Below are 230,686 nucleotides of genomic sequence, written 5' to 3'. Positions count from 1 at the left end.
TCAGGTATGACCTGCAACAATTGTAAAGCTTCTGTTGAAGAATCGCTCTCAAACTTAGAACAAGTGAAAGAAGTTTCGGTTAATCTCAAAGCAAAAACAGCCACAATTAAAATGACATCACATGTCGAGGTGAAAACCCTTCAGGATGCACTTTCCGATAAATTTAAAATTTCAGAACAAGAAGAGACCAATGTTTTTAATTCAGATACAAATGAATCTGACGTAGAAAAAAAGAGTGAGTTAAAACAACTTTTTCCACTATTTCTAATCTTTGGTTATCTAATTATAGCTTCAATTTTATTAAACTATAAACCTTGGGATGTTTCGGGTTTTATGCTAGATTTTATGGGTTTATTTTACATTGTCTTTAGTTTTTTCAAACTATTAGATTTAAAAGGTTTTCCTGAAAGTTTTAGAATGTACGATCCGCTTGCTAAAGTGTTACCAATTTACGGTTGGGTTTATCCTTTTATTGAATTGACCTTAGGCTTAATGTTCTTAATGCGATTTCAAATTGATATAGCTCTTATAGTTACACTTATTGTATTAGGTATAACAACGGTAGGTGTAACTAAAGCATTGTTTAGTAAAACTACGATTCAATGCGCTTGTTTGGGAACGGCCCTAAAATTACCAATGACGAAAGCCACATTCATTGAAAATTCCGTAATGATTATAATGGCAATATTAATGTTATCTAATACCCTAGCATCATGAGAAAATTTCTATTTTTAATAATATTTTGTCCGGTGTACCTATTCTCACAAGACGAATTAAAGGGGGTGATTTTAGAAGCAAGTAGTTCTAAAGAAATGCCTTTACCTGGTGCAAATGTGTATTGGTTAGATTCTTCTGTTGGAGCTATTACTGGCGATGATGGTTCATTTTCATTACCCTATAAATTCTCTTATAGCCAATTAGTGATTAGTTACGTTGGTTTTAAAACCGATACCTTAACAGTCACTGAAAATCGACCGATAAAGCATGTACTACAAGCTAGTGATGAATTAGACGCCGTAGAAATAAAATCTCGAAAACAAGCCACACGAAAATCGTATTTAGAAGCTACGAATACGTTTACGGTAACTAGCGACGAATTGTTAAAAGCCGCCTGCTGCAATTTGGCTGAGAGTTTTGAAACTAACCCTTCTATCGATGTTAATTTTGCTGATGCGGTTACCGGAACTCGGCAAATTAAAATGTTGGGTTTAACCTCTCCTTATATTCTTATTGCTACTGAAAATATACCGGCTATTAGAGGAGCGTCTCAAGCTTATGGATTAAGTTTTATTCCTGGTACGTGGGTAGAAAGTATTCAGATAACAAAAGGAACTGGAAGCGTAGTCAACGGCTTTGAAAGTATAGCAGGCCAGATCAATGCAGAATTGGTAAAGCCAACTACCGACGATAAATTATTTGTAAATCTTTATGGCGCATCAAGCGAACGTCTAGAATTGAACACACATTTTAACACAAAAATTTCAGAGAAATGGAGTACTGGTTTGTATTTGCACGGTAATACGCATCAACAAGAACACGATGTTAATGACGATGGGTTTTTAGATATGCCATTATACAATCAGATAAATGTGATGAATCGCTGGCAATATATCAATCAAGAAAAGGGAGTGGTGAGTTTTTTAAATTTAAGATATTTAAATGACGAAAAACAAGCAGGACAAGTGAATTTTGATCCAAATAATTTCGATCCAAGGAATCCTGGATTATTAAGTGAAGTTGATGCATGGGGAAGTGAAATCAACACAGAACGGTTTGATGTTACTACAAAATTTGGGTATGTAAATCCTGAGATTCCTTATCAAAGTTTAGGTTTTCAAACCGCTTTTAGTTATCATAAACAAGAATCGTATTTTGGTTTAAATATTTACGATATTAAACATAATAGTTTTTATTCTAACTTGGTTTATAATACTATTATTTCGGATTCGCGCCATAAAGTAAAAACAGGGTTGAGTTTTACATACGACCATTATGACGAATTGGTAAATACAAACACTTTTGAGCGCACTGAAAACTCAGTAGGTGGATTTTTTGAATATGCTTACGATAATCTTGATAAATTAACTATGACGGCAGGTGTCCGAGTAGATCAACATAATAGATTAGGTTTTTTCGTTACACCACGTTTTCATTTAAGATATACACCATGGGGAAAATCGGCTTTTAGAGCGTCTATAGGTAGAGGAAAACGTAGTGCTAATATTTTTGCGGAAAATCAGAATATGTTTTCTAGTTCTAGACAAATAAATATTTTGAATTCTACTGGAAAAATTTATGGATTGGATCCAGAAATAGCTTGGAATTATGGTATTAGTTATTTGCAAGGGTTTAATCTGTTTAATCGAAAAGCAGATGTAACGTTTGATTTTTATAGAACAGATTTTCAGAATCAAGTGGTTGTTGATTGGGAAAATCCTTTCGAAGTTAATTTTTATAATTTGGAGGGTGACAGTTATGCCAATAGTTTTCAATTTGAATTTAATTACAATGTGTTTGAACATTTTGATTTACGAATGGCTTATAAATATTATGATATCAAAACGGATTATAAGTCAGGTTCTTTAGAAAAACCTTTGGTGCCAAAACATCGTTTATTTGCAAATTCTTCTTATGAGACCCATCAAAAAGACAACGGCGCGCATTGGAAATTTGATGCGACATATAATTGGTTAAGTGCACAACGTTTTCCAAATACAGATTTAAGTGCACCACAATTTCAATTAGATAAATATTCGCCAACAGTAGGCACCTTAAATCTTCAAGTTACCAAAGTGTTTTCTCCGAAATTTGAAGTATATTTAGGGGGTGAGAATGTAACCAATGTAAGACAAGACGATCCTCTTGTGAGTGCAGATAATCCATTTGGTTCAAATTTTGATAGTAATTTTGTATATGGCCCAATTTTTGGAAGTATGTATTATGCAGGCTTACGATTTAGAATTAAATAACAAACATTTTATTTAAGTTGTACGTTACAATTCAATTATAGAAATTAAACATAAAATAAACTTTAACATGAAAAAAATAATCTTAATATTTACTTTGTTTATAACCACCCTAACATTTGCTCAAAACAAAAATGCAAAAGCTTCCATGGAAGTTGATGGTGTTTGTGGTATGTGTAAAGAACGCATAGAAAAAGCTGCGATTAGAACCAAGGGTGTAAAATCTGCGGTTTGGAATGTTGATACGCACGAGTTGAAATTAATTTTCGACGAACGTAAAACAGATTTAGAGAAAATATCTAAAAAAATAGCGTCGGTAGGTCATGATACTAAAGAAATAAAAGCAACTGAGGAGCAATACAATTCAGTGCATCCTTGCTGTAAATACAGAGATGAGGTAGTTAAAAAAAATCATGAAAATAATAATGATAATTAACTGAAAACTGAGTTGCATATTTACCAACTCATCTTTCATATATTAGATTTATTTCTATTTGTGTTGTACAGCTATAATAGATACTAATTGTGGGGGTGAGGAAGTTAAAAGAGCGTTTAAATCGGCCAAAAAAAATGCCAAAAAAATGAACTTTAAGGCCTCTTTTATAATGAAGTAATCTGTGATTAACTTTGTTCAGCATAGACCTTTTAATTAGAAAAACAAGCGTTAAAAAAAAACCACCTCATATAGAGGTGGTTTTTATATTTTATAGCATTTTTTTTAAAATGTACCGACTAAGCCTATAGTACCTAAACCCGCACTAAAACGCCAACTTATTGTATTTGGTTTTGAATACTCGTAATAATTATTTTTATTCATAAAATTATCTATACTGTCTACCACTACAATACTTAGCGCCATACTTAAGCCCACATCACTTAACCAATGCGCATTTGCCCATAACCTTGAAATAGGTGCAATAGAACCTACGGTGTAGATACCTGCTTTAACCCATAAGCTGTCAAATTGTTTTGCAATTGCATGCGCCATTGAAAACGATAAAATACTATGCCCAGATGGAAAAGAATGAAACCCTGGTTTACTGCTAAATGGTTCAAAATCGTCTCTATCTCCAGTATCTGGTCTGGCACGACCAACTACGGTTTTAGAAATTGACTGAAAAATTCCAGTGGTGGTTGCCGAAGAAATAATTAAAATTCCGGTACGGCGAACTTTTTCATTATCAGTAAGTAAACCAAAGCCATATACACCAGCAGAAACCATAAAGAAATTTTGTGGACTTCCAAAATACCAACCAAAATCCTTTATAATATCAGGTGCGTCTTTTCCTTGCTTAACAAAGTAATTTTGAGCTTCCCTATCGCTTAGGTATAAAAGTCCTGTGCCGGCAATAATTCCACCTGCGGTTAAAAAGTTATCACGTTTCCAATGAATAGGTCTAGCGAGAGAATAACCTACACTTTTTAAACCAACTTTTGCGTCGTATTTTAAATTTTTCCAAATTTTACTAGTTTTATTAGTGGTAGTGTCTACCTGCGAAAACAGTGAAATTGAAATTAAAGAGATTAAAATAAATGTAAACGTTTGTTTCATTATCTATAATACGTTTTATGCTAATAAAATGTGAATTATAAAGCCTTTGATTTTTAAATCAAAGGCTTTATGCATGATTACTGATTTGTTAATCAGTATTTTGTATGTCACTAATATAATGTGTGCTTACATCATACCTGGCATTCCGCCTCCACCCATTGGTGGCATAGCAGGTGCATCTTCTTTAATATCTACTAAAGCACATTCCGTAGTTAAGATCATACCCGCGACAGAAGCAGCATTTTCTAATGCGATACGTGTCACTTTTTTAGGATCAATGATACCAGCTTTAAGCATATCTACGTAAGTTTCAGTTTTGGCATCGTAACCAAAGTCTTTCTTACCTTCTAAAACTTTATTAATAACTACAGAACCTTCGCCACCGGCATTCTCAACGATGGTACGCAAAGGTGCTTCAATTGCTTTATTTACAATTTGTACACCAGTTGTTTCGTCTAAATTGTCGGTTGTAATTTTCTCTAATGTTTTCTTAGCTCTCACAAAAGCAACGCCTCCACCGGCAACTATACCTTCTTCCACTGCAGCACGTGTAGCATGCAACGCATCATCCACACGGTCTTTCTTTTCTTTCATTTCAACTTCAGAAGCGGCACCAACATAAAGGACTGCAACACCTCCAGCTAATTTTGCTAAACGCTCTTGAAGCTTTTCTTTATCGTAATCAGAAGTTGTTGTTTCTATCTGAGCTTTAATTTGGTTCACTCTAGCCTTAATATCAGCTGCTTTACCTTCACCATTAACAATTGTTGTATTGTCTTTGTCAATAGTTACCGTTTCAGCAGTACCTAACATTGATAAGTCTGCATTTTCTAAAGAGAAACCTCTTTCTTCAGAAATAACAACACCACCTGTAAGGATAGCGATATCTTCTAACATTGCTTTACGTCTGTCTCCAAAACCTGGTGCTTTTACAGCTGCGATTTTAAGACCTCCACGTAATTTATTTACAACTAATGTTGCTAAAGCTTGTCCTTCAACATCTTCTGCGATGATTAATAACGGACGACCAGATTGAGCAACAGGTTCTAATATTGGCAGAATTTCCTGTAAATTAGAAATTTTCTTATCAAATAAAAGAATGTATGGATTTTCTAAGTCAGCAATCATTTTGTCAGAATCGGTAACGAAGTATGGCGATAAATAACCTCTGTCAAATTGCATACCTTCAACCACGTCAACATAAGTTTCCATGCCTTTGGCTTCTTCAACAGTAATCACTCCTTCTTTACCAACTTTTCCGAATGCCTTAGCGATTAAATCACCAATAGTATCATCATTGTTAGCGGAAATTGCAGCAACTTGCTTAATCTTATCAGAATCGCTTCCTACTTTTTTAGATTGCTTATCTAAATCTTTTACAATGGCCTCAACAGCTTTGTCAATACCACGTTTTAAATCCATTGGGTTTGCACCGGCAGCAACGTTTTTAAGCCCTTCTTTTACTATAGCTTGTGCTAAAACAGTTGCGGTAGTTGTTCCATCACCAGCTAAATCGTTAGTTTTAGAAGCCACTTCTTTTACCATTTGCGCTCCCATGTTTTCAAGCTCATTTTCAAGCTCAATTTCTTTTGCTACAGAAACTCCATCTTTAGTGACCTGAGGTGCACCAAATGATTTTCCTATAATTACATTACGACCTTTTGGGCCTAACGTTACTTTTACTGCATTTGCTAAAGCATCGACACCACGTTTAAGTCCGTCGCGTGCTTCTATATCGAATTTTATATCTTTTGCCATCGTTAAAATTTTAATTTTAGCGTTTCCGCGTAAGCGGAAAACTGTTTTTGTTTAATTTGAAATAAAGTTTTAATTAATAAGATTCCTGTTTTTACAGAAATAGAATTATATAATCGCTAAGATGTCACTCTCGCGCATCATTAAATAATCCTTACCTTCTAATTTTAATTCTGTTCCGCCATACTTACCGTACAGTACAGTATCACCAACTTTAACAGTAATAGGTTCGTCTTTTGTTCCTTTGCCTGTGGCAACAACAGTACCTTTTTGAGGTTTTTCCTTTGCATTATCTGGAATAATAATTCCTGAAGCGGTTTTCGTTTCAGCTTCTGTTGGTTCTACAAGAACACGGTCTGCTAATGGTTTAATGTTTAAGCCCATTTGTTATATGTTTTTAGTTGTTTAAATTAATAAATTACGCTTTAGCGTATTTCGAAAATTATGCCAAGACGCAAAGTCTGACAAAGTTTCAGATGCTATTATAAATTTTAGTGGTTTGCGATATTTTTAACAAAAAAAGCCAGCTTTAAAAGCTGGCTCTATATTATTAGGATAATAACGTATTGTTATTCTCCTGAAGTATCTTCTGTACTTGTAGGTTGGTCAGTTGCCGGTGCTGGTGCAACTGGCATTTCTGTAGCGTCATCAGCATCATAAGCTTTAGATTCTGTATTTCCACCTGAGCTAATAGTTAAATTTGACGCTAAGATTAACACAATTAATCCTATAGCTAAAAACCATGTACTCTTATCTAAAAAGTCTCCAGTTTTCTTTACACCACCCATTTGCTGTGTGCCACCACCACCAAAAGATGATGATAAACCTCCTCCTTTAGGATTTTGTACCATTATTACTACGACAAGTAAGAAAGCTACGATTACGATTAGTACTAAAAATATTGAAAATGCACTCATTTTATATTGTATTATTATCTTTTAATTCTTTTACCAATTTTATTTGGTGTGCAAAGAAACTACTTTTTTCTGGATATTTCAAACTTAAAATTTTGTAAGATTGAATTGCTTTGTCGTAATTTTTTTGTTCTAAATAAATTCGCGCCAAAGTTTCTGTCATTAAACTATCTGAAATGGCTTCATCGTTATTGACTAGTTTAGGTTTTGGTGCATTACTAGAAACGGGTTTAATCTTTGGGTTATTGTTAATAAATTTATCAATAATAGCTAATTTATTTTGAAGAGGAATAGCGGTTTCATCCTCCTGAGCTTGTTTTTCTATTAGAGTTTCACTTGCTCTCGACGTCTGCGAATCGGGTTCTTTTTTAATGTCATTACGGACAATAGGTTTAAAACTTGTAATCTTTAGCCATTCTGTAAATGAATGATTTTCAGTTTTATCAAACTCTAAAGGCTTACCAATATTAAGTTGTTTTTCAGCCGTTATATTTTTAACGTCAACGGATAAAATAGAGTCTTCAATTCTTGATTCTCGGATTTCGAGTGTGGGTTTTGGCAAAGGTTTTACCTCAAATAAACCAGGGTCTAAAACACCTTCTGTTGCTTTAATTTGTTCTTTTAATGCATCATCTATAGTCACACTTTTATTAACCGAAATATCATCGACTTCATTAACTACAATAGATTTTATATGTTCTATATTCTGTTTAATTTGATCTGAGATTTTATTCTGATTAAAAGAGTTAGATGTAATATAATCGAACAACACACTGCGGTCCGCCGTATGGGCAGCCGTGACTTTTAAGGCATTATTATATTTGTAACTTTCTATTTGTTTTAAGCCTTTTAGATATAATGCTCGTAAAGGTTGAAAGTAAGGAAAATCTTTAATTGCCGACGACAGCATCTCGGTTTGAGAAGCTGTAACGGCTTCGGGGTGTTCTAGTAAATATGTGAGTTCTCTAAGCTGCATAAATTTTACCAATCTGCTAATGTTGCGTTTAAGATGTCTTGTGTGAGACGTTCTAAAATTTCATCAAAAGCAATATCTTTTATGCTCCCATTAAGTTGGGCGTTGGCAGGATAATCGGAAAAAAATGAAAAACGTTGTTCCATATCTTTTTCTGGATCCTTAGTATTAATATAGCGGACATTAACACTTATAGTTAGCCTGTTTTGTGCTGCTTTTATTTCGGCAGTTGCTGTCATTGGTGAAATACGGTATTCTACAATTTCACCTTCGTATATAACTTCTCCTCCGGTGGTGACTAACTGTGCACTCGTTTGGTTAACGATTCGATCTTGCAGGGCATTGGTAAATAAACGGTCTAAGCCAGGTTCTACTAAATCAGCATTGTTCTGAAAAAAGTTAACCTGAAATGTTTCTGGTGTCTCAGTAATTCCGGTAAAAGAGTAATTGACTTTGCAACCGAAACTAAACACGCAAATAAAGGCGACTAAAATGTATTTTAAATTTTTCAATTAATAAAAGTTTGATTTTTTCATGGTTATGAAAGCATAAATATAACCGTTATAATGTTTATTATTAATTCTTCAGTCATTTGTCTAATGGCTTCAGTACTATTTCTTATAAACGAATTTCTTATCGTGAATATTTTTATAGCTGTCAAATAGTCTATTTATAACTAAATATTTTTTAAAATTTCAATTTTCTTATTATTGAAACTCTAATCTTATTTTATAGATCGAATTGCTTAATTTTTCTATATAGCGTACGTTCACTAATCCCTAATTCCGCAGCAGCCAATTTACGTTTTCCACTATGGCGCTCTAACGATTTTTTAATTAGCTCTAACTCTTTATCATGTAAAGAAAGGGTTTCCTCTTCTTCAATTTCTTCAGCAAAATGATATTTGTCTTCTAAATCTGAAATTGACTGTTCACTAGTTTCTGATTGTTGCGGTATGGATAGTACTTCTAAGTCTTCTACAGCAGCTTCAAATTCTTCATCTTTATCATCCCCACCGTAGATTTTTTGAATTAAATTTTCGTTGTCTTTTTGTACATCAGAAGTATTACCGGTTTCCATAAGTTTCATAGTGAGTTTTTTAAGATCATTGAGATCACTCTTCATATCGAATAAAACCTTATATAATATTTCGCGTTCGCTACTAAAATCACCTTCAGACTTCGAATTATTAACCACGGCCGGTAAGTTATTGCCAATATTTGGTAAGTAATTTTGAAGTGTCTCTGGATTAATGGTTCTGTTTTGCTCTAAAACAGATATTTGTTCTGCTACATTTCGTAGTTGACGAATATTACCATTCCAACGAAATTTTAACAATAAATGAATCGCATCATCCGATAATTTAACGGTTGGCATCTTATATTTTAATGCGAAATCGCTAGCAAATTTTCTAAATAACAAATGAATATCTTCTTTACGCTCTCTAAGTGGAGGTAAATTAATTTCAATAGTACTTAATCTGTAATATAAGTCTTCTCTAAATTTTTCTTTCTTAATGGCGTCAAACATATTGACGTTTGTCGCTGCTACAATTCTAACATCGGTTTTTTGAACCTTACTCGAGCCGACTTTTATAAATTCGCCATTCTCTAGAACACGTAGTAAACGTACTTGAGTGGTTAATGGTAATTCTCCAACTTCATCTAAAAAAATAGTGCCCCCATCGGCGACTTCAAAGTAACCAGAACGAGTGGCAGTGGCGCCCGTAAATGCTCCTTTCTCGTGTCCGAATAATTCGCTATCTATAGTACCTTCCGGAATAGCTCCACAATTTACAGCAATATATTTACCGTGTTTTCTGTGTGATAATTGGTGTATTATTTTTGGAATACTCTCTTTACCAACACCGCTTTCTCCAGTAACTAGAACTGAAATGTCTGTAGGAGCAACTTGTATCGCTTTTTCAATAGAGCGATTAAGTTTTGGATCGTTTCCTATAATGCCAAAACGTTGTTTTATGGCTTGTATTGATTCCATAGTAACTTCCTGCAAAGGCAGGCATTTCTTTTTAAGTTAATATCTTAATTATTATTTAGAATAGTCAACAGCTTTTCCTATAAGCGTTGCGCTTGTGCAATCTGTAATGTGAACATTAACAAGATCACCAATTTTATAATCTTCTTTTGGAAAAACGGCAACGGTATTATCTGAGGTTCTACCAGACCATTGTTCATCCGATTTTTTAGAAGCTTTTTCAATCAGAACTTCAACAGTTTTATTGAGATGTTGACGTGTGTTAATCGCACTATATTTTCGTTCTAGTGCTATAATTTCACTTAGACGTCGTTTTTTTGTTGCTTCTGGGACATCATCTTCCATCTTACGACCTGCTAACGTGCCAGGGCGTTCAGAATAAGTAAACATATAACCAAAGTTATATTTTACATATTCCATTAAACTTAACGTGTCTTGATGGTCTTCTTCTGTTTCTGTTGGGAAACCAGCAATTAAATCTACACTGATTGAACACTCTGGAATGATACGCTTAATATTATCGATAAGTTCAAAGTACTCTTCACGTGTGTGTAAACGGTTCATTTCTTTAAGGATACGATCACTTCCGCTTTGAACAGGTAGATGAATATGTTTGCAAATATTATCGTATTTCGCCATAGTTTCAATAACATCCATAGTAAAATCTTGTGGATTAGAAGTTGAAAATCGAATTCGCATTTTTGGCTGTGCTTTGGCACAAAGTTCTAAAAGATTGGCGAAATTTACTGCAGTCGCTTTTTGTAAATCTGATGCATTATTGAAATCTTTCTTTAAGCCTCCTCCATACCATAAATAACTATCGACGTTTTGGCCTAACAGTGTAATTTCCTTAAATCCTTTAGACCATAAATCGTTAACTTCTTCAATAATACTTTGTGGATCTCTACTACGTTCTCGTCCTCTGGTAAAAGGAACAACGCAAAATGTACACATATTATCACATCCGCGAGTAATAGAAACGAAAGCGGTAATTCCATTGCTATTAAGCCGTACAGGCGAAATATCTCCATAAGTTTCCTCCTTAGAAAGAATGACATTTATGGCGTCTCTGCCTTCGTCCACTTCAGCGAGAAGATTAGGTAAATCTTTATAAGCATCTGGACCTACTACTAAATCTACTATTTTCTCTTCTTCTAAAAATTTGGTTTTTAAACGTTCTGCCATACAACCTAATACACCAACCTTCATTTTAGGATTGGTACGTTTTACGGCATTGTATTGTTGCAAGCGTTTTCTAACCGTTTGCTCTGCCTTGTCTCTAATAGAGCAGGTGTTAACTAGTACAAGATCGGCTTCTTCTAGAGTCTGTGTGGTGTTAAAACCTTGTTCTGATAAGATGGAAGCTACAATTTCGCTATCGCTAAAATTCATGGCGCAGCCATAACTCTCAATAAATAATTTACGTTGGTTGCCTTCTTTTTGGTCCAAAACCAAAGTATCTCCTTGTTTGTTTTCGTCTATTGTTTTTTCCATACCATTTTCCGTAGAAACGGAAATTTCATAAATTTAAAGAAAGATTATTATTCTATAATAATTTGTAATTTTCAATAAGAATGCAAAGATACTATAATTTTAGAGATTGTGACAAAGTGGCAGTTATAATTTCGTTAAGGTTTTTGTTTGAATATCTCTAAAAAATAGATTTCTTTTGAAGAATTAACTAAACCATTTAAGAAATGACTGCTACTACTATTAAAAACAAAATTGAACATGCAAAAACTTTAGACTTTGGTAACTTATTTAATAATTCTATAGAATTATTCAAGAACGTTTGGGTTCAAGGTTTAGTAACTTTATTACTGAATATGGTTATGGCAATACCAGTTGTAATGATTGTATATGTACCTGTTATTCTATTTGGTTTAGCAGATATTTATAATAATACCAATACTTATGATCCGTACCAAGCTTCCACATCATCCAGCCTTAGCGGTATAATGATCATCGTTATGGCGTTGGTCTATATCTTTCTTATTATAACTATGAGTACTATCGGGCTCGGTTTAAAGGCTGCATTTTACCGAATTTGTAAACTTAAAGATTTAGAGCAATTAGGTAGAGAAGATTATTTTTATTTTTTCAAAAAGCCGTATTTGCGTAAAACGGTAAAGTTAGGCTGCGCTTTTTCAGCTATTGCAATTATAGCTACGATGTTATGTTTTATTCCTATTATATATGCCATCGTACCTTTGTCGTTTATTGTTATAATTTATGCTTTTAACCCAGATTTATCGATTTCAGAAATTATTAAATTGTCTTTTGATCTTGGAAATAAAAAATGGCTGCTTTCATTCGGTCTCATGTTTGTAACGGGATTCTTGGCTATGATAGTAGGGGTTCTAATGTGTGGTTTTGGTGTGTATGTTACAAGTTCATTTAGCTATTTACCTGCTTATTTTATTTATAAAGAGGTAGTCGGTTTTGAAGAAGAAAACGAACAAATGAAACGTATTGAGAATTTATCTATATAGTTACGCAACCCTTTATTCGATTTTGCATCTATTATATAAACACGCAATCCTATGAAAATCAGACAAATTTTAATGGTTTTATTATTTTGTTCCTTATTATTGGATACACAATGTAATGAAGATGATGGTGCAATATTAAGCTGTGATTTAGGGGTTGTTGTTGATAGTGAGGCTTATATTATGACTGAGACTAATAATTATACTGTAGGAAATATGTTTTTTAATCGCGATTGTTTGTTTGTAGAAGTAACTGCTAGTGGTTGTCGTAGCGATTCTTGGCAATTGACTTTAATTGATTCGGGTAATATTGCTGAGTCATTGCCAAATCAACGGTATTTAAAATTAGCACTTACAAATAATGAAACTTGTTCAGCGGTCTTTACCACAGAGGAATCTTTTAATCTAGCAGCACTGAGAATTAATGGAGTTAATGAAATAGTATTGAATATCGAAGGATTTCCAGAGCAACTTTTATATACATATTAATTTCTATTTCTAATATTTTATAAGCATTAGAAGCCTTGCAGTTAGCAAGGCTTTTTTGTGGTATAGTTTGAATAAAACACGATAAAAGCCATCGTATTTACGTCCAAATTAGGTTTGTATCTTAATTTTCATATACATTTGTAAACGCAAAAAATTAAGAATGTCGAAGAATCTAGTTATTGTTGAGTCACCTGCAAAGGCTAAAACCATTGAGAAATTTTTAGGAAAAGATTATAAAGTGGAGTCCAGTTTTGGGCACATTGCTGATCTGCCTTCTAAAGAATTAGGAGTAGATGTAGAAGGGGATTTTATGCCCAAGTATCAAGTCTCTAAAGACAAGAAAGATGTAGTTAAAAAATTAAAAGACTTAGCAAAGAAAGCAGATATCGTTTGGTTAGCAAGTGATGAGGATCGAGAAGGGGAAGCGATTGCTTGGCATTTAGCTGAGACTTTAAAATTAGATAAGGATAAAACAAAACGTATTGTATTTCATGAGATTACAAAATCTGCAATTAATAAAGCGATTGATAATCCAAGGAATATTGATTATAACTTAGTAGACGCTCAACAAGCCAGGCGTGTTTTAGATCGAATTGTAGGCTACGAACTTTCACCAGTTTTATGGCGAAAAGTTAAAGGAGGGCTTTCGGCTGGTCGAGTACAATCGGTTTCGGTACGTTTAATTGTAGAGCGTGAACGCGATGTTCAAGCTTTTGAAGCTTCGGCTTCTTATAGAATTGATGCAGAATTCACCAATGAAAACGGAAATACATTTAAAGCTAAATTGCCTAAGAATTTTGATTCTGAAAAGGAAGCCTTACAGTTTTTAAATAATAATATTGGAGCCTCATACGAAGTTGCAGATTTACAAAAGAAACCCGCTAAAAAGTCACCAGCCGCGCCGTTTACCACTTCAACACTTCAACAAGAAGCATCGCGAAAATTAGGGTTTTCAGTTAGTAGAACCATGACTAATGCTCAGCGTCTCTATGAAGCTGGTCTTATTACGTATATGAGAACAGATAGTGTTAATTTATCTGACGATGCTAAAAAAGGTGCCGAAAATGAAATTATATCAGCTTATGGTTCTAAATTTAGTAATCCTAGGAATTATAAAGGTAAAACTAAGGGAGCACAAGAAGCACACGAAGCTATAAGGCCAACAGATTTTTCCAATCATACGGTTAACGCAGAACGCGATCAAGCAAGATTATACGATTTAATTTGGAAGCGTGCTATAGCGTCACAAATGAGTGATGCTAAATTAGAGCGCACCAATTTAAAAATTCAAATTAATGCCAAGAATACCCTAAAGGAACAATTTTCAGCCAATGGTGAGATCATCACTTTTGAAGGTTTTCTTAAAGTCTATTTAGAAGGTACTGATGATGAAGATGCAGAACAAGAAGGTATATTGCCAGATTTAAAAGTGGGGGAAATCCTTCAGAATAAATATATTACAGCTACAGAAAGATTTACACGTCCGCCTGCAAGATTTACGGAAGCTTCTTTAGTGAAGCAATTAGAGGAATTAGGTATTGGTAGACCGTCAACTTACGCGCCGACAATTTCAACTATTCAGAATAGAAATTATGTTGAAAAAGGAACGCACGAAGGTGATGAAAGAAAATATAAGCAACTGGTTTTTGAAAACCAAAAGATAAAAGATAATACACTTTCCGAACAAACTGGCTCTAATAAAGGAAAATTAGTCCCTACAGATATAGGAATGATTGTGACGGATTTTTTAGTCAATCATTTTGAAAGTATTTTGGATTATAATTTTACGGCCAAAGTAGAGGATAAGTTTGATGATATCGCTGAAGGGAAAGAAGATTGGCGAGAAATGATGAAAGATTTCTATAAAGGTTTTCATCCACAAGTTGAAGATGTGCAAGAAAATGCAGAACGCGAATCTGGAGAACGTATTTTGGGAACAGATCCAAAAACAGGACGTCAGGTTAGTGTGCGTTTAGGTAAATTTGGACCAATGGTTCAACTTGGTATTCAGGATGAAGAAGAAAAACCAAAGTTTGCTAGTTTGTCTCCAGATCAGCAATTAAATTCCATTACTTATGATGAGGCCATGGATTTATTTAAACTACCAAAGGCACTTGGGCATTATAAAGAAGAGGAAGTTGAGGTAAACAACGGACGTTTTGGTCCGTATGTAAGATTTGGTAAAAAGTTTGTGTCTCTCCCTAAAGGAGTCGATCCATTAAGTGTTGATATGGATGAGGCCATGATTTATATTAAGGAGAAAGAATTGGCAGACGCTCCTATATATATGTATAAGGATTTAGAAGTGACTAAAGGCAAAGGACGTTTTGGGCCATTTATTAAATGGAACAATATGTTTATTAATGTTAATAAAAAATATGATTGGGATAATCTTTCTGAAGAAGACATTGTAACTTTAATAGAAGAAAAGATACAGAAGGAAATTGATAAGGTAATCCATAATTGGGAAGATGAAGGAGTGCGTGTAGAAAAGGCAAGATGGGGAAGACACAATATTATAAAAGGTAAACAAAAGGTTGAATTGGCTAAAACAGTTGATGTTAGTAAAATGACCTTAGAGAAAGCACAAGCGCTGCTCGAAAAAAATGCGCCTAAAAAGAAGACTAGAAAGAAGACTGCTAAAAAGAAAACGACGACTAAAAAGAAAACTACCACCAAAAAAAAATAATTACATATGAATTTTAATTTTCTCACGCCTGTATCAGATGCAGTCTTAGCTCATAACGAACTAATTGCGCAACAAGCGCTAGGGAAAAAAATTAAAATCCATTCGCGTCAACATGGAATTCCTGATCTCGAAAATGTGCAAATGGCCATTATTGGAGTTCAGGAAAAAAGAAATGATGTCAATTATATCGGTTCAAAAGTTAATTTTGATACCATCCGTAAAACACTATATACCTTATTTCCTGGTAATTGGCATACAACGTTAGCAGATCTTGGTGATATTGAAAAAGGTGAAACTGTTGAAGACACTTATTTTGCAATTAGAACAGCTATTACCGTTTTAGTTGAAAAAAAAATCATTCCAATTATAATAGGCGGTAGTCAAGATTTGACTTACGCTAATTATCGAGCCTATGATTCGTTGATGCCAATGGTCAATGTGGTAAACGTTGATACTAATTTCGATTTAGGTGATGCCAATCTTCCTATAAGAAACAATAGTTATGTAGGAAAAGTAATTGTTGAAGAGCCTTATAATTTATTCAATTACACCACCATTGGGTACCAAACCTATTTTAACTCTCAAGAAGAAATTGATCTACTAGAAAAATTGTACTTTGAAGCCTATCGTCTGGGTGAGATCTCTGGCGATATAAATAAAGTAGAACCATTAATGCGCGATGCCCATATTGTTTCGGTCGATTTAAAATCAGTCAGAGCGGCTGAGGTAAGTGATAACCAAAAGTACTCGCCAAATGGTTTTTCAGGAAAAGAGATTTGTGCAATAAGTAGATATGCAGGTATAAGTAATAAAGTGTCTTCTTTTGGCATTTATGAATACAGCGCATCAAAAAATGATAGTACAACTTCGATGCTTGTAGCTCAAATGATATGGTACTTTGTAGAAGGGGTAAATTGTCGTGTAAAGGATGATGATTTTAATAATGAAGATCAGTACCAAAAGTACAATGTGTTGGTTGACGATGATGAGTTGATTTTTTTCAAAAGCTTAAAGACGGGACGATGGTGGATTGAAATTCCTTTTTTACCAAATGTTAATAATAAATTAAAAAAGCATACGTTATTACCATGCATGCATTCAGATTATGTACGTGCTACTCAAGGAGAAATACCTGAACGTTGGTATAAAGCCTACAGGAAGAATAGCTTTTAAAAAGTGCACTTAATCGAATTTTAACATTTGTTTTATCGACGAAATGCTTATTTTGAGGGTAAAGTGCAAAAAAAAGATAAAAAAAGTTGTTTATTCGAAAATATATAAATATGTTTACGTCCTCAAAATTAATAAGGACTAATTTAACCTAGAGTTACTATGAATATTAAGAAGTTTATTTTGTTAACCGCAGTACTAGTTATGGTAGCCAGTTGTAATTCTGGAGATCGTGGACAATTAGTAGGTGTTAAGGGTAAGAAATGGCATCCAGAAAAACCCTATGGGATGACGTTAGTGCCTGGTGGAGCTTTCATTATGGGTAAATCCGATGATGATTTAGCTGGTGTTCAAGATGCGCCTACAAAAACCGCAACAGTTCGTGCTTTTTATATGGACGAAACAGAAATTACCAATAGTGAGTATCGTCAATTTGTAGAATGGGTGAGAGATTCCACATTAAGGTTGAAGTTAGCTGAAATGGCTGATTTAGAAGGTAAAACGGCAGGAAGTGGTGATATTGGTGAATTTGCTTATGTAGATTCAGATCCAAATAATCTTAATGCTTACGAAAGTTATATGGTTAATACTTACGGTAATCAACAGCGTAAAATTAATCGTGATGTCGATTTATATTTTGATACAGACGATTATCCTGATGAATTATATGCTGAGGTTATGGATGGCATGTATTTGCCTTTAGAGGAATCATACAATGGTCAACGTACTTGGGATGTAAAACAATTTAAATTTCAATATTCTTATATGGATATTGCTAAAGCGGCAAAAAACAGAGGTTTAAAACGTTCTGAGGTTATTGTACAGCAAGAGGTTGAAGTTTACCCAGATACCACTGCTTGGATTAGAGATTTTGCTTATTCTTACAATGAGCCAATGCATAACGATTACTTTTGGCATGATGCGTACGGAGCATATCCTGTAGTAGGTGTTTCTTGGAAGCAAGCGCAGGCTTTCTGCCAATGGAGAACACTTTATCATAATGCAGATAGAAAGAAAAGAGGAGTTCATGCAATAAACTCATACAGATTACCATCTGAAGCAGAATGGGAGTATGCAGCTCGTGGTGGTTTGCAAGGAGCATCATATCCTTGGGGAGGTCCTTATACCAAAAATGATAGAGGTTGTTTTATGGCTAACTTTAAACCTTTAAGAGGTGATTATGCTGCAGATCAAGCATTGTATACAGTAGAAGCGGATGCTTACGATCCTAATGATTTCAACTTATATAATATGGCAGGTAACGTTTCAGAATGGGTAAACGGTTCTTATGATCCTGCATCTTACGAGTATTCGTCAACGATAAATCCAAATGTTAATGATCCAAATAATTCACGAAAAGTGGTAAGAGGTGGTTCATGGAAAGATGTTGCTTATTTCTTGCAGGTAAGTTCTAGAGATTACGAATATGCAGATTCTGCAAGAAGCTATATTGGTTTTAGAACAGTTCAGGATTATATGGGAACTGAAGTCACTAAAAACGCAGCTACAAACTAAAATTTAAACTTAACTTAATCTAAATACTAATCCAAAATGAGTAAAATTTAACCAACGCTCATTTGAAAATCAAAAAATTAAAATCATGGCACAAAAGAAATTATCATCAATGAATATGGTCTATGGACTAGGAGCTGCAATTGTAATTATTGGAGCATTATTCAAAATTCAACATTGGCCGTATGGATCCCTTATTCTTACCATAGGTATGATTGTTGAAGCTATTGTATTTACCATATCTGCTTTTGAAAAACAAGGTGACGACCTAGATTGGTCTTTAGTATATCCAGAATTAGCTGGTGGTCAAACTTTAGGAAAAAAGAAAGCTGTTGAAGCACCTAAAGATGCAGAAGGTTTATTATCTAAAAAATTAGACAATTTATTAAAAGAGGCTAAAATTGATGGTGCGCTTATGGCAAGTTTAGGTGATAGCATTAAAAACTTTGAAGGTGCAGCAAAAGGAATTTCTCCTACAGTAGATAGCATGCAAGCTCAAAAGAAATACAGTGAAGAAATGACTTTAGCAGCAGCACAGATGGAATCTTTAAATAGTCTTTATAAAGTACAAATGGATAGTGCAAATCGTCAAGCAGCTATTAATGAGGAAGCTGTTGAAAACGCTACTAAATTAAAAGAACAAATGCAATCCTTGGCATCTAACTTATCATCATTAAATGGTGTATATGGTGGTATGTTATCTGCAATGAACAAAAACTAATTGGTTTTTTAAATCAAATTTTTTAACAATTAAAAACTAATTAGAAATGGCAGGAGGAAAACAGTCCGCAAGGCAAAAAATGATTAATCTAATGTACTTGGTATTTATTGCCATGATCGCAATGACCATGTCAAAAGAAGTATTATCTGCATTTGGATTAATGAACACGAAATTTGCTAGCGCAAACGAATTAGCTACATCTTCAAACACTGGTATTCTAAGACAATTAGAATCGCAAGCTGAAGAAAAGCCTGAGGATTTTGCAGCAGCAAATCAAAAAGCGAAACAAATAAGCCTCATTTCAGATGAATTTTACAAATTTCTAGGAACCGTTAAGGAGCGAGATATTGTAAAAAATGGTGGCTATGAAAGAGAAGATAACGGTGAGTTGCCATATGAAGAAATGGACAAAGGTGATAAGCTTGATGAACTATGGTTTACTGGCGACCGTTATACCAAAAGAGGTGACGAAATAGTCGCAGCTATTGAGAAATACAAAAAAGATATTAAAGCTGTACTTCCTAATGAAGGCAAGTGGCAACCAGTAATTGCAAATATTGAAAAGCGTTTTTCATTAGATCCTGTTGTGGATGGTGAAGGTGCTAAGAAAAAATGGTTAGATTATCATTTCCAAGGTTTTCCAGCTATTGCATCTTACACTAAGTTAACAGCGATGCAAAATGACGTAAAAGCTACAGAAACTAACATTTATAATGGTTTTCTAGGAAATCTTGTTAGTGATGCTACATCATTAAAAAATTATCAAGCCATCGTATTAGCTGATAAATCTGCGTTTTTTGCGGGTGAAAAATTTCAAGGTCGTGTAGTTTTAGGTAAATACGCAAATGTAACCCCTACAAAATTAACCGTTCAAGGACAGGAAATTGATTTGGCAAATGCTATTGATTCTACAGGTGCTGCACGTTTAGATTTTACTGTAGGTAATGTTGGTGAACAAAATATTGAAGGTAAATTTACATTTTTAGAAGATGGTAAACCTTTAGATATTCCAATTATAGGGAATTATGTAGTGGTGCCGAGACCAAATTCTGCGACTATTTCTGCAGATAAGATGAATGTTGTTTATCGAGGTGTTGCCAATCCTATGACTATATCTTTTGCAGGTGTACCTGATAATAAAGTATCTGCAAGCGGTTCAGGTTTATCTAAAGCTTCAGGAACTGGCAAGTATGTAATGAATCCTGGTACAGGTAGAGAAGTTACAATTAACGTATCTGCTACCCTGGACGATGGTTCAAGAGCAAGCGATCAACAAACGTTTAGAATTAAAGATATACCAAAACCAACGGGAACGATTTCTGGTAAAGATGGTATTGCAAAATTACCTAAGCGTAATTTAGAAATTGGTACAGTAGGTGCAAAACTTGACGATTTTGTATTTGATTTACCGATAAATGTAACATCATTTAAAATCAAAGTGCCTGGTCAGCCAACCGTTGCTGTTGCTGGTACAAAGATGAACAGTCAAGCTAAATCTGCAATAGGTAGAGCACGTAAAGGTGATGTCGTTACAATTTTCGATATCAATGCTAAGATACAAGGCAATGCTAAATATCAATTGAAAGGAGTTTCACCTGTAGCTGTCGAGGTTACAAACTAAATGATAATCAACATTATCTTTAAGCGAAAGTCCCAAATTATAATAAACGATAAGATGAATTTAAAAAGCTTTTTATGTATAGGAATAGGAGTTTTAGCAGCGAACACTATGTTTGCGCAAGCTAATATCCTAAATGCGAAAATACCAGAGGAAATTGGTATGAAAACTGAAGCACAGTTACTTCTAGATAACGATAAGCCGCTAGAATACGGTTATGTTGGTGATAGAGATATCTTATTTTCTAAAATGACTTGGGAAAAGATTGTCTTAGATGAGCGTGCAAATTTTCCTTTATATTTTCCTATTGAAAGTACTTTAGGGGACGATAGAAAGTCGTTGTATATGACGCTAATGCAAAATATCAATGATGGTATTATTCCAAAAGTTTACGCAGATTCCTATTTTACGGAAGAACGTACTATGGAAGATTTGGCACCTTCTTTGAGAAAAGAAGAGATCACTGATCAAGGAATTGATTGGATGAACGCCGAAGGTGTATCTGATACGTCTTTAGTGCCTGAAGAATATGTAATCCGCAGAGAAATAGGACCTGCTGATATCAATTCTTACTTAATAAAAGGACTTTGGTATTTCGATAAACGTCAAGGAGAATTAAAATATCGTATTTTAGGTATTGCACCAGCAGCGCCAGATGTTAACTTTATTGATTCTGATGATGAAGCTAATAAGGAACCAATTGGTTTATTTTGGGTGTTCTTTCCAGAAATAAGAGATATTTTGCACGAGGCTAAAGCTTTTAATAATAAGAATAGTGCTATTCCATTATCTTTTGATCATCTATTAAATAGCAGACGATTTAGCGGAACCATCTACAAAGAAGAAAATGTTTATGGTGATAGAGAAGTCAAAGAATATGTTGCTGAAAATGCATTAATGCAACTTTTAGAATCAGAACGTATTAAAGACAAGATTAGAAATTTTGAACAAGATATGTGGAGTTACTAGTTAGCCAAACATAAAATATTATGGACGCTCATTTTTTAAATGAGCGTTTTTTTTGTTCGTATTTTATATAATAAGAAATGGATTAGTGTTAAACTTCACTCATTTAGGAGGCTTTAATTTGTAAATATTCTAATTAAAATAATCCATTTCTTTGTGTAACTTTTTACATTTGCCACCATGAAAGATGTGGATTATTTAATTGTAGGTTGTGGTTTAGCTAGTATAGCGTTTTGTGAAGAATTGCGTGCACATAACAAAACGTTTGTAGTGTTTGATAATAATTCTCAGAAGTCTTCTATTGTGGCTGCTGGACTTTATAATCCTGTAATTTTAAAACGTTTTTCTGAAGTTTGGAAAGCCAAAGAACAACTAGCTTTGGCATTGCCTGTTTATAGAGCGTTAGAAAAAGAATTACAAATTAAAGTTGATTATAAACTCAGAATCCTAAGGCGCTTTACATCAATTCAAGAACAAAATAAATGGTTTACAGCATCAGACAAACCCAGTCTTGAAAAGTTTTTATCCACCAAATTAGTAAAGAATACTAGTGCAGTTATCGACGCTCCTTTTGGTTTTGGTGAGGTTTTGCATGCTGGTCGTATCGACACTGAAACCCTTATTACTTATTATAGAAATTTTTTAAAGCAAAACGGTTATTTTGAGGAAATCACATTTCGCCATAGCCAAATTGAGTTTGTTGCAGATGGTATTCAGTATCAAAATATAAGAACTAAACATGTTGTTTTTGCCGAAGGTTTTGGTGTAAAACAAAATCCATACTTTAAAGATATGCCTTTAACTGGTTCTAAAGGAGAAATACTAACCATTGAAGCACCAGATTTGAACATTGATTATGCCATAAAATCTTCTGTATTCATTATACCACTCGGTGATGATTTATATAACGTAGGTGCAACTTACGACAACGTAGACAAAACCAACGCAACTACAGAAAAAGCGAAAGAAGAGCTACTGTCAAAGGTTAATACCGTATTAAAATGTAAATATGAGGTTGTTAATCAAGTCGCGGGAATTAGACCGACAGTAAAAGATAGAAGACCTTTGGTTGGACAACACGCTAAACATAAAAATCTTTATGTGCTTAACGGACTAGGAACTAGGGGCGTTATGATTGCTCCCTATGTAGCAAGAGAGTTGTTTCAATTTGTCGAAAACAGTAAGTCACTAGATACAGAAATAGATATCAAAAGATTTAATTAGTTCTACATTCTACACTTTTGAGACTTGATGTGCCACTTCCTTATCATAACCCATAAATAAATTGATCCAAATGTTACGAGAAAGTCTCATGATTATAGGAAAAAAGGCGACTAAAGTTCCAGTAATTGCGGCAAAAGCAATAGTTAATGACGATTCTAAAATAACGTAGCTAATAATAAAAGCTGCAATAGCAAAAGCAATGCCAACACCATAGCTTATGTACATTGAGCCGTAAAAGAAAGAAGGTTCTATTTGATATTTTGTTTTACAATGTGAGCAATGATCTTGCATTTTTATCACTTCAGATATCACATAAGGGTTTTTGTTAACGTACATGGATTCTTGATGGCATTTTGGGCATGCTCCAAATAAGATACTATAAAGTTTCATTCCTTTTCTAATCATAACTAAAACCTTTATTTTTGCATTTTTAAAAAATAAACTAGATCAATACAAAGATAAAATATAAAACATCCTGTGTTGTAACAATTGTAAGTTTATAACAATTGTAATATTCAAAAAAGTTATGCTAAATATCCATAATCTATCTATATCATTTCAAGGTGAATATCTCTTTGAGGAAATTACTTTTAAGTTGGGCCTTGGCGATCGAATAGGTTTAATAGGTAAAAATGGAGCGGGCAAATCTACTATGCTTCGTATTTTATCGAAAGAACAGGAAGCCGATTCTGGCCAAATTGCAGCAGACAAAGATTTAAAAATTGGATTTTTAAAACAAGATATCGACTTCGATTTCGGAAAAACAGTTTTGGAGGAATCTTACGAAGCTTTTAAAGAAATAAAAACATGCGAAGCTAGATTAGAACATATTAATACGCAACTGGCCGAGCGGACTGATTACGAAAGTGAATCTTATAATCAACTAATGATTGATTTGAATGATATTCAACATCAGTATGAAATTTTAGGCGGTTATAATTATCAAGGTGAAACTGAAAAGATTCTCCAAGGTTTGGGTTTTGAACGCGAAGATTTTAATAAGTTAACAGATACGTTTTCGGGTGGTTGGCGAATGCGAATTGAACTGGCAAAATTGTTACTTCAAAATAACGATTTATTATTGTTAGATGAACCTACTAACCATTTAGATATAGAGTCTATTATTTGGTTAGAAAATTTTTTGAAAGGTTATAGCGGTGCCGTTGTCATCGTTTCTCACGATAAGATGTTCTTAGACAATGTTACTAATCGAACTATTGAGATTTCATTAGGAAGAATCTACGATTATAATAAGCCTTATACAAAATTTTTAGCGTTGCGTAAGGAAATGAAGGTGCAACAATTGGCAGCTCAAAAAAATCAAGAGAAAAAAATTGAGCAAACCGAAAAACTCATCGAGAAATTCAGGGCTAAAGCTTCAAAAGCTACTATGGCGCAGTCGCTGATTAAAAAATTAGATAAGATTGATAGAATTGAAGTCGATGAAGATGATAATAGTGTGATGTCACTTAATTTTCCTGTATCAATTACTCCAGGTAAAATAGTGGTTGAAGTTGATAATGTTTCTAAAAGTTATGGAGATCTGCAAGTATTGGATAAGGTGAATTTAACCATTCCGAGAGATATTAAAACCGCTTTTGTTGGACAGAATGGTCAGGGAAAATCAACTTTAGCAAAAATTATTGTTGGCGAGATAAAGCATCAGGGCAATTTAAACTTAGGGCACAATGTACAGATTGGTTATTTTGCCCAAAATCAAGCGGAGTATTTAGATGGTAACAAAACCGTTTTAGATACTATGATAGATGCGGCTAATGAAACTAATAGAAGTAAAGTTCGAGATATTTTAGGTTCTTTCTTGTTTAGAGGTGAAGAAGCCGAAAAATATGTTAGAGTACTTTCTGGTGGTGAACGAAACCGTTTAGCATTGGCAAAATTATTATTGCAGCCTTTGAATGTTTTAATAATGGATGAGCCTACCAATCACTTAGATATTAAATCCAAAAATGTTTTAAAAGAAGCTTTAAAAAATTTCGAAGGAACTTTAATATTGGTGTCTCACGATAGAGATTTTCTTCAAGGCTTAACAGATACAGTTTACGAGTTTAAAGATCAAACCATAAAAGAATATTTAGGCGATATAGATTTTTACTTAGAACAAAGAAATCTTGAAAACTTAAGGGAGGCTGAAAAGCGAACTGTTGTAATAGAAAGTCCTAAGGACAGTAATAAACAAAGTTATGAAGATCAAAAAAAGCTAAAATCCCTAAATAATAAGTTGAGTAACGTTGAGTCAAAAATCAACGAACTAGAAAAGGATATTAAAGCGGATGATGTTAAACTAGCCACGGATTACGACAAAACGGCATCAGATCCTAAGTTTTTTGATCGGTACCAAACTAAGAAAAAATCTTTGAGTAAATTGATGGAAGATTGGGAGTCAATTCAGTTTCAGCTCGATGAAATATCGTAAGTAGCTCAGCCTTTTAAGTTTTTTTTAAGGACTTGTATTCGGCAAATGAATATTTTTGCAAATTATGGACTCAATTATTTGACTGTAGAAGTTGAGAGTACAAACTAACCATTAAAAACTAATCCATGAGAAAGGCGCTTTTATCTGTAATTGGTGTTCTAATTATTTTGGCAGCTTGTGTTGGTGCTTATTTTTTAATTGAAAGCAACACCAAAGTAAAACCAAAAGTAGCCAAAGTTGTTAAAACTGTTTTTGTAGATACAGTGAAAAACGCCACGGTCCCGATTACAATTCCTGCAAATGGAAATCTTATTGCCAAAAATAGATTAGAACTTTATTCTGAGGTTCAAGGTGTCTTTGAAAGTAGTACTAACGATTTTAAAGCTGGTCAACCTTATAAAAAAGGACAATTACTTATACGTATAAACGCTAATGAATATTATGCCTCAGTGCAAGCCGCAAAAAGCGATTTATATAACCTCATTACCTCTCTAATGCCTGATCTACGGTTAGATTATCCAGAGGCCTTTCCGATTTGGAATACGTATCTCCAAAATTTTGATATGAATAAGGATATGGCTGCCTTACCTGATTCTACGGATGAAAAAGTTAATTATTTTATCACAGGTAGAGGTGTGCAATCCGCATTTTATAACGTTAAAAATCTTGAGCAACGTTTATCTAAATATAGAATCTATGCACCTTATAACGGTATTTTAACAGAAAGTTTAGTCAATAAAGGAACTTTAGTGAGACCAGGTCAAAAGCTTGGAGAATTTATAGATACTTCAGTTTATGAATTAGAATTAGCTATCAGTAGCAATTTTAGTGATTTATTACAAATAGGCGAAAAGGTTGAGTTAAATACCTTAAATAAGCAAACAAGTTTTACCGGTGTAGTGTCTAGAGTTAATGGGCGTATTGATCAGGCTACTCAAACAGTAACTGTTTTTGTTCAGGTTAAAGGAGATAATTTGAAGGAAGGAATGTTTCTAGAAGCGCAATTAGATGCCAAGGAAGTTTCAGATGCCATAAAAATTTCAAGGAAGCTTTTGGTCGATCAATCAGAAATTTTTGTAATCAAGGATAGCATTTTAGATATTATTCAAGTGGAACCCGTGTATTTTTCGCCTAAAGATGTTATTGTAAAAGGCGTACCAGATGATACTGTTATTCTCGCAAAATCTATACCCGGTGCTTATGCAGGTATGTTGGTAAAAGTGAATGAAGAATCGTTAGAAAATTCTCAAGAACAGCAAACCGCACAATAATATGAGAAAGATCATCGCTTATTTTATTAAATATGATGTTGCAGTAAACGTCATTATTATAGCGTTTCTGATTTTTGGTGTTTTGGGTATGTTTCGCTTACAGTCTTCATTTTTTCCATTACAGGAATCTGAAATTATATCCATTAATGTTACTTATCCAGGGGCTGCTCCACAAGAAATTGAAGAAGGTGTGGTGCTGAAGATTGAAGATAATCTCAAAGGATTAATTGGAGTTGAGCGTGTTACATCAACATCGCGTGAAAACGGTGGAAGTATTACAATTGAAATAGAAAGCGACGAGGATATTAATGATATGCTCGCAGAAGTAAAAAACGCTGTAGATCGTGTGCCGAATTTTCCAACAGGTATGGAACCATTGGTAGTGGCTAAACAAGAACGTATTAGACAAACTATTGATTTTTCTATAAGTGGAGACAACATTGAACTTGTTGCCTTAAAACAAATAGGAAGACAGGTAGAAAATGATCTTCGTGCCATGGATGGTATTTCGCAAATTGGTATTTCGGGTTATCCAGAAGAAGAGATTGAGATTGCGGTTAGGGAAAATGATCTTTTAGCCTATGGACTCACTTTTGCTGAAGTGGCTAGTTCAGTCTCTCAGTCTAATATTCTTACAACTGGTGGAAATATAAAAACAGATGCTGAAGACTACCTTATTAGAGCCAATAATCGATCTTATTACGGAGACGAATTAAATATTCTACCTGTTAGAGCTCGAGATGATGGAACAATTGTGCGATTGCAAGATGTTACAACCGTAAGAGACCGTTTTTCCGAAACTCCAAATGCATCTTATTTTAATGGTAACGTTGCCGTTAATGTTGAAATTACAAACACTAATAGTGAAGATCTTATTTCAACCGCAGATAAAGTCAATGCATATATTGAAGAGTTTAACCAAAAATATACTGGGATTAAGATTAATGTGGTGAGTGACTCATCCATTAGATTAAACCAAAGAACACAATTACTTGTAGAGAATGGAGCTGTAGGAATCATTTTAGTATTACTGTTCTTATCCATATTTTTAAATACTAGAATGGCATTTTGGGTGGCTTTTGGATTGCCAATTTCATTCTTAGGCATGTTTGTGTTTGCGGCTCAGTTTAATGTCACCATTAATGTGTTATCTCTTTTTGGAATGATAATCGTTATCGGCATTTTAGTAGATGATGGTATTGTTATTGCTGAAAATATTTATCAGCATTACGAGGAAGGAAAACCTAGAGTTCAGGCGGCGATTGATGGTACAATGGAAGTATTACCCGCCATCATTTCGGCCATTACCACGACAGTTTTAGCGTTTTCAACGTTTTTGTTTTTAGAAGGGAGGATTGGCGATTTCTTTAGTGAGGTATCCGTTATTGTCATACTCGTGCTTTTAGTTTCTTTAATTGAAGCATTAATTATTTTGCCGGCCCACATTGCGCATTCCAAAGCTTTGGTGAAGATGACAGAAGCGGAAAAGAAGAAGAAAAAAGGTTTGGCAAAAGCATTTTTAAAACTTCGACGAGTTAATGAGTATGGTGATCGTTTTATGGTGTATTGCCGCGATAAGATCTATAGTCCTGCATTGAGGTTTGCGCTCAATCAACGGTTTATCACGTTTGCTATTCTTTTGGCCTTAATGATTTTAACAATTGGAGCGAACCAAGGTGGAATTATTAAAACATCTTTCTTTCCGAGTATAGCAAGTGATAGGGTAAGTATTGATTTGTTAATGCCAGAAGGCACTAATCCTAAAATTACAGATTCAATTATTTCATTAGTCGAAGAGGCAGCATGGCGGGTAAATACCGATTTTTCAGAAAATCAATCTGGTAATAAAGAAATTGTCGAAAATATTACAAAACGTGTCGGTCCAGGAAATAATAAAGCGAGTATAAATGTAAATCTATTACCAGGTGAAGAACGCGATTTTGGTTCTCCAGAAATTACAAATGCCATTAGAGAAGAGGTAGGGGAAGTCTATGGTGTAGAGCGATTAACCTTTGGGTCTGGTGGTAATTTTGGAGGTTCGCCAGTTTCAATTTCGCTATTAGGAAATAATACAGAAGAGCTAAAGCGTGCTAAAAGAGAACTAAGACAAAGGTTACAAGAAAATTCGTTGTTAGCTGATATTACAGATACCGATCCAGAAGGTATTAAAGAAATTAATATAGAATTAAATGAAACGGCTTACGCCCTCGGATTAAATCTTAGAGAGGTAATGAGTCAAGTAAGAGCAGGATTTTTTGGTTTACAAGCGCAACGTTTTCAAAGAGGGCAAGATGAAATTAGAGTTTGGGTAAGGTATGAGAGATCGGATAGAACCTCTATAAATGATTTAGACGACATGCGTATTGTATCTCCTTTAGGTCAACGTGTACCTTTTGGTGAGATTGCAACTTATACTATTGCAAGAGGCGATGAAAGTATCAGCCATTTAAATGGGCAACGTGAGATTCAAGTCAATGCCGATTTAAAGGACCCCAACGGAAGTGCTGCTGAAATCCTGTTAGATATTCAGAATAATGTAATGCCCGAAATACTGTCGAAATATCCAACAGTAGGTGTATCTTACGAAGGCCAAAACCGCGAAGCCGGTAAACTTGCCCGCTCAGCTGAGACCACAGTACCAATCGTTATATTTCTAATTTATGTCGTTATCGCCTTTACATTTCGAAGTTACAGCCAGCCATTTCTATTGATACTAATGATTCCATTCAGTTTTATAGCGGTAGCTTGGGGGCATTGGATCCACGATTTTCCTGTGAATATCCTATCAGCTTTAGGAATTATTGCACTCATCGGGATTATGGTAAATGACGGTCTTGTACTTATTGGTAAGTTCAATTCATTTTTAAAATCTGGAATGAAGTTCGATGATGCACTGTATGAAGCAGGCAGAACACGATTCAGAGCTATATTTTTAACCTCATTAACCACTATTGCTGGTATAGCACCGTTATTGCTAGAAAAAAGCAGACAAGCGCAATTTTTAAAACCTATGGCCATTTCAATTGCATACGGTATCGGAATTGCGACTATTCTAACTTTAATTATATTACCATTGTTGCTCTCTGCCACCAATAGTTTTAAAACAAATAAAAAGTGGTTAATCTCAGGAAATAAAATTTCAAAAGAAGAAGTAGAACGTGCTATTATTGAAAAAAAGATAGAAGATGACCATTAAAATCTATTTTACATTTAGTTTTGTTTTCTTAGCAGTCATTGTATCTGCCCAAAACGTGCTGACTAAAGATGAAGCCGTTAAACTTGCCTTGGAACATAATTACGGGATAAAAATTGCAACCAACACTGTTGAAGTTGCAGATAATAATCAAGGTATACTGAACTCTGGTTATTTACCATCTCTAACAGGAAATGCGAGTGCGACAATCGATGTTCAGAATTCAGAAGGTGAGTTGGCGAATGGAGAAACAAGAATTGCAGATGGTGCGGAAACACGTCGATACGATACTTCCATAAATTTAAATTACACGTTGTTCGATGGTTTAGGCCGCTTGTATAACTATAGGCGTTTAAAAGAACAGTACCTATTGTCCGAACTTCAGGCTCGAGAAACGATCGAAAGTACTATGGTGCAACTGTTTTCAATTTATTATGCGATTGCTCAGCTCTCTGAAAATACTGATGTATTAGAAGAAACACTTACAATTTCTAAGGACCGCTTAAGACGCGCGGGTTATCAATTTGATTATGGACAAAATACTAAGTTAGATGTATTAAATGCCGAGGTGGATATTAATAATGATAGCATTAGTGTTATAAATATTAAACAACAATTAAAAAATACCAAGCGGGATTTAAATGTTATTTTAGGCAATAAACGATCTGAGGAATTTCAAGTTGAAACTGAACTAAATTTTTTACTTCAACTTGATAAAACCATACTTTTAGAAAAGATGAAGTTAAATAACGTGTCGTTATTGCAAGCTGAAAGCAATATAAACATAAGCCAATTTGATATTAAAACCAATAAGGCCCAATTTTTACCAACCGTTGGTTTAATTGGATCTTACGGCTGGAATGAATCTACTAATAATAGTCCATTAGCATTCACCTTACAAAATACCAATTCGGGCGTTTCCGCAGGTTTAAATTTAACTTGGAATTTATTCGATGGTGGAAGCACATTAACACGTGTGAAGAATGCCGAAATATTTCTCGAAAATCAAAAACTACAAAAAGAACAAATACTTAATGATATTGAGCGAAATTTTAATAACGCTTGGGATGATTATCAGAATAAATTGTTGATTTTTCAAGTGCAGGAAAATAACATTGTAACAGCTCAGAACAATTTTGATCGTACAAATGAGAAATTTAAATTAGGGCAAGTTACTTCGATTGAATTTCGCCAAGCTCAACTTAATTTATTAAATGCTGAATTAAACCGTAACCAAGCAAAATACGATGCGAAATTAGCTGAAATAACGGTGCTTCAACTGAGTGGAGAATTATTAAATGTAGAATTATAAAATTTATTGTTAATGGACGAATATTTCTTTCAATGTCCGTACTGCTGGGAACAAATCTCTATGTTGGTAGATACTTCTCAAAAGCAACAGAACTACATTGAGGATTGCGAAATTTGCTGTAATCCTATTCAAGTCACCATTGCTATAAATGATCAAGAAATCGTTAATTTTCAAGCTGAAAATATAGAGCAATAAAAGTTTTATGAGCCTGACATACAGTTTTTTATGAAAGACCAGTATGCAGTTCGTCGAAAAAAGTTGCATTTTATAGTCTTATCTTTTATATTCGTGCAGTTATTGTGTCCCTCCACAAAAATCTACGATATCATGAAGACACTAAAAATAACATTACTATTCTGTCTACTTTCTGTTTTTTCTTTTGCTCAAGTTTCTGAAGACCAAAAGGCAGCACTTTTAGATATTTATAAGGCTACAAATGGGGATTCTTGGAATAAGACTTGGGACTTAAACCAGCCAACGTCGCAATGGTATGGAGTTACGTTAGCCGGTGAAAATGTAGTTGCCATAAATTTAGGTTTTAATGGCTTAAAAGGCAGTCTTCCGGAATCGATTTCCAAATTAACACATTTAAAAGTTCTTAATTTATCGTTCAATAAATTAGAAGGTGAACTTCCAAGTTCTTTAATGAACTTGTCTCAATTAGAAACTTTAAAATTGTTTTCTAATAGTTTTAGTGGGGCAATTCCTAATAATATTGGAAATCTGACGAATTTAAAATCATTAGAATTATTCAATAATGATTTTTTTGGTGAGATTCCTGCATCAATCGGTCAATTATCTAACTTAGAAAATTTAATTCTAAGTAGTAATCAGTTGATGGGTAGATTACCCTCTAGTTTATCAAATCTGCAATCATTAAAAGTATTAAGTGTATTCGACAATAATTTGTTGGGGACCATTCCAAATTCAATAGGTGAATTATCACAATTAGAAGAATTAATATTATCTAATAACGCGTTTTACGGTAATTTGCCAGATGGGTTAGCTGAATTAAAGAGTTTAAAAACATTATTATTGGGCAATAACCAGTTTAAAGGAAATTATGCCGAACTAAAGCAAAAGCTTCCAAATATTGTCGATTTTGATTTAGATCACGCAAATTTAGAAGGAGCATTAGCTACCTTAGATGCTGAGGATGACGACAATGATGATTAAATTATTTTATATTCACATTTTTATTTAGATTAAGAATAGCGTTCAATTTATTTTGTGCGTTATTTTTTTTAAATATTCTTTGTGGTTTAATAAAAAGTATTATCTTTGCAGTCCTAAAATGATTGAGTCGGCATTATGAACCGGAAGTTAAGAGCTAAGAAAGTCATTTTAAGTTTATATCGCGGGATAGAGCAGTAGGTAGCTCGTCGGGCTCATAACCCGAAGGTCACTGGTTCGAGTCCAGTTCCCGCTACTAAGTAAGAGTAATCAGAAATGGTTACTCTTTTTTTATATAAAATTTTTAAGTGTTTGTCTAAAAATATAAATCACGAACAAATAGGTTCAGCTGTATTAGGAAACCTTAATATTTTAGCTTTCACACACTGCATTTTAATAGCAAACCCACAATTATAGCGTATATAAATTAATTAATTATGTTATATTTTTGTTGCGTTTGTACAAATTAATAATTGTCCTTCGTGATTTAAAACGTTATACATATTTTTAAATATGAGTACCACAGAAGCCGCATTAAAAGAACGTATTAAAGAGCTCACATGCCTTTACGAAGTGTCCTCAATCATTGCAAATGCCAATGAATCTTTGCTAGAAGATACTTTGCAGGCCATTGGTTATAGTGCTAAAAAAGGATTTCAGTTTCCCGAATATACCGACATTACGATTATAACTGAATTTCATAAGGTAGCGACGAAAAAAGAACATCTCGAGAAATTGCAGATTAATGCGCCAATTCATGTTTTTAATGCAAAAAAAGGACAGTTGTTTGCATTTCTATGCGCTTCCAAATTTACCGAGAAAGATTTTCTGCCAGAAGAACAACAGTTGCTTAACAGTATTGCTCAAAAAATAGGTAACTTATTAGAGCGCATAGAAATTCAAAATAACGAGACTTCCTTAAAACGCCAAATGGAACGTGCAGACCGACTAGGTATTTTAGGGGAAATTACGGCGGGAATTGCGCATGAGCTTAATACACCTTTGGCTAATATTTTAGGATTTGCCGAACTATTGAAGGACGATTTAAAAGCTAGTGATGCCGCATCTCAAGATGTTGATAAGATTATTAAAAACGCCATTTTTTCTCGTGAAGTGGTAAAGAAACTTATGTTTTTTGCCTGCGAAATGCCACAAAAAATGAAACGTATTAATCTGGTGCCAATTATTAAAAATGCTATTCATCTATTGGAGGCGAGTTTTAAAAAAGAAAAGGTAAAATGTGTCGTTGAAATGGATGAGGATCATATGTGGCTTAGAGCAGATCCTATACAATTAACGCAGATTATTTTTAATCTATTAATGAATTCCATTTATTTTTCTCCTAAAAATGGTTTAGTAACTGTTAAGGCTTCGCAATCAAATGAAGAGATTATCATTAAAATTATCGACCAAGGTACCGGGTTTACAAAGGAAGCTTTAGATAAAGTGTTTCAACCGTTTTTTACAACTAAACCAACGGGCGATGGTTCAGGATTAGGTTTAAGTGTGGTGCATGGGATTGTAGCTTCGCATAAAGGAAAAATTACAGCGGCAAATAATACATCACAAGGTGCTATTTTTACTGTAACTTTGCCTAAAGTTTAAATCTGAACCAATGCATTTACGTAAAGAGAATATATTAATTGTTGATGACGATGTAAACATACTCGAACTTTTACAACGTCATTTACAGTCTTGGAATTACCATGTATTCAAGGCTGTTTCAGTTAAGGAAGCGGTTACTATTTTAAGTGATTCAAAAATTCATTTATTAATCACAGATTTAAAAATGCCGGAAATTGATGGATTTGAACTTATAAAATTTGTATCTGAGCATTATCCTAAATTACCTAAATTGGTGGTTACTGGTTACCCGTCTGTACAGGATTCGCTTACAATTATAAAATCTGGTGCCGTAGACTATTTAACCAAGCCTTTCACAAAAGAGGAATTAAACTTAGCCATAAAAAAATCTATAATACCATTTGAAGATAATACAATAGTTCATAAAAAACATCTCGATGGAAAAAATGAAACCTACGGCGATATTATTGGTAATTCGGTAAAAATAAACGAGGTTATACAAGTTATAGAGCGTGTAAAAAATAATAAAGCGACCATCTTTATAAAGGGTGAAAGCGGAACAGGGAAAGAATTAGTAGCGAGAGCGATTCATTATCAAGGTAAATTTTCTAGAGCACCATTTATCGCGGTTAATTGTGGTGCAATTCCCGAAAATTTATTGGAATCAGAATTATTTGGTTATACGAAAGGAGCATTTACAGGAGCAGAGCAATCGAGGGATGGTTTTTTTCAAGCAGCCGATGGTGGTACCATTTTTTTAGATGAAATTGGTGATGCATCACTTGCAGTACAATCCAGATTATTACGAGTACTTCAAGAAAAAGAAGTGGTAAAGGTTGGGGCACAAAAAGCAGTAAAAATAGACGTTAGAATTATCGCTGCGACAAATAGTAATTTGCGCACTATGATTGCAAAGCAAACCTTTAGAGAAGATTTGTATTACCGTCTAACTGTAGTGGAGATTAACGTTGCTCCTTTGCGTGAACGGAAAGAAGATATCACGCTTTTGGTTGATAAGTTTCTGGTTAAATACGGTTTAGAATATAAAGACCGATATCTGAAAATCACACCGGAAGCCTTAACGATTTTAGAGCGATATGATTGGCCTGGAAACATAAGAGAGTTGGAAAATATTATTCAACGCGCAGTTATCATGAGTGATAAAATGGTAGATATTGAGCATTTGCCCGAACACTTAAAATATAATTTAAAAATGTCTTCAACGGTGTTACAGCCCTTAAAAGAAATTGAAAAACAATATATAAAAAAAGTATTACGTTCCACTGATAATAACAAAACCAAAGCTGCCGAAATTTTAGGTATTGATCGTAAAACCATACGACAAAAACTTTCGGAATAATCATATTTCAAATGAGTAAAAACTACCCAATCGGGTAATTTTGTACCGCTTCTTTTTGTTTTTGTATTTTATTGAGATTCTTCAACCTCTTTATTTATAGGGAGTTTCTAACTTAAGAGATGATGTTTTACAGACTTGGCACAGCCATTGCTAAAAGGTACATTAACATTAATACTTCTTAAGATGAATCACTTAAATATTTGCCCAAGTTGTGTGCATCGTAATGATTGTGTATTAACAGCACAGAAAGACAAGGTATGGTCCTGTAGTGAGTATGATGCATTGACACCTGAAGCAATAAATTTGGCAAAAGTACCACAATCAAAACGTGTACTAGAATTAGTATAACTATTTAATATAAACATTTATGATTTTTAAAGCACTATTATCGGCATTTAGATCTCAATATCTAATTGAGAAAAAGGTAAAGGTAAGATCGGCTAGAGATAAGTATATTTTTGATAGATATCAAGAAAGATCGATCTCTAATCGCTATTTTAAATAATTAAAAACTAAAAAATTACAATTAAATTTAAAAATAAGTCGGTAATGCTAATTGGACATATGATACAAAGTAAACCCATATAATTTCATAGACGTATAACCACTGAATATTATTATTAATTAAATTATTATAAAACATTTTTATTAATGACGACATTAACAGCAGATTTAAAGAAAAACAATAAAAAAGTACCGGTAAGAGGTATGATGGATAATGTTATGGAGCAGTTTAATAGTGCTTCAGACTATATTGGATTACATCCTAATATTAGAAAAATTTTAAGCATTACCAACAATGAGATAATTGTAAATTTTCCAGTAAAAATGGATAATGGTGAAGTAGAGATTTTTCAAGGTTATCGCGTACAGCACAATAACGCTTTAGGACCTTACAAAGGAGGATTGCGCTACCATCCAACTGTCGATATTGATGCAGCTCGAGCTTTAGCAATGTGGATGACTTGGAAAACATCATTAGCAGGTTTACCTTATGGTGGTGGAAAAGGCGGTATTAAGATAGATCCATCAAAATACTCACAAGCAGAATTAGAGCGTATAACTAGACGTTTTACATTTGCTTTAGCAGATAATATTGGTCCAGAGCACGATATACCTGCACCAGATGTAAATACAAATAGTCAGACAATGGCTTGGATTGCAGATACATATATGAGTACGCGTCCACCAGCTGAACGTACTGCAAATCAACACGTGGTTACAGGAAAACCAGATGGTAGTGGCGGACTTGAAGGTCGTGATAGAGCCACAGGATACGGCGTCTATTTATCAATTAAGTTTTGGGCTGAAAAAAACAATGAGCCATTAGTAGGTAAAAAGTTTATCGTTCAAGGCTTTGGTAACGTTGGTTATTGGGCTGCGCATTTCTTAGAGAAAGACGGTGCTCAACTTGTTGCTGTACAAGATGCTTATGGTAGTATTGAAAACCAAAAAGGAATTAATGTTGAAGATCTCTTTAATTATATAAAGGTTAATGAGGGAAGCATCGTGGATTTTCCAAATGCTAAAACGATAGACAAGGATAAATTTTTTGCGCTAAACTGTGATATCTGCATACCTGCAGCGTTAGGCAATCAGATAACAAAGCAGAATGCTCCTAAAATTAAAGCCACGTTAATCGCAGAAGGTGCTAATGGACCTACAAATGTAGAGGGAGAGAAAATCTTGATAGATAGAGGTATTACTGTGATACCAGATATTTTATGCAACTCAGGTGGTGTTGTTGGTAGTTATTTTGAATGGTTACAAAATCGTAATGGTGAAATCTGGCAGCTTGAAGATGTTATGGCAAAACTAGATAAAAAGATGAAAGAATCTTTTAATAAAGTGTTCGATTATGCTAAAAATGAAGGCATAGATATGCGTACCGCAGCATTTTGTATTGCCATTCAACGCATTGAAAAAGCTTACATACAAAGAGGGATTTTTCCTTAATTATTTAAAACATTCAAGGACATGAAATACGGAAGTTTAATATTAGAAAAAAAAGAATATGTGTATTTAAAACGCATACTTAATATCTCGGGTTATGCAGAAGATCATGAAACCCAAAGATGTTTAATGGCCTTGTCAGAAGAGCTAAAATCGGCTCATATTGTCGATGAAGAAGATATACCAGACGATGTTATAAGATTTAACAGTAATGTTACATTGGTATTAGAAAGTGGTATAGAAAAACAATTGAGAGTTGTTGCTCCTATGTACAAAGATTTAAAACAAAATAAAATATCTATTCTTACTCCTATGGGATCTGCATTGATAGGTTATTCAACAAACGATGAGATATTTTGGGATTTTCCATCAGGAAAACAACAACTAAAAATTGTAAACGTCGTTCAAGAAAAATCTATGGATAAAATAGATGTGTTAATTTAAAATTATAAGAAATGGAAAATTTAAATACTAATATATATGATCATGATACAAATGTGGATATGACCCATAAAATCAATACCATGGAATTGGATAATTGGATTAACCATTTAAAGTACATAAAAAAAGAATTGGTAAATCTTATGAATATCTGTGCCGATGGTTTAAATGAAACCTTAGAGGATGATGGTAAAGCAGGAAGTTTTCAAAAAAAGAAGGAGGAAAATGATACGCTTTTAGAAGCACTTATTAAATATTCTAATTCGAGAACTAATATATTAGAATGTGAAGATACCCAATGTGATATGGCTTATATAACAGAACACGAAAGCTATCGAAGAAGTTATTTATACCATTTAGATAAATACCGAAGACTTAAAGACGAATTTTTTAATAAGGTTCAAAAGAAGTGTTTACCTCTAAGGTCAAATTAATTTTATTAAAAACTTGAATATAGTTTCTGCACACACCATAGAAACTCAGCGAAGATTATTCATAGAGAAGGATATAAGAGAAGTACGTACTTGGATAGATAATCTAGAATATTATAATACTGAGCTAGAAGATTTTAAAATTGTTGAAAAACAACTTATTAGAAATTCTACAATAGCCACAAATATTCTAATGATCCGAAGAAAGAATATTTTAAATATGGCTGCTTTATGTAAATATGAGCAAGCTTTAAAAGTTGAATATGAATACGGAAAAGTTGATTATAATGCCAATAGAGCGAAGGTGCATGAAACAAAACGTGCGAATTATTTAAAATTTTTAGAAGAATATATTTTACTGAATAAACAATTTTTTAATTCCCTTAAAAACCTTCAGCGAAAATTTTGAATCCCCTAATTTAAACTGAAGTATCTTAGAAACACAACACTGGTAATTGCTTCCTCACTAACTGATAATTGATAGTGTTTGTGTTTATAGCCGTGAGAACGTTGGTTCTCACGGCTATATCTAGGAGATGACGAAAATATACAAATGTATGTAACGCTTTAATTTCATAATTCGATATTAAATAAATCAAATAGAGCTTTCACTAAAATTAATGATGTTTTAATTTTAAATTGATGTCTTAATATTATAAATCAATGTGGTAAAACCTATATCATTTATTGAAATTCTAAATTTTGAATATCGATAATGCCCCATCCATTTATTCTAATAAATACCCATAGTTGACTATTTTTTATTTCAATATGAGAAACGGTTAAGTTATCTAAAGATCCAATAAGTGATATTCCTTCTTTAAGTTCGAGATTGGAAGCAAGTTTGGTGTTAATTAAATTCAAGTTTTCTTTCACAATTGGTTTTAGGTCAAAAGATAATTTTTCGATGATTTTCTGATAAATAAATGTGTTTAATATAGATTTCAACATCTGATCAGTAATCCAGCTTTTACCCTTACTATCCATCTTATAACTCTCAATGAATAGTTTTTGATTATCTACATCAAACGTTAATTCCATTAAAATACTTATAAGAAGTTCTCGCTCTCGAAAAAGAAATGTAAGTGTTTGCAATTTTACTGTAATTGCTATATTGTAAATATCATGCGTACTTTGGGATATTTTAATATCGAGAATTTTCGCATACTTAATTTCTTTTCCCTTGGGGTCTTCTTTACTGATGATTTCGCCAACAAATTTCTTGGCTAGGAAATTTTCAATAGCGTCAAAACTTATTTTTACAGGAATTGTCATTAAGATTTCTTCATCAATTGACATGTCATTTGTATCCATTTTTTTAGACTTATATTGTTAGTGTTTTAAGAGCGTATTTGGTCCATAATCCACGCTGTATGTGTCGCAGTCTCTCCGGTAGAAGGATGTGTAATGCCTTTTGTTAAATATTCGCTCATACTTTGAACATGATATAACTGAATATTTTCTGGGTTTTCAATTTTCATACTTACCGAATCATTATGATGTTCTAAAATAATTGGCTGATCATCAAATACCGAAAATTTAATCTTTCCTTGGCTCCCATAAATTTGTACATGATCTTCTCGTTTTTCAGTGCCAAAATTCCAACTACCAGAACCTGTAATTCCTGTGGTATGAAGCCAATTTCCAGTTACGGCGTCCATGGATGAATAGAGGCCTTGTTGATTTACGGCAATCCCATTCGCTTTTGCAAAATCCCCTAAAAGATAGGCGAATAAATCTAATCCATGCGATGCTAAATCATCAAAATAACCGCCAGGTGCAATATTAATGTCTGTACGCCAATTATAAGATTGAGATAAATCGATATCGTTGGCTGGTTTGCTGAAGTGCCAACTAAGATGCCTTATCCGTCCTATTTGGTTATCATTAAGCCATGATTTAATTTTTACAAATCTTGGTAACGATCGTCGGTAATAGGCAACAAATAACGGCAGTTTGTTTTGTTTAAAAACGTAAGTTATGTTTAGACAAGATTGATAGGATGGAGCCATAGGTTTTTCTATGCAACAAATTTTTCCAGCTTTGGCAACTTTAAGTGCATAATATTCGTGAGAATCTGGCGGTGTGGCTATATAAACCGCATCGATATCAATAGCATTAATAAGATCGTCTGCCTTGGCATAGACTTTAGGGATGTGATGTCTTTTTGCAAAATCTTTCGCCTTATCGAAGTCTCTTCGCATTACGGCAATTAAATTAAACCCTTTGGTTTGTTGATATGCCGGACCGCTCTTTTGCTCAGCAACCGTACCACAACCTATTATGCCCCAGTTATATATTTTCCTTATTAATATCAAGCGTTGTGTTGTATTTAAATTAAAAAGTTCCTAAAATCTTTATCGGTATGATTGATAATCTCCTAATGATATTATAGTCCTCAATATTCAAATATATTATATTTAGGTAGGTAATTTTAGATCAGAGTCGATTAAATTCATTTGGTGAAATTTCAGTTATATTATTGAATTTCAGTTAATAAGACTGAATGCTAATTGATAGCATTAATAATTATTCTTTTTGAATTAATCATAAGGTACCAAAACTCATAACTTTGAATTGAGTGGATTATAGAGTAATAAATCGTTACTTTAAGATCTGCTTTAAAACTAATGTTTAATCAATAAATTTAAAATTATGAAAATTAAAAATTCAATAATAACAATGGTATTGACCTTTGTAACCGTATTTGCATTTGCGCAAAATAAAGATGATATGCGAATTATGAAAGATGCCGAAAAGGCAATGTCGACCTTAAAAGCCTCAGATAAAGGATTAGAAGATTTCTTTAGCAATTCATCAGGTTATGTAGTCTTCCCGAATGTCGGAGAAGGAGCATTAATCGTGGGTGCCGCTTCAGGTAATGGTGTGGTTTATGAAAATGGATCTGCTATAGGAATGGCTAGTATGAAAAAATTGGATATAGGTGCGCAAGCAGGTGGAGAAGCTTATATGCAAGTTATTTTCTTTGAAACTGAAGAAACTTTGAACGAGTTTAAAGAAGAAAATTTTGAGTTTTCTGCAGAAGCAAAAGCTGTAATTGTAGATAAAGGAGCAAGTAAAAATGCCAATTATAATGATGGTGTTATACTTTTTGCTAAATCGAAAGGTGGAGCAATGGCCGATGTTTCTATTGGAGGACAAAAATATAGCTATTCAGAATTTTAAGAGAATCCTTAATATTTAAAAATAAGAAAGTCGATTAGAACAATCGGCTTTTTTTTATTGTTAAAGAATGTGTTTTGCTAAATTCAATTTTTCCATTTGGTTTGATTTATATCATTTTTTAATATTAAATTTGATATTATTAAGTAATCACCTCCAAACCATATAAGTAGAATTAAATGAAATTATTTTTGAAATTCGATTTCACTAAAATTAGTAATGTTGTTCTTCAAGAAAAGTTGAATGCTCATAATTTGAAATACCAACAATCTGCATTTGGAGAAATTGAACTTTTGGAGAAAGTTTCTGCCCAACAATTAGAGGCATTTAATGATAGTATTAAGAATTATGGTATTTATATCATTGAAGATGCGAAAAACATAATTGTTCAAAAAATAAAAGATGCCATTATGGAAATGGTATTTAGTGAACAGAATCAAATTTCCGTAAAAACTTCTGTGTTTTTATCCGAAAAACTTAATCAGAGTTATAGTTATCTCTCAAATTTATTTTCCGAAGTTACGTTTACCTCTATAGAAAATTACGTCATTTTACAGAAAATAGAATATACCAAGACTTTACTAATAAAAGACGAATTGTCCTTAACTGAAATTGCATACAAACTCAATTATTCTAGTGTTGCACATTTAAGTAAACAATTCAAAAACACAACAGGTATAACGCCATCAGCGTTTCAGCGTATTATTTTAAAACGAAAAGAAATTAGAACAGACCAATAAAAATACCTTTAAAAAATTATGAATAAAGAATACATCAATATAGCCTTAGCGGATGATGACGAGGACGATATATTATTCTTTACTGAAGCTTTTGAAGAACTTAGAATTAAAAATAAAGTTTCTACTTTTAAAGACGGTATTGAGTTAATGATTTATCTAGAGAAATTGGAAGGAGAACTTCCTGATTTATTATTTTTAGATTTAAACATGCCTAAAAAATCAGGAATGGAGTGCTTGGAGGAAATTAAGGCAAACCGTAAATTTAAGGATTTAATTATAGCTATATATTCCACATCTTCATCTGAGGAAGATGTAGAAAATACGTTTGTGTTAGGCGCTAATATCTATATTAAAAAACCTAATAATTTTGAGAAACTTAAAAAAGTATTATCTGAAGTGGTCACAACAAATTGGCAATATCACACCAACAGTTTAAATAAAGAAAACTTCTTGTTACGATTATAAATTATGTCTCTAACACCCAGCAAACTTTTAAAAATTATATTTGGTATAGGTCTGTTTGTGATTCTATGTATAGGCGGATTTACGTATAGACATCTTAATTCGCTTTCGAAAACCAATGAAGTTATTAAAGAGACGTACACATTACGAAGTGAATTAGATAATATTATCTCCAATTTAAAAGATGCAGAAGTTGGTCATAGAGGGTTTTTACTTACACACGATTCTTTATTTCTAAAACCATATCAAGAAAGCAAACAGAAAATAGAGAATAACTTAGCTAGATTAGACACCTTAATTTTAGCTAATCAAAGTCAACAACTTAATTTAGATCAATTAGAAATCGATATTTCTAAACGATTTGTAATATTTAATAAATCGTTGGACATCGCTGATGATAAAATTATTTTAAGTGAAGACATATTGTTGCTATTGCACGAGGGCAAAATTAAAATGGACCGTATCCGAGAGGATATTGCAAAAATGCTAGATTATGAAAATAAATTATTATTAGAAAGTCAAGAAAAAAATGAACAAGCTATTGGTGTCACACCGTTATTTCTTTATGGTATTTTAATTTTAACCTTAATATTATTATTAATGGCCTACGCCAAAATTAATGATGACTTAAAAATATTAAAAGACAATAACGAAGATTTACAGGTATTTAAGAAATTAACGGAGCAGGCAGAAATTATAAATAATAGTGCCACATGGATATGGGATATTGTCAATAATAAATTTGAGTTTTCAGATAATTTATATCGATTAGTAGGCGAAGAACCTCAAAGTTTTGAACCAACATTAGAAAACTTTTTTAGTTATGTACACGAAGATGATCGTGAAGGCTTTGGGCAACAAGTTAATTTAATGATTAAAAAAGAAGATCTTCCGTTTGCTACCTATAGGGCTGTACATAAGGATGGCACCGTAAGGAGTTTAAGAGCTTACGGAAAACTAATGGATACAACCATTGGAGAAAAATTTTTATTAGGGGTTACTACAGATATTTCCGATGATGTAAAAAACTTTGAAACCATTGAAGAACGGAATTTAGAATTGGTGCGGAATAATAAGGAATTGTCAGATTTCAACTATGTCGCTAGTCACGATTTGCAAGAACCACTACGTAAAATCCAAACCTTCATCTCACGACTAGAAACCAAAGAGAGTGAAAACCTTACCGAAAAAGGAAAATTCTATATTGAAAAAATAAAATCTTCTTCAGCAAGAATGCGAATGCTCATAGAAGATTTATTACAATATTCACGTACATCAAATTCCGATAGTGAGTTTAAGAAAACAAATATGAATATGTTACTGGAGGATGCCAAGCAAGAACTTTCCGATAGCATTGAAGAAAAGAATGCCGAAATTATTAGCGATAGCTTACCAACTATGGAAGTTGTTTCCTTTCAGATTCAGCAATTGTTTATTAACCTTATAAGTAATTCATTAAAATATTCGAGATCGGGTATTGCTCCTAAAATTGAAATAACACATCAAGAAGTCTTATCTAAGAATGTAAAAGTTTTGGAAAAGTCCTTATTCAAATACCATCATAAATTCACGTTCAGTGACAATGGAATTGGATTTGAACAGGCTTATGGAGAAACAATTTTTGAGCTATTTAACAGATTACATGGTAAAACTGAATATTCTGGAACGGGAATCGGTTTAGCTATTTGCAAAAAAATAGTGGAAAACCACCATGGAGTTATTTTAGCAGAGGGGAAACCGAATCTGGGTGCTTCCTTTATCATTTTCTTTCCGTTTTTAAAATAGCAATATCCAAAAAATCTTGTAATAGTATAACAGATTATGCAAATTGTATAATGATTACAAAATACTAATGTTGAATTTTGTGTGTATATGCTATTATTACTTAACCACCAACTTCATACCAAGACCATCACTTTTCTTCCATGCAGATTATCAGTTTTTTTTCTAAGCGAAAGTTTTAAAATTTAATTATTAAAATGAAAACTTTTCTCTACATATTCTTGGTTTTACTCATTATTCTATGGGCTCTTGGTTATTTTGTTTTTCTCATTAGTTCAGTCATCCACTTATTACTACTAGTTGTAATTGCAGTTATCATTGTGATAAACTGGAAAAAATAAAGCGTTACCTAATATATTTTACTTCATAATTTTTGCTGTTAAAATGTTAACAGTGAGTGGTGTACGTAATGCGTATCAAATTCCTAATAATTTTTCATTAAGTTTTGTTTAACATTAAATTGAAATGATATAACATAATCGAAAAATTGTATAACAGAAAAATTAAGCTTGTGTTGTTACTTTGTATAAAGAAAATCTAACATAAAACATTTTGTTTATGAACCTATCTTCACAATACATACAGAAACAGTTTGCCAAGGTTGGAAGAATATTTCCAAAACCAATTTTAAAAGCAACTTCTAATTACGAGGTTAAGTTGAAGAGTAAACTATAGATTATATAATTAATCATTTACATCAACTTACCAAATTGTCTAACCAAAAAATCGTTACATATGAAAACCATAGAAATTAAAGCAAATAATCTTCAAAGCATGTTCCACAATTTAAGAAATATAATTGGTGGTACGTTTACAACTCAACTTAATGAGGGAGAATTACAAATAGATAATGAAATTGGAAAAGGTTTCATTAGGGGTATCGAATTGGAAAGAGATACCACTTTTGTAGAATTTGATATTAAATTTAAAGATAACGTAAAATTTATCTTGGAAAGCCCTAAACGATCGGTTGTTAACTTTTTGTATTGTGCAGAAGGTAAGCTGTCGCACTCATTTAATAATAATACAGGTAAAACAACTAGCATAGGCACTTTTCAAACGGGAATTTCTACCAATATTGTAACTACCGAGAATCATATCTATTTTGAGAAGGATGTTTATGTAAACGCTTCTATAGTTACTGTAAACACGTCTACATCAACTTTAGAGGAACATCATATTAATAAAATGGTTTCTGAAATTTTTATTGAAAACAATGAAACTGACTATTGCTATACCGGATCTTATAATTTGAAAATTGCAGATAGCATAAACCAATTAAAAGCTATTAAACAAAAAGGAGTCGTAAGAACTCTTCTTATACAAGGATTGGTAAATGTTATACTTGCCATGGAAATTGAACAGCATTCTATGGATCTTGAAAGTTCTCAGAATCCAACAGGTTCATTAACTACTTACGAATTGAAACAGGTAAAGGAATTATCGGATTATATCAACAATTTCCCTGAAACGAATTTAAGTGTTATGGAACTTGCTGCAAAAATTTCAATTAGTCCGGCAAAGGTGCAAGTTGGTTTTAAGCTAATGCATGGTAAAACACTGAATACTTATATTAGATACGTAAGAATTAAAAAATCAGAAGAGCTTATTAAAAATACTGATTTAAACATTTCAGAGATTGTATATTCATTAGGTTTTTCAAGCAGAAGTTATTTTTCTAAAATCTTTAAAGATCAATACAACTGCTCACCAATAGAATATAAACAGAACATTAAGTTTGCGGCAACCGCATAAATTTAAAATGAGATTGACTATAGAGGTTAAATTAAGAGGAATTGTCAATTAGTCTGAAGTAACATTGTGCTCTTTTTAAGAGCACAATAGTTACAGTGACTGTAAATAAGTAATCTCATCATCTGTTATTTCTGATTGATACGAGTTCAAATTTATTCGTTCAACATTTCAAAAGTTTACATTAAGTTAGCTGTAACAGCATACTATATAGAGAAAGAGTTTCAAAACATATCAAAATATGTTTCGAAGCTCTTTTTCATTTTAATTTCTATCAATACTAATGTGAAATTTATATTTTTGATTTATGAATGATAATTTACAAAATGAATTCTTCGGTATTGGTATTCAAAATGGTAAAACCCCTGAAAACTTAGGAGTACTTTGGCGTTCTGCTCAAAATTTAGGAGCTAGTTTTATATTTACTATTGGTAATCGTTATGCTAAACAAGCTTGTGATACGCACAATGCGGTAAAATCAATGCCCTATTTTCATTATAAAACGTTTGACGATTTCTTTGAAAACTTACCCAAAGGAGCGCGTTTGGTTGGTGTAGAATTATCAGATAAAGCGGTCGCTTTAGAAACCTTTAATCACCCAAGACGTTGTGTCTATTTACTCGGAGCTGAAGATCATGGTTTATCTAATCAAGCCATAGATAAAAGTCATTTTTTAGTCAAATTTCAATCGCAATTAAGCCTCAACGTTTCGGTTGCTGGCAGTATTGTAATGTATGATCGTGGTATTGATAAACCCCGAGTTTAGTATTTAAATTTATTTTCATTTCAAATTAAGCATAAAAAAACCTTGAATATTTAATTCAAGGATAGTACCTAAATGTTTCCGGTTTTAATTTTGAATCTGTTACACCATATAACAAAATTAGATTCTTGTCTGTAAAAGCAAAGCGGTGTATTATCTTTTCAAAGTTTTATCCATTCATGGAAATCAAAAACTCTTCATTATTTTTAGTCTGTTTAAAGCGGTCATTTATAAATTCCATAGCTTCTACAGGGTTCATGTCAGCTAAATACTTACGCATAACCCACATTCTCTGAATCGTGGTATCATCTAACAATATATCATCGCGTCTAGTGCTCGATGATGTTAAATCAATAGCAGGGAAAATTCTACGGTTAGAAATCTTACGATCTAATTGAAGTTCCATGTTACCTGTACCTTTAAATTCTTCAAAAATTACTTCATCCATTTTAGAACCTGTTTCCGTTAATGCTGTAGCAATAATAGTTAAAGAACCGCCATTTTCAATATTACGAGCAGCACCAAAGAAACGTTTTGGTTTATGTAGTGCATTAGCGTCAACACCACCAGAAAGAATTTTTCCAGATGCCGGTTGCACCGTATTATAAGCTCTTGCTAAACGTGTAATAGAATCGAGTAAAATAACCACATCATGTCCACATTCTACCAACCGTTTCGCTTTTTCTAAAACGATATTAGCGATTCTTACGTGTTCATGCGCTTCTTTATCAAAGGTTGAAGCAATAACTTCACCACGCACATTACGTTGCATATCTGTGACTTCTTCAGGTCGCTCATCGATTAATAAAATCATTTGATAAACCTCAGGATGATTAGCTGCTATAGCATTAGCGACATCCTTTAAAAGCATTGTTTTACCTGTTTTAGGTTGCGATACAATCATACCACGTTGTCCTTTTCCAATTGGAGAGAACAAATCCATAATTCGTGTGGAAATAGTAGATTGCTTTTCTGCAATATTGAATTTTTCTTGTGGAAATAATGGAGTTAGGTGCTCAAAAGCTACGCGATCTCTTACCACATTTGGGTTTTGTCCATTAATTTTACTCACTTTAATTAAAGGGAAATATTTTTCTCCTTCTTTCGGTGGTCTTACATGGCCAAGAACTGTATCTCCTGTCTTTAATCCAAACAATCTAATTTGCGATTGAGAGACATAAATATCATCTGGAGAAGATAGATAATTATAATCTGAAGACCGTAAGAATCCATAACCGTCTTGCATTATATCTAAGACACCTTCACTTTCAATAATTGCATCGAACTCATAGTCTGGCTCACGATAGCGATTTCTGCTATCTTTATTACCATTATTTTTCTGGTTATTCTTGTTGCGATTGTTGTTATCCTTAGAGCGATTCTGTCTATTATCGTTAGTACGCTTTTTATCATCTTTTTTGTCATTAGATTTAGTAGTATCCTGACTTTTTTTATGATGCGTCTTCTCTTTGCTAGAACTATCGTTGCTCGGTTTGTTAGTTCGTGATTTTTGTTCCTTAGGTTTTGAATCTTCTTTTTTCTCTTCAGAAAATTCAATGGCTTTTTGATCCTTATCAGATTCAGATTGTGGTTTTTTCTGTACCCTAATGCGTTTTTGAGCCGGTTTTTTAGGTGTTGTTGGTTCCGGTGTTTTCTCGGTTTCCACTTTAGTCTTTACGTCGTCTGGATTGGCTGCTTGGTAATCGAGGATCTTATAAACCAAGTCTAATTTTTTTTGTGTACGGTATTTAGGTACATTTAGTTGTTTTGCTATCTCCTGCAATTCAGGAAGTTTTTTAGCTTTTAACTGAGAAATTTCAAACATTCTGTATGTTGTATATGTATTATAGTTTTGATATAATTAATTCAATGTTTTCTAAATGAAAAAAAAAGAAAAAAAGTGAGATTAATATGGAAGATTAGAAGGATGCAACTCAGTGGGTTACTTCTTTCTATTGCAATAATACGATTTTATTTTAAAACAATTTACATCTTTTTTAAAAATAAACCGCTAATTTTGCAGAACTTTTTTAGTAATAGCTATGATTCAACGCATTCAAACCCTTTATTTATTTTTAGCTGCTGTTATTTCGGCAGGCTTAATATTTGTGTTTTATTTGTGGACCAATAATGAAGGAGTAAAAATATATGCCATAAATGATTATTTATATTTAGGCTTGTTTTTAGGCTCAGCTTTGTTATCTTTGATTTCAATATTTAGATATAAAGACAGGAAATCTCAATTTGTTTTGGGACGACTTAATATAATATTAAACTTTATTTTACTAGGAATTTTTGTTTATCAATCTCTAAATTTATCTGGAGAAATTAACGTTTCTGAGAAAGGTATTGGGATTCTTCTTCCTATTTTTTCTATTGTGTGTTTAGTCTTGGCTAACAAGGCTATAAAAAAGGATGAAGATCTTGTAAAATCTGTAGATCGATTACGATAAAACTAGAATCTTAATTAGTGTGAAAAACCCAAACGCTGCCGTTTGGGTTTTTTTATTGAAATTCAATAACCTCCAAATCCTCAATTTTTTTACCATCGATTTTAAATCGTAACATGGTTCTAACTTTATGGAATCCATGTTTACCAACCGCTCCAGGATTCATATGTAGTAAATTTAGCTTTTTATCTGGCATTACTTTTAATATATGCGAATGACCAGTAATAAATAGGTCAGGAGGATTTGATTGCAATTCGTCTCTTACAAGATTATTATATTTTGGAGGATAACCTCCAATGTGAGTAATCCAAACATCAACGTTTTCACATACAAAACGATTGTGTAGTGGAAATTCGGTTCGTGCTTTAGCGTCATCAATATTTCCATAAACTGCTCGCAACGGTTTTAGTTTTTTTATGCTATCCGTAACATTTAAGCTTCCGATATCACCAGCATGCCAAACTTCGTCTGCTTGTTTTACATATTTTAAAATAGCGTCATCTATGTGGCTATGCGTATCCGATAAGAGCAGTATTTTTTTCAAGAGAATATTTAATTTCGTAAAAACGTTTCAAATAATAATGACCAGTGCTTATTCAATTCTAAATATTACGTTAACGAGATTCTCGCGTTCGCAGGAATAGAGTAACTTTGCACTTTAACAAAAGTAAGATTTCTATTGCGATTTTTTATCGAACTTTCATATAATGGTAAAGCATATCATGGCTGGCAGAACCAACCTAATGCTATTTCTGTACAAGAAGTGTTAGAAAAAGCACTTTCTACCATATTGAGAACCAATATTTCAATTATGGGTGCAGGCAGAACCGATACGGGAGTTCATGCTTCTCAAATGTTTGCTCACTTTGATTTTGAAGGTGATTTTAAAAATTTAGATTTGGTCTATAGGCTCAATTCTATTTTACCTAAAGATATAGCTGTAACATCTGTTTTTGAAGTGAAACCCGAGATTCACGCGAGATTTTATGCTACTAGCAGAACATATCACTATAAAATTACGACATCAAAAAATGTATTTGATTATGACTTTGCTTATCAGGTACAAATGCCTTTAGATATTGAAGCGATGAATAAGGCATGTGAAATTTTATTTCAGTATAAAGATTTTCAATGCTTTTCCAAGTCGAATACAGATGTAAAAACGTATAATTGTGAGATAATGGAAGCCAATTGGCTACAGCAAGGCGACGAATTATTATTTACGATTAAAGCAGATCGTTTTTTAAGAAATATGGTAAGAGCCATTGTCGGTACTATGGTTAACATTGGTTTGGGGAAATTAAAACCAGAAGATTTGCATTATATTATAACCTCCAAAAATAGGGGTAAAGCCGGATTTTCAGTTCCTGCGCATGGCTTATATTTAGTGGGAATTAATTATCCTGATACTATTAAACAGTAATTTTTCACGAGTAATTGCATGTGAAATCGTTTCCTGTATTTTGGAAATGATACTTAAAAGAAACACCGTGCGTATAGCATGGTACAATATGAAAGAAAAAAGCAAAAAAATATTTGATACATCATTGTTTACGCGATTATTACAGTACATAAAACCTTACCGTACCGTATTTGTGATTTCGTTATTTTGTGTTGTAGGATTGGCATTATTTGGCGCCTTTAGACCTTATGTTTTAAGAGAGGTCATAGATGTTAAAATCGCAAATAAAGAATACAATGGTTTTGTAATTTATATGCTAATTATGTTAGCGTTGTTGGTTTTAGAAGTAGTGTCGCAATTACTATTTATCTACTACGCAAGCTGGTTAGGGCAGTCAGTAGTAAAAGATATCCGGGTAAAGTTATTTAAGCATATGCTTAAATTTAAAATGACGTATTTCGATAAATCGTCCGTAGGTGTTCTAATTACTAGAGCTGTAACTGATATGGAACGTATTGCCGATATTTTTGGTGAGGGACTTTTTATGATTTTTAGCGACGTTTTAAAAATGGTGGTGGTTGCTGGTTTTATGTCAATGATAAATTTAAAATTAAGTCTTATTGTATTCGTGACTATGCCAATTGTATTGTTCGCTACTAAGATTTTTCAGAAGTACATGAAAATAGCGTTCGAAGATGTGAGGACAGAAGTTTCAAACTTAAATTCTTTTGTTCAAGAACGGGTTACAGGAATGAAAATTCTTCAATTATTTACAAGAGAAGATACAGAGTATAAAAACTTTAAACAAATTAATGAAAGACATAAAAAAGGCTGGTTAAAAACAGTTTGGTACAATTCTATCTTCTTTCCTATAGCAGAATTTTTAGCCTCGTTAACTATGGCAATGGTCATCTTAGTAGGCGGATTTGATGCAATTTCAGATAAGGCGGGCACCACTCTTGGGGAATTAATAGCTTTTACCATGTTTATTCCTATGTTGTTTAGACCGCTTAATCAAATTGCGAACAAATTTAACACGCTACAAATGGGAATGGTCGCTGCAGACCGTGTATTTAAAGTATTAGATACTACTTCAAATATTGATGATTCTGGTACTATTGAAGCCAAACAATTTAATGGTAATATATCTTTTGAAGACGTAAGGTTCTCTTATGTAAATGATGAAGAAGTTTTAAAAGGTATTTCATTACAGGTTGAGGCTGGTGAAACAGTAGCCATTGTAGGAGCAACTGGAGCCGGCAAATCTACAATTATCAATTTATTAAACCGTTTTTATGATATTAATTCGGGAACTATAAAAATTGACGATATAGATATAAAATCCATGACATTGAATTCGCTTCGAAGTCATATTGCCATTGTATTGCAAGATGTATTTTTGTTTGCAGATACAATTTTAAATAATATTACACTAAATAAAGATGATATTACGGAAGACGATGTTATAAATGCCGCGAAAGCTATTGGAATCCATGATTTTATCGTGAGTCTTCCAAATGGATATCATTATAATGTAAAAGAACGTGGTGTAATGTTGTCTTCTGGTCAGCGACAGTTAATTTCATTTTTAAGAGCTTATGTTACTAATCCTAGTATATTAATATTAGATGAAGCGACGTCTTCGGTAGATTCGTATTCAGAACAATTAATACAAGATGCAACAGATAAAATTACCAAAGGCAGAACGTCTATTGTAATAGCACACCGATTAGCAACGATACAACAAGCCGATAAAATTATTGTAATGGATGCAGGTGAAATTGTTGAAATAGGAACGCATAAATCACTTCTCGAAAAAGAAATGGGCTACTACAAAAACCTTTATGAAGTTCAATTTATGAAAGAGGAAGTAGTTTAATTTATTTATTTATTTAAAGCGCCAAATAATTTAAAGTAAAGGACACTATGCCTTAATGTGATTTTAAAAATGTATTTAAGAAGGTAGAATAAATAGATAACTTTACTTACTGTAATTGCAACCGAGGCCATAAAATAATAAACCTTTATAAAAAGTAGACTGCTAAAGACTACAGTTAAAATGATAATTTGAACATCGTAATAACGAATTATCACTAAATATCTTGTAAAGTTAAACTGTGTTTTGTCTATATAATACGCTAGTTAGGTGGCAAGAGAAGGACCACTAACTATGTAAATAATAGTTTCATATTTATTAAAACCAACAAAGTCCGTTGTATTCACAGCATTGTCTGAATACTTGAAATACTCCCTAAATGAATTTTCTATAGCGAGTAAATCGGTGTTGATAGTATCCTAAAATAAGGTTGACATTATATGAACTTGAGGAAATGGCAGAACTATAGCGCATCAGTTAACTTTTTTCGTGTAAGATTAATGTAGTCAATAATTACCGCATTGTGTTGTTAAAATAAGGTGTTAAAGAGAGGTGAAAATTTATTTTCAATGAAAATAAACGGCTCATTCACTTGTTGGGTCAATAGTCTTTTTATTTAATGATTCTGAATATTATTTGCGCTACAATCACTATAAACTTTTTGTGAGTCTCTAAATGAATTATTACAGTTTGTACAGGTTACTAACCTAGATCTTCTTTAATTTTTTGAACAAGTTCAGCCGTGTCATTAAACATTTCGAAATCACCATTTTTTATGTATGAAATCTGTCCGGTTTCTTCACTCACGCAAAGTGCCAAAGCATCTGTTTTTTCGGTAATTCCAATAGCAGCTCGGTGTCGTAACCCAAAACGTTCTGGAATATTTTTTTCATTATTTACAGGAAGAATAACACGAGTTGCTTTTACAATATTGTTATCAATAATAGCTGCGCCATCATGTAGTGGACTATTTTTAAAAAAGATACTTTCAATTATTGGTTGAGACACTAATATATTCATTTCGTCCCCCGTGTTGGTTAAAAAATCCAAGTTATTATTGCGTTCAAGGACAATTAGTGCTCCGGTATTAGAAGACGCCATTTTGTTGCAGGCATTGATAATTGCATCTACATCTGTAGAGGTTTGGTCGTCATTTTTAAGAAATTTAAAATTTTTAAATAAATTACGCTTTCCGCCTATATTGGTAGACCCTACCATTAGCAAAAATTTTCTAATTTCAGGTTGAAAGACTACGATTAATGCAATAATTCCAACCTTCATAAAACCATCGAAAATGCTGTAAAGCATTTGCATATCGAGGTAATCCGTAAGTCGCCAAGCAAAATATATTATAAGAATACCAATAAAAATGTTGATTGCTACGGTTCCTTTAACAAGTTTGTAGATATAATAGAGTAGAATAGCCACGAGAAAGACATCCACAAAATCGATAAATCTAAAATCCCAAAGTTGTAAGTTTTCCAAAAAGTAGGTGTTTTTGCTAATTTAATAATTAATGTTAAGTAGTGGAGAAAAAGATTGTCAATAATTGCAATCTTTCGGATTCTCAAAACCTGACTGATCTACAATTTAGTAAATAAACTCGTTGTTTTCTATTTTGAACTGTTCTGATTTAAGTTTTATTAATTCAGATTTTATGGAAATATAATCCTGAAAGCTGATGTTTTTATTAAAATTCAAGATTATAGGTGTGATCATGCTATTACCTGTCTGAAAAATATTTTGAAGATCTACAATCAATTCTATACTATTGGTTGTTTTGCTTTGTGGATTGTCACTCGAATCAGTAAATAGTTTAATTTCGTTCAGACTATTAACTTCTATTATTATCGCTTTTTGCAACTTTATAGATGATGACTTCTTATCAAAATTGCTGGACGATTCATGAATATAACTCACGTCTGTAAACTCCAAAAATCCTAAATTTTCAATTTTAGTATCATTACAAGTAAAATAATTTTTGGCATCTTCATTTTTGTGCAATTCTGAATTCCGCTTTTTTTCTTGCATTAATATTATTTTCGGAATCGCTTGGCGTAAGGTTAAACGTTTATCTACATTAACCAACCAATTGGTGGTAATTATTAAGTTCTTTCGGTTTAATAATGTGGAATCGGGTTGGGTTTCATCATAAAATATATATGCCGGTGACATGTCTAAAACTTCTGTGACTTCGGCGTTCTCAATTTCAGGCAATAATAATGTTCGTTCGTTGTTGCAACTATAGCAACAAATAATTAGTAGTAAAAGTGTAATACGCATTGTTTAATTTAATTTCAATTGATTAAAAAGAGTTACACACTCCATAGCTTCTTTTACATCGTGTACCCGTAAAATTTTCGCACCCTTTTGCAAAGCCACCATATGCAGTGCGGTAGTGCCGTTGAGTGCGTTTTCTGGAGTTAAGTTCAGCGTTTTGTAGATCATAGATTTTCGTGAAACACCGGCTAAAATTACTTTATCAGTCATCTGGAGTAACTCTAATTGATGCAACAATTCAAAGTTTTGCATTCTAGTTTTTGAAAATCCGAAACCTGGATCTATAATAATATCATTGATTTTTGCCTGATGTGCAGCCACAATTCGTTCACCGAAATAAGAGATAACTTCTTTAGTTATATCCTCATATTGCGTTTGCTGTTGCATGGTTTTAGGATTACCCTTCATATGCATCATAATGTAGGGAACTCCTAATTTTCCAACAGTAGATAACATGTTTTTGTCTAATTTTCCAGCCGAAATATCATTAATAAGGGCTGCGCCAGCTTCAATACTTTGTTGAGCGACATTGCTTCTAAAGGTGTCAATAGAAATTAAAGTTTCAGGAAAATCTTTCAAAATTAATTCCACAACAGGAATAACTCGTTTTAGTTCTTCGGCCTCCATAACATCATCAGCATTGGGTCGTGAGCTATAGCCGCCAATGTCTATAAAGGTAGCACCACTTTTTAGCATGGTTTCTACCTGTTTCAACATGTCAAGTTTATTAGAATATACACCGCCATCAAAAAATGAATCTGGAGTTACATTCAAAATACCCATTACTTTTGGTGTGGCTAAATCAATTAAATTTCCTTTGCAATTTATTTTCATATTTAAACTAAAATTGGTGTTAAGAAAACTTTAAACCCCAAACTTTGAACATCTAATTTATTTATGCGAAATTTACGGAAATTTATGCGATAATCGAGATTTACACATTTCTAGTCGTACGCTTTTCTATTTATTTTAAGACTTATATATTTATGCAATCCCTTACAGGAAGCTAAATTTTAACCAATGCAAGATACTTCAAAACAATACGATGCCATTATAGCGAAATGTAGAGCGCTGTTTGTCAATAAAATGAGTGATTACGGGAGTGCTTGGCGCATTTTGAGATTACCTTCATTAACCGATCAGATTTTTATAAAAGCGCAACGCATTAGAGGCTTGCAACAAAATGAAGTAAGAAAAGTAGATGAAGGTGAAGCAAGTGAGTTTATCGGCATTATTAATTATTGTCTAATGGCCTTGGTGCAGTTAGAAAAAGGTGTCGTTGAGCAACCAGATTTAAACACACAAGAAGCGGCTGAATTGTATGACGAAAAAATAGCGGTGACTAAACAGTTAATGTTAGACAAAAATCACGATTATGGTGAAGCATGGCGCGATATGAGAGTGAGTTCGTTAACCGATTTAATTTTACAGAAATTATTACGAGTAAAACAAATAGAAGATAATGCCGGAAAAACGCTCGTAAGCGAAGGAATTAACGCCAATTATCAGGATATGATTAACTATGCGGTATTTGCTTTGATTCATTTAAACGAATCGAATTAATGCTTGTATATATTGGTTTCTGAACGCAACTAAACGAATATTATTATAGACAAAATACAAATTATATAAAGTTCCTGTTCAGTTAACTTATAAAGTAAACGAATAGTGAGAATCCCAAAGAAAGCATGAAATACATTGTACAAATAAGCAGAATATTAACTGGTGTTTTATTTATCATATCAGGATTTATAAAACTAAATGACCCTCTTGGGTTTTCTTATAAATTACAAGAATACTTTGGTTCAGATGTTTTAAATATTGAATTTTTAATTCCTTATGCCTTAGGGATTTCGGTAATTGTAGTAGTATTTGAAGTCGTTTTAGGAGTGTTTCTCTTAATTGGTTACAAGCCTAAATTTACAGTTTGGAGTTTACTACTAATGATTGTTTTCTTTACGTTTTTAACGTTTTATTCAGCCTACTTTGATAAAGTTAAAGATTGTGGTTGTTTTGGTGATGCACTAAAATTAACACCTTGGGAGAGTTTTACAAAAGATATTATATTATTAGTGCTTATTTTAATATTATTCTTAGGGGTAAAACACATTAAGCCAATTTTTACAAAATTACCTACAACGGTTATAGCATTGTTAACGTTTATAGCGTCACTTTGGTTTGGATACCACGTGCTAATGCATCTACCTGCAATTGATTTTAGAGCTTATGCCATTGGCAAAAATTTACAGAATCAAATGACTACGCCAGAAGGTGCACCTAAAGCTGTCTCGGAATATACATGGACGTTTAAAATTAATGGTGAAGAACAAGAATTTGTCACTAACGGTAGTTATCCGCAAGTAGAGGGTGAATACGTTGGAGTAGAAACTGAGGTTGTTGATGAGGGTTATATTCCACCAATTCAAGATTTTACAATTGAATCTGATGATGAAGATTTAACCGATTATTTCTTAGAAAAAGATAACTTGGTGATAATTACTATGTATGCTATTTCTAAAGGAGAAGTAGAAGGGATAGCGAAGTTAAAGTCATTTTCGGAAAAGGCACTCAAAAAAGGTTACACGGTTATCGGTTTAACCTCTTCTGGATCTGCTGATAAAGCATGGATAAAAGCAGAATATAATCTTAATTTTGATTTTTATCTTTGCGATGAAAAAGTAGTTAAGACTATAGTGCGGGCTAATCCTGGAGTAATCATATTAAACAAAGGTACCGTTATTGATAAGGCACATTGGAATGATATAGAGGATGTTGATCTTTAGATAACAATAACGTTTACGGTTTAGTAATTTTTAAGTAAAAATTTACTTTTTAATAATTAACGCCTTTATTGTCTAAACGGCAAATAAGGTGATAAACGAACTAAAAATTAGAGCCCTAAAAGTTTAATATTTAGTTGGTGTAATATGTAATTTTAAAATAAAAATCTTTTTGATAGGATACCTTCTAAATAAAATTGGTTATGCGTTCATCACCTTAATTGGTGTCATTACTGTAATTTTCTTTTTATTTACCATTTTACCAGGCGATCCTGCAAAAATGATGTTAGGTCAAAATCAGTCTGAAGAACAAGTTCTAGCCGTAAAACAAAAATATGGTTTCGATAAACCAATTAGGACGCAGTTTTTATATTACCTAAATGATTTATCACCGGTGTCATTTCATTCAAATCATACAACAGATTACACCTTCTTAAGCCCAAATAAATATACAGCAACAGAATTATTTACTTTAGGCCAAACTACTACGGTTATTAAATTCCCTTATTTACGCGAGTCTTTTACAAAACAAGGTAAGAAAGTAACCGAAGTAATTTTAGAAACCATTCCAAATACATTTGTTTTAGCTGTTTCCGCAATTATTATTGCAATATCTCTAGGTATCATTTTTGGTATCATTTCGGCACTATATAAAGATACTTGGGTCGATAAAACCATTCAGGTTTTAAGTACGTTTGGCATGAGCGTACCTTCATTTTTTAGTGCTATATTATTTGCATGGTTATTCGGTTTTGTGTTGTACAAATACACCAATTTAGAAATGACAGGCAGTTTATACGAACTAGATGACTTTGGTGATAAAATGACTATAGAGTGGAAAAATTTAATACTACCAGCCATTGTTTTAGGGATTCGTCCATTAGCCGTGGTCATTCAACTGATGCGAAATTCATTGTTAGAAGTAATGAATCAAGACTATATAAGAACCGCTAGAGCAAAAGGCTTAACTGAATTTCAAGTTATAAAAAATCACGCCGTTAAAAATGCCTTAAATCCTGTTGTTACGGCTATATCTGGTTGGTTTGCATCCATGCTGGCAGGGGCAGTGTTTGTGGAATATATTTTTGGTTGGAATGGATTAGGCAAGGAAATCGTTAATGCGCTAAACACCTTAGATCTACCCGTTATAATGGGGGCAGTATTAGTTATTGCTATTGTTTTTATAACTATTAATATTTTTGTCGATATTATTTACGCTTGGTTAGATCCAAGAGTTAAATTATCTTGATTTCTTACGCAAGCAGCAGTCGCTTTAAAGAATAAGCAGTAATTAAATATTGAATTCTCATTAATGTAATTGCTTCCAAGTTATATCATTATTTAGGAATTTCTAATAACCTTCTGTTAATTGAATGATTGCAATCGGCTGTCTTTCTTCATAATTGTATTATTTTTGTGATAGAATTATCCGTACAATTTAAGGGTTACATTTATCATAGCCCAAAATCTTTAGGATTAAAAATAAAATGAAGTTTAACTTAATAAGACACCTACTTTTGTGGGCCATATTATGAGAAAAAAGATAGTTGCAGGAAACTGGAAAATGAATAATGATTTAGCGCAAACCGAAGCGTTAATTACAGCGTTAAGAAACGAAGCAAAAACGTCAGATGCTGAGGTTATGATAGCACCAACATTCACCAATCTTTGGAGAGCATTTCAGACATTAAAAAATACTGATATTGAAGTTGTAGCGCAGAATATGCATTTTGCCGAAAATGGGGCATACACAGGGGAAATTAGTGCGGCAATGTTAACGAGTATTGGTATTACGACGGTTATTCTTGGTCATAGCGAACGTCGAGCTTATTTCAACGAGACAGATGACTCATTAGCCAAAAAAGTGGATGCAGCTTTAAACAATGATATCCGGATTATTTTCTGTTTCGGGGAAGAACTGAACGACAGAAAATCTGGAAATGAAGAATCAGTTGTAGAAAATCAAATTAAAAATGCATTATTTCATTTAGATGCTGAGGCTTTTAAAAACATCGTTTTAGCTTACGAGCCTGTTTGGGCTATTGGAACAGGCGAAACGGCAAGTCCGGAACAAGCACAAGATATGCATGCTTTTATTAGAAAAACTTTAGCTGATAAGTACGGGAATAATATTGCAGACTCAGTTTCTATCCTATATGGTGGCAGTGTAAAACCGGCCAATGCTAAAGAAATATTTTCTAAACCAGATGTAGATGGTGGTCTTATAGGTGGAGCTGCTCTAAAAGCAGACGATTTTTTTGCTATAGTAAATGCATTTTAAACCTTAAATTATTTGGGCGTTACTTTTTGAAATCTTGTCAGGTTTTTATAGCCTAACAAGATCTCAAAAAGTCGCATCATCCACTATATCTTTTTATTTGGTGACTTTCACTAAGTTCAACCCCCAAATAAAGAGGATGCCGTTTCTACTGCTAACGCATGCTATCAGAATTAAGTCATTTGCATTGAAGTGGGTAAAGCTTTAATCGAGAATCATAAACTTTATATTAATAAATTATAATGTCCAATCCCATATACTTAGGTTACAATTTTATAATAAGTCCATTACAACCAGCAACCGAAATCTTAATTGCAGAACTTGGATATGCGGGTTTCGAAAGTTTTGTAGAAACAGAAGAGGGCGTAACGGCATATATTCAAAAAGAAGAATGGAGCGAGAATATCTTAGATGATATCTATATTTTAAATTCAGATGAATTTACCATTACGTACGATTTCAAAGAAATAGAGCAAACCAATTGGAATATCGAGTGGGAGAAAAATTTCAATCCTATTATTGTTGACGATTTAGTTTCAGTGCGTGCTCCATTTCATGAAAAGCCAAATACAAAATATGATTTAGTCATAGAACCAAAAATGAGCTTCGGTACCGGACATCACGAAACCACTCACATGATGATTCAACATATATTAAAAAATGATTTTAATGGTAAATCTATTTTAGATATGGGATGTGGTACAGGAGTATTAGCAATTTTAACAGAGAAGGTAGGTGCTACAAAAATCGATGCTATAGATATTGATAATTGGTGTTATCTCAACAGTTTAGAAAATGTCGATCGAAATAATTGTGAGAATATATCGGTTTATGAAGGAGATGTGACATTGTTAGAAGGTAAAAAATATGATAGTATTATTGCCAACATTAACAGAAACATACTATTAGCCGATATCGCAAGTTATGCGAAATGTTTAAATGAAAATGGGGAGCTGTTTTTAAGCGGTTTTTATGAAGAAGACATTCCAATTATTGAAAAGGAATGTCATAAACAGATGTTAAAATTGGCGGAAACTATACAAAAAGGACGTTGGGTTTCGTTAAAATTTATAAATTAGTATAGTTTAATAGGAAATTAACTGTCTTACTGAGCGCTGTTTTTTAGTGCTTATTATTAGACTATCTCAAACCCGTTAAAGCAAGATGAGCATAAAAGAAAAACAATCTGTAGAACTTCTATTAAAGGAAGAGACCGTAAAAGAAAACGAAATAGTATTATTCAACGACGAGGTCAATACGTTTGATCATGTTATTAATACGCTTATTTACGCTTGCGACCACATGCCAGAACAAGCTGAGCAGTGTGCATTGTTAGTACATTACAAAGGTAAATGTACTGTGAAAACGGGATCTTACGACGATTTAGAGCCAAGATGCTCTAAACTTTTACAAGCAGGATTGAGTGCAGAAATAGTGTAGCTTAAAAAATAATGCTTTCTTATTATATAGCCCTGTCTAGATTTAATACTAGACAGGGCTATATATTTACAATGTTGTCGGACAAACAAAATCAGTTGTTGGCAAATCAGTTTTTTTAATTGCCCCAAATCCACCTGCAATATCCACTAAATTGTTAAACCCTCTAGCCTTTAAAATTGAAGCTGCAATAACGGAACGATAACCACCAGCACAGTGTACATAGTACGTTTTATTTTTATCAACTTCATTCATCTTCTCATTAATAAAATCTAATGATAAGTGCTGAGCCTCTTCTAAATGCATCGATTGGTATTCCCCGTCTTTACGTACATCTAAAATATTGAGTGATTGTTTTTTAGCTTTATCTGCAAATTCTTCTGCGGAAATAGAGGCCAAGGCTTCAATGTCTTTGCCTGCATTTCTCCAAGCGTCTATGCCGCCCTCGAGATACCCTAGAGTATTATCGTAACCTACACGAGATAATCTTGTAATTGCTTCTTCCGATTTACCTTCAGGAACTACTAGAATTAAAGGTTGATTTATATCCGTAATTAACGCACCAACCCATGGGGCAAATCCACCATTTAAGCCTATAAAGATCGAATTAGGTATATGTCCTTTTATAAAATCTGCTTGTGGTCTTACGTCTAAGACTAAAGCAGACTCATGGTTTGCCATAGCTTCAAATTCTTCTGGCTTAAGAGCTACATTTCCAGTTTGTAAGACGTTATCAAAATTATTATAACCCATTTTATTCAACATAGCATTTTTTGCAAAGTATTGCGGTGGTGGTGCAATACCATCTAATACTTCTTTTACAAAATCGGCTTTGGTCATATTTTGTCGTAAAGCGTAATTTGTTTTTTTCTGCTCGCCCAAAATACCGACGGTTTCCTTACTTAAATTCTTACCGCAGGCAGAACCAGCTCCATGAGCAGGATAAACAATAACATCATCAGCCAAAGGCATAATTTTATGTCGCAATGAATCATATAACATCTCAGCTAAATCTTCTTTTGTAAGATCTGATTTTATAGCTAAATCTGGGCGTCCAACGTCACCTAGGAATAACGTATCCCCAGAGAAAATAGCGTGATCTTTTCCGTTTTCATCAATTAATAAATAGGTTACGGATTCTAAAGTGTGACCCGGGGTGTGTAATACTTTAATGGTTACTTTACCCAGTTTTAATACTTCTCCATCTTTTGCAGAATGCATGTCGTAATCCGTGGTGGCCCCTGGGCCAAAAACAATAGTAGCACCAGTTTCGTTAGCTAAGTCCACATGTCCAGAAACAAAATCAGCATGAAAATGGGTTTCCAAAATATATTCAATGTTCGCATTGTTAGCTTTTGCTTTGTCTATATATTGTTGAACTTCCCTTAACGGATCAATTATAGCAACTTCCCCATCAGATTCAATATAGTATGCACCTTGTGCTAAACAGCCTGTATATAATTGTTCTATTTTCATAAGTTTTTATTTAGTGTACTGCAAAGTTAATAAACTTGAAATTTTTGAAGTGTTACATTGGTCACAAAGTGTCATCTTTGTTAAAACTAATTTTCTTCTCTTAAGAATTATTAAAATAGCTCTCTGTATACAATGTAGATGGCCATAATAATTGTAAAATAACCGAACCCTTTTTTTAGTTTTTTGCCACTTATAAATTTTGAAAAATAGCTACCTATAAAGATTCCTATGATAGAAATAAATGTGAAAGTTAAAAGAAACGGCCAGTTAATATCTATATTAGATAAATCACCCAGAAATCCGAATAGTGAGTTCACGGCAATTACAAAAAGTGAAGTGCCTACAGCCTTTTTCATTGGTAGTTTGCCTATAAGAACCAAAGTAGGAATAATTAAAAATCCACCACCAGCACCGACAATACCAGAAAAAACGCCAATAACGGTAGCTTGTACTGCAATTATTGGATAATTGTAGAATAAATTTTGTTTTTCGGTAGTCATTATGTTTTTTCGGCCTCTAATCATAGAATAACTGGCGAGTAACATGACCACCGAAAAAAATATCATAATGAAAATATCATTCGTAACAGTAAAACTATTAAGGGTAAAAACCACATCGGGAATGATAGGAACAAAATACCGTCGGGTTAAATAGACCACTATAAAAGCCGGAATGGCAAAGACGATCGCCGTTTTTAAGTCTACTAAACCTTTCTTATAATTTTGAAAGGCACCAAAAACAGAAGTGGTACCCACAACAAACAAAGAATAGGCAGTGGCGACGAGTGGGTTCAAGCCAATGAGATATACCATAATCGGAACGGTTAAAATAGATCCGCCTCCACCAATTAAACCGAGCACCAGTCCCACAACTAAGGCTCCAAGATATCCTAATAGTTCAATAAATGCCATTTATAGATATTATTTGTAGGTTGGTGTAAAGTTAACCGAACGCCATAATACAGTAGTAAAACTAGCAATAAGCACCGAAAGTGATACAACACTAGTTGAAATAGATCTGAGCTCAGAATTAATTATTAAAATTATCCAACCTAATAGGTATATTGTATTTCGCACAGTATAAGATGTCAAAACCTTTACATTTATTGGTGTTTTTAAAAATATAAGGTCTTCGGTAATTGGTTTTCTGTATTTAGAAATCATGCATCAAAAATAACATTTTAAAAATTTGAAATAAATAGTTTGGTGGTCTTTTAATAAAAGTATTATATTTGCACCCACTTAAAAAGGCCTCGTGGCGCAACTGAATAGCGCACTTGATTACGGCTCAAGAGGTTACAGGTTTGAATCCTGTCGAGGTCACTAAACGGGAATTTTCAATATTATTTTGAAAGTTCCCGTTTTTATTTTCTCCTAACTTATCTGATAAACAGGCGATTTGAGCAAAAATAGAGTTCACTCTAAAAGTTTGAACTCTCTTGTTTTTGAAGTCATACCCTAAACCGTCTGGAAAGACCATATATTGAAGTTTTCTTTTTACTTCAATATCTCCTGAACTCCATAATAGCGGTAGATTGAGTGCATACTTCAATGCAATATTTATCGACTTCTTAAGGTTTGAACTATCGAAGCTATGTTTTGATAAATTTTTCTTTTTTTGATTAACTTCTGCTACCAACTTAGTTCTGAATCTATCATATTGAGACTTATTTATTTCTTCAAAAACATAACGTTCTTCTAAACGATCTAACTTCATTTCAATAGCGACTATACCACTTGATAGTTCTTTGGTCTCTTTAATGGCTTCTTCATTCATACTTACAAAAGTGTCGTAAACCATTTCCTTTAATGGTGCTACAAACTTCTTATCCTTTAGCTTGTAGGTCTCTAAAAGCTCTAAAAACTCTTGATGTAGTTTCTTAGCACTTCTATTCTCCTTACTTCCCTTACGACGATTCTTATAATAGTAGAGCCCTTTTTTCTTTACGATAAACCCTGTGTAAGGAGTTCCACAAGTTGTGGACTTCAGGAAAGTTTTTAGAGGCAGGTTTTCATCATCTACGCAGTATTTTCTGGTCTCAGTTCCTGTATTCAATAGGTTATGAATTTTAAGAAATAACTCTTTAGTAATCATAGGCTGATGATTGCCTTCAATAACTTCTCCTGGTATGAGGCTATTAACTATAAGTCCACAATAGAATGGATTTCTAAATAAAACGCTCAATCTCTTATCATTTATTTTAAGCCCTTTCTCCTGTAATTTATTTGCGATTTCAACGTGAGACATATTGCTGTTTGCTTTCCACAAGAAAGCCTGCTTCAATAGCCTTCCTTCTTTAGTAATAACAAATTTGGGAGTTTTTCCTTTTCCTGGATTGGCATTTGTGTAGCCAAACGGATATGCGCCTGTCCAATGTCCTTTGCGAAGTTTCTCTTGCATTCCAGACACAGATTTATCTCTTCTCAATTCATTATCAAACTGAGAAAACATATAATAAAGATTTTGTTGGAATGATCCTGCACTTGTAGAAGTATCGACCTCTTGGGTAGCTGATATTGTGACAATACCTTGTCTTTTTAACTGATCACTTATGTAAGCACCATTTGCTCCAGTTCTTGAAAATCTATCGTAAGAATAGACAATGATATAGCCTACGTTACTTCTTCGCTTTACATAATTAAGCATCTTTTGAAATTCCTTACGCTCATCACTTTTAGCTGACTCATAGGTTCCTCCGAAATATTCACTTACCTCAAGTCCTTTTTTATTTGCAAGCTCCTTACAGTACTTTAATTGAGTTTCTAAACTGGCGTTGTTCTCTGCTTGTTCTTTGGTAGATACTCTTGTGTACACATTCCATCAAATAGAGAACGCTTTCAGATAAAACTGACCATTAGGGCATTGATGCCTTTTGAGTTGGGAATTCGTGTGTATGATCCTGAGCATCCTAACAGTTATTACTTTAGGAGAAAAGCCGCTTTCGCGAAAGCGAACTCAAAACGAGAATTTGTGATCGCACTGCCAGTCTCTCCAGAAGTACTGGAAATGGAAGTCTTTGATAAAAACCACGCAGATGACGATGCATTTGAGATCGTCAATGTGAAAATTGAAAAGATGCCAGCACTGGCTGTCTGGGCAACTGACGACCAACATCGCTTTTTAGAATTTGCGATTCAGTTTGCGCAAAAAGCAGGTTACGTACCTCCTGGTTTTTATGAAAGTAAAGACAACGAATTTCTATTTCAATATTTAGATAAAATAACAGATCCTTTTGGCGCAGAGCTTATCACACCAGCGAGAACACATCGCAAAATGCCGAGAGTTCAAATCTCACAACGTTTGTTTAAATCGTACACCATTCCTATTCGTGTGGCGATTTTAGCGCACGAAGGCTGTCATTGGTTCTTAAATACACGCAGTCAAACTACCGCAGATTTATGCGGAATGAAACAATACCTCGATTATGGTTTCCCAACCATTGAAGCGGTGTATGCAGTAACAAAAGTGTTTGGGAAAAATCCAGAAATTGTTGGTGCATCTCAAATTGAGCGTACCAAAGATGTTATCAATTTTATAGAAAATTACAGAGCCAATGAGTATTAGAGCACCATATACTTGGTTAGACAAGCAAGCAAGTTTAAAACGTTTTTATGCGCAGCTTCAGAAAGATAATGAGGTTATTCAAGTAACGGTTACCAATCATACTAGGGATATTAGAGAAGTGTGCCTTTGGGGAGCACAATCTGATAAGGAAATTACGGCTGATAAGAGTTTTAAAAATACCTTTGATAAAACACTCGAGACTGAACAAAATCCTATTGATGTTATTTTTAATGAAGCTAGTGATAAATACTGCATTATCAATGAAGGTGCTGATGCGATGACCGTACTAACAGCGGAAGGAGTTATCGATAATGTAATTGATTTAAATACGAATTCTAATGTGGATATTAAAGGTCCTATAAAAATAGCTTATAACTCAAATCCTTCTCATCCAAATTATGGAGATATCGCAATTGCTTGTAGACGAGCTGACCAAATATTGATTCTAGATCATTCAGGTCAAGTGAAAGAAATAGTCAATACTGGCGTAGAACCGGTTGATGTGATTTTCAATACCTATAACAATCGCTTTTATGTAGCTAATTCTAAATCAACGTATCTAACAATGATTGATCAAAGTTATCAATCGTATCAATTAGATGGTTTTGCAATTCCACTAAATTTAGGTTTTAACAATTCTAATGGAGATGTTTTAGTAAATGATTTCGGCTTAAAGGAGATTCATTTGATAAGTGAATCTGGAGAATTAAAAAATAAAATAAACGGTATTGAAACCGAGCGTTTATCTATTGATTTTGATATGGATAATAATTCCTTCTATGCCGCAAGTTTCACAAGCGATGAAATCTATGTCATTAATGCCAACTCTCTGGATATCGATTTTAAATATCTTGGAATTTCTAAACCTAGTCAACTGATATTTGAGAGTGACAGTAAACTTATAAGAGTTTTAAGTCAATCTGATTCAACTTTGAAAACCCTTAGTTTAAATTTTACCATAATTGGTAGCGAAGAAATTGTTGACTTTGACAACTTCAGTTTTGATGGACCTTCAATAATCTATTTAAGCTCCGCTAAAAGTCAAATTCAAATCAAAGGAACTTTTCAAAGTCCTACCGTTACGGTAAACGAGGAATATTATGAAGATCGTCAAGATTTTCAATACAATCCTGCAATGGTTCGCCACGTAAAGTTAGTTGCTTCTGGAGAAGACCGCATCAATGCACTTCAGATTATAGAGAAATCCGTCACTGGTACTGAATTCTGTAAAACCATCTCTTTAAGCAATAGCCAGAGTCCGCAAAACTTTGCTAACGTGTCAGAAGTATTTGACTTTGATGGCAACTTAATAGATGGACACGTGACCTGGTGTTTTAAGATCAATCCTCTGCAGCAAGTGACTTTTCTAATTTATTACAATCAAATCGAGATGTATAATCTACTTCCCGAAAAATCAAGAATATCTACTGGTGTCCAAATGAGTAAAGGCATTCCAGTATCGTGGCTCGATAACCCTAAAGACGAGCCACCTAATGAGCCAACTTATTAATATAGCCTTAAGCCAATACGGTGTAACCGAAATTGTGGGCAAAGAGCACAATCCTATTGTTCTCAACTACTTCAAAGAAATAGGACACACTTGGGTCACAACCGATGAAACCGCTTGGTGCTCTGCCTTTATAAATTGGGTAGCGCTCAAGGCGAAAGTAGAACGAAGTAATAAACTAACCGCTCGTTCTTGGTTGCAAGTTGGTGCGGAAATCAACCAACCACAACTTAATGATGTGGTCATCTTCTGGCGTCATAAGAAATCGAGTTGGAAAGGTCACCTAGGTCTTTTTATTAGCTATTCCGAAGACAAAAAACACATCTATGTCTTGGGTGGCAATCAGAATAATCAAGTCAACATCAAGAAATATCCTGTCTATCGCTTATTGGGCTTTAGACGCTTATCAGCTATAAACTCTTAAATCACGAAAGATGCAAAAAGTAGATTATCTCATCATACAAAGTACAGACACCAGCGAAGCGAAAGACTTTGGCAAGGAAATCATTATCAATCAGCACACGCTACCAAAAGATAAAGGCGGTTTTGGATGGAATCGTCCAGGCATTGATTATCTCGTGCTTCAAGATGGTGTGTTACAAACCATCATTAGCGAAGACAGCCCAACAACTACAGATTTATGGGGCATCTCTCACGGACAAAACGGTATCACGGGAATTGCCAAACACATTGCTTACGTAGGTGGCAGAACACTCAAGGAAGCTTGGGACAAAGACACGCGTACCGATGAACAAAAACAGTCACTCGAAGCGATTGTAAAGTTCTATATACTGCGCTTTCCAGACATCATTATCGCAGGTTTTAAAGAGATTCCTGCCAAAGCAGATGAAGATAGCCCAGGATTTGAAGTAGCAGAATGGCTCAGAGAATTAGACATTCCCGAGCATAATATTTACAAGAGAAAGTAAATGAAAACGATTTTGACATTAGGCGTTGGTTTTTGGTTGGGCAGACAGCTGTATATCAATTATGATAAGCGTACCGCTTTAAGAAAAGAAGCGCAACTCAAAGCTCGCCTTCAGCAATTTTTAGAAAAGAACGATTTCAGTAAAACCGATAGCAAAAAACACAGTAATACCATTTTCAGGAGTAATTAATGGCGATACAAGTAAACATAGATAACCGCATTTTTTTAGTTCCAGAAGCAGACGACCCGTGTGACTTCTGGACAAGCTATTTCGCCAAACTAAAAAGCGAATTAGGTCAAGAAAATGCAAAAATGATATGGCTCATTACTTGGAAATCTAATGGTGCAGTAACCTGCACTACGAGTCCCAACTTCAACAAATGGCTCCATCAAAACAACCTTGATGTTTCCAATATGGCAACCAGAACCATTGCCGATTTATCTGAAATCGGTGGTAATATTTTTGGCTTGGGGAAAAGTTTGACAAAGGTATTATCGATTGGTGTTCCTGTGATACTTGCGGTTGTGTTAGTTGGAGTTATCGTACTTCTTAAAAATTCAGCAAAGAATGCAGATGTATCAGATTTAGCAATGCTCACACCTGCAGGTCGTGGCTTAAAACTGTTGGGCAAATGAGTATGACGTATAAAATTATAGGCGCCAGTGTGGGAACACTATTTATAGGAACCACGTTTTTCTCAATGAGAAAGCGCAGTCGTGACTTACGTACCAGCAAATTACTGACTGCTATTCAAGCACAAATTCAACCAATTTCAAGCGGACTGACCTCGCAAAACGCTTTTGATATTCATTTTTTGAATAAGGTGTTACAGACCGTAAATCGCGAAGTTTTGGTGCTAAAAACAAGTACGGCTTCTCGCTATGCAGACCAGATTCACAAAGCTTGGGGAAGCTGGTATCAAGGTGGCGATGATGAAGAACAAGTCTACGGAGTGTTCCGAAAGATGAAGGATAAAGTTCAGGTCTCTCAAGTGGCAAAAGCCTACCAAGAAACCTATTCTAAAAACCTTATTGATACGCTCAAAGACCGCTTTGACAAGGAAGAAATAACCATAGTGCTCAACATTGTGAAGGCGCTACCTAATTACAGAACAGCTTAATATGGAAATCTCAAAAACAGGATGGTGGATGATAGGTGGCGCAGGACTTGGCGTTATCGGGATAGCTGTTTTTGTTACGCTTTCGCGAAAGCGTACAAAGCAACAAGCACTGCAATCCACAACAACCGCATCTATTGGAACTGGTGTGCAAGTCACTACTGGAAATGTAGGAACTACCAAACAAGAACCGAACTGGAACAGTCCATTTGATATGAACTACCTCACAGATGTCCAGAAATGGGTAGCGCCCAAAAGCATTCAAGTACTGGATGATGCTTCGGCTAAGAAACTGGCTAAAATCATTAAGGATGCGAAAGGCACTTTTAATGACGATGAAGAGGCTATCAAAGATGTTTTCGGTAAAAAGTTGCGTGATAAAACGCAAATCGCCAGTCTTTCTAAAGCCTATTATCAGCTCTATAAAAAAGATATGTGGCAACACTTGAATAGCTTTTTAAGCCAAAGCGAAATGAAAGAATACGTTTCAAATTATGTGCAACGCCTTCCTAATTATCAATCATAAATCGAACCAATGAAACAGAAATCAACAACAACGAATCCATCATTTATGGCTAAAAACAAAGACCTTTTAGTGGTAGGTGGTGTTATCGTGGTACTCGCTGGAGCGGCTACAGCGTATTATTATATGACCAAGAAAAAGGAGAAAAAAGAAGCTGAATTAGCAACTGCTTCTTCATCAGGAATTACAACAGTTCCAAGTAGTTCATCAAGCTACCAAACGCCTCCTTTTATTCCGAGTTCCTCAACATCATCGAGTTCTGGAACTAAACCAATTATTACCAAAACAGGATATCCTATTAAATATGGAAGCCGTCATCCTGACGTGAAAATATTGCAACGCTATCTTAAAATCTATAAAGAAGATTTAGGTAAGACAGGACCAAAACGTGATGGTGTAGATGGGCAATTTGGTCCTAAAACTTCAAGAGCGGCACAAAAGCGATTAAAGAAAACAGTATTCACTCAAGCCGACATCGCAGGAATGCGAAAAGCGCTGTCAAGTCTCGGGAAATAATGAGCGAACAAACAATGCAAAAAGGATTGCTTATCGCTGGTGGGCTTTTGGGATTAGGATTGTTGGGTTACGTCCTCTTTAGAGATAAAGAAGAAACGGTTGAGGGTGCCGAATTTACAATCGTCGAGGAATCTCAACCTGTAAAAGTTGAGAAACCTATTCCGCAGAAAAAAGAAGTTTCTGTGGTTGAAATGAAGCCTGTAGTTCCTTTAGAAAAAGAAAAGAAAGCAATCTCAATCAAGCCCGAAGTACTGCCAGAACCCAATGATGATTTCCCATTAAAATTAGGAAGCAAAGGAGAACGTGTTCATCAATTACGAGTCTATCTCTTAAAAAATCACGGTGCTGCAAAAGGCTTAATCACAGATGAATTTGATGCTATTACTGAAGAACGTGTTTTGAGGTTCTATAAAGTAAAAGAGGTTTCAGAACAGCTGTTTAACGAACGCAATATGGGCAACATAAAAAAGCAACAAAAAGATGGCGGAAAAGCGAAGCATTAAAGAGTTAATAGATGGTCTGGTAGATAAAGATGGCATCAAGACGGAAGTTACAGTAACACTGACCAATCAAACATTAACCAAGATTGTTCTCGCTTTGTTGGCTTCGGGAGCAACTATAGTTGTAGTGGCTCATTTGACTAAGAATCTATTTCCAAATCATCAAATAGCTGCGTTGCAAGCAGATATTAAAAGCATAAAAGAAACCCTAAAAACACAATTCAAATGATAGAAATTTTATCACACATCTCCAATTATTTAAACAGCCTGGATTGGGCTTACATTTTCACATTCATCGTCATTGCCTATGGTCTCAACCATTACCGCTCGACCAACTTCTTCTATGAAGTTTTTAAGCTTAAAATAGCAACACGCTATCGTGTTCTTATCATTGGCATTATTTACGGAGTCGCTTTGTATTTCATAAGAGGTTATCAGATTAAAATGATTGAATGTTTGTTGCAATCGTTTGCTTTTGCGCTGGTGTTTCACAAACTATTATTGGAGAAATTTTTAAACAAACTATTTCAAACCAAACCAAAGGAGTAATGAAGTTTTGGAAACCTTTTTTATTAGTGCTTTGGATTGCAGGAATTATTGTCTTGCTCATCTTTTACATCATTCCGCAAGAGGAAGCTTTGAACAATGAAACCATTCAAAAACTTGAAAAAGAAAACGAACTGCTTACGGTTAAAAACGTAAGCCTTGATGAAGAAATAAAAAAGCTTAAAAAGCAAACTGATAGCTTAACTGGTAAGATAGTTTTAAGCCATAAAACGATTCAAAATTTACAAAATGCATTGGATGAAAAAATTAATACTATTGATAGGATGTCTGCTCTGGACTTGTATGAGTATTTCTCAGGATTTACAGCCGATAGTACAAGACTTAAACAATAAGAAATACTTCTGTTTTGACTTATCCCAATCTAAGTATTTGGCAAAGCGATTAGAGTTCAGTCTTTATCAAGATAGTATTATTGATACGCTACAACTACGCAACTATAGATGGCAGTATTTAACTCAAAAAAAGGATACCATCATTTTTAAGCTTGAGCAAAAGGTTGAAAACCTTGTAATTATTAAGGACAATGATGCATCACATATTCAAGAACTGAACTTGACTATAAAAAAACAAAACAAGCAAATAAAAAGAGGTAAGCTGGAGCGCTGGTTTTTTGGCGGTGGCTTACTCATACTAACTGGAATAATAATAGCAAAATAGCGCTTTTACGACCTGTGCTGAGCGGTGTCGAAGTAAATCGTAAAATAAAAAATGGATTTAATTAAAATACTTGCAATTGTACTGGGCGCTACTGGGTTCTGGAAACTCATTGAGATGCTATTGCAATATGGGATGCAAAAGCGTCTTAAAAGTGCTGAAATACGCAATCTCAATGTTCAGGCAAATAGTCTTGTGGTAGAAAACTATAAGCTATGGTCTGAGAATATGGAAAAGCGGTTGAAACAACTGGAAAGCAAGAATACATTGATGAATAAAACGATTACCAAGCAAAGAGATCGAATAACAGATCTTGAAAGATACATTGAGCAATTAGAGGCCGAAATTCAATTATATAACAAACAGAAAAACAATGAACGTGGATAAAGGAAACAACACCTTGAACTATATTTTTGGGGCGTTTATACTGCTAAGCGCTGTAAAAATAAGTTCGGATTTATTCTTGAGATACAAGAAAAGTAAAGAAACAGCAAAAGGTTGTGGCTGTGGTAAAAAGTAACAATCAACATATCTATGTTGGATTAGGCACCTTGTCAATTTTGATGATAGGTGCTTTTGTTATTTACAGAAAATCAAAAACGAAGTTGGTTAAAAATCGAGTGGTGCAAATCCATCAACGACCGATCGATTTATCGGTTTTTGATAGTCCAGATCTTCCTGGCTCTGGTAATTGTATGGATAGGCAACTAATCTTTATGCTTCAGCAACTGGAAGCTAGAACAGGATATCCCATTTTTGAATGGATCAACTCTGGAGCTCGTAGCCCATCACACAACAAGAAAGTAGGCGGTGTTTCCAGTTCGTCTCATAAAATACCAACTTGTAAAGCTGTAGATATCAAAGCTCAATCTACGTTTATCCGCAATCACTTAGTCTCTGTAGCTCGTGATGTCGGTTTTAAGCGCATTGGAGTAGGTAGAACCTTTGTCCATCTTGATACTGATGATATGAAGTCGCAGTATGTTGCTTGGGGCTATCCAAGTGGGACGCCTGCGGAGGTTAATCCTTTTGTTTAGGTTTTAAATTAATTACTTTACTTTGTCTTAAAAAAGTATTGTGACAAGAATTAAGACAAAGGAAATTGAGCAACTACAGATTGAACGCTTTATATCAAACGTGAAGCACGGTATCATATTTCAGACATTAGAAGCGTCTGAAACACCAGATTTTACTGCGGAGACAACTGATAAAATCATATCTATAGAACATACGAGATTCATTAACAATCAAAGTAAAATGATTGAAGTCTACCGGCAAAGTATTATCGATGCAGCACGACTTAAATTTGAGGATAAGTACGATGTGGATTTGCAATGTATGTTCAGGTACTCTGATGCCGTGATGGACAAGCGACATTTTAAAAACCATTATATTGACTTGTTTTTCAATCTTGTAGAAACTATTTATTTAGCAAATAAGGGAAGAGATTTTAGAGTTTGTACTAAACATTGCAAGTTGGAAAATGAATTTGTAGATAGTATCAATGTGAGCTCAGATACTACTTGGAGTAACTGGCAATCTGTAGGTGCATATCTGGTAAAGCCAATAGATTACAAAGATGTACAACGTGTAATAAATCAAAAAGCCAGTCTAATTACCCAATACCCAAATAATATTGATGAAAAATGGCTTGTTATTATTGCTGGCTTAGGACATCGATCATCAGGATACAGATTCGATTTACTCGATAAGTCATCAATTGATAAAAACGGTTTTGATCGTATTTATTTTTTTGATGATAGATCTGAAGATACTATTGAGATTGTTTAATTGGAATTAAAGACTAATGATACCATTTCTTTCAGATTATTATCCTCTTCGGTAATCCACTGGTTATTTTCTATTAATTTCTTTAAAATAGTTTTGTGCTTTGTATCTAAGTCTTTTATGTCAAGATTAGAATAATTTTCAGGATTATCCATATCTGCCCATAAGCTTTTATGTTCAGACTTTACGATGCTTTTTGGACTTGCGGTTGGATATAACAACTTAATATTAGGGATAATTTTTTTTATCATATTAAAAATGAGTAAGCCATCATAATCCCAGTCTGCGGAGTAATAAATTGGTAAACCTCTGTTATCTGTGAATTTTAATTTATCAATATTTTTACCGCCAGCATACCATAATTCATACCCATATTTTTGTGGTAATGATGGCCTTTTTAAAAAGTCTAAATTTTCACAAAGTATTATTAGATTAGCTTTTTCGCATAGTAGCTTGTACATATACTGCTGATCTTTATCATCTGCAAGTTCTTCAATTTGAAGTATTTGTTTTATAGCATCTATGAGCGATTTCTTTCCGAGCAAATACTTTTCATTTTTAAAAAACATAGAAGATACATTTCGTACGGTTTCTTCATTCTTTTTTATTTGATCACGGATAGGGATAAGCTGACCATTATCCATACGTCTCTTCATATCAATAAGCTTAATGATATCTGATTCCTCAAATCTTGTTTGGGGTTTTAGAAGTTCATTAGTCTCTAAGAAATTTAAATAGTGTTTATATTTTTCCAAATGATCCTTCTCATACATTTCAAAAAAATCTTCGTCATCAGAGTAATAGCACCTGTAACCTTCCTTGATTTCCTTAGTTTCCTCCAATAGATGTTGGAAAAAGGAATCTTTTATCAAGGTCTCTTTTATTTTTGTTTGCCTTGTTTGATATAATTCATTCAAGGATTTTAATGCTATCCAATTCATTAGGAATTAACTGTTTCTATATAGTCTATAAGATCTTTTCTGTTCTCGTTTGTTTTAAAGTAACTGCTAGGCGGTGAATGATTAATATTAGAATCCTCATATCCCTCAATCAAATGATGTAAGTACCACCCTTCATTTTCACTTGAGCCATATGGCTCTGGTGTCATCGTGAGCATCTGGTAGCCAAATTCTTTTGCAATATTAGGGAATGTATTAAAGTTGCCCTTGTCCATATTTGACACTTCTTCAAGAATCAAAAACTTAACACCTTTATTATCATCTTTTTGCACAATTGAAAGTCGACCAATACCTAATAATACCAGCGCCGTATAACTTTGTCCAGTACTTCCAGTTTGATCAATGCCATCTTTATCTAATAATCTGGTGCTTAAATCGAAATAAGTCTTAGGGTCTAATAAGTCTGAAAATTTTATTTTCTCTCGATGAGATGTAGCTTCCGCGAAAATATTTTCTACAAAACTCTCTACAGATCCCGAGAACTGTAATTCTCCTTCAGAATAAGCTGCTTGGGTTGATGATTGCAAATTTTTCATCCAATCTATTTTAAACGTTTCGTTAGGGATAAAATCAATTTTAAAATGATATTTGTCACTTATCAGTCGCTCATCAAAAAAGTCATTCAAGTCTTCTACTGTTTTCTCGAAGTCTTTATATTTTATTTTGGTCATCTTAAAAATACGAAGCATTGCTTGTATGATGGCTTCCATCACTTTAGTTCTATTGCTATTTGCTTTTTTTAATGCTGGGCCAAGATTTTCAGTGTATTTAATTTTAGGACCTAATAGAATTAGCTCCAAGACATTGAATGAATAATTTTTATCATTCATTTGATTTTTTACTTCTAAATCATCTTTAGTGGTATCGAACTGCGATGACGCTTTTCCATAAGCAGTAATATAGCTATCTCTTTGGTCGTTATAATCCTCAAGTAAATTATTTAAATTGAAATCTGTAAGATTTTTAGGCTTCAGTTCTTCTATATTCAGTTCACTAAACTGCTTTTTGAAAGAATCAAGAGAATTTTCAAATTTTACTTTAGTCTCTTTACTATCTTTTTTTAAGGATGATAGAAGTTTTCCTAAAGTTTCTAAATTTTCCTCCTTTTGTTTTATTGTCCCTTTAGATGTCTTATGCTTTGATTCTAGCCTTTGATAATCTGAATATTTACTTGATACTTGTTTAGAAAAGGAAGATAATTGAACATCAATATCTTCATCTGTAATTAGAATCGGTATTTGTAATCTTAGATTTTCTAGCACATTAAATGAGGCAGTGAGACTATCCTTATCTTTTGTGATTTTTGAAGCAAGTTTTTTTGATATACTCATCCCTTCTTTCGAGGATTCATAAAGAGAAAAATCTTTCAAATCTTTATTAATATTCTTTAAAGCCTCAATCAAAGATGAATCATAGGAATCTCCCTGCTCAAATTTCTGAATCTCTATAAGTTCGGCTTGAATCGATGCAATTTCATTATTTAATGCTATCTGTTTTTTAGCTTTAGCATCCTTCATTTCAGAAGTGTCTGCAAAAATTTGATTTTCTTCAGAGTAAGGGACAAAAGTCTGTAGTTTGCCGACCTTAAACCAGTAACCAGAATTGACTTTATCTTCTCTAATATTTGCTTCTTCTATCAGAGTGATGTCAGTTGTAAATTGCGAGTCCCTTATTGGGTTATCAGGTTCTTTCCAAGACACTTTTTTAAGTAATCCAAATAGAACGGTTTCTTGTGCTTTCGTCAAATTATTCCCTTCTTTTACGATTTGAGCTATTAATGAACCTTCATCACCAGCATCTAAAATTCGATGTAGTGTTTGCAATTCATCCAAGCTCTTATTCTTTTCGGACTTATAGAGGTCTATTTTTTCAATTTGTGATTGAGTTTTACTTCTTAAATTTTCTATACTTTCATATTTATCTATTACGCCGTTTAAATTTTCGATTTTTTCAATAATTAAGTCGTTACCATAGTTATCGATATTTATGTCATAAATATTGGAATGATCAATAGTAGGCAGCTCTATTTTTTGAAGCGCGTCAAGGTTTTTTAATTGTTGCGATCTTTCTTTTAAAACATCCTTATACTCATTGAAAGGTTTAAGGGCTTTGGAAAAGGATTGATGTTCTTCTTCCATTGATTTCATTTCTTTTTTTACTTCTGGAAGTGCCTTTTTGAGTATATCGATTTTATTTGTTTCGTCCTTGATCTTTTTTTCTGTTGAATCATATTCAGAAGCAACTTTTTCATAGCTCTCATAGTTCAAATGATACGTTGCAGTGAGATAATTTATCTGCGCCGTATCTTTTAGTAGCTGTAGCTCTTTTAGGTTGCCCAATACTTTTTGTTTGAGCTCAATCGTTTTTATATCTTCATCAAGCTCATTGTACTCATCTATAAGTTTTTCTAGTTTCTCTTTGTTCGACTTGTATTTGGACTGTAGTGTTTCAAGGCTATTTTCAAATAAGAAATCTTTTAAGATTTTATCGCTTTCGGTATCTAATGAATTAGCTTTTGAAAAGGATTGTATCACTTTCGCGAAAGCGTCAAGGTTTTCATTGATGGCAAGATTAATAGGAATTAATTCATTTTTATATAAAAACTCATAGTAATCTTTTTTATCATCTAAGTCTGTAAAGGATTTTAAGTAGCCCTTTTTATTATTTCTTAAGTGTTTTGCAAGCTGCTGTATAGGTAGGAAATGACCATCTTTCAAAAAATCTTTGCTATAAGCTAGCTGATCAGCATTTAGAGAAAGTGCTTCGAGTTCTTTTTTATCATTTTCATTGTATGCCTGATTGAGAATCCAAAAGGATTTTAATGGCCTACTGCGCTTATTACCAATATTGGTTCCTATAGTTATAAACTCTCCTTCCTTAAATTCTATGTGGATAAATACATAGGCATCGTCAGTTTTGTAAGGTAAAGTGTGTATGTGCCTGTCTTTATTTTTGAAACTTTCTGTTCCAAAATTTATTTTGCTCTTTTGACCTATAAAAATGAGTTGAAATAAATCTGCGATTAATGATTTACCGATACCATTGTTTCCGGTAAAATCCGTTCTTACACGATGTAGTAAATAGTCCTGATTGTAATGCTGTCTAACTCCGACTGTGGATAAGGAAAAAATTCTTGGATATTCTATCATTGGATCTGACTAAGGTATTTCTCACTGAATTGAGTGAAGTTTGTAATTTCATCTTCATATAGTTTTTGGAATCTGATTATGGGCTCTCTCAATTCAAAATGAATTTCTTCACCATCTTCAATGCCTAAGTTAGTAATCCAACCTAACTTATTAAAGTCCCTTAAAACACTCTTAAACGGCTTAATCACTTTAATAGACCAGTCTCCCTCAGTATAATCATCTTGCACTTTATTGAAGAAAAGTTTTTTGTACAAAATGTTATTGTCACTTTCTTTAATCTCCTTTTTTATATCAACGAAACGTACTTCTTTTTTATTTTCAAAATATTTCTCGTAATACATATTGAGTAAAATAATGCCTACTAATGTTTGTTTTGGAGTTAATTTTTTGTGGCGAGAAGTATGAGAAAGTGCTCCTTTGGAATCTTCCGGATAGTCAACATAATAGTATTTAGAATTCTCTCTGGTTTCTATTATCAGCTCAAGACCATAGAGTTTTTCATAATAGAATGATAACTCGTTATAATAATCTTTAAGTAATTTATATAGATAGAAACGGTCTTTCTGTATGTGTCTTCCAGAGAGTAATTCTATGTTTAAGTCTGCAAAGTGCTCTTGTACATCAGAATTTTCTAAAAAAGTAAAATTGTGTTTTATCTTTTTATTATTTTCATCTTCCATAATGCTATATTTTCTGATTTTGAGGACTCTGGTAATTCTCTATCAATTTCAATTTTGTACTCATTATCTTGCCTCGCAAATGCTATAAGTTCAAATCCCACCTTAAGTGCAATAAGGGAGTCTTTCTCTTTTGCAGCGATATCATAAAAATGTTTACTAAAATCGATTTCTTCATTCTGAAGCAAACGCTCTTTAAAATGACTAATCCATTTTGCAGTATTTTCTTGTCTAGTTAATTCTTCATTAAGTTTAAGCATCTGCGAGTTCAGATGTTTCTGATTGATCTGAGGCTTAATCACATAGCTCTTTTGGATTCCAAATTCTTCGTAATATTCAAGCCCAATGTGTTTAAAACGCTCAGCTACCATAGACTTGATGGGGAATATCACAGGTAGTTTGACACCTTCTTTTTTTGAAAAGCTTGCTTGTTCCAATGTGAATTTTAAAAATCGCTTTAAATTTACTCTAATTACAGATTTGTTTTTAAAGTTATCTTGAACAGTAATTAGCTGCGTACTTGCATATGCAGACCTATCTAAAAGCTGACCTAATTTATATTCTACTTCGACAAAAAATTCATCTACCTTCTTTTTTATCGATACAGACGTATTATAGTCTTCCTTAAAAACTTTATGCGTTTCGCGTTGTTCGTTCGTTTTAAAATCAGGTAGGCTATTTTTCCTCTCAAGAAAATAAGTGACTACTTTTTCTATTTCCTCGTCTAGCCTATTACTTATGAGCAACGTGTCTTTTATTTCATCACTTTTAGCTGTGATTTTTTCAAATAAAACTGAAACATTTTCAGCTGTTTCAAGCGCTGAGTCCTCATCTTGGTTAATATATGCATTAAGCTCTTCGATAGCTCTGTTTACATAGTCTTTAAGTGATTCTAAATGGTCAAGGATTACGGTGCCACTGTTTCCTTCAAAATTAAATTCGTACCACCTATTAAAATCATCTATAGTAATAATTTCAATAGCTTCGAAATCTGCAAGCTTTTTGAATGTATCACGTAAGGGGAATTTAGCATAAGGACTATAAAGCCTGTTATCTATGAGTTTTATAAACTTTTGCGCAAAATCAGTCAATGCGTATTTAAAACGTTCCTCTCTGGGATGTTCTAAATAGTATTTTAGTAAACCATTTACAATTGCATCCGTATGAGGTGTAGCCTTTAAGTCCAACTCAGATGCTTCTTTTATACATCTCTCTATTTCTTTATAACTAAAATGTTTATCGATTTGCTTTTCAATAACTTTTTTGTGTAAAAGATAAATCGTTATGCCCTCAACTTTTTTAGGTATTAAGCTGGAGTATGATGAGTGTATGTCTGTTAAATCGAAATCTATAATTGGTTAATTTTAATGATTTTAAGCTTACTAAGTTAAAAGAAATTCATTATGATAGGCGTCTGACTAAGCATAAAAATTAAGATTATTATAGTATTCCTTGTTATCTTATGACATTAAGATTTGCAATCCATTATGTTACACGCAGTAAAAGAAATTGAACAATTATTTGAACAAGCTATTGAAACCAGTGAGTTCGATGTCGTACTCACGCTTATAAACTATAAGGGTATAAGTTCACAAAACCTTAATTCCAATTTACTAGAATTTTTTGATGCTATCCCTTTTTATACGAAGTTATACAGAGAACTAGAAGGCAAGGAAAAAGCGAGAATGGGTTTGCAGCTATATTCAACATTTTTTGAAAACAGTGATTTCTATAATATGATAGGTAGCCTTTGTCGTATCACGCTTGGGTATAAAGGATCTTCTTATCTTTTTTGGAAAACTCGTAAATACGAAAGACTATTAGGTATAGGGGAAAAGCAAGATTTCTTAATGGAATTGTTTGCAGATACCGAGAAGCAAAGTTTAATTAACTTTTACGAGACTGTTCATTTTAAGGAAATCAGAAATTCATTTTTTCATTCAGCTTATTCTATAGAAGAGAATGAATACGTTATGCACGATACAGAACCTATGTTAGTAGATGGGATGAATAAAATGTCTTTTGATATTCCATCATTCTTTTATCCCAAAGTAGAAGCAGTAATACTATTATTTGATGCTTTTAAAAAGTGCTATTGGGATTTGTGGAATGGGTATAATGAAGACAAGATTGTAGACGCTTATTTCCCTAACCCATGTAAGGCAACAATTATTGGTTTAGATGAAGGACTCAAGGGATTTAGAATAAAAGATTCTGTAAGCCTTTATGGTAAACTTCACGACTCTGGTATTTGGTATGATGAAGAATACAAATTCTGGTCAGGACGTAATATCCAAATGAATATGGCTCGTATCGAGGAAATAGAAATAGACGACCAGCTAAAACGTTATGAAAGCAAAGAGAACATTGTAAAAAACGATAAGGACTTCTTTAACCTTGTAGATATGATAAGAGAGAAACAAGATCCTAAAACTTTGCGTCGAGCAACAATTTTACTTCTTAAATAGGGTGATTTTAAAAAGGATCAAATGGAAGCCGAAGAAAATCCATACAAGAAGAAGAGCTTTCCTAATATAATATTACCCTATTATAGATTGGCTATGGAAATAGGAGGTCAATTTTTTAAAGATATTGATAAATTCAACAAAACCATCAAGTCTTTAGAAACCGATAGTTAAGGTAGTTTACACTGGTGCTTAAATTTATTAATGATGATTAGGGTTATATCCTGATTTAAAAAGTTCGAACTCTGTCCCATTTTTATTTACTCTTAAGTTATATGAAATTGAGTTGATTGCGCTAAAATTTAACTATTACTCAACCTCAACCAATATTTTGAATAGTATGGATAATTAAATTCCAACGATCTATAATAGTTTTTCCTTTTTTAAAGTTTCTTTAAGTATTTTATGTTTTTCCCAAAATTGCACTTCTATTTTCTCAATAGTTTCGTCGTATCTTGGATGATTCTGCAACTGGTTCAATAGAGGGTCTTCCTTCATAAATAAAAGCACCCAATATTGGAAACCATCTTGTGAACTAAATTTATCGTAGGCTTCTATAGCTTTATCTGGTATATTTTCATAAAGATACAGCATAGCTAAACTTGCCTCTCTGTAAATTGACTCATCTTCTTCCAAATAATCTTTATATTTCTGAATATATTTTTCTGCTTTATTAGGAAGACCCAATTTTTTATAGGTGTAGGCTATTTTTATGTTCTCTGCTGGATACAAGTCAATTTTATCAGTAGTAAGTATACTAATATATTTCTCGTAATAAACCAATGATTTTTCGTAATCTTCCTGAAAATAATATGTTTTGGCTAATTCTTGAGTGATATCAGCGCGAGTAGTATCTTTACGCCACTCTATGAGCATTTTTTTTCTTAAGGATTCTAAATCTTTATTATTCGCATAATCTATAAAATTTTTTAAGTAGGTACTATATTGATTTTTAGGATTATACTTCAGAGATTCTTCAATGTATTTTGAAGCCTCTTTAGCAAACCCATTTTGGACTAATGCATTACTCAGGTTTAGATAGATAAAACTTTTAGATACACTATCGTTAGCTTCAATATTTAATTTAATTCCTTTTAATGCATAAGTGAGATACTTTTTTGTATCTGGAACAACTCTAGCATAGATATCAGATAAAATTAGCACTACAGAAGAAGCATTTGGATTATAATCTAGTGCTTTTTCCAAGTAAGGTATCGCTAACCTAAATTCGTTTGCGTTTATATAATACAGCGCTTTTGCAATCAAAGATAATTCTGAAGTTGAATCATATAACAAGGAATTGTCTGCGTATTCATTTAATTTGTCTAAATATTTCTTTTCAATTTTATTTACATCTAAATAATAGTAGCAAATTGCAACCTGAGCATAAGCGAGTGCAAATTTCGAGTCGTTTTCTATCGCTTTTTCAAATGAACTTATGGCGGCTTGCAAACCCTCCTCTGTCTTTGTTTGTAGGGCTTCAAGTCCTTTTAAATAATAGTCATATGCTAATACGTTTTCTGTTGGTTTTTTATCTATTTGTTTTAGTTCTGCTGGTGTTACAGTTACTTCGATGGCTTCTGCAATTTTTTTTGCAACTTCGTTTTGTATGGAAAAAATGTCTGCCGTTTTATGGTTGTACTGTTCTGCCCATATCGGAGTATCCATTGAAGCATCAATCAATTGAATATTCAATAAAACTTGATCACCAGCACGTTGCCCACTTCCTTCAATCAAGTAATTGACATTAAGTTCCTGTGCTATTTCTAAGATGGTCTTATCTGTATCTCTATATTTTTCTACAGAGGTTCTGCTTATAACTCGAATATCTTCTATTTTTTGTAGATTATTTAATGTCGACTCCATAAGTCCATTAACAAAATACAGGTTATCAGAATCGCTACTCATATTCTTAAACGGCAATACTGCAATAGATTTCTTAGAGTTAGCATTCTCTTCATCACCGTTCGATACTTCTTTTTTTGGATAAAACGAGAATGCTGCTATCACTAAAACCAAGAAAATTCCAAATAGTATTTGAATTCGGTACTGTTGGAAAAACCCTTTTTCAGCAACTTTAATAGTGTCTTTGTTTTGGTTATCTTCTTCTACCTTTACTCCATCTTGTTCAAATTCTATTTGCTCATCTATTTTTTTTCGGGCTTCGCCTGGCGAATACCCATAATAGTCCTTAAAACATTTAGTGAAATAGGAATTATTACTAAAGCCCACCTGATAAGAAATTTCAGAAATAGTAAGTTCCGTTTCTTCTAAAAGTGTCATCCCTTTTTGGAGTCTGACTTCACGAATAAATTGACTAGCACTACCTTGTGTTTGCTTCTTAATTTTCCGCAACAAATTTGATCTACTCATATTCATGAGTTCAGCCAATTCTGAAACCCCAAATTGCTCATTAGAGATATTCTCTAAAATAAGAGCCTCAGCCTGTTCTATAAATTTTCCTTGATATGAGATTTTAGACATGTTGTTTTATACTAGTACAAATTTAGAAATTTATATTGAACCATTCTATGGTTTTAAGTTTGAAATTCTTTAGCAAAAAAACAGTTGCTTGCGTCATAATTTATACTTCTGCGTCATAATTTTCTACCTCTCATCAAACTTTATACATTAGGCTTCATACACATTATCAGTTGATTAGGGTGGTTTCGCATCTTTGTAGGAACAAAAATCAAGTTATAAATCGTTACAATTTAAAATTATGAAAACACTTACGATTAATTCAATAAAAACGACCATTCAGATGTTATTCTTAACGCTTTTATTAACAAGTTCATGTGCGCAATCTGACAAAAAATCAAACTCAGATAATATTGCTAAAACTACAAAAATTGCAACCAAACCAAGTATAGATATTCACGGAGCTGTACTCACTGGAAACTTAGATGCAGTTAAGCAGCATATTGAAGCTGGGACGGACATTAATCAAAAAGAGGCTATGTCTGGTTCTACACCATTAATGACCGCAGCCACTTTTAATAAACCAGAAATTGCAAAAGTATTGATCAACGCCAAGGCAGATTTGTCTATTGAAAATAATGATGGTGGCACAGCTTTACATACAGCAGCATTCTTTGGACGTATTGAAATTGTACAATTACTTATTGATGCAAAAGCAGATAAATCAGCTCGCAATAATTATGGAGCTACAGCAAGAGAAACTGTAATGGCAGATTTTGCTCAAATGAAACCTATCTATGAAATGCTAATTCAACAATTAAAACCAATGGGGTTTGAATTAGATCTTAATGAATTACAAAAAGCACGTCCTGTTGTAGCAATGATGCTTCAATAAACATACAATACGATGACCACAGAAAGAAGATACGATATTGATTGGTTAAGAGTAATTGCTATAGGCTTATTATTGATTTACCACATAGCTATTATTTTTCAACCTTGGGCCATGTTTATAGGTTTTATAAGAAGCGAAGACGCTTTGGTAGGACTTTGGGAACCTATGACGATGCTCAATGTTTGGAGAATACCTTTGCTATTTTTTGTATCTGGAATGGGTTTATATTTCGCAATGAAAAAAAGAAATTGGAAGCAATTGTTTATAGAGCGAGGTAAACGAATTCTATTGCCCTTTGTGTTTGGAATTTTGGTAATCACTCCATTACACTTTTTAGTTTTTCAGAACTACTATAATATGCCACTGAGCTATTTTCCACATATGGGACACCTATGGTTTTTAGGAAATATTGTGGTCTATGTGATTGTGTTGTTACCTCTTTTTTTCTATCTGAAGAAAAACGAAAATGGAAAATTTGGAATGACCATTTCAAAAGTCATGACCTATGCTTTAGGACCGTTATCTATATCAGCATTTTTTATGTTAGAAATTGGTGTTGTTCAACCACAGTTATTTGAACTGTACGCTGAAACATGGCATGGATTCTTTATGGGTTTTCTTGCGTTCTTTTTTGGTTTTCTTTTCGTATACAGTGGTAGCGCATTCTGGCAAACCGTTTCTAAATGGAAATGGTTATATATAGTCATAGCGTCTGTCTTATTTGCTATTCGTTTCACTAGATTTGAGTCTATATCAAATATGTATATCACCAGCATAGAATCAAATTCTTGGATATTGGGTTTATTTGGAATAGGATATAGTTACTTTAATAAACCAAGTGCCTTACTAAGCTATTTGAGTGCAGCTGTTTATCCAGTTTATATTATTCACATGTTTGTCTTATATGCAGGTGCATTACTCATTCTGCCATTAGATCTTCATCCTATGCTAGAGTTTGTAGGAATTACCCTATTTACGTTTATAGTCTGTTTTCTCATTTATGAATTCATCTTAAAAAGAATTACAATCTTGAGACCTTTATTTGGTTTGAAATGGAAATTTAAAAGCGTCGTACAGAAAGAATTAAAAAGGATTTAGAATCTAACTCAAACTTATCTTTTCACTTAATAATAGTTATCAGTACATCAAAACAATAAAATATAATTCATCAATCAATCATCAATCAAAAAACGAACAATTATGAAATTTTCTAACGTACAATTAGATTTATTTACGCTCATGTACTTTTCCTTTTGAGATAGAGACATAAGCTTTACATTGTGTTATCATTATTTTAAAAGTCTTATTATGAGTTATTTAAAAATAGTATTTCAATTAATAAAAAGCCTATATCCAGTGCTAATCTTATTGCTAATATCTTGTAAGGAAAACTCCGTTTCATTAGCAGATCAACCAACCCTTGCAGATTATTACGAGAATTTTTTGATGCCAAACGTTAAATTTAGGGAAATGGGCACTTCTTCAGACACTTATGGAAAAGACATTTATTTTGAAAACATGGTTTTAACGAGAATGACAACGATCGCACAAAATCGTGAGGCTTATGGTAATGCCATTGAATCATTAAAGAAGCTAAAAGACACATATGCTGAATTACGAAATACAAATGAATAATTCAGAAAAAAATCGTGAGGCTTATGGTAATGCCATTGAATCATTAAAGAAGCTAAAAGACACATATGCTGAATTACGAAATACAAATGAATAATTCAGAAAAAAATCGTGAGGCTTATGGTAATGCCATTGAATCATTAAAGAAGCTAAAAGACACATATGCTGAATTACGAAATACAAATGAATAATTCAGAAAAAAATCGTGAGGCTTATGGTAATGCCATTGAATCATTAAAGAAGCTAAAAGACACATATGCTGAATTACGAAATACAAATGAATAATTCAGAAAAATTTGATATCGAGTGGTAAACATCAATTTAAAAAATCAAAAAACAAACAATTATGAAATTAATTAAAAGTAAAAAAAGGAATTAGACTTGCAATTGGCATAGTTTCAGGAGTATTATTAGGCGTATTAACCTCAAACATAGCTTTGTGGCTTCCCATTGGAATTACCATTGGCGCAGCGTTAGAATACTCAAAAAAAAAATTAATGTATTAACTAAGAATACGAAATAAATCATCAATCAAAAACAAACAATTATGAAATCTATTAAAAAACAAATCTTATCAAGAATGGCTTGTGTAGCCTTTACATTATTATCAAGTATAACCTATGCACAAAACACAAATTCAGAAACAACAACACAAAGGGATGGTTTCATCTTCGAATTCGTAGTAGGTGGTGGCATTATCAGCATAGAAGATAGTGCAGGTATTCAAACCTTTGACAAGGCTCAAGGAACCTTTGTTTTTCCAGATCTAAAGTTTGGCTATATGTTAAACGAAAGACTTGCTATTACTGCCTCTTTACCAGGAAACATCTACGAATTTCAGGACAATGACAGAAATTTTGGAGCATTTATCCCATCTGTACAGTATTGGGTAAAAGATCGTTGGTGGATTCATGGTGGAATTGGATTAGCCATAGACTCACCTGCACTATATGATATTAAAGACAATGTAAATGACGATTGGAATTTTGGTGCCGCTGTTATGGCAAGCACAGGTTATGAGATTTACAAAAAGAAAAATTTTGCGCTCAATATTCAGTCTAAATTGGTGCTTGGTAGTGTGTCTTTAGATGGAGGTGCGGATAGAGATGCCGTAATCTTTAATGTAGGATTAGGGTTCAGCTGGTTATAATGTTGAATTTGACTTAAACACGAATAGAAAACTAATTTTTAATTGAAACATTATGAAACGTACAATAATAATATTAGCGCTAATTATCTTTTCCACGACGATTGGTGTTGCTCAAACAACAAGTGTAGAAAAATCAACATTCGGATTACAAACTGGAGTTTTAGGAATCTGGGCATATAATGAAGCAAAACTATCAAATACTATAGCACTGAGAATTGAACTTGGTTTTGATTTTGGTATTTGGGAATCTACGTTTTACGATGATTATGATTCTCCATTTTTGCTAACACCTGTAATAGTTATGGAGCCAAGATTCTATTACAATCTCAAAAAACGCTCAGAGAACTCAAAACTAATTGAAGGAAATAGTGGCAATTTTATTGCTTTAAAAATGGGTTATCATCCAGAATTGGCGCTGTTCAATACTGACGATGCTCCTGTGGTGAGTGATTTTTCTATCATACCTACTTGGGGAATTAGAAGAAATTTAGGCAAACACTTTAATTATGAAGCAGGTCTTGGTGCCGGATTTAGCTACACATTTGCTAAACGTGCTGGTTATTTAAAGAACAAAAGTGAACTGGAATTAAATATGCACTTGCGAATAGGGTATAGGTTTTAGCAAAAACAATTATGAAAGCAATAAAATGTCTAAAATATGGCGATGTAGATAATCTGGTGCTAGGTAATGTTGAAAAACCAACACCTAAAGCTAATGAAGTACTTATAAAGATACGTGCTACTTCAGTTACCACAAGCGATGTTCTTATTCGGAGATTAAATGAACCTTTGATCTCTAGATTTATACTTCAACTCATATTTGGTTTTGGTCGTCCAAGGAATCCTGTGTTGGGAATGGTATCAGCTGGAATTATTGAGGCTAAAGGCAAGGAGGTGACAATGTTTGAAAATGGTGATGAGGTTTTTGCCTATGGTTCTATCTCGCCTACTAAACGTCGTTTTGGTTCTTACGCAGAATATATTTGTTTACCAGAAGTTTGGAATCTAGCCCTAAAACCTATAGATCTTAGTTTTGAGGAAGCTGCAGCAATCCCTTATGGTGGCTTACTTGCTTCTCACTTATTAAAAAAGACGAGCATAAACAAAGGCGACAATGTTTTAATTTATGGAGCGTCAGGAAGTATAGGTACAATGGCGATACAATTGGCGAAGTATATGGGTGCTCATGTTACAAGTGTATGCAGTAGTCGAAATTTTGAATTAGTAACCTCTTTAGGAAGTGATAAGGTGATTGACTACACAATAGAAAATGCTGAAAAACAATTAGAAACATATAAATATGTGATTGATGCTGTAGGCAATTCGAAATCATCGAAACTAAAAGAAATGAGCAAAAAAGCGTTGACTTTGAATGGCAAATATATATCCATTGATCATGGGACTCCATTAACTCCAAAAGAAGCTTTTTTGAATTTAAAAAGGTTAGCCGAACAAGAGAAACTTAGACCTGTTATTGATAGAGTATATTCTTTAGAAGAAATGGCCGAAGCTCACAAATATGTGGAGATGGGTCATAAAAGAGGAAATGTGGTAATCACTATTTAGTTGGACTATAGATAATCTCAATCCATAAATCATTAATAAAAAAACGAACAGCACATGTTTTTTAAATCACAAGAAGGTAAATCAAAAATTTTAAGTCTTTACAATCAAAAGTTGAATGAGCTGAATATTGAATATTCAGAAAAATTGATACAGAACCAATTTGGGGCTACTAATGTTATAATTACTGGGGACACTAAAAACCCTCCATTAGTGCTGATTCACGGCACAGGTGGTTGTGCACCACAAATTTTAGATTCGTTTCCAAATCTAAGCTCTAAATATTGTGTTTATGCAGTTGATGTCTTAGCCCAACCCACCAAAAGTGCTGAGAATCGATTAGATATGAAATCTTTGGATTATGGCAAATGGTTGGTTGAAGTCATTCAGAAGTTAGACCTTACGGCAGTAACATTGGTTGGGTTTTCATTTGGTGGATTTATTTCTTTAAAGACTTTAGAATTTGATGAAACCCTTATAAAAAAGGCGTACCTCATTGCGCCAGTTTACATCGTAAACGGTAACCCTTTTACAGGATTGTTTAAAATGTTTATGCCCTTAAAGAAATTCACAAAAACGAATAAAAGTAAGTATCTCAAAAAAGTCATGAATGTCCTCTTTAGTGAAGCCGATGATTTTGCTTTTCAATTCATGGGGACTACGTTTCAAAATTGCAACATGGATTTTTCGCCGTTGCCGGTTATTTCAAAAAATTCAGCAAAAGAAATTAATACACCAATTACCATTTTCGCTTCAGAAAAGGATATCCTGTTTCCAGGCAAAAAAATGGTAAAACGCGCCGAAAGAGTTTTTCCGACACTAAGCGAAACAGTATTACTGGAAGGTTCAAAACATGTCCCGAATGCTAAGAATTTTAAAAAAATAGAAGATTTAATTATTGATAAAAACTAACATTGAAATGACACAAGAATTTAAATTTTCAAATTTTCCCAAATCCAATATAATTTCAATAAATGGAATTGAGTTAGAAGTATTTGAAGCAGGTAAAGAAAATATGGGTAATCCAATTGTACTTTGTCATGGCTTTCCCGAACATGCTTTCTCTTGGCGCTATCAAATACCAGCGCTTGTTCAAGCTGGTTATCATGTCATTGTTCCAAATCAAAGAGGATATGGTAATTCATCGCGCCCTAAAGAAGTAACGGCATATGATATAATCCATTTAACAGGTGATTTAGTAGCTTTACTTGATTATTACAACTACAGAGATGCTGTTTTTGTGGGACATGATTGGGGTGCAAATGTAGTCTGGAACTTGGCACTATTACATCCAGATCGTGCCAATAAAATTATAAATCTTGCCTTGCCTTACCAAGAACGAGGTGAAAAACCATGGATTCAATTCATGGAAGAGCTTTTTGGTGAAGAGTTCTATTTTGTTCACTTCAATAAAAAACCCGGAGTGGCAGATGCTGTGTTAGATAACCATGCAGAAAACTTTCTTCATAATTTATTTCGTAAAAATGTACCTCTAGCGCCACCAGAATCAGGAATGTTAATGATGAATCTTGCCAAAGCTGAAAAACCACTTGGTGAGCCTATTTTGAACGACGATGATTTGTCTGTATTTGTGACGGCCTTTAAAAATTCTGGATTTAATGGCGCTATTAATTGGTATAGAAATCTAGACCGAAACTGGCACTTAATAGCAGATATAGACCCAATCATCAAACAGCCTACACTTATGATCTATGGTAATCTAGATATGATTCCAAAATTTGAAAGGCTCCAGGATTTTGTTCCTGATTTGGATATGATTTGTTTGGATTGTGGTCATCATATTCAACAAGAATTACCACAAGAAACTAATCAATCAATTTTAAAATGGTTGACAAAATTTAATGGTTCACAAAGAATTGAAAACAAGAATGGTAATTTATAGAGAGTAGGATGAATTGAAATAAGCAATTTTGAAGGTCTCGCTTTCGCGAAAGCGGAAACTATAATAGGTATGAGTTACTTAAGAAACAGCTTAGAAAACACAGGATTTTAATTCCGAGTTTATAAAGTGTTAGATTTGCTAACTTTAAGTAGAGAGCTGTAGATCTCTGGGCATCAATAAATTAAATATAAAATTAATTAAAATAATAAAATGAAAAAACGATTAAAAATAGTATTAACAATAGGGCTACTTATTGTCTTTCAAGAAATATCGGCACAATCAAAGTTGATTCAATCGAGTGAATTTGAAACTGAAATTATTGATACCGTATATTCAGAGACATTGAAAGAATATCGAGAGTTTTGGGTTAAACTCCCTGAGAATTATAACCCAAATAGTAGTGTAAAATATCCTGTTGTTTATTTGTTAGATGGATTTTCTTTGAAAGAAAATTTAGAAGCAGTTTATGACAATTATTGGGGACATTATTTGCCTCATATGATTCTAATTGGAGTTTCTAACAAAACTGACAGGATACGGGACTTAACTACTTCACAGATTAAAATGAGACGTGGGCAGGCAATGGATAAAGAAACTGGCGGTGCTGAAAACTTTACCCAATTTATTGGAAGAGAATTAATCCCATACATTGACAATAAATATCCCTCTTCGCCTTACCGTACCTTAATTGGCCATTCATATGCAGGACTGTTTACGATACATATGCTGGTTAATCATAAACATCTCTTTCAAAACTATATAGCCATAGATCCAAGTTTGGATTGGGACGACCAAAAATTATTGAAGGAGGCAAAAGAAAAGCTGAGTTCAGAAAGTTATAATGGCAAATCTCTTTATGTGTCTTTAGCAGCAGAACAGCTACACATGTGGGATGAAGAAATAACCATGGAGAATATTATGGACGACACTTCAGAATTCACTTTGTTTGCACGTTCAATCATTGACTTTTCAACTTTTGCGACCTCTCAAAAACAGAGTGGATTAAATTTCTCATGGAAGGTGTACAATGAAGATTTACATGGTACTGTTCCGCTCCCAACGATGAGAGATGGATTGATTTTTCTTTTTAAATGGTACCAGTTTCAATCTCCACAAAAATATAATAATCCTGAAACAAAAGTAGAAGAATTGGTTAAGCTATTGGAAAAACAAGAAGAAATCTATTCAACTCATTTCGGTTATCCCTTCCCTCCAATGATTGAGGAAATGTTTAGTGGCTATGGCTATATGAATTTACAAATGGGGCAACCTGAAAAGGCTTTTATATTTTTCAAATCGAATATTGATTATTATCCCAACAGCGCAAGTGCCTATAATTCAATGGCAGACTATTATGAAGCTCAAAATGATATTACTAATGCACTAAGGTTTGTGCAAAAAGCTGCTGAATTAAGTAATGACGAATACTATAAAAACAGAATTCAAGAACTAAAAAACAAATAACAAAGGCTAATATTTTGTTTAACCCGCATTATGCATTAGAACTTTGTGATGAGAATCAAAAACACAATAAATCAGGATGTTAGATTTGAAAAGCATAGCACCGCTATGGTTAGAGAAGACAACGAAACGAAGTGGCTGATTTGCAGTGTTTTTGGTTCGTAATAGATTTTCTAATTCATAATGCGGGTTTAAGTAATGCCAAAGTAGAAGTCTTATAGGAAACTACCAAGCAATCTGCCACTACTCCTACAATTTATCGTTAGCACTTATTTGAGAAAAAAATGAAACCATTAATAAAATTCATAGAAAAGAATATTTCAGGCAAAAAGGTTTTAGGACTTTTTATCTTGACCAATCTTGTTTACACCTTTATGCTGACTGTTACAATTCCCAAAACAATGAAATTCTCTAACGGAATGAAATTGTTGGATATGATGCCAACGGGATATGATTTGAATTATGTCAATGAATTATTCACTTCGCTTGGAGAAAATGGACGTTTGACGTATCTAACCAATCAAATACCTGTTGATATGATTTACCCACTGCTATTTGGACTTTCTTACTGTCTGCTAATGGGTTATTTCTTGAAAAAATTGAACAAATTAAATTCCCCATATAGTTATCTCTGCATAATACCAATAATTGCCGGAATTACAGATTATTTGGAAAATATCGGGATTATCACAATGCTAAAAATCTATCCCGAATTGAAAGAATCTGCAGTGTATACAACCAATATATTTTCAGTTATAAAAAGCATTTCAACAAGTATAGTTTTTATTGCATTCATAGTAATCTTAATAACACTTGGAATTAAAGTATTAAACAGAAAAAAAAGTGCTAACACCGTATAAAATTAATTGCTTGTATTAGCCAATTTACGAAAGTCCTCGCTGACTTTCTATCTGTGATTTATTTGTTAAATCAGGTGCTTAAACACGCAACTGACCTTATACAAAACCCTTACCAAACATATAAAACAAACTATGAAAAATTTGACATTTGTAATTTTATATATTCTTCTTTCAGGAGTACAAACCACATTTGGACAAAATGAAACAGATATTATAGTAGGAAGTAAGTTCGTTATTAAATCTAATATTTTAGATGAAGAAAGAACCTGTTTAATAAGTCTTCCTGATTCATACAATAATTCATCTGAAGTTGATAAAAAATATCCAGTTATCATATTATTGGATGGATATACTCATTTTAAAACAGCATCTGGAATAGTACATTTTATGAGTTCTAATAGGAATCGAAACAATTTAATGCCTGAAAGTATTATTATAGCCATAGAGAATGTTGACCGAGAACGAGATTTTACAGTTACAAAAATTAAGACCAAACGACCGAATAATATGGGAGGTGGAAGGAATTTTTTGAATTTCATTGAGAAAGAACTAATACCTTATATTGATAAAAAGTATAAGACAGAAGCGTTTAGAACTCTTGTTGGGCACTCTTTAGGAGGACTACTTACACTAAATTCCTATATGGATGAAAATAGCGTATTCAATGCTTACATTTCTATAGACCCAAGTATATGGTGGAATGAGGAGATGATGAAAAACAAAGTTGATTCTATTTCCTCAATATCATTAGATAAAAAACTTTATATCGCTACTGCCAATCAAGGAGAGGCTAATTACGAAAGGAATAAACAAAGACACGACTCTCTCTATACTTTAATAACAAAGAAATCGGATAAACCTCTAAATATCGAAATAGAATATTTTGAAAAAGAAAACCATCGCTCTGTACCATTAGTAGCTTTATACGAAGGGTTAAAATATATTAATCAAGAGGAATGATTTCGAAGCTGGTAATATCAACAAATACGTTTGGTAACACCGTATATAATTTATTGCTGGCTTTTTGCCTACTTGCGAAAGTCTTTGCGGACTTTCTTGGTCGGTAATTAGTTGCTTAAAACACGCAACAAACCATATACAAACACGTTGTGTGCCATTAGGGCAAAACTGTAACAATTAATCTTTTACAGAGTCCGAATTAGTATAAAATAATAAAAATAAATAATCTATGATTGCAAATACAGAACAGAAAAATTTAATTAAGACCGCTAGAATAACTGGCTTATGGTATTTAATGATGGCTATTACAGGAATTCTAGGGTTTATGGTCTTTCATTCTCAAATATTTGTGTCTGGTAATCCTGAACAAACGCTAACAAATTTAGTAGAATTAGAATCTACAGCAAGAATTAGGTTGCTATTAGAATTTGGTATAGTAATTTCTCAGGCTCTTACCGCAGTTTGGTTCTTCAAATTATTTAAAGATAATTATGAATGGGAAGCTTGGACTCTAGGTATATGGGGAATGGTAAATGCTTTAGCCATTATGATAAGTGCAATTTCAATCGCCTCAGCAATAGGTATTGCAAATTCAGAAATAAGTGCTATGGAAGACAAAGTTTTACTAATTCAGGTTTTTCAAAATATTATTTCGAATGCTTGGGGTATTGGTGGCCTATTTTTCGGGTTATGGCTATTTCCAATGGGATACATAGTTATCAAATCTAAAAGGTTGCCTGTTTGGTTAGGAAGAATAATTATTTTAGGTGGTATAGGCTATCTAATTTCTACAGTTATACACTACGCAGGAATTGATTTTAGCTTCAATAGATTTCTAACTCTACCTGCAACCATTGGAGAATTTTGGATGATAGGTTATTTACTAATTTTTGGCATAAGACCTAGCTATAAGTAATTGCTTTGCTCTCCTACTTCTGAAAATCCTCACGAATTTTTAGTTTGGTTTATACTTGCAACGTTAAGTGATTATTCACGAAACTACTCATAGCCGAAATCGTTGTGGGTAATGAGAAAAATTGAACTTTCTTGAATAAAAGTAAACAAAAAATGATTAATAAAAGTTTTGAAAAAGCAAAAGAGCGAAGCAAATTATTAGAAAATGATTTGTATAAGAATCCTCAAAAGTACCGCGTATTAACGGGAGATAGACCTACAGGTAATTTGCATCTTGGACACTATTTTGGCTCAATTATAAACCGATTAAAATTACAAAGCTTAGGAATTGAGACTTATATTTTAATTGCTGATTATCAAGTGTTGACAGATAGAAATGTTTTTAATGAAATTTCAAAATTCACCTATGAACTAACTTTGGACTATTTAGCCTGTGGATTAGACCCTGAAAATTATAAAACTCATATTTTTCCACATAGTCATATTCCTGAATTAAATCAACTAACTATTCCATTTCTGACATTAGTTTCCAGTTCAGAATTAAACAAAAATCCAACTGTTAAAGAAGAAATTACTGCTTCAGGACTGAGAAATATTAATGCAGGAATGTATATCTATCCAGTTCATCAAGCTGCTGACATTTTGTTTTGTAAAAGTAATGTGGTTCCTGTTGGAAAAGACCAATTACCTCATATAGAATTAACTCGGAAAATTGCAAAGCGCTTTAATACCAAATTCAATAAAAATATTTTTACAGAACCAGTTGCACTTTTTACTGATACCCCTACTATTCTTGGGTTAGACGGTATTCAAAAAATGAGCAAAAGTCGCAACAATTCAATTATGATAAAGTCAACAGCTGACGAAACAGCAAAACTAATAAAATCTGCCAAAACTGATTCAAGTCGTTACATATCTTACGACCCCGAAAACAGACCAGAGGTTTCCAACTTACTTAAGTTAGCTTCCTTATGTTCAGATAAAAGTCCATCCGATATTGCTCATAAAATTGGCGACCAAGGATCAGGAAAACTTAAACAGCTAACAGAAGAAGCCATAAACACATATTTTGAGCCTATTAGAAAAAAAAGAATAGAGCTTGAAAAAAATAAAGATTATGTCAGGGATATTTTGCTTAAAGGTATAAGTAAGGCGAGAGAAACAGCGATTGAAACGCTGAGCGAAGTCACTGAAGCAATGAATATGAAAATATAATGGCACCATAAAAAAAAACTACTCATCATGATAAAATCTATAGAAAATAAAAAACAAACCTGGATAACAATATTCTTATTTCTGGGTCTTGTATTTGCTCTTACTTCACCATTCCATTATGCAATAGTTAATTTATATCCATCACGAATATATGTTGGCGCTATCATGTGGTGTCCTGCAATAGCTGCATTTATTACCTTAAAAATAAGAGGTCGTAAGATTTCATCTCTAAATTGGAATTGGGGAAATTGGAAATATATACGAATGTCGTACGTTATCCCAGCCTTATATGGTATAATCACTTATGTGCTTATTTGGATTTTCGGTTTTGGAAATTTAGCCAATAGCGAAGACATTACAGAATGGGGAAAAGAACTTGGCTTATTTGGCATAGGCACTTTAAGCCCAACATCAATAACTATCATAGCTATAATGTTGTTAGCAACTATAGAGGTTATTAGAGCCTCTGCAACAACATTAGGGGAAGAAATTGGATGGCGAGGATTTTTCATCTATGAATTAAGAAAGGTTCTTTCATATACTGGTGTATCAATTTTTAGTGGATTGATTTGGTCTTTTTGGCATTGGCCATTGCTTGTTTACTATAGTAACAATGTCCTATTAGAATTTACAACGTTCACTGTCGTAATTGTTTCTATGTCACTTATTATGACGTATTACACGTTTAAATCTAAAAGCCTATGGCCAGCTGTAATATTTCACGCAGTAAGCAATGTATATATTCAAAAAATATTACCTGAATTAACCATTAAAAATGAAGGAACGGAACATTGGCTTGGCGAAAACGGAATTATGTTTGCAATTGTGACTTGTGTTTTTGGAATTTACTTTTGGAGAAAAGCAATTAAAGAAAAATTATAAATAAAAATACAGTGAGAAATACCGTGTATAATTGCTTGCCAGTTCGCTGCGCTCGTTTCATTGCTAGTTCTAGCCTACTTACGAAAGTCCTCGCTGACTTTCTATCTGCGATTTATTTGTTAAATCAGTTGCTTAAATACATAACGAATCATACACAATCACATTAAAGCCAATATAGACCAACATATGAAAACAAAAATCACAATCTTACTATCAGCACTAATTCTGATTTTGTCATGCCAACCATCAATCGAAGACACTGTTGATTTAAATGTTCAAAATTGGATTCATGGTTCTGAAAACTGTGAAGATAATATTGACCCACCAATTCAGGTCGTTAAGTATAATAGCAATACTTATATTTTACGCCAAAACAAGTGTACAAATTACGAAGCACCTTTTATGTTTCTGTTTTTTGGTGAAAACAAAGCGCTATTAATGGATACTGGAGCTACTCAAGAAGATGATATTTTTCCGATTTATGAAACTGTAAATAGAATTGTTAACGACTGGTCTAAAAAGAATGGAGTGGTCAAATTAATTGTTGCGCATACTCATAAGCATGGAGACCACTTTGCAGGCGATGGACAATTCAAAGGAAAACCGAACACTTCTGTAATAGACCTTGAGGTTAAAGATGTACAAGATTTTTTTAAGATTTCAAACTGGCCCGAAGAAATTGTAGATTATGATTTAGGAAATCGTATGATGAAAATAATACCAATTCCTGGACACCAAGCTTCTTCAATTGCGGTTTATGATACTTCGACTAAAATTCTCTTGACTGGAGACACCTTTTATCCTGGTAGACTATACATAAATGATTGGATTGCTTTTAAAATGAGTATTGAAAGACTTGTAAAATTCACCGACATTAATGAGGTTTCAACCATACTTGGAAATCACATTGAAATGACTCAAACAGCTGGTGTTGATTACCCCATGGGAACTATCTACCAGCCTAAAGAACACCAACTTCCGTTAAGTGTATTCACATTAAAAGAACTTTCAAGTGCTCTAACAAAATTAGGAGATACGCCGACAAAACAAATTCATGATAGCTTTATAATATATCCAGTTAATTAAAAATACTGACACTAACAAAGACGTATACAGCTCACAACTAATTAGATAAATGATATGGAACCACAAAAGAAATACTTTAATATTAAAATACTTGTAGAAATAGCAATTGTATTCCTAACTATATTGAGCATAAAACACCTTGCGGATTATTTCGACGTAATTGGTGCTGGCTCAATAGCAATTTGGTGTGGTATTATAGTTAGTACGATTTTCATGAAACAAAAAAAAATAAACTGGAAAGAGCTTGGGCCTAAGATTCCAAAAGGCACAAAAAATTGGATGATTAATATATTGATAGCACTTGGCACTGTAATACTAGTTTTTTCAATTATGGGACTAATTGTAAAACCAATATTGGAAAGCTTTGGTCTAACGAACCCAGCAGGTGTAGCTGATAGATTTGCCTTTTTTATGGGAAAACCTCTTGTTTTTATAGGTTACCTAATTACAGTTGTTTGGTTTGGTGCAGCCTTAGGTGAAGAATTGTTATTTCGCGGATATTTACTAAATAGATTGGTTGATTGTACTGGAAATAATACATTGGGAATAATTATAGCATTAATTATACATGCTGTAATATTTGGAATGTTACACATTTACCAAGGATTAGCAGGTGTTATTGCCACTGGTTGTATTGCCCTTATATTTGGTTCAGTCTATTTTATAATTAAGCGAAAACTTTTTCCTATAATAATTGCACATGGAATTATTAACTCCTTCAGCCTTATTGGATTATACCTAAATAATGGCGTTGTAAGTTAGAGATAAAGAATTGAATAAAACTTAAGCCAACAAAGATGGATATAAAAAAGAGGAATCCTCTACTGAGACTATCATGAAGAAAGACAATCTTTAAGTCATGAATTCTCTTGTCTTCAATCTGTAAATTTTCTTTTTAGTAATTTATCCAAGCCTCATATATTCCATAGCCTAAATTCTTAAAATTAATAACAAACGCTTATCTCTTCTTATTCGCGCTCATGTATTTCTTTTTTCTATTTTTAAAGAAAATACGTTGCTTTGCTGTTCATATGAGTTTAAGTTATACCAATAAAATATCAAAAACCCGTTTATATTGGCTTTGCCAATTGATGGGCTGGTGCTTGGTGTCAACTTATTGGGCATACACCGTATATACCAGAGATAATTATGGAATTTTTTATACATTTTTAAATTATGTTTTGGATGTGGCAATTGGAATATTCTTAACACATATGTATAGAATGTATGCTTTAAAAGCTAACTGGAGTCAGTTGCCAATTAAAAAGTTACTTATTCGTGTTATTCCAAGTATACTTTTATTAGCGCTTCTATATGTATTAATAAACAACTTAAAATGGTATGCGTATTGGACTTTTATTGCAGGCGAGGATAAAAATTTCTTTGAAGCCATCATGTACTGGGATCCAATTTTACTTACAGGACTGCGACTAATGTCTATTTGGATATTGGCGTATCACTTATATCATTACTATCAAAAAGAAGTGGTTACGGCAAGAGAGAATGCTCAACTTTCCTTAATCGCAAAACAAGCCCAGTTAGATAATTTATCAGCGCAATTGAATCCACATTTCTTATTCAACTCATTAAATTCTATTAAATCATTAGTCATCGAAAACCCAAACGTTGCAAGAAGAGCTATTGATTTATTATCAGATTTGCTGAGGTCATCCTTATATGAAAAAGACAAAGATTTAACACCTATTAAAAATGAATTGGCTTTAGTTTATGATTACATTGAATTAGAAAAGCTGCGTTTTGAGGAACGACTTCAACTAAAAACCAGTATTGAAGAAGGCGTTATTAATTATAAGATTCCTGCGTTAAGTATTCAGTTATTGATAGAAAATGCCATTAAACATGGCATTGATTTAATAGTTGATGGTGGTATTATTTACTTAAAAATTAAAAAGAAGGATAGCCATATTCATATTACAGTTGAGAATCCTGGAATAATTAATCAAAATAAAAGTGTTGGATTAGGTCTCGAAAATTTAAAAAAACGCTTAGAAATTCAATATAAAGGTAAGGCTGTTTTTAGTTTAACAGAGAATGAAAATAACCATGTCTGCGCAGAACTAATAATTCCAATGCATATAAACGATGAAAAGATATAAAACCATAATCATTGATGATGAACGTTTAGCGAGAGAAGAAGTAAAACGTGCACTAGAAAAACATAAAGAGTTTGAAATTATAGCTGAAGCTAGTCATGTAGATGAAGCCATAACTTTAATTGAAGACTTACAACCAGACCTATTGTTTTTAGATATTCATATGCCTGGGAAATCTGGGTTTGATTTATTGGAAGAACTAACCAATGTGCCTGACGTCGTTTTTACAACGGCCTATGATCAATATGCTGTAAAAGCGTTTGAGATGAATGCTTTAGATTATTTGGTAAAGCCTTTAAGAGATGAACGTTTTTCTAAAACTATTGAAAAGGTAAAGGAAGAATTGTCTAATAGGGTAAAATTAGAGCCTACCACCTTACCGATGCATCAAAAGATATTTATAAAAGATGGTGAAAAATGTCATTTTATTCCTCTCACAGATATTTATTTTATTGAATCTTTAGAAAATTATGCACGTCTCTATTTTGGTTCGGATAAAGCAATGATAAAGCGTTCTTTAAATTTATTAGCAGAAAAATTAGACCCTAAAGTCTTTTTCCGTGTGAATCGAAGCCAAATGATTAACATACATTACATCAAAGAGATTCACCCCTACTTCAATAATAAATTACAAATTATGTTAACGACTGGGAAAAAAGTAGAAGTGTCTAGCAGGCAGTCCGTTAAGTTTAAAAACTGGAATAGTTTATAAAGAGAAAATCGCTAAATTTTCTAACGTTCATTGACTTTTTATTACGCTCATGTACTTTTCCTTTTTTGATAGAAACAGACTTCTTTACTTTGTACTATAATTAATTTAAAAGCCATATTATGAAGTATTTAAAAGTAGTATTTAATATAGAAAGAATCGTATATCTAGTGCTAATTTCAGTGTTGATATCTTGTAATGAAAACACTGTTTCAGTAGCAGAACAACCTATCCTATCCGATTATACAGTTGGAGAAAAATGGACTTGGAAATATAAAGGCGTAACCACTGAAGGCGAAGTACGTTCAGAAGGGGAAGACACAAGAGAAATAGTTAATATGAATGGCGGTTTAGGTATGGTGATTGAAAAAGATACGATTCCAGTTTCGGACATTGTAAAGCCAGAAGAAAGCGAAACACCAAGATACAAATGGCCTTTAGAGGTTGGTAAAACGTGGCGATATGAAAAAAATTGGACAAGTCAAGATGGTACCACAGGAACACAAAGTCAAGATGCAAAAGTATTATCCTACAAAGAAGAAACGGTAGACGCTGGTACCTTTATGGCGTACACCATAGAATACAAGGGAACGGTTTCTAATTCTAGAGGATACAACGCACAAACAGATGAAGTTTGGTTGTATGCACCAGAACTAAAAAACTTTATTAAAATGACGCAAACTCAAGACGGCTTTTTATACAATGAAGAGTTAATCAAATATGTATACCCAAATAAGAAATAGTTCTGTTTGCTATCAATTTTCAAACGTAAAACAATGAAAAAATTAGTCCTGATATTATTTTTAATCTCAATTAGCGTTACTTCTTTTGCACAAGAATTGCCATTTAAAAAGGTGAAACTATCAGATTCAGTAGCGCTTGAAAACCAAATGCAGCAATTAGCAATACAATGTGACATTCAAAGTCTATCAGCAATAGACCAGTTTAAGTTCCAGTTAATAAGAGGTGAATATAAAGACGCCTTAACTTCAATAAAAAAAAGAATAGCAGAAACACCAAGAGATCAAAGTCAGTATTTAGATGTCTACAAGTATTATGTAGAGGCAAAGCTTTCTACGAACTTTAAAGATGCGTTTAAAAACTCTTACAGCAAATACATAAAGAATTCTGATGACATACAAGTTATTAACTTAGATAAGGCTCTGATAGTTAGAGATCCTACAGATTATTATGTGAGTAAATTTAATAATACGTATACTAGTATTAAATCAGAAAAAATAACACAGGCAACAGCTACGGATTTAGTAAAAAAATATTTTTTAAGCACTGTATTTTCATCAACTAGAGTTATTTATTTTGATGAAATTAAACAAGATCATAAACGCAGATATGTCATAAATGATAGTATCGTCATTCCTATGAAAGATGGTGCCGAAGTTTCAATGGTAGTAGTTAAACGCAAGGGAAATTCAACAGCTAAAAAATCTGCCATACTAGTGTCTTCTATTTACGCAGGCACCAATGAGGCCTCTGCCATGTTATCAGCTTCCAAAGGCTATATTGGCGTGATTGCCAATACAAGAGGAAAAAGATTGAGTCATAGCGACATAAAACCACTTGAATATGAACATACTGATGTGTATGAAGTCATTGATTGGATTAGTAAACAAGCTTGGTCTAATCAAAAAGTAGCCATGTTTGGAGGTAGTTACAATGGTTTTACACAATGGGCTTCTATGAAACACAATGTGCATCCTGCATTAAAAACCATTGTACCCATGGTTGCTATTGCACCAGGAATTGACTACCCCATGGAAAATAATGTCCTACACAATTATTCGTATTCCTGGAATTTTTATGTCACCAATAACAAGTTTTTAGATTTTGAAGCTTCAAATAATTTTAATCGTTGGAATAACTTAAAAAACACCTGGTACAAAACAGGCATTGCGTTTAACAAGTTAGATAGTTTAGATGGACAGACAAATACATTATGGAACACCTATATGCAACATCCTAGTTATGATGATTTCTGGAAAAAAATGATTCCATACAAGCAAGAATTTGCAAAAATTGACATTCCGATTTTAACCATAACAGGGTATTATGATGACTCACAAGGAGGAGCCATGTATTATTTCAATGAGCATTATAAATACGCAAAAAATCCGAATCATTATTTGTTAGTTGGGCCTTATGACCATTGGACTGCACAAACGAAACCCGAAGAAAGTCTAAGAAATTACAAATTAGACAAAGCTGCTTTAATACATATTGAAGAAGATCTAATTTATCAATGGTTTGATTATATTTTAAACGGAAAAGCAAAACCGAGTATTTTAAAAGATAAAGTCAACTTCCAAGTCATGGGTACGAATACCTGGATGCACAAACCAAGTTTAAGCGCCATGACCAATGATACTTTAACATTTCATTTAAGTGCTGATAAAACCAACGATTTTTATGCCTTAAAATCAAAAGCAAATAATTTAGAGATTCAAATGTCTGTTGATTTTAAGGATCGAAAGAGTATGACTAACACAGAGTATTATCCTTGGCCTTTGGAACGTGACCAAATCAATTTAAAAGATGGTTTAATTTTTAATTCTGAAGCGCTAAAGGAAGATGTAATTATAAATGGCTCTTTTTTAGGGAATCTTGAATTTTCAATAAATAAAAAAGATGTTGATTATTCTGTAATCGTATATGAATTGACTCCAGAAGGGAACTATTTTCATTTAAGCTATTATATTGGTAGAGCGAGCTATGCTAAAGATAGAGAACAAAGAAATTTATTGATACCGAATCAAAAGACGAAAGTGTCTTTCGACAATTCGAAACTAATCAGTAAAAAATTAGAAAAAGGGAGTCGCATTGTAGTGGTGGTTAATGTCAATAAAAACAATAATGCTCAAATTAATTATGGTACTGGAAAGGATGTTAATAAAGAAAGTATTAAAGATGCTGAAATTCCATTAGAGATAATTTTTACAGGAAACAGCAGTATTTCTTTGCCAATTTGGAACTGATTTCAATAACTGTTAGAATCTCATCTCTTAAGTAAAATAAAGTTTAAATGTGCCTTTATTTAAAGGAATAAGCGCAGATGTCATAAAGATGTCATAAGCTTGGCGCAAGTGCCAGTAAGGTTTGTATTTAATTTTGTCCCATGAACATTAAATACAAATCAATGAATAATTTTTTTACAACACTCACTTTTCTTTTCATTACATATTTTAGCGTTAGTCAGAGCTATGAATCAAAAATAGATTCCATAGTTGCTATAAGTTACAATCAAAACGAGCCTGGTATTTCAATTCTGGTAGCAAAAGAAGGAGCATCTATTTATAGTAAATCTTTTGGAAAAGCTAATTTAGAATTAAATATACCTTTACAAAAGAGTAGTGTATTTCAGATTGGTTCAATTACAAAACAATTTACCGCAGTTTCAATTTTAATGCTAGCAGAGCAAGGCAAACTGAATATTGAGGATAATATTGGAAAATACATTCCTGAATATGTCGAGATTGGAAAAGATATTACCATTCACAATCTATTGAATCATACTTCGGGAATAAAAAACAGAACACCTGTTGGTGACAAGGGTTTTATTTCTAAAACTAATATGTCACCTACAGAACTTATTGCATATTTTAAAGATGAACCTTTGGAGTTTAAACCAGGAGAGCGTTTTAAATACAGCAATGCCGGCTATATTATACTAGGGCGAATTATTGAAATCGTTTCTGGACAACCTTACAGTGATTTTATAGAACAACATATTTTTGATAAAATAGGAATGAAGAATTCATCCTGTGGAGATACGAAACAAGGTATTCCAAACCCTACTAAGGGTTATATCATTGAACAAAATGATTTTGTAAAATCAGATGATATCAATTTGTCTTTAGCATATTCCGCGGGAGCTATTTTATCTACCACAGAGGATCTTTTAAAATGGCAAAATGCATTACTTTCAAACACACTTTTAAAAGCTTCTAGTATAAAACAAGCTATGACACCAACCTCATTAAACAGTGGGAAAAGAGTACCTTATGGATATGGTTTTCGATTTTCGAAATTGGGGAATTCTCCTGTAATTGCCCACACAGGAAGTACGAAGGGGTTTACCAGTATTGCGCTGTTTTTACCTAAAGAGAAACTGTATATAACTGCATTAACCAACTGTAATTGTAAGAATGTAAATAACGTGGCGAAACAAGTTGCTGAATTATTTGTAAGTATACCAGATGATAAAATAACAGAGGCTAAGCATAATCAACCTGAGAGAAAATCAATTAATGTACCTTCTGAAATATTAAGTGACTATACAGGTACTTACGAGGTTAAACCAAATGTAAACCTTACTATAGGATTGGATAACACAAATCAATTATACTTATTAGCTCCAGGTCAAACTAAAAAGGTTGAATTATTTGCTGAAACTCAAAATCATTTTTTTGTAAAAATTGTAGATGCAGAAATCACGTTTAATAAAAATGAAGCGAATAATGTTATTAGCTTAACGATGAATCAATCTGGTCGTAAAATTATCGCAAAAAAGAATTAGGATGAAAAACAAGGAAAAAACATCTTTACAGCAAGCCATTTATTATGCTAAAGCACCCATCATAATTGCATTAATTTTAACTCCAGTTAGATATGGTTTAGAATTATTGGGATTGCCTGAAAATGCTATTTTTATTATCGGGCTACTTTGGCTTACCTTAGGGATTGCTATATATCTAGGTATTAAATTAGGTAATCAAAAACAAGCTTACAAGATTCTTTTATTAAGCTTACTTATTTACTCACCTATTTCAAGGATTCCAGTTGCTATACTTTGGTGGGTAGATACAAAATGGGAAATTGGCACTCATTATGGATTATATTATGATAATTTTGGGCAAGCGCTATTAAATCATGTGATTTATGGGTCGTTAGTTCAATTGGTTCCTGGATTTTTATTAGGAATAGTAACCATAACAATAATGAGGTACAGAAAAACTTTAACTAAAAACAAACCTTTAGAAAATGGATAATAACTATTTAGCTTTAAGAGTAAAAGAATTGAGAAACCAGAAAGGGATGTCACAAGAATTTCTAGCAGAAGAATCTGGTTTAAGTTTACGAACTATTCAACGCATCGAAAAAGGGGAATCAAACCCTACAGGTGAGTCATTGAAGCGATTAGCCAATGCCTTAAATGTAAGTCCAGATGAGTTGATAGATTGGTCCGTAAAAGAAGATAAAAAGTATTTAACGTATCTCAATCTCTCTGCACTGTTATTTCTGGTCTTTCCATTGCTAGGGGTTTTAATTCCATTTATACTTTGGACATCAAAAAAAGGTAAGATAAAAAATAGTAATAAGTTGGGTAAAGATTTAATCAATTTCGAAATCACGTGGACCATTCTGTTATTTTTTATCCCAATAGTATTGTTCACCATATCAAAAATTGGACTCACAGACCAAATAACGTTAAGTACATTTTTTATGGTTATTGGCTTTTTGTATGTCGCCAATTTAATTTTAATATTGATCAACACACTGAGAATAAACAATGAAAAAGAGGTGATATATAGTCCTCGATTTAAGTTTTTAAAATAAAAGGCAATGAATATCATCGTTAACAGCCATATAGTATCAACTCAAAAAATATAAAACTATGAAATACAAATGTCCGAAGTGTGATAATACCACTTATGAAATTGGAGAAATGAAAGCCACAGGTGGTACGTTGTCGAAAATATTTGTTACCAAACATATAAAGCAAACTATGAGAACTTTTACATTTGTGATTTTATGTATTCTTCTTTTTGGAGCACAAACGACGTTCGGACAGAATAAAACGGATATTATAATTGGAAGTCAGTTCATTATTAAATCTAGTATTTTAAATGAAGAAAGAACTTGTTTAATAAGTATTCCTGATTCATATAATGATTCAACTGAAGTGGCGAAAAAATATCCAATTATCATATTATTGGATGGATATACTCATTTTAAAACAGCATCTGGAATAGTACATTTTATGAGTTCCAATAGAAACCGAAACAATTTAATGCCAGAAAGTATTATTATAGCCATAAAAAATGTTGACCGTGAACGAGATTTTACCGTTACAAAAATTAAGACATTAAATTAATTACTTCCATGCCATTTTGCCCAATCTTGCAGGTTTCCAAATAAAACGTTTTTTCCATTAGAGCCGTTGGTAAGGATAATAATACCTGATTTTGATTCAAAATCGAGCATAAAACCAGATTGCCATCCTTCATTAGAACCACCATGACCAGATAATGTAAAATCCCCAAAACGATTCATAATCATATAACCCATTCCGTAATTCCCTTTGGATAGTTCGGTAGGTTTTATCAAAAGAGCAATGCTTTCTTCTGACAAAACAGGATTTTTTGAAAATGATGCTTTTGCAAAAAGAATAAGATCATCTATTGTTGTATGCAAACCTGCTGCTGCTTGCGCATTAAAAAGGCGTAATGGGATTTCATTTCCTTCTTCATCATAGGCCTTTGCAGAATTTTTTAAAACCTTTTTACTAATATTAAAACTTGTTTGTTTCATTTTTAAAGGCTTAAAAATATGTTCTTTCATGTAATCCGCAAAAGATTTCCCACTAACGTCTTCAATAACTAATTGCAATATAGAATAACCACCACCTGAATATTTCCATTTGCTTTCTGGTTCCATAACGAGTTCTACTTTCTCATCTAGATTAGTAGTTCCGGATAACGATGCATCAATTGAAGTTAATTCATCTTTAGTTTCATAACCGTTGTAACCATGAACAGACAAACCTGCAGTATGTTGCAATAGATTCCTGATAGTTACTTTATCTGAATCAAATTCACTAGATGGTAATTTCCAATTCAAAAGATATTTTGAAGCTGGAGCATCTAAATTAAGTTTTTGGTCTTCTACCAATTTCATAATTCCCCAAGCTGTAAACATTTTTGATATAGAACCAATATTAAAGCCTGTTTTACTATTTACAATCTCGTTTTCTGATACATCAGAAAACCCATATTCTTTTTTAATAATAACGTCGCCATTTTTAATAATAGCCAATGCCAATCCAGGTACTTTATTGTCTTGCAATGCCTTTGGTGTAGTTTCATTTAAAGTTTTTAATAGTTCTTTCTCAGAACTCGTTTGAGCATTTACAAATAAGGTTGATAATGCGATTGTAATAATTGTAATTAAAGTTTTCATATGTATTTAGTTTTAAATTCGATGTAAACCTAGAGCTGAATATTCGTTAATTAGAACTATTTTGATGAAGCTAGCGTATCAAATGGTAATCAACTCATTATGATATTTAAAGTACCTTTATCATTAAATTTGATACGTTTACAATATGAAAAGAGACGTTCATAAAATAAAAGCTGTAACCTTGAATATGCAATATAGATTTGTGTCAAAATCATAAATAAATTAAAATCATGACACATAAAAAACTTTATAAAGCAGCAGCAGTTCTATCTGTAATCATTATTATTTTGATGCTAATCTTAAGAAACGCTCAAAGCGAAATATTCGCAGTGCTTTCAAGTTCATTGGGTTTAGTAGTCTTTTACACCCTTTTGAATTATCTCTTTCAAACTGAAAAAATAAAATTTGGGACTTCTAACCTTCGATTAAAATATCTCTTTTTAGGAATAAGTATTCCGCTTTTAATATTTGCTATTGATGCTACTACAGATTTAGATGGAGGCTTTCTAAAGAATAGCGTAAGAATTCTTTTAGCAATTGCAGTTGCTTATTTAATTTTCTATTGGACCTACGAATACCGAAAAAGTATTCAAAAACTTAAAAAGGATAAATTAGAAGCCGAATTGATGCTATTAAAAAATCAAATAAATCCTCATTTTTTCTTTAACACACTTAACAATTTGTATGCCTTAATAAAAAAGGATGCTGATGCAGCTCAAGACTATGTCCTAAAATTATCAGATTTAATGCGATTCACTATTTACGATAGCGGAAAGGAAAACGTGCAGTTAAAAGATGAAATAGATTATTTAATAAATTTTATTGATTTACAAACTGCCAGATACCATAAAGACATTGATGTGAATTTTGAAAAATCAATTAAAAATCCAGAAACAAAAGTGGCACCTTTGTTATTCATTATCTTGCTAGAAAATGCTTTTAAACATGGCATTGAAAAAGCAACAGATAATGCATTTGTTCATTTACAACTTATTGAAGATGAAAATAAAATAAGTTTCACAGTTAAAAACAATTATGATGCTGAAGAATCATCAGAAGACAAAGGTATTGGGCTCAAAAATTTAAAAGATCGCTTAAATTTATTATATCCAAACACACATCAATTGTATAATAAAATTGAAGAAAACACCTATTCAACAACATTAGATATATATAAGAAATGATAAAATATATAATTGTAGACGACGAAACTGCCTCTCATGATAATATTAAAGATTATGCGAGTAATTTGTCTTATCTATCATTCCAAAAAAGTTGTTATAATGCTTTTGAAGCCCTAGACTATTTAAATAAGCATTCTATTGATCTTATTTTTTTAGATATAAATATGCCAAAGCTTTCTGGTTTAGAGTTTTTAAAAACACTTTCTAATCCGCCAAAAATTATCATTACTACAGCCTACAAGGAATTTGCCTTAGAAGGTTATGAATTGAATATTGACGATTATTTATTAAAACCATTTAATTTCAGTCGTTTTGTAAAATCTGTTAGTAAAGTTTCCGATGCATTATCAATTAAAGCCAGCCCAATACAAAATACGGAAACCATAGAAGACACTAAGATTTTTATAAAGGAAGATAAAAAATACTACCAGATAAAGTTAAAGAACATTCTGTTTTTAGAAGCCTATGGAAACTATGTAAAGATTAATATGGTTGATAAAGTGATTGTTTCTCATCAAACGCTAACATCCTTTACACATAATTTACCAGAGACACAATTTATAAGGATTCACAAATCTTTTATTATCTCAATAGATAAAATAGAATTAATTGAAGGTAATAGAATACATCTAAGGAATCACAAAATTCCAATAGGAAAAATGTATAAGCTTAATGTAAATCGATTAATAAAATAAAATCAATTTTGACATTAACCTGTAATAATTCCTAATTTAAGCCACCAACCAATAAAACAACACTATTGAGTAGCGATTTTTACAACACATCCATTTTACCATTCGCAGGAATAATTATCAAATTATGTCGAGCTTACACCAGTTCACAACAAGATTTTGAAGACTATTACCAAGAAGTGTGTTTACAAATCTGGAGGAGTAAGGACAATTTTCGCGAAGAATCGCAATGGAGCACTTGGGTGTATCGCATTTCATTAAACGTCTGTTTAACCTTACTTAAGAAAAAGAAAAACAATGTTCAGCATTTTGTGTCTGATTCTATAACTGCTGAAGAAACCGAAAACAACTACGCGTTTTCAGACGAATCTCTAAATTTATTATATGATGCCATAAGAAAACTATCGGAAATAGATAGAGCCGTTATCATGCTTTATTTGGAAGAAAAATCGCAAAAGGAAATTGCTGAAATTATAGGAACGAACCCAAATAATATTGGTGTACGTGTTAAAAGAATTAAAACTAGATTAAAAAAATTATTAGATGGAAAAATCAATTGAAAACATTTGGAAAGAAGGTTTTCTCAAGAGCGACGCACTAGTAGTCCCAAAAATAAACAATCTTTACAACCAAAAATCAATTCATATCATTGATAAATTTAAAAGAATGTTTAAAATAAATTTGATTGCCATTGTGGCATTCTCGTTTGCTTTTTTAGTCGTCTCTTTCATTATAGGAATTCCCATAACAGGTATCATATTTTTTGTTACTCTTTCAGTTCTTGTTGTTATTAATAAGAGGTTATTAAACGATTTAGAGAAAATCGATATAGGTATTAGCAGTTATCAATACTTAAAAGCATTTAACCAATGGATAAACAAACAGGTATCTATCAACAAGAGATTTTCAAGGTTTTTGTATCCAATTATATTCATGTCATTGGTTTTAGGCTTTTGGTTTAAAGATGCCGAAGGCATGCCTTTAGGTGAAAGACTTGTAAATGAAATACTTGTTGGTTTTCCAGATACCTATTTAATATTTGGAATCCCACTCATCGGAATTGTTATCGTGGCAGTCATCTTGGTTTTGCTATTCCTTGTTGGAGGTCGAATTTATAAATGGGATTTAAACATCGTTTATGGAAGACTATTCAAAAAACTAGAAGAATTGATGACAGATATAGAAAGTTTAAGAAGCTAAACACCTGAATATAAGGTGTTTTAGTGTGATTTTTTAAAATAAATAAATTTTTGGTGTAATATTTTTTGGTTTGGGCCACTAACCAAGAAAACAGTAAAAATTATGACACTATTAAATGCAATTAACTTTTTTGAAAGTTTAAAAACTGAATCCTCTAAAAAATCTGAAATTAAGATTTATACTCAATTTATTGAGATTCTTAAAAAATTAGAAAATAGAGCATTTACCGCTAATGAAATTCATTCTATAGAAATGGAACTGGATAGCTTAAAACTAAACTCAAATCCAGACAATAGAAAAAAATTCTTTAAAAACGCACTGAGTAAATTTGAGACCTATTTAAAGGACACCTTTTCCTTGACTTCTCAAGGATACTATACAAACCTGAGTGTAACTTTAGGAATGTTATTCGGAGTTATAGCTGGAATTCTAATAGGTGAGCGTTTTGAAAGGTCTTTAGGGATTTCCGTTGGCATTTGTATGGGACTATTTATTGGCGCATTAATAGGTCGCCGTAAGGATGCTCAAGCTAAAGAAGCTGGAAACGTGCTCTAAAGTAAATCTAACTAAATCTCTCTTCAAATAGCTTCGATTACTAAATTAGTAATACTATTTTTTAATACCACAAGGCTAACGAAAATTTGGCCTAGACATCACCAATCAAAATTTAACGAACATGAAAACATTAACAATTATCATACTTTTAAATTTACTCGCCATTACTAGTGCACGTTCTCAAGATATTTCAGGACATTGGAACGGAACAACCAAAAGAGGCGATAAAGAAATCACTTTTGTTTTTAATATAAAACAAGAAAACGCTACGTATTCAACTACTATGGATGTTCCAACGTTTAGAATTGCTGGCATCAAACCATCAGCTACAACTTTTACAAATGGAAAGCTAATTATTGATGGCTCTAATGTTGGAATGAACTATACAGGAGTTTTTAATACTGAAGCACAACAATTTGAAGGTATTTACAAGGAAGGTGGCATAGAAATGGTCCTAAACTTAAAAAAAGGAACTATAAAAATAGAGGATTCGAAACGGCCGCAGGAACCTGTAAAACCCTACCCTTATTATGAAGAAGAAGTCATTTTTAAAAATAATGAAGCCAACATAACATTAGCAGGTACTTTAACCTTACCCAATAAAAACGGAAAATTTCCAGTAGTAATTTTAATTAGCGGAAGTGGTCCACAAGACAGAGATGAAAGTTTTATGGGACACAAACCTTTTTTAGTATTATCAGATTATTTAACAAGACAAGGCATTGGCGTATTGCGTTTTGATGATCGTGGAGTTGGAGAATCTACAGGAAATTTTGGTAAAGCAACCACAGAAGATTTTTCCAAAGACGTTTTGAGTGCCATCGCATACTTAAAAACTAGAAACGATGTAGATATTAAAAATATAGGTTTGATTGGTCATAGTGAAGGTGGTATTATCGCACCTCTAGCGGCTAACAACTCTAAAGATGTCGCTTTTATGGTGTTATTAGCTTCTACCGGAATTTCGGGAACAGAACTATCTGTAATGCAATCTAAAACATTGAGAGAATTTCCTGTTAAAGATGAGGTGGCTTATGAAAAAAACACAAGAAAAGCGATTGCAATTGTAATCTCTAATAAGAGTAAAACAGAAATTAAAATCGAATTGACAACTCATTATAATGAGTTTTTAAGACCCATTTTAACATCATTAAACGTACCAGAAAAGAATATCAATGCATTTATAGAAAACCAACTTAAAACAAGTTTACAACCTTGGTCACGCTATTTTTTACAATACAATCCTGCTGATGAAATTGAAAAATTACAAATTCCAGTGTTGTCATTAAATGGCAGTAAAGACACGCAAGTAAATGCAAAAATTAATCAAGAAGCTATAAGACAAGCACTAATCAAAGGCCAGAATAAAAATTATAAAATAGTGGAATTAGAAAACTTAAACCACTTCTTTCAGGAGTGTGAAACTGGAAAGATGGATGAATATAGAAAAATAGAACAAACATTTTCCCCAACAGCATTGAACGAAATAAAAAAATGGGTAATAGAACATCTGAAATAAGATATAAAATACTTGTAGTAACCTCTTGAGTAATTCATTGCTAGTACTCACCTACTCATGAAAATCCTTACGAATTTTCAGACTAGATTATATATTGACATGGCAATAGCAATTACCTCAATAATTGATTAATGTTTGTTTTATATAGCTTGCCAATAGGTACAACATGATCGCCCATATAAATTCTATTTCCTTCTACTCTAAAGATGTGCTTTTTTGCAACCGCAAATGATTTATGAACTTGTATGAAATCATTATCAGAAAGCAGTTCTATGGTATCCGATATTTTTTCTCGAATGCTGATAGTACTAGTACTCGTAACAACTTTGGTATAATTGCCTGAGGCTTCAATAAATAGAATATCATCTACATCTACCTGAATATGACTATTATTCTGTTTTAAAAAAATATGTTGTCCTTCAGGTTTTATAGTCTCTTTACTTTCTTTTCTTATTGTACTGGTATCAGAAGAGGTCACTTTATTAATAGCACTCAAAAAGCGTTCAAAACTAAACGGTTTTAACAAGTAATCAACAACGTTTAATTCGTAGCCTTCAATCGCAAATTCACTATACGCAGTGGTTACAATAACTTTTGGTGGAGATGATAAGGTTTTTAAAAATTGAAATCCTTTTAATTTAGGCATATTCAAATCTAAAAAAATGAGATCTATATCATGTTTGCTTAAGTAGTCAATAGCTTCTATAGCATCATAACAATCTGCTTTGAATTCTAAATTTGGTAGCATATCACAATAGCCTTTTATAATATCGTGTGCAATATGTTCGTCGTCTATAATGATATATGTAATCATAAGCCCTTAATATTCAATGTAGCGTTATAGATGGTATCTGTTTTGGAAATTGTTAAGGTATGCTTTTTTGGATATACCAATTCTAATCGTCGTTTTAGGTTTTTTAATCCAATTCCTGTTTCAGGGTTATCTTGTGTTTCATCAAAATTGTTTTCTATTTCAAAGGTCAATTCACTATTATGCGCTGTTAATGTGATATGAACATAAGCATTTTCTCTTAAATTTTCCACACCATGCTTAAAGGCATTTTCTAAAAGAATAATGAAAAGAAGTGGCATAATCTCATAATTAGTGTCGTTTGTTTCAATATTGAATTGTATATCAATCGCTTTATGATAACGCATTTTATGAAGTTCAATATAATTCTCGAGATAAGCTATTTCTTCAGACAGTAAAACCCTGTCTTTTTCGCCATCATAAATACTATAGCGCATCATATCAGAAAGTTTTAGAATGAGCTCTTGAGCTTTCTTAGAATCCTTATCCACTAATCCATAAAGGTTATTAAGCATATTAAAAAAGAAATGTGGATTCACTTGACTCTTTAAATGCATTAATTCTGTTTTTACTTTTTCATTCTTCAATCTTATTAGTGATTTGATTTGTTTAAATAGCCAATGTGCAATGGTAATAAACACAAGGATAAAGTACAATGCAATAAATTCTACAAACCCTTCTAGTTTTCCAAAAGTGTCATTAAAAATGACGATGGCTAAGCCTATAATAACCAGCGCTATTTTATATAACCGCTTGATAGTTTTCCTTTTTCTTTCTGGTATTTTAAAATTCATAATTCAATATTAATTAAATAAAACACCTCAGACAAATAAGTTGACAAACAGTATCTCATCAGTGACAAACAATCCTAAATGTGTTTTGAGGTGTCTTTATACCTTAAAAAAATGTGTTTGTCACTAATGCATGTGTTTGTGTCACTAACACTTTTTAAAGGCTAAAAACGCTTATATGTTTGTCTCAATCAATCAAAAAATGAACAGTATGGAACTCAGAATTGACAATCTATCAAAAACGTATTCAAACGGGATTAAAGCTTTACAAAACATTTCACTTGATATACCAAAAGGGATGTTTGGTCTATTAGGCCCAAATGGTGCAGGCAAGTCTACGTTAATGCGAACTATTGCAACACTGCAAGAAGCCGATTCTGGTTCCATTGTTCTTGGAGACATCGATGTCTTACAACAAAAAAATGAATTGCGACAGGTATTAGGGTATTTGCCGCAACAATTTGGCTTGTATCCAAAAATATCGGCAGAAGTATTACTCAATCATTTCGCAGTGCTTAAAGGCATCACCAATAAAAACGAACGTAAAGAATTAGTGAAAGCACTTTTGTATAAAACCAATTTATATGACGTGCGACAACAAAATCTGAAAGGGTTTTCTGGTGGGATGAAGCAACGATTTGGCATTGCACAAGCCTTACTTAACAATCCGAAGTTACTTATTGTAGATGAACCAACAGCAGGATTGGATCCTGTAGAACGCAATCGCTTTTACAATGTTTTAAGCGAGCTCGGAGAACATACTGTGGTTATTTTATCTACGCATATTGTTGACGATGTCAAAGAACTCTGCACAAATATGGCCATTATTAATCAAGGTCAAGTATGCTTAAAAGGGCAGCCGTTGCAGATACTAGAAGGCCTAAAAGATAAAGTCTATAAAAAAACAATCGAGAAATCAGAATTGAACCTATATAAAGAAAATTATCAGGTCATCAGTGAACGATTATTTCTTGGTAAACCAACCATTCATATAATAAGCGAGATCAATCCTGGAGATGGATTTACAGCCATTAATGCAGAATTAGAAGATGTGTATTTCTCAGAAATTTTCAATAGAACTAAAACTAAATCTATTTAATTATGTGGTATGAAATTTTTAAGTTCGAAATTCAATATCGAATTAAACGACCAGACACTTATGTATTCTTTTTATTTATATTTCTGTTTTCAATTGTTGGTGTAGATTTTATTTTTCAAGGTACTGAATTAGGTCTAATGAAAAGAAATTCACCCGTAGTCATAGCGAAAACAATGGGAGCTATAACCGGATTCTTTATGATTTTAGCCTCAATGATTATGGGCGTTTCTGTGTTGCGAGATTTTGAGTATGAGATAGAATCATTACTATTTTCTACACCAATCAAAAAAAGAGATTATTTAATTGGTCGGTTTTTAGGCGCATTTACTGTTTTGCTGTTTGTATTTACAGGAATTATTTTGGGTATGATGTTGGGTGAATTTATGCCCTGGAATAGTCCAGATGATCAATTGGCTTTTAATGCATTTGTTTATATGAAGACCTTTCTAATGGTAACGCTACCAACGTTGTTTTTTGGTGCATCATTGTTTTTTGTAACTGGAGCTTTAACTAGAAATTTAGTAGTTGTATACACTCAGGGTGTTATTTTGTTTGTGGTGTTTTTGTTAACCAAAGCAATTACTAATGATTTCTGGCAAGCTATTTTTGATCCATTTTCATTAACAACAACAACCTATATTACAAAAACTTGGTCGGTCTTAGAAAAGAGCACTCAAGAACTTCCATTTATTAGTGCCTTGTTATACAACAAATTATTTTGGGTTTTATTAGGTGTTATCGCATTAATCTATGGATATAAAAAATTCAATTTCAATCTGGTTAAAGAAAAGAAATCAAAACGAAAGCAAGTTCAAAAGCTGGTAGATAAAAGTACTAATTTAGTTGGTGATGTGATGATTCCTAAAGCTAAAAAACAATATGGTTTACAATCTAAATGGACACAATTAAAAGAGTTTTCGTGGTTTTATTTTATAAGTATTTTTAAACAACCATCATTTTGGGGAATAGTTATTTGCGGAATGATTATCATCTTAATCAATTCTGTAAATCTTGGAACGGTATATGGAGTTGATAGTTATCCTGCAACCTATTTTATAGTTGAGGAACTTCAGGAAACCTCTTATTTTTTCTTTATCATCATCCTTGTTTTTTATTCAGGAGAATTGGTGTGGAAAGAAAGAGGTGCGAAGTTGAATTTAATTTATGATGCTACATCCATGTCAAGTTTTGTAAGGTTAGCTGGAAAGTTTATTGGATTAAACATAATTTATGTCGTATTAATACTTGCTTTAATAAGTTCAGGGATATTATTCCAAACGCTAAGTGGCTATTATAACTATGAATTGCAAGTGTATTTTAATGGATTCTTTTTAGAAATTCTACCCCTATTATCCATTTTTACTTGCTTAGCGTTTTTCATACAATCTTTAGTGAATAATAAGTTTGTAGGTATCATTTTGGTGATTGTATTTAGTATTGTCAATGTAGCTATTGCCGTGTTGGGGTTTGATCATGATTTACACTTTTTTGGAGGAAGTTCCTTAGGTGCTTATTCAGAGATGAATGGTTATGGGCATTTTTTACAACCCTATTTACTCATTAAATTGTATTGGTTTCTTTTCGGAATCCTTTTATTAATCATAGGATCTTTAGTCGCTGTTAGAGGAAATGAAACCAATTTAATAAAACGAACAAGAATTGCTAAGTATAAGTTCAGCAAGCCACTCATAAAGTTTACTGACATCATTCTTTTTGCTTTTATAATTATTGGAGGGTTTATATTTTACAATACGAATATTTTAAATGAATATTGGAGCAATTCTGAAGCTACTGAATTTAGAGTAGCGTATGAAAAAGAATTGAAACAATTTGAATATATAACGCAACCAAAAATAGTAGACTTAAACTTACAATTAGAGCTATATCCTTCTAAACGAGACTACACAGTAGAAGGGTATTATATGTTAAAAAACACATCAATTGAAAACATAAAATCCATCCATATTCAAAAACTTCTCGAAGAAAATGTTACGATAGACAGTATCGCTTTCGAAGGTGGTTTTACGACGAATCATCAATATAAAAAGTTTGATTATTCAATTTTTAACCTGAAGAAAGCTTTACAACCTGGTGATTCTGTAAAAATGTATTTTAAGCAAAGTTTTACAACCAAAGGCTTTGAGCAAGGTCGTTCTAATACCAATATAGTTTACAATGGTACATTTTTCAACAATGAACAGTTTCCAACCTTGGGTTACAATAAAAAATATGAACTTCAAGATGAAGATGAACGACGAGATCATAACTTATCAAGGAGATCTAAAAAAGCTAAAATAGATGACCCTAAAGAATTAGTCAATGCAAGATCTGGTGGTGATTCTGATGGTATTAATTTTGAAATGATTATTGGTACATCCAAAGATCAAACGGCTTTGGTTCCTGGAGATTTATTGCAGGAATGGACAGAAAATAATCGTAATTATTTTCACTATAAAACAAATACCCCTATTATTAATTTTTACGCAATAGTTTCTGCTGACTATGAAATTAAAAAAGACAAATGGATGACAAGCAATAAGGGGATTACTGAGCCTGTCGACCTTGAAATTTATTTTCAAAAAGGACATGAATATAACATCGATAGAATGATGAAGTCTATGAAAGCTTCATTAGATTATTGTAGTAACAACTTCAGTCCTTATCAATACCAGCAACTACGTATTATGGAGTTTCCACGTTATGCAACATTTGCACAATCGTTTCCTGGAACTATTCCATTTTCAGAATCTATTGGATTTGTGTTAGATATAGATGACGAAAAAGATGTTGATATGGCTTTTTATGTGACTGCGCATGAAGTAGCTCACCAATGGTTTGGTATGCAAGTGGAAGCTGCAAATGTACAAGGACAATTGATGGTCTTAGAAACCTTATCTCAATATGCAGCATTGATGGTTTTAAAGCAACATTATTCCGAAGAAAAAGTGCAACAGTTTTTAGCGCTTCAAATGGATAAATATAAAGAAGGAATACAACAAGAAAGTAAAAAAGAACCATCTCTTACTCTCGTAGAAAATCAAGATTATGTCTATTACGCAAAAGGAGCAATCAATATGTACGAATTTCAAAAAGCAATTGGCGAAGAGAATGTGAATTTAGCATTAAAATATTTTCTTGAAGATTGGAATACAAAAAACGGCAAACTAAAAATGCAGACTGATAGATATGCGACAACTCAAGACTTACTAGAGTATTTCAGAGCAGTTACACCAAGCAATCTCCAGCATATCATCGAGGAGCTTTTTGAATCTGTGGGTGTATTAAAAAATCACTAAGGTTAAATAAATCAACTTCTCATAAAAGCATAAAACCTGTGCTTATTGTGGCAAACCATTAAAAATCTTACGTTAGCTAAGAAGATGATCAAACAAGCGGAACACATTTATAATAAAGAAAGAACATATCTAAGCTTAAAATAAAACGAACCACCATATGTTTAGATCAATAAGGAGAGGTATGCTACCATTTTCACAAAAGAATAAAGAAAATCTGCAATTTTTGACCTTCTAAAAATCGAGAAATTAACGCTAAAAAGGTTAACTTACTTGCGTATAATAAAGACATTAACAATTCATAAAACTTGAAAAGCATTTATGTCAATTTATGATAAAAACAAGTCTAGATTCTTTCAAAGAATAGTCGATATTGGCGCTGAGTACAATTTTTCTATAACTGAACTCAGATATTTACGTGTTACGAATATTGCATCTCTTTTAGGTGTAGTTTATAATGTAACTTGGATGCTAATTGCATTATTCTTGACAGACGCATTAATAATTTACGGAAGTAATACTTTTTTGGGATTAATGTTTCTAATGGCGTTAATTTTCAATTGGAAAGGGTTACGAGTCCTGGCTTCCGTTTGGCTTATTCTAGCATCTTATATGTCTGTTCTCTTATTTCTTTACTTGCTAGGGTTTTCCTCAGGAGTTGGAGTTGTTTGTTTCCTAATTATTATTCTGCCATATATGACTTTTCCTCGTAAGGCTAGGAATATAGCCCATGTCTTTAGTATTCTAGCTTGCCTAACGTTGATTGCTACAGTAATATTTCAATCAAATATAAAATCCCATTTTGGAGGATTAGATCCCTATATATCACAAATAGTTAATATCAGTATTACTGCATTGATTTGCTTCATACTAATAGCAAGTATGTCTATTTTAATAGATCAATCTGAGGAATCTTTAATGGTTGAACAGAAAAAATCAGATGATCTTCTGCACAATATATTACCCGCAAACATAATAAGAGACTTAAAAGAAAGCGGTAAAACAATTCCAAAAAGACACAAAAATATTACTGTCCTGTTTACTGATTTTGAAGGATTTACAAATCTTGTGGCGTCCATGTCAGCAATCACTTTAGTCAATGAACTCAATGATATTTTTGGTCGATTCGATGAAATTATGGAAGAAACGAAAGTAGAAAAAATTGAAACGATTGGTGATGCGTATATGGCAGCGTGTGGCCTTGAAAAAGAAACGATAAATCATGCTACTAACTGCATCAAAGCCGCACAAAAGATGCTATCCTATCTTGAGGAGAGAAATCAAAGCCATGTCATAAAATGGAGAATGAGGGTTGGTATACATTCTGGATCTGTAGTAGCAGGGGTTGTGGGCAAGAAGAAGTTCGCATACGACCTTTTTGGAGACACGATAAATACCGCCAGCAGGATGGAATCTGCAGGTGAAGTAGGTAAAATCAATATATCTTCATCCACCTATAAACTGATTAAAAATGAATTTTCGTGTATTTCTCGTGGAAAGATCCATGCAAAGGGAAAAGGGAAATTGGACATGTACTTTCTGAATCAAACTTAAAACGCATAAAATTAATCAAGAAAACAAATAGTATTTTTATGTTGCATATAATAGGATCATATTTCCAAACATAAACTTTGAAACCCTGAACTTTTCTGAACTGTGTTACGAATAATACTTCCTAAAAATGAGCAATAATTATAACTTTACTATCTATGCTTAATTCTAAAAAACGAAATAAAAAAATTATAATCAGGATAGCCTTGTTCACAGGTACTGCAATTTCCTTGTGGTTTGTGCCTTGGATTTTAGTGAAAGCTTGGATATTACCATTGCCAGATACTGTTCAAGAACAAGTTGACCAAGCAATAAGTCACGGTTTGGATGGTATGATTGTTTATGTAGATGAGGCAGGGAAACAACCAGAATTTTATACAGGTGGTTGGCACAATCGAGAACATAAAATACCTGCTAAACCCAATGCACTATTTAAAATAGCTAGTATTAGCAAGTTATATGTAGCGGTTTCCATTTCTAAGTTGGTTAATGATAACAGATTGTCACTAGATAAAACCCTTGCTGATTATTTCCCTGAATTGCTAGGTAGGATTGAAAATGCAGATAGAATAACTCTAAAAATGATGGTACAACATCGAAGCGGGATTCCAAATTTTACAGACAGTGGAGGTTACTGGGAAAACCCACCTGATAGTGCTGAGGAATCGTTAGCATTAGTATTGGATACACCCGCGCTGTTTGAACCAGGAGAAGACTATAGCTATTCAAATACAAATTATTTACTCCTTGGTTTACTTATTGACAATACGGTGGGGTATAATCATCATCAATATATCAAAGAGCAAATTTTAGTACCACTCGAACTGAATAATACATTCTTCTCGTTAAGCGAGGTAGATATAGAGGATGTGATGAGTGGTTACTACGTTGGCTATGAACCTGATTTAAAAGAGAAAGAATTCGGTATGCTGGCTACTGCGGAAGATGTTGGTATATTTTTGAGAGCATTAAACGATGGTTCTATATTCAAAGAACGAGAACGGAAAATCTATTCTGAAATTTATGAATATGAACATTCTGGATGGGTTCCAGGATATCAGAGCTTTACAGAATATCATAACAATATAGACACTGTAGTAATTCTTTTTAATAATACAACTGATGAGGATTTATTACTGTGGAATTTGTCAGAAATAATGATAAATAGAGTGGTTAGAATTGTTGAGGAAAATAGAGCAAAATAATACAGGCTTTAACGAATATCAATTTATAACGAGAACCACTTTATCCCTTGAGCATTATCAATTTCAACAACCATATATTTGATTTTTTTAGAAATTACTGTACGACAATGTGATTACAAAAATAAAATCAAAATTAACAATTCTAATAAACTCTTGGGTTCGAAGTAATAAGGGTGAGTTTTGATTTATATTGATTTTGAGATAATTAAGTCGATATCTTCCTTCAAAAAGTTTGAACTCTGTCCCTTCGAGGTCACCAGTAAAACCAGTACTTTCAATCATTTTTGAATTTACTGGTTTTTTTATTTCAAAAATATTCACGCACATTTACCCTCAGTTCCCGATTTAGCATTGTCATAACTGCTAACAGTGCACTAGTCACTTTTTTTACTTAATTAAAGTTTTCAATCGCCTAAATAAACTCCCTCTTTAAATTTTAAAATATAAAAATGCCTTAGGTAAAGTCAAGCAAAAAATTCCCTTGTAATAAGTAAGCATTTTGGATGAATTAAGAAACCAACGAAACTTGTTATAATAGTAATAATAATTTAACGCTATGCTCAAATACGTTAAATTTTTATCTTTTCTGATGGTTGTAGTTGTTCTTTATTATAACCATTTTAATTTTTAATTAGATAAAATCTTTATAATGAAAGAAGACGTTATTTCTAAGAAAAATGCGATAAAACTTCAGAATAATGGAAGGTTTGTCGCTTAAAATTGTAAGCTTTAGAACCATTTTGATGATTTTTAGATGTCTATCTCAATGATATAAGTGTTTGTTAAAGCTTATATCCATTGAGGTTAATAGAATTATCTCAATTTTAATCGGTACTTAATCCGCAATTAATCTACAACTTAAGTTCATCGAATTATATTTACGTCGTTGCAAAGCGATATTTTCTGTTTGTTTGGGCTAGTTAGTTTGAATTAAAGTATAAGTTTTTAAAAAATATTGAAGATTTAACTTTTCCTTTTGAATTTAGAATTTATTTGCAATAACGTAATAACCAACTAATATTAATTTAACTTTATGAAGAACAAATTAAACAACTCGTTTAGAGTTTTTACTTACAAAGGTGCGCTAGGTAAAGCTAGAGTGTTAAGTAAGTTTATGTTGCTCTTGTTGCTAATGGCGTCTACCATTGGTTACTCACAAACAGATAAAAATATTGTAACTGGTGTCATTTCTTTAGCTGATGGTACTCCTCTGCCTGGAGGTAATGTTCTTATAAAAGGGACAACCGCTGGTGCGAGTGCTGATTTTGACGGTATCTATAACATTGTGGTTGCTAATGGTCAAACACTTGTGTTTTCTTATGTTGGTATGAGAACTAAAGAAGTAGTCTACACTGGTCAAGAAACAATTAATGTTACTTTACAAGAGAATCCGGATGAGTTAGATGAAGTAACGGTTGTGGCTTTCGGTAAGCAGAAAAAAGCTAGTGTTATTGGTTCTGTATCTACCATTAATCCGTCAGAATTAAAAATAGCCAGTAGTAATTTAACAACAGCATTAGCAGGTCGATTATCTGGTGTAGTTGCTTATCAACGTAGTGGTGAGCCAGGTCGTGACAACGCAGAATTTTTTATTAGAGGTGTAACGACTTTTGGTTATAAAAAATCGCCTTTAATTTTAATCGATAATATAGAATTAACAACTACAGATTTAGCGCGTCTTCAACCCGATGATATAGCAAGTTTCTCTATTATGAAGGATGCAACAGCTACAGCATTATACGGGGCAAGAGGGGCGAACGGAGTCATTCTGGTAACTACAAAGGAAGGAAGAGAAGGAAAAGCTAAGTTGAATATAAGATATGAAACTTCATTGTCAATGCCAACGAGATCTTTAGATATTGCTGATCCTATCACCTACATGAAATTGCATAATGAAGCCGTTTCTACCAGAGACCCATTGGGTAATCGAATTTATTCATTAGAAAAAATTAGAATTACTCAAGAGGCAAATCGTAATCAAAATGTCTATCCTGCAGTTAATTGGTTAGATGAAATGTTTGACGAAAACACAATTAATGATCGATTGAACTTGAATTTAAGTGGTGGTGGTAAAGTCGCACGCTATTATTTAGCTGGTACAATAAACTCTGATAATGGAATATTAAAAGTAGATAAACGAAATGATTTTAACAATAACATTAAATTTAAGCGAATTTCTTTAAGGTCTAACGTAAATATCGACGTTACAAATACCACTGAAGTATCTGTTAGATTTAATGGAAATTTTGATGATTATAACGGTCCAATAGACAGCGGTGAAAATTTGTATAGAAAAGCTTTACAAACCAATCCAGTTTTATACCCTAAATATTTTGCACCAGACCTTGCTTATGCCAATACGGAGCACATCCTTTTTGGAAATTCAGGAAGAAATGGAGAATATTTAAATGGTTATGCAGATATGGTTAAAGGTTATAAAGATGAAAGTAGAAGTTCACTGTTGGCTACTATTCAAATTGAGCAAGATTTAGGTTTTGTAACTGAAGGTCTCGATTTGCGAGTACTTGGAAATACTACAAGAAAATCTTTCTTTAATATAAATAGATTTTATAATCCATATTACTATTCTATAGGGAGCTATGATGCTGGTATTAATCAATACACTTTATCCGAGTTAAATCCAGAAGGTGGAACCGAGTTTTTAAATTATAATGAAGGTGATAAAACGATAACGACATCGTTTTACGGTGAAGGAGCAATTACGTACAACAGAACTTTCAATGAGCAGCACGCCGTAGGTGGTTTATTGGTAGGTATAATGAGAGAAGAAAAATTTGCAAATGCTGGCACCTTACAAAAATCCTTACCATATCGCAACATCGGTCTTTCAGGTCGATTTACTTATGCGTATGATAATCGGTTTTTCACGGAGTTTAATTTCGGTTATAATGGGTCTGAGCGTTTTGCAAAGAATGAACGTTTTGGTTTCTTCCCTTCTGCAGGTGCCGGATGGATGGTATCTAATGAAAAATTCTGGAAATCTCTCGAAGATAAAATATCCAAGTTAAAATTAAAAGCAACCTATGGTATAGTGGGTAATGATGCCATTGGTAGTGACGCTGATCGTTTTTTCTATATTTCTGAGGTAAATACAAATAGTGGAAGTGTGTCTTTCGGTGAAAATTATAACAATACCATTGCAGGTATAGGTATCAATCGTTACCCAAATGATCAAATTACTTGGGAAGTAGCAAAAGTTACTAATATAGGGTTAGAAGTAGGTCTTTTTAATAAAGTTGATATACAAGCCGATTTCTTTTGGCAAAACAGATCTAACATATTAATGGATCGTTCGCAAGTTCCGACTTCATTAGGGCTTCAAGCTCCATTAAGAGCAAATGTCGGTGAGGCTTCCTCTAGCGGGTTTGAGGTAGCGGTAGATTATAACGATAGCTTTAGTAACGGAATTTGGGTTTCGGCAAGAGCAAACTTTACTTATGCAACAAATAAATTTGACGTTTTTGAAGAATTAGATTACGACAGTGCTGGGTTGCCATGGAAATCTAGGGTAGGTAATAATCTCGATCAACCATATGGATTAATAGCAGAAAGACTTTTTGTCGATGATGCTGATATTGCAAATTCGCCTCTACAAACCTTTGGAGATTATCTTCCAGGAGATATAAAATATAAGGATATCAATAATGACGGTGTAATTGACACTAATGATGAAGTGGCAATTGGGCATCCAACTACACCAGAAATTATTTATGGATTTGGAGTGTCATCAGGGTATAAAGGTTTCGATTTTTCTTTCTTTTTTCAAGGATCAGCACGATCATCATTTTTTATTGATGCTTATAAAACAGCACCTTTTATAGATATAAATGATTCAGACAATCAAGATGGTGATTGGAACAATAGAATTGGTAATAATGCTTTATTGCAAGTTTGGGCAGATGATCATTGGTCTGAAGATAATAGAGATTTATACGCACAATGGCCAAGATTGTCAGATCAAGTTGTAGATAATAATAACAGACGTAGTACTTGGTTTTTAAAAAATGGAGCGTTCTTAAGATTAAAGTCGGTGGAATTGGGCTATACTTTGAATCAGAACGATTTATTTAAAAAAGCAAGTATAAATAGTATGAGGGTTTATTTAAGTGGCACTAATCTTCTAACCTTTAGTTCTTTTAAATTATGGGACATTGAAATGGGTGGAAATGGTTTAGGATATCCAATTCAAAAAGTGTTTAATTTAGGTGCAAATATTAATTTCTAAAAAAAGAAAAATGAGAAAATATATCGCAGTTGTATTAATAATTATAATGTCAAGTTGTAGCGACTATTTAGAGGTTGTTCCAGATAATTTGGCGACTATAGAAATTGTTTTTAATAATAGAGCTACTGCAGAACAGTTTTTAGCAACATGTTACAGTTATGTGCCGCATCATGCAAATATTGAACAGAATTTTGCAATGCTGGCAGGTGATGAGGTATGGTATTATACTGAAAATGACTTTTATGTTACTAATGAAACAAGTTTTCGCTTGGCCAAAGGGTTGCAAAACTCTACAAATCCTTACCTAAATTATTGGGGAGGAGGCAGAGGTGCTAACAATATGTTCGTTGCTATTAGAGATTGTAACATTTTTCTAGAAAACTTAACAGATATACCTGGATTGACTACAATTGAAAAAAACCGATGGATTGCCGAAGTTAAAACTTTAAAAGCTTTTTATCATTTTTGGTTATTACGTATGTATGGTCCAATACCCATTACAGATGTAAATGTGCCTGTTGATGCTAGTGCGGGAGAAACACAAGTAAGAAGAGATTCCGTAGATGATGTCGTAAATTATATTGTAGGTTTATTGGATGAGGTTATAGAGAGCGATAACTTATTTCAGAATATAACATCAATTAATACCGATTATGGTCGTTTAACGTTACCTGCAGCTAAAGCAATTAAAGCAAAAACACTAATGTTGTCGGCTAGTCCACTGTTTAATGGTAATACCGATTTTGCTAGTTTTATTGATGAAGATGGAACACCGTTCGTTAACCAATCTTATGATGCAAATAAATGGGTGGCTGCAAGAGATGCTTGTCTCGATGCTATTTTAACGGCCGAATCTTCAGGTCATGGCCTTTATGAATTTACTGACTTATTACCAATTGGTCAGCTTAGTGAAGAAGTACGTGAAGAATTAACGCAACGTGCAACTATTACGGACCGTTTCAATCGTGAACAAATTTGGGGAGTTGATAGAAACTGGACAGGAGATTTACAAGCTTGGTGTCAACCACGTTGGACAAGTGATCATTCAGAACTATATGGTTTTACTAAAAAATCTCATGCTCCAACTCTAAATATGGTCGAAGATTATTATACGGTTAATGGAGTCCCTATTGATGAGGATACAAGCTGGGACTATGGTCAGCGTTATGATGTGGTTTCAGTAACTGATGATATGGCTGAAGATCATAAGTATTATATACAAAACGATGCAGAAACAGCCAAATTGCATACTTATAGAGAACCTCGTTTTTATGCCTCAGTTGGGTTTGATGGTGGAAAGTGGTTTTCCTTAGAAACTGACGATATCGAAAATATCCCTGCGCTAAATGCAAAGGCAGGTGAACGTTCTGGTAAAGTTGGTGCTGAAATCTATTCAATAACAGGTTACTTTACTAAAAAGTTAATAAATTATGAGAATATTATTGTCGATGGCAATGTGGCTGTAGAGGGCTATACATTTCCAATTATAAGATTGAGTGATTTATATCTTATGCATGCAGAAGCTGCTAATGAGGTTAATGGGTCACCTAATGCAGAGGTTTACGAATACATTCAGAAAGTAAGGCGTAAAGCAGGTTTAGATGTTGGTTCAGATTTAGTAACAACATGGGCAACCTATTCTAATAATCCAGGCAAGCCTACCACTCAGGAAGGAATGAGAGATATTATCAGACAAGAAAGACGTATAGAGTTATCCTTTGAAGGTCAAAGATATTGGGATCTTAGAAGAATGAAAATGGCAGGTGAGTATTTTAATAAACCAATTAGAGGTTGGAATATTAATGGGGCGGACACTGATGCATTTTATCAGGTAAAAAATATTTATTTCAGAGATTTCCTGACTAAGGATTATTTATGGCCTATCAGTCAAGATGAAATCCTTAGAAACCCTAATTTAATTCAGAGTCCAGGTTGGTAATAGTTAGTAAAAAATAAAAATTATAGATATGAAAAAGTATATTAATCTTACAGTATTTATTGCAGTATTAACATTAATTATTTATGGCTGTCAAGCCGAAGATTCTCACGGGCCCTATGGCTCGGATGGAGATGCACCAGGTGTGGTAACTGTAGATAATGTTGTCAATAGACCAGGTGGTGCTGTTATTTATTACACTCCACCTGCAGACGTGGACTTATTGTATGTTAAAGCAAGTTTTAACGATGATAGAGGTAGGTCTAGAGAAGTGAGAGTGTCTCAAGTAATAGATTCGTTGGTTATTGAAGGTTTCGGTCAAGTTGGGGAATACAATGTTACACTTAATGCTGTTGATCGTGGTGAAAATTTTTCTGCACCAACAAATGTCGAAATCTCACCTCTAACTCCACCGGTACAACTTATTTTTCCAACTTTAGTGGGTGAAGTAGCTTATGGTGGAATCAATATAGCTTTCGAAAATCCTTTAGAAGCTGAGGTATCCATTAATATTGAAGTTTTTGATGAAACACAAGGTGAATTTGTATATCGAGAATCTTTCTTTACTAGTCAAGCGGATGGGGATTATACTTTTAGAGGGTACCCAGCTGTACTTACTGAATTCGCGGTATATATTGAAGACCGTTGGGAAAATGTCTCTGAAAAAGTATATTTTGAAGTAACACCTATTCCAGATGAATATTTAGAAAAAACCTTATTCTCAATATTTACACTACAAGGCGATAAAGATTTTAACCATGATAATGATGTTTTTGGCGAAACGCAAATGTGGGACAATGTATCTAATAGCCAATGGAATGGTGGACACACCAACGGTACAACACCACTTCCTCATTATTTAACGATAGATTTAGGTGTTAATGTAAAACTTAGTCGTTTCAAATTATTTCAACGTACAGGAGAAGAAATATATAAACATGGTAACCCTAAGATTTTCAATGTTTATGGAGTTACGGATGTTAATGACCTTCCACCTTATAATTCCGCAAGCCCTAATGAAGGTTGGACATTGTTAAAACAGTGCGAATCATTTAAACCTTCAGGATTGCCAGTTGGTCAAGTTACAGCTGAAGATAGAGAGTTTCAAAGTAAAGGTGAAGATTTTGAATTTGATGTAGATAATTTAGTTGAAGTTAGATATATCCGTTTCGAAATTCTTGAAAATTGGGGTAACATAGACAATACGGTAATTGGAGAGCTGTCTTTTTGGGGCGAAATCGCAGAATAACTAATAAATAGATCAAACATTATGAATATAAGATTTTTAAAATTATATGTGATGGCTTTAATGGCAGGCTTTGCTATGATATGTTGTGACGATATGGATTCTATTCACGAAGAATATCTCAATGGAGAACAAGTGTATGCTGGTAAATTAGATTCACTTGAAACCAGCAGTGGGTTTAACCGAGTTAAAATTCTTGGACTTACGCAATACTTGGGGAATTCTCGTGAAGCTACAGTAACTTGGGAAGATGAATCACAAGTATTCACAATTGATGAGAATGCAGGTGAAGAGTTTGAAATCATCATTGAAAATTTAGCTGAAAAGAATTATGAGTTTGAGCTTTATACAACGGACAATAATAACAATCAATCCGTACTGCAAACCGTAACAGGTAGAGCTTATGGTGATGTCTTCATTGACGCACAATCCGCAAGAAGGATTGTAGATTTTAGAATGACGGCAGTTGGAGATTCTATTATTTGGGCCAATAAAGCAGAATCTGAATACGTGATTTCTACACTAGTTCGTTATGAAACTAATGATGATACGATGACGGAAGCTGTTGTAGATCCAGAGAGTTCTGCAACTTTAATTGAAAATTGGAAACCTGAAGGTAATATTGAAATTATTTCTACAATCATTTCTGGTGATAATGGTTTTGATACAGTAGATTTAAACGTAGTTCAAGATCAGTTGCCAATACCTTTACCAACGTCCGGATTGAATAAAGATTGGACGCTTGCCGCTACAATTAGTGTTAGTAATGAAAACGGAGGAGGTTCAGAGGCTTCTGAAGGTTCATTAAAAGTCATTGATGGAGATTTAAATACTAAATACTTGTATGATTATTCTACAGATTCTTGGATGCAACAAGAACTTCTTAGCGAAGGGGTTGTGAATTTCTATACCTTAACGTCTGGAAATGATGCTCCTGGTAGAGATCCAAAGAATTGGACATTAGCTGGGTCTAATGATCAAGTAACTTGGTCCACTTTAGATACCAGAACAAATGAGTCCTTTTCTGGTAGAAATGAAACTAAAGAATATATTTTCGATTCTACAACGCCATATAAATATTATCGTATGTCTATAACCGCAAACAATGGCGAAGGACTATTCCAATTAAGTGAATGGAGATTATATGAAAGAGATGTTCCACAGATTGATTTTACAGAATATTTATTAACAGCACTAACGGTCAACATTGAAAATAATGATGGTTCTGGTGGAGCTGAAGGTTCATTAAAAGTCGTTGATGGCGATACCAACACTAAGTTCTTAATTTTTAATTACACTACAGATTTTTGGATACAACAAGAATTTTTTAATGCAGCAATTTCAAATCGATATACCTTAACGTCAGGAAATGATGCAGCAGGTAGAGATCCTAAAAACTGGACATTATCAGGTTCAAATGACGGAACAACTTGGACAGATCTAGATACCAGAACAGATGAGACCTTCGCTGAAAGAAACGAAACCAAAGAATACACTTTTAATTCTACAACACCATATAAATATTATCGCATATCTATTACAGCAAACAATGGGGACGGACTCTTTCAACTAAGTGAGTGGAGAATGCTGAGTATAGAATAATTCATGTATTAAAATTTTAATAATCAGTGCAATTTTCTTTAAAAAATTGCACTGATATAAGCTAAACTGTTAGGTTTAATAAACCTTTCGGGTGCTATAAAACTGTTCAAAAACAAGTATTTAAACATTTATATTTTTATGAGATCGTTAAATTTATGCACTGTCATTACCGTACTATTTTTTAGTTGCGCAACTATAAAAGCGCAACAATATGCGCAGCTCGTTGATACAGAAATTGGCTCTCAAGGCAGTGGTTTGGGCTGTGGTTATAATTACATTGGCGCTTCTTATCCGTTTGGGATGGTTCAGTTTACACCCAGTTTTTTTTCACCGCAAAAAGGTTTTGTTATAAATCAATTGAGTGGAGCAGGCTGCCCTCATATGGGAAATGTACCCGTATTGCCATTAAACGGAACCATAGAGAAATCTCCAGATAATATGGAAGGTTTTAAACCTTATAAAACTATTAATGAGGCGCATGCAGGTTTTTTATCCGTTACTATGGAAGATAAAACTGAAGCAGCACTAACTGTAAATGCACGTTCAGGTATAGCGAAATTTAAATTTAACGATGATAATGACCAAGGTTCTGTAATTATCGGATCTGGTATCAGCTCTACGTTCACAGAAAATGCCATGATTAAAATTACATCTAACAAAACCTGTGAAGGGTTTGCAGATGGAGGGGAATTTTGTGGAACTAAAACACCTTATAGAATCTATTTTGCGATTGAGTTCGATAGAGAGGCTAAAACAAAAGGCACGTGGATTGGCAATGCACTTTTAAAAGAATCGTTGCACGGCTATGGTAAAAATTCCGGAGCTTTTTTCACGTTCAATACAAAGGATAATTCGGAAGTGAACTATAGAATTGCAATTTCTTTTGTATCGGTTAAAAATGCTAAGGAAAATTTAAAAGCCAGTAAGCTTGAAGGTGGGTTTGAAACCTATAAAAACAATGCAGAAAATGTTTGGAATGAAAACTTGTCTAAAATAGCTATTGAAACACCTAATAGAGATCGGTCCGTTCAGTTTTATACGCACTTATATCACGCTTTAATTCATCCAAATATTGTTAGCGATGTTAATGGTGAATATATGGGAGCTGATTTTCAGGTTTATAAAACTAAGGGCGCAGCGCAATATAGCTCATTCAGTGTTTGGGATACCTACAGAACGCAAGCCCAATTATTGGCCATGTTATATCCTAAAGAAAGTAGTGATATGATGCAATCGTTGGTCGATTTTGCCGATCAAAGTGGAGGTTACGGTCGTTGGATTTTAGCGAATATCGAAACTGGGATTATGCAAGGGGATCCAACGGCAATACTTATTGCTAATTCTTATGCTTTTGGCGCCACTGACTTTAATTTAGAAGATGCTTATAAACACATGAAACGTGGAGCAACTATTCCTTTATTACGTTCGCAAAACCAAGAAATTAGACCACATTTAACGGAATACATAAGAGATGGGCACACTTTTGCATCCATGATGTTAGAATATACATCTGCTGATTTTGCCATTGGGCAGTTTGCGTTGCAAGCACTAGACAATAAAGCGGATGCCGACTTTTTTATAGAGCGATCTCAGTACTGGAAGAATATTTATAATCCAAAAAATAACTGGTTAAATTCTAGATATCCTAATGGAAAATGGAAGGATATTGAACACGATTGGCGTGAAGCAACTTATAAAAACTATTTCTGGATGGTGCCCTATAATTTAAAAGGACTGATTGATACTATTGGTGGAAATGAAGTTGCTGAAGATCGTTTAGATATTTTGTTTAAAAGACTAGATGCATCTTATGACGAGGATTGGTTTGCGGCAGGTAATGAACCTGATTTCCAAGTGCCATGGATTTATAATTGGACAGATGAACCTTATAAAACTTCAGAAGTAATCCACCGAATTTTTGATGAGATGTACACGAGTAAACCAACAGGTTTGCCAGGTAATGATGATTTAGGTACCATGGGAGCTTGGTATGTCTATGCTTCAATGGGCTTATATCCAATGATTCCTGGTGTAGCAGGATTCTCTATAAACGCTCCTCAATTTGAAAAAATAACATTAAGTCTTCCAGATGGGAAATTTACAATTACTGGAGGATCAACAAACCAGCATTATATTCAATCTTTAAAATTTAACGGCAAAAAACAAAAAACACCTTGGTTAGACTGGAAAGATATTAAAAGTGGTGGCGAATTAGATTTCAAAACCGCTAAAAAGCCGAATAAAAATTGGGCAAAAAACACAATTTCACCTAGCTATAATTAATAAAATAAACCTTGACTATGAACACAATGCTTTTCAAAAAATGCACATTTTTATTACTAATTGCAATTAGTACACTTGCCTCATGTCAGAGTGCGAAAAATAACAAAACAAATAAGAAGAAAAATACCGACAAAAACTTAACACAATATGTAGATCCATTTATAGGTTCTGGCGGTCATGGGCATGTTTTTGTAGGTGCAAATGTACCTTTCGGAGGTGTTCAAGTTGGTCCAAGTAACTTTTATAAAGGTTGGGATTGGTCGTCTTCTTATCATCATACAGATAGTATAATTAAAGGATTTACTCACTTAAATTTAAGTGGAACAGGAATGACCGATTTATCAGATTTTATAGTTATGCCATCGATTGGAAAACGTAAAATTTGGGCGGGAAACCAAGATCATCCTAATGATGCCTTTGCATCTTTGTATTCGAAAGATACTGAAGTGGCAAAACCAGGTTATTACTCAGTGGTCTTAGACGATTACAATATTAAAGCAGAATTGACTGCTACTGAACGTGTAGGAATGCACAGATATACATTTCCGGAATCAAAGCAAGCTAGAGTTATTATAGATTTAACAGAAGGAAATTCCGATATCACAGTAGATACATATATCAAACAAATTAATGAAACCACTTTTGAAGGGTATCGTTTTTCAAAAGGTTGGGCTGCGGATCAAAGAGAATATTTCACTTTAGTATTATCTAAACCCGCAACAAATGTTGTGCTTTATGATAGAAATGATAGAGTAAAAGGAACTGAAAAGCAAGGCAAATACATGAAAGGCTTCTTTGAATTTGAAACCACCGAAAACGAAATCATTTATGTGAAACTAGGAGTGTCTCCTGTAAGTTCTGAAAACGCTTTGGAAAACATTGAAGCTGAAATACCACATTGGGATTTTGATAAAATAGCGGAACAAGCCGATAAGAAATGGAATAAAGAGCTCGAAAAGATTACGATTGAAACACCAGATTTAAGCAAGAAGAAAATATTCTATACAGCGATGTATCATACGATGATTGCACCGAATCTCTTTAGCGATGTTAACGGGCAATATAGAGGTACTGATAAAAAGGTGTACGATGATCCTGGTTTTACAAACTACACCTTGTTTTCACTTTGGGATACGTATAGGGCAGCTCATCCATTATATACCATTACGCAACCTGAGCGTATGAGTGATATAGTTAATTCAATGTTGGCGATTTTTGAGCAACAAGGAAAGCTTCCGGTTTGGCATTTACGTGGTAATGAAACCAATACTATGCCTGGTTATTCTGCAATTCCTGTGGTGGTTGATGCTTGCTTAAAAGGATTTGAAGGCATCGATTGCGAGCGCGTTTATAATGCTATTAAAGTTTCTGCAACAGGTGATTTTGAGCCTGGTGTTAAGGATTTAATGAAGTATGGATATATTCCTGCAGACCATGGGCCAGAATCTGTAGCAAGCGCTATGGAATATGCCATTGCAGATTGGGCAATTTCTAAATTAGCAGAAAAATTAGGCAAAACCGAAGATGCAGCATACTTCGCAGAACGCGCTAAAGGATACAAGGCTTATTTTGATGAAGAAACCCGTTTTATGCGAGGAAAACTTGCCGATGGTTCTTGGAGAACACCTTTCGATCCGGTTTCTGCTCAACATAGAGTCAATGATTACTGTGAAGGAAATGCGTGGCAATACCTTTGGTTGGTACCTCAAGATCCAGAAGGTTTAATAGAATTATTAGGAGGAGATAAGCCATATATTGAAAAATTAGACGAATTATTTAGCATGTCTTCAGAACAAGAAGAAGGTGCTTCAATTGATATTACAGGTTTAATAGGGCAATATGCTCATGGAAACGAACCAAGTCATCACACCACTTACATGTATGCTTATGCAGGAGCACAATATAAAATTGCAGACAATGTAGATTATATCTTAACTGAATTATATACCGACCAACCAGACGGACTAAGTGGAAATGAAGATTGTGGTCAGATGTCTGCTTGGTATGTGCTTTCATCTATGGGATTCTATTCCGTAAATCCTGCCAATGGCATGTACGTTTTTGGAAGGCCTTTATTTGATAAAGCAACAATAAAATTAGAAGGAAACAAAGTGTTTACTGTGAAAACCGAAAATAATAGTAAAGAGAATATCTATATCCAGTCGGTGACTTTAAACGGTAAAAACCATACAAAAGCATTTATTACGCATAAGGAAATTATGAAAGGTGGTACTTTAAAGTTCGTTATGGGAAATAAACCCAACAAGGAATTTGGTGAAAAAGATGAAGATCGTCCGAAATCTAAATTATATTAATGAATCATTGAAAACTAAAATTTATGAGAATAGATAACATATTTTTTCTGCTATTTGTGGCAATAACCATAAGCGTTCAAAGTCAGAATCAAGAAAATACAGACGTCTCTTATGTAGATTATGTCAACCCATTAGTTGGTAGCGATTCTTCATTTGAACTTTCAAATGGAAATACTTATCCAGCAATTGCAACACCTTGGGGAATGAATTTCTGGACACCTCAAACTGGCAAAATGGGAAATGGTTGGGGCTACACTTACGATGCTCATAAAATTAGAGGTTTCAAACAAACGCATCAACCGAGTCCTTGGATAAACGATTATGCAGCATTTTCATTATTTCCAGAAACTGGAGACTTAAAAATTAATGAAGATGAACGTGCCTCATGGTTTTCGCATAAAGCTGAAATAAGCCAACCACATTATTATAAAGTTTATTTAGCAGATTACGATGTAACTACAGAAATTACACCAACTGAACGTGGTGCACAATTTCAATTTACATTTCCAGAATCTGATAATTCACACATTTTAGTGGATGGTTTTTTTATGGGTTCAATGGTTAAAGTGATTCCTGAAGAACGAAAAATTATAGGTTACTGTCGTAATAATACAGGTGGTGTGCCAACTAATTTTCATAACTATTTTGTCATTCATTTTGATAAGGATTTTGAAACCGTTCAAACTTGGAAATCAGAAGAAAACAGTAAAGTTGAAAATAGTCATTTAAACAAAAAATTAGAAGCTGAAGGCTATCATGTTGGTGCGGCCATTTCATTTAAAACCAAAGATGGAGAAATAGTTAATGCGAAAGTAGCGTCTTCATTTATAAGTTTAGAACAAGCCGAATTAAATTTAAGTCGTGAAATAGGAAACGATACTTTTAATGAAACAAAGGCTAAAGCTGAAGCCACTTGGAATGCAGAATTAGGTAGAATTGAAGTTGAAGGCGGTACGCTTGAAGAAAACAGAACATTTTACACAGCATTATACCGGGTGCTTTTATTTCCTAGGAAATTTTACGAGCTAGATGCCAATAACGACATTGTGCACTACAGTCCATATAACGGACAGGTATTGCCTGGTTATATGTTTACGGACAATGGGTTTTGGGATACGTTTAGAGCTGTATTTCCATTTTTTACCATTATGTATCCTGAATATTTAAGCGAGGTAATGCAAGGTTTGGTAAATACCTATAACGAAAGTGGTTGGTTGCCAGAATGGGCAAGTCCAGGACATCGCGATTGTATGATTGGTTCTAATTCTGCCATAAATATCGCCGATGCTTATTTAAGAGGCATTAGAGGCTATGATATTGAAACTTTGTATGAAGCCATTGTAAAAAATAGTAATCATAAAGGACCTGTAAGTTCTGTAGGTCGTTTTGGAGCTGAACATTATAATGAATTAGGCTATATTCCTTATGACGTTGGAGTAAACGAAAATGCAGCACGTACATTAGAATATGCGTTTGCAGATTGGAGTGTGTCTCAATTAGGAGAAGCATTAAACAAACCACAATCGGAAATTGATTTGTACAAGAAGCGCAGTTTAAACTACAAGAATATGTTCGATCCTGAAATTGGATTTATGCGTGGAAAAAATGAAGATGGTACTTGGGCAAAAACATTTACACCAGATAAATGGGGAGATGCCTTTACAGAAGGTTCTTCTTGGCACTGGACTTGGTGTGTATTCCACGATCCAATTGGTTTAGCGAATTCTTTTGGAGGCATAGATAAAATGCGTAATCGATTAGATGAAGTCTTTACAGCGGCACCAACATTCAACGATTCCTATTATGGGCAACAAATACACGAAATAACGGAAATGTTAGTTGGGGATATGGGGCAGTATGCACATGGGAATCAGCCTATTCAGCATGCTATTTATTTGTATAATTGGTTAGGTGAACCGTGGAAAGCTCAAGAACACGCCCGAAACATTATGAATAAATTATATTCATCGGCACCAGATGGTTTATGCGGTGATGAAGATAACGGACAGACCTCTGCTTGGTACGTGTTTTCTGCTATGGGCTTTTATCCGGTGACGCCAGGAACAGGAGAGTATGCGTTAGGAAGTCCAGTCTTTAAGAAAATAAAAATGCATCTTCAAAATGGAAAAACCGTGGAAATAGACGCTTCCAATAATTCAAAAGACAATATTTATATCAATGGTATATCTAAGGATGGTAAAAAATATTCTAAAAGTTATATCACTTATGAGGATTTAATGAATGGTTCTAACTTTTCATTTGAAATGAAAGACCAACCTAATAAGAAATTGAATACATCAAAGTCTTCTAGACCTTACTCTATGAGTTCAGAAAATAAATAGAATCTTAAACCTAAATCATGAATAACGACATTCCTGAAGTAACTGAGAAGACACCAGTAGTTTCAAAACAAGTATTAATTCCATTTATATTAGTTACATCACTTTTTGCCTTGTGGGGCTTTGCTAATGCGGTAACCGACCCAATGGTCAACGCTTTTAAAAAAGTTTTAGAGTTGTCAAATACTCAAGCATCTTGGGTACAAATGGCATTTTATGGGGGGTATTTTTGCATGGCATTACCAGCTGCTATATTAATGCGTAAATATTCATATAAAGTTGGTGTTCTTATTGGTTTAGCGTTATATGCAGGAGGCGCTTTATTATTTTATCCAGCAGCTATAACTGAGAAATTTTGGTTCTTTTGTTTGGGACTTTACATTTTAACGTTTGGATTGGCGTTTCTAGAAACAGCAGCAAACCCATATATTTTAGCAATGGGAGCTAAAAAAACAGCGACCCAACGTTTAAATTTAGCACAATCTGTAAATCCTGTAGGTTTAATTGCAGGCCTGTTAATTGCAAAATATTTTGTGTATGATAAACTGCAATCGGACGATATTACGGATTTCAGCGCGTTAGATGAAGCTAAAAGAACATTGATTAGAGTATCAGATTTAGCGGTAATCCGAGATCCTTACGTGATTTTAGGTTTGGTAATTCTAGCCGTTTTTATTTTGTTCTTAGTTATAAAAATGCCACAATCCAAAGCAGAAGGTAGTATGCCAAGTCTTGGCAAAACCTTTAGTGAATTAGGAAAGAATAAAAAATATGTTTTAGGTGTCGTTTCGCAAATATTATATGTCGGTGCGCAAATCATGACATGGACGTATATTTACCAATATGCAGAAGCGATTGATTTAGCCAATGTAGATGTGGTTGGATATGAAAAAGTAGATGTTTTCTTTTATCAATTAATAGCCTTTATTTTATTTACCGTAGGTCGTATTATAGGCACGGCGATGTTACGTTTTTTAAGTTCGGGTAAATTATTGATGTATTTTGCTTTATTGGCTGCAGCCTGTGTTGTTGGAACCATGTTTATTCAAGGTATGGCAGGTCTGTATTGTTTAGTTGGTATCTCTTTTTGTATGTCTTTAATGTTTCCTACGATTTATGGCATTGCTCTAAACGATTTAACCGAAGAACAATCAAAAGTGGGTTCTGCAGGTTTAGTTATGGCTATTGTTGGTGGTGCATTATTGCCAATGTTACAAGGTGTAATTATTGATGCTGGTGGTAATGGTGTTGCGGATACTACAATAATGGGAGTTTCTGAGGTTAATTTTTCTTTCATTCTGCCACTCTGTTGCTTTATTTTAATAGCGATGTATGGACGATTAGCATTCAAAAAATTTAACGTATAATTTCATTATTTGAATTTTTAAAAATTATGTTCAAAATTTCATTTTTAAGTTTTATTGTTATATTTTCTTTTATGCTTAATAGTCATGCGCAACAACAACCGTTACAGCTCAATGCTTTGTTTTCAGATCATATGGTGTTGCAACAAAATGACGATGTCGCATTCTGGGGAACTTACATTCCTAATGAAAAAGTAACCGTTATAGGAAGTTGGGGAGAACAAGCTGATACCAAAACCGATGGCAATGGTAATTGGAAACTTAATTTAAAAACACCAAAAGCAGGAGGTCCATTTACGGTAACTATTTCTTCAAATACGACTAAAACGCTATTAAAAGATATAATGATTGGTGAAGTTTGGTTGGCATCTGGGCAATCCAACATGGAAATGCCACTTAAAGGTTGGCCACCAAATGATGCTATAAATAATTCTGAAGAAGAAATTCTTAAAGCTAATCATCCAAATATCAGAATGTTTACAGTTCAGAGAAACATGAGTATGGAACCTTTGAACGATATTCGAGGAAACTGGCAAACAGCAATTCCTAATAACGCTAAAGACTTTAGTGCTACGGCTTACTTTTTTGCGAAACGCTTATATGAAGAATTAAATGTACCTATTGGGATTATTCATTCCAGTTGGGGCGGAACTCCAGCTGAGGCTTGGACCAGCAAACCAAAATTAAAAACGTTAGGAGATTTTGATGCTGCTTTAGAGCAGGTTGATATTCAAAATCATCAGAAAACGATTGATAAGTGGTTTTCTAAATGGGATACAACAACCAAGCCAAATTCTAATGAAGATTGGAAATCTTTAAATTTTAAAGATTTAAAAGCGGCTGAAAAAGATTATAACGATTCTAATTGGTCTTATAAAATGCTGCCAGGCCGTTTCGATGACTTAAAGGAAGGTGAGATTGATGGTGCGATTTGGTTTCGTAAAAGTGTTTTTATCGATGATATAAGTTCCGATTATACACTAGAGCTTGGTGCCATTGATGATATGGATGCCACGTATATCAACGGACATTATGTAGGTGGATTTATGGGGCACGGACATTCTGGAACGAAGCGAAAATTTACAGTTCCGAAATCTATTTTAGTAAACGGAAAAAACACTATTGCGATACGAGCGATTGATGCTGGTGGTCCAGGGTCATTTTCTGGTGATATGATATTAAAAAACAAAAAAGGAAACCAAATCACTCTAAACGGCAATTGGAAATATAGACTTGTTGCAGAAATTCATAACAACCATTTTTATGTTTATGATTTGGAATCTACAGATTTTGCAGAACGCGCAACAATAACAAAAATGCATCCTAAAATACCAAGTGTATTGTATAATGCCATGATTCATCCGTTACAACCTTTTACTATAAAAGGTGCTATTTGGTATCAAGGCGAAGAAAATGTAGGTAGGGCAGAACAATACAAGCATTTGTTTCCTGCGATGATTGAAGATTGGCGTACTGAATGGAATTCCGATTTTCCATTTTATTTTACACAACTCGCTCCATATCAATACCATTCCAATAAAGACGTCAGGCTCGATAAATCCCAAAAATTGAGAGATGCGCAACGTCTCACTTTAAAAACCAGAAATACAGGAATGGCAGTGACATTAGATATTGGTAATTATAATAATATTCATCCATCCAACAAACAAGACGTCGGTTTCCGATTGGCAGGTTTGGCTTTGGATAATAATTACGGGAAGAATATTGTGTCCTCTGGACCATTGTATAAAAGTGTGAAAATTTCCGAAGATAAACTGATTATTGATTTTGATTTTAAAGGCAGTGGACTAAAGGCGAAAGGCAATTTGTACGGTTTTGAAATTGCGGGTGCAGATAAAAAATTTGTTATGGCTGAAGCCGAAATAGTAAATAATAAAATAGTTGTTAAAGCTCAAGGCGTTAACAACCCAATGTATGTGCGTTATGCTTGGAGAGATAAAGCAGTCCCAACACTTTTTAATATTGAAGGCTTACCTGCATCGTCGTTTACAACTCTTAATTAATATAATACCTTGATGAAGAAGAAGTATTTATTTATTCTATTAATTTTATTTTCTATTGTTTCAGTCGGATTTACTTATAATCACTATAAGCAAAACCACGCATTGTTGAAAGTGGAATCTAATGAGGGGATAGAAGACATAAATGTGAAAAACCGTAATAAAGCAGTGTTAGTAAAAACACTATTGCATAATAATTGGTTAAGTGTTCCTGAAATTTATAGAAGTTCTTATAAATCATTACGACACATTTTAATTTCTAAAATTGCGGACCGTACTAAAATTTCAGAAAATGAACTTATAAAAGTATCTGATGAAGAATTGTCTTCAACGGCTTTAGCTTACCGATTTATATTAGAATCTGACTTAAGAACACGTCAAGAGATCCAATTATTTTTACATACCGATTTAAAACAAACGGTTGTAACATTAAATGCTGAAAAAACTGATTATTCACTTTCAACATTAAAAAGTTTTTCAACTTATAAAAATTTGCAATTGGCTAACCAATGGTGGCTGCCTAAAAAAAATATGGCGTTAATTTCTAAAATGAATTCTGTTGATACTGACAACGGGTACTTTCAAGTTAAAGATGATCTTAGGCGTACTACAGAAGTTCTTAGAATTGTAAAAGCAGACGAAGCCGATTATAAATATCTAGGTGTATATCATAGCATGGTTTCTAAAAATCATTTTATGCTATACTTAGCAGGAAGTAATGATTTAAAGTCGTGGACACGAATTACAAATCTTGGAAACAGATCGCATCAGGGTGATATAAAAAAATGGGGAAATGGATACTTATTAGTTAATGAGGAAGATAAAGAAGAGGGTTCAAATAATATACAGGTTCGATTTTATGAATCTTATCAAAAATTAATTTTAAACCAGTCTGAAAAAGATATTTCATTAAGCAAATCATTTTCTCGTTTTGCTGAGGGCACACCTGATATTAGAGAAATAATAGGAGGAACTCCAGAAGAATCACATTTACTCATAGGGTTTCATTATTATAACAAAGGCGATGTAGATTATCAGGCAATAGGCATTTTAAAAGATTTTAAAGATTGGAAAGCCTGGAAAGATGAACTCACAAACAAAAATATTATTGCTATGGGTTTTAAAGGTAATATTGGTGGGCGTTATAGTTTTAATAATTTAGGACAATCATTTCTTTTACAAGAAGCACAGATAAAAAAGAACGATTTTAGTACTTGGAAACTTTTAATTGGTGATGGCGCTTTTTACACAGAGTTAGATTTAAAGACTCCTAATAAATCAACCTCTTTTGCAAATCCGAGTATAACCTCAATTGAAGATGGTAAATTAGTAATCTCAACATTTTTACCGTCTGAAGGTAATAGTCATCGTGAAAACGGACAGTTGATTTACACCGTCAACCCATAAATTGAAAAAGACTAAAAGGGAATTGCGATGAGTTAATTACTACCTAAGACTGTCAATTCCAGATCTCTTAGAAGTTTAAAATGCTATCCGTTTCATGCCGTGAATTTTCATAGTTACTTACTAAAGACCATTAAAGATACAACGGGTTATAACGTAGAAATATATTGAGTATTCAAGCAATTACAATAGCGTATTTAGATTATAAATGTTTTGGTATTTTTTTTAAAACCTCATTAAACGTATGCGGAAAATCATCACCAATTAACTTTTTGTATCTATAGTTAAAATTATTAAAGTGTTTTTTAGCTTTCTCTATCATGCCCATCTTATTATACGCATGCATTCTATAATAGAATGCCATTTCACTAATAGAATCAATATTGTATAGTATATCAGTTAAACCAATTACAGAAGTATAGTTTTTTTCCTTATAAAAGCGTTTCAGTTGGTTAGGAATTATTTCTAATATTTCATATTCGAAATTTTCTTTTATTTTATCAAAACATTCATCATTAATAGCTTTTAAAAATTTTCCTGATCGTGCTAATTTTACAAATTTGGTAAGAGAATTAGTGTCTAGAGAGTCCTGTTTTACAAGGTTCAGTTGTGTGTTGAAATCAAAATAATCACAGTGAAAAGCATCTCCAAACTCCATATAAAAGTGGCCATAAGAGTATATAACTTCAATATCACTTAATTCTCTCAGAATATTTCGTAATTGATTGAGAGTAACGTTTTTTAAATTTTTTGCTTTTTGTGGAGTACTATCTGGCCAAAGCGTGGTATGCAATTTTTCAGAAGTGACTCCTGTCTGCTCGTCTTTTTTACTATTAAAAAATAGATATAAAAAGAGCTGTCTTATTTTTGGACTAAACATATAAGATATGTCTTTCCCGTTTTTGTCAAAGACTGTAAAATCACCAAATACAGATACAAAATTTGGTGTTTTTGTCGGGGTTTTATCCGCTACACTAAAATTCTCAATAATTTTTACTTGGTCTGAAATGATTTCTTTCTGTTTCTTCTTTCTTTTTAAAAAGTAAATAGCAATTAATAAAATAGGAATACAAATAAGTAAAATAATAATTACTAAATTTTTACTAGTGCTTTTTTTATTTTCTGCTTTATAAATAACTGCTTTTGAAACAGGTGGTGCATTTATAGAATAAATATTGACTTTGTTGGATCCGTCGAGTTCAAATTCTTGAGCAACGCAAAACAGTTCTTCAGTTTGTTTGTTATAATATAAATTAGCATTTGTTCTAATGCGCTCTGAGACCATAGGAATAGAGTCCCCCAATATTTGGTAGTCGCCATTTTTTATATCGTATTTATATAATTGAAGATGCGTTGCTGCAATATATTCAGGATAAGATAGCGTATAAAATGCTGTAGAATCTGTGGTTAAAACCATGTTACGACTCGAAACCATATTGGTGTCTTCTCGTTTAACATCCCAAAGCTTTTTAATGGTTTTTGTTTCAAGATTGACCTTGTAACAATCGTAATAATAAGTTTTTCCAATACTCGGATCTCCGGTTTTATTACCCATGCCACCGAATAATAAAATTTCAGTGTCTTTAATTTTTGTGGACCCAGAAAAATATCTCGGACTAATAGTATCGCCTTTAAAACGTTGTAAATTCCATTTATTGGTAGTTAAATTAAATGTATTGAAATTGTTAGTTAATTTTTGATTTCCAAAACCACCAAAAATAATTAACTCATCTTCACTCTTATTAAAAATGGCATTATGATGATGCCGTTGTGTAGGTAATTGCTCTGTACTATTTACTCGCCAGACCAAACTATCCAAATCGATATGAGCAACTGTAGCTCCGTTGTCAGCTACATCATTGACCTCATAAACATATAGTTTGTTGGCATCACAATCTAGAATACTTGTGCCTAAACGCATTGGTACAGGCAACTTGTTTTTCAGTAATTTTTTAATGGTGTCTTCTTTTCTAAAATCATAAACCGTGAGTGCATCATCTTTTAGAAAAACAAATTTTTGATTCTTTTCATCGTAAGTCACAGAAATCACTTTTTTTGATGTAAAAGAATATCTATGCTTCCAGTAATATGAGTTGCTTATCAGCCAATTAGCGTGTAATATTTTGCCATAACGTTTGCCATTCTCATCAAAAACTTCTTCACCGCTGCTCTCATTAAAATTGAACACATAATTTTCACCGCCATTTTCAATGTGTAAATTTTTTATACTCATTGAAGGTACTTCAATTACATTTTGATGTTTACCAAAATAGATTTCTGGTACAATACTGTTTTGAAACACACACTCTTCATACAGGTAACTTTTATTGTTGACTATAAGTTCGATGTTGTTTTCATTAGAATTAAAATGAATAGTAATATCGATCCAGCGTTTCGATCCTAAACGTTCGGCTTCAATCGGAATTGTAAAAATATTCTTTACAGCATCTAAATTAAATTTTATCTGTCCAGAATTGGGTGAAGTATTAATATAAGATATTGAATAAGAATTTTCACTTTCTTTATTTTTAATAGAAGAAATGTAACCAAAACTTAACGGATCGTTTATAGATAAACTAAATTTAAAACTAAACGCTCCTGTAAACTTTGGTTGGTTGTATTCAAATACATTATAAGAGGTTCTATTAGAAATTAAATTATCATTAGAATTAAATTCTATGCCTTGAGCGATTAATAAGGATGGAAATAAAACAGATGTAATGAGTAATATTCTAAATAGAATTTTGCACATTGAAAAATATTATTAGGGGTTTTTTTTTAAGAGTGAACGAAGTTAATTAAATATTATTTAACATAATAAAATATTTAGTCTCATAATTATTAATTATTGATTTTTTGTCAATTTTTTAAAAAAGGACAACGAAAATACCTTTAAATATTATGGATTTGACAAATGTTTTTCAAGCAAAAGACGCTATCTTTAAACAGAAAAGTAGTTATTATTTCTAAATTGTAACGAACGAATTTCCAACTAAATTTACCCAAACTAATGACCACTCGCTTAAGTCAAAATTTCCTCACAAATACTCTTAAATTTATATTATCGATAGGAGTATTTTTATTATTTATTTCAAATTCTGAAGCACAAAATTCAAATCGAAACGAACAAAACTTACAAGTTAAAATAGATAGCATTCTGTCACTTTTAACTTTAGAAGAAAAAGTAGCGATGTGCCATGCACAATCGAAATTTAGCTCGCCAGGAGTTCCTCGACTTGGCATTCCTGAATTATGGATGTCCGATGGTCCTCACGGTATTAGAGCAGAAATGAATTGGGATAATTGAGATTATGCCAATTGGACAAATGATTACATTACCGCCTTTCCGGCCTTAACGTGTTTAGCGGCTACTTTTAATCCAGAGTTATCCAAAGCTTATGGAGTTTGTTTAGGTGAAGAGGCACGTTATAGAAAAAAAGATGTGTTATTAGGCCCTGGGGTCAATATATACAGAACACCATTGAATGGTCGAAATTTTGAATATATGGGAGAGGATCCGTTTTTGGCCTCAACGCTAGTGGTGCCATATATACACGGCATTCAGAACAATGGTGTTGCGGCTTGTGTTAAGCATTATGCGCTTAATAATCAAGAACATTGGCGAGGTCATATTAATGTTGAAGTCAGTGACCGAGCATTGCACGAAATTTATTTGCCAGCCTTTAAAGCAGCTGTGCAAGAAGGAAAGGCGTGGTCTATAATGGGAGCTTATAATAAATTTAGAGGTGAGCATTGTTGCCACAACGATATTTTACTTAATGATATTTTGAAAAATAGATGGAACTTTGATGGAGTAGTAATTTCAGATTGGGGAGGTACTCACGATGTTACAGAAGCGATTTATAATGGATTAGACATTGAAATGGGCACCCCTTCACATGATAATCTACCAAAACGTTTAGCCTACAATAATAATTTTTTGGCCAAACCCTTTTTAGATAAAATAGTTAATGGTGAAGTAGACGAAAGTATTTTAAATGATAAAGTGAGGAGAATATTGCGATTAATGTATAGAACTTCGTTAGATAAAAATCGTCCGTTTGGCAGTATTAACAATCAGGCACATTTAGATACCGCATACAATGTGGCTACAGAAGGTATAGTGTTGCTGCAAAATAACAACGATTTTTTACCAATTGATGTTTCAACTAAAATGACAATTGCAGTAATCGGTGAAAACGCTACAAAATCGATGACCATTGGAGGAGGTTCTTCAGAATTAAAAGTAGCAAACGAAATATCACCACTCGAAGGTTTGCAAAAACAATATGCAAATGCTGAAATTATGCATTCTGCAGGATATACTTCAGATGATAATGATAAAAGAAATAGCGAATTGAAGATAGAAGCATTATCAATAGCAGAAAAAGCAGATGTTGTATTATTTTTTGGAGGTCTTAACAAAAATCACTCTCAAGATAGTGAGGGTGCAGATAGACAACATTATAATCTTCCTTATAACCAAGACGAATTAATTGAAGCAATTGCCAAGATTAATAAAAATATAGCCGTTGTTTTAATTAGTGGAAATGCCGTTAGTATGCCGTGGCAGTCTAAGGTAAAATCCATTGTGCAAGGATGGTATTTGGGTAGTGAAGCAGGGCATGCTTTGGCTTCTGTTCTAAGTGGGGAGGTTAACCCTTCAGGAAAATTGCCATTTTCGTTTCCAAAGAAATTGTCTGATAATGCTGCTCATTTTTATGGTGAATTGTCTTATCCTGGTAATGGAGAAACTCAATACTATAAAGAAGATATTTTAGTGGGTTACCGTTGGCACGATACTAAAAATATAGATCCTCTTTTTGCATTTGGTCATGGTTTATCATATACAACATTTAAGCAATACGACATAAAAACAGATAAGAAATCGTATCAAGTTGGAGATACTATCAACGTGAGTTCAACGTTAAAAAACATTGGAAATTCTGAGGGTGCAGAAGTGGTACAAGTTTATGTCGGTAAGGTAAATTCTAAAATAAATAGAGCTGTAAAAGAATTAAAAGGATTCAAAAAAGTAAACCTTATACCTGGTGAAACTAAAAAAATAGACCTAAAACTCGATGTTGATAATCTCGCCTTCTACGATGAATCTATTTCAGATTGGAAGATCGAAAAAGGCGATTATATCATTTATGTAGGAAATGCTTCTGATGCTATTGCAAAAGAAATTAAAATAACAATTCAATAAGGCTATTGTTTTATAACCTTATAACTATTAGTTTTATTCGTTAACATGTCTGTCATTCTCACGATATAAATGCCATTAGGCAGACTAGACATGTTTATTGTTTTAGACGGTGTTGTGATTACAGGTCGTCCAAGAAAATCAATTATAGTTGTTGTTAAATTGTTCTCATATTTAATATTCAATTCTGAGGTTACCGGATTTGGAAATACTGAAATTGTCATATTTTCAATGACCGGATTAACTCCTAGTGTTATTTCTGAAGCAGAAGCGGTAACAGATTTTAGTTGAATAGGGCTCTCGAAAGTATGAGTGATTTGGTTGTTGTCTGTATCTTCATCTTCGTAACTATTCCAAATATCTGAATCATTTTTAATTTGTAAAACTGCGTTCTCGTGTGTTATATTTCCTAAATCAACATCGTCATAATAATAAATAATTTCACCTGTAAAATCGTTTACAGCTGAGTTAAAATTAAAAACTCTTGCCATACTCTCATTAGGTGCGGAACCTAGAGCATCCAAAGACCTCGTTAACATATTATCTGCAACCAATGTGTAATCTACATTAGGTTTTAACTTTAATCCTTTTAAGTTTAACGAGCCATTGGCTTTGATAGTAATTTGACCACCATTTTCTAATTGAAGTACGTTGGGGTTGGTATTATCGCTCCCATAGCCAGGTGAGTTGCCATTGTCATTATTACCACCACTTTCAATATTTAATGCGTTTAATATCCCAACCACATCCATTGTGTTGCCAAGATCATAAAAATCAACAGCAATGAAATTAGGAAATTTATTTTTTTCGTCTTGGCATTGCATGACATGATTTATAAAAAATGGATTTGAATTAGCCATTTGAGCTTCAGTTGTATTTGCCGTACCTGTACCTGAAGTAACAAAATGATTAAAAACGAATAATCCATTTAAAGGATTCCCTCGGTTGTAATCACAATTTACTGTTCCATAATTAATTTCTACCGCATAATCCCAAATATGATGGTACCAATCTTGCCCTACACCAGCATTATTTACTTCATTAAAAATCACTAAACGCTTATCGGTATCTATCATGGTTTGTAATGATGGCCAAGTCGTAAGCCTGTTTTGAGTATGGAGATAATCCATTAAACCAGCCTGTGTAAAATCTGTTTCAATAGCATTAGCGCTTACAGCAGGGTCATTCTGGAAAATTATGGTAACAATTTCATTCGGATTATTATCTAAGAAATTTTTTATGGCCTCTAAAGAAGTCGATAAAGGTTCTGATCCTAAGAAAGGAAAACCATGATAGGTAACGGTAGTACCTCCGTTATCATAAACATCAATCATCAAACCGCGAACGCCATCGTTGAGTTGAGTCGCAATATTATTGTTTTGATTAGGTAGAATAAAGCCGTCTTGTCCAGAATTAAATGAATTATGCGTGGTCAAATAAGCCACTTCATTATATCTTTTATTACAGCTATATACAGAACCGTTACACTGACTGTATACACTGAAACTAAAAAATATCTGTAAGATAAAACCAATTAAAAAAGTGGTCTTTATATTATGATTATTAAGACTCATTTTTTACTTTTTAATGACTTTATAACTGTTTTGCTTATTAGTGGTAGTTTCTGTTGTTTGGAGAACATAAACACCTGTAGGCATGGTGCTCATGTCTATCGTTTTAGATTCTGTCTCTAATAATAATCTTCCAGAAAAATCAAACATTTTTGTTTTTAAATCACCATTATAGTCTAGATTTATAATAGATTTTACAGGATTAGGATATATATTAATATTCATTTCTTCTGTTAAAGTATCAACGCTCAACGTCGTTGCTGACGCCGATGCTGTAACCGATTTAAGTTGTATAGGATTGCTAAATGTATAAGTTACCTTATTGTTATTACTGTCTTCATCCGTATAAGACGACCATGTGTCAGTATCGTCTTTTATTTGTAAAACGGCGTCTTCATGTGTAATGTTTCCTAAATCAACATCATCGTAATAGTATCTAATTGTACCTGTAAAACCTGAAGTCGCTGAGGCAAAATTAAAAACTCTTGCCATGCTTTCATTTGGTGCTGTGCCTATCGCCGTTAAAGATCTGGTAGCGATATTATTGTTGTCTAATGTGAAATCTACGCTTGGGGTTAATCTTAAACCTTTCAAATTTAAGGAAGCATTGGCTTTTACAAATATTTGTCCACCATTTTCGAGTTGGAGAATTTTAGGATTGGTATTATCACTTCCGTTTCCCGAAGGGTTGCCTCCATCTGGTGGGTTTCCATTGTCAGATAAATCCTCAATAGGAAAAAAACTAAAATTAACTAATTCTAATTCATTAGTATTTGTAATGTTAAACGTACTTCCCGAATTTTTACCTATAAATGAAATTGTAGAAGATCTTCCATAGCCAGGATAGGTAGAAAGTGTAAAAATAATTTTATTACCAGAAACTTGAGCGGCTGTTATCGTCGCAGAACCAACATTTCTCAAAGTATAATCTTGTTGAATTCTATTAAGTAAGGTAACATTATCTGTAGTGTTTAATTGCAACGGCATATCAGTTTCAATTTCCAATGAAGTTGGACTCATAAGTTTTGCTGAAATAACCATTGGTGCATCTATATTTGATGGGAAACTTTCTCCATAAATATCACGTTTAACTAGAGGATAAATTCTGTTGGCAAATTTTTCATATCCGTTGATGTATGGATAATGACAATTATCATTATGTAAAGTCATGCCCGTAGTTGGCATAATAGAAATAGTGGCATCATTTAACGCTAAAAGACGTTGTGCTTCTTTAATTTTTAAACGTCCTCCGGATGTTGTACCACAATCGCAATCTCTTGTTTGAAACATGTAGAAATGCTCTATATTCGGATAGTCGTTTAGCCAGTCAGCTTTAAGATCATTAAAAAGGTTAACATAACTTTGAGTGGCTAAACCCGTTCCAAAGGAATTTGCTTCACCTTGCGACCATAATATAGCACGTACATTGTTTTTTAATCCTGTTTTGTTCAAACGGTAGTACATTCTACCATAGTTTGAAGCTGTTGAAGTTGAATAATCATTAGGTGCTTGAAAAAATTCAATAGGTTGTCCACCATGAGCACCATTAAAAATAGCAATTGGAATTTGTAAATCGTCCATAAGCATACGAGCTAATTTTAAGCCCCATTGGCCAGCATTACCATCTATATCCTTATGTCTGTCGCCTTCTGCATAAAACCAATTATCATTATTTTGCAAATTACCTCCATTTTCCGTTCCACTAGCATAAACTCTTAGAAAGGGACTTTGGTTGGCATTGGCACTTCCATTTCTTGAATTTGCTTCAGCATTAGATTGTCCTTGTACAATAAATACGTCTCCGGCAACAACTTCAGAGGCTTGCCTAATTGGTGTTGGGTTTCCGGCTGTTATTCCGTTTATGGTTATCGTATAATTTGCTAACTCAGAAGCAATAGTGGCATCAATATTAAAAGCAGCTGTGTTCCCGCTGTAATTAAGGGGCTCAGTCACTGAACTATAAGCAACATTATTTCGTAAAATAACCACTTGAATAGCATCATAATTAATACCAGAACTATTAACATTTCCTGCAACGGTAACCGTTCCTAAGTTTGTTGTAAGATCTCTAGCAACCAATTGTTTATTAATGGGTACCGTATTAAACGTGACTTGTCCAAAAGAAAATAGACATAGATTAAGTAGTAAAATGGACAGTAAGTGTTTCATCATTTTTAATTTCTTTAAGGACAATTCTTATTAGGGTAGTTGTTTTATTTAAATAAAAAACCCCACCAAAAAAAGGAGGCAGGGTTAATTTCGCTATTATCAATTTAGGGAAGATTAATTTCTTCTAATCATTTGCTTTAATTCTTCAATTTCTGCTTGTTGCTCTTTAATAGCATTGATAAGTACAGGAATTAAACCTTGGTAGTTTACAGAAAGTGTACCTTCTGCGTTATTAGCTTCTTTTACTAATTGAGGAAAAACGGCTTGAACATCTTGTGCTAATAAACCAATTTTTTGCTCAGTAGTGTTCTTTTTCATTACATAACTCTTACCGTCAATTTGTAATAATTTTGCAACAGTACTACCTAAAGACATGATATTAGATTTTAAGCGCATATCTGAATTTACAGTGACATCACCAGCAAAAACTGCAGAACCGTCAGTGTTAACAACAAATGCATCAGACTGATTGTCTCCATCTGAACCGTTTCCAATTACAAAAGCAGCATCTGTAGTAGCATTGAATGTACCAAAAGCAACTCCGCCTGATGCACTAGCCGTTGTACCATTACCCATAGCAAAAGAATGATCTCCTGAAGCCGTTGTAGCATGACCCATTACAGCAGAACCATTACCGGTAGCTTTTGTTCTCCAGCCAAATGCAACTTGACCAGCATTACCACCATCAAGTCCAAAAGGACCAACTCCTTCTAAACTACCAGCATGCGCTAATATACCAACAGCGATAGATCCGCCACCGACAGCTCTAGTTCTTTCTCCTGCAGTAAAAGAACCCCAGCCTAAAGCACCATATCCAGCACTAACCATTCTTGCTCCGCCACCGCGACCACCTACAGAGGCTAAGCTTCCATCCGCATCCGAGAAAGTTAAATCAATAGAGCGATCACCAATATTGTTAAAATACGAATTTGAGTTACCATTACCACTCCTAGAGCCTTCATAGGTATGTGATTTATAAATTTTAGAACCAGCTGGTTGTTGATAATTAGGACTGTTAACATCTTGATCTATCACATATCTTATAACACCTTCATCAAACTCATTTTGAGCATCTGTAGTGTTAGAAAAAGTAAAGGCAAATGCCGCGGTTAATAATAAAGTAAATTTTCTCATTGTTTAATTATTTTAAAATTATTAGTATTGGTTTTGTTTGTATTGGTTATTTGTAAAATGTAAAGACCTTTAGCGAAAGAAGAAAAATCAATAGTCTTTTGATTTGTCTTTAGCACTTGTTGACCTAATTGATTTGTAATAGTCACTTCTACAGCATTTTTATGTTCAATGTTAATCTCATTGACAACCGGATTAGGATACACCTTAAATAATTCAGTATCTGAAATCGACTCTACCGTTAGCGTTGCAGAGGCGGAAGATGCCGTTACCTGCGAAAAGTTTATAGCATTATCAATAACACTGGTTATCATATTGTCTGTCCCATCAGTGTCTGGGTAATTGGTCCAAGAGCCATCTTGGTTTAACTCCAACACCGCATCATCGTCAGCGATACCATTTTCGTCAGCATCATCGTAGTTAAAAACTATTGATCCTTGAAAATTAGTTACAGGATTCGTAAAGGAATATACACGATCCATACTTTCATTCGATCCAACTACTATAGCAGTAGCGGATTTGGTAAGTGTGTTTTCGGTAAGTTCATAACTACTAGAAGGAGTTATTGTTAAACCGTCCACATTTAAGCTTGCTGTTCCGTTAACTTGAATTTTAGCTCCAGAGGATATTGTAACCTCTTGAGCAGATATTAAAGAGAGCGAAACTAAACTTAAGGAAATAAGAAAAAATGTTTTTTTCATAAGCCACGAGTTTTAGTTGATTAATATGGATTGAAAGTACGCTGACACGATTAATATTTTAATTAATTGGCAATTAAGTCACGATTAATTTTTATAATAATTAATTAACTTGGTGAATTGTTTAGCTATTTAGTGTGGCTAATTATAATAGTGAAACAGGGCTTGAAACCGGTTTTGATATGCAAGTAATTATCCGTTTTTACTACGGTTGTCCTCGTTTTCATTTAAAATCAATAAAGGTGTAAACGTAATTAAATAACTGCAGTTAATGTTCTTATTATATTATATAGAACCGAGTTTAATCTTTTTATTGAGAAGGTTTCTAAATCATAAATTATTAAATTTAAAAAACGAAAAATGTAATATTTGTTTATTAATATTTAAGAATGAGAAACAACTATTATCATTTTTTTAAGAAGTTAAATCAACATTTACGTAAATTTATGAAGCACTTTTTTAGCATTACCGTTGTACTAATTTTTAATATAATTATCACCAATGCTCAAACGATAAATAAAAAAGCGAACTATCTTAATACCTCCTTGGATTTTGAAACACGGTCCTTAGATTTGGTGCAACAAATGACTTTGGAAGAAAAAATTGCGCAGCTCGGAAATAACGCTCCAGCAATTCCACGATTGGGTATTTTACCTTACAATTGGTGGAATGAAAGTTTGCACGGAGTGGCTAGGGCAGGGGTCGCTACTGTTTTCCCACAAGCTATAGGTATGGCCGCATCATTCGATTTAGATATGATGAAACAAGTAGCGGATATTATTAGTGATGAAGCACGTGCAAAACATCATGAAGCTTTACGGAATAAAGACTACGGCATGTATAAAGGTTTAACGTTCTGGTCTCCAAATATTAATATTTTTAGAGATCCTCGTTGGGGACGAGGTCATGAAACTTATGGTGAAGATCCTTACCTTACAGGGCAAATGGGAATGCAATTTGTTAAAGGGTTGCAAGGTGATGATCCTAAGTATTTAAAATTAGTGGCTACTGCTAAGCATTTTGCGGTTCATAGCGGTCCTGAAGCCGATAGACATTCATTTAATGTCGTGCCAAATACAAGAGACTTGTGGGAAACTTATTTGCCAGCATTCAAAGATTTAGTTGTCGATGCAAAAGCCTATTCAGTTATGGGAGCCTATAATCGTGTAGATGGTGAATCCGCTAGTGCTAGTTGGCTGTTGTTGGAAGACATACTTAGAAATAAATGGAAATTTGAAGGCTACGTGGTTTCGGATTGCGGAGCAATTAACGATATTCATGCTAACCACAAAATTGTTAGTACTGCGGAAGAATCTGCTGCTTTAGGCGTTAGAAAAGGTTGCGATCTTAATTGTGGAAGTGTTTATCAAGAGTCTCTAAAAAATGCGGTTGAGTTAGGTTTAATTGATGAGGAAGAAATTAATCGTTCTATTTATCGCTTAATATTGGCTAGAATGAAGCTTGGAATGTTCGATCCACCCGAAAATGTATCGTATGCCCAAATTCCTTATCATTTAAATGATAGTGAAACGCATGATATTATGGCCTTAAAAATGGCTCAGAAATCTATGACACTTTTAAAAAACGACGGCATTCTACCATTAAATAAAAAGAAAATTAAACATATTGCTGTTGTTGGACCGAACGCAGATAATATTGAAGTTTTACGTGCTAACTATTATGGAGAAGCATCTCATCCTGTAACGGTGATTGAGGGGCTTAAAAGTAAATTAGGCAACAAAGCAAATGTAACTTATGCACAAGGGGTACCATTGGTAAGGCAAGATAGTAATAATCAAAATTTAGAATTGTCACCATCAACATTGAGCGATGTTAAAAATGCTGATGTCGCTATTTTTGTCGGCGGATTAGATGCTACATGGGAAGGTGAAGAAATGCAGGGGCGAACTAATATAGATGGTTTTTACAGTGGTGATCGTACTAAAATAGAGCTGCCCAAAATTCAACAGGAGGCCCTAAAAGCTATGATAGCAACGGGAACTCCTGTCGTCTTTGTTTTAATGGCAGGAAGTTCTGTAGCTTTAGAAGGCTTAGATAAAGAATTAAAGGCTGTTTTAATGGGATGGTATCCTGGGCAAAGAGGAGGCGATGCCATTGCTGATGTGCTTTTTGGTGATTACAATCCGGCAGGACGTCTGCCTGTTACTTTCTACTCATCTACCACAGAGTTGCCCGATTTTAAGGATTATAATATGCGAGCGGGCAAAGGTTTTACATATCGATATTACCAAGGTAAAGCCCTCTATCCATTTGGTCATGGATTAAGTTATACTAATTTTGAATATTCAAATTTAAAAATTGATAAGCCTAATTTAGGAATGGATGATGAATTAACCGTGTCGGTTAATGTTAAAAATACAGGTAAAATGGATGGTGACGAAGTTGTTCAATTATATATCAAAGACTTAAAATCAGATTTATGGATGCCAATTAAAAAACTCCGTAAATTTGAACGAATTTCACTAAATAAGAAAACGGAAAAAACGGTGGTATTTAAATTAAATGTCGAAAAGGATTTGCGCTATTATGATGCCACGCAACGTAAATATAAGGTTGAACCCGGGAAATTTGAAATCCAAATTGGTACATCTAGTGCAGATATTAGAGTAAGAACCGTTGTAGAAGTGAAATAAATAAGAAAAACATAAATTATAATATATGGAATTATATCCTTTAAAATTCGAACCAGTTTATAGCTATAGGTTATGGGGTGGCAATAAATTAAAAACGGTACTTGGAAAACAGTACGATAAAGAAAGTATAGGGGAATCTTGGGAAATATCTGACATAGAAGATAATGAAACTCATGTTAGTAAAGGTGATCTAAAAGGTAAAACACTAAAGGAACTAATACGTCAGTTTAAAGGTGATTTCCTCGGTAATAGTGTTTATGAAAATTTTGGGAATGATTTTCCGCTGTTAATAAAATTTATAGACGCTAAGACGCCACTTTCTATTCAGGTACATCCAAGTAATGAATTAGCAAAAGAGCGTCATAATTCATTTGGAAAAAATGAAATGTGGTACATAATGCAAGCTGAGGAAGATGCGGAGTTAATTGTTGGGTTTAACCAGCAAGTAGAAAAAGAAAATTATGTTGCGCATCTCAATAATTCAACTTTGCCAGAAATATTAAATATTGAAAAGGTAAAAAAAGGAGATACCTTTTATATTCCTACAGGGAGAGTCCATGCTATTGGAGCAGGGGTGTTGTTAGCGGAGATTCAGCAAACTTCAAATGTAACATATCGTATTTATGATTATGATAGAGTGGATAGTAAAACTGGAGAAAAAAGAGAACTACACACGGAATTAGCACTTGATGCCATTGATTATAATTATCACGAAAATTATGAAACAGAATATACTACAAAAGTAAACGCCTCAAACACTTTAGTACATTCTCCATATTTTAAAACAAATATTTTAAATGTATCAGGCTCTGTAACTAAGGATTATTCAGATTTAGATTCGTTTGTCATTTACATGTGCGTGGATGGACATGTAGAAATTGAATGGGAAAACAAGTCCTTTCCACTTCAAAAAGGTGAAACCATATTATTTCCAGCGGTGATCAATAACTTGAAATTGGACGCTGAAGATGCAAATATTTTGGAAGTTTATTTATAATAACACATGCGTTATAAACTGAAATAGAAGACTTCTTTAAAAATCGCTCTCTGTTTAAGTTTAAATGAGCAAGTCTACATTTTTGCGTTCTAGAATTCAAAAAAAAAGGTTTCAAGAAATTGAAGCCTTTTTTATTGATTATAAAGTTGCTTTCCGCTATTAATATGGGGCACCTAATAATCGTAATATTACATAAGTTAATATTGTTATCAGCTTTACGTGCATCTAGTACAACTGTTTAATAACAAATTAAATGTTCATTTTAAAGGCGATATTTTATAAGAGACAGCGTGTCATAAAAAAGCAAACCATTTTCGCTTAAACCATTAACGATAAAAATATAATCGTTTGAAAAGTCATTTTTAGAAATATTAAAGTAGTATTCACCTTTTTTGTCAGTGCTAATTGCAGGTATCCAATCTATTTCTGTAAGTTGAAAACTTGCTTTATTAGTTATAGTACTAGGGGTTCTAAAATAATCGATTGCTTTATCAAACCCGGTTGAAACAATTAATTCGGTATATTTTTCTGTGTTTTCACTTTCGTATTTATGATTACCGTCTTTGAGATAAACCCTAACAGTACCACCAGATCCAGATGAACTACCTCCACCTGATTTATTGATCAATATTTCATCGACATATCTCATAGGGTAGGTTTTTAGTATATGAACGTCTGTACCTGCTTCCGTAAGCAAATCGTCTATATAAATTTCAGGAGGGTAAGTGTAATCAGGATTGATAGCTGTGGTAGAAAAGCCAAAGGTAACAGGTCCTCTTCCAAATGAAAAATAAGACGATGCCACAATATAACCTTTATTACTAAAATAGTTGAAGAGCGTTGCATCTCCTAAGGTCATATCTTCGCTGACTTTAGTGCCTTTGTAAAAATTTGCACCTCTAATCATATTATGTTTTTCAGCGAGATTTTCAGGCGGTTGATATGTGGGTGCGTCTTTACTCCCTTTTATAAGGACTTCATCAAGTTCAATATTATTTTTGAAATTAGATATAATACGGGCATCTACAATATCAGATGACTTGTTTGTATATGTATCAGGCAAAAGATATTTGTGATTTTTTTTAGTTTTAAGAGATTCTTTTAAGCTAATCTTTTCTGGTTTCTCTAATCGATCATTGTTGTGTATTAGTGAAAATTTTATTTTTGAATTCTTATAAATTAGTATGTTCTTAAAAGAGAATGTATCCTTAGCGATATTGCTTTTCGATAACATTCTATTATTATCAGATAGAATTCCTAAATCGAACCTTTTATTACTTTTAACTGAGCCATTTATGGTAAAGCCTGATTGAAATTTAAATTTTTCTTTGGGACTTATTTTTTTTATTTTTTCATCTAGAGAATATTTTAACCATCCTTGATTAAGCAGTAAAACATCTAAATCATTTCTGTAATTTGAGTTTTGTTTTTTAAGATAAAAACTCGGATCTTCAATAGGTCCCTTTAAGTATGGGGTCAGTAAAAATGCACTCTTAATATTTTGATAATTGGTAAATATTTTTGAGTTTTTAGGTAAAATTGAAACACTTAAATTCGCTGGTGTTGGTAAGTTTTCGGAATAGGTGGTCTGTATTTTAACGGAGATTGAATCTTGTGTCTCTTGCGTTTTTTCTAATAAAACAGAAGTGGCTTGATCGGGTTTGAAAATAAAAAATTTTCTTTCGGCAATTGGGTCATTGTTTTTAAATAATGTAGCAATGTTCACCCCATGAAGCAGTTTTGTTTTTTTGATATAGAATTCCTGCACCGTCTTTTGATTTAATGAGACAGCAAAAGCTTCACAGATATAATTGTTTCGATAAAATAACAGATTTAAATCGTCTTCGGTTAACGTAGGGATTGTTTTTTTATTGGTCGTAATGGTAACCTTCAATAAGTCATCATCTAAACTATTTACATTAAAAATGATTCCTTTAGAGTTTGCTTTTGGTATATCCTTTTTTCTAGTGGTGCTATTAATATTTAGAATTACCGAGTAGGTTTCATTTTCAGAATAATTGAATTCAACTTTGCTCATACCGAATCTATTTCCTGTAAAATTTTGCACCTCCAAACCTTTTGAATCTATGATTACTCCACTAAAAGCTTTTCCCTTACCGTTAATTAATGCTTTTATTCCAATAGTATTTTTAGCGTCTTCCAATAAATAACCACTTTCAGGAAATATTTGAATATCATAGCTATCTTCAGAAGGCCTAATTGTGGGCAACTTAGAATCTAAGTTTATAATTTCAATTTCCTGTAAGTAACAATTTTCGGTTCCGAAATTATTCATATAATTGGTAAAACCTTGGATGTAGTATTTACCACTTTCAAAATTTTTATCAATTAAAAAATCTCCAAAACCAATACCTTTTTCAGTTAAAAATACTTTGCTTTTTAAAACGTTGCCTTCTTGATTAAGTAAATTTACATTAAAATTAGTGGTATAATTAGACGGGAAATTATTATGATCTTTACCAACAAAAAATGTAAACCAAATAGACTGGTTAACGAAATATGTTGTTTTATTTAAATGCATATAGGCCTTTTCTCTGTATAAAGCGTCCTCTTGTATAGGTGTAACTACGGCATCTATAAAGTTTTGTTGAGCATAGATATCTTGAGTGAAAATTAACAGGAGAATTATATAGACTGTACTATTTTTCATTTTTTACAGTTTTTAGTAAGTTGTAATTATCAATATTTAATTTAGATTTGATACTGCTGTTCCATCCAATTAAATTTTGATAATCATTTCCTAAATTGGTGTCGTTATTTAGTCTTTTTATAGCTTTTTCTGCTTCTTTATATTGTTTTTCACAAAGGTTCTTTACATCGTCGTAACTGGTTTGACTTGTAATTTTATTTGTAATTTCTTGCTTATAATATTCATAAATATCAAACATTATATTTATATAAACGAGCTTGTTTTTGGTCCTGTTATTATTGTATAACGAAGACTTTCTGTCAAAAACGGTTGTAATTATAAATTCATTTTCATTATTTTTATTTTTAAATGCATCCAAAACATAAGAGAATTTCAGCAATGTTTTTTTTGATTTAGGAGCATCATGAGCGGTCACCTTAGTGACGTTAAGAGTACCTCTCGAAAGTACTTCGTTTTGACGACTTTTACCATATTCATTACCTTCTATTTGATTAATGTCTGCCCAAGAAAGTCGCTCATCTTGTTTCCATTCTATTATGGAAGGATTAATAAGTTTAATATAATTTTTTGGAATCTTATTATCGTAATTAATTAGATATCCATGATTTTTGAAATATTCAATAGACTTTTTTTCTTTTTCAGTTTTAGGAAATGGATTATTGAGTTCCCAAAATTGATTAGTGGACTGTAAAGCGATGAAAGTATCGTAATCATTATTAAAATTGATTTTTTCCGTAAAATAAGGTGCTGTAAATTTCGAGCCATAATCATAAAAATAGAGTAAACCATTCGATGTTATCAAACTCGTGTTGTAATTTTTGTGGTATTCAATTTTAAATTCAAATTCAAAATGTTGAATTTTATTCAAATCTATAGGGTTAAAGAGGATATTTAAATTAATGTTTTTAAATTCAATTTTTTGATTTTCGACTATAGACGAGAGTTTGCTAATTTCAGGATTACTACTAGTTAATTCAATTTTCTTTATAACTAGTCTACTTTTGTTAAATAAAATGGTGCCAGAAAATAAGTGATCATCTGTTTTTTTTGGTTTAAATGAGACTAATAAATCGCCTTCATCACAATAATTGCACATCTCTGATTTTAGATTGTAATTTCTTCTAATCGACGAGAACGACATATTGCCCGGATAATTCGGCAACATTTGTCTGCTTTTATTAAATAATTTGAAATCTTTTAAAATATCGGTGTTATTTAAACTGTAAAAAGAAAACTGTTTATTTTGACCAAATCGACCACTTTTTACAAGCAGTTCTGTAACTCCGTCCGATAGGTTCAGTTTACTATTGTAAAATGCTGCCACATGTTCTAACGGCCCGTTTTCATATGAAGAAATTAATGAATAGTAGGATTTGCTTTCTAAAATATTGTCATTTGATCTGTATTTTTTTATAACCTGAGAAAGTATATTAAAAAGGTAATCTTTATCGATTTTTGATGTAATTGTGACTTCGGTCAGTTCATAAGGTTTAGGTGATAAGAAAATGTTTTTGTTACCTTTTAAATATGAATAAGAGAAAGATTTAGTGTTATAGCCAATGTAACTGATTTCAATAGAGTCGATTGGAGTCTTTTCCTTAATCTCAAAAGTACCATCGCTATTTGTAATTGCGTATTTTTTGGAAGGAAATAATAAAATCGTAGCATATGGTAATGGGGTATTTGTAGATTCATCAAATAATACGCTTTTAATGTTTTCTTGTGAAAATCCAAAAAGAGAGAAGAAAAAGATGGCACACAGAAGGAGACTTTTCATAAAGAAAATTAAGTTTTATAATAATATTCACTAAAATAACTGTTTTTCAATTGATACACTTTTCTGATTGCTGTTATTAAAAACATCATTTATTCTATAATACTTGAGAGACTTACATAGTTTAATGGGTCTGAGCTTTTTAAAATATTGGTTTTATATTAATTGTATAATGATAAATAAAAAAAACCATACAAATTTTAAAATTTGCATGGTTTCATTAATAACGTTATTTAATGGTATTTCATTGAATTTTATTCATCCAATAACAAATTTAATGTCACTGTAATATTATCGCGTGTAGCTTTACTAAACGGACAAACTTCATGTGCTTTTTCAACTAAATCTTCACCAGTTTTTAAATCTACTCCAGGAATATAGCAATCTAATGTAGCTTCTAAAAAATAACCATCATCATCCTTACAAAATCCTATTACAGCAGTTACAGTTAATGCTTCGTTGTCTATATCAATCCCTTCGTTTTTAGCAACGGATTGTATTGATCCTCCAAAACATGCGGCATAAGCAGCACCAAATAGTTGTTCAGGATTGGTGCCATTTCCACCTTCGCCTCCCATTGATTTTGGTACGGATAGATTATGATCTAAAGGACCATCCTCCGATTTTATGTGACCTGCTCTTCCTCCGTTAGCTATTGTAGTTGCTTCATATAATGTTTTCATTGTCTTTTGGTTTTGGTGTTAATGAACTAAATATACTACCATACCATATTTTAATGAAATCTACGGTCTTAAAATTCTCATAAATTTGAAATCCTTTATGACCTATTAAATTAATTTTTTGAAATTATATTAATAAAAATTATAGTCACTTAAAACTCGCGTGTTTGAAAAACGTGTAATTGCCTTGTTAATCATTATTATCTTTTTTTCGCTCAGCACGTCGTTCTTCACGTCGCTTTTTTCGTAATTCTTTCTTTTCTTCTGCAGTAAGATCATTGTTCTCTTCGCTATCTTTAAAGGCATCTTTATATTCTATGCTTTCGTCTGTTTCGCCTCTAAAGGCTTTGATCCATCCGTTTTTGAAAATACCACCTACTGTAGGCCATATTCCAGCTTCAAGATTATTAAGGTCACCTTCGATCGGTACTTCTGTAGCAATTGTGTTTGTACTTTTGTTTTTTAATATGAATTTAAAGAAACTAGTAAAACCTTCCCATAAAGTTTCTAAAAAACCATCTTCTTTGCCAATCATGGTGGTCTTAGTTAGTAGCGGTTTTATGTATCCTTTCATATAACCATCTGCTATAGCTATTTCGCTAAATACTTCAAATGTGCCTGTTTCAAAATCTAATCCAGCATAATAGCTTGTAAGATCGTTAAGCGCTGTGGCTTCTGCTTTTTCTAATGAAAATGAGATATCCATATCAGGAATTTCTTTGAAAAGGTTCATACTACCATCTAGTTTTACATTTCCATTGCCGAAAGACACCGCAGTAGCTGTAATCGGTGATGGTAAAATGCGTTCTTTTTCAATAACGTTGCGTAAGTTATTTGCGGTTAGATAGAGTTGGTTAAATTGTAAATCTATATTTGGTTCTGCCGCTAAACCAACCATAGCGATTTTGCCATTAACAACTTCAAAATGGTTAATTTCTAATGGAACAAGCTCATCTAAAGCTTGTGTCCAATCTTCTACGTCAGCGTCACCTTCCGTAGGTGTGGTTTGTTGATCTTCTATAACATAGATAATTTCAGGAGTAGTCATTACAATCTCTGCCACAACAGCACCATTAAAAAGTGCGTTCCATTCTACCGAAATATCTGTTTTAGGAAAATTTAAAAATGGTACCTGTGTTTCTGCATCTACCTTATTTAAATACAAACCATTTATAATATAAGCTCCTCTATAGAGCGATATATCAATATCTTCTACTTGCCCATAAAAGCCTGGAATGTCTGCCAAAACTTCATTAATGTAATCTTTTGCCCAATACGGTAGATATATTCTACCGGCAATTAGTAATAGTAAAAGAGCTAGTGGAATTATAACTCGCTTTCTTTTATAAAATGGTTGTTTTTTCTGTTTTGACATTGTACATGTATTAAGAGATACGTAATTAGAAATTAGACTGTATAAATAAAGTTATAAATTTAAAATTTAAACCAATCATCATCTCTAAGTACAGCTAAATCTGTGAAATAAAAAAAATGATCCTGAGAGAATTTTTAACGCTTATTTTTAAACTACAAGAGCTTTATACAAAAGGATTTTAATTTCTTTTAGCAAAGGGGTCTATAGAAATTCCCACTTGAAAGTAGCCCGTTGCGTTCTGATTATTTTTATAAATAAAATCTTGTGTCGGTTCTCCCTTTTCGGTTAAACGGTTACTGATAAAATTTTGAAGCCCCCCTTGTAATGTGGTTATTAAATAATCATTTAAGCGGTGTTCGTAAATAATTCCAGATTTTATTTCTAATTGACTGTATTCAAAAACTTCCGCAAAATCAGGGTTATCTACGTTGACATAAAATCCGGTGCTGCCAAAACTACTTCCTATTGAAAAACGGCCGTTGTCTCCAACAAAGCGTCTTAATAATAAACGCTGAGGCAGAATAAAATCTAATTCCCATTTTGAATTTTTAAACCTATGGCTGTAAGAAAATGTTGGAAAAAATGGAATTTGTGAGGTTGGGTCAACAAAAACAATACCACCTAAAGTCATAGTGGTGCGCTCAGTTCGCTTCATAATAAAGGATAAGCCAATTAAACCTTTAATGCGTTCAAACCCATTATCATTTCCATCTACAATTAAAGATGCATTATAGATTACAGGCTTTTTAAAAAGGGTAGAGAAGTAGGTAGAACTCAATGCGGTTGAAAAATTATGGAAATTTACGATACCATTTTGTTCAAAGACGGTCACATCGGTAGTTTCAATATTATCGAATTTAAATTCTGAAAATTGATAATTAATCGAACCCGTTAAACCCCACTTTCTGGTTTTATATATCGGTATGTTGGCAGAGGCATTAAAATTGCGCTGCGATTTTATGTCTCCTTCTTGAAATGTTTCATCAAAAAATTCGGAATCAAAATTTCGTGATAAACTTTGATCATATTCAAAATTTAAAATTCTTGTTCTGGGAAATTTTTCTTTAATTCCCATTATAGATTTTTGTTTTAAAGAATCTGATTTATCTTGAGCACTGGCAACGGAAGAGAAGCCTATAATAACTATTAAAATTAGCGTTTTAATCATGTTTTAGTATGTTGTTATTTAATGTTTGGGTATTAGGAATGTGATACTTGTTGCTTTAATTCATTTAATTGGTTTTCTTTAAAAACCATTGTTCTATGTGGAAATGGTATAGAAACACCTTCTTTGTCAAAGCGTTTTTTAACGCTTTCGTATAAGTCGCATTTCATGGCAAAGGCATCAGCAAAGTTACTCGCCCAAGCCCAAGCTCGTAATGTTACAGCAGAATCATCTAGCGCAATAACCCGGATAATTACTTTCTTTACGTTGTTATATTTATCTAATTCACTTCTATTATCTATTAGGTTTGGATGGTTTTCACATTCTTCTCGCAAAATGTGTTTGGCTTTGTCAATATCGCTATCATACGAAATTCCTATTTCAATCCATTGGCAGCACATGCGTTCACCTAAATCATAATTAATTAATTTTTCTTTGTTGATGACTGAATTCGGAATTACAATCATTTTGTTCTCGTAGTTTCTAATAATGGTGTGGCGTAATGTAATATCTGTAACGGTTCCTACCATTGTGCTATCTAACTTAATAATGTCTCCGATCTTGAAAGGCTTAAATGTAATTATGAATATGCCACCAACAAGATTAGAGAGTGCTTCCTGTGAAGCTACACCTGCAATTACAGCAACAACTCCTGCTCCACCTAACGCTGTGGCGGCAAAACTTCGCATAGACTCAAAAGCAATTAAAATTAATAAACCACCAATAAAATAAACCGCAAAAATGGCGATGTACCTTATAAATTTTAAACTTGTGGTGTCTTCATTGTCACTAATTTTTTTATTAATACTTCGCTTAAACCAAGTCTGCACAATCGAAGCCGTGACTAAGGTTAAAACAGCAACTATGCCTAAATACAGTACTAATAAAAAGTTGTTTGAGGCCACTTTGTATTGTGCCTTATCGATAAAAATAAAAGCTAAGGCCATGATGCCTAAAACAATCCAGAGGGCATTAAGAATTTTTTGGGTTAAATGTATGGTTGTTGGTTCTTCGCTAGGAAATTTTCGTCGATACCGCTTTTCTAAAAATTGGTGAAGCTTTTTTGTTATTAGGCGTAATATTAAAACAACACCAATAACAATTAAAGCGTAGACTATAGCTTGTTTGTGCGTATTGAAAAATTCAGTCATATATTAAATTATTGGATGGTAGTGAGGTGTAATGTTAATGTAATTATGGCCGCGATAAGCCATCGAGTTAGTGTTAGCATTTCTTTGAATTATAATTTGGTTTTATGGTTCAGAATTAAAAGAACTAATGCGATTAAAAAAATAGAATTATCGGTTTTTCCAATTTTCTATAAGTTGTTTACTCTCTTTTTGGTAATATTCTATAAATTGGATTAAATCCTTTAATTGTTCATTAAATTCTTTTGTATCGGTGGTACGATTATCTAGAATTTCTTTAATTACATCATTGTAAGCGGTTAGCCCTTCAATACTTTCAGATAATGTATTTTTCCATTGTCCAAGTCTCGTGTGAAAATAGCGTTTACGGTCACCAAGTTTTGTTTTGTAACCAATGCGTTTTAACATGAGTAAATTATTAATGGCATTGCTCGTGGCGCTTTTGCTTAATAATAAAGCCTCTCGAATATCATCGAATGAAAGTTCTGTATTATCAGCAACGGTGAGTAGTGCGTCCACCCGAGATGATGCCGGCGAGAGACCCATACTCTCTTGGATGACTCCCAAGCTCTCAATTAGTTCTTTTTGCTTATCAGTTAATTTGTTATCCATATCTTGGACAAATATAAAGTTTTTTTAGTTCTAATGTAAAAGAACTAAAAATTTTAATGCGTTATGCCTTATTATTATAGGAATAATAAGTTTATAATAAAAGGAATACTTTTATAAAACAATAGTAATCACTTAAGGTATTTATTACAATACATTCTTGGTAACATAAGCCCGCCACCCGATTATAGCAAGTTGTAACTTAGAAGCTTTACTAAGATCTAATTGTTTTTTAGTGTAAGAAGGTAAGACAGCTTTATTGATTTTGGCTAAAGCTTTGAATAATAATTTCTTCATTTTCGTTGTGAATAGGTGTTATACCTAAAGTCGCTTAGCGACAAAAATAGTAAAACTTATTCTAGAACTAAGCTCTACATTTTTTTTTGATTGGTGATTTTGATTGATTGTTTAGTCTATTTTAATTAAATAGTAGCTAAAATTATTTCAATAATCAGTTTTGCAATAGTCATCATAATTTTTTGGTTTTAGAGGTTAATATTTGCGTTAGTTATCTAACTGAGTTTTCAATATATAGGCTTAACATCTTATATTCCAAATGTTTTTGTAAATATTCACCAATTTGCATTCTAATTTATAAGTTAAATTACGATTGTAATTATAAAAATATTATTAAAGTCTACAATAAAGTTATAAATTATAATATAAATTATCCGTTTGTATTGTGATTTCAAATAATTATAGGGCATTTCTAAGGACGTTTATAAATTCGTAGGGCGATTTCATCCTTAAAGCAGCTGAAATTTCGAAAATCATCATTGTAAGAAAATTTTATGCGGACCATTAAAATGGTTTTAGTAATGGGCTGATGTGTATTTAATTTTTACTTAACTCACGAATTTAATTTTAAACCTATATTTGTCTGAAAAATAAGAAATGAAAAAAATTACTTTTATATTTTGTTTGTTAATTTCTGGCTTCAGTTGGTCTCAGGTTTTAATAATTAATGAATTAGATGCCGACACTCCAAGTACAGATACCGAAGAATTTATTGAGTTAAAATCACAATCACCTAACTTTGCAACCGATGGATTTATATTGGTGTTTTTTAACGGCTCTAGCAGCGGAGGAGACAAAAGTTATTTTGTCTATGATTTAAATGGTCTTGTTACTGATATTAACGGTTTATTGGTAATTGGGAGTACTAACGTCAGCCCTTTTCCTCAAGCATTAATACCTGAAAGTGTAATGCAAAATGGAGCAGATGCTGTCGGTATTTATCAAGCATCAGTAGAAGATTTTCCTGAAGAAACCATTGCCACACAAAACAATCTTATCGATGCTTTGGTTTATGGAACAAACGACAGCACAGATACAGGTTTATTGGCGTTGCTAGGACAATCCATTCAATATAATGATAATGGTACGAACGCAAATCCAAAATCTATTCAACGCTTTGTTAATGAATTTAATGTTGCCACTTATTCGGCTGAGACCCCAACACCGAGACGCGAAAATGATGGTTCGGGTATTGCTATAAATCCCATTTCTATTTCTGTTGATCAAATAGAGTACGGTGAAGACGTCGTTTTTGAAATAAATTTTACATCAGAAACTACTTTGACTTCAGATTTAAACTTCAATATAAGCTTAAATAATTTTGGTTTTAATAGTTCAGATTTTATAGGCAATACTAATTTAACAATTCTTGCAGGTGAAAATTCAACCAATACGACGATTACGTTAATAGACGATTCGTTTGATGAAGGCGATGAAGTGGCAAAAATTCAATTTTTAGATTTAATAGAACCTATTGTTGCTTCAAACAATTATCTTGAAATAAGAATAGTAGATAACGATTTTACCGTTGCACCTTTTGGAACTCCACTCGATCCAACATACGGAATTGTGCCAAGTACAAAACCTAGTGGTTATTATAATGATACAGATGGTTTAGCCGGCGTAGCATTAAGACAGGCCTTACAAAATATAATTGCAGACCCGGAGACGGTGCGGGCGCATACTTACGCCGATGTTATTGCTATTTTAAATGAAGCAGATCAAAATCCTAAAAACAGTAATGAAGTTTGGTTAGTATATTCTGAAAAAGGACGGCCTAAACTCGATATTCAAACGAGTTCTTATAATAATGGTAAATGGAATCGCGAACATACATTTCCGAGGTCGAGAGGCGGATTTGATGATATTGAAGCCGATGAAATTGCGGATGGGATCGATGTGTATTGGCAATCAAAAGCAGATTCTCTTCGTCATGGAAATTCAGATGCACATGCTCTGAGAGCAGCGGATGCCTCGGAGAATAGTTCACGTAACAATAAGCATTATGGCGAATACAATGGCCCTTCGGAAACTTTAGGTAGTTTCAAGGGGGATGTTGCTCGTAGTGTGTTATATATGGCCATTAGATATAATGGATTAGAAGTGGTTGATGGCTATCCGAATATTACTGGTCAACTAGGTGATTTGGCAACTCTTTTGGATTGGCACAGAAATGATCCTCCAGATGATTTTGAGATGAATAGAAATAACATAATCTATAACTGGCAAAAAAACAGAAACCCATTTATAGATCAACCACTTATGGTAGAATATATTTGGGGTAATAATGTTGGAGATACTTGGTTGCAAACACTTAATATTGCTGATAATCAAACGCCGGTAGTATCGGTCTATCCAAACCCTACTGCAGGACGAGTTTTTGTTTCAAAATTAAATACTAGTGTTGATGTCGATCTCTATTCTGTAGATGGTAAGCTATTAAAACGATTTATTAATGTTGACGATTATATTGATTTAAATGTAGCATCAGGGTTGTACCTGTTGAAATTAAAAATTGATAATCAAACTTCAATTCAAAAAATTATTGTGGATTAATAGATCAAGAGGAAATTATAAAAAAAGTCAAACTGAATAATTTCAATTTGACTTTTTTTTTGCACGACGTTTATTGTGTTTTAGTTTTAAATTTATGGAGCAACATCTTTTAGTTGGTCTTAAAATGAAATATTATCTTCGCGTATTAAATTAAAAAAAAATAAATTAATAGGGCATGAGTGTATTTCTAGTTATAGCTGGTTTAGCATTGTTAGTTGTTGGTGGTGATTTTTTGGTAAGAGCGTCAGTGGGGCTTTCGTTTAAATTAAAAATTTCAAAATTAGTTATCGGTATGACGGTCGTATCGTTTGCCACATCGGCACCAGAGCTATTAGTTAGTTTACAGGCTGCGTTAGATGGGGTGTCGGATATTTCTTTGGGCAATGTAATCGGTTCTAATATTGCCAATTTAGGATTGGTGTTAGGAATTACTGCTATTATATCTCCGCTCGCAGTAGATAGAGAGTTTTATAAATTGAATTGGCCTATGATGATGCTGTTGTCGTTTGTATTATATTATTTTTTGAAAAATGATTTAATACTTTCGGCAGCAGAGGGAGCGATTATGTTGGTGGCTTTAGTCGTGTTTCTTATTATTTTAATTAGAAGTTCTCGGAAATCAACTAAGGCAAGCATTGATACGGTAGATGATACTTTGGCGCAAGTATCTAACTTTAAGATTATAGCTTGGTTGCTAATAGGGTCTGCTGGATTATATTTTGGTTCAGATTGGTTGGTGGAAGGTGCCAAACAGTTAGCGTTACAGGTCGGTATTAGTGATTATGCAATATCAGTAACGGTAATAGCTATAGGTACAAGTGTGCCTGAGTTAGCAGCTTCGGTCATTGCAGCATTAAAAAAGGAGAAAGCCATTTCATTAGGTAATCTTATAGGTTCTAATATATTCAATATTGCTTCAGTTTTGGGTGTAACCGCTATGATAAAACCTATTGTTGTGAATCCTGAGACTCCAGAAATATTATCTACTAATATTTGGTGGATGATTGCATTTGCAGCCATCTTAATTCCGTTGATAATGATCCCAAAACGTTTCGAAATTGGGAGATTAAAAGGGATGTTCCTATTTGGAGCTTATATGGTATTTATCTATTTAACCCTGAAGTAAAATATATTGAGGCGTAACATTTATATATTCTGATAATTTATTAGCTATTGCAGTGTAATTAAATTAAGGTATAAAAAAGCTTGCAGAATTCAATCTGCAAGCTTTTTTAAATTATTAGAATAAATGCAATTTAAGAAATATCAGCACCTTTTACCGTCTTAATAATTCGACCTGCAATTTTGTATGGATCAGCATTAGAAGCTGGTCTTCGGTCTTCTAGCCAGCCTTTCCAACCTTTTTCTACGGTGATAATAGGAATACGGATAGAAGCTCCTCTATCGGAAACACCATAACTAAAATCGTTAATAGACGCTGTTTCATGATCACCCGTTAAACGTTGGTCATTAAACTCACCATAAACTGCAATATGTTCCTTAACGACTGGGCGGAAAGCTTCACATATTTTTTCGTATGTTTCTTTGCTGCCACAGGTTCTTAAGGTTTCGTTAGAGAAATTCGCATGCATACCAGAACCGTTCCAGTCCATGTCTTTTCCTAAAGGCTTCGGGTGGTATTCTATATAATAGCCATATTTTTCTGTTAAACGATCTAATAAATATCGGGCAATCCAAATTTCATCACCAGCTTTTTTAGCGCCTTTTGCGAACAATTGAAATTCCCATTGTCCGGAAGCGACCTCTTGGTTGATTCCTTCAAAGTTTAAACCGGCATCGATGCATAAATCAGCATGTTCTTCCACTAAACCTCTACCATGTGTGTTTTTGCCGCCTACAGAACAGTAGTACATACCTTGGGGTGCAGGATAGCCTCCAATTGGGAAACCTAACGGTAGTTCCGTCTTTTTATCCATTATAAAATATTCTTGCTCAAAACCAAACCAAAAATCATTATCATTATCATCGATTGTAGCTCTACCATTGGAGATGTGAGGTGTGCCATCAGCATTTAAAACTTCTGTCATTACCAAATAACCATTTATTCGGTCTGGATCTGGATAAATGGCTACAGGTTTTAATAAACAATCAGAAGAACCTCCTGAAGCTTGTCTGGTAGATGATCCATCAAAAGACCACATGCCTAATTCTTCAATTGTACCGTTAAAGTTTTCATGCTCTTCTACTTTGGTTTTGCTTCTCAAATTTTGAGTGGGATAGTACCCATCTAACCAAATATATTCTAGTTTAATTTTTGCCATAATGAAATTGTGTTGTTTTCTTATCGGTACAAATATTGGTATTTTTTTTCTTCGGTCAAAAAAATCAGGGCACATTAGGTAAAATATGTAAAATTATTATTAATAACCCTATTTTAAGAAGGGTGGTGTGGTATATTTTAAAGATTTTGTATTTTTGCTTAAAAATATTATCAATATGTCAACACTTAGATTTCATGCAGTAAAGGCTTCATTAAAAAGAAGACCTAAAAAAATTAAAGAAGAAAAACGACGTTCTGAAGTATTTGGACAAAATGTTTTTAATGAAACCGCAATGCGCCAATATTTAACAAAGACGGCGTTGACGGGCATTTTAGAAGCTGTTCAAAAAGGTACTAAAATAAATCGTCTCATAGCCGACCATATCTCAACAGGAATGAAGGAATGGGCAATCTCTAAAGGTGCAACGCATTATACACATTGGTTTCAGCCGCTAACTGGTGCCACTGCAGAAAAGCACGATGCTTTTTTTGAAACCATAGGTGATGGTCTTGCTATCGAAAAATTTGGAGGTGATCAATTAGTGCAGCAAGAGCCAGATGCTTCTAGTTTTCCAAACGGTGGTATTAGAAATACATTTGAAGCGCGTGGTTATACGGCATGGGATCCTACATCTCCAGCTTTTATATATGGTACAACATTGTGTATCCCTACGGTTTTTGTATCTTATACAGGTGAAGCCTTAGATAATAAAACTCCGCTTTTACGTGCGCTTCAGGTTGTGGATAGTGCTGCTGTGGCGGTATGCAAATACTTTGATAAAAATGTAAAAAAGGTAAATGCATCTTTGGGTTGGGAACAAGAATATTTTTTAATCGATAATGATTTAGCAGCGTCTCGTCCAGATATCGTTTTAACAGGAAGAACATTATTGGGGCACTCTCCAGCTAAAGGTCAGCAGCTCGATGATCATTACTTTGGTACCATACCTAATAGAGCAATGGCATATATGCGCGATTTAGAAAACGAATGCATGTTGTTGGGCATTCCTGTAAAAACTCGACATAATGAAGTGGCTCCTAATCAATTTGAACTAGCTCCTATCTATGAGGAAGCAAATTTGGCTGTAGATCACAACTCATTATTAATGGATATTATGCAAAAAATAGCAAAGCGCCATAACTTTACTGTGATGATGCACGAAAAGCCTTTTGCTGGTGTTAATGGGTCTGGCAAGCATAATAATTGGAGTCTAAGCACTAATACTGGGGTTAATTTGTTATCGCCAGGAACTACACCTATGAGTAATCTTCAATTTTTAACATTCTTTATTAACACTATTAAGGCTGTTCAAATTCACGAAGAATTATTAAGAGCAGCTATTGCTTCCGCCAGTAATGATCATCGATTAGGTGCAAATGAAGCACCACCAGCCATTATTTCGGTATTTATTGGGCAACAATTAACAAAAGTTCTAAACGAACTGGAGACGGTTACCAAAGGGAAATTATCACCCAAAGAAAAAACAGATTTAAAACTAAATGTAGTTGGTAAGATTCCTGAAGTGATTTTAGATAATACCGACAGAAACCGTACCTCTCCTTTCGCTTTTACGGGTAATAAATTTGAATTTAGAGCTGTGGGCTCAACTGCGAATTGTGCTAATCCTATGACGGTTTTAAATACTATTGTGGCGAACCAATTAATAGAGTTTAAAAAAGAAGTGGATGCGCTGATTGATGAAAAAGCAATGAAAAAGGATGATGCTATATTTAATGTCCTAAGAGAGTATATAAAAACATCTAAAGCGATTTTGTTTGAAGGTAATGGTTATAGTGATGAATGGGAAAAGGAGGCTAAAAAACGTGGTTTAAGCAATAATAAAACAACACCAGAAGCACTTAAGATTAAAATCGCCCCATCTTCAATTGAACTTTTTGATAAGCTAGGGGTAATGAATAAAGTAGAGTCTGAAGCCAGGTATGAAATTGAAATGGAAGAATATATCCTCCATATTCAAATTGAAAGTCGGGTGTTAGGTGATATTGCGCGCAACCATGTTGTGCCAACTGCGGTAAGATATCAAAATATATTAATCGAGAATGTAACAGGGCTCAAATCTATATTTGGTGATAAATTTAAAGATTTAGCTAAAGAACAATTGTCGCTAATAGAGCAAATATCGCAACATATAGAAGCTATTAATTCATTGGTTACTAAAATGACTGACGTTCGTAAAACTTTAAATAAGAAAACCGAAATAGAAGTTAAAGCAACTGGTTATTGTAATAAAGTAAAACCACTATTTGAAGACATTAGGTATCATTGTGATAAACTTGAGCTAATGATCGATGATGAGCTTTGGCCATTAACTAAGTATAGAGAGCTTTTATTTACTAAATAAGCATATTAACAGTCATTTACAACTTTTTAATTCGTGATATTTACTTAGTTTATACGTGATTATACGTATACGAGGAAGGTCGTAAAGTTTAAATTGTGTTGTTTGTCGATAACATCAAACTAGTTGTCGAAAACACAGTGGGTTCGTGCCAAATAATTGGGAATAGCCTCTTCTACAATACGTTTGTTTCGTATATTTGTAGGGCTATTAATCAATATTTGTAAAAATGAAAAAGTTACTACTTAGTGTGGCTATACTTGTCGGAGCGACCCTTGTTCTTTCACAAGACAAATCGGAAGATTTGAATAATGTAACGAAGGATAAAGTTGTAAATGTACAGGCTAAGCTACAAGCAGAATCTTAAAAGTTAAGGTTGTTATTTAAGGTATTTATTTACCATTAATATAGAGGATATAATCGAGTTTTCGATTATATCCTTTTTTGCTTTTTTAAACTTAACGTCACCAGATAGGAGCTAAATCATTTCAAAATTTTTATATTGCCAAATCTTCCCCTAAATTCTATACTTAAACCCTAATTAATCGTTTATGATTTCTAACTGTCTTGCCAAAATATTTTTTATCTCTTTTGCTATTCTAAGTTTTAATAGTGTATGGTCTCAACAATCAGATATAAAATCTCAAGAGTCCATTCGAAATAAATACACTTTTTTTGAACATAGAGGAACTCATGCTATAGATGCCGCAGTTGGATCTGCCAAAGTTGATGGTGATTATTCAGAATCTGAGTTCGATTTGTACTTTAGGGTTGGTTATAAATATCATCTTACAAGCCATTTAAATGTGAATATATCTTATAATAAATATAATGTGGTCGTTAAAGATGTTTTTAATGAAGGTTATATGTCTTTCGATTTAAATTTAGAATTCTTGTTGAGCCCTTATTCAAAATTCACTCCATATTTATACATCGGCGGTGGTTATAATGCTGCAAATTATTTTGAAAATACAGCGACCAAAGCACAAGGGGGATTAGGTTTCGAATATATCATAACGGATGGTGTAGGCGTAAAACTCTTTAGTGAGTATAATTTAATGTTTACAGATGAACTAGATGGAAACATTGCGGAAGATGGAGATGATACGTTAATTAGAGTGGGTTTAGGTCTCAATTTTTATTTTGGAGGCAATAAGAAAAAAGAAGCATTACGTAGAAAAATGAAAACAGTAATTAATTCTAATCTAATCGTTCCTTATAATTAAACGCAATTCTTACTTTTGCAGTACCAATTCTAATACAATTGTTCCATGAGTAATTCGGTAAGTAAAAGATATGCACAAAGAGGTGTTTCTGCCTCTAAAGAAGACGTTCATAATGCCATTAAGAATATAGATAAAGGTTTATTTCCAAAGGCATTCTGCAAAATAGTACCCGATTACTTAACTAATGACGAAGCGTATTGTTTAATAATGCATGCGGATGGAGCCGGTACCAAATCGTCATTGGCTTATATGTATTGGAAAGAAACGGGAGATATATCGGTCTGGAAAGGTATAGCGCAAGATGCGTTAATAATGAATATAGACGATTTAATTTGTGTTGGTGCGACCGATAATATTATGTTGTCTTCAACAATTGGAAGAAATAAAAATTTGATTTCAGGTGAAGTGATCTCCGCAATAATTAACGGGACAGAGACTTTAATTGAAGATTTAAAATCCTTTGGTGTCACTATTCATTCTACAGGTGGGGAAACTGCGGACGTTGGTGATTTGGTGAGAACCATTATCGTAGACTCTACCGTAACGGCTCGTATCAAAAGAAGCGACGTTATCGATAATGCTAATATAAAAGCTGATGATGTTATTGTTGGATTGGCATCCTTTGGGCAAGCTACTTATGAAACTGAATACAATGGTGGCATGGGAAGTAATGGTTTAACATCGGCTCGGCACGATGTGTTTTCTAAATACTTAGGTGAAAAATATCCGGAAAGTTTTGATGCAGCGGTACCAGAAGAATTAGTGTATTCTGGCCAGACTAAACTTACAGATTCAGTGGAAGATGCTCCTCTAGATGCTGGTAAATTGGTGTTGTCCCCAACACGAACCTACGCTCCCATAATAAAAGCAATATTAAACACCTATACAAGCGAAGAAATTCACGGTATGGTGCACTGCAGTGGAGGTGCACAAACCAAAATTCTGCACTTTATAGACCAACTTCATATTGTAAAAGATAATATGTTTGCTGTTCCACCGTTATTTAAACTGATTCAGGAACAGTCTAAAACCGATTGGAAAGAAATGTACCAAGTATTTAACTGTGGGCATCGTATGGAGTTATACGTAAAACCAGATGTTGCCAATGCTATTATTGAGATATCTAAATCTTTTAATGTAGATGCTAAGATTATCGGTAGAGTAGAGGCGGCAAATCAGAAAAAGTTAAGTATTATAAGTGAATACGGTACGTTTACCTATTAAGATGTTAGTAACATGAGAAATTATTCGTGGTTTATTTTTGGTGTAGTTATTTTATGTTCAACGGTAGTATCGGCACAGCCAGATTCGTTGTACTTTTTAAAGAAAAAGGAAGTGCCTATAGAATTGGGATGGCGAACAAAAAAAGAAGTGGGTCTAACCCTTAATCAAGTTTCTTTTACAAACTGGAGTGCAGGTGGAACGAATTCAATTACAGGTATTATAACGGGAGCAGCTTCTGCTAAGTATAAAAAAGAAAAATGGTTTTGGAATTCAAATTTCAATGTGCGTTATGGCTTAAATAAGCAAGCCGAAAAGGACGTAAGAAAAACGGATGATGTTATTGAAGTGTTGTCAAATATTGGATTAGAAAAGAATTCAAAAAGTAATTGGTTTTATTCCTCAAGATTTAGTTTAAACACACAATTATCCAATGGATACAATTATCCTAACAGAGACGACGCTATTTCCAAATTCTTTGCCCCAGGATACATGTTTTTTGGTCTAGGTATGGAATATGGAAGACATATTGAACGGCTTTCTTTTTATGGGTCTCCATTTACTTTAAAAACGACATTTGTTTTAGACGATGACTTGGCAAACAGAGGAGCGTTTGGTGTCGATCCTGCCATCTATGATATGGAAGGGAATATTCTTAAAGATGGAAAGAAGGTACGCCAAGAATTGGGGATATTATTAACCAATCAATATCAAGAAGAAGTGTTTGAGAACATGAAAATTACAAGTCTCTTGCGATTATATACCGATTACGTTAATAGTTTTGGAAATATTGATATTGAATGGGAACTAAATCTAGACATGAAAGTCAATAGATATGTTAAAGCCACATTAGGTTCGCATCTTAGGTACGATGATGATATTAAAGTCGAAGTTGAAACAAACGAAACTACTAACGAAGAGATTGTTATTGTCGGAGCAAAATTACAATGGAAGCAAATTTTAGGGGTTGGAGTTGTTGTAGATTTAGATAACATTATAAAATCAAATGGGTCCTCTTAAGCGTTATTTTTTTTAGAAATTTAAGCTTAAATTATTTTTACCAACCGCAGACTACAACATTAAAGACTCCCTGCGCTCAAATACTTATAATCCTCAAGTTCAGTTAGCTTATTGATTTTTTTGGTAGTGCCATTTTTCAGTAAGTAAATCACGTCAGAAGATGCGATGATATGCTGATACCTATGGTCAGAAATAATTATGGCTTTCTCTTTTTTTTCCGCAGCGATAAATTGCTTAATTTTTTCAATATGTATTGGTGCTAAGTGTGAAAATGGCTCGTCTAAAAACACAATGTCACTTTTGGTTTTTAGAACAATATAGGTTTCTATAAGGCGTCTTTCTCCACCAGAAAGTGTCTCGAACTTGGAATGTTCATATTTTTTAAATTCTTCAAAACGTTCCACAAAAACAATCCAATCTAAGTCGTATAATTTAAAAATAAAGGACAATTTGAATCCATCTGGTATAAAATTATACTGAGGTAAATATTTAGCGATTCCTGTAGAATATAAAGGTTTTAAAAGCGGTTGGTTATCTATGCGAGCCAACTTATATTTAGGCGTCAAATTTCCAAATGCAACATTGAGTAAACTACTTTTTCCACAGCCATTTCTACCCAAAATTTGCTGTCACTTTTCCTGTTTCAGCTTTTAAATAAATACCGTTTAAAATGCGTTTGTTCTTAAAGTATAGTTCTAGATTATCTAATTCGAATATCAATTTTGGTGACTTTTTAGTTGCGCTTTTTTATATTTTACTATTCTTCGAGAGATCAAGTAAATTCTCTAAAAACACTCAAATAAACAAGCGTTAAAAAACAATCTATAATAAACATTATGAAAAACAGCTTAAACGGCGAAATACCTATATTCTTATAAAACGTTAACTTACGTTTATTTGGTGTTTCACTTATATAATACCATACAAAAATTAAAAGAAATAATTTGGTCGCGATAGCTGGTGCAACGTGAGCATTAAAAAATGCAACAACAGCGGTCACCAGAAACGACCAAACCACAAATGGTTTATAAAAAGCGAGTATAGCTAGGAAACGATACATAGTTATAGGATAACGTTATTGCGGAGGATTTATTCTTATAATAAATATTGAATGCCTAAAAAAATTAATGAGATTGAATTAGAAAAAAAATTGCTTCGCCTATAGTAGCAAGAGCCTAGACAGAACTATTGAATTTTATAAGGTTAAATAAAAGTATAAATTGAAATAAAGGTAATTTATAATTGAATCTAAGTTTTATATTCTAACAGCGAAGCGGTCTAATATCTTAAAAATACCGTATTTTTGAAATCCAATTTTTGAAGAACATGTTAGAGAAAATTCAGATTATAAAACAACGATTCGATGAGGTTAACGACCTTATCATTCAACCCGATATTATATCCGATCAGCAGCGCTATACTAAGCTGATGAAAGAATACAAAGACCTTAAACTCATTGTAGATATAGGTGAAATATATAAAGAAGCCTTAGATAATATTTCTGAAGCTGAAGAAATCATAGCAGATGGTTCTGATGACGAAATGGTAGATATGGCTAAAATGCAACTCGAAGAGGCCAAGGAAACTATAGATAAGCTCGAAGAAGAAATTCGCTTTATGTTAATTCCAAAAGACCCTGACGATGCTAAAAATGTTGTTGTTGAGGTTCGTGCAGGTACAGGTGGCGACGAAGCTAGTATTTTTGCTGGAGATTTATACCGCATGTATTCTAAATATTGTAGCGATAAAGGTTGGCGTGTCGATGTGGTGAGTCAGAGTGATGGAACTTCTGGTGGTTTTAAAGAAATTATCTTTGAAGTTTCTGGGGAAGATGTTTACGGCACTTTAAAGTTTGAAGCTGGTGTACACCGTGTGCAACGCGTGCCACAAACCGAAACTCAAGGTCGTGTGCATACCAGCGCAGCAACGGTTATGGTATTACCAGAAGCGGAAGAGTTTGATTACGAATTAGACATGACCGAAGTTCGGATAGAGCGTACAACGTCAACGGGACCAGGAGGTCAATCGGTTAATACAACCTATTCGGCTATTAAGTTACATCATGAGCCAACAGGAATGATTGTGAGTTGCCAAGATCAAAAATCATCACATAAGAACTTAGAAAAAGCCTTAAAGGTTTTACGTTCACGTTTATACGATTTGGAATTAGCTAAACAACAAGCTGCGGATTCTGAAAAACGTAAAAGTATGGTGAGCTCTGGTGATAGAAGTGCCAAAATTAGAACCTACAATTATCCACAAGGTCGAGTAACCGATCATAGAATTGGCTTAACGCTATACGATTTATCGAATATTATAAATGGGGATATTCAAAAAATTATTGATGAATTAATGTTGGCTGAGAATACGGAGTTGTTGAAGGCTAATGATGATGTAATCTAAATTTCTATTTAAACAGAAATCTCGTGAGTTTTTAAAACACTTTTACGTTAATCTAAGAATACTGATAAGACGAGTTATTTAAAGTATAATAAAATTCATTTTAGCAGTTTGAGATAGATATGAGGTTCGTTATAGTATTATATTCATTGCTCTTTTCTGTTTCTTGAAAAGCTGGAAGTTTACATGTAAGTAAAAGAGATATCTAGGAATAATTTAAAAAAAATGACCACAAAGCAACTTATAGACCAAATACGCAAAAAGCAATCCTTTCTATGCATCGGTTTAGATGTTGATATAAATAAGATCCCAAAACATTTGCTAGAAGAAGACGATCCCATCTTCGCTTTTAATAAAGCCATAATAGATGCCACACATCACTTATGCGTGGCATATAAACCCAACACTGCCTTTTATGAAGCTTACGGCATTAAAGGTTGGCAAGCCTTAGAAAAAACAATCAATTACCTTAACGAAAACCATCCTGAAATATACACTATTGCAGACGCTAAACGTGGCGATATCGGCAACACAAGTTCCATGTATGCCAAAGCTTTTTTTGAGGATTTAGGTTTTGATAGTGTTACTGTAGCACCATATATGGGAAAAGATTCTGTGGAACCTTTTTTAGCTTTTCAAGATAAGCACACCATTCTATTAGCTTTAACATCCAATCAGGGGGCATTCGATTTTCAAACATTAAGCGTTAATGGACAAGAATTATATAAGGAAGTGCTCTCGATTTCAAAATCATGGAAAAATTCAGAAAACTTAATGTACGTAGTTGGTGCCACCAAAGCCGAATTTTTGGCAGATATCAGAAAAATTATTCCAAATAGCTTTTTGTTGGTACCTGGTGTTGGCGCACAAGGAGGAAATCTACAAGACGTTTGTAAGTATGGTATGAACGATTCGGTTGGTTTATTAATTAATTCATCTCGAGGAATTATTTACGCTTCGCAAAATTTAGATTTTGCAGAAGCTGCGGCTAAAAAAGCTGAGGACTTACAATCGCAAATGGCTGTAATATTGAGTCAATAATTGCAGCTTCAGCCACAGTTCAAAGAATAGTTTTATATAACAGAAAACTTGAATATGACAAAGGGACTGAAACTAAAAAAATGAAAGATCAATTACAAAGAGAATTTCATCTAAAAAACACACCAAAACGAATCGTCTCGTTAGTTCCTTCTCAAACGGAACTATTAGTAGATTTGGGTTTAGAGCATTCCATTGTTGGAGTGACTAAATTTTGTGTGCATCCTAAGCACCTAAGATTATCTAAAAAAGTGGTTGGGGGAACAAAACAAATCAATCTTCAAAAAATAAAAGATTTAAAACCCGATATTATTCTTTGTAACAAAGAAGAAAATACAAAGGAAATGATTGAAGAACTTGAAGCTATGGCTCCAATTCATGTTTCTGATATCTATAACTTGGGTGATTGCTACGAGTTAATTGAGATGTACGGAGAAATCTTTCAGGTTGAAAGGGAAGCTTCAGAATTAATTTCAAATATTCAAAAAGAGCGTGAGACATTTCAGCTTCAAATTAAAGCTACCGAGAAACAAAGAGTAGCCTATTTTATTTGGAAAAATCCTTGGATGGTAGCAGCATCAGACAATTTTATTGATGCTATGATAACTGAAGCAGGATTTTTAAATGCATTCAAAGATAAAAAGCGCTATCCTGAAATTGAGTTAGAGGATGTAAATTTGAAAGAAGCGGATTATATTTTTCTATCTAGTGAACCCTTTCCATTTAGACAGGAGCATGTTTTAGAATTTCAATTAAAATTTCCGGAAAAGGTGATTAAAATTGTAGATGGTGAATTGTTCTCTTGGTATGGCAGTCGCTTGCTTAAATCGTTTAATTACTTTAAAAACCTTCAAAAATAGGAGCAAAAAAGTCGATACCTAACTAAAATATCGACTTTAAACTAACTAACGTTTTTGCAATCTAACTAATTCAATCTGTTGCACTACAAAGGTGCTGATATTCTTTAGTTTATATGTTATGTTAATATTAGGATATAATTAAGTGTAGTTTAAAATCTGTCTTAAATATTGATACATAAAGCTCAGGTATTTACTTCAAACATAGTTTTAAGATTTACAAATTTTTGATAACGCAACATTGTATTGTATGCGAATCACAGCCACCTACGTAAGCCATAGCAAAAACTTGTATAAAATGTTATTAAAGATGCGATTAATTAGTCTGTAAGTTAGAACTCCGTTCTATAAATTCAATTTTATTGAGTTTATTTAAGATTTTTGTGGCTTTAAACTCTGAAAAATCACTTAAGGCATGATCTGTTTGTCTTAAATTATAGGCCTCTTCAATAAGTTGCTTATACTTATTATTTAGTTTTTTCTTTTTGTTCAGAAGTCGATTTAAATTAGCCACAACGAAAACATATATTAGTTATGCGTTGAAAGTTAGTGATTTATATTATAAAAGAATATTAAAGTTTTAAAAAATATTTCGACAATATTAATCTTGCAAAGCAAATACCTTTCTTAATAAATCGGTCCCACGAGAAGAAACTTTAGTTCTAATTTCCTTCTCTTCAACAGCTATCATGGTGTAAACACCTTTTAGTGCTTCTCCAGTGACATAATCCGTTAAATCCGGATTAACATTGTTGGTGAAAGGTAAATTATTGTACTTAGTAATTAGGTTAGACCAAATTTGATCGGCTCCAACTTTACTGATTGAGTTATCAATTACTGGTTTAAATTTATTATACAGCTCGGTTTGTGTTCTAGAATTTAGATATGTTGTTGCAGCATCATCTTCACCTAAAAGTATATTTTTTGCGTCGGTAAAAGTAATGCCCTTTACTGCATTTACAAATATGGGTGTTGCTTCAGATACCGCGTCTTCAGCCGCTCTGTTCAATACTTTTAAACCTTCATCTGCTAAACTACCTAATCCTATTTTGCGTAAAGCTTCATCTACTTTTTGTAATTCACTTGGTAATGCTATTCTAACCAATTCGTTTTTAAAAAAACCATCTTCTTGGGTCAGTTTAGTTACCTGTTTATCAATACCAAAATCCAAAGCTTGTCTTAAGCCAGCTGCAATATCAGTATTACTCAATACGCCACCCGATTGTGGTAATTGGTTAACAACATCTTGTAATTCTGCACAAGCGGTTAAATTGAAAATAACGAGTATAGCAAAGATTTTTTTAATCATAATATCGATTTTTATAGACAAAGATATATTTTTATATATTGATATGCGGTTTTATGTCAATAGAGATTTACGAAAAGATAATAGTTTTATTATTAAAAACCATCACTTTTCTAGTCGCATGTAGTTTAATAGCATTAGATAGCACAATTTTTTCTAAATCACGACCTTTAGCAATTAAATCTTCTATGGAATGTGTATGTGAAACATGCGAAACATCTTGCTCAATTATTGGTCCTGCATCTAATTCTTCGGTAATATAATGACTTGTAGCTCCAATAATTTTCACACCACGTTTATAAGCCGAATGATAGGGCTTTGCACCGATGAATGCTGGTAAAAAGGAATGGTGAATATTAATAATTTTATTTGCGTATTCATTGATTAACGTACTAGATATAATTTGCATGTAACGCGCTAAAACTATAAAGTCAATATGATGCTTTTTAAGCAATTTTAATTGGCTTTGTGCAGCTTCTTCTTTTGTGGTCTTGGTAATAGGAACATGATAAAACGGAATATTGAAACTATCCGCAATTGGTTTTAAATCGAGGTGATTACTGAGTATAAAAGGAATTTCTAGAAACAATTCACCCGAGTTATAACGACCTAAAATATCGTATAAGCAATGGTCGTATTTAGAAACAAATAAGGCCATTTTAGGCTTCCTTTCAGCCGAATATATGCGCCATTTCAGCTTAAATACTTCCGCTAATTTATTTTGAAATGCGTATTTGAAATTTTCAATAAAAAAGGTATTGGAAATAAACTCACATTCCAATCGCATAAAAAATATATTTTGTTCTCTATCTACATGCTGATCAATATAAACGATATTCCCGTCGTTAGAAGCAATGAAATTGGTAACCGAAGCAATAATATTTGGCTGATCGTCACAATGTATAAGTAAAGTGATTTTATGCATAAATGTCATCTTGAATGAATAGTTAAAAGTAATTAAAATTGTAAGCCATTTGTGCTTTCTTTAAGATTTAGATATTTACCGATTATTGCTTTAATTTTTTGAATTATCCGTAAATTTGCCATTCAAATTAGCAAGATTTTTACGAATGGAACAAGCCACACCATATAAGCCAAAACATAAAGTACGTATAGTAACCGCCGCATCTCTTTTTGATGGGCACGATGCTGCCATTAATATTATGCGCCGCATTATTCAATCTACAGGAGTGGAAGTGATTCATTTAGGTCACGACAGAAGTGTAGAAGAGGTTGTAAATACAGCCATCCAAGAAGATGCCAATGCCATAGCTCTGACTTCTTATCAAGGAGGTCATAACGAGTATTTTAAATACATGTATGATTTGCTTAAAGAAAAAGGGGCGGAACATATTAAAATCTTCGGTGGAGGAGGAGGAGTTATTCTTCCTGAAGAAATCAAAGAATTAATGGATTATGGAATTACCAGAATTTATTCTCCAGACGATGGAAGAGCTCTAGGGTTACAAGGCATGATTAATGATTTGGTGCAACAATCAGATTTTGCAATTGGCGATAAGTTGAATGGCGAAGGTAAAGTACTTCACGAAAAAAATCCTAAAGCCATTGCAAGGGTGATTTCATCTGCCGAAAATTTTCCTGATGTAGCAAAAGAAACTTTAGAAGCTATTCATACTAAAAACAAAAATTCTAATACACCAGTTCTCGGAATTACAGGAACCGGTGGAGCAGGAAAATCGTCGTTAGTAGATGAGTTGGTGCGACGATTTTTAATCGATTTTCCGGAGAAAACCGTCGGTTTAGTATCTGTAGATCCATCTAAACGAAAAACGGGTGGAGCACTTCTTGGTGATAGAATTCGTATGAACGCCATCAATTCACCAAGAGTTTATATGCGAAGTTTGGCAACGCGTCAATCTAATCTAGCATTGTCTAAGTATGTTAATGAAGCTGTTGAGGTATTAAAAGCAGCCGAATATGATTTAATTATTCTTGAAACTTCAGGAATCGGTCAATCAGATACCGAAATTATAGAACATTCTGATGTCTCGCTTTATGTAATGACACCAGAATTTGGAGCAGCGACACAGCTCGAAAAAATAGATATGCTCGATTTTGCCGATTTGGTGGCAATCAACAAATTTGATAAACGGGGATCTTTAGACGCACTTCGCGATGTGAAAAAACAATACATGCGTAACAATAATCTTTGGGATATTCCACAAGATGAGTTGCCAGTTTACGGCACTATTGCTTCGCAATTCAATGATCCAGGAATGAATACGCTGTATAAAGCCATTATGGATAAATTGGTTGAAAAAGCAGATTCAGATTTAAAATCTACTTTCGAAATTTCAAAGGAAATGAGCGAGAAGATTTTTGTCATTCCACCGAGTAGAACCCGTTATTTATCTGAAATCGCAGAGAATAATAGAGCTTATGATAAAACCGCCGATGAACAAGTTGAAGTGGCTCAAAAATTATATGGAATTTATAAGACCATTTGTTCTGTCGGTAATGTTACCATGAAAACCGTCGAAAGATCTTTTATTGGAAAGTTAGGTTTAAATGAAGAAGAAATTTTAGCCCAAGTGGAGGATGAAAACTCAAAAGCATTTTTAGGACTTTTAATTAAAGAATTCGACCGTATAAAATTAAATTTAGACCCATATAATTGGGAAATTATAACAGGTTGGGACGATAAGGTAAATCGTTATAAAGATCCCATCTATTCCTTTAAAGTTAGAGATAAAGAAATTAAAATTGAAACCCATACGGAATCGCTTTCTCATACGCAGATTCCAAAGGTTGCATTACCAAAATACCAAGCTTGGGGAGACATTTTAAGATGGTGTTTGCAAGAAAATGTACCTGGTGAATTTCCATATACAGCCGGACTTTATCCATTTAAAAGAACTGGAGAAGACCCTGCTAGAATGTTTGCAGGCGAAGGTGGACCCGAGCGTACCAACCGACGTTTTCACTATGTTAGTGCAGGCTTACCAGCAAAACGGCTGTCAACCGCTTTTGATAGTGTAACGCTTTACGGAAACGATCCAGATTTGCGTCCAGATATCTATGGTAAAATAGGAAATGCAGGTGTTTCAATCTGTTGTTTAGATGATGCTAAAAAGTTATATTCAGGATTCGATTTAGCCAATGTAATGACCTCTGTGAGTATGACGATAAATGGGCCAGCACCAATGTTGTTAGGCTTTTTTATGAATGCAGCTATTGATCAACAATGCGAAATTTACATTAAAGAAAATGACTTAGAAAAAGAAGTCGAAAAGAAAATTGAAGCGATTTACAAAGGGAAAACACGTCCAACATATAATGGAGATTTACCTGAAGGTAACAATGGTTTAGGGTTAATGCTTTTAGGAGTAACTGGAGATAAAGTTTTGCCTTCGGATGTTTATGCCGAAATTAAAAAGAACACAATTGCTCAAGTGAGAGGAACGGTTCAAGCGGATATTTTAAAAGAAGATCAAGCACAAAACACCTGTATTTTTTCTACGGAATTCGCTTTGCGTTTAATGGGTGATGTTCAAGAATATTTCATCGAAAATAATGTTCGGAACTTCTATTCGGTTTCAATTTCAGGTTATCATATTGCTGAAGCTGGCGCTAATCCAATTACGCAATTAGCGTTGACTTTATCCAATGGATTCACTTATGTAGAATACTACCTGTCACGTGGCATGGATATCAATAAATTTGGTCCAAATTTATCCTTCTTCTTTTCCAACGGAATTGATCCAGAATATGCAGTAATTGGTCGTGTGGCACGTAAGATTTGGTCAAAAGCCTTGAAACAAAAATATGGTGCTAATCCAAGAGCTCAAATGTTGAAATATCATATTCAAACATCAGGACGTAGCTTGCATGCTCAAGAGATTGATTTTAATGATATCCGTACGACGCTTCAAGCGCTATATGCAATTTACGATAATTGTAATTCTCTACACACAAATGCGTATGATGAAGCAATAACGACCCCAACGGAAGAATCGGTTAGAAGAGCTATGGCGATTCAATTAATTATTAATAAAGAATTAGGATTGGCTAAAAATGAAAACCCAATCCAAGGTTCATTTATCATTGAAGAGTTAACTGATTTAGTAGAAGAAGCTGTGTTATTAGAGTTTGATCGCATCACGGAAAGAGGTGGTGTGCTTGGTGCTATGGAAACGATGTACCAACGTAGTAAAATACAAGAAGAAAGCTTGTATTACGAAACGCTTAAGCATAATGGTGATTTTCCGATTATTGGTGTTAATACTTTTTTGAGTAGTAAAGGGTCGCCAACGGTTCAACCAGCAGAGGTCATTAGAGCTACTGAGACTGAGAAACAATTTCAGATTAAGACATTAGAGCATCTGCACGAAGCACATAATTCAGACGAATTATTAAAGGATTTACAAAGTAAGGCCATAAATAATGAGAATATTTTTGAAGCCTTGATGGAGGTTTGTAAAATATGTTCGTTAGGGCAAATTACATCTGCCTTATTTGAAGTAGGTGGGCAATATCGCCGAAACATGTAAGCAGAGAACCAGTTTTGGCTTTTTGTGAAAAAGAGTTTGAATAGCTTATGTTGAGCGAAGGTGAAGTGTTTAGGTCTAATTCAATGAAAAAATGTGAAGTCTTTGCGTAGGTCAAATTGAAGAATCTTTAAAATAATATATTAAAAGCGTTTTGTTTTCAAAACGCTTTTTTTACTTTCAATAAAAAAGTATGTCAATACATCACACCTTTAAAGCTAAAGTCAGTTGGAGCCTTGGCGCTGAAGACAGTACATGTAACCCAAGAACTTTTAGTAGAAATCATAAAGTTACCATAGTCAATAAAGTGGTTGATATACCGATGTCGGCAGCAAAGACCTTTAGAGGAGATGACACTTTATATAATCCTGAAGATTTATTACTATCAGCATTAGCCTCTTGTCACATGATGTCTTATTTATATGTGTGTTCTCAGCATAATATTGAAGTACTGAGCTACAGTGATTATGCTGAAGGCGATTTAGAAGTGTTAGCATCGGGTAGGGGAAGTTTTCAATTTGTGAGATTACGACCCGTGGTTACCATTAAAGATGCGACCCAAAAGGACTTAGCTTTAAGTCTTCACGATAAGGCCAACGCGCTATGTTTTATCGCTAATTCTTGTAATTTTCCAATTTCTCATGAAGCAAATATTAAGGTAGGATAGTTCGATTTAAAAATAAATCACATTTTTTTGCATCTTTTTTGAAATGTTCTCGTCTATTATATGAACCTTAAAAATTAGATATTATGAAAAATATAGAATGTAATTGCACCTGTGAAGGTTGCTCAAAAGGAAATTGTAATAATTGTACTTGCATAAACTGTACATGCGCTAATTGCAATTGTTAAAAAAGTGTTAGTTCGGATATCATAATTGGTATCCGAACTGATTTTGATTAAATTTAAGCTATGACCACAAAAGAGGTTTGGAAATTTTATGCAGAAGATATAAGACGCTTTATTTTAAGTAAAGCGAAAGACCCTGTGATTACGGAAGATATTTTGCAGGAAACTTTTATAAAAGTGCATACTAAATTACACACATTAAAAGATAAAGACAAATTGAAACCGTGGTTGTTCTCTGTGGCGCGGTATACGCTTTTAGATTATTTTAAAATTAATAAACAAGAATTTGTTGTTGAAGATCTAGAAGTGGAATCAGAACCCGAACCAAACTTGCACTCCGAACAAGATTGTCTAAGAGGCATCATAAAAAGCTTACCTAAAAAGTACAGAGACCCATTGTTTTTGTCTGATATTAAAGGCATGAAACACCAAGATGTGGCCAATCAACTACAGCTATCCTTACCAACCGTAAAGTCGCAAATTCAGCGTGCTAGGAAAAAAATTGCCCAAGGGTTTATGGATTGTTGTGGTTTTAAAATGAATGATGAAGGACATTTAGTGGGCGAAATTCAAGACAAAGCAGACTGTAAAGTGTGTCATTAATAGTATCTTTGATTCATACTAACTGAGACATTAATTCAGTTATGTTTTTAATAATTCACATGTCTTTCAAAAAATTACATCCTTTACTAAAAGAATCCCTAGAAAATGCGGGATTTGACAATTCAAATGCATTTCAGAAAAAGGTGCTACCCATTCTAAAAGGTGGGGCAGATGCTTATGTCATCGCACCAAAAGGAAGCGGAAAAACCACCGCATTAATTATTGCAGTTATTCATAAATTAAAAGCTCAGGCTTTTGAAGATTCTCCGAGAGCGATTGTAATTGTTAATGACAAACAAGATGCTTTAAATTTAAAAGCAGAATTTGACAGGTTTACAGCTACAACAGATTTAAGAGTTTATGCGCTCTACGACGAATATGATATCGATAAACAAAAAGAGGAGGTCTATTACGGACAAGATATAATTATAGCGACTTCTGCGCGTTTAAGTAAGCTCTATTTTTTGAATGGTATTCATTTAGGTGAAATTCAACTATTTGCTATTGAAGATGCAAATTATTTAGGGCGTAATAATGCTTATAATCATATTTTGCGATTATCTGAAAGTCTTAGTAAATGTCAGTTTGTGATTGTTGCAGATGCTCTAAATTCAAAAATACAGAACTATCAAAATGCTTTTATGAGTAATGCTCAACTAATTAAACAGAAATGAAAATTTACAACGTCATCATCCAATGGTGCTTTAATTTTCTAAACTTTTTAAGCTCACCACGAAGAATCGGTAAATAATCTCTCCCATTACTATTCGATTTTTCGAGTCGTTTACAGTTACGGTATAATCGCGCTGTTAAACGATCCAAACTTTCGAGGTGCTTGCTCTTTTTATCTGAGCAACTTTCACTTTGAGCGCTAATGATTTGCGGGGCAAGATTGGAGGACTGTTGAATAATATCACCTGTGAAATAAATGTCATTGTCTTCAGTGCCATCTGCATTCAAATAGGATAAATCCTGATTTAGATAGGTAGAAATACTTCGCGAAAGCACAATAATATCCATAGCCTTTTGATACACAGGCAAATCAGATAAATGGGACGGTAGATTGTAATTCATCATTTTAATAGCAATTGATACGAATTTAAGGACTAAAACTTAATTTATTCTTTAGTTATTAAAGCATTTTTGTATATTTGCTTTAATAATTATGTTATTATCACTTATTTTCTTTAAATGAATATCGATAATTTAAATTGGAAGATTTTAAAATGTCTTCAACAAAACGCACGTATGTCTAGTGCCGCCATTGGGAGGCAAATAGGTATAACGTCTCCTGCGGTTTCCGAACGTATAAAAAAGATGGAAGATGCCGAAATTATTCAGGGCTACACAACATTTGTTTCTCCCTTTGAAGCTGGTTATCAACTAAAAGCTCTAATTACTTTAAGAGCATTTATGGGTATGCTAAAACCATTTTTAGAAAAAGTAAAAACTTATGATGAAGTAGTAAATTGCTATCGAATTACAGGTAATGAAAATATCGTGATGGAAGTGGTTTTAAAGAATCAAAAACACCTTGAATCTTTTATCGACCAATTAATTAGTTATGGAGAAACCAAAACTCAAATTGTGCTCTCTCACGTCGTAAAGCATAGTGAAATCAAACCTTTAAAATAAGTGGTTTTACTAATTTTATAGAATGGTGCTGTGTATATTAAATTAAAACAATTGTGTCTTGTAATTAATTCTGATTCTGTTCAATATGATGGGCAATTAATTTAGCATGTATTCTAGAATTTTCTATAAACCATTTATGGGTTTCCATTCCACCGCAAATCACACCGGCCAAATAAAGTCCATCTACATTAGACTCCATCGTTTTGGGATTGTATTCAGGTATATGTTTATTGTCTTCGGAAAATTGTAAACCCGCATTAGCTAAAAATTTAAAATTCGGTCTATAACCTGTTAAGGCCACCACGTAATCATTGGGTAAAGTTTTTTCACCACTAGGAGTATTAATGATGATTTCTGTCGCTGTTATTTTCATAATTTCAGAATTGAAATAAGCGTTTATACTACCTTCTTCAATGCGATTCAAAATATCGGGTTTTACCCAATATTTAACACGATCACCAATTGCATCACCTCTCACAATCATGGTCACCTTACCTCCTTTTCTATAAATTTCTAAGGCGGCATCTACCGATGAATTACTCGCTCCAACTACCGCTATATTTTGTAACGTAAAGGGATGCGCTTCTTTATAATAATGAAACACTTTCGGTAATGCTTCTCCTGGAACATTGAGCAGGTTTGGAATGTCATAAAAACCAGTTGCTATAATCACTTTCTTGGCTATATAATTTGCCGTATTCGAAATGACTTTAAAGTGATGATTTGTTTTGTTAATGGACTGCACCTCTTCATAAAGATTAATATTGAGTTTATTGGAGGTCGTTACTCTTCGGTAATATTCTAAAGCCTCACTGCGTGTTGGTTTGGGGTTGTTACTGATAAAAGGAATTTCATTAATTTCCAGTTTTTCTGACGTCGAAAAAAAAGTCATGTTCAATGGATAATTGAATAATGAATTGGTTAAGGCGCCTTTTTCTAAAACTAGATAATCCCAATTTCGTTTTTTACATTCCAATGCGCAGGCAATTCCTATTGGTCCGGCTCCTATAATTATAATATCTTTTTCTAATGTTTGCATTTATAACTTTAAATTAATTCTCTCAAGCCATGCTTCACGATTTTTACCTGCTTGAAAATTTATCTAATCCCTATATGGGTCGTCTAATTGTGCCAGTTCCATATTCTAGATTTCACAATTTAAGTATTAAAAGTAATACCTTTTTAATTGAGTTTCGAAACAGTTGTGGAAAGATTTTTATACTTCTATTATATTGCAGTTTTATTTTCTATTGAAAGTTCATTCACCAATCGCCAATGCTATCTCACTATTACTATTTTCGAATAGTAATCATTTTAATATGACGTTTATAATTAGTACCAATCGATTTACTATTATTAATTTTATGGCATTAGGAGTTATGTTGTATTTTTGATATTTAAAATGTCTTTGAAATGAAATTTGCGCTCGTTTTAGTTTTAGTGGTTTTTTCAATGAGCTGTGCTCAAGGTAAGAAAGAAATTAAATATGAAACTCCGTTTCAGAAAAAAATGAATGCAGATTTTAAAGATGCTTCAAAATCTCCATTAAAGCCCAAAGATTTAAAAACGTTCGAAGGTTTAGATTTCTTTCCTTATGATTCCACATTTGTTGTTAAAGCAGAATTAAAACGTACCCCAGATACCCAATGGTTTAATATGAAAACGACGACTGATCGTTTATCAAAAGAACGTGTTTTCGGAATTTTAACTTTTGAACTGAAAGGAAAGTCATTTCAGTTAAAAGTTTATCAAGGCGAAGAACTGATGCAAACTAAAAATTTTGAAGACTATCTCTTTCTTCCATTTTTAGATAATACCAATGGTACTTCGAGCTATGGTGGTGGGCGATATATTGATTTGGAAATTCCAGAAGGAAATACGATTCAAATAGATTTTAATACGGCATATAATCCCATGTGTGTTTATAATGAAAAGTATTCTTGCCCACTTGTGCCCAGTGAAAATTATGTGGATTTGGAGGTAGAAGCCGGAGTAAAGGCTTATTTAAAACAATAATCTAACATTTAGAAAAACAGTGAACAAGGTTATAATTACGCTCTTTTAGCATTAAATTTTAATTTTCTCAAGCTTCTAGTTTTGCTCTTCTAGCTCTTTTATATTGTACCATATTTCTAATGTACAACTTAATAAACCGCAAATCACAAATCAATCCACCGAAATCCGAATACCTTCACTATGGCTACTAAACTCAGGTGCGTACATACTCTGAATGGTACTAATACCATTACTCATGTCCCCAGCATTATTCACACGTAAATCATATTCAAACACGTAAACTCCTTTTGGTAAATAGTCCATAAAGAAATTGGTCGCTGCATCTTTAGTACTTTCATAGTATCCTAAACCATCTTGCCACTTATATTGTGATAATACATTTATAGGTTCTAAACCAGCCGCTCGCATATCTTTGAGGTGTACAAACTCCATGGTTCGATCGGTACTTAGTTCAATTCTTACTCTAATTAAATCACCAACTTCTAATTTTGAATCTGATGTAATTTCTGTGATTTCTTCACCTTTGTCCGTATTTGATTTTAAGAATAGTTTCTTGCTTAATTTTAACGGAGATTCTGCTGAAGTAATTTTGTCTAAGTCTTCAAAATATTGCCAGTATAATGCACCCCAAACAATACCTTCTCCTTTTTTAGTTATCGTTACTTCGGCTTGGTCTGATGTAATTTCAGAACTGTCCCAAGATGTTTTGTAATAACCTGTGCCAGCTTCTACTTTTACGTAGTCTAAGGCTTCGGGCGAAATCGTTTCGTTTCCGACTTTTACCTCCACTTGCTCCGTTACGCTTAGCCAATCACTTCCTTGTAGTAATAAAGCATAAACTGCTTCTGATGTAGCTTTGGTTGTTTTCCAGCTATTGGTCTGCTTATTTTTTAGTAACCAAATCTTGAGGTTATCGATATCTTTAAGATTCTCCGTTTTGCTCTGAATAATATTACCAACTTCGGAAAATACTTCCACCATTAAGGCTTGCGTTTCAATAGGTGCTTGGTACCAATGCCAAGAGTTGGTGTTTGCCTTCCAATACATACCTAATTCTTCAGAAGTAATACTATTTTCTTTAAGCGATTTTACGATTTCACTAGCAGTTCTAGAATCATCCATTCTATTCATTGTTAATGCCATTAATCCTTTAGCATATATTGAGCGACTTAACCAAAACTTCTGAATCTGACTTTGATAATACTCCATAATTTTTTTGACCTCCGAACTAGGCTTTAATTCAGGATAAAAGCTTCTAGTATATAAATAATGTAATTGTGTATATGATAAGTGGTCTTTGCTTAGATCAGCATCTTTATCATATTTTCTAAGGTCTTTATACTCTTGTATAAATTCACTATCCAAATATCGTATTGCATTATAAACCATTTGTTGATGGTCGCTGGCAGAAATCGAGGCGACATTCAATTGTTTTAAATGTCCAAATCCGGCAATAATATGTTGCGTAATAAATCGGTTATCGCGCCCACCATTAAACCAAGGCCAAGCGCCAGAGCTATGCTGATTGTTTTTTAATTTGCGAACAGCCGATTGCAATTCATTATTCATTTTATTAAGATCGAATAACAAGGCGATGCGTTTTTTCTGTTCCGTTTCAGACTCCGCATCACGTAACCAAGGGGTTTCTTGTATTAATAAGGATTTCAATTCTTGATTCTTTTCTAAATTTGAAAGTAAGGCATCTGTTCCTTTCCAATTATTAAAAACGGCTTCAATTTTAGGGTTCGATTTTACAATATGTTGTGCCAAAGCATTGGCATAATATTTAGCAAAAGTCTGCTCGTTACATTCATAAGGATATTCCATTAAATAGGGCAGCGCTTGAACCGCATACCATGCAGGATTTGAGGTCATCTCTAAAGTTAATTTATGATGATTGAGCGTAGTCGAAGTCTGATTCTTCAACTTATCTAGTGTAAATGTTTTGGTCTGATTAGAACGAATCCACATCGGAAGCGTTTCCGTCACCATCATTCTATTACTTAAAACTGGTAAGGCATTTTGTTCACCATCACTGAGATCTCTAGCTTTTGCAATCACTTTATATTGGACAGCCTGTAAACCTTCAGGAATTTTTAATTGCCAAGAGACTTGCGTGTTGCCTTTGGCATCTACCGTGAAATTAGAACTATTATCATTATTAGAAAGTTCCGAATCAAGTGATTTACCATTAACAGCATCTGTCAATACTAATTGCGCAACACCAGATAATTCAATTTCTGTGAGATTTGCAATTTTAGTGCTAATTGTAATTTCATCGCCCTCTCTTAAAAACCTTGGAGCATTTGGTATTACCATCAATTCTTTTTGAGTTACAGTTTCTAATTGTGTCACCGCACTTTCTAAATTTTTGGTATGTGCCAATAATTGCAATTTCCATTTGGTTAAAGCTTCTGGTGCTTTAAAGTTGAAACTAACGTTGCCTTCTGCATCGGTTTGCAATTGTGGAAAGAAGAAGGCGGTTTCGTTAAGGTTTTTTCTTATTTGGCTATGATCGATGCTTAACGTATCGTCATTCATTCGATTTTCTGTTTCTAATTGTAGATTCGATTTTTGTTTCGAAGTCCTTGTTTCGTCAGAATTAATTGAGTAGCTCAAGGGTTTATTTGATTCCATTGCTGAATTCGCAATTGCCATGACCTCAGATTCAACCATAGCATCCTCCATAACGTCAACTCCAGATGCTCTTCCTCGTAATGACCGAGAGAAGTTATTGTAGTTACTACTAAGATGAAATCCAAACCAATTTAAATGGTCATAACTCTGATGGGGATAATTGCTTAAAACATTAAAATCATTAAACAATCTAAAATTTGTATTCCCAAAACTCTGACTAGAATTTTTATGGTAATAACCGTAGTAAATAGGTTGATTAATAGGGTTGAAGTTCCAGTTATGTACTCTAAATTCGTTTAAAGACGCATCATACATACTTGCTAATAATTCGGCAGAAACTTTATCTCCTTTAGGACCTTTTATTTTAAAACTCCAGGTTTCATTTTGTCCTGGTAGTAATTTGTCCCGGAATGTCGTGGTTTCAATTTCTAGATCGGATTTAGGAAATGGTACATTAACTTTAAAACTTTGGGATTGAAATGTGTTAAAAGCTGCAAAAGAGGTATGTACAACAAAACCGCCTAAATCACTTTCTAAAACAGGAATTGTAATCGTTTTTTTAGAATTGTTAAGTTCAACCAATTGTGTCATTATAATTGTGTCGTTCTTTTCAATTTCAACCGTAACTGTTATGTTTTTTGCTGCAGAACCTAAAGAAAGTTTTGCCATAGTACTGGTGTCGTAATTCTCTTTGTCTAATTGCGCTTCATATAATTGGTTATCGGTAACGGTTTTGTCCTTACTACTAAAAAGTGATGTAAAAATTTGGTCTTTTACAATTTGCCCAAATTTATCTTCGCTTTCCGCAACAATAATATACTGACCAGATTCCCATTTATTTAGCTTTTTAAATGTTATAGTTTTCTCTTTTTCAGTATCGAATTCATATTTAAAAACTTCCTTTCCCTTTGGCCAATTGGATGATTGACCTTCGTTATCGTAAGGTTCGTGAGGAAATAATTTTATAAATTCGGCTTTTGAAAGTGTTTGATAATCTGGTGCGTGCCACGGTCTTTTCCTTAAAACACGATCTGGTGCTTTCAGCTTATAAACTTTTAATTGTCCTTTTACTGGTACAAATTCACCATTAAGATTCTGAGAATTTAAAGTGAGTTCTATGTTCTTTTCTTCTTTGTCAATTTTTTGAGGTGCAACAATATTTATAGTCATCGCATGATAGCCAACATTAACAATAGTAGAGGTAGAGCGGGTTTCGCCATTTACATCTGTAATGTCCGCTGTAACTTCATAATTAAAAATAGGCAGGTTGTCTTTTGCAACACTTTCATCTGGAATGGCCTTAAAAGTAATTTCGAACTCGCCTTTAGCATTGGTTGTGGTGTTTCCGAAAGTGATTTCTTGTGGTTCAGCATTAAAATATGGTCGTCTCCAATAATACCAACCTGGAAATCTTATATTACGTTTTACGCGATAAACCACCTTTGCATTTGTAATATTACTACCTGCAAAAGCAATAGCTGTTCCTTTTACCGTGATACTATCATTTATTTTAAAGGTTTCAGTAATCGGTTGAAATTCTGGTTTGAATTTTGGACGTTTGTATTCTTCAACCGAGATTTGCGCATAACTAGAGGTGTTCGAAAACATTTCTATAGTGTAATTTCCAGTTAAGCCGTCGTTTGGTATTATAAATTCACCATGAACAGAACCAAACTCATTTGTCTTTAATAAATGTTCACCGACCACTTCTCCATTAACGTTTTTCAATCGCAATTTAGCAGCTTCATCAGCTGAAACTTTAGTATTGCCATTTTTAGATTTTGTGGCGATACCTTTAAAATAAAGGGTTTGCCCTGGTCTGTAAATGCTACGGTCCGTAAATAAGAAATTTCGATACTGTGTATCATTATTTTTATCTTGATAGCGTTTGTTATTAATGTAGTAATCTCCAAAATAACCAATATCGTTTTTAGAAATAATTTTTATTTGAACATTTCTATAATAGTTATTATCTTTTCTGAATTCAAATTTTCCATAGCGGTCGGTGGTAACCGTTTTGGTTAGTTGATTACCATTTTGGTTATTAGAATAAGATACTTCAGCTGTAGTATTGGTAATAGGACTTCCGTTGTGTCTGTCGATAATTTGGTAAATATTAATATCGTTTTCAGAGCTTTCAATTAGGGCTAAATCGGTAACTTGGATATGGGCAATCGCATAAACACTATCATCAGAATTTGTTTCTGCTTTAATAAGGTATAATCCGTTGGTTAAATTCGGCAATACAATTTCAGTACTATGGTTTTGGTAATCTCCTTCGGTTTTTAATGGACTCGAAAACGATTCCACACGATTCAGATTTTTAAAAAATGCTTCCCTTTCATTTTCTCGATAAATAGTCTTGTAACGGTCTAACTGACTTTTTGAAAGTTTATAAATTTTGAAATTTAAGTGTTTTAAGTTTTTATAACTCACTAAGATTTTTGAAGGCGAATTAGTCCCTATAAATTCTTCAGCTTGCATTTGTAAACTCGGTTCAGTGATTTGAGCTTTTAACGCTTCACACTTTTGAGCACCAAGACTATTTGGGAATTTAGATACTACAAAATTGCAGAGTTCTACAGCTTCTTTTAATTTCCAACGGTTTTTAATATTTATAGCGTTGTCCCCTAGATTGTTATTGTACAAGTTACCTTGCTTTTGATAAATTGTAGCAATTTTATAATCATACAAAGTGGATAAATCTGAACTTTTAAATTGATCTGATTTCCCTTTTAAAGTACTGAGAAGTAAATCATCTACACCTGTAAAAACAGCATGTGCTTTTACAAAATTTAAACGTTCTATATCTACATCTACAAAGGCTTTTGAAATTTGGTTTTTACGATGAAACCTTAGTAAGTTTTGATATATTTCCAGGGCATTACGTTGTAATGATAAGGTGTCTTTATATGCTAAATTTACCTCAATAAAAATGTCACTATCGGCAATAAATGCTTTGTTATCTATTGTAAATTTATATGCTGGTTGTGTGATGCTGTTTTCATCGGTTTTATAAAAGCTTAGTGCATTATGACTTAATACATCAAATAAAGTTGGTCTAAAGTCTTTAGAATTTTCCTGCTCATTTAAGAGTACGGTATAATCACGCAATGATTCTTGTTGAAGTAGCGTTTCATGTTCCAGCGAGCGTTGAAAATAAATATGGATTTCATTAAAAATAGTTTCTAAATCCCATGTTCTAAAATCGTCGCTAACTTTTTGTGTTGTTTTAGATCGATTATAAAATTGGTAACGACTGTCCTGAAAATATTGCCAATACATAGTCGCCAACATATTTTCTAAAAGATGTTTGGTGACAAGGTCTTCGGTAGAATCAATTTCTGACTTAAACCGATTAACGATCTTGAGCTGTGCATCTTCTTCAAGCGTTAGCATGTACTTACTGATGTGCAAAAGCGCTTTAATGCGCTGTTGCGTATGTTCAGTTTTAATGGCACTTTTATAAATGGTTTCAACTAAATCCGATGCACTTTTGGTAAGCCCTTTATCTTCCAGTTTTGTCACTTCTTTCCATTGTTTTTCAAATTCATTTTGAGCATCAGAAAAAGAAGCGAAGCAAATTATCATAAGTAATGGTATATAATATTTCATAGTGTAATATTTTCTACAAAATACATGCAAAATGTATTCCGAAAGCAGGCAAATTGAGTTAATGTCTTATTTCAATGAGTGAAGTTAACAATTTGTTGAGGATACTGCGCGTTAATAAAGTGTATTTTTGTCGCAAGTACCAATATTTATATGAATAGATTTTTGTTTGTTTTATTGCTGTCATCGTTCTGTTTTTCTCAGAATGCCATTACTAATGCCGAAACCTTTTTAGTTAAGAAGGAATTTGTAAAAGCACAAAAAGAGATGACTGTTTTCTTAGAAGCTCATCCTAACGACTTAAAGGCTATTGAGCTATTAGGCGATGCTTACGGTTATCAAAAAAAATGGGACTTTGCCATTGCACAATATCAAATTTTAACTCAAAAGCGTCCTAAAAATGCCAATTATCATTACAAATATGGTGGGGCTTTGGGGATGAAAGCTTTAAGCATTAGCAAATTAAAAGCCCTAGCGATTATTGGTGACGTAAAGGATGCATTTCATAAAGCAGTACTTTTAGATCCAAATCATATTGAGGCTCGTTGGGCTTTAGTTGAATTATATGTTACCTTACCTGGAATTATTGGGGGGAGTTTTTCTAAAGCATTGAATTATGCGCAGCAGTTAGAGGAGCTATCTAAAGTAGATGGATATTTGGCTAAAGGTTATGTTTACGAATACGATGATGAACCAGAATTGGCGGAAAAATATTATAAATTAGCTATTAAAGTAGGCGGGTCTGTAACTTGTTATGATAAACTAACGGAATTCTATGAAGATCAAAAACAACCACATAAAGCGATAGACAATTTAGAGGAAGCTAAAGACAAGCACCGCCGTAATGCCATGCATTACCAAATAGGCAAAGTGTGTGCTGATTATAACCTTCAGTTAGATAAAGGTGAAACCATGCTGAAAGTATATCTTAAAAATCATTCGGCAAAGGACGGCGTTCCAAAAGAATGGGCCTATTACCGGTTAGCCCAAATTAATAAGCATAGAGATAACACAGCAGAAGCTTTAGAATGGATAAATATGGCAATCGCTGGATTGCCAGATTTAGAAGTTTTTCAAGATTTTAAGGAGACGATTTAGATTGCAATCCTAAGCCCTCAGTCTTTAAATTGCAGCTTCGTGAATTATGTGAAAAGTTATTTATTTATTCAGTTTTTTGTCAATTTCTGAGCTTTTCTTACCTGTTGGCATACTGGTCTGTGTAACTCTGTATAATAACTTTTGAGAAATTAGTTCGTGGAATTTGGAATTTGAAATTTGTAAGTTGATATTTGTTACATGAACGTACATTTTATAGCAATTGGCGGTGCAGCAATGCACAATTTAGCCTTAGCACTTCACAATAAGGGTTATAACGTCACCGGAAGTGACGATGAAATTTTCGACCCTTCAAAATCAAGATTGGAAGCTTATAATATACTACCTGAAACTTTTGGTTGGTATCCTGAAAAAATAACGTCAGATTTAGATGCTGTGGTATTGGGTATGCATGCCAAAGCCGATAATCCTGAATTGCTCAAAGCCCAAGAACTCGATTTAAAAATCTACAGTTATCCAGAATTTTTATACGAACAATCCAAATATAAGACACGAGTGGTTATTGGTGGAAGTCATGGAAAAACTACGATTACTTCCATGATTTTACATGTATTGCATTATCACGATAAAGATGTAGATTATATGGTAGGAGCACAACTCGAAGGTTTTGATGTGATGGTAAAACTCACCGATAACAATGATTTTATCGTTTTGGAAGGAGATGAATATTTAAGTTCTCCTATTGATAGGCGACCAAAATTTCATTTATACAAACCCAATATTGCGTTACTAAGTGGCATAGCTTGGGACCATATTAACGTATTTCCGACTTATGAAAACTATGTGGAGCAATTCAAAATATTTGTAGACTCTATTGTTACAGGAGGAAGCATTAATTATAATGAAGAAGATTTAGACGTTAAACGTGTAGTGGAGGCTTCAGAAAATCAGATTAGAAAAATTGCTTATAGAACACCAGAATATACCGTTAAAAACGGGGAAACGTTATTGGAAACTTCCGAAGGCCCGATGCCAATTGAAGTTTTTGGAGCTCATAATTTAAACAACTTAGCTGGTGCAAAATGGATTTGCCAACACATGGGAATTGATGAAGATGATTTTTACGAAGCTATTGCAACCTTTAAAGGGGCTAGCAAACGTTTAGAAAAAATTGCCGAATCTAAAACAAGCGTAGCCTATAAGGATTTTGCGCATTCGCCAAGTAAAGTTAAAGCCACAACGAAAGCCGTAAAAGAACAATATAGGGACCGCACTTTAGTGGCTTGTTTAGAATTGCATACGTACAGCAGCTTAAATGCTGAGTTCTTAAAAGAATACAAAGGTGCATTAGATGCAGCAGATGTTGCTGTAGTTTTCTATTCGCCTCATGCGGTGGAAATTAAAAAACTAGAAGAAGTCACCACAGACCAAATCGCCAATGCTTTTGAACGTGATGATTTAATTATTTACACGAATCCATCCGAATTTAAAGACTTTTTGTTTGCTCAGAATTTTGATAATAAGTCGTTGCTTTTAATGAGTTCTGGTAATTATGGAGGTTTGGATTTTGATGAAGTAAAACAACTCCTACGAACTTAGGAGTCTCAGACTTAGAATAACTGATTCTAAATTTTGAGATAACCATGGTACAGTAATTGTAATTTCGCTACTATGAAGAAAACACTTCTATCCATAGCTTTAACACTTGCAGCCGTTATAGTTTTTGCACAACAAGAGTTTCATGTGTTTCCTGAAAATCATCCAGAAACACCTGGAACTAAATCTGGAAACGGAAGTTTAGAAAATCCTTGGGACTTACAAACAGCTTTAAGCCAAAAACCGAAAATTGTAAATGGCAATGATACCATTTGGTTACATGAAGGTATTTATAATGGTCGGTTTTCGAGTACATTAAATAGTACTATCGAAAATGAATATATAACCGTGAGTGCTTATGAAAATGATAAGGTAGTGCTTAACGGAAATGTGGATTCTACGGAAGACCAAACCTTGAAAGTGCGAAGCTCTCGAGTTATATTTCAAAATTTTGAAATAACATGGTTGGGTGATTTTACCAGACAAATCAACAAAGACGGTGACTTTAAGAAATTTGTTGTTGGTATAAATCACTTAAGTGGTACGAATTGTAAATTTATTAATTTAATGATTCATAATAATCCGGGACTTGGCTTTGGATCATGGAAAAATACAGGAGGCACATTAATTGCCAACTGCATTGTTTATAACAACGGTGGGCTTACTGCCGAAGGTAAATCTATAGGCGAAGGGTTTTATGTTCAAAATAATAGTGATACTGAAACCAGAATCTTACGAGATAATATAATTTTTAATAATTATTATAAAGGTGTTGAAGTCTGGTCAGCGGCGAAACATGCTGATACCGATTGGGTGAAAAATATAACCTTAGAAAACAATGTTATTTTTAATAGTGGCTTACCATCTCATTACCGGACAGTAGATAATATTATCGTAGCTACCGACGATAGGAACGGCGTTAATATTGCCAAAAATATTACAATACGGAATAATATACTTTATCATAATACTAATTTTAAAAAGGATGAAATCAATGGAGATGCGGCTTCCTTAACGCTTGGTTTTCACAAAGGAGCGCCTGTAGAAAATGTAGTTGTAGATAACAACATTATTATAGGAAGAAATAATGCATTACGAATATTATACGCTAAGTCACTAACCTTAACACGAAATAAAGTTTATACAGGTTACATTCATTTAGTGAATCCTGATGCATTAAAATGGAATTTTAACGATAATATTTATTATACAAAAAAGAGTAAGGCATTTAGAAATGGGAGTATTAAAAGTTATGATTTTGAAAACTGGAAATTGAATTTTAATTTAGATGCGAATAGTCACTGGAAACATATAAAAACATTTGATTTAAATAATGTTTTAGATATTACAGAAAATGTAAATAAACCAAATGAATTTAGAGTGGTTTTGTTTAATAAAGATGGAGCAGACGTTAAGGTAGATTTTTCTAAATACAATATAGCCCAGGCTGCCAATTACACCATAAGAGATGTAGAAAATTTTAAACAAATTTTAAAAGCGGGGGTTATGGATGAAACCAGTCAGATTATTTTTCCTATGAACTTAAATCAGGGGCAAGCCAATAAAACTTTAAATAATTTCGGAGTGTTTATTTTAGAATTTAAGGAAAATACAGTAGCTGAAATTTCAGCTAAGGATAAGGGCTTTTTTAGACGTTTCTTTCGTTTTTTAGGATTTTAAAACGACACGGTTGTCAATTTGACGTGTTAATTTACTCATTCTCAATTTTCTCAATCATTTCTCTAAATAAACCCAATAGAAAGGTTAATTTCTTGGCATCGCCAGCCGCCCTAAATCTTTTATTTTGAATTTTCACACCGTACCAATCCTGCTTACCATTTTCATTAAGAATCCATTTAATGTCAAGATTGGCAATTGACGTATTAGAAATATCAATTTCTACATCCCAACCTAATGGATCATCTAATGTCGTTATCTGTATGGCATCCCCTTTTTCCCATTCGCCATCAGCGTTCTCTTTAAACCAATGTTGTATCCACTCTAAAATTTCCATCTAAATATATTTGTAAAATTATTTGATTTAAAATATCATTAAATTGGTGTCCCAATAATGCAATGAGGTACAGTATAAAATTAATAATTAGAGTTTCTAATGTGTACAATTGCGCTCAGACTGACCTAAGATTGAAAAATCTCTATATACTGGCCACAAAATCTTGAAATACCTTTTTATGTAATTCCAGATCCAAATTAGGAGATAAAGCAACTCTGGCAATATAATCTTTATCGCTCTCTTTAGTTGTCCCTTGTGTTGAGGTTGCAGGAATGGTCCAATAACAACCTTTCAGTTGTCCGTAACTTACACAGTACTTACTGTCATTTGGGATTTTGGTAATCATTAAATCAATCAATTTATGATTCAATGCTCTTTTGAAGGTTTCTTTTTCTTCAGCAGTATTACCTTTTGTAGGTAAATCTAATGAAAAAACCGATGGTGTAAATCCGCGTTCTGCAAGTTCTTCTGAGACAAAATTAATTTTAGCTTCAGGTAATGTTTCTTGAATAAAATTGACGAATTCTCTTGTGTTTTTATAAGCCTCAGCGATTCTTTGGTTCATAGAAGGCATTTGTTTCGCTAAGATTTCATATTGAAGTTCAGTAGCTTCATTATCGCATAATTCTAAATGCAACTCAATTTTAGGCATTAAGGATTCCGCTTTTTTATTAGCTACACAATAACCCGCCGTGCATTTTCCGCCACTTGGAAATTTCGAGCCACTTGCGTAAGAAATAGCTCTAACGGTTGATAAAATTTCACCTTCCGCTAAAAATTGAATATTGGGACAGAAAGTTTGATCTAAAATGAAAACAGGGTCAATAGCAATGTTGTTAGATGCAGTTTTACGTTCTTGACTTAAGACTGCATTTAACTGTTGTAAATCTGGCACTTCAACTCTTGGGTTGGTCGGAATTTCGGCAATGATATAAGGAACGGCATCTTCCTTTGCGATTTTAGATAATACAGTTTCTAAACTTGTTACCATATCATTATCTCCATCGACTTCTAAATCTACCACTTCAACGTGCTCTAAACAAGCGGCAACACGTCTGGCTTGGTCATTAGTGCCTCCATAGCAATTGGTTGGTACGATGAATTTAATTGTTTTTCCACAGTGGTTTTGCATGGCATCATCAATCAAGCCCATCATAATGGCGTATTGAATAGATAATCCGCTAGAACCAACGAGTGGTTTTGCCGAGGTGCCAGTAATGTTCTTAATTGAATTTAAAACACTTGTTTTGTTAGCTTCAAGATTGTTTTGAGGATTATTGATAGTAGATTGATTGGCGATAGATTGTAATGCTACTAAACTATTTGAGGGTGTCATAGCAATGGTTTCACGACGTCGCACATGCTGAATATCCGAAATATAATTATCATTTTGAGTGCCATTAACTATCAAAATACTGCCAAGGTTTTCATATAAATTAATATGAAAATCAATATTAGCATTTTGGTTGATGGTTCCAAATTGATCTTGTTGCGAAATGAAAACCGTGCTGCCATCAAATTTAAGAATAGCATCTACATCATCAGTTTTTATAAGTCTAAAATCGTAACCGTAAACATGTTTGATTAGTTCCGCATCAAAAGATTTAGGTAAGTTACCTTTGTATAAGATTTGGGTGTTTTTACCCTCCATTAAGTTTTTTCTCAGAATAGCTAAAACAGGTATGGTTTGCGAGGAAAAGCTAATCACATTTTCTGCATTTAGCTTATTTAACTTGCCAATTGTCCATTCTAAAACTGAAGATAACGGATGTCCTAATCTAATATAGTCGTAAGCTGTGGGTAAGGCATTTAGTGCTGATAACTCTGAAATATTGTTAGTATATAAGTTTTCAAATTGATCTAAAAACTGTGTTTTTGCTAACTTTTCATTGTAAATATCTAGGCGATGCGTGGTGAGGTTCAACCAATCGCTTGGCATATTGATGAGTACAGATTTTAAATAATTGAGCATCGTTGAGTCTTGCATATTTTCCATAATTTAATGGGATGCAAATATACGTTAGTTCCCCTATTTATAAAACTTTACTAAGGGTTTGTCAACTGAACTTTATTATAAATGTTTCTTAAAAAAAGCGATAGTACGATCCCAAGAAAGCATTGCCGCTTCTTTATCATACCTTGGTGTAGTGTTATTATGAAAACCATGATTTACTTCAGGATAAATATAAGCCTCATAGTCTATACCATTTTCGATTAAGGCTTTTTCAAATTCAGGCCATCCTTCATTTACTCTAGTGTCTAATTCTGCGTATTGAAGTAGGAGCGGAGCTTTAATCTTTACAACATCTTCAGTTTCTGGTTGTCTGCCATAATATGGTACAGCAGCTCCTAAGTTTGGTAAGCGAACCGCCATCATATTAGAAATCCAGCCCCCAAAACAAAAGCCGACAACACCCACATTGCCGTTACAGTTTTCATGATTTTTAAGATGGTGATAAGCGGCAATAAAATCTTCTAGCATTTCTTGTTGGTGGCGTTGTTTTTGCATGGCTCTGCCGTCATCGTCGTTACCTGGATACCCGCCCAGCGGACTTAAAGCATCTGGTGCTAACGAAATAAATCCTGCTTTTGCAGTACGTCTTCCGACATCTTCGATATAGGGATTGAGGCCCCTGTTTTCATGCACAACTATAACACCTGGAAGTTTAGTTTTTTTATCTTTAGGTTGAGACAGTAGCCCTTTTATTGTGCCTCCACCTTTTGGAGATTCGTAGGTTATATAATCGGAATCTAAAGTAGGATCATCTGGTTGTACTATTAAATTATTTATATAATCTGGAGATACAAAACTCAATAGAGAAGATACGGTTAAACCACCAACAGCATAAATTCCTAGCTTTTCGACAAACTGTCTTCTATTGAGTTTGTTGTGTGCATAATCATCGTATAAATCGAAAACTTCTTGTTTAATATCTTCTTTTTTTAAATTTTTCATGAGGTTGTGTTTTTTTTTGAAGCTATTAAGTTACGTATTTTAATTAATTGATAAACAGCAATTTTAATCTTTAACTTTTTTGCCATCCATGTATTCATACTCTAATAATAGCCCTTCTTTAGTGTAGCAAAATTCTTTGCCATGCTTTTGCTTACCATTATATTCACAGCTATAAGTAAGTTTATTATTTTTAAAATTCTCGACAAGTATTAGTTTTCCGTTTGTGTCGTAAGTGTTTTTTTCTGAAATATTTTGAGTTTTCATATTAAAACGATACAATGCTTTGTACTCATAGGGTTTGGTAAAATTATAAATGACACTATCGGACATAATTTTACGTTTACCATTATAATAGTATTTAGCCGATAATATAATCCCATTTTTAAAAGATTCTTCCATTACTAAATGCCCATTTTTTCGTCGCTTTTCACAAATACCCGAAAAAAGAGAGTCATTTGAAACCTTATATATTAAATCATTATGGATATAAAGATCATCAAAGTTTAAGGTTTCTTGAGCACTTAAGTCTTGAACGACCATAAGTAATGGAAAGATTAATAGACTCCAGATGTTTTTCATATTAAAAGATTTTATCTAAAAATTGTTTAATACTATCTTGATTAGCTCTTACCAATTCCTCACGAGCCGCTTCAACATCTTTTGGCTTTTTATCTTGAGATAACTTAAATTTCCCTTCCCAATGCGTAATGTCAATTTCAAACATTTCAATGTATTTAAGGTTTTTATCTAATCTAGGGTTATCTGATTCTAAAATATAGTTATGGTCTGGCGCTTCTAAAAATTCCGTCATGGTAATTAAGGATTTTTTTAGTGCTATTTTGCTAGCATTGGCTTTTACTCTGCCTTTTAGATGGACTTTAATATAATTCCAAGTTGGAAGCTGGGATGTTGCATAAATACTGGGAGAAATATAACATTGCGGACCACTAAAAATTAGTGTCACCTCGTTGTTGTCCTTTAATAATTCCGCTTGTGGATTATTTATATCTATATGTCCGATAAGTTTTCGATCTTCATAAATTAGAGGTAAATGTGTAATTACAGGGACATTATTGTTTACCGAAATTAAAGTAGCAAGCGGATAGGTTTTTATAACTTCGATGATATGATGAATATCATTGTCTTGGTGCTGTTTTGGAGGGTATTTCATAAGTAATTATCTTGAATTTTTTTCAGGATATATAATTATCGATCAGAGATTACGAATTTTTATAGATTTATCTCTACGCTTAAAATTACAATTTTTTATCTTTAGTGCATGACCAAGAAACCGACTTCATTTTCTATTAAAAACTGGTCCCAAGACGATCAGCCACGTGAAAAGCTCAGAGACAAAGGGAAAACAGCCTTAAGTGATGCAGAATTAATTGCTATTTTAATTGGCTCAGGTAATAGAGAAGAGAGTGCAGTAGCACTGTGTAAACGTATTTTTGCAAGTGTTGATAATAATTTGAATGCGTTAGGGAAATTATCGATTGCACAACTAATGGATTTTAAAGGTATTGGTGAAGCCAAAGCTATAGCAATCACTGCGGCTTTAGAACTTGGAAGGAGAAGAAGGTTAGAAGATGTACTTCAATTAGATAAAGTGACCTCGAGTCGTTCAGTTTTTGATATCATGCAACCTATTCTTGGCGATTTACCGCATGAAGAATTTTGGATTCTATATCTTAATAATTCCAATAAGGTTATTCAAAAAAACCAATTAAGTAAAGGTGGTATTACGGGCACTTTAGTTGATGTTCGTTTAGTTCTAAAAAACGCTCTCGAAGTTGGTGCAACAGCTCTAATACTATGTCATAATCATCCGTCGGAAACCTTAAAACCAAGCGAATCTGATAAAAATGTTACACAAAAATTAAAAGTGGCCGCACAAAGTCTAGACCTCAAGGTTCTCGATCATCTTATTATTACAGAGAAAGCATATTTTAGTTTTGCCGATGAGAACGTTCTGTAGATGGATTAATCTTCAATTAAAATTTTAGAAATTATATTCAGAACTACTATTGGAAATATCACTAATGCATTGAGAATTTGTTATTTTTAACCTTTTGGAATTTCATAAGACATGCTTTTAGTTTATACCCATAAAATCACTCCACGAGTCTCCTATACGTTTAAGCACATCTGCAAACGTATTCTCGGCTTAGACGTATTTTTTACTTCTAAAATTGAAGATTTTATTGCACACGATAGTCTTAAAATGTCTTATACAAAACAGCCGTTAAGTAATGAGTTGTTCATAAGAAGTAATGAGTTATTGTTTGAAACAGGTTTGTCGGATGTTGACATAAATGTACAACAATGGGAAAACACAAAAGGTTTTTTTGCAACCGGAGAACGAAGTGATTTACCTTATGATATTTTTGCCGCGTCATTTTATCTTATAAGTAGATATGAAGAATATTTACCTCACGTAAAAGATGAGTATGGACGTTTCTTGGCTTCTGAAAGTTTGGCTTATGAACACAAGTTTTTAAATCAACCAGTCGTTGATATTTGGGCATATAAATTAAAGTCTATTTTAGAAACTCGATTTCCGAATTATAAATTTCCTGAACGTAAGTACAAGGTACAACCGGTAATAGATGTGCCAATGGCATACTATTTTAAACAAAAAGGGTTTCTACGGACTGTAGGGGGCACTCTAAACGATTTAAGACGACTTAAACTAAAACAGTTATATTCACGTTACTTAGTTATTATGGGTTTTAAACGCGATCCTTATGATACGTTCAAATGGATAATTAGAAAACAAAAGCAATACGATTTTAAGTTTATTGTACTGTTTTTAATTGGTGATTATTCCACTTATGATAAAAATATTAATACCAATAAAAAACAATTTGTCTCCCTCATAAAATCGGTTGCAGATTATTGCGAAGTGGGTATAAAGGCATCTTATTTAGCATTAGATAATTTTTCAATTCTTAAAAAGGAAAAACTTAAAATGGAAGCTATCACCCATACCGATCTTAACTCAGTGCGGCATTCGTTTTCTAAATTAAACTTACCGACATCCTACCGGAATTTAGTGGAATTAGAAATTCATCAAGATTTCACTATGGGTTTTATAAATAATATGAGTTTTAGAGCAGGCACTTGTACACCCTTTCAATTTTACGATTTGGATTACGAAGTACAGACTCCATTGCAAATTAATCCTTATCAGTGTTTAGATTATGGTCTGTTAAAATATTCATCTCAATTAGATAAAACCGAACATTTACAAAAAATAATTAACGAAATTAAGGCTGTAAATGGTACTTTTGTGCCCGTATTTCATAATTACTCTTTCAGTGATTTAAACCGTTGGAAAGGCTTTAGATCACTATTTAATTTAATTTTAGAATCTTCTAAATGAAAAACCAAATAAAACACGTTTTTTTCGATTTAGATCACACCCTTTGGGATTTTGATAGAAATTCTGGTTTAACATTTGAAAAGATCTTTAGTCTGAATAAAATTGAAGTAACATTACATGATTTTCTTTCTATTTACGAACCCATAAATTTAAATTATTGGAAACTTTATAGAGAAGAAAAAGTGACAAAATCAGCGTTGCGATACGGTAGATTACGAGAAGCGTTTGATGGAGTAGGAGTTGTAGTTGAAGATGATATGATTCATCACTTATCTCAAGCCTATATTGATAATCTTTCTAGTTTCAATCATTTATTTACCGGAACAATTGAAATTTTAGATTATCTTAAAGAAAAATATCAATTACATATTATTACCAACGGATTTGAAGAAGCGCAAGATAAGAAAATTACGACGTCAAATATTAAGCAGTATTTTAAAACGATTACAAATTCTGATATGGTCGGTGTAAAAAAGCCGAATCCTAAGATTTTCAATTTTGCGTTAGAATTAGCAAAGGCTAAACCTCATGAAAGTATTATGATTGGTGATAGCCTTGAGGCAGATATTGAAGGTGCTCATAAAATTGGTATGGATACTATCCATTTTGATTATAATGATGCTCATAATTCACATGGTTATAAACGCGTAACCAATTTAAAAACACTTATAAATCATCTTTAAATAATAAAAAACATGTTCAAGAAAATAATATTTACAGTATCATTTGTGCTACTTAGTTTATACGGAATGGCACAAAAAGATATTAACTCGTATAAATATGTACTTGTACCAAAGACCTTTGAATTTTCAAAAAATAAAGACCAATATCAATTAAATTCGTTATTGAAATTTTTATTCAATAAATACGGATATGAAGCTTATTTTACCAATGATAAATTACCAGACGATTTAATCTACAATCGATGTTTGGCATTAACCGCTGATGTAGAAAAAGCTAAAGGCGGGTTATTTAAAACCAAGTTAGAAGTCATACTCACAGACTGTTTTGGTAATAAAGTTTTGACATCTAAGACGGGTGAATCTCGTGAAAAAGATTATCAGAAAGCATATACCGAAGCGTTGAGAAATGCATTTGAAACGTATCAGAATTTAGATTACCAATATGTTCCAAGTCAAGATATGGTTATCGTGTCATCAGATAATAAAACTAAAAGTGCAAAGCAAACAACTACCGAAATTCAGCAAACTACGAATAAAGTAGCACCAATAACTAAAGACTTTGAGGCAAATACAGTAGCTGCCAAAGTAGAAAAGAGTGAGATCAAAACAGCTAAAACAAAGCATAATCTCTCAGATTTACATTATGCTCAAGACATTGAAAATGGTTTTCAATTGGTAAATTCAGAACCAAGAATTGTAATGGTATTGCTTAACACGGCAGCAGAAAATGTTTTTCTGGTTAAGGGAAAAAGTGCTATTGTCTTTAAAGAAAATGGTTCTTGGTACTATTCTGAAAATGATGGAAAACTCGGTGAGAAAAAATCTTTAAATATTAAATTTTAGAGAGGTAGTTTCAATTCGCTCTTATCCTTACAACTAGTTTAGATTTTCGCTTTTTACTATTGTTTGATTAATATAAATCAATATCCATATTTATCCTTCCAAAGAAGTTTTAAATAATTTCTTTGAGCTTGCTCTCGGGCGTTGTTTCCAGGATTATATAATTTAGTATTTGCAATTTCTGCTGGTAAAAATTCTTGAGCAGCGAAGTTATTGTCATAGCTGTGAGAATATTTATAACTGTCACCATAACCTAATTCTTTCATTAATTTGGTAGGTGCATTTCTCATGGCCATAGGGACAGATAAATCTCCAGTATCTTTAACAAGTTGCTGCGCTTTACCAATAGCTTCGTACGCGGCATTGCTCTTTGCAGAGCTTGCTAAATAAGTGGTGCATTGGCTGAGAATAATTCGAGATTCTGGATTTCCGATAACTGAAACTGCTTGAAACGTATTATTAGCAATCACTAACGCCGTTGGATTGGCGTTTCCAATATCTTCACTGGCCAAAATTAAAAGTCGTCTCGCTATAAATTTTACATCTTCACCACCTTCAATCATTCGTGCTAAGTAATACACAGCTGCGTTTGGATCACTACCGCGAATCGATTTTATAAATGCCGAAATAATATCATAATGGTGCTCTCCGGTTTTATCATATCGTGCGGCTTTGCTTTGTACCTGTTTTGTAACTAAATCATTGGTAATTTTTATGTCTTTGCCTTCAAACGATGCCACTAATAATTCAAAAATATTCAGTAATTTTCTGGCATCTCCTCCAGAGAAACGTAATAGAGCCTCAGTTTCTTTCAGTTCAATGTTTAATTTTGAAAGGATGGAGTCTTCTGTTATTGCGCGTTGTAATAAAGCTTCTAAATCCGACTTGCTAAATGCGTTTAAGGTATACACTTGGCATCGTGATAGTAAGGCCGAAATAACCTCAAAACTTGGGTTTTCAGTAGTGGCTCCAATTAATGTCACCCAACCTTTCTCAACCGCTTCTAAAAGCGAATCTTGTTGTGATTTGCTAAACCTATGAATCTCATCAATAAACAGAATAGGATTTTTAGCCGTAAATAATCCGCCACTTTTTTTTGCTTTATCAATGACTTCCCTAATATCTTTAACACCAGAATTGATAGCACTCAATTTAAAAAACGGCCGTCCAGATTCATTAGCTATAACATTTGCAAGCGTTGTTTTCCCAATCCCCGGTGGTCCCCAAAAAATTAATGACGGTATTACTCCACTTTTCATCTGTTGGTATAACATACCATTTTTACCTACTAAATGTTGTTGACTAAGATAGTCATTAAGTGTATTTGGTCGTAAGCGTTCGGCTAATGGAGTATTCATAATTCAAAATTACAAAATGCTTTTGTGATGGTTTCATTTATTTAGATATTTTCAACGGTCTTGAAAAATTATCACTTCTGCCAATATTTCAGATAATTCTAATTTGGTCATAAATTTGAAAGACTATCATTAAATTTGGTTATGAGTAATCCCCAACAATTTAAATATTCTAATAGCATTATTGTCTATCCTTTGATGATTTTGTTTTCTATATGGTTGGTGTTTTGGTATCAAATAAGAATTGATAGCGGTATAAAGGCGTACGGAATAAGACCACAGAAAATTGAAGGCCTTTTGGGTATTATAAGCAGTCCGTTTCTGCATGGTAATATCAATCATATTTATAATAATTCAATCCCGCTTTTCGTACTTAGTTTGGCTTTATTTTATTTTTATAATAAGATAGCCTGGAAAGTGCTGGGCTTTGGTATTATACTTTCAGGATTTTTAACATGGCTCATAGCCAATAATGGCAACCACATTGGTGCAAGTGGTTTGGTCTATGTGTTAGTAAGTTTCATGTTTTTTAAAGGCATTTTTGCGAAACACTATAGATTGATTGCGCTATCGTTATTAGTTATTTTTCTATATGGTAGTATGATTTGGTATGTGTTTCCTATTAAAACCGGAATGTCGTGGGAAGGTCATTTGGCCGGATTAATAACTGGCTTAACGTTTGCATTAATTTTTAAAAGACAGGTGGCTAAACCAGAACGTTACAAATGGGAGGAACCTAATTATAATGAAGAAGATGATCCTTTTATGAAACATTTTGATGAAAAAGGAAACTTTATAGAGTTCGAAGCGGAAATACTCGAAAATGAATCTGAACGCGATAGTGACGCTACATCCGAAAAAGCTAAAACACCTAAAATCACTTACATTTTTAAAAAAAGTAAAGACTAATTTTGCGCTAACTCACATGTTTAATTTAATATAATAGAAAATATAAGTATGGTTTAAGTATGAAAAAGTGGTTGCACTTCACTCTATTGAACGTTCTATATGCTTAAAAACTGTTTGCTAGCTGCGCTGTCTAACCGCTTCATAAAGAAATGCGCCACAGGCCACAGATACATTCAATGACTCAATCTCACCTAAAATAGGAAGTTTCGCTTTATCATCTACAACTTTTAAAACCGATGGATTTATACCTCTACCTTCAGAGCCCATGATTATAGCGCAAGGTTCCTTAAATGAGACGTCGTATAGAAAATTATCTGCTTTTTCCGTCGCTGCAATAACGCGAATGCCAGAGGACTGCATATGAAAAACGGCATCCTTTATATGATCTACTTTACAAATTGGTATTTTAAAAATAGCACCTGCACTTGTTTTAATAGTATCACCATTTATTGGTGCGCCACCTTTTTTCTGAATAATAATACCGTTGACGCCTGTACATTCAGCAGTACGCACTATGGCTCCAAAATTTCGGACATCGCTTAACTGATCTAATAACAAAAATAAAGGAGTTTTCCCAGCTTCAATTACGCTCGTTACCAAATCGTCGATATTGTGAAATGCAATAGGTGAGATTTGCGCTACAGCACCTTGATGATTACCCCGTGTTAATCGGTTAAGTTTCTCAACTGGCACATAAGAAGAATTGATACTTTCAGTACGGATTGAATGTTCTAATTCTTTGTAAAGCTCGCCATGAAGTCCCTTTTGCATAAAAACCTTATCTATAGTCTCACCAGATTTTATAGCTTCAATGATTGCTCTAATTCCAAAAATTGTGGTTTCGTTTTTCATGAGTGTAAAGGTATAAAAAAAAACCATCCGCGTTAGCGGATGGTTTAAATAGATATTTAAAATTATTTACTAAATAAATGTAATTAATTTTTTGTTAATGAAGTAACAACAGTTCCTCCAAAGCAACCAGCACCTACACACCACTTGTATTCTAAACTCAATGAGAAATCACATGAGTTGTAAGACGAATCATCAGGAGATAAGGTCGTAGCCCAAACACCACCATATGTAGGATGAACACGAATTATTTCATCATATTCTTCACTAGCGTAAGTTATCGTTGGATCAACTACATCGGTATTTAAAACAACCAATACTTTTGAATTGGCATATTGTCCTTCAGAATCAGTAATCAATAATGAATTAGGTGCAGGCCCTAATTCAATAGTTGCATTAGATGTGCTAGTATAATCAACCACAGAATTAGATGTAACTGCAGTGTATGATCCCACAAAATTGTTCAAATCTAACGGACATACTGCTTGTAATACAATTGAAGTAGTATTACTTTCAGAAACACCTTGTGAAGAAGAATCAATTCTTAACACCAAAGTTTGAGGGTCAAAAGGATCTAAGTTATCTGTAGGTACACTAATTTGTGCATTTACAGATAAGTCTCCTGGTTCAATTGTATAAGTGGTTTGGTCTAATGAAAATTCATTAGCCGTAGCTGTAGAACTTGGATCTACACTTATCGTGATATCAACAGGTGTATCTATTGGCTCATTATCTCCTCCAATTATTGCGATGGGAATATTATAAGTTGTAACCGAGCCATCTTGTAGAAAGTTAGCTGTTGTACTGGTGCTAGCAAATTGTGCTAGGATAGGTCCTTCACCGAAATCGGTTTCATTATCATCCAATAAAGCGTCACAGGAGGTAAGTGTCATAGCACTACCAACTATTGCAACGGCAATAAATCTTTTAATTAATTTTAATTTTTTCATTTTTCTTTTTTTTTATCTCCAAAAAGGATCATTAGTAAATACATCTGTAACACCTTGTGTAGGTACATTAGCACTGTTTCTCGCAACTTCCGTATCCGGATACAACAATCTCACAGGTCTAGTTCCTCCAGACTCAGCAGGTATTGGTAAATCAGCAGGGTAACCAGTTCTTGTTAAATCAATCCAAGATTCTATTGATGAAGTACCATTAAGAGCAACCCATTTCTGAGTTATGATGGCTTCAATTTTATTTGAAGATGCCGACCAACCAACATTTTCAATAGTCTGACCATAATACGATTGTGCTTCTATCTCAGCAGCTTCAACTCCTAATTGCGCAAAAGACGCTTCAATAGCAGATTCATATAATTCTTGTGCTGCTGCATCTCCTCCAGGCAAATATCCTCTAACAGTCGCTTCTGCTTGCACAAATAATGCTTCAGCTAAAGACATAATGATTTGATCTTGGTTAGGGCCTTTTAAAAGACCAGGGCCAACTTTTGCTAAATCTTTAGATGTAAATCCAGTACCCGGTAAACTTGTTGATTGTTCAACACCTTTAAATTCACCAGTGTTTTCTGCCGGTGCATAAAGTCTTTCTAATCTAGGATCATCATTATTGGTAAGGAAATCAATCGCTGTTTCTGACGCTACAGTGTAATCACCTCTATTAGCTTCAGCTCCGGTAACTGGTTCTCTAAAATAATCCCAAAATGGGTTTTGCTTAAACTCGTCACTAGAATATCCGCCATCTCCAATGCTGGTAGGATTAGCTGTGATAGATTCAGTGATATACCCAGCACCATTTGCGTTTATAGACGCAATTTGTCCTGCAATATAAGAGTCTTGACCAGTATTACTTAAACGTACCAACATTCTTAATTTAATACTATTTGCAAATGCTGCCCATTCATCCATGTGACCTTGGTTAATAATATCTTGATCAGCAGGATCTTCTGCATTAACTGGAGCATTATTAATTGTATTAACAACTTCTGTTAACTCATCAATAACAGCTTTGTAAATAGTCTCAGCATCATCATAAGCAGGCGTCGTATTGTCACCTCTTAAATTAGCTTCCGTATAAGGAACGTCACCATAAAGATCTACTAATATTTGATATTGAAAACCTTTAATAATAGTAGAAATAGCTTGATAATTTGTATAATCAACAGCTCCTGAAGGATCCGTGTAATTCTCTATATACGTTAGATTCTTAAAGATATCTGCATAAGAGGTTTCGAAAATATTGGTAAAGTCACCAGATGTAAAATTATATCTAGCATAAATTTGATTGGCCGACCAGTTAGATGGTGTAGCCCAATTTACTACCAATTCATTCCCCAAATACGTTAACGTACGTGCGTTGAGTGCTGTAAAATCTTGTTGAGCAACAGGCAACGTTAAAGATGGTGTTGAAATGGGTGGGTTATTTGGGTTGTCGTTGACATCCACAAAGTCGCTACAGCCTACACTTACCAGGGCAAGTGCAAACATTAGCATAACAGATTTTTTGATATTTTTTGTTTTCATTTTCATATTTTTTTTAGAATGTTAAGTTTACACTTGCTCCAAACTGTCTTGTAGGTGCTGTTTGACTTTGCGTACCTACACCAACGGCATTACCTGTTGTAAAGTTAAATTCAGGATCGGTATAAACATTGTCAGCTGGTCTCCAAGTTACTAAATTTCTACCAAATAAACTTAATGTTAATGCATCAAGTCCAAGTTTTTCTAAAGTGTCTTGGTTGAAAGTATAAGATAAAGATACTTCTCTTAATTTAAGAGTCGTAGCATCTGTAACGTAATTTTCTTTAACTTCATTATACGTATCCCAGAATGCATTACCACCACCACTTGTTAATCTATTAGTATTAGCTACATATACTGGATCTGCAGCTGTACCTGTATTATAAGAAGAGTTAGGGAAAACGAAAGGTTGTCTTCCAGATGTCGCACTATGCTTTGATAGACCTGTAAATTCGATAGCATCAACGATACCATTATAAAATACATGACCAGTTCTATAATCAGCTACAGCATATAAACTGAAACCTTTATAGTTAATAGTTGTATTTAAACCAACCGTATAATCTGGAGTTGTTTTACCTTGAATTTGGTTGTTTGTATCTTGAATAGGATCTCCGTTAGCACCTACAATAACTCTACCTTGAGAATCTCTCAAATACGCTGTAGTTTTAAGTTGAGGATAAGGCTGTCCTACTGTAGCCACAACTTGTGCTGTTGCAAAACCACCTAATTCTACTTCATTAACACCTTCAGTTAAAGATATCACTTCAGTTTTAATTGGTGACCAGTTTACACCTAAATCCCATGAGAAGTCATCAGATCTTAATACAGTGGCGTTTATACCAACTTCAGCACCTTTATTTTCAATTTCACCAACATTTACAACAGATCTTCTTGCTCCTGAAGATAACGCTGTGTTAACAGGAATAATTTGATCCGTAGAATTTGTTTTAAAGACTGCTAATTCAGCTCTTACTCTATTGTTGAATAATCCAATTTCCATACCAGCTTCAAGAGATGTTGTAAACTCTGGATTTAAATCTGGTGCAGGAACTGTACTTGACTGTGCTAAACCTGTAATTGAACCATATGGGAAATTATCTGGGGCAAAGAAAATACCTTGCGTTTGATATACCGTTGGATCATTACCAGTTTTAGTGTAGTTAAAAGTAGTCTTTAAATAACTGATACCATTTTCTGATACGATACCAGGAAAAGCGTTTGATGCTACAAATGATACACCACCACCATAATACCAGAAAGAATTTTCATCTTGAGGTAATGTTGAAGAAATATCATTTCTACCTGTACCTGTCAAATAAAGAAAATCTTTAAAACCTACAGTTGCTTCACCATAGAAACTTACTCTTCTATAATTAGTAGTTTCTTGGAAAACACTAGCCTCACCAGTACGCGTTGAAATGTTGTAGAAGTCTGGAATAATTAAATCACCACCACCAATTTCAATTTCTCTAGAGTCTTGAATTCGAATGTTTTGTCCAACTGTAGCTTTAAGATTAATATCTTCAGTTAAATTTTTATCGAATTTAAGTAATAAATCAGAATTGAAACGTGATGAATTAAAAGATCCGTCTTCAGTTCTAGCTCCATAAGGATCTATTCTTGAATAAACATTATCCAATTCAAAAGCATAAGAAAGCGCTCCAAATTCTCTTTTATTAGTTTGCCCAGTAAAAGTATATCCTACGTTTAAAGTTGCTGATAACCAATCTGTAAACTTATAGTCAGCGAAAGCAATAACATTAAATGAGTTGTAATCACTTTTCTCTCTCTGAGTATCTGCTATAAAATAAGGGTTTTCGTAAAACGCAAAATAAGACGTTTCATTTCTCGTAAATTTACCAGTTCTCCAATTTTTTAATTGTTCCATTGGTAAATGTAATGGCGTATTAATAATATTCCAATAAAGTGGTCTGTCTTGACGTCCACCTTCACCAACAACGTTAGTGTGAGCTCTGTAGAAAGATAAATTACCACCTACTGATAGATTATTATAACTTTTAGAACCTTTTAATCTAAAGTTAGTTCTGTTGTATCTGTCATTTGGTACAGTACCAGAAGTATTAGTCTGATCTATAGACATTAAAAAACTACTGTTTTCTTCACCACCACTTACAGTGATACCATGTCTTGTAGTGCTACCAGTTACAAAAAAGTTTTTGTGATTGTCTTCAATTGGAGAAAAAGGCACTTGCCAAACTTCACCATTATTTAGAGTTTCACTTGCATCAATAAGTCTTCCGTCGTAACGAGGACCCCAGTTTACATTTTCTAATGGGTATAAGGTACCATCAGGGAAACCTCCAACACCAAAATCATCTTGAAATTCTGGTAAATAAGCTACGTCTTCAACAAGCGTAGATCCAGCGTATGAAACGCTCAATTTACCTCTACCTCTTTTAGTAGTAACTAAAACAACACCATTGGTTGCATCAGAACCATAAAGAGCAGCTGCGTTCGCACCTTTCAATACACTAATGTTTTCAATATCATTAGGGTTGATACGGTCTAACGCCCCTCTGTCTGATGGGAAACCATCCACAACAACAAGTGCTTGGTTATTACCCAATAATGATCTGTTACCTCTTAATACAATACGTGTACTTGGGTTAACACCATTATTCGTGGTATTAATTTGTAAACCTGCAACTTTACCTACCATTGCTGTTGCCACATTAAATGATTTCGTTTTGGTAACTTCTTCACTTTTTAATGTGGTTACTGCATAAGATAGATCTTTTGCATTTCTTTTAATACCTAAAGCTGTTACTACAACTTCGTCAAGCGTATTATCTAACGCTAGAGTTATGTCTATAACTTTGCTAGCTCCTACTGTTGCCGTGATTGTTTTAAATCCGACATAACTAAACTCAAGAATTTCTCCTTGATTAGCATTAATAGAATATTTTCCATCAAAATCGGTTGAGACACCTGTTGATGTACCTTGAATAACAACGGTAGCTCCAGGGAGAGGCATACCATTTTCGTCCGTAACCGTACCGGTTACTGAACCTTGTTGCGCAAACGTAAATTGCGCAACTAACACTATAAATAGTGTTAGAATTCCACTAAACTTTGTTTTCATATTTGAATTGTTTTGAATTAGTCATTGCCAAAAATCACAATAAAAAGTTAATAAAACAATAATAATGTCTTAAAATTTTAAAAGAATATCAATTTATTTTAAAATTCATGATTTGTTTATTTTAAGTCATTTTATTATTTTTTTGAGATAACCGGTTGATATTCAATTTTTAGAGTGTTTTTAAAGGGTGGTGAGAGAAAACTTCTTACTTTTTTGACAATTTAAAATTTAGTTAAAATTACTTTAATTACAAAATTGGATCATTTTTAAGGTTTCTGTTAATCTGTTAAGTGGTTTTTGTGAGAATAATTTAGGTGAGAGAGATAGACTAAGTGTAAAACTTCAAAAAAAATCAAGAAGAAATATTCGAGATGACTATATCAACTCACGATAATCTTTTAGATGGTGTTTGTGAGTTGTTTTCTACTTCGTCATTGAATATTATGGATTAAGTTTTAAAAAATTATTTGATTGTATAGTGTATTTCAAAAAGAAAAACCTCCAGTTATAATATTTTAACTGGAGGTTGTTTCAAAAATTTATAGAAAAACTATAAATATGGTTGGTTTAGTTTTGATCTGATGACGTTAAATTTGGGTTTGCATCTATTTCTGCTTGAGGAATTTTAAAAAGCCAATCATTATTGGTAGACGGTTTTGCTTGTGTAAATCCATCTTGATATAATGTAGCCGAGGCGCCAGAGCCTCCGTTAGCCGCATGATCAACACCTTCGTCCCAACGAATTTTATCAGAATATAAGAATCCTTCACCCCATAATTCTATACCACGTTGAAATTTAATATGTTCCATTAAGCTAGCTTGAGAATTATAAATAGTGGCATCATACGCACTGTCTCTTTCGGTACCTAAAGGTTCTAAAGCAGCTTGAGCTCCTGAGATATCATTTAACATAGCTTTAGCTTCGGCCTCTATTAAATACATTTCCGAAGAGCGCATGTAAATAATATCATCTGGATCTGTAGTGCCAGGGTTTGCATTCCTTAGTTTAACATGCATGTAGGGATGTAAGTTGAAACTCGAGGTTAATCCATATTGCGAACGAATTTCATCCCTTCTAGCGTTAAACACTTCTTCATCTGTGTAATTAGGATCATTCTCAAAACCTCCTTCTCCGTTAGATGCTGATGTATTGGTGTTAGGTGCATCGGCTAAAAATAAATCTTTTCTATAATCTGTATCAGGAACTTGATTATATAATCTTTTATCTATAAGTTTAGGGTTGTTTCTAACCTGGCTACCATTAAAAGTATTACTTGCTAGATAGAAATAAGAACGAAAAAATGTGGTTTCTGTGCCTATAACATTGCTTCCCCAAATCACTTCTGGTAAACTATTTGTATAAAATCCGGATTTATAATCGTCTTCATTCATTATCGGATAATTTTGACGTGCTTTTACTGCGGCTGCGGCAGCTATTGCCCAATCACCTTTGTTAAGAGCTATCCGAGCCTTAAGTCCATATGCAACATCAATATTTAGTTGCGATTTAAATTTTGGATCTCCTGTTGGTCTGGGTGTTGCTTCTTCAAAATAGGTTATAGCTGTATTAATATCCATCTGACATTGATCATAAATTTCTTGAACTGTGGATCTTCCTTCACTTTCAAAAGGTGCTATTGATGCAAATAACAAAGGTACTCCAGGATCTGTAGTCGGATTGCCAATTAAATACCCTTTGGCGTAATGCGTCACCAAGGAATGGTAGGCAAATGCTCGGTAGGCATACGCCTGACCTAATATTTCTCGTAATCTATCATCTTCGGGGATACTACCGCTTGTAGCTCTATTAATGATTGCATTGGTGCTTGCAATCACATGATACCGTTGATACCATAATTGTTCAGTAGTAAGCGATGTTTCTTGATTATGCGAGGTCCATCTTGCTTCATCTTGCCACCCTAAATTGTTAGCTGGTGCGGAATGAATTATTCCTCCAGGTATATTATCTCCCAAGGGTGTCCAGTAATGGTTTCCTGATCGACTACTGTCACCTCCAGAAATCAATGTCTGTGGCTGAGCATACTGCAATCGATGTAAACCATTAAGTATTAAAGCCATGTTTTCCGCTGTAGCTAAGGCGTCAGCTGAAGAAATAGCATCTGTTGGCTTAGTTTCTAGAAAATCTTCGTCGCACGATGCTATTGTAAATACTAGACCTACTAATAACGTTATTTTTATTTTTCGTAACATGAGAATATAGTTTTAAAAATTTTTAATTAAAATGAAACATTTAATCCAACAGAGAAAATTTTAGCTGGACTGTAATCATCACCAGAGCCTGTTCCTGCTAAATTGTATTGAGGATCCAAACCTGTTCTTTCGCTTTTTAGATATAAATTTTCTCCTGACACGTAAATTCTCAGGTTATCCATTTTTAGAGCATCAGTAATGTTATTGTCAAAAGTATAACCAAGATTCACATTCTTTAAAGCCCAAAATGAGGCATCTGTTAAGAATCGAGATGATTGAGTTCTTACTAAAACTTCACTTCCATTTTCTAAACGAGGTACATTTGTAATATCGCCTGGTTCTTTCCACGCATTTAAAATATCTGGATGTAAAGAGCGTCCATAAGATCCACTATGCATCATGGCAGAATATCCATTATCTAAGATTTTACCGCCAATGCCATAAGTAATTAAGAAATCTAGTGAAAAACCTTTGTAACTTAAACTGTTTGATATTGAACCTAAAAAATCAGGAATTGAGCTATCACCGGTATAGGCTCTTTCGGTTTCTTCCCAATCGTTGGTAGTTTCTTGATTACCCGAATCATCTAATACCGGTATACTGTTGCCATCATCGTCCAATTCATAGAGTAGAAATAACTGGTCTCCATTAGCAGGGTCTACACCGGCAGTTTGGAGTAAATAGAAATCAAATCGAGACCGGCCAACTTCCCAACGCTTAGAACCATTTATAAAAGGATCTGGCAGTGCTGTAATTTCATTTTTGAATGTTGAACCTTGCAATGTTAAATCCCATTGAAAATTTTGAGAGTTTACGAGATGTGCTGTAAGCCCAATTTCAAAACCAGAATTAAACATGTCTCCGACATTGGTAGGAAACTCATTTAAACCATTACTTAAAGGTATTGGTAAATCATAAAGAAGGTCGGTTGAGTTCTTCTTGTAATATTCTATAGAACCATCTAAAAAATTATTGAATAATGTAAATTCTAAAGCAACATCAAAACTCTCTACAGTTTCCCATTGTAAATCTGCATTACCTATTTCTTGCCATACAATTGCTGGGTCCGCAGCATTAGAGGTAAGCCCATACCTTGGTTGTGACAAGAAAAAGTCTAGCAAATTGTCATTTCCTACTTCACCATAAGAACCTCTTAGTTTTAATTGGTCGATAAAACCAACATTTTCCATAAAGCGTTCTTGGTCTATACGCCAAGAGGCACCAACGGAATAAAATGTACCCCATCGCGATTGCTCATCAAACACTGATGAGGCATCTCTTCTTACAGATGCACTTATGTAGTATTTGTTGTCAAAGTTATAATTTGCTCTTAAGAAGTAGCCTTCGAGCGTTTTATTAGTTGTGGAACCGCCTAATGTGACAGGTTCAGAAAAATTATCGAATTCAGAAATTCCTTCTACGACCTGTGTAATTGCTGTTCCGTTGTTACTTGAATATTGTCTGTCAAAACTTTCATGACCAGCCGTAATATCTACGTTATGCGAATCTCCAAAAGTTTTAGTATAAGTTAAAATTTGATTAAAATTTTCCACTTCTCTTCTAAACCTGGTTTCGCCATATCTTCCCGTAGGCTGAGCGTCACCAATGATATTGTTTTCGTAACTTTTATTAATTCCTTCATTGATATCTCGTCCATAATTAACTCTAAAGTTTAAACCCTCGAATATTTTGGCGTCGGCATAATACCTAAAACCGTAAGTGTTATTTCTATTTCGTTCATCATTTAATAAAAGTTCTTGAAGTGCATGTCGATCTTGATTGGTAGGTCTACTGCCAATATTGTATTCAGGATATCCAGATCCATTATCAAATATAAGTCTTCCAGCTTCGTCTCTAACTAAATTTCCATTTGTGTCATTTACATAGACTGGGTAAATGGATCCTATATTCTTAGCAAAACTAAACGGGTTTACAATACTGCCAGTTCCTCCAGAATCAGGACCGTTTGATTCCGAAATGGTAATATTAGCGCTCCCTCCCATGGTTAACCATTCGCTAACATCAAAATCGGCATTTAAGCGTGTCGTTAAGCGATCGTAGTTGGATGTGATAACATAACCTTCTTCATCCAAATACGATGCAGAAAAAAATATTTTATGATTTTCACCACCACCGGCAACATTTACGTTGTAATTTGTTCTAATGCCTGTTCGACGTAAAACGTCATACCAATCTAAGGATTGATATTTTACTCTAGCATTAGGATTAAGATTGCCATCTACACCGACGATTTCATCATTCGGCACAGTGAAGGGATTATAGCCTAGTTGATTGTAAATATTAGCAGAAGCGAAGACGGGATCTCCACCACCAGCACTAGAATTTTTTAACGCCTCCCACATAGTTTCATAATATTGTCCAGGTCCTATGTAGTCATATTCTGAAATTGCATTAGAAACATAGCCCGTTTGAATTGAGATATTTGTTTTTATTCTTCCTCTAGTTCCACTTTTGGTTGTAATTAAAACCACACCGTTAGCGGCTCTAGAACCGTATAATGAAGTTGAAGCTGCATCTTTAAGAATTGTAAACGAAGCAATGTCTTCTTGGTTAATTGTGCTTAATGCTCCTTCAAATTGAATACCGTCAACGATATATAAAGGATCAGAAGATCCATTGAGTGTGCCAACGCCACGTATTATAATATTTGGTGAGGATCCTGGTTGACCAGATGGCGATGTGAACTGTACACCAGTGGCTCTACCTTCTATAGCGGCAATGGGGGATGTTACTGTTCTTAGAGATAAATCTTCTTCGCCAATTACACTGGCCGAGCCTGTAAAAGCTTCTAAGCTTGTGGTACCAAATGCGACCACCACGACTTCATCTAATGTTGATGTGTCTTCCTCTAAAGAAATATTTATGGTGCTCGAATTACCTACGGTAATTTCTTGAGTTTTCAAACCGATGTAACTTATTACTATGACGTCTCCTTTTGTAGCTTTTAAAGTGTATTTTCCATCAAAATCAGTTTGCACCCCTGTAGATGTTCCCTTAATAATAATACTAACTCCGGGAAGAGGAAGTCCAGATACGTCCGTGACCATACCTGAAATTGTTTTTTCCTGTGCAAAAGTTAATTGCACTATGAACACTAATACAAGTGTTAAAATACTTTTGAATCTTGTTGCCATATTCTTGTTTGTTAGTTATTTGTGTTCTCAAAAATGCTAAAAAATTGTTAAAAAACCTATAAATATTCAGTAAAAGTGTGAATTTTATGAATTATAACTTATTGTAATCGTGGGCTTTGAATTGGAAACTGAACTATAAAAAATTGGATTTAACACTTGTGTATTCCAAAGATTAAAAGGTGCTTCTGTATTAATTGACTTAGATTTAATACTCTTTTATGTACTAATAACGTATGATTATACAGCTTAGGAATTGAGAAGTAAATACGATTAAATGCACCTCGAATTTAATTTCTGCAAAAGGAAATTTTATATAATAATGATTAATCTTCAATTAAAAATTAGCCGTTAAACTCACATGGACTTTAGAATCTGATAATTTAAACTGCCGATTTTCCGTTTTACCTGCAGAGTAATTTAAACGGAATAATCCAGCATTAGTAAGTAGACCTAGTCCTAAACCAAATCCAAACAACTTTTCTTTGGTATTGGTCAGTTTGTTTTCAAAATAACCAGCGTCTAAAACCGAATGTATATAGATACCGTTACTTAAGCGGTAGCGATACTCAGTGTTAATCACTCCATACAAATTAGCAACCAAACTGTTTTCTTCAAATCCGCGTATAGAGTTGATACCGCCAAAGCGAAATAACTCATTGTCTAAATAATTATTGGACGTTAAAATTGATCCATTTAGCTTGGTGTAAAAGCTATTTTTATTGTTAAGGTTGAAAATTTTATAGGTATTAATGCTAAATGTATTCTGTTGCTGTGTTCCTTTATCATTATTTCTTTTTCCCAAACCTGTTGAAAAGTCAAGCCAAAAATTAATAGGAAATAATGGGTCGTTAAATTGAGGCCTAATGTAATTATATTGTAGTGTATAAAAATTAGACGTGTAGTCATTTAAAATGGCTGTATCATTTTCAAATAAATTAGTGGAGTTGATGGAATTGATACCCAATGCTATTTTATGACGCGCGTTAATTTGATAATTTATTTTGGCATACTGTTTCGCGGTAAGAAACGTAGTATCTTTTCTAAATAAATCGAGTCCGACTTGTAGGCCTATTGGTGAGCTAAATAAGTACGGTAAATCAGTATCGACATTAATTGTTTGTTGGTCTATTTCATCGCGTTTATAAAAAAGGTTTAAAGTTTCACCATAATTAAGGTTGTTAACTAATCTTAAATCTAAATACCCATCAAATTCAATTTTATTGGAATTTTCGTTAGTACCAAAACCTAGATACCCATCAAAGTTATTACTTTTCGTTTTTTCGATGTATATATATAGTGTCGTAGAATCTTTTGTAAAAAGAACTTCTGGTTCTTTAATTTTATTTGCGAAACGTAAGTCATTTAGTAATTCAACTTTGTTTCTTATGGCGTTCAAATTAAAAAACTTTCCAGTCTTCAGTTTTAGAAAACGCTTTACATAAGATTTAGGAAAATTTTCGTAACCCTTCAAAATGATTTTGTCAATTCGTCTTTTTTGATTGGTCACAATGTTTAGATCAGCAGTTATTATTTCAGGATTTAACTTTGTTATATTAATAAGTTGTAAAGTGGAAAATGGATCTCCTTGTTCGGCTATTTTAGAGTTGAAGTATTTTAAATCATTCTCTAGATCAATAATTGGTATTTCAAAAAAATCATTAGCAAGTTTATATGCGAAAGGTTCTAATAGTGCTATATCAAAATTGTTATCAAAAAAGATTCTTATATTTTTTACTCTTTGGCCTAAAAGCAAATGAGCTTCATAGAGGGAGTCATTTTGTTTTACTATTTTTTTAATAGAAGTGTCAATATAGCCTCGGTTGGTAAGTTTACGCTTTATTCTATTAATTTCTAGTTGTAGATTGTTATAATTGTTAAAGTCGTTACGGTAATTTAATGAATCAATAGATTGTGTTGCAACATCACTTTCTCCTGTGATTTTTAACCGAATAGTTTGAGCCCTACTTTGAATAGAATATATTAATAGTAGGATTAAAATTACAAGACGTATAATTATGGACATAAAAACAAATAGGTTTTTTGCTTATAGTAACGTAAAAATAGTCCAATCTATATAGGAATAAACCGAAAGTTTATTTTTCTTTAAAAAATTAATTAACAACAGTTTGAATTATAAATATATATTTCTACCTTTGCAGACCTCAAAAAATGAGGGTTAATAAAATTTTATATAGAAATATATGCCAACAATTTCACAATTAGTACGAAAAGGAAGAGCCAAAATAACCAAGAAGAGTAAATCGGCTGCTTTAGATTCGTGTCCTCAAAGACGTGGTGTATGTACTCGTGTTTATACAACGACACCTAAAAAACCTAACTCAGCAATGCGTAAGGTAGCAAGGGTTCGTTTAACAAACGGAAACGAAGTAAATGCATACATCGGTGGAGAAGGTCACAATTTACAAGAGCACTCGATAGTATTGGTTAGAGGTGGAAGGGTAAAAGATTTACCAGGAGTTAGATATCACATCGTTCGTGGTGCTTTAGATACAGCAGGTGTATCTGGAAGAACACAACGTAGATCTAAGTATGGTGCAAAACGCCCTAAGAAGTAATTAAAAACTTTAAGAAGAAGACATGAGAAAAAGAGCAGCAAAAAAGAGACCGCTTTTACCAGATCCAAGATTTAATGATCAGTTAGTAACACGTTTTGTTAACATGATGATGTGGGACGGTAAGAAGTCTGTAGCTTTTAAAGTATTCTATGATGCAATTGATATTGTTGAAGAGAAAAAAAATGATGACGAGAAAACAGCTTTAGAGATTTGGAAAGACGCTTTATCTAACGTAATGCCTCACGTAGAAGTACGTAGTCGTCGTGTTGGTGGTGCTACATTCCAGATTCCAATGCAAATTCGTCCAGATCGTAAGGTTTCAACTGCGATGAAATGGTTAATTAGCTTTTCTCGTAAAAGAAACGAAAAATCTATGGCGCAACGTTTAGCGGCAGAAGTTTTAGCAGCAGCTAAAGAAGAAGGAGCAGCAGTTAAGAAAAGAGCTGATACTCATAAGATGGCCGAAGCAAACAAAGCATTCTCACACTTTAGATTTTAAGAAATGGCAAGAGATTTAAAACTTACAAGAAACATAGGAATTGCGGCTCATATTGATGCTGGTAAAACAACAACAACAGAGCGTATTCTTTTTTATACAGGGGTTTCACATAAAATTGGTGAAGTGCATGATGGTGCTTCTACAATGGACTGGATGGAGCAAGAAGCAGAAAGAGGTATTACAATTACTTCTGCTGCAACTACTTGTGACTGGACCTTCCCAAAAGAAAATGGTGAGCCAACAGCAGATGCTCAAGATTACCATTTTAACATTATTGATACTCCTGGACACGTTGATTTTACGGTTGAAGTAAATCGTTCTTTACGTGTGTTAGACGGTTTAGTGTTTTTATTTAGTGCAGTTGATGGTGTTGAACCACAGTCTGAAACTAACTGGAGGCTTGCAGATAATTATAAAGTACCTAGAATTGGTTTCGTTAATAAAATGGACCGTCAAGGATCAGACTTTTTAAGTGTTTGTCAGCAAGTAAAAGACATGTTGAAGTCTAACGCAGTACCAATTGTTTTAAACATTGGTGATGAAGATAATTTCAAAGGTATTGTAGATTTAGTTAAAAACAGAGCTATTGTATGGCACGATGATAACTACGGATCTACTTTTGATGTTGTTGATATCCCTGAAGATATGAAAGATGAAGTACGTAAGTATCGTGCTTTATTAATAGAGGAGGTTGCTAGTTATGACGAAAACCTTCTTGAAAAATTTATGGAAGATGAAGATTCTATCACAGAAGAAGAAGTGCATGCTGCACTGAGAGCTGCTGTAATGGATATGGCTATTATACCAATGGTATGTGGTTCTTCATTTAAGAATAAAGGAGTTCAGTTTTTATTAGATGCTGTTTGTCGTTATTTACCATCTCCATTAGATAGAGAAAGTGTAATAGGTACAAATCCTGATACAGACAAAGAAGAAAGAAGAAAACCTAGTGTTAAAGAACCTTTTTCAGCATTAGCATTTAAAATTGCAACAGATCCTTTTGTAGGTCGCTTAGCATTCTTTAGAGCTTATTCTGGTCGTTTAGATGCAGGTTCTTATATCTTGAACAACCGTTCTGGTAAAAAAGAGCGTATCTCTCGTATCTACCAAATGCACTCTAACAAACAAAATGCTATCGATTTTATCGAAGCTGGAGATATTGGAGCAGCAGTAGGATTTAAAGATATTAAGACTGGTGATACTATGTCTGATGAAAAGCATCCTATCGTTTTAGAATCTATGGACTTCCCTGATCCAGTAATTGGTATTGCGGTTGAGCCTAAGACTAAAGCAGATGTTGATAAGTTAGGTATGGCTTTAGCTAAATTAGCTGAAGAAGATCCTACGTTTACAGCAAGAACTGATGAAG

Annotated in this window: 193 protein-coding genes, 2 tRNA genes and 1 pseudogene (2 of these 196 only partly in view); 134 read left to right on the top strand and 62 right to left on the bottom strand. The window is 33.3% G+C overall.

The annotated features are described in order from the left end of the window. The 3 genes from QMA06_RS09030 to QMA06_RS09020 all read left to right on the top strand — a co-directional run. Nucleotides 1–717, top strand: partial view of a heavy-metal-associated domain-containing protein gene (locus QMA06_RS09030; RefSeq protein ID WP_290206509.1) — the 3' portion only. The gene continues 21 nt to the left of window position 1, outside the view; 717 of the gene's 738 nt are visible here — the last part of the coding sequence; its start codon lies beyond the left edge, outside the window; the stop codon is at nt 715–717. Beyond that, nucleotides 714–2,969 (top strand): TonB-dependent receptor, encoded by a 2,256-nt coding sequence (locus QMA06_RS09025; RefSeq protein ID WP_290206508.1) that lies wholly within the window; start codon nt 714–716, stop codon nt 2,967–2,969. Before QMA06_RS09030 ends, QMA06_RS09025 begins: the two co-directional genes overlap by 4 nt. A gap of 67 nt (nt 2,970–3,036) precedes the next feature. Beyond that, nucleotides 3,037–3,402 (top strand): heavy-metal-associated domain-containing protein, encoded by a 366-nt coding sequence (locus QMA06_RS09020; protein ID WP_290206507.1) that lies wholly within the window; start codon nt 3,037–3,039, stop codon nt 3,400–3,402. Nucleotides 3,403–3,684: 282 nt separating this feature from the next. On the opposite strand, the gene QMA06_RS09015 is transcribed toward QMA06_RS09020, so the two are convergent. From QMA06_RS09015 to miaB, 8 genes are all read right to left on the bottom strand, one after another. Beyond that, nucleotides 3,685–4,518, bottom strand: a complete 834-nt coding sequence (locus tag QMA06_RS09015; RefSeq protein ID WP_290206506.1) for a phosphatase PAP2 family protein — start codon at nt 4,516–4,518, stop codon at nt 3,685–3,687. Nucleotides 4,519–4,644: 126 nt separating this feature from the next. Continuing rightward, nucleotides 4,645–6,276 (bottom strand): chaperonin GroEL, encoded by a 1,632-nt coding sequence (gene groL, locus QMA06_RS09010; RefSeq protein ID WP_290206505.1) that lies wholly within the window; start codon nt 6,274–6,276, stop codon nt 4,645–4,647. A 105-nt stretch (nt 6,277–6,381) separates the two neighbouring features. Further along, the gene (locus tag QMA06_RS09005) at nt 6,382–6,657 is read right to left on the bottom strand and encodes a co-chaperone GroES (RefSeq protein ID WP_290206504.1); all 276 of its coding nucleotides are present in this window, start codon (nt 6,655–6,657) and stop codon (nt 6,382–6,384) included. A gap of 185 nt (nt 6,658–6,842) precedes the next feature. After that, the gene (gene secG, locus QMA06_RS09000) at nt 6,843–7,190 is read right to left on the bottom strand and encodes a preprotein translocase subunit SecG (protein ID WP_290206503.1); all 348 of its coding nucleotides are present in this window, start codon (nt 7,188–7,190) and stop codon (nt 6,843–6,845) included. 1 nt (nt 7,191) lies between these two features. Then, nucleotides 7,192–8,163 (bottom strand): hypothetical protein, encoded by a 972-nt coding sequence (locus tag QMA06_RS08995; protein WP_290206502.1) that lies wholly within the window; start codon nt 8,161–8,163, stop codon nt 7,192–7,194. Between the two features lie 5 nt (nt 8,164–8,168). Beyond that, nucleotides 8,169–8,672, bottom strand: a complete 504-nt coding sequence (locus QMA06_RS08990) for an LptE family protein (protein ID WP_290206501.1) — start codon at nt 8,670–8,672, stop codon at nt 8,169–8,171. Nucleotides 8,673–8,889: 217 nt separating this feature from the next. Beyond that, the gene (locus QMA06_RS08985) at nt 8,890–10,158 is read right to left on the bottom strand and encodes a sigma-54 interaction domain-containing protein (protein ID WP_290206500.1); all 1,269 of its coding nucleotides are present in this window, start codon (nt 10,156–10,158) and stop codon (nt 8,890–8,892) included. 51 nt (nt 10,159–10,209) lie between these two features. Beyond that, the gene (miaB, locus tag QMA06_RS08980) at nt 10,210–11,649 is read right to left on the bottom strand and encodes a tRNA (N6-isopentenyl adenosine(37)-C2)-methylthiotransferase MiaB (RefSeq protein WP_290206499.1); all 1,440 of its coding nucleotides are present in this window, start codon (nt 11,647–11,649) and stop codon (nt 10,210–10,212) included. Between the two features lie 203 nt (nt 11,650–11,852). Between miaB and QMA06_RS08975 the strand changes: the two genes are divergently transcribed. The 9 genes from QMA06_RS08975 (at nt 11,853) to QMA06_RS08935 (ending at nt 23,033) form a co-directional block, all read left to right on the top strand. Beyond that, nucleotides 11,853–12,647 carry a hypothetical protein gene (locus tag QMA06_RS08975; RefSeq protein WP_290206498.1) on the top strand — a complete coding sequence of 265 codons (795 nt, stop codon included), beginning with the start codon at nt 11,853–11,855 and terminating at the stop codon, nt 12,645–12,647. 51 nt (nt 12,648–12,698) lie between these two features. Next, nucleotides 12,699–13,133, top strand: coding sequence for a hypothetical protein (locus QMA06_RS08970; protein ID WP_290206497.1), 435 nt, complete (start codon nt 12,699–12,701; stop codon nt 13,131–13,133). A 160-nt stretch (nt 13,134–13,293) separates the two neighbouring features. Beyond that, nucleotides 13,294–15,822, top strand: coding sequence for a type I DNA topoisomerase (gene topA, locus QMA06_RS08965; RefSeq protein WP_290206496.1), 2,529 nt, complete (start codon nt 13,294–13,296; stop codon nt 15,820–15,822). 6 nt (nt 15,823–15,828) lie between these two features. Beyond that, on the top strand, nt 15,829–16,995 hold the full coding sequence (locus tag QMA06_RS08960) for a formimidoylglutamase (protein WP_290206495.1): 1,167 nt from the start codon (nt 15,829–15,831) through the stop codon (nt 16,993–16,995). A 165-nt stretch (nt 16,996–17,160) separates the two neighbouring features. Next, nucleotides 17,161–18,507 (top strand): T9SS ring complex lipoprotein PorK/GldK, encoded by a 1,347-nt coding sequence (gene porK / locus QMA06_RS08955; protein ID WP_456119803.1) that lies wholly within the window; start codon nt 17,161–17,163, stop codon nt 18,505–18,507. 85 nt (nt 18,508–18,592) lie between these two features. Then, on the top strand, nt 18,593–19,225 hold the full coding sequence (gene porL / locus QMA06_RS08950) for a type IX secretion system motor protein PorL/GldL (protein ID WP_290206493.1): 633 nt from the start codon (nt 18,593–18,595) through the stop codon (nt 19,223–19,225). A gap of 46 nt (nt 19,226–19,271) precedes the next feature. Continuing rightward, a complete protein-coding gene (gene porM, locus QMA06_RS08945) occupies nt 19,272–20,846 on the top strand; it encodes a type IX secretion system motor protein PorM/GldM (protein ID WP_290206492.1) in 1,575 nt (524 codons plus the stop codon). 54 nt (nt 20,847–20,900) lie between these two features. Continuing rightward, a complete protein-coding gene (gene porN, locus QMA06_RS08940) occupies nt 20,901–21,812 on the top strand; it encodes a type IX secretion system ring subunit PorN/GldN (RefSeq protein WP_290206491.1) in 912 nt (303 codons plus the stop codon). Nucleotides 21,813–21,989: 177 nt separating this feature from the next. Further along, nucleotides 21,990–23,033, top strand: coding sequence for an NAD(P)/FAD-dependent oxidoreductase (locus tag QMA06_RS08935; protein ID WP_290206490.1), 1,044 nt, complete (start codon nt 21,990–21,992; stop codon nt 23,031–23,033). 9 nt (nt 23,034–23,042) lie between these two features. On the opposite strand, the gene QMA06_RS08930 is transcribed toward QMA06_RS08935, so the two are convergent. Next, nucleotides 23,043–23,438 carry a DUF983 domain-containing protein gene (locus QMA06_RS08930; RefSeq protein WP_290206489.1) on the bottom strand — a complete coding sequence of 132 codons (396 nt, stop codon included), beginning with the start codon at nt 23,436–23,438 and terminating at the stop codon, nt 23,043–23,045. 121 nt (nt 23,439–23,559) lie between these two features. On the opposite strand from QMA06_RS08930, the gene QMA06_RS08925 reads away from it, so the two are divergent. From QMA06_RS08925 to QMA06_RS08860, 14 genes are all read left to right on the top strand, one after another. Then, nucleotides 23,560–25,467 (top strand): ABC-F family ATP-binding cassette domain-containing protein, encoded by a 1,908-nt coding sequence (locus QMA06_RS08925; RefSeq protein ID WP_290206488.1) that lies wholly within the window; start codon nt 23,560–23,562, stop codon nt 25,465–25,467. 125 nt (nt 25,468–25,592) lie between these two features. Beyond that, nucleotides 25,593–26,738: an efflux RND transporter periplasmic adaptor subunit gene (locus tag QMA06_RS08920; protein WP_290206487.1), complete on the top strand. Its 1,146-nt coding sequence runs from the start codon at nt 25,593–25,595 to the stop codon at nt 26,736–26,738. A gap of 1 nt (nt 26,739) precedes the next feature. After that, entirely contained in the window at nt 26,740–29,934 is a 3,195-nt protein-coding gene (locus QMA06_RS08915; RefSeq protein WP_290206486.1) for an efflux RND transporter permease subunit, read from the top strand. Continuing rightward, nucleotides 29,924–31,243 carry a TolC family protein gene (locus QMA06_RS08910; RefSeq protein WP_290206485.1) on the top strand — a complete coding sequence of 440 codons (1,320 nt, stop codon included), beginning with the start codon at nt 29,924–29,926 and terminating at the stop codon, nt 31,241–31,243. Before QMA06_RS08915 ends, QMA06_RS08910 begins: the two co-directional genes overlap by 11 nt. Before the next feature lie 12 nt (nt 31,244–31,255). Continuing rightward, nucleotides 31,256–31,438: a CPXCG motif-containing cysteine-rich protein gene (locus tag QMA06_RS08905; RefSeq protein WP_290206484.1), complete on the top strand. Its 183-nt coding sequence runs from the start codon at nt 31,256–31,258 to the stop codon at nt 31,436–31,438. A 132-nt stretch (nt 31,439–31,570) separates the two neighbouring features. Next, the gene (locus QMA06_RS08900) at nt 31,571–32,419 is read left to right on the top strand and encodes a leucine-rich repeat domain-containing protein (protein WP_290206483.1); all 849 of its coding nucleotides are present in this window, start codon (nt 31,571–31,573) and stop codon (nt 32,417–32,419) included. Nucleotides 32,420–32,599: 180 nt separating this feature from the next. Further along, nucleotides 32,600–32,672, top strand: a tRNA-Met gene (locus QMA06_RS08895). A gap of 257 nt (nt 32,673–32,929) precedes the next feature. Beyond that, nucleotides 32,930–34,021, top strand: coding sequence for a sensor histidine kinase (locus tag QMA06_RS08890; protein WP_290206482.1), 1,092 nt, complete (start codon nt 32,930–32,932; stop codon nt 34,019–34,021). A 10-nt stretch (nt 34,022–34,031) separates the two neighbouring features. Beyond that, entirely contained in the window at nt 34,032–35,360 is a 1,329-nt protein-coding gene (locus tag QMA06_RS08885) for a sigma-54-dependent transcriptional regulator (protein ID WP_290206481.1), read from the top strand. A 183-nt stretch (nt 35,361–35,543) separates the two neighbouring features. Beyond that, complete coding sequence (locus QMA06_RS08880; protein ID WP_290206480.1) at nt 35,544–35,708, top strand: hypothetical protein; 165 nt, start codon at nt 35,544–35,546, stop codon at nt 35,706–35,708. A gap of 303 nt (nt 35,709–36,011) precedes the next feature. Then, complete coding sequence (locus QMA06_RS08875) at nt 36,012–37,316, top strand: Glu/Leu/Phe/Val family dehydrogenase (RefSeq protein ID WP_290206479.1); 1,305 nt, start codon at nt 36,012–36,014, stop codon at nt 37,314–37,316. 21 nt (nt 37,317–37,337) lie between these two features. Then, complete coding sequence (locus QMA06_RS08870; RefSeq protein WP_290206478.1) at nt 37,338–37,757, top strand: GreA/GreB family elongation factor; 420 nt, start codon at nt 37,338–37,340, stop codon at nt 37,755–37,757. 11 nt (nt 37,758–37,768) lie between these two features. After that, complete coding sequence (locus QMA06_RS08865; RefSeq protein ID WP_290206477.1) at nt 37,769–38,188, top strand: hypothetical protein; 420 nt, start codon at nt 37,769–37,771, stop codon at nt 38,186–38,188. 13 nt (nt 38,189–38,201) lie between these two features. Next, entirely contained in the window at nt 38,202–38,594 is a 393-nt protein-coding gene (locus tag QMA06_RS08860; protein WP_290206476.1) for a hypothetical protein, read from the top strand. 275 nt (nt 38,595–38,869) lie between these two features. Here QMA06_RS08860 and QMA06_RS08855 read toward each other — a convergent pair whose 3' ends face one another. Both QMA06_RS08855 and QMA06_RS08850 read right to left on the bottom strand, forming a co-directional pair. After that, nucleotides 38,870–39,499: a DUF4403 family protein gene (locus QMA06_RS08855; protein WP_290206475.1), complete on the bottom strand. Its 630-nt coding sequence runs from the start codon at nt 39,497–39,499 to the stop codon at nt 38,870–38,872. 26 nt (nt 39,500–39,525) lie between these two features. Continuing rightward, nucleotides 39,526–40,503: a Gfo/Idh/MocA family protein gene (locus tag QMA06_RS08850; RefSeq protein ID WP_318036595.1), complete on the bottom strand. Its 978-nt coding sequence runs from the start codon at nt 40,501–40,503 to the stop codon at nt 39,526–39,528. A 337-nt stretch (nt 40,504–40,840) separates the two neighbouring features. Here QMA06_RS08850 and QMA06_RS08845 point away from each other — a divergent pair, with 337 nt between their 5' ends. The 6 genes from QMA06_RS08845 (at nt 40,841) to QMA06_RS08815 (ending at nt 46,870) form a co-directional block, all read left to right on the top strand. After that, nucleotides 40,841–41,371, top strand: coding sequence for a lipid-binding SYLF domain-containing protein (locus QMA06_RS08845; RefSeq protein WP_290206474.1), 531 nt, complete (start codon nt 40,841–40,843; stop codon nt 41,369–41,371). 176 nt (nt 41,372–41,547) lie between these two features. Further along, nucleotides 41,548–42,108 (top strand): helix-turn-helix domain-containing protein, encoded by a 561-nt coding sequence (locus QMA06_RS08840; RefSeq protein ID WP_290206473.1) that lies wholly within the window; start codon nt 41,548–41,550, stop codon nt 42,106–42,108. An 18-nt stretch (nt 42,109–42,126) separates the two neighbouring features. Further along, complete coding sequence (locus QMA06_RS08835) at nt 42,127–42,573, top strand: response regulator (RefSeq protein WP_290206472.1); 447 nt, start codon at nt 42,127–42,129, stop codon at nt 42,571–42,573. A 3-nt stretch (nt 42,574–42,576) separates the two neighbouring features. Next, nucleotides 42,577–44,355, top strand: coding sequence for a sensor histidine kinase (locus QMA06_RS08830; protein ID WP_290206471.1), 1,779 nt, complete (start codon nt 42,577–42,579; stop codon nt 44,353–44,355). A 732-nt stretch (nt 44,356–45,087) separates the two neighbouring features. Then, nucleotides 45,088–46,107 carry a helix-turn-helix domain-containing protein gene (locus QMA06_RS08820; RefSeq protein WP_290206469.1) on the top strand — a complete coding sequence of 340 codons (1,020 nt, stop codon included), beginning with the start codon at nt 45,088–45,090 and terminating at the stop codon, nt 46,105–46,107. Nucleotides 46,108–46,411: 304 nt separating this feature from the next. Beyond that, nucleotides 46,412–46,870: an RNA methyltransferase gene (locus QMA06_RS08815; protein WP_290206468.1), complete on the top strand. Its 459-nt coding sequence runs from the start codon at nt 46,412–46,414 to the stop codon at nt 46,868–46,870. Between the two features lie 166 nt (nt 46,871–47,036). Here QMA06_RS08815 and rho read toward each other — a convergent pair whose 3' ends face one another. After that, the gene (gene rho / locus QMA06_RS08810; protein ID WP_290206467.1) at nt 47,037–48,692 is read right to left on the bottom strand and encodes a transcription termination factor Rho; all 1,656 of its coding nucleotides are present in this window, start codon (nt 48,690–48,692) and stop codon (nt 47,037–47,039) included. A 217-nt stretch (nt 48,693–48,909) separates the two neighbouring features. Between rho and QMA06_RS08805 the strand changes: the two genes are divergently transcribed. Next, nucleotides 48,910–49,320 (top strand): DUF4293 domain-containing protein, encoded by a 411-nt coding sequence (locus QMA06_RS08805; protein WP_290206466.1) that lies wholly within the window; start codon nt 48,910–48,912, stop codon nt 49,318–49,320. A gap of 52 nt (nt 49,321–49,372) precedes the next feature. On the opposite strand, the gene QMA06_RS08800 is transcribed toward QMA06_RS08805, so the two are convergent. Then, nucleotides 49,373–49,861, bottom strand: a complete 489-nt coding sequence (locus QMA06_RS08800; RefSeq protein WP_290206465.1) for a metallophosphoesterase family protein — start codon at nt 49,859–49,861, stop codon at nt 49,373–49,375. Nucleotides 49,862–49,996: 135 nt separating this feature from the next. Between QMA06_RS08800 and truA the strand changes: the two genes are divergently transcribed. Continuing rightward, entirely contained in the window at nt 49,997–50,740 is a 744-nt protein-coding gene (gene truA / locus QMA06_RS08795) for a tRNA pseudouridine(38-40) synthase TruA (protein ID WP_290206464.1), read from the top strand. Nucleotides 50,741–50,828: 88 nt separating this feature from the next. Beyond that, nucleotides 50,829–52,598: an ABC transporter ATP-binding protein gene (locus QMA06_RS08790; RefSeq protein WP_290206463.1), complete on the top strand. Its 1,770-nt coding sequence runs from the start codon at nt 50,829–50,831 to the stop codon at nt 52,596–52,598. Between the two features lie 699 nt (nt 52,599–53,297). Here QMA06_RS08790 and cdaA read toward each other — a convergent pair. The 3 genes from cdaA to folP form a co-directional block, all read right to left on the bottom strand. After that, the gene (gene cdaA / locus QMA06_RS08785) at nt 53,298–54,080 is read right to left on the bottom strand and encodes a diadenylate cyclase CdaA (RefSeq protein WP_290206462.1); all 783 of its coding nucleotides are present in this window, start codon (nt 54,078–54,080) and stop codon (nt 53,298–53,300) included. A 105-nt stretch (nt 54,081–54,185) separates the two neighbouring features. After that, a complete protein-coding gene (locus QMA06_RS08780) occupies nt 54,186–54,878 on the bottom strand; it encodes a hypothetical protein (RefSeq protein ID WP_290206461.1) in 693 nt (230 codons plus the stop codon). A 3-nt stretch (nt 54,879–54,881) separates the two neighbouring features. After that, a complete protein-coding gene (folP, locus tag QMA06_RS08775; protein ID WP_290206460.1) occupies nt 54,882–55,709 on the bottom strand; it encodes a dihydropteroate synthase in 828 nt (275 codons plus the stop codon). A gap of 186 nt (nt 55,710–55,895) precedes the next feature. Here folP and QMA06_RS08770 point away from each other — a divergent pair, with 186 nt between their 5' ends. From QMA06_RS08770 to QMA06_RS08745, 6 genes are all read left to right on the top strand, one after another. Further along, nucleotides 55,896–56,438 carry a DUF1599 domain-containing protein gene (locus QMA06_RS08770; protein WP_290206459.1) on the top strand — a complete coding sequence of 181 codons (543 nt, stop codon included), beginning with the start codon at nt 55,896–55,898 and terminating at the stop codon, nt 56,436–56,438. A gap of 125 nt (nt 56,439–56,563) precedes the next feature. Next, the gene (locus QMA06_RS08765) at nt 56,564–57,658 is read left to right on the top strand and encodes a BT_3928 family protein (RefSeq protein WP_290206458.1); all 1,095 of its coding nucleotides are present in this window, start codon (nt 56,564–56,566) and stop codon (nt 57,656–57,658) included. A 169-nt stretch (nt 57,659–57,827) separates the two neighbouring features. After that, nucleotides 57,828–58,904 carry an ABC transporter permease gene (locus tag QMA06_RS08760; RefSeq protein ID WP_290206457.1) on the top strand — a complete coding sequence of 359 codons (1,077 nt, stop codon included), beginning with the start codon at nt 57,828–57,830 and terminating at the stop codon, nt 58,902–58,904. Between the two features lie 282 nt (nt 58,905–59,186). Beyond that, on the top strand, nt 59,187–59,936 hold the full coding sequence (gene tpiA / locus QMA06_RS08755; protein ID WP_290206456.1) for a triose-phosphate isomerase: 750 nt from the start codon (nt 59,187–59,189) through the stop codon (nt 59,934–59,936). A gap of 239 nt (nt 59,937–60,175) precedes the next feature. Continuing rightward, nucleotides 60,176–61,012, top strand: a complete 837-nt coding sequence (prmA, locus tag QMA06_RS08750) for a 50S ribosomal protein L11 methyltransferase (protein ID WP_290206455.1) — start codon at nt 60,176–60,178, stop codon at nt 61,010–61,012. A gap of 85 nt (nt 61,013–61,097) precedes the next feature. Continuing rightward, entirely contained in the window at nt 61,098–61,373 is a 276-nt protein-coding gene (locus QMA06_RS08745; RefSeq protein ID WP_290206454.1) for an ATP-dependent Clp protease adaptor ClpS, read from the top strand. A 66-nt stretch (nt 61,374–61,439) separates the two neighbouring features. On the opposite strand, the gene QMA06_RS08740 is transcribed toward QMA06_RS08745, so the two are convergent. Further along, entirely contained in the window at nt 61,440–62,846 is a 1,407-nt protein-coding gene (locus QMA06_RS08740; RefSeq protein ID WP_290206453.1) for an MBL fold metallo-hydrolase, read from the bottom strand. Between the two features lie 110 nt (nt 62,847–62,956). Continuing rightward, on the bottom strand, nt 62,957–63,757 hold the full coding sequence (locus QMA06_RS08735; protein WP_290206452.1) for a sulfite exporter TauE/SafE family protein: 801 nt from the start codon (nt 63,755–63,757) through the stop codon (nt 62,957–62,959). A 337-nt stretch (nt 63,758–64,094) separates the two neighbouring features. On the opposite strand from QMA06_RS08735, the gene QMA06_RS08730 reads away from it, so the two are divergent. After that, nucleotides 64,095–64,168: transfer RNA gene (locus tag QMA06_RS08730), tRNA-Arg, on the top strand. Here the strand turns inward: QMA06_RS08730 and QMA06_RS08725 are convergent. Further along, nucleotides 64,134–65,660 carry a recombinase family protein gene (locus tag QMA06_RS08725; protein WP_290206451.1) on the bottom strand — a complete coding sequence of 509 codons (1,527 nt, stop codon included), beginning with the start codon at nt 65,658–65,660 and terminating at the stop codon, nt 64,134–64,136. The genes QMA06_RS08730 and QMA06_RS08725 overlap by 35 nt on opposite strands. Between QMA06_RS08725 and QMA06_RS08720 the strand changes: the two genes are divergently transcribed. The 11 genes from QMA06_RS08720 (at nt 65,631) to QMA06_RS08670 (ending at nt 71,731) form a co-directional block, all read left to right on the top strand. After that, a complete protein-coding gene (locus QMA06_RS08720) occupies nt 65,631–66,410 on the top strand; it encodes a hypothetical protein (protein ID WP_290206450.1) in 780 nt (259 codons plus the stop codon). The two genes, QMA06_RS08725 and QMA06_RS08720, sit on opposite strands and share 30 nt — an antisense overlap. After that, nucleotides 66,400–67,920: a YncE family protein gene (locus QMA06_RS08715; protein WP_290206449.1), complete on the top strand. Its 1,521-nt coding sequence runs from the start codon at nt 66,400–66,402 to the stop codon at nt 67,918–67,920. The genes QMA06_RS08720 and QMA06_RS08715 overlap by 11 nt, the downstream gene beginning before the upstream one ends. Beyond that, on the top strand, nt 67,904–68,341 hold the full coding sequence (locus QMA06_RS08710) for a TIGR02594 family protein (RefSeq protein ID WP_290206448.1): 438 nt from the start codon (nt 67,904–67,906) through the stop codon (nt 68,339–68,341). Before QMA06_RS08715 ends, QMA06_RS08710 begins: the two co-directional genes overlap by 17 nt. A 10-nt stretch (nt 68,342–68,351) precedes the next feature. Further along, on the top strand, nt 68,352–68,846 hold the full coding sequence (locus QMA06_RS08705; RefSeq protein ID WP_290206447.1) for an N-acetylmuramoyl-L-alanine amidase: 495 nt from the start codon (nt 68,352–68,354) through the stop codon (nt 68,844–68,846). Continuing rightward, entirely contained in the window at nt 68,847–69,035 is a 189-nt protein-coding gene (locus QMA06_RS08700) for a hypothetical protein (protein ID WP_290206446.1), read from the top strand. Beyond that, complete coding sequence (locus QMA06_RS08695) at nt 69,035–69,481, top strand: hypothetical protein (protein ID WP_290206445.1); 447 nt, start codon at nt 69,035–69,037, stop codon at nt 69,479–69,481. Before QMA06_RS08700 ends, QMA06_RS08695 begins: the two co-directional genes overlap by 1 nt. A 179-nt stretch (nt 69,482–69,660) precedes the next feature. After that, nucleotides 69,661–69,966 (top strand): hypothetical protein, encoded by a 306-nt coding sequence (locus QMA06_RS08690; RefSeq protein ID WP_290206444.1) that lies wholly within the window; start codon nt 69,661–69,663, stop codon nt 69,964–69,966. 1 nt (nt 69,967) lies between these two features. Continuing rightward, nucleotides 69,968–70,489, top strand: a complete 522-nt coding sequence (locus QMA06_RS08685) for a hypothetical protein (protein ID WP_290206443.1) — start codon at nt 69,968–69,970, stop codon at nt 70,487–70,489. A gap of 9 nt (nt 70,490–70,498) precedes the next feature. Next, complete coding sequence (locus QMA06_RS08680) at nt 70,499–71,002, top strand: peptidoglycan-binding domain-containing protein (protein WP_290206442.1); 504 nt, start codon at nt 70,499–70,501, stop codon at nt 71,000–71,002. Then, complete coding sequence (locus QMA06_RS08675; RefSeq protein ID WP_290206441.1) at nt 71,002–71,505, top strand: hypothetical protein; 504 nt, start codon at nt 71,002–71,004, stop codon at nt 71,503–71,505. Before QMA06_RS08680 ends, QMA06_RS08675 begins: the two co-directional genes overlap by 1 nt. Next, nucleotides 71,483–71,731, top strand: a complete 249-nt coding sequence (locus QMA06_RS08670; protein ID WP_290206440.1) for a hypothetical protein — start codon at nt 71,483–71,485, stop codon at nt 71,729–71,731. The genes QMA06_RS08675 and QMA06_RS08670 overlap by 23 nt, the downstream gene beginning before the upstream one ends. A 29-nt stretch (nt 71,732–71,760) precedes the next feature. Here the strand turns inward: QMA06_RS08670 and QMA06_RS08665 are convergent, their stop codons facing one another. Then, nucleotides 71,761–71,967, bottom strand: coding sequence for a hypothetical protein (locus QMA06_RS08665; protein WP_290206439.1), 207 nt, complete (start codon nt 71,965–71,967; stop codon nt 71,761–71,763). On the opposite strand from QMA06_RS08665, the gene QMA06_RS08660 reads away from it, so the two are divergent. The 5 genes from QMA06_RS08660 to QMA06_RS08640 all read left to right on the top strand — a co-directional run bounded on the left by QMA06_RS08660 (nt 71,955) and on the right by QMA06_RS08640 (nt 74,514). Next, nucleotides 71,955–72,401 carry a hypothetical protein gene (locus QMA06_RS08660; RefSeq protein ID WP_290206438.1) on the top strand — a complete coding sequence of 149 codons (447 nt, stop codon included), beginning with the start codon at nt 71,955–71,957 and terminating at the stop codon, nt 72,399–72,401. The genes QMA06_RS08665 and QMA06_RS08660 overlap by 13 nt on opposite strands. Nucleotides 72,402–72,438: 37 nt before the next feature. After that, complete coding sequence (locus QMA06_RS08655; protein ID WP_290206437.1) at nt 72,439–72,726, top strand: hypothetical protein; 288 nt, start codon at nt 72,439–72,441, stop codon at nt 72,724–72,726. Nucleotides 72,727–72,777: 51 nt separating this feature from the next. After that, nucleotides 72,778–73,110, top strand: a complete 333-nt coding sequence (locus tag QMA06_RS08650; RefSeq protein WP_290206436.1) for a hypothetical protein — start codon at nt 72,778–72,780, stop codon at nt 73,108–73,110. A gap of 119 nt (nt 73,111–73,229) precedes the next feature. Beyond that, nucleotides 73,230–73,760 (top strand): D-Ala-D-Ala carboxypeptidase family metallohydrolase, encoded by a 531-nt coding sequence (locus tag QMA06_RS08645; RefSeq protein WP_290206435.1) that lies wholly within the window; start codon nt 73,230–73,232, stop codon nt 73,758–73,760. 40 nt (nt 73,761–73,800) lie between these two features. Next, complete coding sequence (locus tag QMA06_RS08640) at nt 73,801–74,514, top strand: hypothetical protein (protein WP_290206434.1); 714 nt, start codon at nt 73,801–73,803, stop codon at nt 74,512–74,514. On the opposite strand, the gene QMA06_RS08635 is transcribed toward QMA06_RS08640, so the two are convergent. The 4 genes from QMA06_RS08635 to QMA06_RS08620 are packed head-to-tail and all read right to left on the bottom strand — an operon-like array spanning nt 74,511 to nt 80,483. After that, nucleotides 74,511–75,452 (bottom strand): hypothetical protein, encoded by a 942-nt coding sequence (locus QMA06_RS08635; RefSeq protein ID WP_290206433.1) that lies wholly within the window; start codon nt 75,450–75,452, stop codon nt 74,511–74,513. The genes QMA06_RS08640 and QMA06_RS08635 overlap by 4 nt on opposite strands. After that, nucleotides 75,452–78,619, bottom strand: coding sequence for a hypothetical protein (locus QMA06_RS08630; RefSeq protein WP_290206432.1), 3,168 nt, complete (start codon nt 78,617–78,619; stop codon nt 75,452–75,454). The genes QMA06_RS08635 and QMA06_RS08630 overlap by 1 nt, the downstream gene beginning before the upstream one ends. Next, nucleotides 78,616–79,299, bottom strand: a complete 684-nt coding sequence (locus tag QMA06_RS08625) for a condensin complex protein MksE (RefSeq protein WP_186844095.1) — start codon at nt 79,297–79,299, stop codon at nt 78,616–78,618. Before QMA06_RS08625 ends, QMA06_RS08630 begins: the two co-directional genes overlap by 4 nt. Further along, a complete protein-coding gene (locus tag QMA06_RS08620; RefSeq protein WP_186844094.1) occupies nt 79,272–80,483 on the bottom strand; it encodes a hypothetical protein in 1,212 nt (403 codons plus the stop codon). Before QMA06_RS08620 ends, QMA06_RS08625 begins: the two co-directional genes overlap by 28 nt. A 300-nt stretch (nt 80,484–80,783) precedes the next feature. Between QMA06_RS08620 and QMA06_RS08615 the strand changes: the two genes are divergently transcribed. Together QMA06_RS08615 and QMA06_RS08610 are read left to right on the top strand one after the other, a co-directional pair. Further along, nucleotides 80,784–81,764, top strand: coding sequence for a hypothetical protein (locus QMA06_RS08615; protein WP_186844093.1), 981 nt, complete (start codon nt 80,784–80,786; stop codon nt 81,762–81,764). 21 nt (nt 81,765–81,785) lie between these two features. Continuing rightward, nucleotides 81,786–81,935: a hypothetical protein gene (locus tag QMA06_RS08610; RefSeq protein ID WP_186844092.1), complete on the top strand. Its 150-nt coding sequence runs from the start codon at nt 81,786–81,788 to the stop codon at nt 81,933–81,935. Between the two features lie 189 nt (nt 81,936–82,124). Here the strand turns inward: QMA06_RS08610 and QMA06_RS08605 are convergent, their stop codons facing one another. Beyond that, on the bottom strand, nt 82,125–84,245 hold the full coding sequence (locus tag QMA06_RS08605) for a helix-turn-helix domain-containing protein (RefSeq protein WP_186844091.1): 2,121 nt from the start codon (nt 84,243–84,245) through the stop codon (nt 82,125–82,127). 238 nt (nt 84,246–84,483) lie between these two features. On the opposite strand from QMA06_RS08605, the gene QMA06_RS08600 reads away from it, so the two are divergent. From QMA06_RS08600 to QMA06_RS08480, 25 genes are all read left to right on the top strand, one after another. Further along, entirely contained in the window at nt 84,484–85,077 is a 594-nt protein-coding gene (locus QMA06_RS08600; RefSeq protein WP_290206431.1) for an ankyrin repeat domain-containing protein, read from the top strand. 12 nt (nt 85,078–85,089) lie between these two features. Further along, nucleotides 85,090–86,175 carry an acyltransferase family protein gene (locus QMA06_RS08595; protein ID WP_186844089.1) on the top strand — a complete coding sequence of 362 codons (1,086 nt, stop codon included), beginning with the start codon at nt 85,090–85,092 and terminating at the stop codon, nt 86,173–86,175. A gap of 210 nt (nt 86,176–86,385) precedes the next feature. Further along, nucleotides 86,386–86,712, top strand: a complete 327-nt coding sequence (locus QMA06_RS08590) for a hypothetical protein (RefSeq protein WP_246457472.1) — start codon at nt 86,386–86,388, stop codon at nt 86,710–86,712. Nucleotides 86,713–86,777: 65 nt separating this feature from the next. After that, on the top strand, nt 86,778–86,900 hold the full coding sequence (locus QMA06_RS08585) for a hypothetical protein (RefSeq protein ID WP_290206430.1): 123 nt from the start codon (nt 86,778–86,780) through the stop codon (nt 86,898–86,900). Nucleotides 86,901–87,256: 356 nt separating this feature from the next. Beyond that, on the top strand, nt 87,257–87,859 hold the full coding sequence (locus QMA06_RS08580) for a hypothetical protein (RefSeq protein ID WP_186844088.1): 603 nt from the start codon (nt 87,257–87,259) through the stop codon (nt 87,857–87,859). A 52-nt stretch (nt 87,860–87,911) separates the two neighbouring features. Further along, on the top strand, nt 87,912–88,481 hold the full coding sequence (locus tag QMA06_RS08575) for a hypothetical protein (protein ID WP_186844087.1): 570 nt from the start codon (nt 87,912–87,914) through the stop codon (nt 88,479–88,481). A gap of 11 nt (nt 88,482–88,492) precedes the next feature. Next, complete coding sequence (locus tag QMA06_RS08570; protein WP_186844086.1) at nt 88,493–89,425, top strand: NAD(P)-dependent alcohol dehydrogenase; 933 nt, start codon at nt 88,493–88,495, stop codon at nt 89,423–89,425. A 54-nt stretch (nt 89,426–89,479) separates the two neighbouring features. Continuing rightward, nucleotides 89,480–90,334, top strand: a complete 855-nt coding sequence (locus QMA06_RS08565) for an alpha/beta fold hydrolase (protein ID WP_290206429.1) — start codon at nt 89,480–89,482, stop codon at nt 90,332–90,334. 7 nt (nt 90,335–90,341) lie between these two features. Continuing rightward, complete coding sequence (locus QMA06_RS08560; protein WP_186844084.1) at nt 90,342–91,325, top strand: alpha/beta fold hydrolase; 984 nt, start codon at nt 90,342–90,344, stop codon at nt 91,323–91,325. A 210-nt stretch (nt 91,326–91,535) separates the two neighbouring features. Next, a complete protein-coding gene (locus tag QMA06_RS08555; RefSeq protein WP_290206428.1) occupies nt 91,536–92,789 on the top strand; it encodes an alpha/beta hydrolase-fold protein in 1,254 nt (417 codons plus the stop codon). A gap of 281 nt (nt 92,790–93,070) precedes the next feature. Continuing rightward, nucleotides 93,071–93,646 (top strand): hypothetical protein, encoded by a 576-nt coding sequence (locus QMA06_RS08550; protein WP_186844082.1) that lies wholly within the window; start codon nt 93,071–93,073, stop codon nt 93,644–93,646. Between the two features lie 132 nt (nt 93,647–93,778). Continuing rightward, nucleotides 93,779–94,606 (top strand): alpha/beta hydrolase, encoded by an 828-nt coding sequence (locus QMA06_RS08545; protein WP_186844081.1) that lies wholly within the window; start codon nt 93,779–93,781, stop codon nt 94,604–94,606. Between the two features lie 229 nt (nt 94,607–94,835). Then, complete coding sequence (locus QMA06_RS08540; protein ID WP_071339919.1) at nt 94,836–95,522, top strand: DUF4386 domain-containing protein; 687 nt, start codon at nt 94,836–94,838, stop codon at nt 95,520–95,522. Nucleotides 95,523–95,674: 152 nt separating this feature from the next. Then, nucleotides 95,675–96,736: a tryptophan--tRNA ligase gene (gene trpS / locus QMA06_RS08535; RefSeq protein ID WP_186845235.1), complete on the top strand. Its 1,062-nt coding sequence runs from the start codon at nt 95,675–95,677 to the stop codon at nt 96,734–96,736. Nucleotides 96,737–96,763: 27 nt separating this feature from the next. Then, nucleotides 96,764–97,618: a CPBP family intramembrane glutamic endopeptidase gene (locus QMA06_RS08530; protein WP_186844080.1), complete on the top strand. Its 855-nt coding sequence runs from the start codon at nt 96,764–96,766 to the stop codon at nt 97,616–97,618. Nucleotides 97,619–97,804: 186 nt separating this feature from the next. Next, nucleotides 97,805–98,704: an MBL fold metallo-hydrolase gene (locus tag QMA06_RS08525; RefSeq protein ID WP_186844079.1), complete on the top strand. Its 900-nt coding sequence runs from the start codon at nt 97,805–97,807 to the stop codon at nt 98,702–98,704. 54 nt (nt 98,705–98,758) lie between these two features. Continuing rightward, nucleotides 98,759–99,466: a CPBP family intramembrane glutamic endopeptidase gene (locus tag QMA06_RS08520; RefSeq protein WP_186844078.1), complete on the top strand. Its 708-nt coding sequence runs from the start codon at nt 98,759–98,761 to the stop codon at nt 99,464–99,466. A gap of 269 nt (nt 99,467–99,735) precedes the next feature. Further along, nucleotides 99,736–100,821 (top strand): sensor histidine kinase, encoded by a 1,086-nt coding sequence (locus tag QMA06_RS08515; protein WP_186844077.1) that lies wholly within the window; start codon nt 99,736–99,738, stop codon nt 100,819–100,821. Next, entirely contained in the window at nt 100,808–101,530 is a 723-nt protein-coding gene (locus QMA06_RS08510; RefSeq protein WP_186844076.1) for a LytR/AlgR family response regulator transcription factor, read from the top strand. Before QMA06_RS08515 ends, QMA06_RS08510 begins: the two co-directional genes overlap by 14 nt. A gap of 119 nt (nt 101,531–101,649) precedes the next feature. Further along, nucleotides 101,650–102,270 carry a hypothetical protein gene (locus tag QMA06_RS08505; RefSeq protein WP_186844075.1) on the top strand — a complete coding sequence of 207 codons (621 nt, stop codon included), beginning with the start codon at nt 101,650–101,652 and terminating at the stop codon, nt 102,268–102,270. Nucleotides 102,271–102,303: 33 nt separating this feature from the next. Continuing rightward, nucleotides 102,304–104,517, top strand: a complete 2,214-nt coding sequence (locus tag QMA06_RS08500; protein WP_222611297.1) for a CocE/NonD family hydrolase — start codon at nt 102,304–102,306, stop codon at nt 104,515–104,517. 161 nt (nt 104,518–104,678) lie between these two features. Continuing rightward, nucleotides 104,679–106,058 (top strand): serine hydrolase, encoded by a 1,380-nt coding sequence (locus QMA06_RS08495; RefSeq protein ID WP_290206427.1) that lies wholly within the window; start codon nt 104,679–104,681, stop codon nt 106,056–106,058. A 1-nt stretch (nt 106,059) separates the two neighbouring features. Then, nucleotides 106,060–106,530: a hypothetical protein gene (locus tag QMA06_RS08490; RefSeq protein WP_044634109.1), complete on the top strand. Its 471-nt coding sequence runs from the start codon at nt 106,060–106,062 to the stop codon at nt 106,528–106,530. After that, nucleotides 106,523–107,098, top strand: coding sequence for a helix-turn-helix domain-containing protein (locus tag QMA06_RS08485; RefSeq protein WP_186844072.1), 576 nt, complete (start codon nt 106,523–106,525; stop codon nt 107,096–107,098). Before QMA06_RS08490 ends, QMA06_RS08485 begins: the two co-directional genes overlap by 8 nt. 58 nt (nt 107,099–107,156) lie before the next feature. Continuing rightward, nucleotides 107,157–107,636 (top strand): zinc ribbon domain-containing protein, encoded by a 480-nt coding sequence (locus QMA06_RS08480; RefSeq protein ID WP_290206426.1) that lies wholly within the window; start codon nt 107,157–107,159, stop codon nt 107,634–107,636. Here the strand turns inward: QMA06_RS08480 and QMA06_RS08475 are convergent. Next, on the bottom strand, nt 107,633–108,721 hold the full coding sequence (locus QMA06_RS08475; protein ID WP_100818301.1) for a serine hydrolase domain-containing protein: 1,089 nt from the start codon (nt 108,719–108,721) through the stop codon (nt 107,633–107,635). The two genes, QMA06_RS08480 and QMA06_RS08475, sit on opposite strands and share 4 nt — an antisense overlap. Nucleotides 108,722–108,951: 230 nt before the next feature. Between QMA06_RS08475 and QMA06_RS08470 the strand changes: the two genes are divergently transcribed. The 6 genes from QMA06_RS08470 (at nt 108,952) to QMA06_RS08445 (ending at nt 113,871) form a co-directional block, all read left to right on the top strand. After that, nucleotides 108,952–109,905 (top strand): sensor histidine kinase, encoded by a 954-nt coding sequence (locus QMA06_RS08470; protein ID WP_052823525.1) that lies wholly within the window; start codon nt 108,952–108,954, stop codon nt 109,903–109,905. Next, complete coding sequence (locus QMA06_RS08465; RefSeq protein ID WP_290206425.1) at nt 109,902–110,600, top strand: LytR/AlgR family response regulator transcription factor; 699 nt, start codon at nt 109,902–109,904, stop codon at nt 110,598–110,600. The genes QMA06_RS08470 and QMA06_RS08465 overlap by 4 nt, the downstream gene beginning before the upstream one ends. A 65-nt stretch (nt 110,601–110,665) precedes the next feature. Further along, nucleotides 110,666–111,157, top strand: a complete 492-nt coding sequence (locus tag QMA06_RS08460; protein WP_186844071.1) for an RNA polymerase sigma factor — start codon at nt 110,666–110,668, stop codon at nt 111,155–111,157. After that, a complete protein-coding gene (locus QMA06_RS08455; protein ID WP_186844070.1) occupies nt 111,141–111,797 on the top strand; it encodes a hypothetical protein in 657 nt (218 codons plus the stop codon). Before QMA06_RS08460 ends, QMA06_RS08455 begins: the two co-directional genes overlap by 17 nt. Nucleotides 111,798–111,899: 102 nt before the next feature. Then, the gene (locus QMA06_RS08450) at nt 111,900–112,352 is read left to right on the top strand and encodes a hypothetical protein (RefSeq protein ID WP_290206424.1); all 453 of its coding nucleotides are present in this window, start codon (nt 111,900–111,902) and stop codon (nt 112,350–112,352) included. A gap of 121 nt (nt 112,353–112,473) precedes the next feature. Next, nucleotides 112,474–113,871, top strand: coding sequence for an alpha/beta hydrolase family protein (locus QMA06_RS08445; RefSeq protein ID WP_290206423.1), 1,398 nt, complete (start codon nt 112,474–112,476; stop codon nt 113,869–113,871). A 112-nt stretch (nt 113,872–113,983) separates the two neighbouring features. Here the strand turns inward: QMA06_RS08445 and QMA06_RS08440 are convergent, their stop codons facing one another. Further along, nucleotides 113,984–114,685, bottom strand: coding sequence for a LytR/AlgR family response regulator transcription factor (locus QMA06_RS08440; RefSeq protein WP_186844067.1), 702 nt, complete (start codon nt 114,683–114,685; stop codon nt 113,984–113,986). Beyond that, a complete protein-coding gene (locus tag QMA06_RS08435) occupies nt 114,682–115,476 on the bottom strand; it encodes a sensor histidine kinase (RefSeq protein ID WP_186844066.1) in 795 nt (264 codons plus the stop codon). The genes QMA06_RS08440 and QMA06_RS08435 overlap by 4 nt, the downstream gene beginning before the upstream one ends. Nucleotides 115,477–115,684: 208 nt before the next feature. Between QMA06_RS08435 and QMA06_RS08430 the strand changes: the two genes are divergently transcribed. From QMA06_RS08430 to QMA06_RS08365, 14 genes are all read left to right on the top strand, one after another. Further along, nucleotides 115,685–116,572: an ABC transporter ATP-binding protein gene (locus tag QMA06_RS08430; RefSeq protein ID WP_186844065.1), complete on the top strand. Its 888-nt coding sequence runs from the start codon at nt 115,685–115,687 to the stop codon at nt 116,570–116,572. 2 nt (nt 116,573–116,574) lie between these two features. After that, complete coding sequence (locus QMA06_RS08425; RefSeq protein ID WP_186844064.1) at nt 116,575–119,868, top strand: ABC transporter permease/M1 family aminopeptidase; 3,294 nt, start codon at nt 116,575–116,577, stop codon at nt 119,866–119,868. 318 nt (nt 119,869–120,186) lie between these two features. Beyond that, on the top strand, nt 120,187–121,419 hold the full coding sequence (locus QMA06_RS08420; protein ID WP_186844063.1) for an adenylate/guanylate cyclase domain-containing protein: 1,233 nt from the start codon (nt 120,187–120,189) through the stop codon (nt 121,417–121,419). Nucleotides 121,420–121,574: 155 nt separating this feature from the next. Then, nucleotides 121,575–122,621, top strand: coding sequence for a serine hydrolase domain-containing protein (locus QMA06_RS08415; protein WP_115816073.1), 1,047 nt, complete (start codon nt 121,575–121,577; stop codon nt 122,619–122,621). Between the two features lie 1,033 nt (nt 122,622–123,654). After that, nucleotides 123,655–126,867 (top strand): SusC/RagA family TonB-linked outer membrane protein, encoded by a 3,213-nt coding sequence (locus QMA06_RS08410; RefSeq protein ID WP_290206422.1) that lies wholly within the window; start codon nt 123,655–123,657, stop codon nt 126,865–126,867. Between the two features lie 10 nt (nt 126,868–126,877). Further along, nucleotides 126,878–128,806: a RagB/SusD family nutrient uptake outer membrane protein gene (locus QMA06_RS08405; RefSeq protein WP_290206421.1), complete on the top strand. Its 1,929-nt coding sequence runs from the start codon at nt 126,878–126,880 to the stop codon at nt 128,804–128,806. A 28-nt stretch (nt 128,807–128,834) separates the two neighbouring features. Beyond that, entirely contained in the window at nt 128,835–130,052 is a 1,218-nt protein-coding gene (locus tag QMA06_RS08400) for a DUF5000 domain-containing lipoprotein (protein ID WP_290206420.1), read from the top strand. Nucleotides 130,053–130,073: 21 nt separating this feature from the next. After that, a complete protein-coding gene (locus QMA06_RS08395) occupies nt 130,074–131,651 on the top strand; it encodes a DUF4998 domain-containing protein (RefSeq protein WP_290206419.1) in 1,578 nt (525 codons plus the stop codon). Nucleotides 131,652–131,789: 138 nt separating this feature from the next. Next, nucleotides 131,790–133,934 carry a GH92 family glycosyl hydrolase gene (locus QMA06_RS08390; protein WP_290206418.1) on the top strand — a complete coding sequence of 715 codons (2,145 nt, stop codon included), beginning with the start codon at nt 131,790–131,792 and terminating at the stop codon, nt 133,932–133,934. 17 nt (nt 133,935–133,951) lie between these two features. Further along, complete coding sequence (locus tag QMA06_RS08385; protein WP_290206417.1) at nt 133,952–136,249, top strand: GH92 family glycosyl hydrolase; 2,298 nt, start codon at nt 133,952–133,954, stop codon at nt 136,247–136,249. A 23-nt stretch (nt 136,250–136,272) separates the two neighbouring features. Next, on the top strand, nt 136,273–138,591 hold the full coding sequence (locus QMA06_RS08380; RefSeq protein WP_290206416.1) for a GH92 family glycosyl hydrolase: 2,319 nt from the start codon (nt 136,273–136,275) through the stop codon (nt 138,589–138,591). A gap of 17 nt (nt 138,592–138,608) precedes the next feature. Then, complete coding sequence (gene fucP / locus QMA06_RS08375; RefSeq protein WP_290206415.1) at nt 138,609–139,955, top strand: L-fucose:H+ symporter permease; 1,347 nt, start codon at nt 138,609–138,611, stop codon at nt 139,953–139,955. Nucleotides 139,956–139,981: 26 nt separating this feature from the next. Then, a complete protein-coding gene (locus QMA06_RS08370) occupies nt 139,982–141,976 on the top strand; it encodes a sialate O-acetylesterase (RefSeq protein WP_290206414.1) in 1,995 nt (664 codons plus the stop codon). Between the two features lie 12 nt (nt 141,977–141,988). Further along, complete coding sequence (locus QMA06_RS08365; protein WP_290206413.1) at nt 141,989–143,380, top strand: hypothetical protein; 1,392 nt, start codon at nt 141,989–141,991, stop codon at nt 143,378–143,380. 199 nt (nt 143,381–143,579) lie between these two features. Here QMA06_RS08365 and QMA06_RS08360 read toward each other — a convergent pair whose 3' ends face one another. Beyond that, the gene (locus QMA06_RS08360) at nt 143,580–146,129 is read right to left on the bottom strand and encodes a Kelch repeat-containing protein (RefSeq protein ID WP_290206412.1); all 2,550 of its coding nucleotides are present in this window, start codon (nt 146,127–146,129) and stop codon (nt 143,580–143,582) included. A gap of 258 nt (nt 146,130–146,387) precedes the next feature. On the opposite strand from QMA06_RS08360, the pseudogene QMA06_RS08355 reads away from it, so the two are divergent. Beyond that, nucleotides 146,388–148,586: pseudogene (locus QMA06_RS08355) on the top strand (beta-glucosidase). A 2-nt stretch (nt 148,587–148,588) separates the two neighbouring features. Here the strand turns inward: QMA06_RS08355 and QMA06_RS08350 are convergent. From QMA06_RS08350 to QMA06_RS08335, 4 genes are all read right to left on the bottom strand, one after another. After that, nucleotides 148,589–150,157, bottom strand: a complete 1,569-nt coding sequence (locus tag QMA06_RS08350) for a phosphatidylinositol-specific phospholipase C domain-containing protein (protein WP_290206411.1) — start codon at nt 150,155–150,157, stop codon at nt 148,589–148,591. 3 nt (nt 150,158–150,160) lie between these two features. Then, on the bottom strand, nt 150,161–152,323 hold the full coding sequence (locus QMA06_RS08345) for a sialate O-acetylesterase (protein ID WP_290206410.1): 2,163 nt from the start codon (nt 152,321–152,323) through the stop codon (nt 150,161–150,163). Between the two features lie 114 nt (nt 152,324–152,437). Next, nucleotides 152,438–153,457 (bottom strand): tail fiber domain-containing protein, encoded by a 1,020-nt coding sequence (locus tag QMA06_RS08340; protein ID WP_290206409.1) that lies wholly within the window; start codon nt 153,455–153,457, stop codon nt 152,438–152,440. Beyond that, a complete protein-coding gene (locus tag QMA06_RS08335; protein ID WP_290206408.1) occupies nt 153,454–154,155 on the bottom strand; it encodes a T9SS type A sorting domain-containing protein in 702 nt (233 codons plus the stop codon). The genes QMA06_RS08340 and QMA06_RS08335 overlap by 4 nt, the downstream gene beginning before the upstream one ends. Nucleotides 154,156–154,598: 443 nt before the next feature. Here QMA06_RS08335 and QMA06_RS08330 point away from each other — a divergent pair, with 443 nt between their 5' ends. Continuing rightward, nucleotides 154,599–156,806, top strand: a complete 2,208-nt coding sequence (locus tag QMA06_RS08330; protein ID WP_290206407.1) for a glycoside hydrolase family 3 protein — start codon at nt 154,599–154,601, stop codon at nt 156,804–156,806. A gap of 25 nt (nt 156,807–156,831) precedes the next feature. Further along, nucleotides 156,832–157,803 (top strand): type I phosphomannose isomerase catalytic subunit, encoded by a 972-nt coding sequence (locus tag QMA06_RS08325; RefSeq protein WP_290206406.1) that lies wholly within the window; start codon nt 156,832–156,834, stop codon nt 157,801–157,803. Between the two features lie 262 nt (nt 157,804–158,065). On the opposite strand, the gene QMA06_RS08320 is transcribed toward QMA06_RS08325, so the two are convergent. The 8 genes from QMA06_RS08320 to QMA06_RS08285 all read right to left on the bottom strand — a co-directional run bounded on the left by QMA06_RS08320 (nt 158,066) and on the right by QMA06_RS08285 (nt 167,522). After that, a complete protein-coding gene (locus QMA06_RS08320) occupies nt 158,066–160,474 on the bottom strand; it encodes a hypothetical protein (protein ID WP_290206405.1) in 2,409 nt (802 codons plus the stop codon). Then, nucleotides 160,464–162,251 carry a carboxypeptidase-like regulatory domain-containing protein gene (locus QMA06_RS08315; protein ID WP_290206404.1) on the bottom strand — a complete coding sequence of 596 codons (1,788 nt, stop codon included), beginning with the start codon at nt 162,249–162,251 and terminating at the stop codon, nt 160,464–160,466. Before QMA06_RS08315 ends, QMA06_RS08320 begins: the two co-directional genes overlap by 11 nt. Nucleotides 162,252–162,502: 251 nt before the next feature. Next, entirely contained in the window at nt 162,503–162,931 is a 429-nt protein-coding gene (locus QMA06_RS08310) for an organic hydroperoxide resistance protein (protein ID WP_290206403.1), read from the bottom strand. 187 nt (nt 162,932–163,118) lie between these two features. After that, nucleotides 163,119–164,303, bottom strand: coding sequence for a DUF748 domain-containing protein (locus QMA06_RS08305; protein WP_290206402.1), 1,185 nt, complete (start codon nt 164,301–164,303; stop codon nt 163,119–163,121). 178 nt (nt 164,304–164,481) lie between these two features. Then, nucleotides 164,482–165,471, bottom strand: coding sequence for a hypothetical protein (locus tag QMA06_RS08300; protein ID WP_290206401.1), 990 nt, complete (start codon nt 165,469–165,471; stop codon nt 164,482–164,484). Between the two features lie 32 nt (nt 165,472–165,503). Beyond that, nucleotides 165,504–166,619, bottom strand: a complete 1,116-nt coding sequence (locus tag QMA06_RS08295) for a mechanosensitive ion channel family protein (protein ID WP_290206400.1) — start codon at nt 166,617–166,619, stop codon at nt 165,504–165,506. 147 nt (nt 166,620–166,766) lie between these two features. Continuing rightward, the gene (locus QMA06_RS08290; RefSeq protein WP_290206399.1) at nt 166,767–167,228 is read right to left on the bottom strand and encodes a GbsR/MarR family transcriptional regulator; all 462 of its coding nucleotides are present in this window, start codon (nt 167,226–167,228) and stop codon (nt 166,767–166,769) included. A gap of 144 nt (nt 167,229–167,372) precedes the next feature. Continuing rightward, the gene (locus tag QMA06_RS08285) at nt 167,373–167,522 is read right to left on the bottom strand and encodes an SsrA-binding protein (protein ID WP_290206398.1); all 150 of its coding nucleotides are present in this window, start codon (nt 167,520–167,522) and stop codon (nt 167,373–167,375) included. 597 nt (nt 167,523–168,119) lie between these two features. On the opposite strand from QMA06_RS08285, the gene QMA06_RS08280 reads away from it, so the two are divergent. Further along, complete coding sequence (locus QMA06_RS08280) at nt 168,120–170,078, top strand: endonuclease (RefSeq protein WP_290206397.1); 1,959 nt, start codon at nt 168,120–168,122, stop codon at nt 170,076–170,078. 175 nt (nt 170,079–170,253) lie between these two features. After that, complete coding sequence (locus tag QMA06_RS08275) at nt 170,254–171,204, top strand: calcium/sodium antiporter (RefSeq protein ID WP_290206396.1); 951 nt, start codon at nt 170,254–170,256, stop codon at nt 171,202–171,204. A gap of 130 nt (nt 171,205–171,334) precedes the next feature. Here QMA06_RS08275 and QMA06_RS08270 read toward each other — a convergent pair whose 3' ends face one another. Continuing rightward, complete coding sequence (locus QMA06_RS08270; protein WP_290206395.1) at nt 171,335–172,360, bottom strand: glutamine synthetase beta-grasp domain-containing protein; 1,026 nt, start codon at nt 172,358–172,360, stop codon at nt 171,335–171,337. 175 nt (nt 172,361–172,535) lie between these two features. Between QMA06_RS08270 and QMA06_RS08265 the strand changes: the two genes are divergently transcribed. From QMA06_RS08265 to QMA06_RS08250, 4 genes are all read left to right on the top strand, one after another. Then, on the top strand, nt 172,536–174,722 hold the full coding sequence (locus QMA06_RS08265) for a glutamine synthetase III family protein (protein ID WP_290206394.1): 2,187 nt from the start codon (nt 172,536–172,538) through the stop codon (nt 174,720–174,722). 548 nt (nt 174,723–175,270) lie between these two features. Continuing rightward, nucleotides 175,271–175,945 (top strand): porin family protein, encoded by a 675-nt coding sequence (locus QMA06_RS08260; RefSeq protein ID WP_290206393.1) that lies wholly within the window; start codon nt 175,271–175,273, stop codon nt 175,943–175,945. Nucleotides 175,946–175,990: 45 nt separating this feature from the next. Further along, nucleotides 175,991–177,169: an AIR synthase related protein gene (locus QMA06_RS08255; protein WP_290206392.1), complete on the top strand. Its 1,179-nt coding sequence runs from the start codon at nt 175,991–175,993 to the stop codon at nt 177,167–177,169. 12 nt (nt 177,170–177,181) lie between these two features. Further along, a complete protein-coding gene (locus QMA06_RS08250) occupies nt 177,182–178,186 on the top strand; it encodes a DUF3078 domain-containing protein (RefSeq protein ID WP_290206391.1) in 1,005 nt (334 codons plus the stop codon). Between the two features lie 59 nt (nt 178,187–178,245). Here the strand turns inward: QMA06_RS08250 and QMA06_RS08245 are convergent, their stop codons facing one another. Beyond that, nucleotides 178,246–178,806 carry an ATP-binding cassette domain-containing protein gene (locus tag QMA06_RS08245; RefSeq protein ID WP_290206390.1) on the bottom strand — a complete coding sequence of 187 codons (561 nt, stop codon included), beginning with the start codon at nt 178,804–178,806 and terminating at the stop codon, nt 178,246–178,248. 706 nt (nt 178,807–179,512) lie between these two features. Between QMA06_RS08245 and prfA the strand changes: the two genes are divergently transcribed. From prfA to QMA06_RS08230, 3 genes are all read left to right on the top strand, one after another. After that, entirely contained in the window at nt 179,513–180,589 is a 1,077-nt protein-coding gene (gene prfA / locus QMA06_RS08240) for a peptide chain release factor 1 (protein WP_290206389.1), read from the top strand. 222 nt (nt 180,590–180,811) lie between these two features. Then, complete coding sequence (pyrF, locus tag QMA06_RS08235; protein WP_290206388.1) at nt 180,812–181,627, top strand: orotidine-5'-phosphate decarboxylase; 816 nt, start codon at nt 180,812–180,814, stop codon at nt 181,625–181,627. A gap of 80 nt (nt 181,628–181,707) precedes the next feature. Further along, entirely contained in the window at nt 181,708–182,484 is a 777-nt protein-coding gene (locus tag QMA06_RS08230) for an ABC transporter substrate-binding protein (protein WP_290206387.1), read from the top strand. Nucleotides 182,485–182,797: 313 nt separating this feature from the next. Here the strand turns inward: QMA06_RS08230 and QMA06_RS08225 are convergent, their stop codons facing one another. The 3 genes from QMA06_RS08225 to purU form a co-directional block, all read right to left on the bottom strand. Beyond that, nucleotides 182,798–182,995, bottom strand: a complete 198-nt coding sequence (locus QMA06_RS08225; RefSeq protein WP_290206386.1) for a Lacal_2735 family protein — start codon at nt 182,993–182,995, stop codon at nt 182,798–182,800. Nucleotides 182,996–183,082: 87 nt separating this feature from the next. Beyond that, nucleotides 183,083–183,790: a DUF4197 domain-containing protein gene (locus tag QMA06_RS08220; RefSeq protein WP_290206385.1), complete on the bottom strand. Its 708-nt coding sequence runs from the start codon at nt 183,788–183,790 to the stop codon at nt 183,083–183,085. A 67-nt stretch (nt 183,791–183,857) separates the two neighbouring features. Continuing rightward, nucleotides 183,858–184,712, bottom strand: coding sequence for a formyltetrahydrofolate deformylase (purU, locus tag QMA06_RS08215; RefSeq protein ID WP_290206384.1), 855 nt, complete (start codon nt 184,710–184,712; stop codon nt 183,858–183,860). 145 nt (nt 184,713–184,857) lie between these two features. Here purU and QMA06_RS08210 point away from each other — a divergent pair, with 145 nt between their 5' ends. The 4 genes from QMA06_RS08210 (at nt 184,858) to QMA06_RS08195 (ending at nt 190,421) form a co-directional block, all read left to right on the top strand. Beyond that, nucleotides 184,858–188,298, top strand: a complete 3,441-nt coding sequence (locus tag QMA06_RS08210) for a methylmalonyl-CoA mutase family protein (protein ID WP_290206383.1) — start codon at nt 184,858–184,860, stop codon at nt 188,296–188,298. A gap of 190 nt (nt 188,299–188,488) precedes the next feature. After that, nucleotides 188,489–188,962 (top strand): OsmC family protein, encoded by a 474-nt coding sequence (locus QMA06_RS08205; protein WP_290206382.1) that lies wholly within the window; start codon nt 188,489–188,491, stop codon nt 188,960–188,962. 245 nt (nt 188,963–189,207) lie between these two features. Next, a complete protein-coding gene (locus tag QMA06_RS08200; RefSeq protein WP_290206381.1) occupies nt 189,208–189,747 on the top strand; it encodes a sigma-70 family RNA polymerase sigma factor in 540 nt (179 codons plus the stop codon). Between the two features lie 59 nt (nt 189,748–189,806). Then, on the top strand, nt 189,807–190,421 hold the full coding sequence (locus QMA06_RS08195) for a DEAD/DEAH box helicase (protein ID WP_290206380.1): 615 nt from the start codon (nt 189,807–189,809) through the stop codon (nt 190,419–190,421). A gap of 4 nt (nt 190,422–190,425) precedes the next feature. Here QMA06_RS08195 and QMA06_RS08190 read toward each other — a convergent pair whose 3' ends face one another. Beyond that, on the bottom strand, nt 190,426–190,821 hold the full coding sequence (locus QMA06_RS08190) for a hypothetical protein (RefSeq protein ID WP_290206379.1): 396 nt from the start codon (nt 190,819–190,821) through the stop codon (nt 190,426–190,428). Between the two features lie 117 nt (nt 190,822–190,938). Here QMA06_RS08190 and QMA06_RS08185 point away from each other — a divergent pair, with 117 nt between their 5' ends. Beyond that, nucleotides 190,939–191,382, top strand: a complete 444-nt coding sequence (locus QMA06_RS08185; RefSeq protein WP_290206378.1) for an Lrp/AsnC family transcriptional regulator — start codon at nt 190,939–190,941, stop codon at nt 191,380–191,382. 64 nt (nt 191,383–191,446) lie between these two features. Here the strand turns inward: QMA06_RS08185 and QMA06_RS08180 are convergent, their stop codons facing one another. Next, nucleotides 191,447–192,421 (bottom strand): YpdA family putative bacillithiol disulfide reductase, encoded by a 975-nt coding sequence (locus QMA06_RS08180; RefSeq protein ID WP_290206377.1) that lies wholly within the window; start codon nt 192,419–192,421, stop codon nt 191,447–191,449. Nucleotides 192,422–192,795: 374 nt separating this feature from the next. Here QMA06_RS08180 and QMA06_RS08175 point away from each other — a divergent pair, with 374 nt between their 5' ends. Then, on the top strand, nt 192,796–193,398 hold the full coding sequence (locus tag QMA06_RS08175) for a DUF1684 domain-containing protein (RefSeq protein WP_290206376.1): 603 nt from the start codon (nt 192,796–192,798) through the stop codon (nt 193,396–193,398). A 150-nt stretch (nt 193,399–193,548) separates the two neighbouring features. Here the strand turns inward: QMA06_RS08175 and QMA06_RS08170 are convergent, their stop codons facing one another. After that, on the bottom strand, nt 193,549–199,650 hold the full coding sequence (locus QMA06_RS08170) for an alpha-2-macroglobulin family protein (RefSeq protein ID WP_290206375.1): 6,102 nt from the start codon (nt 199,648–199,650) through the stop codon (nt 193,549–193,551). A 150-nt stretch (nt 199,651–199,800) separates the two neighbouring features. Between QMA06_RS08170 and QMA06_RS08165 the strand changes: the two genes are divergently transcribed. The 3 genes from QMA06_RS08165 to QMA06_RS08155 all read left to right on the top strand — a co-directional run bounded on the left by QMA06_RS08165 (nt 199,801) and on the right by QMA06_RS08155 (nt 203,979). Further along, entirely contained in the window at nt 199,801–200,745 is a 945-nt protein-coding gene (locus tag QMA06_RS08165; RefSeq protein WP_290206374.1) for a tetratricopeptide repeat protein, read from the top strand. 198 nt (nt 200,746–200,943) lie between these two features. Further along, entirely contained in the window at nt 200,944–202,302 is a 1,359-nt protein-coding gene (locus QMA06_RS08160) for a UDP-N-acetylmuramate--L-alanine ligase (RefSeq protein WP_290206373.1), read from the top strand. A 72-nt stretch (nt 202,303–202,374) separates the two neighbouring features. Beyond that, complete coding sequence (locus QMA06_RS08155; RefSeq protein ID WP_290206372.1) at nt 202,375–203,979, top strand: right-handed parallel beta-helix repeat-containing protein; 1,605 nt, start codon at nt 202,375–202,377, stop codon at nt 203,977–203,979. Between the two features lie 31 nt (nt 203,980–204,010). Here QMA06_RS08155 and QMA06_RS08150 read toward each other — a convergent pair whose 3' ends face one another. The 5 genes from QMA06_RS08150 to QMA06_RS08130 form a co-directional block, all read right to left on the bottom strand. Beyond that, a complete protein-coding gene (locus QMA06_RS08150) occupies nt 204,011–204,313 on the bottom strand; it encodes an immunity 53 family protein (protein WP_290206371.1) in 303 nt (100 codons plus the stop codon). A 142-nt stretch (nt 204,314–204,455) separates the two neighbouring features. Next, nucleotides 204,456–206,300: a PLP-dependent aminotransferase family protein gene (locus QMA06_RS08145; protein ID WP_290206631.1), complete on the bottom strand. Its 1,845-nt coding sequence runs from the start codon at nt 206,298–206,300 to the stop codon at nt 204,456–204,458. A gap of 84 nt (nt 206,301–206,384) precedes the next feature. After that, entirely contained in the window at nt 206,385–207,269 is an 885-nt protein-coding gene (locus QMA06_RS08140) for a dienelactone hydrolase family protein (RefSeq protein WP_290206370.1), read from the bottom strand. Between the two features lie 63 nt (nt 207,270–207,332). Further along, nucleotides 207,333–207,848, bottom strand: a complete 516-nt coding sequence (locus QMA06_RS08135; RefSeq protein WP_290206369.1) for a hypothetical protein — start codon at nt 207,846–207,848, stop codon at nt 207,333–207,335. Nucleotide 207,849: 1 nt separating this feature from the next. Beyond that, entirely contained in the window at nt 207,850–208,440 is a 591-nt protein-coding gene (locus tag QMA06_RS08130) for an FMN-binding negative transcriptional regulator (RefSeq protein ID WP_290206368.1), read from the bottom strand. Between the two features lie 108 nt (nt 208,441–208,548). Here QMA06_RS08130 and radC point away from each other — a divergent pair, with 108 nt between their 5' ends. The 4 genes from radC (at nt 208,549) to QMA06_RS08110 (ending at nt 212,180) form a co-directional block, all read left to right on the top strand. Next, the gene (gene radC / locus QMA06_RS08125) at nt 208,549–209,247 is read left to right on the top strand and encodes a RadC family protein (RefSeq protein ID WP_290206367.1); all 699 of its coding nucleotides are present in this window, start codon (nt 208,549–208,551) and stop codon (nt 209,245–209,247) included. A gap of 111 nt (nt 209,248–209,358) precedes the next feature. Then, nucleotides 209,359–210,654 carry a polysaccharide deacetylase family protein gene (locus tag QMA06_RS08120; RefSeq protein ID WP_290206366.1) on the top strand — a complete coding sequence of 432 codons (1,296 nt, stop codon included), beginning with the start codon at nt 209,359–209,361 and terminating at the stop codon, nt 210,652–210,654. Further along, nucleotides 210,651–211,337 carry a YjjG family noncanonical pyrimidine nucleotidase gene (locus QMA06_RS08115; RefSeq protein WP_290206365.1) on the top strand — a complete coding sequence of 229 codons (687 nt, stop codon included), beginning with the start codon at nt 210,651–210,653 and terminating at the stop codon, nt 211,335–211,337. Before QMA06_RS08120 ends, QMA06_RS08115 begins: the two co-directional genes overlap by 4 nt. Nucleotides 211,338–211,349: 12 nt before the next feature. Continuing rightward, complete coding sequence (locus QMA06_RS08110) at nt 211,350–212,180, top strand: hypothetical protein (protein ID WP_290206364.1); 831 nt, start codon at nt 211,350–211,352, stop codon at nt 212,178–212,180. Between the two features lie 77 nt (nt 212,181–212,257). Here QMA06_RS08110 and QMA06_RS08105 read toward each other — a convergent pair whose 3' ends face one another. After that, a complete protein-coding gene (locus QMA06_RS08105) occupies nt 212,258–213,535 on the bottom strand; it encodes a replication-associated recombination protein A (RefSeq protein ID WP_290206363.1) in 1,278 nt (425 codons plus the stop codon). Between the two features lie 141 nt (nt 213,536–213,676). On the opposite strand from QMA06_RS08105, the gene QMA06_RS08100 reads away from it, so the two are divergent. Next, on the top strand, nt 213,677–214,441 hold the full coding sequence (locus tag QMA06_RS08100; protein WP_290206362.1) for a rhomboid family intramembrane serine protease: 765 nt from the start codon (nt 213,677–213,679) through the stop codon (nt 214,439–214,441). Nucleotides 214,442–214,558: 117 nt separating this feature from the next. Here QMA06_RS08100 and rlmB read toward each other — a convergent pair whose 3' ends face one another. From rlmB to QMA06_RS08065, 7 genes are all read right to left on the bottom strand, one after another. Then, on the bottom strand, nt 214,559–215,293 hold the full coding sequence (rlmB, locus tag QMA06_RS08095; RefSeq protein ID WP_290206361.1) for a 23S rRNA (guanosine(2251)-2'-O)-methyltransferase RlmB: 735 nt from the start codon (nt 215,291–215,293) through the stop codon (nt 214,559–214,561). An 83-nt stretch (nt 215,294–215,376) separates the two neighbouring features. Next, a complete protein-coding gene (locus QMA06_RS08090; protein WP_290206360.1) occupies nt 215,377–216,240 on the bottom strand; it encodes a hypothetical protein in 864 nt (287 codons plus the stop codon). Nucleotides 216,241–216,252: 12 nt separating this feature from the next. Continuing rightward, nucleotides 216,253–217,773, bottom strand: a complete 1,521-nt coding sequence (locus tag QMA06_RS08085; protein ID WP_290206359.1) for a SusD/RagB family nutrient-binding outer membrane lipoprotein — start codon at nt 217,771–217,773, stop codon at nt 216,253–216,255. A 13-nt stretch (nt 217,774–217,786) separates the two neighbouring features. Then, nucleotides 217,787–220,876: a SusC/RagA family TonB-linked outer membrane protein gene (locus tag QMA06_RS08080; protein WP_290206358.1), complete on the bottom strand. Its 3,090-nt coding sequence runs from the start codon at nt 220,874–220,876 to the stop codon at nt 217,787–217,789. Nucleotides 220,877–221,443: 567 nt separating this feature from the next. Further along, on the bottom strand, nt 221,444–223,087 hold the full coding sequence (locus QMA06_RS08075; RefSeq protein WP_290206357.1) for a RagB/SusD family nutrient uptake outer membrane protein: 1,644 nt from the start codon (nt 223,085–223,087) through the stop codon (nt 221,444–221,446). Between the two features lie 26 nt (nt 223,088–223,113). Then, nucleotides 223,114–226,242 carry a SusC/RagA family TonB-linked outer membrane protein gene (locus tag QMA06_RS08070; protein WP_290206356.1) on the bottom strand — a complete coding sequence of 1,043 codons (3,129 nt, stop codon included), beginning with the start codon at nt 226,240–226,242 and terminating at the stop codon, nt 223,114–223,116. Nucleotides 226,243–226,576: 334 nt separating this feature from the next. Then, nucleotides 226,577–228,265 (bottom strand): POTRA domain-containing protein, encoded by a 1,689-nt coding sequence (locus tag QMA06_RS08065; RefSeq protein WP_290206355.1) that lies wholly within the window; start codon nt 228,263–228,265, stop codon nt 226,577–226,579. Nucleotides 228,266–228,443: 178 nt separating this feature from the next. On the opposite strand from QMA06_RS08065, the gene rpsL reads away from it, so the two are divergent. The 3 genes in view from rpsL to fusA are tightly spaced (at most 22 nt apart) and all read left to right on the top strand, a layout consistent with a single transcriptional unit that may run on beyond the window. Further along, the gene (gene rpsL, locus QMA06_RS08060; RefSeq protein ID WP_019386263.1) at nt 228,444–228,818 is read left to right on the top strand and encodes a 30S ribosomal protein S12; all 375 of its coding nucleotides are present in this window, start codon (nt 228,444–228,446) and stop codon (nt 228,816–228,818) included. A gap of 22 nt (nt 228,819–228,840) precedes the next feature. Then, entirely contained in the window at nt 228,841–229,317 is a 477-nt protein-coding gene (rpsG, locus tag QMA06_RS08055; protein WP_290206354.1) for a 30S ribosomal protein S7, read from the top strand. 3 nt (nt 229,318–229,320) lie between these two features. Further along, nucleotides 229,321–230,686, top strand: the 5' portion of a protein-coding gene (gene fusA, locus QMA06_RS08050; protein ID WP_290206353.1) for an elongation factor G. The gene runs 761 nt beyond the window's last position; 1,366 of the gene's 2,127 nt are visible here — the first part of the coding sequence; the start codon lies at nt 229,321–229,323; its stop codon lies beyond the right edge, outside the window.

Origin of the sequence: Winogradskyella bathintestinalis (assembly GCF_030407435.1) — a bacterium.
Classification (GTDB): Bacteria; Bacteroidota; Bacteroidia; order Flavobacteriales; family Flavobacteriaceae; genus Winogradskyella; species Winogradskyella bathintestinalis.
This window is presented reverse-complemented; position numbering and strand designations above follow the sequence as displayed.

What these genes read in the sequence shown, in the direction of transcription:
- QMA06_RS08585 (WP_290206430.1), top strand. Translation starts at nt 86,778, where the DNA reads ATGCTGAATTACGAAATACAAATGAATAATTCAGAAAAAAATCGTGAG.
- QMA06_RS08970 (WP_290206497.1), top strand. Translation starts at nt 12,699, where the DNA reads ATGAAAATCAGACAAATTTTAATGGTTTTATTATTTTGTTCCTTATTA.
- QMA06_RS08880 (WP_290206480.1), top strand. Translation starts at nt 35,544, where the DNA reads ATGAATCACTTAAATATTTGCCCAAGTTGTGTGCATCGTAATGATTGT.
- QMA06_RS08370 (WP_290206414.1), top strand. Translation starts at nt 139,982, where the DNA reads ATGTTCAAAATTTCATTTTTAAGTTTTATTGTTATATTTTCTTTTATG.
- QMA06_RS08670 (WP_290206440.1), top strand. Translation starts at nt 71,483, where the DNA reads ATGGCGGAAAAGCGAAGCATTAAAGAGTTAATAGATGGTCTGGTAGAT.
- QMA06_RS08275 (WP_290206396.1), top strand. Translation starts at nt 170,254, where the DNA reads ATGAGTGTATTTCTAGTTATAGCTGGTTTAGCATTGTTAGTTGTTGGT.
- rpsL (WP_019386263.1), top strand. Translation starts at nt 228,444, where the DNA reads ATGCCAACAATTTCACAATTAGTACGAAAAGGAAGAGCCAAAATAACC.
- fucP (WP_290206415.1), top strand. Translation starts at nt 138,609, where the DNA reads ATGAATAACGACATTCCTGAAGTAACTGAGAAGACACCAGTAGTTTCA.
- QMA06_RS08530 (WP_186844080.1), top strand. Translation starts at nt 96,764, where the DNA reads ATGATAAAATCTATAGAAAATAAAAAACAAACCTGGATAACAATATTC.
- QMA06_RS08345 (WP_290206410.1), bottom strand. Translation starts at nt 152,323, where the DNA reads ATGAAACACTTACTGTCCATTTTACTACTTAATCTATGTCTATTTTCT.
- radC (WP_290206367.1), top strand. Translation starts at nt 208,549, where the DNA reads ATGACCAAGAAACCGACTTCATTTTCTATTAAAAACTGGTCCCAAGAC.
- QMA06_RS08910 (WP_290206485.1), top strand. Translation starts at nt 29,924, where the DNA reads ATGACCATTAAAATCTATTTTACATTTAGTTTTGTTTTCTTAGCAGTC.
- QMA06_RS08270 (WP_290206395.1), bottom strand. Translation starts at nt 172,360, where the DNA reads ATGGCAAAAATTAAACTAGAATATATTTGGTTAGATGGGTACTATCCC.
- QMA06_RS08770 (WP_290206459.1), top strand. Translation starts at nt 55,896, where the DNA reads ATGCAAGATACTTCAAAACAATACGATGCCATTATAGCGAAATGTAGA.
- porL (WP_290206493.1), top strand. Translation starts at nt 18,593, where the DNA reads ATGGCACAAAAGAAATTATCATCAATGAATATGGTCTATGGACTAGGA.
- prmA (WP_290206455.1), top strand. Translation starts at nt 60,176, where the DNA reads ATGTCCAATCCCATATACTTAGGTTACAATTTTATAATAAGTCCATTA.
- QMA06_RS08320 (WP_290206405.1), bottom strand. Translation starts at nt 160,474, where the DNA reads ATGAAAAATAGTACAGTCTATATAATTCTCCTGTTAATTTTCACTCAA.
- QMA06_RS08830 (WP_290206471.1), top strand. Translation starts at nt 42,577, where the DNA reads ATGTCTCTAACACCCAGCAAACTTTTAAAAATTATATTTGGTATAGGT.
- QMA06_RS08650 (WP_290206436.1), top strand. Translation starts at nt 72,778, where the DNA reads ATGGATTTAATTAAAATACTTGCAATTGTACTGGGCGCTACTGGGTTC.
- QMA06_RS08080 (WP_290206358.1), bottom strand. Translation starts at nt 220,876, where the DNA reads ATGAAAACAAAGTTTAGTGGAATTCTAACACTATTTATAGTGTTAGTT.
- QMA06_RS08180 (WP_290206377.1), bottom strand. Translation starts at nt 192,421, where the DNA reads ATGCAAACATTAGAAAAAGATATTATAATTATAGGAGCCGGACCAATA.
- QMA06_RS08835 (WP_290206472.1), top strand. Translation starts at nt 42,127, where the DNA reads ATGAATAAAGAATACATCAATATAGCCTTAGCGGATGATGACGAGGAC.
- QMA06_RS08545 (WP_186844081.1), top strand. Translation starts at nt 93,779, where the DNA reads ATGAAAAATTTGACATTTGTAATTTTATATATTCTTCTTTCAGGAGTA.
- QMA06_RS08330 (WP_290206407.1), top strand. Translation starts at nt 154,599, where the DNA reads ATGAAGCACTTTTTTAGCATTACCGTTGTACTAATTTTTAATATAATT.
- pyrF (WP_290206388.1), top strand. Translation starts at nt 180,812, where the DNA reads ATGACCACAAAGCAACTTATAGACCAAATACGCAAAAAGCAATCCTTT.
- QMA06_RS08300 (WP_290206401.1), bottom strand. Translation starts at nt 165,471, where the DNA reads ATGATTAAAACGCTAATTTTAATAGTTATTATAGGCTTCTCTTCCGTT.
- QMA06_RS08695 (WP_290206445.1), top strand. Translation starts at nt 69,035, where the DNA reads ATGGCGATACAAGTAAACATAGATAACCGCATTTTTTTAGTTCCAGAA.
- QMA06_RS08495 (WP_290206427.1), top strand. Translation starts at nt 104,679, where the DNA reads ATGAATAATTTTTTTACAACACTCACTTTTCTTTTCATTACATATTTT.
- QMA06_RS08325 (WP_290206406.1), top strand. Translation starts at nt 156,832, where the DNA reads ATGGAATTATATCCTTTAAAATTCGAACCAGTTTATAGCTATAGGTTA.
- QMA06_RS08615 (WP_186844093.1), top strand. Translation starts at nt 80,784, where the DNA reads ATGTTACACGCAGTAAAAGAAATTGAACAATTATTTGAACAAGCTATT.
- QMA06_RS08555 (WP_290206428.1), top strand. Translation starts at nt 91,536, where the DNA reads ATGAAAAAACGATTAAAAATAGTATTAACAATAGGGCTACTTATTGTC.
- porN (WP_290206491.1), top strand. Translation starts at nt 20,901, where the DNA reads ATGAATTTAAAAAGCTTTTTATGTATAGGAATAGGAGTTTTAGCAGCG.
- QMA06_RS08385 (WP_290206417.1), top strand. Translation starts at nt 133,952, where the DNA reads ATGAACACAATGCTTTTCAAAAAATGCACATTTTTATTACTAATTGCA.
- QMA06_RS08580 (WP_186844088.1), top strand. Translation starts at nt 87,257, where the DNA reads ATGAAATCTATTAAAAAACAAATCTTATCAAGAATGGCTTGTGTAGCC.
- QMA06_RS08780 (WP_290206461.1), bottom strand. Translation starts at nt 54,878, where the DNA reads ATGCGTATTACACTTTTACTACTAATTATTTGTTGCTATAGTTGCAAC.
- QMA06_RS08100 (WP_290206362.1), top strand. Translation starts at nt 213,677, where the DNA reads ATGAGTAATCCCCAACAATTTAAATATTCTAATAGCATTATTGTCTAT.
- QMA06_RS09025 (WP_290206508.1), top strand. Translation starts at nt 714, where the DNA reads ATGAGAAAATTTCTATTTTTAATAATATTTTGTCCGGTGTACCTATTC.
- QMA06_RS08960 (WP_290206495.1), top strand. Translation starts at nt 15,829, where the DNA reads ATGAATTTTAATTTTCTCACGCCTGTATCAGATGCAGTCTTAGCTCAT.
- QMA06_RS08715 (WP_290206449.1), top strand. Translation starts at nt 66,400, where the DNA reads ATGAGTATTAGAGCACCATATACTTGGTTAGACAAGCAAGCAAGTTTA.
- QMA06_RS08745 (WP_290206454.1), top strand. Translation starts at nt 61,098, where the DNA reads ATGAGCATAAAAGAAAAACAATCTGTAGAACTTCTATTAAAGGAAGAG.
- QMA06_RS08885 (WP_290206481.1), top strand. Translation starts at nt 34,032, where the DNA reads ATGCATTTACGTAAAGAGAATATATTAATTGTTGATGACGATGTAAAC.
- QMA06_RS08600 (WP_290206431.1), top strand. Translation starts at nt 84,484, where the DNA reads ATGAAAACACTTACGATTAATTCAATAAAAACGACCATTCAGATGTTA.
- QMA06_RS08540 (WP_071339919.1), top strand. Translation starts at nt 94,836, where the DNA reads ATGATTGCAAATACAGAACAGAAAAATTTAATTAAGACCGCTAGAATA.
- QMA06_RS08105 (WP_290206363.1), bottom strand. Translation starts at nt 213,535, where the DNA reads ATGAATACTCCATTAGCCGAACGCTTACGACCAAATACACTTAATGAC.
- QMA06_RS08570 (WP_186844086.1), top strand. Translation starts at nt 88,493, where the DNA reads ATGAAAGCAATAAAATGTCTAAAATATGGCGATGTAGATAATCTGGTG.
- QMA06_RS08075 (WP_290206357.1), bottom strand. Translation starts at nt 223,087, where the DNA reads ATGTTACGAAAAATAAAAATAACGTTATTAGTAGGTCTAGTATTTACA.
- QMA06_RS08735 (WP_290206452.1), bottom strand. Translation starts at nt 63,757, where the DNA reads ATGGCATTTATTGAACTATTAGGATATCTTGGAGCCTTAGTTGTGGGA.
- QMA06_RS08815 (WP_290206468.1), top strand. Translation starts at nt 46,412, where the DNA reads ATGAATGATAATTTACAAAATGAATTCTTCGGTATTGGTATTCAAAAT.
- QMA06_RS08115 (WP_290206365.1), top strand. Translation starts at nt 210,651, where the DNA reads ATGAAAAACCAAATAAAACACGTTTTTTTCGATTTAGATCACACCCTT.
- QMA06_RS08290 (WP_290206399.1), bottom strand. Translation starts at nt 167,228, where the DNA reads ATGGATAACAAATTAACTGATAAGCAAAAAGAACTAATTGAGAGCTTG.
- QMA06_RS08935 (WP_290206490.1), top strand. Translation starts at nt 21,990, where the DNA reads ATGAAAGATGTGGATTATTTAATTGTAGGTTGTGGTTTAGCTAGTATA.
- QMA06_RS08900 (WP_290206483.1), top strand. Translation starts at nt 31,571, where the DNA reads ATGAAGACACTAAAAATAACATTACTATTCTGTCTACTTTCTGTTTTT.
- QMA06_RS08510 (WP_186844076.1), top strand. Translation starts at nt 100,808, where the DNA reads ATGAAAAGATATAAAACCATAATCATTGATGATGAACGTTTAGCGAGA.
- QMA06_RS08285 (WP_290206398.1), bottom strand. Translation starts at nt 167,522, where the DNA reads ATGAAGAAATTATTATTCAAAGCTTTAGCCAAAATCAATAAAGCTGTC.
- QMA06_RS08520 (WP_186844078.1), top strand. Translation starts at nt 98,759, where the DNA reads ATGGAACCACAAAAGAAATACTTTAATATTAAAATACTTGTAGAAATA.
- QMA06_RS08400 (WP_290206420.1), top strand. Translation starts at nt 128,835, where the DNA reads ATGAAAAAGTATATTAATCTTACAGTATTTATTGCAGTATTAACATTA.
- secG (WP_290206503.1), bottom strand. Translation starts at nt 7,190, where the DNA reads ATGAGTGCATTTTCAATATTTTTAGTACTAATCGTAATCGTAGCTTTC.
- QMA06_RS08205 (WP_290206382.1), top strand. Translation starts at nt 188,489, where the DNA reads ATGTCAATACATCACACCTTTAAAGCTAAAGTCAGTTGGAGCCTTGGC.
- QMA06_RS08140 (WP_290206370.1), bottom strand. Translation starts at nt 207,269, where the DNA reads ATGAAAAATTTAAAAAAAGAAGATATTAAACAAGAAGTTTTCGATTTA.
- QMA06_RS08070 (WP_290206356.1), bottom strand. Translation starts at nt 226,242, where the DNA reads ATGGCAACAAGATTCAAAAGTATTTTAACACTTGTATTAGTGTTCATA.
- QMA06_RS08865 (WP_290206477.1), top strand. Translation starts at nt 37,769, where the DNA reads ATGGAAAATTTAAATACTAATATATATGATCATGATACAAATGTGGAT.
- QMA06_RS08165 (WP_290206374.1), top strand. Translation starts at nt 199,801, where the DNA reads ATGAATAGATTTTTGTTTGTTTTATTGCTGTCATCGTTCTGTTTTTCT.
- folP (WP_290206460.1), bottom strand. Translation starts at nt 55,709, where the DNA reads ATGAAAATAAATTGCAAAGGAAATTTAATTGATTTAGCCACACCAAAA.
- QMA06_RS08130 (WP_290206368.1), bottom strand. Translation starts at nt 208,440, where the DNA reads ATGAAATACCCTCCAAAACAGCACCAAGACAATGATATTCATCATATC.
- QMA06_RS08430 (WP_186844065.1), top strand. Translation starts at nt 115,685, where the DNA reads ATGGAACTCAGAATTGACAATCTATCAAAAACGTATTCAAACGGGATT.
- QMA06_RS08605 (WP_186844091.1), bottom strand. Translation starts at nt 84,245, where the DNA reads ATGTCTAAAATCTCATATCAAGGAAAATTTATAGAACAGGCTGAGGCT.
- porM (WP_290206492.1), top strand. Translation starts at nt 19,272, where the DNA reads ATGGCAGGAGGAAAACAGTCCGCAAGGCAAAAAATGATTAATCTAATG.
- QMA06_RS08170 (WP_290206375.1), bottom strand. Translation starts at nt 199,650, where the DNA reads ATGAAATATTATATACCATTACTTATGATAATTTGCTTCGCTTCTTTT.
- groL (WP_290206505.1), bottom strand. Translation starts at nt 6,276, where the DNA reads ATGGCAAAAGATATAAAATTCGATATAGAAGCACGCGACGGACTTAAA.
- QMA06_RS08440 (WP_186844067.1), bottom strand. Translation starts at nt 114,685, where the DNA reads ATGATTACATATATCATTATAGACGACGAACATATTGCACACGATATT.
- QMA06_RS08560 (WP_186844084.1), top strand. Translation starts at nt 90,342, where the DNA reads ATGACACAAGAATTTAAATTTTCAAATTTTCCCAAATCCAATATAATT.
- QMA06_RS08790 (WP_290206463.1), top strand. Translation starts at nt 50,829, where the DNA reads ATGAAAGAAAAAAGCAAAAAAATATTTGATACATCATTGTTTACGCGA.
- QMA06_RS08415 (WP_115816073.1), top strand. Translation starts at nt 121,575, where the DNA reads ATGCTTAATTCTAAAAAACGAAATAAAAAAATTATAATCAGGATAGCC.
- QMA06_RS08930 (WP_290206489.1), bottom strand. Translation starts at nt 23,438, where the DNA reads ATGATTAGAAAAGGAATGAAACTTTATAGTATCTTATTTGGAGCATGC.
- QMA06_RS08680 (WP_290206442.1), top strand. Translation starts at nt 70,499, where the DNA reads ATGAAACAGAAATCAACAACAACGAATCCATCATTTATGGCTAAAAAC.
- QMA06_RS08135 (WP_290206369.1), bottom strand. Translation starts at nt 207,848, where the DNA reads ATGAAAAACATCTGGAGTCTATTAATCTTTCCATTACTTATGGTCGTT.
- QMA06_RS08150 (WP_290206371.1), bottom strand. Translation starts at nt 204,313, where the DNA reads ATGGAAATTTTAGAGTGGATACAACATTGGTTTAAAGAGAACGCTGAT.
- QMA06_RS08925 (WP_290206488.1), top strand. Translation starts at nt 23,560, where the DNA reads ATGCTAAATATCCATAATCTATCTATATCATTTCAAGGTGAATATCTC.
- QMA06_RS08550 (WP_186844082.1), top strand. Translation starts at nt 93,071, where the DNA reads ATGAAACCATTAATAAAATTCATAGAAAAGAATATTTCAGGCAAAAAG.
- QMA06_RS08085 (WP_290206359.1), bottom strand. Translation starts at nt 217,773, where the DNA reads ATGAAAACAAAAAATATCAAAAAATCTGTTATGCTAATGTTTGCACTT.
- QMA06_RS08145 (WP_290206631.1), bottom strand. Translation starts at nt 206,300, where the DNA reads ATGCAAGACTCAACGATGCTCAATTATTTAAAATCTGTACTCATCAAT.
- QMA06_RS08855 (WP_290206475.1), bottom strand. Translation starts at nt 39,499, where the DNA reads ATGGATACAAATGACATGTCAATTGATGAAGAAATCTTAATGACAATT.
- QMA06_RS08565 (WP_290206429.1), top strand. Translation starts at nt 89,480, where the DNA reads ATGTTTTTTAAATCACAAGAAGGTAAATCAAAAATTTTAAGTCTTTAC.
- QMA06_RS08820 (WP_290206469.1), top strand. Translation starts at nt 45,088, where the DNA reads ATGAAAACCATAGAAATTAAAGCAAATAATCTTCAAAGCATGTTCCAC.
- QMA06_RS08920 (WP_290206487.1), top strand. Translation starts at nt 25,593, where the DNA reads ATGAGAAAGGCGCTTTTATCTGTAATTGGTGTTCTAATTATTTTGGCA.
- tpiA (WP_290206456.1), top strand. Translation starts at nt 59,187, where the DNA reads ATGAGAAAAAAGATAGTTGCAGGAAACTGGAAAATGAATAATGATTTA.
- QMA06_RS08575 (WP_186844087.1), top strand. Translation starts at nt 87,912, where the DNA reads ATGAAACGTACAATAATAATATTAGCGCTAATTATCTTTTCCACGACG.
- QMA06_RS08875 (WP_290206479.1), top strand. Translation starts at nt 36,012, where the DNA reads ATGACGACATTAACAGCAGATTTAAAGAAAAACAATAAAAAAGTACCG.
- QMA06_RS08805 (WP_290206466.1), top strand. Translation starts at nt 48,910, where the DNA reads ATGATTCAACGCATTCAAACCCTTTATTTATTTTTAGCTGCTGTTATT.
- QMA06_RS08265 (WP_290206394.1), top strand. Translation starts at nt 172,536, where the DNA reads ATGTCAACACTTAGATTTCATGCAGTAAAGGCTTCATTAAAAAGAAGA.
- QMA06_RS08610 (WP_186844092.1), top strand. Translation starts at nt 81,786, where the DNA reads ATGGAAGCCGAAGAAAATCCATACAAGAAGAAGAGCTTTCCTAATATA.
- QMA06_RS08450 (WP_290206424.1), top strand. Translation starts at nt 111,900, where the DNA reads ATGACACTATTAAATGCAATTAACTTTTTTGAAAGTTTAAAAACTGAA.
- QMA06_RS08390 (WP_290206418.1), top strand. Translation starts at nt 131,790, where the DNA reads ATGAGATCGTTAAATTTATGCACTGTCATTACCGTACTATTTTTTAGT.
- QMA06_RS08525 (WP_186844079.1), top strand. Translation starts at nt 97,805, where the DNA reads ATGAAAACAAAAATCACAATCTTACTATCAGCACTAATTCTGATTTTG.
- QMA06_RS08445 (WP_290206423.1), top strand. Translation starts at nt 112,474, where the DNA reads ATGAAAACATTAACAATTATCATACTTTTAAATTTACTCGCCATTACT.
- QMA06_RS08660 (WP_290206438.1), top strand. Translation starts at nt 71,955, where the DNA reads ATGTTTGTTGCAATCGTTTGCTTTTGCGCTGGTGTTTCACAAACTATT.
- QMA06_RS08505 (WP_186844075.1), top strand. Translation starts at nt 101,650, where the DNA reads ATGAAGTATTTAAAAGTAGTATTTAATATAGAAAGAATCGTATATCTA.
- QMA06_RS08175 (WP_290206376.1), top strand. Translation starts at nt 192,796, where the DNA reads ATGAAATTTGCGCTCGTTTTAGTTTTAGTGGTTTTTTCAATGAGCTGT.
- QMA06_RS08315 (WP_290206404.1), bottom strand. Translation starts at nt 162,251, where the DNA reads ATGAAAAGTCTCCTTCTGTGTGCCATCTTTTTCTTCTCTCTTTTTGGA.
- QMA06_RS08280 (WP_290206397.1), top strand. Translation starts at nt 168,120, where the DNA reads ATGAAAAAAATTACTTTTATATTTTGTTTGTTAATTTCTGGCTTCAGT.
- QMA06_RS09015 (WP_290206506.1), bottom strand. Translation starts at nt 4,518, where the DNA reads ATGAAACAAACGTTTACATTTATTTTAATCTCTTTAATTTCAATTTCA.
- QMA06_RS08625 (WP_186844095.1), bottom strand. Translation starts at nt 79,299, where the DNA reads ATGGAAGATGAAAATAATAAAAAGATAAAACACAATTTTACTTTTTTA.
- QMA06_RS08425 (WP_186844064.1), top strand. Translation starts at nt 116,575, where the DNA reads ATGTGGTATGAAATTTTTAAGTTCGAAATTCAATATCGAATTAAACGA.
- QMA06_RS08740 (WP_290206453.1), bottom strand. Translation starts at nt 62,846, where the DNA reads ATGAAAATAGAACAATTATATACAGGCTGTTTAGCACAAGGTGCATAC.
- QMA06_RS08845 (WP_290206474.1), top strand. Translation starts at nt 40,841, where the DNA reads ATGAAAATTAAAAATTCAATAATAACAATGGTATTGACCTTTGTAACC.
- QMA06_RS08995 (WP_290206502.1), bottom strand. Translation starts at nt 8,163, where the DNA reads ATGCAGCTTAGAGAACTCACATATTTACTAGAACACCCCGAAGCCGTT.
- QMA06_RS08250 (WP_290206391.1), top strand. Translation starts at nt 177,182, where the DNA reads ATGAGAAATTATTCGTGGTTTATTTTTGGTGTAGTTATTTTATGTTCA.
- QMA06_RS08340 (WP_290206409.1), bottom strand. Translation starts at nt 153,457, where the DNA reads ATGAGAAAATTTACTTTATTATTAACCGCGGCATTTGCCTTTACTTTT.
- QMA06_RS09020 (WP_290206507.1), top strand. Translation starts at nt 3,037, where the DNA reads ATGAAAAAAATAATCTTAATATTTACTTTGTTTATAACCACCCTAACA.
- QMA06_RS08335 (WP_290206408.1), bottom strand. Translation starts at nt 154,155, where the DNA reads ATGAAAAAAACATTTTTTCTTATTTCCTTAAGTTTAGTTTCGCTCTCT.
- QMA06_RS08155 (WP_290206372.1), top strand. Translation starts at nt 202,375, where the DNA reads ATGAAGAAAACACTTCTATCCATAGCTTTAACACTTGCAGCCGTTATA.
- QMA06_RS08295 (WP_290206400.1), bottom strand. Translation starts at nt 166,619, where the DNA reads ATGACTGAATTTTTCAATACGCACAAACAAGCTATAGTCTACGCTTTA.
- QMA06_RS08595 (WP_186844089.1), top strand. Translation starts at nt 85,090, where the DNA reads ATGACCACAGAAAGAAGATACGATATTGATTGGTTAAGAGTAATTGCT.
- rho (WP_290206467.1), bottom strand. Translation starts at nt 48,692, where the DNA reads ATGTTTGAAATTTCTCAGTTAAAAGCTAAAAAACTTCCTGAATTGCAG.
- QMA06_RS08710 (WP_290206448.1), top strand. Translation starts at nt 67,904, where the DNA reads ATGAGCCAACTTATTAATATAGCCTTAAGCCAATACGGTGTAACCGAA.
- QMA06_RS08110 (WP_290206364.1), top strand. Translation starts at nt 211,350, where the DNA reads ATGTTCAAGAAAATAATATTTACAGTATCATTTGTGCTACTTAGTTTA.
- rlmB (WP_290206361.1), bottom strand. Translation starts at nt 215,293, where the DNA reads ATGAAAAACGAAACCACAATTTTTGGAATTAGAGCAATCATTGAAGCT.
- QMA06_RS08485 (WP_186844072.1), top strand. Translation starts at nt 106,523, where the DNA reads ATGGATAATAACTATTTAGCTTTAAGAGTAAAAGAATTGAGAAACCAG.
- QMA06_RS08210 (WP_290206383.1), top strand. Translation starts at nt 184,858, where the DNA reads ATGGAACAAGCCACACCATATAAGCCAAAACATAAAGTACGTATAGTA.
- QMA06_RS08395 (WP_290206419.1), top strand. Translation starts at nt 130,074, where the DNA reads ATGAATATAAGATTTTTAAAATTATATGTGATGGCTTTAATGGCAGGC.
- QMA06_RS08500 (WP_222611297.1), top strand. Translation starts at nt 102,304, where the DNA reads ATGAAAAAATTAGTCCTGATATTATTTTTAATCTCAATTAGCGTTACT.
- QMA06_RS08380 (WP_290206416.1), top strand. Translation starts at nt 136,273, where the DNA reads ATGAGAATAGATAACATATTTTTTCTGCTATTTGTGGCAATAACCATA.
- QMA06_RS08765 (WP_290206458.1), top strand. Translation starts at nt 56,564, where the DNA reads ATGAAATACATTGTACAAATAAGCAGAATATTAACTGGTGTTTTATTT.
- QMA06_RS08985 (WP_290206500.1), bottom strand. Translation starts at nt 10,158, where the DNA reads ATGGAATCAATACAAGCCATAAAACAACGTTTTGGCATTATAGGAAAC.
- QMA06_RS08490 (WP_044634109.1), top strand. Translation starts at nt 106,060, where the DNA reads ATGAAAAACAAGGAAAAAACATCTTTACAGCAAGCCATTTATTATGCT.
- QMA06_RS08675 (WP_290206441.1), top strand. Translation starts at nt 71,002, where the DNA reads ATGAGCGAACAAACAATGCAAAAAGGATTGCTTATCGCTGGTGGGCTT.
- QMA06_RS09005 (WP_290206504.1), bottom strand. Translation starts at nt 6,657, where the DNA reads ATGGGCTTAAACATTAAACCATTAGCAGACCGTGTTCTTGTAGAACCA.
- trpS (WP_186845235.1), top strand. Translation starts at nt 95,675, where the DNA reads ATGATTAATAAAAGTTTTGAAAAAGCAAAAGAGCGAAGCAAATTATTA.
- QMA06_RS08255 (WP_290206392.1), top strand. Translation starts at nt 175,991, where the DNA reads ATGAGTAATTCGGTAAGTAAAAGATATGCACAAAGAGGTGTTTCTGCC.
- QMA06_RS08220 (WP_290206385.1), bottom strand. Translation starts at nt 183,790, where the DNA reads ATGATTAAAAAAATCTTTGCTATACTCGTTATTTTCAATTTAACCGCT.
- QMA06_RS08475 (WP_100818301.1), bottom strand. Translation starts at nt 108,721, where the DNA reads ATGAAAACTTTAATTACAATTATTACAATCGCATTATCAACCTTATTT.
- QMA06_RS08630 (WP_290206432.1), bottom strand. Translation starts at nt 78,619, where the DNA reads ATGATAGAATATCCAAGAATTTTTTCCTTATCCACAGTCGGAGTTAGA.
- QMA06_RS08840 (WP_290206473.1), top strand. Translation starts at nt 41,548, where the DNA reads ATGAAATTATTTTTGAAATTCGATTTCACTAAAATTAGTAATGTTGTT.
- miaB (WP_290206499.1), bottom strand. Translation starts at nt 11,649, where the DNA reads ATGGAAAAAACAATAGACGAAAACAAACAAGGAGATACTTTGGTTTTG.
- QMA06_RS08420 (WP_186844063.1), top strand. Translation starts at nt 120,187, where the DNA reads ATGTCAATTTATGATAAAAACAAGTCTAGATTCTTTCAAAGAATAGTC.
- QMA06_RS08195 (WP_290206380.1), top strand. Translation starts at nt 189,807, where the DNA reads ATGTCTTTCAAAAAATTACATCCTTTACTAAAAGAATCCCTAGAAAAT.
- QMA06_RS08405 (WP_290206421.1), top strand. Translation starts at nt 126,878, where the DNA reads ATGAGAAAATATATCGCAGTTGTATTAATAATTATAATGTCAAGTTGT.
- QMA06_RS08590 (WP_246457472.1), top strand. Translation starts at nt 86,386, where the DNA reads ATGAGTTATTTAAAAATAGTATTTCAATTAATAAAAAGCCTATATCCA.
- prfA (WP_290206389.1), top strand. Translation starts at nt 179,513, where the DNA reads ATGTTAGAGAAAATTCAGATTATAAAACAACGATTCGATGAGGTTAAC.
- purU (WP_290206384.1), bottom strand. Translation starts at nt 184,712, where the DNA reads ATGCATAAAATCACTTTACTTATACATTGTGACGATCAGCCAAATATT.
- QMA06_RS08160 (WP_290206373.1), top strand. Translation starts at nt 200,944, where the DNA reads ATGAACGTACATTTTATAGCAATTGGCGGTGCAGCAATGCACAATTTA.
- QMA06_RS08700 (WP_290206446.1), top strand. Translation starts at nt 68,847, where the DNA reads ATGAAAACGATTTTGACATTAGGCGTTGGTTTTTGGTTGGGCAGACAG.
- QMA06_RS08435 (WP_186844066.1), bottom strand. Translation starts at nt 115,476, where the DNA reads ATGAATTTTAAAATACCAGAAAGAAAAAGGAAAACTATCAAGCGGTTA.
- QMA06_RS08360 (WP_290206412.1), bottom strand. Translation starts at nt 146,129, where the DNA reads ATGTGCAAAATTCTATTTAGAATATTACTCATTACATCTGTTTTATTT.
- QMA06_RS08120 (WP_290206366.1), top strand. Translation starts at nt 209,359, where the DNA reads ATGCTTTTAGTTTATACCCATAAAATCACTCCACGAGTCTCCTATACG.
- QMA06_RS08190 (WP_290206379.1), bottom strand. Translation starts at nt 190,821, where the DNA reads ATGAATTACAATCTACCGTCCCATTTATCTGATTTGCCTGTGTATCAA.
- QMA06_RS08200 (WP_290206381.1), top strand. Translation starts at nt 189,208, where the DNA reads ATGACCACAAAAGAGGTTTGGAAATTTTATGCAGAAGATATAAGACGC.
- QMA06_RS08890 (WP_290206482.1), top strand. Translation starts at nt 32,930, where the DNA reads ATGAGTACCACAGAAGCCGCATTAAAAGAACGTATTAAAGAGCTCACA.
- QMA06_RS08480 (WP_290206426.1), top strand. Translation starts at nt 107,157, where the DNA reads ATGAAATACAAATGTCCGAAGTGTGATAATACCACTTATGAAATTGGA.
- QMA06_RS08635 (WP_290206433.1), bottom strand. Translation starts at nt 75,452, where the DNA reads ATGAATTGGATAGCATTAAAATCCTTGAATGAATTATATCAAACAAGG.
- QMA06_RS08870 (WP_290206478.1), top strand. Translation starts at nt 37,338, where the DNA reads ATGAAATACGGAAGTTTAATATTAGAAAAAAAAGAATATGTGTATTTA.
- QMA06_RS08065 (WP_290206355.1), bottom strand. Translation starts at nt 228,265, where the DNA reads ATGTCCATAATTATACGTCTTGTAATTTTAATCCTACTATTAATATAT.
- QMA06_RS08705 (WP_290206447.1), top strand. Translation starts at nt 68,352, where the DNA reads ATGCAAAAAGTAGATTATCTCATCATACAAAGTACAGACACCAGCGAA.
- QMA06_RS08185 (WP_290206378.1), top strand. Translation starts at nt 190,939, where the DNA reads ATGAATATCGATAATTTAAATTGGAAGATTTTAAAATGTCTTCAACAA.
- QMA06_RS08090 (WP_290206360.1), bottom strand. Translation starts at nt 216,240, where the DNA reads ATGAAAAAATTAAAATTAATTAAAAGATTTATTGCCGTTGCAATAGTT.
- QMA06_RS08455 (WP_186844070.1), top strand. Translation starts at nt 111,141, where the DNA reads ATGGAAAAATCAATTGAAAACATTTGGAAAGAAGGTTTTCTCAAGAGC.
- QMA06_RS08470 (WP_052823525.1), top strand. Translation starts at nt 108,952, where the DNA reads ATGACACATAAAAAACTTTATAAAGCAGCAGCAGTTCTATCTGTAATC.
- QMA06_RS08305 (WP_290206402.1), bottom strand. Translation starts at nt 164,303, where the DNA reads ATGTCAAAACAGAAAAAACAACCATTTTATAAAAGAAAGCGAGTTATA.
- QMA06_RS08350 (WP_290206411.1), bottom strand. Translation starts at nt 150,157, where the DNA reads ATGAGTCTTAATAATCATAATATAAAGACCACTTTTTTAATTGGTTTT.
- QMA06_RS08915 (WP_290206486.1), top strand. Translation starts at nt 26,740, where the DNA reads ATGAGAAAGATCATCGCTTATTTTATTAAATATGATGTTGCAGTAAAC.
- QMA06_RS08310 (WP_290206403.1), bottom strand. Translation starts at nt 162,931, where the DNA reads ATGAAAACATTATATGAAGCAACTACAATAGCTAACGGAGGAAGAGCA.
- QMA06_RS08260 (WP_290206393.1), top strand. Translation starts at nt 175,271, where the DNA reads ATGATTTCTAACTGTCTTGCCAAAATATTTTTTATCTCTTTTGCTATT.
- QMA06_RS08975 (WP_290206498.1), top strand. Translation starts at nt 11,853, where the DNA reads ATGACTGCTACTACTATTAAAAACAAAATTGAACATGCAAAAACTTTA.
- QMA06_RS08465 (WP_290206425.1), top strand. Translation starts at nt 109,902, where the DNA reads ATGATAAAATATATAATTGTAGACGACGAAACTGCCTCTCATGATAAT.
- QMA06_RS08905 (WP_290206484.1), top strand. Translation starts at nt 31,256, where the DNA reads ATGGACGAATATTTCTTTCAATGTCCGTACTGCTGGGAACAAATCTCT.
- QMA06_RS08685 (WP_290206443.1), top strand. Translation starts at nt 69,968, where the DNA reads ATGGAAATCTCAAAAACAGGATGGTGGATGATAGGTGGCGCAGGACTT.
- QMA06_RS08515 (WP_186844077.1), top strand. Translation starts at nt 99,736, where the DNA reads ATGAGTTTAAGTTATACCAATAAAATATCAAAAACCCGTTTATATTGG.
- topA (WP_290206496.1), top strand. Translation starts at nt 13,294, where the DNA reads ATGTCGAAGAATCTAGTTATTGTTGAGTCACCTGCAAAGGCTAAAACC.
- QMA06_RS08365 (WP_290206413.1), top strand. Translation starts at nt 141,989, where the DNA reads ATGAAGAAGAAGTATTTATTTATTCTATTAATTTTATTTTCTATTGTT.
- QMA06_RS08410 (WP_290206422.1), top strand. Translation starts at nt 123,655, where the DNA reads ATGAAGAACAAATTAAACAACTCGTTTAGAGTTTTTACTTACAAAGGT.
- rpsG (WP_290206354.1), top strand. Translation starts at nt 228,841, where the DNA reads ATGAGAAAAAGAGCAGCAAAAAAGAGACCGCTTTTACCAGATCCAAGA.
- QMA06_RS08230 (WP_290206387.1), top strand. Translation starts at nt 181,708, where the DNA reads ATGAAAGATCAATTACAAAGAGAATTTCATCTAAAAAACACACCAAAA.